Below are 226092 nucleotides of genomic sequence, written 5' to 3' on the forward strand. Positions count from 1 at the left end.
GACTCCGCTGATCCGACCGCCCCGACCGTCGATCCGGTGCCCTATACCGGCGTGCAGTTCGTCGCCATTCCGGAGTTTGCGGGCATCGGCACCAATGTCGGCCAGCTGTTCTCGGCCGCCCTTGCCGGCCAGATGAGCGCCGACGATGCCTTGGCGCAGGCCCAGGAAGCCACGACCCGCGACATGACCCGCGCCGGCTATATCAAGTAAGTCCCTCCCGACTGCCACCCGGCCGATCGCCCTCACGATCGGCCGGGTGGGATCTTACGACACTAAATTCCAAGAGACCTCATGGTGAGCCTGTCGAACCACGAGGTCGGGCACAGCCGATCGTGCCACGACCTCGTCCTTCGACAAGCTCAGGATGAGGCCTACTGAAGCGTCCTTCGTCGCGAGGAACAATTGGCCACCAAGCAGACCCGCGCCTTGGCGCGCACCATGATGGCACCGGCCGTCGTCGTGCTCTTTATCTGGATGATCGTCCCGCTGGTGATGACGCTGTGGTTCAGCTTCCAGAACTACAACCTCATCAACCCGATGATGACCGGCTTTGCCGGCTGGGCCAACTACACCTATGTGATCGGCGACCCCAGCTTTACCCAGGCGCTGGTCAATACCCTGATCCTGGTCGGCGGCGTGCTGCTGATCACCATTGTCGGCGGCACGTTCCTGGCGCTCTTGCTCGACCAGCCGATCTGGGGCCAGGGGATCCTGCGCATCATCGTCATCTCCCCCTTCTTCGTCATGCCGCCGGTTGCGGCGCTGATCTGGAAGAACGGCTTCATGCATCCCGGCTACGGCATGCTCGGGCATTTGTGGAAATTTTTCGGCCTGCAGCCGGTCGACTGGTTCAATCAGTATCCGCTGTTTTCGGTGATCGTCATCGTTGCCTGGCAGTGGCTGCCGTTTGCGACGCTGATCCTGCTCACGGCCTTGCAGTCACTGTCCGAAGAACAGCGCGAGGCCGCTGAAATGGATGGCGCCAACGCGGTCAACCGCTTCCGCTATATCATCCTGCCGCATATGGCTCGGGCGATCACCATCGTGATCCTGATCCAGACGATTTTCCTGCTCGGGATCTTCGCCGAAATCCGCGTCACCACCGGCGGCGGACCCGGCTATGCCTCGACCAATATCGCTTTCCTCGTCTTCCGCACCGGTATCCTGAGCAATGACATCGGCGCCGGATCGGCGGGTGGCGTCGTCGCCGTCATCATCGCCAACGTGGTCGCCATCTTCCTGATGCGCGCTGTGGGGAAGAATCTTGATGCATAAGCACTCCCCCCTCCGAGCGCCGCTAGGCGCTGCGCGCCAAGCTATGCTTGCCTCCCCCTCAAGGGGGGCGGTGGGCACCGTGCCGGCCCGACGCTCCACCTTCACCCTCCCCCTTGAGGGGAGGGTAGCAAAGCTAGGCTCAAAGAGCCGTAGCGGCGCTAGGGAGGGGGTATCTTTCCTGCCCACCCAACTGGCGGAGAACTTTTAGCATGGCCCGCCGCGTTCCCGTTCAAACCCGCATCGGCTTTACCATCCTTGCCTGGGCAATCGCGCTTCTCTTGTTCTCGCCCATCCTCTGGACCCTGGTCACAGCCTTCAAGACCGAGGCCGAGGCCATTGCCTCGCCGCCCACCTTCCTGCCGCAGACATGGACGCTAGACAATTTCGGGGCCGTCCAGGATCGATCGGACTATGTCAAGCACGCTACCAATTCGATCATCGTGTCGGTCGGCTCGACGCTCCTGGGCTTGCTGATCGCCATTCCGGCCGCCTGGTCCATGGCCTTTGCACCCTCGAAGCGCACCAAGGACATCCTGATGTGGATGCTCTCCACCAAGATGATGCCGGCAGTGGGCGTGCTGATCCCGATCTACCTGATCTTTCGCGACCTCAGGCTGCTCGACACGGTCCACGGCCTCACGCTGATCATGACGCTGATCAACCTGCCGATCATCATCTGGATGCTCTACACCTACTTCAAGGAGATCCCGGTCGATATCCTTGAAGCGGCCCGCATGGATGGCGCCGAGCTCTGGAACGAAATCCGCCACGTGCTTGTGCCCATGGCCGTGCCCGGTATTGCCTCGACGCTGCTGCTCAATGTGATCCTCGCCTGGAACGAGGCGTTCTGGACCATCACGCTGACCTCAGGGCGCGCGGGCACCTTGACCGCGTTCATTTCGAGCTTTTCCTCGCCGCAGGGCCTCTTTCTCGCCAAGCTTTCCGCCGCCTCGCTTCTCGCCATCGCCCCGATCCTGCTGCTCGGCTGGTTCAGCCAGAAACAGCTGGTGCGTGGTCTGACGTTTGGCGCAGTGAAATAAAGGACTTCCGCAAATGGGTTCCATCACCCTCGAACACGTCAACAAGTCCTTCGGCGAAGTCGAGATCATCCCCGATATCTCGCTCGATATCCGCGATGGCGAATTCGTGGTCTTTGTCGGCCCTTCCGGCTGCGGCAAGTCTACGTTGCTGCGGCTGATCGCAGGGCTCGAGGATACGACTTCTGGCCATATCAGGCTCGATGGCCAGGACGTTACCGATGCGCCGCCGGCCAAGCGGGGGCTGGCCATGGTGTTCCAGTCCTATGCGCTTTATCCGCATATGAGCGTGCGCGACAACATCGCCTTCCCGCTCAAGATGGCGAAGATGCAGCAAGCCGAGATCGACCGCAAAGTCGAATATGCGGCTCGCACGCTCAACCTCGGCTCCTACCTCGATCGCCGTCCGCGTGCCCTTTCCGGCGGCCAGCGCCAGCGCGTCGCCATCGGCCGCGCCATCGTGCGCGAACCCAAGGCATTCCTCTTCGACGAGCCGCTGTCCAACCTTGACGCAGCGCTGCGCGTCAACATGCGGCTCGAGATCACCGAACTGCACCAGCAGCTCAAGACCACCATGATCTACGTGACCCACGACCAGGTCGAAGCCATGACCATGGCCGACCGGATCGTTGTGCTCAATGCCGGCAATGTCGAGCAGTTCGGCTCACCCCTCGAGCTCTATAAAAACCCTGCCAATCGCTTTGTTGCCGGCTTCATCGGCTCGCCGAAGATGAATTTCGTTGATGGCGCGGAAGCCGCCAAGCACGGGGTCCATTCTATCGGCGTACGACCCGAGCATTTCCGCATTTCGACCACGGAAGGTCCGTGGAAGGGGACGGTCAACGTCGCCGAACAACTGGGCTCGGACACGTTCCTCCATGTCCAGACCGATTTCGGCCTCATGACCGTGCGCGCCGATGGCGACCAGACCTTCAAGCACGGCGACACCATTTACCTGACCCCCGACCAGACCCGCATCTACCGCTTCGATGCGGCGGGAAAAGCGATTTAGTTCTATGACCAAACTTTCCCTCTCCAGCCTCTCCTCAATCACCAGCGCCGCCACACCCTCATACGACCGCGACACCCTATCCCCGGGCATCGTTCATTTCGGCGTCGGCAATTTTCACCGTGCGCATCAGGCGGTCTATCTCGACGCCCTGTTCAACGCCGGCGAGGGCCATGACTGGGCGATTGTCGGCGCAGGGGTGCGCGAGGCCGACGAGGCCATGCGGCAAAAGCTGATGGCGCAGGACTGGCTGACCACGGTGGTGGAGCAGGAAGCGGATGCCAGTAGCGCTCGCGTCACCGGCGTCATGGTGGATTATCTTCAGCCCAGCGACAGCGAAGCGGTCATCGCCAAGCTCGCCGATCCGGCGATCCGCATCGTGTCTCTGACCATCACCGAGGGCGGCTATTATATCGACCCCGCCTCGCAACGGTTCGATCCGAACCATGCGGATATCCAGTACGATGCCGCCCATTTCGACGCGCCCAAGACTGCCTTCGGGCTGATCCTTGCCGGCCTCCTTCGGCGCCGCGATGCCGGTGTCGAGCCGTTTACGGTCATGTCCTGCGACAATATTCCGGGCAATGGCCATGTCACCGAAAACGCCGTGGCCGGACTTGCCGCACTGATCGATCCGGCGCTGGCCGAGTGGGTCAAAACGTCGGTCGCTTTCCCCAATAGCATGGTCGATCGCATTACGCCCGCAACGTCGGATCGCGAAAAGACGCTACTGGCCGAGCAGTTCGGCATCGACGATGCCTGGCCGGTCTTCTGCGAAATCTTCAAGCAATGGGTGCTGGAAGACAATTTTCCAGCCGGTCGCCCAGCGCTGGAAAAGGTCGGCGTACAGTTCGTCGACGACGTCGCGCCCTACGAGCACATGAAGATCCGCATCCTCAATGGCGGGCACGCGACCATTGCCTATCCGGCGGGGCTACTCGACATCCACTTCGTGCACGAGGCGATGGAGCATCCCCTGGTCTCGGCCTTCCTAAAGAAGGTCGAAAGCGAAGAGATCATCCCCATCGTGCCGCCGGTGCCCGATACCGACCTCAACGACTATTTTGCGCTCTGCGAACGGCGCTTCGCCAATCCCAAGATCGGCGACACCATCCGCCGGCTTGCACTCGATGGATCGAACAGGCAACCCAAGTTCATCGTGCCCAGCGCTCTCGATCGCGCAAATGCTAACAGTCCGCTAACAGGTCTGGCTTTGGTGGCGGCTTTCTGGTGCCGTTATTGCTACGGAACGACAGAATCCGGCGCCCAAATCGCACCGAATGATCCGTCCTGGGATCGGCTGACGGCTCAGGCCAAGCGGGCCAAGGACGACCCCGCGGCCTGGCTCGAAATGACCGACATCTATGGCGAACTGGCCAAGAACCCCAGCTTTGCGGAAGCCTTCAGCCAGGCTCTCACCACAATCTGGCAAATCGGCACGACGGCGACACTCGAACGCTACTTGGCAGACGCTCTCCCGCTCCGGTAAGCTCCGGCCGGAGTGAGGAGTAGGAACGGCTTGGGGCAAGACCTCCTGGTAGGCGTCGATGTCGGCACGGGCAGCGCCCGCGCGGGCGTTTTCACGCCTCAAGGCAAGCTCCTCGGTCGCAGCGAACAACCCATTTCGATGCGCCGCTCCGACGCCAATTTTGCCGAGCATGACAGCGAACAGATCTGGTCCGCCGTGTGCCAATCGGTCCGCGGCGCGCTGGCCGAGGCCGGTGCCAAGCCGGTCGACGTCGTCGGCATTGCCTTTGACGCCACCTGTTCCCTCGTTGTCCGCGACACGGCGGGCGCGCCGGTGACCGTTTCGCGCGATGGCGAGGATCGATGGGACACGATCGTCTGGCTCGATCACCGGGCGCTCGAAGAAGCCGACGAATGCACGCGCACTGGTCATGAAGTGCTCCATTATGCCGGTGGCGTCATGTCGCCAGAAATGGAAGTGCCTAAGCTCATGTGGCTCAAGCGCCACCTGCCGCAGAGCTGGGCACGCGCCGGGCAGATGTTCGATCTGGCTGATTTTCTGAGCTGGAAGGCCACGGGCTCCCTCGCGCGGTCGCAATCGACGCTGACCTGCAAATGGACCTATCTCGGCCATTCTGCCGAGCCTTGGCGGCACGACTTCTTGCAGGAGGTCGGCCTGGAGGACCTGCTCGACAAAGCCGCCCTGCCCCAGACCGCCAGCCCGGTCGGCGCCGATCTCGGCGCCCTGACCGACCAAGCTGCCGAGGAACTGGGCCTCACCGCAAAGTGCCGCGTCGGTGCCGGTTTGATCGATGCGCATGCCGGGGCCCTCGGCGCGCTCGGCGCTTTCACCCATGATGTCGACACCATCGACCGGCACCTGGCGCTGATCGCCGGCACATCAAGCTGCGTCATGGCGCTTTCTGCCGAGGACCGCCCGACCACCGGCGTCTGGGGTCCGTATTTTGGCGCCGTACTGCCCGGCGTCTGGCTCAACGAGGGCGGGCAGTCGGCAACCGGTGCCCTCCTTGATCACGTCATTTCCTGGCATAGCGCCGGCGGCGAGCCGACGCGCGAGCGGCATCTGGCGATCTGTCGTCGCGTCATGGAACTGCGCGAAGCCGAAGGACTGGCGCTCGCCGACCGGCTCCATGTGCTGCCCGATTTTCACGGCAACCGCTCGCCGCTCGGCGATCCCTTCGCGCTTGGCGTCATTTCCGGATTAACTCTCGATAGCGATTTCGACAGCCTCTGCCGCCTCTACTGGCGCACTTGCGTCTCCATTGCGCTGGGTGTCCGGCACATTCTGGAAACGCTCAACACCCGCGGCTATGCCATCGATACGCTTCATGTCACCGGCGGCCATACGCGCAATCCGCTGCTCATGGAGCTTTATGCCGACGCCACCAATTGCACTGTGGTGGAGCCTTTGACGCCCGACGCGACGCTGCTCGGCATGGCCATGGTCGCGGCCAATGCAGCCGGACTTTATCCCAGTCTCGACCAGGCCTGCATTGCCATGCAGCAGGGTGGCCGCTCGCGTGCGCCGAACAGTGCGGCGCGCAGCGCCTTCGACCGGGACTACGCTATCTTCCTTCTGATGCTGAAGCAGCGGCAGGCGATCGACGCCCTCTAGGGAACAAAAGGCGTGCGCTCCGATTGTCCGGCCAGCAGCGAGGACAAAGATGCACACATTCCGCCAAATCCCGATCGGCGAAAATGCCGAGAATGCCGTGACCGTCGGCATCGAGCGCAACACCAGCGGCTCGATGGTTGCGGCCGTCTGGTGGCCAGCCCATGGCGACGTGGATGGTGACGAAGCAAGCTATGACAGCGTGCCCGAGGCGCTTGCCGCGGCGGAAGCCGCGCGTGCTCTGCATGGCTTTGCCGATGTGGTGGTAACGCTTCAGAGCGATGATCTTTGGGACCCCCAATGGGGCACATTGGCCGGCGCGCAGGCGCTGAGTGAAGACGAAATCTTCGAACTCGCCAGCGCCACCGAAGCCATGCGAGACGCCTGAGGCCCAGCCATGTCCACGGCCGATATCAGCCCCAACTGGGCTCACATCTGCGTCGATATGCAAGCCATGTTCGGCGGTGACTCTCCTTGGAGCGCGCCATGGATGGAGCGGGTGCTTCCCGCCGTCGAAGCATTGTTCGATCGTGCGCCGCACCGCACCATCTTTACGCGCTTCCTGCCGCCCGAAACGCCGGAACAGGCGCATGGTGCCTGGCAGGACTATTACCGGCACTGGTCGAACATGACCCGCAGCCAGCAGCCGCCGGAACTGTTAGACCTCGTGCCATCGCTCAGAAGCTTCGTGCCGCCGGGACGGGTGTTCGACAAGCCGATCTATTCGCCCTGGCTCAGCGGCAATCTTCACCACATCCTTCGCGCCGAAAACGTCGACACGCTGGTGATCAGCGGCGGCGAAACCGATGTGTGCGTGCTCAGCACCGTCATGGGTGCGATCGACCTAGGTTATCGCGTCGTGCTGCCGGTGGATGCGCTTTATGGCTCCGCCGACGAAACGCATGAGGCCATTCTTTCGATTTATCGCAGCCGGTTCCAGTTCCAGCTGGTGATCACCAGCGTTGCCGACCTGCTCGACGTCTGGAGGAACGAAGCGCTTTGACCCAGATCGGCTATCATGCATCGCACGAACAATTCGCCCCCAGCGCCCTCCTCAGCTATGTGAAGCGCGCCGAGGCGGCAGGCTTTGATAGCGCCAAGTCGTCGGATCATTTTCATCCCTGGGCTACGAGCCAGGGGCAGTCCGGCTTTGCCTGGTCCTGGCTGGGCGCTGCCATGCAGGCGACGCGGTTTTCCTACGGCATGATCTCGGCGCCGGGATATCGCTATCATCCGGCCATCCTGGCCCAGGCTGCGGCAACGATCGGCGAGATGTTTCCCGATCGGCTCTGGCTGGCCCTTGGCAGCGGCGAAGCCATCAATGAGGCGATCACCGGAGAGACCTGGCCCGACAAGCCGGAGCGCAATACGCGGCTGCTCGAATGCGTCGAGATCACGCGCGCGCTGTTTGCCGGTGAGACCGTCACTCACCGCGGACGGGTGACGGTGATCGAGGCCAAGCTTTATTCACGCCCCAAGAAGCCGGTGCCTCTGTTCGGCGCGGCGGTGACGCCGAAGACGGCGCGCTTCGTTGCCGGCTGGGCCGATGGGCTCCTGACGACCGGCGGCGATATCGAAAGCCTCAAGGAGGTGCTCGACGCCTTCCGCAGCAATGGCGGCGCGGGAAAGCCGGTGCATGTGCAGCACGCGCTGTCCTGGGCGGAGAATGAGGAGCAAGCTGTCTCGCAGGCTCTCGAACAGTGGGGGCCAGTCTCGGCCGGCGGCGATCTCAACTGGAACGTGGCGCGACCCGAAGACTTCGACGTCATTGGCAAGCTCGCCACCGAGGATAGCGTGCGCAAGAGCGTCGCCGTTTCGGCCGACCTGGGGCAGCATCGACAGTGGCTGGCCGACCTCGCGGCGCTCGATGTCACCAGCATCCAGCTCCACAATGTCGGCCGCAACCAGGAAGAGTTTATCGACGTCTTCGGCGAGAAAGTTCTGCCGAAGCTGCGCTAGCTCATCCGTTCCGCCACACCCAGGCTACGGCGCTCCAGGCGCCGAGCCGCAACACTTCGCCTTCCTGAGAATAGTCACCGGTCGAAAGCGGCGGCGCAGTAATGGTGCAGGCAAGATCGGTTGGTGTGTTCGTGGGATTAAGCGCCATGCTGAGCGTGCCGCTTTCGAAGATCCAGTTGACCACGACAGCGTTTCCCTGCCGGCCGCTGCGCGCATCCAAACATTTGGAGCCGGTCAACGGCCAGACATGATCCTTGCGCCATTGGGCGAGTTCGCGGAACCGTGCGAGCGAGGCCTGGCTTTGCGGCTGGTCGAAGTCGGACCAGTCGATTTTGGCCATGGCAAAGGTTGCGGGATCATTTGGATCGGGCAGACCGCCGTCCTCGACATCCTCGTTGAAGATTTCCCGCATCTGCTTGTAGCGGTCCTCGCGTTTGATCGCGGCGGCTTTTTCGGGCAGATCGAGAAAGAAGGGGAAGTGGGTGCGCAAGTCCGCCTCCTCGCCCATGAAGAAGAGCGGCACCTGCGGCGCCAGCATTACGGCAAAATGCAAGAAATCGAGCTTTTCCGGACCGATGCGGTCGGGTAGCCGGGCACTGTCGGCGCGGTTGCCGATCTGGTCGTGGTTCTGGACATAGGAGACGAAGGCGGCGGGCGGCAGATCGCTGCCCGGCTCATTGCGGGTGGAACCATTGCTCTCCCCTTCCGCCTCGCCATCGTGGATAAAGCCGTCGGCAAGGCCTTTTTCCAGATCGGCGATGGGGTCCTTGGAAGGATCGTCGTAGCCGCCTTTATCATCGTCCGCGACGAGGTAATTGAGGACGTGATGGATGTCGTCGTCCCATTGCGCGGTATAGGTCTTGGGTGTGCCGTCCGCGTCGCGCTCGAGCCAGGAGGCGCTGTTGTCCATGTTCTCGATAATGAGCTTGGCGTGCGATTTGACCGAGCGGCAGGCATCGGCAAGGCCGGTCAGGAAATCGTCACGGCACTCGGTCTTCATCTCGTGGACGCTGTCGAAGCGGAGCCCATCGAAGTCGAACTCGGAGAGCCACATCATGGCGTTCTCGTAATAGAACTGCCGCACCGCTTCCTCGCGGAAGTCGATGCCCGGCCCCCAGGGCGTATTGATGTCGGGATCGAACCATTCGGGTGCATAGTGCTCGATGAGATTGTCGAACTCGCCGAAGTGGTTGTAGACGACATCGAGCACGAGGCAGATGCCGAGCGCATGGGCGCGGTCGACCAAGGCGCGCAGCTCTTGCCGGGTGCCATAGGCTTCGGCGGGGGCAAAGATCAGCGTGCCGTCATAGCCCCAGTTGCGGGAGCCGGGAAAGGTGTTGATCGGCATGATCTCGAGCGTGGTGTAGCCTGCATCACGAAAGTGCTCGAGCTTGTCGGCGAGTGCGGTGAAGGTGCCTTCAGGGGTGACCGTGCCGACATGGACTTCGCAGATCAGAGCTTCATGCCAGGGGCTAAGCGGTTGCTTTCGGCCGCTGGGCTCGATCGGCTCCGACACAAGGCTCCACCCTGAGGTGCCGCCAACCTGTTGACGCGAGGCCGGATCTGGGAAGTTCAGACCGCCGATGCGGAATTTATAGCGTGTGCCGGGGCCGCAGTCTTTTGCCGTGACGGTCCAGAAGCCGTGCTCGGACTTTTGCAGGTCGATGGGGGGACTATCGGGGAAGATCAGGGAAACCGCGGGGGCGCTTGGAGCCCACAGTCTGAAGGTCGTGCCAGAAGCACCGATTACCGGCCCGAAAGTGACAGCCATAACTCACTCCATACCAATTATTCGGCTCGTCAACGGAGGAGTTAAGCCGCCGTTCCCGCTCTTATACGGAGATATTGTTCAACGCCATCAGCGCGATAGCAAACGGCCGCCCAGGAGGCGGCCGCTTGTTTGGTGGGCTCGAAGGGGTTTAGGCGCCCTTGGCCATATCCGGGCGCAGAACGACTTTGGTCCACTCGTTCTGCTTGTCGTGAAAGTTCCTGTAGCCAGTCGGCGCATCTTCGAGCGAGAGATGATGGCTGATCAGGAAGGTCGTATCGATCTCGCCTTCCTCTATGCGGCGCAGCAGGTCCTTGATGTACTTTTGCACATGGGTCTGGCCGGTCTTGATGGTAATGCCCTTTTCCATCATGGCGCCCAACGGCCACTTGTCGAGCATGCCGCCGTAAACGCCCGGCACGGAGACGCGTCCGCCCTTGCGTACGGCGAGAATAGCCTGGCGCAAAGCGTGACCACGATCGGCCCCGGGCGCGATCTTCTGCTTGACCACGTCCAGGACGTTGTCTGGCGTAAAGCCATGCGCTTCCATGCCGACGGCGTCGATGACGGCATCAGGGCCGATGCCGCCGGTCATCTCCATCAGTGCTTCGCGGACATGGGTTTCCTCGAAGTTGATGATCTTGGCGCCGAACTTCTGCGCCAGCTCGAGCCGGTGCGGATGGTGATCAATGCAGATGACCTGCGCCGCTCCCATCAGCACCGCCGATTGCACGGCAAAGAGCCCGACAGGACCTGCACCCCAGACGGCGACCGTATCGCCGGGCTGGATTTCGGCATTGTCGGCGGCCATCCAGCCGGTGGGCAGGATGTCGGAAAGGAACAGGACCTGATCGTCGGTGAGGTGATCGGGCACGACGATGGGACCTACATCGGAAAACGGCACGCGCACATATTCGGCCTGGCCACCTGCATAGCCGCCGGTGAGGTGCGAATAGCCGAAAATACCGCTCATGGGGTGGCCATAGAGCATTTCCGAGGCGTCCTGCTTTTCAACGGGGTTGGAATTGTCGCAGGCCGAATATTGCTGCTGCTGGCAGAAAAAGCATTGGCCGCAGGAGATGGTGAAGGGCACGACGACGCGCTGGCCCTTCTTGAGGGTCGACTTGGGGCCGGTCTCGACCACTTCGCCCATGAATTCATGGCCAAGGATGTCGCCCGATTTCATGCCCGGAATGACGCCGTCATAAAGATGGAGGTCCGAGCCGCAGATGGCGGTCGAGGTGATCTTGATGATGGTGTCGCGGGGGTTGATGATTTCGGGATCGGGATGGGTGTCGACGCGAACGTCATTGGTGCCGTGCCAGGTCAAAGCGCGCATTATTTGTTGTCCTTCTGGTCGCGGTAATAAGAGCCGGTGGCGATTTCGCCTGTTTCCATCAGCATCTTGAAACGCTTGAGTTCATGCCGGGCCTGGATGTTGGGCTCGGCGGCAAAGAGCTTGGCGACGAGGCGCCCGAGGTCACCGGCAGGCGGCACATAGCCGATCTCGGCGGAGACTACGGTGCCGCGCCCTTCCGGCGCATCGGTGAAGCTGACCTTGCCCTTCGTCTCGATCTGCGACCCTTCAACCGAACGCCAGCCGATCTGCTCGCCTTCCACGACATCGACGGTTTCGGTTTCGAGCGTCACGGTCTGGCCGGCGGGGGCGCGGACGGTCCAGGCCGAGCGGTTCTCGCCGGTCATCTGGATGCTTTCGATCGCTTCCATAAACTGGGACAGGTTGGTGAAGTCTCGCCAAAAGGCAAAAAGCTCCTGGCGGGGGCGGTTGATCGTGACGCTGCGGCCGACAATGGCGAGATCGCCATCCTTGTCGTCCTTTTGCGTGCGCTTGGGGGCGTCGTCGTGGTTGTGATGCGACATTGTTTGCTCCTCAATGTTTTCCGGTACCAGGCTCAGCCAGGCCCCGATGCATTTCAGCCAGCTGTCCATCAGGCAGGAAGCGGGTCATCAGCGCCTGCAGCTTGTTGCCGAAGCCCGCCACTTCATGGGCATCGCCGCGCATCAGCGCATCGTAGCCCTGGCGTGCGACATCGGCGGCACTGTCCTTCTTGCCCTGCCCGACCTTGGTATCGAGCATGCCGGCGGTTTCGAAGAAGTCGGTCTCGGTCGGTCCCGGCATCAGCACGCTGATCACCACTTCGGTGTCCTTGAGCTCATTGCGAAGCGCATAGGCGAAGCTATCGACATAGGCCTTGGTTGCATTGTAGACGGCCTGGAAACTGCCCGGCATGAGGCCGGCGATCGAGCCCGTGATCAGCACCCTCCCGGCATCGAGCTCGCGCATGTCGCGCACGAAGCGCTGCAGGAGATAGGTGGTGCCGGTGACATTGGTGTCGATGACGCGCTGGATGTCTTCGAAGTCCTGGTCGAGAAAACCCTTACCCAGGCCACGGCCGGCATTGGCGTAGAGCGCATCGACGGTCTGGCCGTTCTGGCGGGCCCGCTCGTAAAGCTCATCGACCCCTTGGCGGGTGGAAAGGTCGGCCTGGACCACGTCGACCTCGATGCCAAGGCCACGCAGTTCCTGCGCTGCGGTGTGGATTTCGGGCCCATCCGCCGCAATGAGCAAGTTGGAGCCTTCCTGTGCGGCGATGCGCGCAAGCTCGAGGCCGATGCCGGACGAAGCGCCGGTCACGACCGAGAACGAGGGTTTTGGTTGTTTCATGGGACAAACCTCCTGGTGAGGTTGCCAATCCGCAGCGGCGGCCAAGAGTTCCGAAATGCTTAACGCAAGACCGTTACTCGGCGGCCGCCGGGCGCCGGAAGCCGCCGAGGCGCCTCCGCCTGCTCGCCAGATGCGGGGTCTTGAACCAGTGAAAGGGCCGGAACAGAAATTCACGCAGGGCAAGGAGCGTCGCCCAGGTGATCAGCAGCCAGTAGAGCGGCAGCAGCAGCTGATGCGCCCAGAAACGGTTGAGGCCTATGCGGGCAAGACCCACCATGTTGACAAGGATCGCCGTACCGTGGCCGAGCACCAGGACGAGGAGGCAGGCCAGCCACCAAGGGCTCCAGCTTTCAAAGGTGTTGGACTGATCGAACTGCATCCAGACCAACATGGGCCACATGCCGATATGAAGGATCGGCGCGAGCAGCATTGAGAGAATGGTCAACTGGAACATCGCAAAGCCTGCCGGCCCCAGATCGGCGTAAAGCCGGCGCGCGCGCCGGTTGTGGACGACAAAGGTCTGCATCCAACCCTTCATCCAGCGCGTGCGCTGCCCGAGCCAGGGCTTCAATTTGGCAGGCGCGTCTTCGAGGGTAACCGTTACCGATGTTGCGGTGCGCAGATTGCGGCGCGCGAGGCGCACGCCGAGGTCAGCATCTTCGGTGACATTGTAGGCGTCCCAGCCGCCCAGGCGCCGCAGGGTAGCAAGGCGGAAATGGTTGGAGGTGCCGCCCAGAGGCATCACCGTGCCCCAACGGGCCAGCGCCGGCAGCAACACGGCAAAGAGTCCGGCATATTCCCCGGCAAACAGCGCCGGCAGGTAGCCGTGATCGGCATTGTCGATGCAAAGCCGCGCCTGAATGCATTCGATCTCGGGCGAGCCGCGGAACTGGGCGACGATGCTGCGCAACTGGCCGGGTTCCGGGCGGTCCTCGGCATCATAGACCACGACGAATTCGCCCCGGCAGAATGGCAAGGCGAAGCCCAGGGCCTTGGGCTTGGTGCGCGGCAATGCATCGGGCACGACGACGAGGCTCATGCGCGCATCGCCGAGATGGCGTTCCACCGCGGCGATGGTTTCTGGGGAGCGGCTCTCGACCACGAAGATGATCTCGAGCTTTTCCGGCGGATAGTCGAGCCGCCCCAGATGCTGGCTCAACTGGTCGACCATATTGGCTTCGTCGCGCAGCGGCACCATGACCGAATAAAGCGGCAGGCGCCATCGGCTTCGCGCGGTGTTGTGGGGCGCAGCTGCGCCGGCACCAGCAATGCGGCAAAGCGCATGACAGTGGGCAGCAGCATAATGACCATCCAGATGGGCAGAAGCCACAGATGGCCAGTCAGCGGCGCCAGCATCAGCCCGAAGCTTAGGGCGAGCAGCCCGGCGGCAAAGAGCCAGCGCAGGGGCAGAACGAGGTCGAGCTGGGCGGCCGCATAGGGCCAGAAGCGCGCCAGCGTTTGACGGGCGCCATCGATCAGCGCGGCTTCTGAATTGGACACCAGATAGGAGCGCAGGGACCCAGGCGGGACCAGACATACCCGGTTGCGGATGCTTGGGTCTGCCAGCCGCGCCTGCCGCAAGCGCAGGATGCCGAAAAAGTCTGGTGCAGCGAAAGCGACATCCTTGTCGATGACCTTGAGACGGCACATCCGCACCTCGGCCAGCATTTCGAGGCGGGGCGTCGCTGTTTCGGAAGGGGGAAGCTCGGGCACTTTATCGAAAAAGGCGAGATCCGCCCACTCGGCGGCGCGGCGCATGGCCTCAGCCTGGCTGATGCCGTGGTAAAGACAGGCCCAAAGCATGGGATCGGCTTCGCGTTCGAGAGCTTCGTTCCGTGCGTCATGGGCCTCTACCTCGGTTGTGCCATGACCAAGAATGGCTCGCATGAGGTCGACAGCATCAGCCGCCATGGTTGGCGCTCATAGCTGGCGCCACGATCGGCAAAACGGCACCGGCAAGCAAGCTTGGCTGTACCGTTGTCCGTAAAAATACCAATTCTAAAGCAGAAGCTTCAGTATTACGCACGAAAACACCATTCATTCCGGCGTCCCCCTGAAGCCGTTTGAATGATTTAACTGTGCAGCATGAAAGCTTTATTGGCAAGCGGCGCCCTTATGAGGCGCCGCCGCTCGCTTCGGTCAGTTCTTGGCTTCGAACTGATGCGGGTTGAAGCGATATGCCGTCGAGCAGAACTCGCAAACCACTTCTATTTCGCCGTCGACTGCCATTTCCTCGCGATCCTCGTTGGTGAACGATGTCGCCAGCATGTCCTCGATCCGCTCGGCCGAGCAGGTGCAGCGCTCCTCAAGAGCCTGCGGCGGGAACACGCGCACACCTGTTTCGTGGAAGAGCCGGAACAGCAAGCGCTCGGGGGAGAGATCGGGATCGGCCAATTCAAGGTCGGCCACCGTGCCCAGCAGTGCCTTGCTTTCCGACCAGCCGTCGGCTTCGACGAAGTCGGGATCGGCGGTTTCCGGATTGTCGTAATTCCCGTCACCTGGCAGATCCGCCATCACCGAAATGCCATTGGCCGGAAGATGCTGGATCAGCATGCCGCCAGCGCGCCAGCGCGGGCGATGATCGCCTTTGGTGGTCATCTGCGCCACCGCCAGCCGCACCAGCGTTGGAATTTGCTCGGACTGCATAAAATAGGTATGCGCCACCTGTTCCAGCGAATTGCCTTCGAGCGCGACAATGCCCTGATAGCGCTCGGTATGGGAGCCCTGGTCGATGGTCATGGCCAGATGCCCCTTGCCGAGCAGTTCGGCCGGGCTGGTCCGCCCCTCTTCGGAGGCCTTGAGCAGCGCGTCATGGTCATAGCGGGCATAGCCGCGCATGCCGTCGGGCGCGTCGAAATCAACAACGATCAGGTTCACCGGCCCATCGGTCTGGGTCTGGAGAATGAAACGGCCTTCGAACTTGAGCGACGAGCCGATCAGCGCCGACAGCACCACGGCCTCGCCAAGCAGGCGCGCGACCGGCAGCGGATAATCGTGCCGGCTGAGGATGGTGTCGAGCGCTTCGCCCAGCCGGACGACGCGGCCGCGGGTGTCGAGCTTGTCAAGGGTGAAGGGAACGACGGCATCGTCGCCCGATTCCGGACGGTCGAGGCCCAGGGAGGACAGGAGGTTCTCGGTCATATTGGTTTCCGGAGTCATGGTCATTTCTCTTGCAACCGGCGAGGCCCGACCAGACGCAAGAGAGACCTCATCCTGAGCTTATCGAAAAACAAGGTCGGGCGCTGTGGCACGACCTCGTGGTTCGACAGGCTCACCATGAGGTCTACTCATGTAACCAGTCTAAATCAGGGCTAGTTCGCTTCAACCCCGAAGGCCCAGCACAAAATGGCTTTTTGGGCATGGAGGCGGTTTTCGGCCTCGTCGAACACTACCGACTGGGGACCGTCGATCACCTCGTCGGTCACCTCATCGCCGCGATGGGCGGGCAGGCAGTGCATGAACAAGGCGTCTTTGTTCGCCAAGGCCATTAGATTGGTGTTGACCTGATAGGGTTTCAAGACCCGGCGGCGCTCGGCGGCATCGACGTCGCCCATCGATACCCAGGTGTCGGTGATGACGAGGTCGACACCCTCGACGGCCTCGCGCGGATCTTCGATCAGCCTGACCGCCGAACCAGCGCGGCGGATGTCGTCCATCAGGTCCTTTTCGGGGCTATATTCTTCGGGTGTCGCGATGGTCAGCTCGCATTCGAAGAGCTCGGCCGCGTTGACCCAGGAATGAAGCACGTTGTTGCTGTCGCCGACCCAGGCGATCTTGGCCCCCTTGATGGGGCCGCGATGTTCCTCGAAGGTCAAGAGATCGGCCATGATCTGGCAGGGGTGCGCGCGGCGGGTAAGGCCGTTGATCACCGGGACCGTGGCGCCTTCAGCCAGTTCCAAGAGATCCTGGTGCGACAGGATGCGGATCATGATGGCGTCAACATAACGGCTCATCACCTTGGCCGTATCTTCCAGCGTTTCCTCACGCGAAAGCTGCATGTCCTGGCCGGACAGCATGATGGTTTCGCCGCCCAGCTGGCGCATGGCGACGTCGAAGCTGACGCGGGTGCGGGTGGACTGGCGCTCGAAGATCATCGCCAGGACTTTGTCGGTGAGGAGCTTAGGCCGGTCGCCATCCTTGAGGCGCGCCTTGAGCGCGCCCGCCTGGTTCAGCATGCCGCGCAGTTCGGCCTGGGTGAAATCGTCGATTGAAAGAAAATGCCTTGTTGTGCCGGTCGTCATGGGCCGGGTTCCTTTGTAACGCTGTGCGTGAGGAGGGCTGAACCGTCACCATGCATGATGACGGCTAACAATTGATGTCAGAAGCCTCGGCGGCGCCCAAAGTGGTAGAAGGTCAAGAACATTCAGGAGCCCGTCGCCGGCGCGGCGTTGACGGCGTCGATCGCGTCGAAGGCGGCGCCGATCTTGGCCATGGCCTCTTCGATGTCGGCTTCGGTGACGATCAGCGGTGGCAGGAGGCGCAGGACGTTTTCGCCTGCCCCGATGGTGAGAAGCTGATGATCGTCGCGCAGGCGGGTGACCATGTCGCGCACCGGGGTCGCGATCTTGATGCCGGCGAGGAGGCCCTTGCCGCGCAGCTCGAGCACGTGATCGGGGTACTTTTGCGCCAGCTGCTGAAGGTGCCAGGCGAGGCGCTGGCCCATCGTATTGACCTGGTCGAGGAAGCCGGGCGCCAGGATGCGGTCGAGCACGGCATTGCCGATGGCGGTCGCCAGCGGATTGCCGCCATAGGTGGAGCCATGGGTGCCCGGCACCATGGAGGCCGCAACATCGCCCTTGGCAAGGCAAGCGCCCAGCGGGAAGCCGCCGCCGATGGCCTTGGCCACCGCGACGATGTCCGGGGTGATGCCGCTCCATTCATGGGCGAAGAAACGCCCGGTACGGCCAAAACCGCACTGCACTTCGTCAAGGATAAGCAGCATGCCATATTCGTCGCAAAGGGCTCGGAGGCCCTGCATGAACTCGGCGGTCATGGCAGTGACGCCGCCCTCGCCCTGGACGGGTTCGATGAGGATGGCGCAGGTCTTGTTATCGACCAGCGCGCGAACGGCATCGAGGTCACCGGGCTTGGTGTGCTTGAAGCCGGGCGCCGGAGGGCCAAATCCTTCGAGGTAATCGGGATTGCCGCCAGCCGCGATCGTGCCGAGCGTGCGGCCATGAAAAGCGCCGGTGAAAGCGATGATGTCGCTGCGGTCCGTCTCGCCCTTGGCCCAGAAATAATGGCGGGCCGTCTTAATGGCGCATTCGAGCGCTTCGGCGCCGGAATTGGTGAAGAAGACCGCATCGGCAAAGGTCGCGTCGACCAGCCGCTGGCCAAGCCGTTCCTGCTCCGGAATGGTGAACGTATTAGCCGTGTGCCAGACCTTTTCGGCCGCGGACTTGAGCGCGCTGACCAAGTGCGGATCGCCATGGCCAAGGGCGTTCACGGCGACGCCGGCATGGAAATCGAGGAATTCGCGGCCGTGCTGGTCATACAGGCGCATACCCTCGCCCCGCTCGAAGGCGAGATCGGACCGGGCATAAGTGCCGTAGAGCGCAGACATGGCAAAATCCTCTTTGAACAGGCGATTGATCGGGAGCGTGGCAAAGACGCCACAAAAAGCAAAAACGCACCGGTTCGGCAGCGCGTTTGGGCTCGAGAATTAGGCGAAAATCCTCAGCCAAGTCAATCCGATCCGGGCAAGTCCCTGAAATGACTCATGGTTTGTTAAGGTAAAATTAACCAAGGAATAAACGGGGAAAATGAGGGCCGACTCTTGATCCCGATTCCGGCCATGTCGTAATCTCCTCCTCGTTGGGGACACGATATCTCGTGTGGCGGACCCGCTCAACATACGAGCAGTAGAGTTGCAGGCTGACAGCCACTTGTCGGCACAATGAAGGATTCTGTTTTGACGATGGTTTCAGGAACACAATCGCTGGGTTGGACTGACGAGCGCGTCGAACTTCTCAAGAAGCTTTGGATGGAAGGGCTGAGCGCCAGCCAGATCGCCGGCGAGCTGGGTGACGGCGTCACCCGAAATGCGGTGATCGGCAAGGTGCATCGCCTCAAGCTTTCCGCCCGCGCCAAGCCAACCAATACGGCGCCGCGCAGCCGGCCAGCCCCACGTCCAGCGCCGCGCCGCGTCGCCAGCCCGGTTTCTTCCGGCATCCCGTCGCATCTGAGCCAGAAGCCACGTCCAGCGCAGACCATGTCGCGCCCGCAGGTGATGGGCGCCACGGCCCTCGCTATGACGCCGGAACTGCAGACCGAAGTTTATGTCGCGCCGCAGACGGCAGAGCTCTTCATCCCCGAAGACAAGCGCTTGAGCCTGCTGCAGCTCAACGAGCAGACCTGCAAGTGGCCGATCGGCGATCCGCTGACCAAGGACTTTTATTTCTGTGGCGGCCACGCCCAGGAATCCGGTCCCTATTGCGAGTTCCACTCGCGCAAAGCCTATCACCAGCTGGACAAGAAACGCCGCTGAGACGGTCGGATAGAATAGCAAAGGGCGCCTTGGGCGCCCTTTTTGTTTCCGCTGATATCCTCACCCCACGAGGTCATCCCCGTGAAGGCGGGGATCCATCCTGAGATTTCAGGATAGGCCCCGGGTCAAGCCCGGGGTAACAGCCGGTGGCTATGAAGAGTTACGATGCCATTAGCTAAGGCAGCAGCACATCCACCCGCAGCCCTTCGCCTGGGCGCGACTTGATGGTCATCTGCCCGCGGTGGCGCTGGACGATGTGCTTGACGATGGCGAGGCCAAGGCCGGTGCCCTTCTTCTTGCGGCTGGCCTCAGCGTCGATGCGATAGAACCGCTCGGTCATGCGCGGCACATGCTCGGGCTCGACCCCGGGTCCATGATCAACGACGCTCACCTGATAGCGCAGACCCGGCCGGTCGACTTCGCTCAGCGTTACTTCCACGCTTTTGCCGGTGGCGCCGTATTTGATGGCGTTGTCGAAAAGGTTTTCGAAAACTTCATAGAGCTGGCCACGATCGCCGGTCACCAGAACAGGTCCAGCCGGCAGGGCCAGCACCACATCGAGTTCGGCCGCCTTGGCCTGGGTCTGCAATCCCTCGCGCACTTCGCGCAGAAGGCCAGCCAAATCAACTGATCCCGTAGGGCGCACGTGCTGGTGCATTTCGATGCGGGAAAGGCTCAAGAGATCGTCGATCAGGCGGCTCATGCGGTCGGCCTGATTGCGCATGATGCCCAGAAATTTTTCGCGCGCTGCAGCATCTTTGGCTGCAGGCCCGAGCAGGGTATCGATGAAACCAATCAGCGAGGCCAGGGGCGTGCGCAGCTCGTGGCTGGCATTGGCGACGAAATCGGTGCGCAGCGCATCCATGCGCTTGAGTTCGGTCAGGCCCTGCACCGTCACCAGCAGGCGATGGTCCTCTTCGGCCTCCCAATCGGTCTTGGGGCAATGGAGCGGCGACACCGTTATCTTGTCCCAGGTCTCGGCCGGAACCGTCTCGTGGAGTTCGAATGTGCGCCGCTCACCGGTGCGCATCGACGTTTCTATGGCGCTTACCAGTTCGGGATTGCGCAGCACCAGCGTCATCACCTTGCCTTCGACAAGGCCGGGATACTGCCGCGTCGCGGCCTGGTTGCGATGCAGCACGGCGCCACGCCGGTCCAGCACCAAAGCCGGGTCCGCCAGGGCTTCGACGAAGGCTTCGGTATCGGCTACGCGGGAAACCGGCACCGGCAACTCAACCGTTTCGGTCACCGTTATCACCGGCAAGGGCAGCATGGCCAGAAAGCCGATCATAACCAGAATGCCGAGCACGGCGATATCGGGCCGCAAGGCGCCGAAAAGGACGAAGCCGATGACCACGCCGGCAAAAGCGGCCAGCAGCGGGCCATAGCCGATCAGCCGGGTCAAAACGGCAGGCAGGGTGCCAAGCGGCTGGGCCGGAGGGATATCGTCCATGTCGTCCGGTCGGCTCATTGCTGGAGGGTCACCGCTTGCACGGCAAACCGCTTCATAGCACCCTCAATGTGACAACGGAGAGACAGCGTGACTGACCCCTATGATGGCTTCGACATAAACGATCCCGACCTGCCCAAGGCCATCAAGAAAGCGGCCTTCACTTCGGGTGGTTTTCCTTATGACGAAAAGCTCGACAGTGACGAGTATGACACGCAGATGTATGCGCTGCAAAAGCAGCTCGTCCTCAATCAGGAGCATATGGCCAAGGCGGGCACGCGGACGATCATCCTGTTCGAGGGCCGGGATGCCGCCGGCAAGGGCGGCACGATCGAGCGGTTTCTCGAAAATCTCAATCGCCGATACAACTTCTCCGTTGCCCTGCCCAAGCCCAGCGATCGCGAAGCCACGCAATGGTATTTCCAGCGCTATGTCGACTGGCTGCCAGCAGCGGGCGAAATGGTGCTGTTCGACCGCTCCTGGTATAATCGCGCCGTGGTCGAGCCGGTGATGGGCTTTTCGACGCCAGAGCAGACCGAGCTGTTCCTCGAAGAAGCGCCCGAGTTCGAAAAGCGCCTTACCCGCGATGGCATCAAACTTTTCAAGTTCTGGCTGTCGATCGGCCGCGAGATGCAGATCAAGCGTTTTCATGACCGACGCCACGATCCGCTGAAAGGCTGGAAGCTCTCGCCGGTCGACATCAAGGCACTGGGCAAGTGGGACGAGTATTCAGAAGCGCGCGACCGCATGTTCCGGCTGACCGACACCGAACACGCGCCCTGGACCGTCATCCGCGCCAATGACAAGAACCGGCTGCGCCTCAACGCCATTCGCGTAGTGCTGCATGCGCTCGATTATGAGGGCAAGGATGTGGGCGAGATCGGCAAGATCGATCCCAAGATCGTCATGTCGGGGAAGGAATTTTTGGGAGTGAAGGGCGAGTAACCAGGGTGCGGGTGCACCGCACACCCCCTTCCGAGCTGCGCTAGGCTCGTACCTCGCCAAGCTCTGCTTGCCTTCCCCTCTGAGGGGGAAGGTGGGCATCGCGAGTGTGGCACCTACTTTCCAAGCCCACCGGCTTTACCCTCCCCCTCAGAGGGGAGGGTACCGTAGCTTAGCCGAAGGCTTAGCGAAGGTAGGGAGGGGGTGATGCTCAATACCTAGCCTCAAACGTTGAACGCCCACTCGCCCTTACGCATCACTGGTTCGGTGGTCCCATCGGCGTGAACGCCGTCGATGTCGACCTGGTCGGAGCCGATCATCCAGTCGATGTGGATCAGGCTCTTGTTGCCGCCTTGGGCGTAGATCTGGTCGGGGGTCAGTTCCTTGCCGCCTTCGAAGCAGTCGGCGTAGCACTGGCCCATGGCGATGTGGCAGCTGGCGTTTTCGTCGTAGAGCGTGTTGTAGAAGAGGATGCCTGAGGCCGAGATCGGCGAGGAATGGGGCACGAGGGCCACTTCGCCCAGGCGACGCGCGCCCTCATCGGTGTCTAGGACCTTGTTGAACACTTCCTGGCCCTTGGTCGCTTTGAGCTCCACGAGGCGGCCTTCTTCGAAGCGCGCCTGGATGTTTTCGATCAGCGTGCCGTTGTGCGACAGCGGCTTGGTGGCCGCGACCGTGCCTTCAACGCGGAGGCGATGCGGGGTCGTGAACACTTCCTCGGTCGGAATGTTGGGGTTGCAGGTCACGCCATTCTTGGCTTCCGAGGCGCCGCCCTTCCAGCGGTGCCCATCGGCAAGACCAACGCTGAGATCGGTGCCCGGCCCGGTATATTTGAGCGAGGCGAACTTCTTGCCGTTGAGCCAGGTCCAGCGCGCCTTGAGATTTGCATTGTGCTGCTGCCAGGCGGCGATCGGGTCGGCCTGATCGACACGCGATGCTGCGAAGATGGCGTCGGCGAGCTTGCCGATCGCCACATCCTCGGGATCGTTGGGGAAGACGAGCTTCGCCCAATTGGGCGTCGGGTAGGAAACGATGTTCCAGTTGATGTCGAAGCCGGTGATCAGCTCCAGCGCCGGGCGGTAGGCGGCTGAATTGGCGCGGTTGGCGCGCGACACCTTTTCGGGGTCTTCGTTGGCCAGCATCATCGGATTGTCGCCCGAGATCGCAAGACGCGCGGCATTGTTCTTGTAGGCCTCGGCCATTCCCGAATAAAGCCAGCCGGCAGCGCGGTCGAAGCTCGCATCCTTGGCATGGCGGAAGCGGGCGAGCGTCGTTTCTTCGTCCGAATAGATGGTCGTGACGAGGCCGGCACCGGCCTTGTAGGCGTGCTCGGTGATGCGGCGCACCAGGGGCGCGGCGGTCATCGGGGCGGTGATGATGAGATCCTGGCCTTCGGCCAGTTGCAGGCCGACCTTGATGGCGACTTCGCCGAGCTTGTCGAGTTTGTTCTGGTCGATCGGGGAATTGCTCAAGGGAAACGCCTTCTTGGTCTTGAATCGGTGTGGCAAAGCCTAGCGCCCTCCCCCGCGCGGCGCCACCCCGGCAACAATCGCAAAATTGGTTGATCAGGATCAAGCGGACGCCTGCCCATCGGCGCGACATCTCCATCCAGCAACAGGAGATATCGCCATGCTTTTCATCGCCGCCATTCTTGCCGTTTTCGCCGTCTTCGGAGCTGCGCTCAGCTACGCCAACTTCGCCACGCGGGAGATTGCTGCCCCCGGAGCCCGCCCTCTCCACTAGCGCACAATAAAACTTCCAATTGGCAACGGCGAACGGTTTGGCTACAAACCGTTCGCCGCTTCATTTTTCAAGCATTGGGAGGCGTCTGATGGCAGCAGTGATGAACCCTCCCACATGTGGCATGCGACGCTAGCGCGTTTCGCCCGGGCTCCTTAGCCACCTTCTCCCTCGCTCCGCCCGCAGCCTTTCTCGCTGTGGCACCCTATTCCCCACAAGGAACCGCTGCCGGACAACGGCACCGGGATGCCATCATGAGTCGCAAGACACTTTTTCAGGCCAATGCCTTTCGCACTGTGCTGGGCTTTACCTTCCGCCATTGGGCCAAGCAGCCGCTACGCGCCTCGCTAATCGCGGCCCTGGTGCTGGCGGCGACGCTTGCCGAAGCCTTCAGCCCGATTTTTGCCGGCCGCCTGGTCGATGCCGTTGCCTCGGGCAGCGGCGAGGATGCTGCAAACTGGGTGCCGGCCGTCACCGCCTTCATCACCATGACGGCGCTTTACCTTTCGTCGGTGCTGCTGCGGCAGTTCGTTTATTTCAACATCATCGCCTTCACCCTCAAGGTAATGAACGACGTCATCACCGACGCTTTTCACCGGGTGCAGCGCTTCTCAACGGACTGGCACGCCAATAGCTTTGCCGGCTCCACGGTGCGCAAGATTACGCGCGGCTCGGGCGCCATCGATCTTCTCAACGACACCTTGCTGGTGGCGCTCCTGCCGTCGCTGGTCATGCTGGTCGGTGCCAGCGTTATCCTGGGCCTATTCTGGCCGGTGATGGGCCTGGTCGTCGGGCTCGGCTCGGTGCTTTATGTCGGCGTCACCGCATGGCTCTCGACCAGCTTCGTGGCTCCGGCGGGTGCTTTGGCCAATACCTGGGACACGCGCATGGGCGGCGCGCTGGCGGATGCCGTGAGCTGCAATTCGGTAGTCAAAGCCTTTGGCGCCGAAACGCGCGAAGAAACCATCCTGAGCCGCGTCGTCGGCAAGTGGCGGAAGCGCACGCGGCGCGTCTGGCAACGCGGCACGCTCAACGGCGGGGCGCAGGGCCTGATGATGGCCCTGATGCAGGCCGCAATCCTGGGCACGGCGCTGCTGCTGTGGCAGCGCGGCGCGGCAACACCGGGCGACATTACCTTTGTGCTCACCATGTTCTTCGTGCTGCAGGGGCACCTGCGCGATGTCGGCATGCATATCCGCAACCTGCAGCGCTCGGTCAACGACATGGAGGAACTGGTGGCGCTCCACAGCCAAAGCCTTGGCATCGAGGACAGACCGGGTGCGCCGGCGATCCGGATCGGCGCGGGCGCGATCGCCTTCGATCACGTCACCTTCCAGTACGGATCGCATGCGACGCCGCTCTACCGCGACTTTTCGGTGCGCATCGCGCCGGGCGAGCGGGTTGGTCTTGTCGGCCATTCCGGGTCGGGCAAGACGACCTTCGTCAAGCTGATCCAGCGGCTCTATGACATCAACAAAGGCGCCATCACCATCGACGGGCAGAACATCGCCGATGTGCAGCAATCGAGCCTTCGCGGGCAGATCGCAATCGTGCAGCAGGAGCCGATCCTCTTCCATCGCACCCTGGCCGACAACATCGCCTATGGCCGGCCCGGTGCGAGCCACGCGGCGATCGAGGAGGCGGCCCGCCAGGCCAATGCGCATGACTTCATCGAAAGCCTGCCAAAGGGCTACGAAACCATGGTGGGCGAACGGGGCGTCAAGCTATCAGGCGGCGAGCGCCAGCGCGTTGCCATCGCCCGGGCCTTCCTTGCCGATGCGCCGATTCTGATCCTCGATGAAGCGACGTCGAGCCTCGACAGCGAAAGCGAGGTCCTGATCCAGCAGGCCATGGAGCGGCTGATGGATGGCCGCACGACGCTGGTGATCGCCCATCGCCTTTCGACCGTCCGGGCGCTCGACCGGTTGCTGGTGTTCGACAAAGGCAAGATCGTAGAGGAGGGCAGCCACGAGACCCTGATCCGCCTTCAAGGCGGGATCTATCGACGCCTGTTCGAACGCCAGGCGCTCGAACTGACCAAGGGCCTCGTTGCTTAAATGGAGAAGGCGCCCAACGGCGCCTTTTCTCAGGTCGCGTCGCGATCTTCCTGCCGGTAGATTTCCTTAGTCGCACGCTCGGTCACTACCTTTTCGGTGACCGTGCGATTGCGATTGCGCAGGAGCCCGTAGATCATGGCTGATGCCAGAACGATGACGCCGATCGTAACCAAAACTGCCCAGATGGACTGTCCGCCATATTCCATGCTGTGTCTCCTTTGGGAGAAGAACGGCGGCACAGACCAAGAGTTGCGATCAAAACATGCGGTCGCCCGCTTCTTCCATATAGGAAAGCTCTTCGGGCGTACTGGTCCGGCCGAGCGCCGCGTTGCGCTTGGGAAAGCGACCGAAGCGGGCAATGATGTCGCGGTGCTTGCGCATGAAGTCGAGCTGGTCGGCATCGCCATGCGGTTCGAAGAGTTTTACGCCCTCGTCCTGGATCACGAGGGACTCGGCATGCATGAAGGGCATGTAAATGAACGCCGCCTGTTCGCGCGCCACCGCATCGTCGGCGCCGGTGGCGAGGGCTTCCTGCGCCAGTACCAGCGCCATCTTGTCCTGCGCGAAAGCTTCGGCACTGCCGCGATGGAGTTGGCGGGAGAACTGGTCGAGCACGATGATCTCGGCCAGCCGCCCTTCCGGCGTTTCCCGCCAGGCCCAGGCTTCGCCACGCGCCACGGCTGGGTGGAGGTCGGTGAAGCGCTCGGCAAGTGCCCTATCGAATTCGGGCTTGCCGCCGAACCAGTCGTCCTGGCCGTGTTCGATGAACCAGAACTGAAAGACGTCTCCATAGGGCTGCATGCCGATCTCCGGTTGGATTTAAGCCCTTGAACCATGCTCGACCCCGGTTGTCACCCCGGCCTTGAGCCGGGGCCCATCCCGAGATCTCAAGATGGGCCCCGGGTCAGGCCCGGGGTGACAGCCGGTGGGTGAGGCAACAAAGAGCTCGATTTACGCAGCCAGCTCTAAACGAATGCGGTTGCCAAAAGGATCGGCTGTTTCGAGCGCATTACCGATGATCTCGAGCGGCGCACCGGCGGTTCTTAGTCGCTCCTGCAGTGCCGCAAAACTTTCGCCATCTGGAAGTGTGATGGTGAACCAGCGGAGACCGGCCGCGCCTGCCGGCGGCAGGGTTGCATTGGGCCCGGACCAGATATTGAAGGCGAGCGTATGCGGCATGTAGTCGAGCCCGACATCGCCCATGCCGAAGCTTTCGATCAGCAGGAACCCGGCAAAGCCGAGCACGTCGCGGTAGAAGTCCATGGCCCTATGCAGGTCGCCGACATGGACATGGACATGGCCGATGCGCGTTCCCGCCGGCATGCGCGGGGCAAGCACCGGGTTGGTGCCGAGTTCACCCAGCAAGCCATCGAGGTCGATGGGCTCACGGCCCGAATGCGGCTTGCCTTCGGTGGTCACGGCATAGGTCTGGCCCTTGTCGGGATCGCCCAGCGTGCCGCGCCAGGGCGTTTCAAAGGTGATCTCGATGCCGTTGCCGTCCAGATCCCAGAGGTAGATGGCTTCCGACACGAGATGATCGGTCGGGGAGATGCGCACATTGCGCTGCAGCGCCCGAACGGCCATTTGCGCCAGGTCGGCACGGGCGGGCACGTGGATGGCGACATGATAAAGCCCGACGGTGCGCGGCACGACGGGCCGCGTCGCGCCGGTTTCGAGCACGATCAGCGGCATGCCGCCGGCGCCCATGACCAGGGCATTGCCCTGTTCTTCGAGAAGGTCGAGGCCGACCACGTCCTGCCAGATGGCCAGCGCCTTGGCGCGTTCGGTGACGGCAAGATGGACCGGCCCGAGCTTTGTGGTCAGCGGCAAGACGGGAAGGGAGCGGACATTGGTCTGGACGGATGTGTCGATCATTGATGCCTCCATGGGCTGTTGACCCTATTTAGTCACGCCGCCCGCGCGATAATAAGAGAACCGACCACGAAGACTTTGTTCGTTGAACCAGGACCAATGCCAGACACTTTGTCCAAGAGCTTTTTCGACCGTCCGGTGCTCGATGTTGCGCGCGAGCTAATCGGCGCGACCCTGTTGTTCGACGGCGCTGGTGGACGGATCGTCGAGGTCGAAGCCTATGACGAGAGCGACCCGGCCTCGCACAGTTTCCGCGGCCCCTCCCCGCGCAATGCGGTGATGTTCGGTGCGCCGGGGCACGCCTATGTCTACAAGATCTACGGCATCCACTTCTGTCTCAACTTCGTCTGCCAGCCCGGCAGCGCGGTCCTCGTTCGCGCCCTCGAGCCGACGCATGGCATTGCGCAAATGACGGAGCGGCGCGGCGGCTTGCTCGACCGGCAGCTCTGCTCCGGTCCGGGAAAACTGGCGCAGGCGCTCGGTATCGACCTCAAGGAAAACGGCTTGCCGCTCGACGAGGCGCCATTTGCGCTCTTTGCTGCCGATGCCGCGCCGGAGATCGCGACCGGCCCCCGCATCGGCATCACCAAGGGCGTCGATACGCCGTGGCGCTTTGCCCTGCATGGCTCGCGCTATCTCAGCAAACCCATGGTGTGACCGCGGGAGCTTAAACTTTTTTCGCAACCCGCGGCGCCTTGAGCCATTGCAGTTCCCAGAGACCGGTACGCGTCAACCGGACATGGTGGCATATGGAACGGAGATGGTTTTTCCGGTTTCCCGCTCCGGCCAACGAATTGGCAGCCGAGTCATTATCCCACCCGTACCGGTCTCATCTTCCTTCCATCCGCGCTGCGAGGCCTTCATGAGCGACCAGATCAATCCGCCCCAGGTGCAGGATCACCAGCCCGGCCGCGAAACCGAAATGCACCCCAAGCCGCAATATATGCCGCGCTACCCCGGCAGCGGCCGGCTCAAGGACAAAGTGGCGATCGTGACCGGTGGCGATAGCGGCATCGGGCGCGCCGTGGCCGTGCTGTTCGCGCGCGAAGGCGCCGAGGTGGCGCTGGTTTATCTCGAGGAAACCGAGGACGCCGCCATTACCGCGGACGCCATCAAGGCCGAGGGCAAGCAGGCGCTGCTCCTGCGCGGCGATGTCGGTGACAAGACTTTTTGCGACAATGTGGTGGGTCAGGTGATCGAGCAGTTCGGCAAGCTCGATGTGCTCGTCAACAATGCCGCCGAGCAGCACCCGAAAAAGGACGTCGAGGAAATCACGCCGCAACAGCTGCGCGAAACCTTCGAAACCAACCTTTTCGGCTACTTCTATATGGCTCAGGCCGCCCTGCCCTACCTTGGGGAAGGCTCGGCCATCGTCAACACGACCTCGGTCACCGCCTATCGCGGCTCGCCGGAACTGGTCGACTATGCTTCGACCAAGGGGGCCATCGTCGCCTTTACCCGTTCGCTTTCCGGCCAGCTCGCCGAAAAAGGCATCCGCGTCAATGCCGTCGCCCCTGGCCCGATCTGGACGCCGCTCATCCCGGCAACCTTTGATGCCGAAAAGGTCGCCGAGTTCGGTGCCTCACAGCCGCTGAAGCGGCCGGGGCAACCCAATGAGGTTGCGCCAAGCTACCTGTTCCTTGCGTGTGAAGATGCGAGCTACATCACGGGACAGGTGCTGCACCCGAATGGGGGCGAGATCATCAACGGGTAGGCGCTAAGCACCCCCACCTAGCCTCCCCCTTCAGAAGGGGGAGGGACCTATCGAGTTTGCGACGTCAGCTCGGCAAACGCCGTGGCGCTCCTCCCCCTCCTGCAGGGGGAGGTTGGGTGGGGGTTACTCCGCGGCCCAGTGGCCGTACATGATCGGCATCAGGCCCACGAGCGCTTTGAACCGCTCCCAGCTCTTGCGCTCGGGCACCGTCCAGCCGGCTTCGGCGATGGCCGACAGCCTCGGGAACACCAACCGGTCGAAGATGGCACGGTCGGTCATCGATTCCGACCAGATGCAGCTCTGGATCCCGAGAAGGTGCTTTAGTCCTTCTTCCGAAAACCCGTCGCGGGCTTCGAACTCATAGGTTTCCTGCGGGCCGGACCAACCGGCCCAGCCGGCGCCCGGCTCGGCCCAGCTCACGCCATTGGCCATGTCGAGATAGTAGCGCTGGCCGGGCGAGACGACGATGTCGAAGCCACGTTCGGCGAGGGCGGCATTGATCTCCACATTGCGCCAGCCGATGACATAGGAATTGCTTTTGTCCACGGCATCGCCGTGGGCGGCTTCTTCCCAGCCGCCGGTCACGGCGCCCTTCGAGGCAATATACTTGTGCACGCGGCGGATGAACTCGGCTTGGATCAGAGCCGTGGGCGAGCCTTCGATCTCGTCGGCGCCATGGTGGTTGCCGAGCTGGTTGAACTGCGCTTCGTGCTTCTTGCGCAGCTCTGGCCCGCCCATGCGCTCGATCATGTCGAGCGCCAGCGGCGAGCCGGACCAGGCGGCCAGCGGCACTTCGTCGGCGCCGAGATGGAAGACACCGGCTGGGAAGAGGTCGAGCACTTCATCGACGACCGTGTTGACGAAGTCGTAGACCGGCTCGTGGGCGGGGTTGAGGCTGTTGTTGGGGAAACCCTGGACCGACTGGTATTCGCCCTTCTCGGCCGGATCGCGCAGATGCGGCAGCGCCTGCAGGGCCGCATAGAAGTGTCCCGGCATGTCGATTTCGGGAATGATGGTGATGCCCAGGCTTTCGCCTAAGCCCACGATCTCGCGCACCGTCTTCTTGCTGTAGAAACCACCCGCCGCCTGGGGCCCTGAGCCCAAGAGCGGCGGCAGAGCCTTACCATGGCCACGCCAAGCGGCGATCTCGGTCAGCTGCGGATAGGCATCGATCTCGAGGCGCCAGGCCTCGTCCTCGGTCAGGTGCCAGTGGAACTTGTTCATCTTGTTCCAGGCCATGATGCGAAGGAGGCGACTGACCTCAGCGCCGGTATAGAACTGACGCGCCACGTCGAGATGCGAACCGCGGAACTTGAAGCCAGGCTCGTCGCTGATCGTGCCGCCCGTCGGGAAGGTGAACGTGCCCGGATATTGTCGCGCGCCGCGCAGCATGTGGCCCAGGGTCACGAGACCATAAAAGAGGCCGGAATAGCCGGTCGCCGAAACGGTCGCGCTATTCTCGGCGAAGCTGAGCTCGTAGGCTTCCTCGCCAAGCCCGGCTTTTTCCACAAGATGAACCGGCATGCCTGCTTCCGAGGCCGGGCGCACGATGGCTTCGACCGGGAAAAGCTCGGCGGTGAGATCGGCAAAAGCCTGCCCGGCGCGCGTCGCCAGCGGCCCCTTGGCGTGAAGCTCGAAACCGACCGGCGCGACGCGGCTGCCGGTGGTTGCGACATGCCGGGGCCAGGGAATGATCGAATGGGCCACCGGCGCCTTGGCCGGAACCGGGAATTTGGCTGCGCCCTTCAGAAGCGGCGAGTTGTGGCCCTTGCCCTGCGTCGGCGTGGTCTGGATCGAAACGACGCTGCCGTCTTCGAGCACGACATAAGCGGCATTGGCGCCATCGCTCCAATGGCGCAGGCCATAAGACAGGCCGCGCGCCGTCGCCGTCCAGGTTTCGCCCGGCTGCAGCACGAAACCGTCGGGCGGCGCAATCATGGTGTGGTTGGAAAGGCGCTTGAGCAGTTTGCCGTTTTCGAGCGTTGCCGTCGGATCGATGCGGGCGGGACCCGAGAAGCCGAGCTGGAAATTGGCAACCGGCGTGTCGCCGGTATTGGTCAGATCAAGGCCATAGCCGAGCGGCTCGGTGTCGGTTGCGGGGGACCAGGTGGTGACGAGAGAGAAAGACGATGTCATGGGATCACTCGTGGAAAATATGGTGGCACGCCCTCGTGGTTCGAGGCTTTGCAAAAGCAAAGCACCTCACCATGAGGGCTACTGCTGGTGAGATGCTTCAGTAGTCCTCATGGTGAGGTGGGAGCGAAGCGACCCTCGAACCACGAGGACGTGGCAAGCTAGGTTCAATCAATCCCCCAGCGGCTGGGCGTCGTCGCCGTCGCGATTGACGACGAGCTGGTGCTTGATGCGCCGCATGCTGGCAATGGCCTGGGGGCCAAGGCGCGTGGCAACGGTCTGGGCAAGGACGTCGACCGTGGCGAGGAAGGCATAGCGGCCGGGGGTCGGCCGCAGGATATCGGAATTTTCGTGCCAGTTAACCGGCAGAAGAATGTCGCATTGGCGCGAAACCATCGAGCCGGAGCGCGTCGCGACAATCCGGGTGAGGCCATATTCGCCGGCCACGGTCAGCGTCTTGGCCAGTTGCGCATTGTTGCCCGAAAGCGAAAAGGCGACGATGACCGTTCCGGCCGGGGCCGCGGCGACGCGCATCAGCTGCAGCTGATGATCGTCGGTCGAGGCGACCTTGAGGCCGAGCCGGAATAGCCGAGCCTCGACCTCGCCCGCCATCATCGACGAGGCGCCGCCGGAGCCGAAGGCCAGGACGAAGTTGGATTTGACCACGCTTTCGGCCGCGCGTTCGACGGCCTGGAAATCAAGATTGTCGAAGGTCTCGTAGATGATCGACTGGATGCCGTTGACTACACCCTGCGCAATTTCCGGCACGCTGGTCGGGCCGGCGGTTGGAGCGAAGTAACGCTGGCCGACAAAGCGGGACTGGGCCAGACGCACCTTGAAATCGGCATAGCTGTCGCAGCCGAGCCGCCGGCAGAAACGCGTGACCGTGGGCGGCGACACATCGGCCTGCAAGGCCAGATCGACGATGCTCATCTTGAGCACCCTATCGACATCGGCGAGGACGATCTCGGTCAGCGCCCGTTCGGAGCGCGTGAAGGCGTCCTTTTCGGTCTGCAACAGGCCGACTATGTCTGCCATTGCCTCTCCTCCGGCCAGCACGCCTTAATAGACGGCAAGGCCCTTGCTGTCGAAGAGGTGGGCGGAGGCGATGGGGAAGCTGAGCTCGATCGGCTTGCCGTCGACGAGATCGGGATTGCCTTCGAAGAGGCCGGTAAACGCCTCGCCGCCCGGCAGCGTCGCATAGGTGATCGAGTGAATGCCCAGCTGCTCGACGATATTGGGCGTGATCGTCAGCGTGAACTGACCGGCACCGAGCTTGAGATGCTCGGGACGAATGCCCAGCGTCACATCCTGGCCGGCGACGGAAGTGCTGGTGCGCGGCAATTCGATGACACCGAGCTGGCCGAGATCGACCACGACGGTGCTGCCGTTGGCTGCGCGCACGCGGCCGTTGATGAAGTTCATCTTGGGCGAGCCGATGAAGCCAGCGACGAAGATATTGTCGGGGCGATGATAAAGATCGAGCGGCGAGCCGACCTGGGCGATGGTGCCGGCATCGAGCACGACGATCTTGTCGGCCATGGTCATGGCCTCCACCTGGTCGTGGGTGACATAGATCATGGTCGAGCCGAGCCGCTTGTGCAGCTCCATGAGCTCAATGCGCATTTCCGAACGGAGCGCCGCGTCGAGGTTGGAGAGCGGCTCGTCGAAAAGAAAAATCTTGGGCTGGCGGACGATGGCACGGCCGATAGCAACGCGCTGGCGCTGGCCGCCGGACAGCTGGCCGGGGCGATGCTGGAGACGAGACTCGAGCTGCAACACCTTGGCCGCGGCGCCGACACGCTTGTCGACTTCGGGCTGCGGCAGCTTTTCGACACGCAGCGGGAAGGCGATGTTTTCGTAGACGCTCATATGAGGGTAGAGCGCGTAGCTCTGGAACACCATGGCAATGCCGCGCTGCACCGGCGGCAGATCGTTGACGACCTTGCCGCTGATGGCGATCTCGCCTTCGCTCACATCCTCGAGCCCGGCAATCATGCGCAAAAGCGTCGACTTACCACAGCCGGAGGGTCCGACGAACACGACGAACTCGCCTTCGCTGACCTCGAGGTCGATGCCCTTGATGATGCGCGCATCATTGAAGCTTTTTTCGAGATGCTTGAGGCTGAGCTGCGACATGGCAGGCGGTCTCCGAAAAGATTGGGGGTGCCGCCGCCCGAAGGGCGACGGCTAAGTTTGGGAGGACTTTACTTATACTGCTCGAGTTCGCCGGCAGCCTTGGTGAGGGCAGCCTGGGGTTCGGCAGCGCCGGTAACGACGGACTGAACCATTTCGATCATGACGTTCTGGAAGCCGATATAATCGGTGAGGAGCGGCTCGGGACCACCGAATTCGATGCCGTCGATGAAAGGCTTCCAATAGGCGTTTTCGGCAACGAGCTTGTCGACGCCTTCGGACGGACGGAGCGGGGTGAGGCCACCTTCGCTCAGTTCATATTCGAGTTGGTTTTCCGGCGAGGTCAGGAACTTGCCGAATTCGATGACCTTGTCTTCCTGGCCCGTGCCCTTGAAGACGGCGAGCGAGTCGGTGATCAGGAGCGTGCCCGGGCCTTCGGCGGACGGGCCGGTCGGCAGCGGGGCAACGCCCCAGTTGATGCCGGCTTCGGTGCCGCGTCCGGCGCAGCTGACCGAGCAGTGCATCATGGCAACGCCCCCGTCGAGCCAGATGGCGCGGACTTCGTTCTGCTCGTAAGCGGTCGGACCTTCTTCGGAGTAAGGAACGATGTCCTTGAAGGCGGTCAGGGCTGCGAGGTTTTCCGGCGAGTCGAGGACGATGTTGCCATCGGCGTCGATGACCTGGCCGTTGTTGGTGTAGATCCAGTGCAGGAACCAATGCATGGTGCCGTCAAAGGTCTTGGCGATCATGCCGAAACCGGCAGCGTCGGTGTTTTCGGTGATCTGCTTGGCGAAGGCGATCTCTTCTTCCCAGGTCTTGGGCGGGGTTTCCGGATCAAGGCCAGCTTCTTCGAAGAGGTCCTTGTTCCAGAACAGGGCCTTGGTCGAGAAGGCGACCGGGATGCCCCACTGGGTGCCGTCGAAGGTCACGGTTTCCGGCACGTAGTTGTAGTAGGCGGCCTGCTCTTCTTCGGTCATCGGCACCGGAACGATGAGGTCGTTCTGGGCGAATTGCTTGAGCGTACGCGAACCGACATAGGCGATATCAACCGGCGTGCCGGCAACGGCGAGCGTCGTCACCTTGTCCTGGCACTGGCCCCAGCCGACGAGCTCGGGAGCAACCGGGTAGTCCGGGTTGGCGGCGGTCCATTCCTCGAACAGCTTGGTATAGACCGGGGTCACGACGTCGCCGCAAAGGATGATGTTGATTTCTTCGGCCTGGGCCATGCCTGCCAGCCCGGTGGTGCCGGACAGGGCGACAAGTGACGCCAGGAAGATGCGCTTGGTATTCATGTTGATTTAGTCTCCCTTGTGATGCGGCTCTTTCGAGACCGCTTTTCCCTCAGCCCTGCCCCCTCGGGCACGGCGTCCGAAACTGGTGTTGCGCTACTGTTTGACCGCCCCGGCGGTGAGGCCGGCCACGAGGTAGCGTTGCAAGAAAACGATGACGACCATCACCGGCAGGATGCCGACGAAACTTGCCGCCATCAGTTCGTTCCACTGCACTTCCTGCTTGCCGAAGAAGGCAAAGAGCCCGACCGGCAGCGGCATGAACTCGCTCTTGGAATTGAAGGTCAGCGCGAAGATGAACTGCTGCGCATAGGCGCCGATAAAGGTCATGATGGCGACGACGACGATGCCGGGCATGGCGAGCGGCAGGATGACGCGGCGCAGCGTGTAAAGACGGCTGGCACCATCCACCCAAGCGGCTTCGTCGAGCTCGCGCGGAATGCGCAGCATATAGGTGCGCAGGAGCCAGATCGAAGACGGGATCAGAAAGGCCGCGCCCGGCACGATCATGGCGAAATAGGTATTGAGGAGGCCGAGGCCCCGCATCAGGCGGAACAACGGGATCAGGAGCACCGCGCCCGAGAACATGTTGACCGCAAGGAACATGCCCAGCAGCAACCCGGCGCCGGCGAAGTTGAAGCGGGCAAAGGCATAGGCCGCGGGCACCACGACGGCGACGACGATCAGCGTCACGATGGTGGAGATGAAGAACGAGTTGAAGATGTAGAGGCCCAACAGGGGAACCGAGTTCCACATGTTGAAATAGGCGTCGAAGGAGCCGTTCTTGGGGATGAAGCTATATGGGGTCGAGAACAGCTGCGCCAAGGGTTTTAGCGATACGAGGAAGCCTTCGATGAACGGCGCCAGCACGAAGAACAGGAACACGGCGATGCCGGCGTAAAGCGCCACCACTTCATACCATTGGTAGCGGTCGATCATAGCGCGTGTCGAGCGCGCCTTGACCTTGCGCTGCGGCTTGACCAGCGCGGGGCTATCGACGGCGGCGACTTCGGTGGTGCGGGCGACGTCACTCATTTAGCTTCTCCCTGGCCGAGGCGGCGCACGGCGCGGAAATAAACGAGGCAGAAGATCGAAACGAAGATGCAGATCACCACGGCGCGGGCGGCGCCCTCGCCATATTTACGGCTGCCCATGGCGGTCTTGTAGGTATCGATGATCATCGTCGTGGTCTGGCCGGATGGTCCGCCATTGGTCAGAATGTAGATGATGTCGAAGCTGTTGAAGGTGGCGATGAGCGAAAGGAGGCTCATGGTGATGATGGCCGGCAGCATCAGCGGCAGGGTGATGCGGCGGAAGCGGTAGAGGCGGCCGGCGCCATCGGTCCAGGCGGCTTCATGCAGGTCCTTGGGGATCGATTGCATGGCGGCGAGGAAATAGATCGTCACCATCGGCACGCCGATCCAGACGTCGGTAACGATGGTCGCCCAGAAGGCGGTGTGGCCATAGGCGAGCCAGGCGACGGGACCATTGGTGATGCCGAAGTTCTGCAGCAGCCCGGAAATCATGCCGAAATTGCCGTTATACATCCATGCCCACATGTAGATGCCGATGGCCATGGGCACGATCCAGGGCGGCATGGTGAGGACGCGGAAAACGGTCTGGCCGGGAATGGCGGCATTGAGCAGCACGGCGCCGCACATGCCGATGATCATCTTGATGGAGACCGAAAAGAAGGTCCAAACCAGGGTGCGGATGATGATTTCGGTGAAATTGCCGGCGCCGAAGATACGCTGGTAGTTGGCCCAGCCGACCCAGTCATAGGTGGGACGGAGCTGGGCATTGGTGAAGCTCAGCACCACCGTGTCGAACAGCGGATAGGCAACGATGATGGAAATGTAGATGAGGGCCGGAGCCAGCAGAGCGAAAGCAAAGAGTGTGGCGCTGCGCGTGCTGGTCATTGGCGTAACTCCTAATTGCCTCGGCCGAGCGCAGCGTCGAAGCGCTGCCAGATCGGGGTCATGTCGACGACGCTCTTGCTGTTCATCGCCTCGTCCATCGATAGCGCCAGAAGCCCGGCTTCGAGCGCATCCACAACGGACACCGGTAGCGGCACGCCTTCAAGCATGTGCTTGAGGATATCCTCCGCCATCTGCTCGTCGGCACCGTAATGGACGGAAATTTCTGAGCCGGTATAGGTCTTGTCCGCGAGGCGCTCCGAGGTACGGCTGTCGGTGACCTTGAAATAGTTGCGGACGAAATCGCCTTCGGCCATGCCCTTGGCGCCGATCACGGCAAAGCGCCGGAAATCGTCGGGCACATTGAGATTGGTGTGGAAGGTCAGAGCCGAGCCGTTCTCGTACTGCACGATGGCGGTCTGGTAATCGATGATGTCGCCGTCGCTGTCGAAAACCTTTTCGGTGCCTTCCCAGCCGCTGGGCTTGCGGTGATAGACTTCAAGATCGTTGGCGCCCTGCCCTTGCGGGGCGTTTTCGGGCGTAAAGCTCTTGCGTCCGCCAAAGCTTGCGACAAAGCGCGGACGGCACCCCATGACCCCGTTGTAAAGGTCGAGGTCGTGGCAGCACTTTTCGAGCATGAAGCTGCCGGAATACTTTCCGTAACGCCGCCAGTCGCGCATGAAGAAGGCGCCGTGGTAGGGCGGAATGGTTTCCGAGGCCTCGATCGAGGTGACGTCGCCGATCTGCCCCTCGGCCTGCGCCTTGCGCAGGTCGACATAAAGCGGCGCATAGCGCAGCACAAGGCCGACCATGACATTGTCGGAGCCGTACTGCGCGATGAGCTCGGCCAGCGCCATGGTATCTTCGACCGAAGTCACAACCGGCTTTTCGGCAAAGATCTTCATGCCGCGCTCAAGGCCGATGCGCAGGTGTTCAAGGTGAAGGTGATTGGGTGAGCCGACCATCAGGAGGTCGAGCTTACCCTCGTCGATCAGCGCCTCAAGGTCAGGGTAAGAGTGCCCGACAAAAATGCCGTGTTCCTGCACATAGGAAAGGCCCGCGGGGTTGGGATCGACATAGCCGACGATCTCGAAGTCGCTCCGAGCGGCGGAGAAAACCCGCGCCAGGTAGCCCAATCGAAAGCCGAGGCCGATAATGCCTACCCGCATAGTCCTGTTGTTCCCTGCCTCTTTGCCGCCAGCCTCTTGTTGGGCCAGTTTCAGCTGTAAACAATTTTCAAGACTAGGCGCCTTGTTGAAACAATGTCAACATAGATTAGCGCGGATGACAATACCAATTTAAGCCACTTTTTTGCCCTGCTCAAAGCGGCATCATACTGCTGAAAAACTGCGCTATCTCGCTTGTTTGCAGCCATAGTGGGTGTGGACAATGCAATCGAAAAAGCGCAGCATGTTGCAATTGGTATCCATCTGGCATCAACCTGATGATGACAGTGGAATGACCACTTTGAAAATATTCATCAGAAATGACGAACGTGCCGCAGGCGCGTTCGCATGTGGACCGAACCGATGAGCCTATCGACCAATCCCTTCCCCAACGATGCCGATCGCTCGGCGATCTGGACCATGCTGGTGCCGCGCGACATCAAGGCTTTCGTCAACGCCGACTGGTCGATGGTGGAAGGCGATTTCGTTGCCGATGACTTTATGGGCATCAACGGCAACAGGAAAGACAATCCTGACAGCTGGACGATCAGTTATCCGACATTGGCCGATTACCGCGACGAATGGATTCGCCAGGCACGCGAAGGCCAGTCCGTGGTCTATGCCGAAGACCAGGAGGCGGGCATTCACCGCGCCACCAGCCTCACCGAAATCGAGATCACCGGCGAGCGCGCCGTTGCGCACAAGAAGTTCGATGGCGCGATCAAGCTCGCCGATGAGGGCGTCGACCGGCTCAACTGGCAAACGCTCTACTTCTGCCGCAAGGTCGATGGCCAGTGGAAGCTGACGGGGTTTGTTGGGTATCTGCCGTATCCGATGGGCTCGCTGACGTCCCGCTAGGGCAAATTGCTCCAGTGGAGCATTTGAGGCGGCGAGGCCATGAGAGCTACGCTCGAATGGCGGGGCATTCCCCCTCATCCGCCCTTTGGGCACCTTCTCCCGCGAGGGGAGAAGGGGGCACCGACTGCGGGACGACACCTGTTACCCTTCTCCCCTTGCGGGAGAAGGTGGCTCGCGTGAGCGAGACGGATGAGGGGTAATCTTGAGGGGACAACCATCGATGCTTTCACCGACCCGCCTCGTCATGCTGGTATTCTTTCTCCAGCCGATCGCCTTCGGCTCCTGGCTGCCGCGCATTCCTGAAGTTCAGGCGGCGCTGGGCCTTGGACCTGCCGCCCTGGCGCTGGCTTTATTGGGCCTGCCCTGTGGCACGCTTATCACCCTGCCCTTTGCCGGCCCCTTAGTGGGCCGCATCGGCGCGCGCACCGCCATCATCGCTGGCTTTATCCTTTATTCGCTTGCGGTAGGCCTGCCGGTTCTGGCGCCCGATCCGATCCTCTTGTTTGTGGCGCTTATGCTGGCCGGATCGGCGATCTCCTTTGTCGAACTGGGCCTCAACGTCCAAGCCGATCTCGTCGAAAAAGCCAGCGGCAAGCTGATCATGAACACGGCACACGGCTGCTGGTCACTGGGGATCATGGCGGGCAGCCTGATCGGCTCGGGCTTTGCCGCCATTGACCTCGCGCCCGCGATCGCCGTGCCGCTGGTTGCGTTTCTGGTGCTGCCCCTGGCGCTGCTGACCGGCTATGCTTTGCCTAAACTCTCCGACGCGCCCCATTCCGGGGAAGAAAAGCGTTCGGCCTGGTCGCTGCCCAGCCCCGCCCTCGTTGGAATCTGCCTCTTCGTTTTCGGCATCACCATGACCGAAGGCGCCATGGCTGACTGGTCCGCAATTTTCCTCCGCGATGCGCTTGATGCGGAAGGCGGGTTCGTCGGTCTCGGCTATTCGGTCTTTGCCTTCATGGTTGCGGCCGGCCGCTTCGGCGGCGATACGCTGAAGCGCCGTTTGGGCGGCGTCGCCACCGCGCGGCTCTGCGGGGCGCTGGCCGTGGTCGGCGGCATTGTGCTTTACCTTGCGCCGAGCGTCGAAGTGGCGCTGCTGGGCTTTGGCATTATCGGCGTCGGTGTCTCGGTCGGCTTCCCCTTGGCCGTGACGGCGGCCGCCGGGCTGGGCGATCGCGCCGCTTCCGCCAATGTCGCCGTTCTCTCCTTTGTGGCCCTAACCGGCTTTCTGATCGGGCCGCCGCTGATCGGCTTTATTGCCGAGCATAGCGGCATCCGCTTCGGCATTGCCTGCGTCATCCCGGTTCTGCTGATCAGCCTGTTCCTTTCCGGGCGGCTCGCGCCCCGAGCCACCACTGCCCGTGCCGATCCCCAAGCCGAAGTTCCCGGAGTGCTCTAATGCGCATCGCCGTTGCCGGACTGCATATCGAATGCAGCACCTATAATCCCGTGCTCAATCGCGAGGCCGATTTCCGCGTGCTGCGCGGTCCGGCCATGCTCAAGGATCAGTATTTCGATTTCCTGACGCACTTTCCGGCCGAGTTCATCACCGTGCTGCATGCCCGCGCCATTGCCGGCGGGCCGGTGGAACGCGGCATCTACGAGACCTGGAAGACAGAGATTTTGGCAGGGCTCAAGGCTGCCGGTGCTCTGGACGGCGTCTACCTGCCCATGCATGGCGCCATGTTCGTCGAGGGCCTGTTCGATGCCGAGGGCGACTTTATCGCCGCCGTGCGCGAGACGATCGGCCCCGACGTGCTGATCTCGGCGAGCTACGATCTTCATGGCAATGTCAGCCAACGCATCGTCGACGCGCTCGACATGTTTTCGACCTATCGCACGGCGCCCCATATCGACGTGCAGGACACGATGCGCCGCTCGGTCACCATGCTGGTCCGCGCCTTGCGCTCGGGCGAAAAACCGCTTGTCGCCTGGGCCCCAGTTCCGGTGCTTCTGCCGGGCGAACGCACGTCGACCCAGGACGAGCCGGCGCGCTCCTTTTACACGCAGATCCACGAGATCGAAGAGCCGACCGGCATCTGGGACGCTTCCTTTCAGGTCGGCTATGTCTGGGCCGACGAGCCCCGCGCCACCGCCTGCGCCGTGGTCACCGGCACCGACCGCGCTGCCATGACGGCGGCAGCAACCAAGCTGGCGCAGGGATATTGGGACGTGCGCGAAAAATTCGTGTTCGGCATGGAGACCGGCTCGATCGAGGAGTGTGTCGACCAGGCGATCGCCAGCGCGACCCACCCGGTCGTGCTTGCCGAGTCCGGGGACAATCCCACCGGCGGCGGCGTTGGCGATCGTGCCGAGGTGCTAGCGGCGCTCATCGCCCGCGACGCACAGGGCGTGATCTTTGCCGGCATCACCGACAAAGCCGCCACCGATGCCGCCTATGCTGCAGGCGTCGGCGCGACGGTGTCGCTTCATATCGGCGCCAGCCTCGATCCTTCCAGCACAGCGGTGAATGCCGAAGCCGAAGTGGTGTTTTTGCTCGAAACCGCGGAGCCGCGGCTGCGCGAAGCAGTGGTGCGCATCGGCGGCATCGAGCTTGTGCTCACCGCCCGCCGGCGCCCCTTCCACAATATCGTCGATTTTACTCGGCTCGGCCTCGACCCGCATGGGGCCAGGATCATCGCGGTCAAGTCAGGCTATTTGTCGCCCGAACTCGGACCGATGGCCAATCCCGGCATCATGGCCCTGTCACCCGGCGTCGTCGACCAATTCGTCGAGCGCACCGAGCGCAAGCATACACCGCGGCCGAGCTTTCCGTTCGATCGCGACTTCGCCTTTACGCCAGTGGTGAAGTGGTCCGCCCGCGCCGGCTAGCTTCTGGCGGCCTCGACCAGCGCGCGAACCATCGACACGCTGGTGCTGCGGCGGCCTGGGCTTGTGAATCCGAGCCGTGCTGCGGCGGCGCTTGCCGGTTCCGCCGCTTCGGCGCAAGCGCCGTGAAGCGCGGCCAGAGGGACACGGGCAAGAATATCGGGCGCCGACGACCCGTTGATGCCGGAGCCGGCCATGATGGTGATCCGCCCGGCGGCGACGCGATGCGCCAGCGCGATGTAGTCGATGCCCTCGAGCGCCGTGTGCTTGCAGCCCGATGTCAGGATGGTGTCGAAGCCGAGGGCAATCGCCTGCTCCACTGCCTCCGCCATGTCCGGCACGAGGTCGATGGCTCGATGCAGCGTCGCCTTCAGCCCGGCGGCGGCTTGGCGCAGGTGACCCAGCATTTCCACATCGAGGCGGCCATCGGGCAGGCTTGCGCCCAGCACCACCCCTTCAAGGCGCACTGCCCGGACGGCGGCAATCTCGGCGACCATGGTGTCAATATCGGCCTGGCCGAAGACGAAGTCGCCGGGCCGCGGCCTGACCATGGCGCGCACCGGGACCGGAGCCTTTGCGGCCAGCGTCAGCAAGCCGGGGCTCGGCGTCAGTCCGCCCAGTTCGAGCACCGAGCAGAGTTCCACCCGGCTGGCCCCACCCTCGATTGCAGCGGCAAGGCCTGCCGCATCGTCGACGCAGATTTCGACGATCATGCGAGACCCTCCGAAAAGCCGAGGCTCGCGGCGCCGATCAGCCCGGCATCGACGGTCAGCCGCGCCGGCACGACCAGTGGCCGATCGATGCGGCGCAGGATGCGCGCCCGCACCGCCGCATCTAGCCGCGCGATCAGGGCGGGTGAATTGCCCATGCCGCCGCCGACCGGGATGATGTCGGGTCCGACGATATTGACCACCAGCGCCAAGGGCTGCGCCACCAGCTCGACATAGAGATCTACCGTCTGTGCGGCCGCGCCGTCGCCGCTTTCCCAGGCCGCGACGATCGCCGTGCTGGCGAGATCGGTGCCATGCAGCAGCCGGTACAATCGCTCGATGCCGCGAGCGGCGCCGACCGTATCCAGGCAGCCGCTGAGGCCACAGCCACAGGCAAAGTGCGGCACGTCGAAAGGCGGCACGCTGGTCCTGGTGGCAACAATGGTTCCGTGCCCCCATTCGCCTGCCAGCCCACCGGCGCCGCGATGCAGCTTGCCATCAACCACGATGCCGCCGCCAACACCGGTGCCGAGAATGGCCCCGAAGACGACGCGGTGCACCTGCCCCGCGCCGGCATAGGCCTCGGCAAGGACAAAGCAATCGGCGTCGTTGGCGACGAGCACCTGCCGGCCGAGCGCGGCTCCAAGCTCTGCCGCCAAAAACTTCCCGTCTACGCAGGGAATATTGGCGACCGTCGCCAATCCGCTTTCCGGGTCCACCACGCCGGTGATGGAAATCGCCAGCGGTCCCTCCGGCGCCAGTTCACCCAGCGCTTGCACAAGGGCGCCGAAATCGTCGCGGGGGGTTGGCACGCGGCCAATTGGAACGACTTGGTCCGGCCCCAATGCCCAGGCCGCCTTGATCGTTGTGCCGCCAATATCGAAGCAGGTGATCATGATCGGCTTCTACCTATCGCCATGGCAAAGCAAAAGTGGTCGCCTCCTGCCGTCAGGACTGCTGGAACCAGGGTTGTTGCCGGCCCAGGGTCATGTGCAAGCCCTTGAACTGAGAATATTCATCGAAGCCATAGCGGCCGAGTTCGCGGCCGGTGCCGCTCTTCTTGTAGCCGCCAATCGGCATTTCGGCCGTTCCGTCGATAACCGAGTTGACCCAGAACCGGCCCGCCTTGACGCGGCGCGTGGTCTGGATCGCCGTTTCGAGATCGCGCGACCAGACGCTGGCGGAAAGACCGAAGGGCGTGCCATTGGCCAGTGCGACAGCTTCTTCCGGCGTATCGAAGCCGATGGTCGAGAGCACCGGCCCAAAGATTTCCTCCTGGGCAATCGCCATCTCGGGGGTCACCCGGTCGAACACGGTTGGCGCGATGAAGTTGCCCTGCTCCGCGGCAAGGCGTTCGCCGCCCAGCAGCAGTTCGGCGCCTTCATCCAATCCCTTGGCGATGTAGCTGGCGACCTTTTCAGCGTGCTGTTCGGTCACCATGGCGCCGAACTTGCCTTGCCCCAGCGGATCGCCGAACGGCAGGCGTTTCGAAATATCGAGAAGCCGATCGAGCAGCGCCGGGCGGATCGAATTGTGGACGATCAGCCGGCTACCCGAAATGCAGCACTGCCCCGCATTGTGATAAACGCCATAGGCAATGCCATCGGCGGCGGCCTCAAGGTCGGCATCGGCGAAGACGATCTGCGGCCCCTTACCACCAAGCTCGAGGCCAACGCGCTTGACCGTCGGCGCTGCCAGTGCTGCCAGATGGGTACCCACGCGGACCGAGCCGGTAAAGGACAACACGTCGACGCGCGGGTCTTCGGCCAGCATCTGCCCGGCGGCAGGACCGGTGCCCGTTATGACGTTGAAGACCCCTGGCGGCAGACCGGCTTCAAGCGCGATCTGTGCCAGGCGGATGGTCGTGCCCGATGTGTATTCGGAGGGTTTCGCCACGACAGTGCAGCCGGCACCCAGCGCCCACGGCACGCGCTCGGAGACAATGATGAAGGGGAAGTTCCACGGCGTGATAATGCCGACAACACCTGCCGGTTCACGCAGCACGAGGCCGAGCCGGTTGTCGCCGATGGCATTATGGGTGTCGCCTTCGAGCCCACGCGCCATACCGGCGGCATAGGTCCAAAGATCGGCGCAATAGCCGATCTCGCCAGTGGCCTGGGCCAGGGGCTTGCCCGTTTCGAGGCATTCGATGAGGCCCAACTCTTCCTGATGCTGGAGAATGCCGGCCGCGACGCGATGAAGGATAGCCGAGCGTTCGGCGCCGCTCATGCGGGCCCACGGCCCCTCATCAAAGGCGCTTCGGGCGGCGGCAATGGCGCGATCGGCGTCTTCGGTCGAGCCTGCGGGCCAGGTGCCCACAACCTTGCCCCGATGTCCTGGGCTTTCGCGCGAGATGGTCTGGCCAGAAGCCGCATCGACGTCCCGGCCGTCGATTACCATGCGATAGAGGCGGGGTGCCGCAAGGCGCGGATCATCGAGATTCGGCGGCAGGAAATTGTCCTGAAAGCGCAGCGCTGTGGTCATCGTGTCGGCAGGCTCAGACCCGCCCCTCCCTCTTATTCCCAGCGAGCTTTAAGATAGCGGGGCGATCCCGGTCGAGCACTTTATTGCGCGCAGAAGCGGAAAAACTACTCGCCAAAATATTCGGCCACGGCGCGGAGCTCTTCCGGATCGAGGCGGTGCGGGCCTTCCTCAAGCTTGTCCTCCACCACTTCCGCCATGACCTTGGCGAAGCGCCCGCCGCGTTCGGCGCCGTGTTTCTGGAAGAGCTCGAGCTGGGTCACGAGATACTCCACCGGCTGTCCCCCAAGTTTGGGATAGCCCGGCCGCCCCTCGTCGCCATGGCAGGAGAGGCAGGCGGGCACGTCGCGCTCCGGCAGGCCTAGGGTCGCGATGCGTTCGCCGAGTTCCGAACCGCCGAGCGGCAGCTCGACGCCGCGGCCGAAATACGCGGCCAAGTCGGTGATCTCCCCGTCGGTCAGCTGCCGCGCGGCTGCCATCATCGTGCCGCTCTGGCGAGCGCCGTCGCGGAAGGCGTTGAGCGCGTCGGCCAGATATTGCGGGCTTTGGATATCGAGCCGCGGGAAGGCGCCATCGCGGCCTTGCCCGTCCGATCCATGGCAGCTGGCGCAGGATCCGGGCTCGGCGCCACCATGGGCCAGATCGGCATAGGTCGGTGCATCCATGGCCGGCAGAAGCCGCAAAAACGCGACCATGGCCCAGATCTCATCGTCGCGCAAAGCCGTCGGCCAGCCGGGCATGGCCGTATGGCGGATGCCGTATTTGACCGTGTGGAACAGCCGTGCATCCGGCCGCCAGGCGGTCAGCCGTGGCGGCTCGGGCGACAGGTCCTCGGCAAAGCGCGCCGGCGCCGCTTCGGGGCTGCCGTGGCAATTGGCGCAGACCAATTCATAATGCCCTGCCCCACGCGCCACCATGGCCGGATCCGCGAGATCGGGCACGGCTGTCAGGGCAGAGCGCAGGGCGATCGACTGCCGCGCCGATGTCTGGCGATACCAGTCCACCACCGCATTGCTGCCCGGCACGGCGCTGCTGTCGAGCACGCCGGTCAGGGGCAGCGCCAGGAGGAATGCCATGCCGCAGGCTGCGCCGATGGCCAAGGGTTTCACTCGAGCCAGAATCTCCCGCAAACGCCCGTTCATCGGCAGCTCGAAAGGTAGAGCATGGGGATGGTGACATAGATCACGGCCACCGCCGAAAGAACGCAAAGCATCAGCGCCACATGGCTCAGGAAGCGGTGCCGTTCCTCGGGCGTATCGTGCTCGTATTCGAAATCGTTGTCGGTGAGGCTCCTGCCCCGCACGCGCCAAAGCCGGAAGGTCGAGGCACCGATGCCAAGCAGCGCAAGTGCAGTCGCGCCCAGCACAAGAAGCCTTATGTCGCCGAGATCGGCATCGCGCCCCAGCTTCTGGCAGTAGATGGCGGCGCCGACATAGCAGACCAGAAAATGCGCGGCCCAGATGAAGGGCGCGATGATGACGCTCCAGAGATCGGTGCCCGATCCGGTTTCGCGTTCCACTTCCTTGACGGCACTATCCTTTGTCATGTGAGCATCGGGAAAAAGCCGATCACGAGGCAGGTGACGACACCCATGATGGCGGCAAAGTGCCAGTAGAGGGTGACGTTCCAGATATCGGCATCGTAGCGAGGCGTCATCTTGCCGTGGAGCGAACGGGCAAAGCAGTAGACTTGCATCAGAACGCCGGTCGCCAGATGGGCGACGACCCAGATCGCCAGCGTCCAAACGATGGCGGGGTAGGAGTGGGTCGTTGGGTCGAGCCCGGATGTCCAGGGCCCGGCCAGGACGGCAAGGCACGCAACAAAGGCCGCAATGCCGCCGGCCACGAGCAAGAACCTTGCTTGTCCGGCACGGCCCGCAGCGTTGACCAGGCGTGACGCAAAGGTCAGGCCCCAGCTCAGCATTACCGCCATGGCGGCCAGGACCGGCCAGACCCAGCCAGGTCCACTGACGCCCGGCGGGGGAAAGTCGGGATGAATGGTCCAGAAGAAAAAGTAGCCGAACAGCAGCGCCAGAAAGGCGGTGAAATCGCCGGTCATGGTGATGAACATGGCCCACCAGCCGGACGAGCGCACGCCAGAGACATAGAGCGGCAGCATCAGCCCGCCACCGGCATCCTTGCTTTCCTTTTCGGGGATTTCTGCCGTGCCGGTCCAGAGCCAGCGCAGCGTCGCCCAGAGAAAAAGGGCGAAGCCTAGGGCGGTGGGGATCCACCATTTGAAGGTCATGAAGATGAAGACGGCACCCAGCCCGATCGCCGCGATCATCGGCAGCCAGCCGGGCTTGGCGACACGCAAAATCTGGATCGGCTTGGCGTCAAGCACGCTGGTCACCAGCGTTTCGCGCTTGCCCTCCTCGGCGTTTGCCAGGAGGCCCTCGCCGGCGTCAAGCTTGCGGGTAAAGTCCTTATCGTCCCATAGCGGATAGCGGCTATCGATATGGGGGATCGAGCGCAGGCCGTAATTGTCGCCGAAGCGCGCCGCCCATTCGAGCGTTCCGGCTCTCCAGACATTGCGCGGCGCATCGGGTTCGTGGCGCCGCGGCCGCACACAGTCCCAGACCAGGATCAGGAAGCCGGCGGCAAAAACGAAGGCACCGACGGTCGAGAGCAAGTTGAGCTCCGACCAGCCGCGTTCGGCGCCATAGGTGAAGACGCGGCGCGGCATGCCCAGCATGCCGGTCAGATGCATGGGCAGGAAGGAGATGTTGAAGCCGGCAAACATCAGCCAGAAGCTCCAGATGCCGAGCTTCCGCGATAGCGTCTTCCCGCGCACCATGGGGTAGTAATAAACGATGCCCGCCATCACCGGGAACAGCATGCCGCCGATCAGCGTGTAGTGAAGATGGGCGACGATGAAGTAGCTGTCGTGCACCTGGAAATCGAAGGGCGCGACGGCCACCATCACCCCGGTCAGCCCGCCGAGCACGAAGATCGCCAGCGCGCCGAGGCAGAACAGCATCGGCACCGAACGGACGACGCTGCCCAGCATCACCGTCGAGATGAAGGCAAAGATCTGTATGCCGGTGGGGATGGCGACCGCTTCCGACGCTGCCGAGAAAAAGCCGAGCGAGATCGAGGGCAGCCCGGTGGTGAACATGTGGTGCACCCAAAGCCCAAAGCTCAGGAAACCGGTGCCCAGTGCCGAAAGCACAATCCAGGAATAGCCGGCGATCGGCCGCCGCGCGAAGGTCGGCACGATCATGGCGAGGAGCGCGATGGCCGGCAGGAAGATGATGTAGACTTCCGGATGCCCGAATATCCAGAACAGGTGCTGCCAAAGGATCGGGTCGCCGCCGCGGGTGACGTCGAAAAATGGCCAGTCGAGCAGCCGTTCGAGTTCGAACAGCAGATCACCGGCGATTAGTGGCGGGAAGGCGAAAAGGATCATCCCTCCCACGACCAGTACATACCAGCCGTAAAGCGGGGTGAGGTTGATATGCATGCCGGGCGCCCGGCACTTGAGCACCCCGACGATCAACTCCACGGCCGCCGCGATCGACGCGACCTCGATGAAGCTCAGGCCCAGGAGCCAGATGTCGGCACCGATGCCCGATTGCTCGGTCGAGAGCGGCGGATACATGAACCAGCCGGCATCGGGCGCCGAGTTGAAAAAGATCGAGCCGCAAACAAAGACGCCGCCGATCAGGAAGCACCAATAGCCGAAGGCTGAAAGCCGCGGAAACGGCAGGTCGCGCGCGCCCAGCATGCCGGGCAGGATCAGGATCGCCACGGCCTCGAAGATCGGCACGGCAAAGAGGAACATCATGACCGTGCCGTGGAGCGTGAAGACCTGATTATAGGTCTCCGCCTCGACCAGGGTATTTTCCGGCACGGCCAACTGCGTGCGGATGATCAGCGCCAGGACGCCACCGAACAGCATGAAGGCAAAGGCGGTCGCGGTGTACCAGAGCCCGACGACCGTATTGTTGACGTCGGACCAATAGCGCCAGCCCTTGGGCGACTCCCAGACCGCGGCCAGCTGCTGTTCTTCGGCTTGCCGGTCGGTCATCTGAGCTCCAGGAGATAGGAAACGAGCGCATCGCGCTCGCCTTGCCCTAAGCTATCATAGCCGGGCATGCGCACATCGGGCTTGATGTGATCGGGATCGAGCAACCAGGCCGCAAGGTTTTCCGCGCTGATCGGCAGCGTGCCCGCCGCCATGGTGCGGCGGCTGGCAAAATGGGTGAGGTCCGGTCCGACGCGCCCTTTAGCCTCGGTGCCACGCACCGCGTGGCAAGCGCCGCAGCCGGTGGCGACAAATAGTGCGTTGCTGGCCACAGCCGGCGCGGCTTCGCGCGCGAGCCGTGCATCAAAATCGGCCGGGGCCTCAACGATCACCGGAAAGGCCATCAGCGCATGCGATGGGCCGCAGAATTCGGCGCAGACACCGCGATAAACACCCGCCTCAGTCGGCTTCAAGCGCCAAAGATTGGTGCGCCCGGGGATGACGTCGATCTTGCCGCCCAGGGTTGGGATCCAGAAGGAGTGGATCACGTCGGTGGAGTTGAGGACAAATTCCGCCGTTTGCCCTTGCGGCAAGAAGAGTTCGTTGGCCGTATCCACCATGCTGCCGTCGGGCTGTTCATAGGCGATGCGCCACCAATATTGCTCGGCGGTGACATGCACGTGCAGGTCAGGCGCATCGGCGCGCACCCAATCGGGCAGCAGCGCCAGCCCGAAGACGAGAAGCGCCGCCAGCGTCACCGTAGGAAAGGCCACGCCGCCGAAAAGAATAAAGCGATCGGCGAACTTGTCGGATTTCGGGCGCTTCTTGCCGAGCACCGCGTAGACCGTCGTGCCCATGACGATGATCCAGATGATCGCGGCGCCGATGGCCATGGCCCAGAACAGGGTATTGACCGCTGCCGCGTCCTCGCCGGCCGGGTGCAGCATGCTTTGTTCGGTGTTGCAGGCGGCAAGGCTTGCCGCGCTGACGAGCAGAGCCCAAACCTTAGCGATGGTGGTGGCGCCCCGCCCCATGTGCCCCCGCACGTATAGCTCATGCGGGAACGCCAGAACCTCTCGAGAGTTCCTGCGTCAGAGGGGGAAAGATCATGCGCCATTCAGACGGTTATTCGCGCCTGCAGATCGTGCTGCATTGGACGATCGCGGCCTTGATCGTCATCCAGCTCACCGTCAATGCGGACATGCAGGAGGCGTTCGCGCAACGCTTGGCAACCGGCGCCCTTCCGCCAAATAGCGGCGCCACCTTCCACATGGTCATCGGCATCACCGTCCTGGCGTTGGCGCTGCTCCGGCTGGTGATCCGCTTCGGGCGCGGCGTGCCGGAAGCGCCAGAAGACAACTCGCCGCTGGTTAACCTCCTCAGCCACGCCACCCACCTGCTGCTCTATGGCTTCATGGTCCTGATGCCGCTGACCGGCGCCCTCGCCTGGTTTTTGGGCATCGAATTTTCAGCCACGCTGCACGAACTGGGCCGCCTCGTGCTCATCCCGGCGATCTTTCTTCATGTCGCCGGCGTCGTCGTCGAGGAACTGGTGCTGCGCAATCCCATTCTCCGCCGCATGCTCCACCCCGAAGGGCAAGAAATGGGAACCCCAGCCCGCCCCGGCCGTTTCCCTAACACACGTTAAGAAGGAGACATCCAATGGACTGGAACCGCGTTGAAGGCAACTGGAAGCAGGTCTCGGGCAAGGTCAAGGAACAGTGGGGCAAACTCACCGACAATGACCTGACCGAAATCAACGGCCGCCGCGAGCAGCTCGAAGGCAAGCTCCAGGAACACTACGGCAAGACCAAGGACGACACCCGCAAGGATGTCGACGACTGGTACAACCGCCAGACCTGGTAAGCCTTCAGCAGCTTCACCAAAAAAGCCCCGCTTCACGGCGGGGCTTTTGTTTGCGTTAGGCCGCGCTGGGCCTCAGCGAAAACACCACGCTTAAGCCGTCCAGCGTGTCGCCTGTCGCCGAGCCTTCAAGCCAGAGGTGGTCTTCACCCCAGACGCCCACGCCCTGGAAAGGCTCAGTTCCGAGATTGGCCACCATGCTGAGTTCGGACCCGTCGCCGAGCGTCCACCACACCTTGACGACCTTTTCGGCCAGCACCTGGTAATGACCGCTTTCGCCGGTCATGCCGGCAAGGCGCGGGACGATCTCCTTGCGCCGCACCGAGAGCAGACGGCGGTAAAGCCAATGCTGGCGCTTGCTGTCCTCGTTGTCGCCCCAGTTCCAATCGAGCTTGCAGGCGTCGAAGGTCGCCTCGGCCATGGGATCGGGCGGAACGTCGCCTTCGCGATGCGGAAATTTTGCGAGTTCCTTGAGCCGGCCTTCACGGATCGGATCGGCAAGATCTTCACCGACGTCCGAGAAGAACAGGAAAGGCTGTTTCGTCCCCCATTCCTCGCCCATGAACAGCATCGGCACCTGCGGCGATAAAAGGTTGATCGCGGCCCAAAGCCTTATGGCCGCCGGCGAGGTCAGAACCGTCGGACGCTCGCCGAAGGGCCGGTTGCCGATCTGATCGTGGTTCTGCATGAAGGCGATAAAGGCGCTTGCCGGCAAGAAGGTGCTGGGCTCGCCGCGATGGCGGCCAACATGCTCCATATATTCGCCCTGCCAGGCGAGACCCTCAGCAAGGGAGCGCCCAATCAGGTCGGTGCGACCGACGTAATCGGCATAATACCACTGGCTTTCGCCGGTCAGCGCGACATGGAGCCCATGGTGGATGTCGTCACTCCACTGCCCGTTATAAAGCCAGGGCGCGCCATCGTCGCGGCGCTTGAGCCAACCCGCCTCGTTCTTTTCGTTTTCGACCACGAGATGCACGTGCCGGCCGTCGGTTGCGGCGCGGATCTGCTCTGCCAATTCCTGCAGCATGTGGCGGAAGCCAGCGTCGCGGATTTCGTGCACCGCATCGAGCCGCAGCCCGTCCAGATGAAATTCGTTAAGCCAGTAGCGGGCATTGGCAAAGAAGAATTCGCGCACAATGGCCGAACCGGCGGCATCGAAATTGACCGCTGCGCCCCAGGGCGTCTCGTAGTGATCGGTGGTGAGCGGCGTATAAACCGCGAGGTAATTGCCCTTGGGCCCAAAGTGGTTATAGACCACGTCGAGGAAGACGCTGAGGCCCTTGGTATGGGCTAGATCGACCAGCGCCTTGAGGTCCTCCGGCCGGCCATAGCTTGAATCCGGCGCGAAAAGCTGGGCGCCATCGTAGCCCCAGTTCCAGCGGCCAGGGAAATCGGCGATCGGCATGATTTCGATGGCGGTGACGCCGAGCTCGACCAGGTGATCGAGCCTGTCCATCGCGGCGCGGAACGTGCCTTCCTGCGTGAAGGTGCCGATATGGAGCTCGTAGAGCACCAGCTCTTCCCATTCGTGCCCGCGCCAGCCGATATCGGTCCAGCCGAAGGCCAGGGGATCGATCACTTCGCTGGGCCCATCCACGTCCTCGGGCTGGAAGCGGGTGGCGGGATCGGGCACTTCGGAACCGTCATCGAGCACGAAGCGATAGCGCATCCCGGCCCGCGCGGCGTCCACTTCCACCTCATACCAACCGCGCGCCAGCTTCTGCATCGGAACGACAAGATCGAGCTCATAGATCTTGAGCGCCACAAATTTGGAATAAGGCGCCCACAGCCGAAAGCGGACGCCTTCGGCCAGCATCTGCGTTCCGAATTTCATCCGCTGTTCGCGCTGCAGCAGGCGAGGAGTCGTCGTGAAGGCGTGCATAAGTCACCGATGGGTGGGGAGGTGCCCAAGGTGAAGGCACCGGCGCGAAGGTGCATTCACAATTGTTAAGCGCTTTGTCAGGTTCCCGCCTTGCTGCCCTGCACCAAGCGCGTAAACCCACGTGATTGAGCAAGCATTTAGCGCTGCCATGCGCAAACAAAAAAGCCCGGATGCTCCGGGCCTTTTCCAAACAGCATGCGTTCAGGTCTAAAAATCCCAGTCTTCGTCCTGGGTCGAGACAGCCTTGCCGATCACGTAGCTCGAGCCTGAGCCCGAGAAGAAGTCATGGTTCTCGTCGGCATTGGGTGACAGAGCCGAGAGGATGGCCGCGTTCACCTTGCAGGCTTCGGGCGGAAACAAGGCTTCGTAGCCGAGGTTCATCAGCGCCTTGTTGGCATTGTAGTGAAGGAAGTTCTTGACGTCTTCCGAGAGGCCCACGCCGTCATAGAGGTCTTCGGTGTAACGGGCTTCGTTGTCATAGAGCTCGAGAAGGAAATCGAAGGCGAAATCCTTGATTTCCTGCTTGTTGGCTTCCGGAAGGCGCTCGATTTCGCGCTGGAACTTATAGCCGATGTAGTAGCCGTGCACGGCCTCGTCCTTGATGATGAGGCGAATGAGGTCGGCGGTGTTGGTGAGCTTGGCGCGGCTCGACCAGTACATGGGCAGGTAGAAGCCCGAATAGAACAGGAAGCTCTCGAGGAAAACCGAGGCAACCTTTTTCTTGAGCGGATCGCCGCTTTCATATTGGGCGAGGATCAGCTGCGCCTTGCGCTGCAGGAACTCGTTTTCTTCCGACCAGCGATAGGCGTCGTCGACGTCCGGCGTCAGGCAGAGGGTCGAAAAGATCGAGGAATAGGATCGGGCATGCACCGCCTCCATAAAGGAAATGTTGGAGAGCACCGCTTCTTCATGCGGGGTCTGCGCATCGGCCATCAGCCGCACCGAACCGACGCCATTCTGGATGGTGTCGAGCAGGGTAAGGCCGGTGAAGACGCGGATGGTGAGCTTCTGCTCTTCCGGCTTCAGCGTCGCCCAGCTCGGGATGTCGTTCGATAGCGGCACCTTTTCGGGCAACCAGAAGTTCGAGGTGAGGCGGTTCCAGACCTCGATATCCTTGTCGTCCTGGATGCGGTTCCAGTTGATGGCCCGAACGCGGCTGATCGGATTGGCGTGCATGTTCATCGGTCGAAAAGCCTTCTTGTCAGAGCGCGCAGGAGACACAGCCCTGAACCTCGGTCCCCTCGAGGGCCATCTGGCGCAGGCGGATGTAGTAGATGGTCTTGATACCCTTCTTCCAGGCGTAGATCTGCGCCTTGTTGATATCGCGAGTGGTCGCGGTATCGCGGAAGAAGAGGGTCAGCGACAGGCCCTGGTCGACGTGCTGGGTCGCCGCCGCATAGGTGTCGATGATCTTTTCGGGGCCGATCTCATAGGCATCCTGGTAATAGTCCAGGTTGTCATTGGTCATGAAGGCGGCGGGGTAATAAACGCGGCCGATCTTGCCTTCCTTGCGGATCTCGATCTTGGAAACGATCGGGTGGATCGAGGAGGTCGAGTGGTTGATGTAGGAGATCGAGCCGGTCGGCGGCACGGCCTGCAGGTTCTGGTTGTAGAGGCCGGTCATCTGCACCTTGGCCTTCAAGTCCTTCCAGTCTTCCTGGGTCGGAATGTGAATGCCGGCATCTTCGAAGATCTTGGCGACCTTTTCGGTTGCGGGCAGCCATTCGCGGTCGGTGTACTTATCGAAATAGGTGCCATCGGCATATTTGGACGAACCAAAGCCCTTGAAGGTCTCGCCGCGTTCGGTGGCGATCAGGTTCGAGGCCCGGATGGCGTGATAGGTCACGGTCAGGAAGTAGATATTGGTGAAGTCGACGCCTTCGTCGGAGCCGTAGAAGATGCGCTCGCGGGCCAGGTAGCCATGGAGGTTCATCTGCCCCAGGCCAATGGCGTGGCTCTCGTTGTTGCCCTTGGCGACCGACGGCACGGACGAGATGTTGCTCATGTCCGAAACGGCGGTCAGCGCGCGGATCGAGGTCTCGATGGTCTTGCCGAAATCGGCGGAGTCCATGGCCATGGCAATGTTGAGCGAGCCGAGGTTGCAGGAAATGTCCTTGCCCAGATGCTCGTAGCTGAGGTCCTCGTTATAGACCGAGGCGTCGCTGACCTGGAGGATTTCCGAGCAGAGGTTGGACATGGTGATGCGGCCCTTGATCGGGTTGGCCTTGTTCACCGTGTCTTCGAACATGATGTAGGGATAGCCGCTTTCGAACTGGATTTCGGCGATCACCTGGAAGAATTCGCGCGCCTTGATCTTCTTTTTCTTGATGCGCTTGTCGGCCACCATTTCGCGGTACTTTTCGGTGACCGAAATCTCGGTCATCGGCACGCCATAGACGCGTTCGACGTCATAGGGCGAAAAGAGGTACATGTCCTCGTTGTCGCGGGCGAGTTCGAAGGTAATGTCTGGAATGACGACGCCGAGCGACAGCGTCTTGATGCGGACCTTTTCGTCGGCATTTTCGCGCTTGGTGTCGAGGAAGCGCATGATGTCGGGATGGTGGGCGTGAAGGTAGACCGCACCCGCACCCTGCCGCGCACCGAGCTGGTTGGCATAGGAGAAGCTGTCTTCGAGCAGCTTCATCACCGGCAGCACGCCCGATGACTGGTTCTCGATCTGCTTGATGGGCGCGCCCATTTCGCGGACATTGGTGAGGCTCAGGGCCACGCCGCCGCCGCGCTTGGAGAGCTGCAGCGCCGAGTTTATGGCGCGCCCGATCGATTCCATGTTGTCTTCGACGCGCAGTAGGAAGCACGAGACGAGCTCGCCGCGCTGCTTCTTGCCGGCATTGAGGAAGGTCGGCGTCGCCGGCTGGAAGCGGCCAGCCAGGATTTCGTCGACGAGGTCCTTGGCGAGCTTTTCGTCGCCGCGGGCCAGCGTCATCGCCACCATGCAGACGCGATCTTCGTAGCGTTCGAGGTAGCGCTTTCCGTCAAAGGTCTTGAGCGTATAGGAGGTGTAGTACTTAAAGGCGCCCAGGAACGTGGGGAAGCGGAACTTCTTGTCATAGGCGTGATCGTAAAGATCACGCACGAAGTTGAAGCTATACTGGTCGAGCACGTTCTGCTCGTAATAGCCTTCCTCGACGAGATAGGTCAGCTTCTCGCGCAGGTTATGGAAGAACACGGTGTTCTGGTTGACGTGCTGCAGGAAGTACTGGTGTGCAGCCTGCTTGTCCTTGTCGAACTGAATACGCCCCTGCTCATCATAAAGATTGAGCATGGCATTGAGCGCATGGAAATCCGGGGCGTCATCCGCGGAATTGTCCTGACCCATGATCGGCCGTTCGAGTGCGAGCGTATCCAAATCCGTTCCGTCCTTCTGGCGAGAGGAATATGCGCTTAGGCGAGAGCGCCGATCATGTCGGGACGAAAGCCGGCCCAGTGCTGGTCACCGGCAACGACGACGGGCACCTGGCGGTAGCCGAGCTCTTCGACGCGCGCATAGGCATCGGCGTCTTCGGAAATGTCGACGACCGTGTAATCGACGCCCTTGCGGTCAAGCGCGCGAGTCGTGGCGGTGCACTGAACGCAGGCCGGCTTGCTGTAAACGGTGATGGTCATCGGGTAAGTCCTTGCAGTCATTGGCAGACGCCAGATTGGTCTAGACCGGGGAAACGCTTGCTGTGACGCAAAGTTGCTCCGTACACCAGATATAGTAGGATAACCTCCAAAATCGTCAACATAGTGACACAAGCGGTGGAAAGCTTTTGCCTCTTGCCTCCTCGGAGGCCCGAGTAAAACCGGCCGATTCGGGCCTGTGCTCAAAAGTGGTTTTCCACCGCTTACGCAAGAGCCCTTTATGCGAAGGTCACGCCGGTCAGCTCTTCGGATATCTTCCAGAGCTTAGCCGCCGTTGCCGGATTGGTGGCGCGTTCGGGGGCTTTTTCCAGCGTCGGATAGCCACGCGTGCCGCCCAGGCGATCAGGCCCGTAGCTAGCACCGCTGACAGCCCCCGGATCCGTCGCCGCATAAAGCGTCGGCAAGGCGCCCTGCCAGACCGGCTGGAACAGGAAGGGCATGAACCGCCGGATCAATCCGGATGCGCTCAAACTCCCCGCCTGATTGGGAATAAGCTCGGTGCGGGAGATGCCGGGATGGGCCGCAATGCTCTTAATACCCCACCCCGCCGCCTGGCTGCGCCGGTCGAGCTCGATTGCAAACATCACACAGGCGAGCTTGGACTGGCTATAAACATTCATGGCCTTGTAACCGCGCTCGGCCTGGAGATCGTCGAAGTCGATGGCGCCACTGCGCGCAGCGACACTCCCGAGGCTCACGACCCGCGGCTGCTTGCCACGCTTGAGCAGCGGCAGGAGGCGGCCGGTCAGCGCGAAATGGCCCAGATAATTGGTGCCCAGCTGCAGCTCGAACCCGTCGCTCGTGGTCTTGCGCTCGGGCGGGGTCATGACGCCGGCATTGTTGATCAGGATGTCGAGGCTGGGCATGTCCTTGGCCAGCTCGTCGGCAAAGCGGGCGATGGAGGCGAGATTGCCCAGATCCACGAGGCCGAAGCGCATATCGGCGCCGGGCACGGCTTGCTTGATGCGCCTTGCCGCCTCCGCCCCTTTTTGCGGGCTGCGGCCGGCGATGATGACGCGCGCGCCGGCCCGGGCCAGGCCCAGCGCATCCTCATAGCCTAGCCCACCGGTTCCCGTGACCACGGCAGTGCGCCCGGCTTGGCTCGGCATGTCTTTTGCGGTCCATTTCGTCATTGTCGTATCCTTGCTGTTGGTGACAGCAGGATGCGGCCGAGGCCTCCAAACGGCCATGCCAGAACCGGGGCAAAACTTGCCTAATCCTCCAAAGCCGATGCTTAGGCCAGCATCGGCTCCGGGCTCCAGGCGCGCAGCTTGGTGCTGTCGCGCTTGGGCGCGGTCCCGAAGGCGCGGGAATATTCGCGGCTGAACTGGGAGACGCTTTCATAGCCTACACGATAGGCGGCATCGGACACGGTAAAGGCATCCGACATCATCAGCCGCCGCGCCTCAAGCAGCCGCAACTGCTTTTGGTATTGCAGCGGCGTCATCGAGGTCAGCGCCTTGAAATGCTGATGGAACGAGGAATTGCTCATCCCTGCGGCCGACGCCAGGAGCTCGACCGGCAGCGCCTTGCTATACTGCTCGCGCAGCATCTTGATGGCCTTGGCAATGCGCGTGAGATGGGTTTCGGGCAAGGCCAGCCTGCAGATTTCGCGGCCATGCGGCCCGGTCAGCAGCCAGAAATAGATCTCGCGCTGGATCGCCGGATACAGCACGGGGATCGCCTGCGGCGTCTCGGCCAGCCGCACCAGCCGCGCAATGGTGTCTGCCAGGGCGGTCGAAATATCCTCGACGAACATCGCCGGCGCCTCGCCCGTTGGCAGGGCCGGTGGGGTGTCGAGATGTTCGAGCACGTCTCGCAGCACCGCCGGGTCGAAATCTATGGTGACGCCGATAAAGGGCTCGTCGGCGCTCGCCGCAACGATGCGGCCGGTGGCGGGCATGTCCATGCTGACCACCAGCGCTTGCATGGTCCCATAGTCGAGCTGCAGATCGCCATACAGAAACTGCTTGCCGCCCTGCACGACAACGCAAAGCGAGGGCCGGTAAAGCGCGTGATTGGCCTCGACCTCATGGAAGGAGCGCAGGACGTGAACGCCGGCCATCGGCATCGGGAAATAGCCCTCGCCGCCGCCCTCGGACGCGACAAAGGCGGAAACGGCGTCCAGAAGCGCTGCGGACATGTGGTTCTCCAGCCGAAAAGCGTTCCGAGCTTACACCCGTGTCTGTTGCGGTGAAAAGCCGAAGCGGCGCTTGTAGCAGGTGGCAAAATACTGGCTCGACGAGAAGCCGCATTCGAGCGCGATCTCGGTGACGCTCGCCTCGGCCCGTTCCGCCAGCCACTTCTTGGCGGCTTCGAGGCGTACCATCTGGAGGTACCGGACTGGCGTCATATTGGTCAGCGCCTGGCAATGCTGGGAAAACTGGGTGCGCGATAGGCGGCATTCAGCCGCCATGTTTTCAAGCGTCCAGGGTTCGTCCAGCGCATGCGGCAGGCGATCCAAAAAGATCTGCACCGTGCGCTTGGAGCTGGCCAGATCGGCATCCAGCACCGGCGATTGCCGCTCCAGCTGTTCGGTAAATTGCAGCAGCATCAGCGAGATCAGAAGCCGCAGCCGCGTTTCGCTGCCGGCGATATCGTCCCCGGCCACCACCTCGGCTATGTCGTGGAAGCTCCGCGCCACTTCGCGGCTGGCGGTCAGCACATGCTGTTCGTTGCGTGACAGAAGCGTCGTCAGCCGCGTCGTGTCGCGCTCCGGCCAAGCCATCCAGTCGGGCCAGAGCCAGCCTTCATGCGGCCGCCGCACGCCGACATCGAACAGGACCCAGATGATCTGGCTGGCCGAGACATGGGGATCGCCGAACTGGTGCAATTGCCAGGGCCGCACCACGAACATCTGTCCTTCGCTGAGCTCATGACGTTGCCCATCGACCTTGAGCACCATTGTGCCGCGCGCCAGATAGGCGATCTTGACGCCCTCGTTGCAATGCTCGCGCAGGCCCCAATCCTGCGACCGCGCCGCGTCCCAGCCGCCGACTGACAGCACCTGCGGCAGGGCATCGCCCAGTGGCTTGCCCGGATAGCTGCGGCGCGTCCAGGCGTTGAGCGCCACCTTGCCCTCGAGCGAGGCCTGGTAAAGATCGGCGCAATTGCCGGCATACATGAGCGCGCCGGGTGCGGTGAAAACCGCTGGCCGTGACACCGCATTGATCCGCGCTTCAGGGCTCATCGCCCCCCCTCCCCATGTATAAATTTTACCAGTGTTCTTATTCGAACGCGCCGCATCTTGCCTTGCGCAATGATCGGCCCGTTCGCTCCTCGCCGAAAAGCTAGTGAGTTGAATGCCTGGAAGTCAACAAGAGCGGCAAACATGTCGCCAACTTCGCTTCTGGGCCGAGTGGGGAGTTTAGCTGAAGCCGGGTTCCGGAAACGTTTGAAATCTGTCACTCGGGCACAAAGCAGCATTTGTTGTACGTGCCTCAATACAGATCAAAAAGGGATCTCGGCATGGGGAGCAAGGCATGAAGCTAGGCATCAACCTGCTGTGCTTGACCGATTTCGTCACTGAGGCGCATCTGCCGGCGATCCGGCAGATCAAGGCGCTCAGCTATGACGGGGTGGAAGTCCCGGTCTTGTCCGGCGATCCGGAACACTATGCCTGGCTCGCCAAGGAGCTCGACGCCATTGGCCTAGAACGCTGCTCCACCTCGATCGTCCCCAGCCCCGACGTAAGCCCGATCTCCTCCGACGCTGCCACCCGCGCCGCCGGCCGCAAGCATCTCGACTGGGCGCTCGATTGCGCCATCGCTTTGGGTGCGCAAAGCGTGGGTGGCCCGATCCATGCGCCGATCGGCCACTTTACCGGCACGGGCCCCACCGAAAGCGAGCTTTCCTATGGGGCCGAAGCGCACCACGCCCTCGCTACCCGCGCCCAAACCAATGGCATCTATCTCAGCCTCGAACACCTTAATCGCTTCGAGACCTATTTCCTCAACACCACCACCCAGTGCCGCGACTATGCCCGCCGGGTCGATCACCCCGCCTGCCGCATCATGTACGACACGTTCCACGCCAATATCGAGGACCGCGACCAGGTCGCGGCCTATGAAATCGTCGCGCCCCATGTCGGCGTGGTCCATATTTCCGAAAACGATCGCGGCATTCCAGGCCGTGGCCATATCGACTTTCCCGCCATCATGGGCGCTGTGAAACGCTCTGGCTTTGATGGCTGGGTGACGCTGGAAGCCTTCGGCGCCGGTCTCCCCGCCATCGCCGCCGCAACGCGCGTCTGGCGCCCGCTGTTTCCGGACTACGAAACCCTCTTCAGCGAAAGCGCCAGCTTTATCCGCCGCACCTGGGACGCGGCCGATCGGGAGCTTGCTGCATGAGCGAAGTGCCCGTTATCGAGATGCGCGGCATTTCCAAGTCCTTTCCGGGCGTCAAGGCGCTGCGCGACGTTTCCTTCACCTGCAACCGGGGCGAAGTGCACGCCCTTTGCGGGGAAAACGGCGCCGGTAAATCGACGCTGATCAAGATCCTTTCCGGCGTCTACCGCCCCGACAGCGGCCAGGTGCTGATCGACGGCGCCGAACAGCATTTCGGCCATCCGCAGGAAGCGCTCCTCGCCGGCATTTCGGTGATCTACCAAGAATTCTCGCTCCTGCCCGAGCGCACCGTCGCGCAGAACCTCTTTCTCGGCCGCGAGCCGCGCCGCAACGGCCTCATCGACAACCGGGCCATGGTCGCCGAAACGCGGCGCGTTCTGGGCCTCTTTGGCGTGCGCCACCGCATCGAGCCCGAGACGCTCGTGGCTGATCTCGATGTCGCCAGCCAGCAGATGGTCGAGATCGCCAAAGCTATTTCGCTTAATGCCAAGGTCATCGTCATGGACGAGCCGACCGCCGCGCTCAACGAGGCCGAATGCGAGGTGCTGTTCGCGCTGGTCGATCGCCTCCGCGCCTCCGGCACCGCCATCATCTACATCACCCATCGCATGCGTGAAGTGACCCGCATCGCCAACCGCGTGACCGTGATCAAGGATGGCGAGGTCACCGCCAGTTTCGACCACGTGCCGGCGCCCGAAACCATCGTACGCGCCATGGTCGGCCGCGACATCTCCGACTATTACCCCGAGCCCGCCTCCCCAGCCGAGATCGGCAAGACCGTCCTCGCGGTCTCCGGTGGCGGCAACCACGCCTTGCGCGGCATCACACTCGAGCTTCGCGCCGGCGAGATCGTCGGCTTTGCCGGCCTGCAGGGTGCCGGGCGCACGGCCCTTGCCATGGCGCTGTTCGGCGCCAAGCCCTTCACCTCCGGCACCATGACGCTTGATGGCAAGCCGGTGACGCTCAACACGCCACGCGATGCCATTCGCGCCGGCATCGGCATGCTGCCCGGCGATCGCAAGGCCAGCGCCCTGGTCCTGATGCAATCGGTGCGCGACAATGGCATGCTCACCGCCCGCAGCTTTGCCAATCCATTCGGCTCACGCAACGCCAACAGCTTCACCGATCTTGCGGGCATGAATGCCCTCCTCGATCAGATGAAGGTGCGTGCGCCGTCCTACGAGCAGGAGATGCGTTTTCTTTCTGGCGGCAACCAGCAAAAGGCCATCGTCGCCCGATGGCTGGCGCTCAAGCCCAAGGTGTTGATCTTCATCGAACCGACGCGCGGCATCGATGTCGATGCCAAGGTCAGCATCTACCACCTGATGCGCGATCTCGCCCGCGCCGGCACCGCAGTAATGATGGTCTCGTCCGACCTGCCGGAAATCCTGGGCGCCTCCGACCGCATCCTTGTCATGCGCGAAGGCCGCATCGTCGGCGAGTTTACCCGCGCTGCCAGCGAAGCCGAACTCATGCTTGCCGCAACCGGCGAAACAGAGGTTGCGGCATGACCGACGCTTCCATGCCTGCCGCCCCGCGCCGTTTCCGCTTCGATCGCCACGCCTCGACCATCCTCTTGCTGGCGGCAATCGCTCTCTACGTCATCCTCGTTGTTGCGCTCGGCCAGACGCGCTTCCTGACGCTCGATAATCTCGTTGCCATTCTCGGGCGCTCCATCACCCTTGGCATCACCGCCATCGGCCAGACCTTCGCCATTCTCGTCGCTTCGATCGATCTCAGCGTCGCAAGCCTCATCTCAGCCTCCGCCGTGGTCACATCGGTGGTGATGAATGGCGATCCCGCCATGATGCTGCCGGCCATTGCTGCAGTCCTCGCCCTCGGCGTACTAGTCGGCCTCGTCAATGGCCTCGTCATCGCAAAGCTCGGGGTCAATCCGCTGATCGCGACGCTGGGCATGTCGCTGATCATTCAGGGCGTCCTTTCCTACTTTTACAACAACTTTGCCGGCAATGTGCCCGCCGAGTTTCAGGTCTTTGCCTATGGCTCATGGGGCATCGTGCCCTATTCGCTGCTGTTCATGTTCGCTCTGGCGGTCCTCTCCTGGTTCGTCCTCCGCTTCACCCGCTTCGGCTCCGATATCTACTCCGTCGGCGGCAACAAGGACGCGGCGCGTCTTGCGGGCATCAAGACGGCCCGTGTCGTCATTGGAGCCCACGTGATCTGCTCGCTCTGCGCAGCCATCGCCGGCGCCTACCTCGCCTCGCGCCTCCGCTCCGGTGCGCCGTGGATCGGGGCCGAGGGCGTTTACGATCTTGAATCCATCGCCGTGGTCGTCATCGGCGGCACCGTCCTCGCGGGCGGCCGCGGCGGCATATGGGGTACCATGGCCGGCGTCATCATCTTCTCGCTGATCGATTCCATCTTCAACGTCGCGGGCGTCGATGCCTTCGTGAAACAAGTGCTGCGCGGCATCATCATCGTGGCTGCCGTGGCCTTCTACGCCGCCCGTTCGCAAAGGCCGGTGGCATGACCGACCAGACCCTCCCCAGCCCCCAAGCCAAGCGCCGCAGCCTGCCGCACTTCAATCCCGTCTATGTTCTCGTCGTCGCGCTGATCCTCGCCATCATCGTCATGAACCCGGCCTTCGGCGAACCCACCGGCTACATGAACTTCCTCAAGCGTGTCGCGGCGCTCGCCATCCTTTCGGCAGGGGTGCTCTATGTCATTGTCTCCGGCGGCTTCGATCTCAGCGTCGGTTCAATCATGACCCTGACGGTCATCGGTTCCTCGATGCTGTCGAACAACGATCCGAACTCGACCTATTGGATCATCCCGTTGATGCTGGGCATCGGCGCGGTGATCGGCCTCCTTAACGGCCTTGTCGTCAGCTACCTCAAGGTGCCGTCGCTGATCGCCACTTTGGGCATGATGATCACGCTCAATGGCGTTGCCTTCATGTGGTCCGGCGGCGCTCCGCGCGGCTACCTGCCCGATACGTTCCGCTTCTTTGGCCGCTACAATATCCAGGACCTGCCGGTCATCGGCCTCCTGCCCGTCGCCGTCCTTTGCCTCATCGGCTTTGGCGTGATCCTCTGGTGGGGCATGCACCGCACCAATTTTGGCCGAATGCTCCATGCCGTGGGCGACAATCCGCAGGCTGCGCGCCTCGCCGGGGTGCCGGTGCCGCGCGTGCGCATCTCCGCTTTCGTGATCTCGGCGCTCACCGCCGTTCTGGCCGGCGTGATCCTCGGCGGCCGCGCCGGCGTCTCGGTCGATATCGGCTCCGGCTATGAGCTTCAGGCCATCACCGCAGCCGTTATCGGCGGCGCGCAGCTCTTGGGCGGCCGCGGGTCCGTGCCGGCAACCATAGCCGGCGCTCTGGCGCTCGAAGCCATCTTTACCCTGCTCAATCTGCTCGGCCTGGCGCAGCCGGTCCGGCTCGTCGTGCAGGGCGCAATTCTTATCGGCGCGGTTGCGCTTGCCACCTATCAGCGCAAGCGAGCCGGACGATGAGTGACAAAGGCCGTGCTCTGCACAGCTGGTAAACGTGAGCAATTCACAAGGGAGGACGACGTGAAGAAGACTATTCTAACCCTCGCCGCAGTCGGCATGCTGACCGGCGCGGCCCTGGCGCAAGCCCCGAACTTTGACGACCCCGCCGAGTTCGACAAGCAGCGCGGCCAGTTGACCGCCGAGTTCAACGGCCCGGCAGATCAGATCTACATGCAGTATGCCGGCGACGAGATGGTCGACACGGCCGAATACAAGAAGGACGCGCCCTGGACGGTGTGCTTCTCCAATGCCGGCGTCAACAATCCCTGGCGCGTGGTGGGCTACACCAACATGACCGAGGAAGTAAAACTCCATCCGGAAATCGGCACCTTTACCCATGTCGATGCCGAAGGCTCGGACGACAAGCAGATTGCCGACATCGACGATCTCCTCGCCGGCGGCAATTGCAGCATCCTGATCGTGTCGCCGAACTCGACCGCAGCCCTCACCCCGGCTGTTGAAAAGGCTTGCGCAGCCGGTCTCCCGGTCATCGTCTTTGACCGTGGCGTCACCACCGATTGCCCGGTGACCTTTGTCCACCCCGTGGGTGGCTATGGCTTTGGCATTCAGGCCGCCGAGCACATCATCGCCAACGTGCCCGAAGGCGGCAATGTCCTGATGCTGCGCATCCTGCCCGGCGTCGACGTGCTGGAAACCCGTGCTTCGGGCGCGCGCAACATGTTTGCCGAAGCGGGCCTTACTGTCCTGGGTGAAGAGTTCACCGATGGCGACAATGCCAAGACCAAGTCGATCGTCGAAGATTACCTGCAGCGCGGCACAATCGACGCCGTGTGGATGGATGCCGGCGCAACCGCCGTCGCTGCCATCGAAGCCTTTGAAGACCAAGGCGTCGACATCCCGGTAATCACTGGCGAAGACCAGCAGGATTACCTCCAGAAATGGCGTGACCTGGGCTTTGCGGGCATTGCCCCGACCTATCCGAGCTATCAGTGGCGCACGGCGATTATTGCTGCAGTCCAGACGCTCAAGGGCGAACAGGTCCCGGGCCCCGAATGGGTGCTGCCGCAGCCGGCGATCACCCAGGACGTCCTCGACCAGTATATCAATGAAAAAATGCCGCCGCTCCACTACGCGATGTGCGGTTGCGAAGACATGCCGAGCTACCCCGAAGCCTGGGGCGGCACAAAGTAAGTCCTTCCCAACGAGGAACGGGGCGCCCATGGGCGCCCCAATTTTCCAAGGAGCCAGACGTGAGCCAGATCACCACTGAACAATATTGGTCCAAGCCCAAGGGCATGCTGCCCAATAGCCGCTTCCCCCTTCTGGTGCACCGCAAGGCCGTGCCGGGCGGCGGAGAAGACGCGGTCGAAGCGCACTTACGGGGAAATGGCTGGTACAACAACTGGCGCTATCCCGGCATCTACACCTACCACCACTTCCACTCCACGACCCATGAATGCCTCGGCTGCGCTCGCGGCTGGATGGAAATCGTGGTGTTCGGCGAGGGCGGCACCACGCTGCGCGTCGAGGCAGGTGACATCATCGTGCTCCCCGCCGGCGTTTCTCATTGCATGACCGGCAATTCGGACGACATCCAGATGGTGGGCGGCTATCCCGATGGCCGCGACTGGGACAATTGCCAGCAGGCCAACCTCACCGAAGAAGCCCGCCGCCAGGCCGCCAAGCGCATCATGATGCTGCCCATTCCGGCCAAGGACCCCGCCACCGGCCAGCCGATGCAATCCTGGCTCGATGCCCCCTCCTCCGTTGACGCCGAACTCAACGACTTCCGCGACGGTCTCGACGACTAGGCCGCCCCTCTTTTCTGTGCTGACAAGACATGTCAGTGCTCCCTGCCAAAAGCCGGTGGCTGCGGGGAGAACCAACATGACCACGATCAACGGACCCGATGGCCTTCCGCGCTGCGCCTGGTGTGCCGGGGCGCCGGAATTTGTGCCTTATCACGACCATGAATGGGGCTTTCCGGTCGGTAACGACCGGCGTCTGTTTGAAAAGCTCAGCCTTGAAGCCTTTCAGTCCGGGCTCAGTTGGCGCACGATCCTTAACAAGCGCGAGGCGTTTCGCGCCGGTTTTGCCGATTTCGAGATCGCCAGGGTCGCGGCGTTCACCCAGGCCGATGTTGATCGCCTTCTCCAGGACGCCGGCATCGTCCGCCACCGCGGCAAGATCGAAGCCGTCATCAACAATGCCGCCCGCGCCCAAGAGTTGATCGCCGAAGCGGGGTCTCTCGCTGCCTTCGTCTGGCGCTACGAAGCCAAGGAAACAGCGCCGCCGCAGAGCCGGTCGACGTCGCCCGAGTCCGAAGCCTTGTCGAAGGCGCTCAAGAAGCGTGGCTGGCGCTTTGTCGGCCCGACAACCGTATTTGCATTCATGCAAGCCATGGGCCTCGTCAATGATCATGCCCAAGGCTGCGTCATCCACGCCCGGGCCGCCGAGGCCCGCAAGGGCTTTGTCCCTCCAGCCAGCGCCCATTCGCTTTAGACTGGCGAGAACACTGGTTCTGCCCTAGGGATAGTTGATCCTCACCAAGAGCCAAGCATGGTCCAGCCTACCGGTATCTCCAAATCCCTCACCGGCATTTCCGGTTTCGACGATCTCACCCTTGGCGGCCTGCCGACCGGCCGGCCCACCCTGGTCTGCGGCTCGGCCGGTTGCGGCAAGACGCTTTTTGCCACGACCTTCCTGATCCATGGCGCGCGCGATTTCGACGAACCCGGTGTTTTCGTCACCTTCGAGGAGCGGCCGGTGGACATCGCGGCCAATGTCGCCTCGCTGGGCTTCGACGTCGAGCGCCTCGTGGCAGAGGATAAGCTCAGCTTCGAGCATATCGAGATCGATCCGACCGAACTGGCCGAGATCGGCGACTACGATCTTGAGGGGCTGTTTCTTCGCCTGGAACTGGCCATCGACTCCATCGGCGCCAAGCGCGTCGTGCTGGATACGATCGAGAGTCTCTTCTCCGCCTTCTCCAACCCCGCCATTCTGCGCGCCGAAATCCGGCGCCTCTTCGATTGGCTCAAGGACAAGGGCATGACCACGGTCATCACCGCCGAGCGCGGCGATGGCACGCTGACCCGCCAGGGCCTCGAAGAATATGTCTCGGACTGCGTGATCCTCCTTGATCATCGCGTCGATAGCCAGATTTCCACCCGCCGCATGCGCATCGTCAAATATCGCGGCACCGCGCATGGCACCAACGAATATCCGTTCCTGATCGACGAAGACGGCTTTTCGGTCCTGCCGGTCTCCTCACTCGGGCTCAACCATCAGGTGTTCGAGGAGCATATCGCCTCGGGCGTGCCCGATCTTGACGCCATGCTGTCGAGCGGCGGCTTTCACCGCGGCTCCTCGATCCTCGTGTCCGGAGTTGCCGGCTCCGGCAAATCCTCGCTGGCCGCAAGTTTTGTTGGCGCTTCGGCGGCGCGCGGCGAACGGGCGATCTATTTCTCCTTCGAAGAATCGCAAGAGCAGACGGTGCGCAACATGCGCTCCATCGGAATCGATCTCGCGCCGCTGCTTGAAAGCAAGCTGGTGCGCCATGTCGCTGCCCGTCCCACCTTCTATAGCCTTGAGATGCACCTGGCGGTGATGGTCCGCGAAATTCAGCGCTTCGACCCGCGGCTCGTCGTGCTGGACCCGATTTCGGCGTTCATGGAAAGCGGCGATCGCCTCGAAGTGCAATCCATGCTCCTGCGTATGGTCGATTTTCTCAAAAGCCGCGGCGTCACCGCAATCTTCACCCATCTGATGCACAGCCAGGACGGCAATGTGGCAACCGATGCTGGCCTTTCCTCGTTAATGGATGCTTGGATCCTCATGCTCAACCGGGAAGTCAATGGTGAGTTCAACCGCGAACTCTACCTCCTCAAGGCCCGCGGCATGTCTCATTCCAACCAGGTTCGGGAATTCGTTATGAGCGGCGAGGGCATTCAGCTGCTGCCGCCCTATCTTGGCGAAAATGGCGCCTTGACCGGCTCTGCCCGTCGCAGCGAAGAAGCGCGCACGCGCCGCACGGAAGCCGAACGCCTCGGCGAAATCGAGCGCTTGCGCACTCAGATCGAGACGCGGCGCCGCAAGGCGCATGCGCAAATCGAAGCGCTTACGGCCGAACTCGAGGCCGACGAGGCAGAATTACGCTCTGTGCTTGGGCGCGAAGCAGCGTATCAGAGGCAGGCGGATACCGACCGGGCGGAAATGGAAACGAGCAGGCGTGCCTGAGCTCGTTCAGTTAGAGATAAGATCATGACCATCGAAAGCCCAAATCCTCGCAAGCTTACGCTTTACGTTGCGGGGCAAACGCCCAAATCGCTCACCGCCATTGCCAACCTCAAGAAGATCACCGAGGAGCATATGCCGGGCCAGTACGAGATCGAGGTGATCGATCTGCGCGAGAATCCCAAGCTCGCCAAGGAACATTCCATCGTCGCCATTCCGACCCTGGTCCGCTCCCTGCCGGTGCCGATCCGTAAGATCATCGGCGATCTGTCCGATGTCGAAAAGGTCCTGGTCAATCTCAAGGTTCAGGGCGAATGAGCACCGAAGAGATCGCCGAGCTGCGCATCCGGCTCGATGAGGCGGAGCAAACGCTGAAAGCGATCCGCGAAGGCCAGGTCGATGCCCTGGTCATCGACACGCCCGAGGCGGCGGAGATCTTCACCATCGAAGGCGAGGGTCAATCCTATCGGGCCTTCATGGAAGCCATGGATGTCGGCGCTGCGGCCGTCGACCACACGGGCCGCATTCTTTATGTCAACGCCAACCTTGCCGGCACTCTGGGCTCAGGGCTTAACTCGCTCCAGGGCGTGCGCTTCGGCGATGTGGTCGCCCCGGCGATTGCCGGCTCCATCGAGAGCGTCTTTTCGCGCGGCGAGGACAGCGTCGAGATTCAGCTCAACCAGCATGGCCGCGACAGCCACTTCCTGGTTTCCGCCAAGCCGATGCGCCTTGGCACCACCGCAGGCTACGCCGTCACCTTCACCGATGTCACCGAGCGGGTGGAAGCCGAACTGGCGCTGCAGAGCGAACGCGCTGCCCGTGCCGTTATTGCATCGGCCAATGAAGCGGTGCTTGTGTGCGACCGCAACGGCGTCGTCACCCACGGCAACCTCGCGGCGCAAAATCTCTATTCGGGTGATCCCGTGGGGCGCAAGTTCGCTGATATCGTGCCGCTGACCTTCCCCGGCGCGACGGGCATGCTGCAGGCCTCCGACATTGTCGAGATGGCCATCCAGGGCACCGCGGTGCAGGGCATAGAGGCGCATGCGCCCAATGCACCGCGCGTCAAGGATTACCAGATTTCTGCCGCCCCGCTGCAGGTGGGTGAAGACGCGGTCAGCGGCTGCGTCATCACCATGGTCGATATGAGCCAGCGCAAGGCTGCCGAAAAGCAGCAATTGCTGTTGATGCGCGAACTCGACCACCGGGTCAAAAACACCCTGGCGCTGGTGCTCTCTATCGCCGGCCGCACCATTCATCACGAAGATACGCTGGAAGGTTTCCAGAAGGCGTTCACTGGCCGCATCCAGGCGCTGGCGGCGACGCATAACCTTCTTGCCGAAAATTCCTGGACCGATCTCACCATCGCCGACGTGGTCCAGGCCGAGCTTGCCCCGCATGGTGGCGGCGTCGGCCGCATCCATATCGAGGGACTGGATCGCAACATTGCGCCGCGCGCCGCGATCGCCCTCGGCCTTGTCATCCACGAGCTCGCCACCAATGCCGCCAAATATGGAGCGCTTTCGACCCGAGACGGCCGCATTGACGTGCGGACGACCGGCTCGGACAACGAGACGTTCCGCATCGAATGGCGCGAAACCGGCGGACCGGCGGTCGCGGTGCCGACCCGCAAGGGCTTTGGTCAGAACGTCATCGCCCGCAGCCTGCAATACACGCCTAGCGGTGGCGCCGAGATCGAATACGCGCCCGAAGGCGTGATCTGCCGCATCGCTCTGCCGGTCGAAGACCTGCGCTGAACCTGCAACGAAGCTGACCGGACGACAAAAAAGCCGCCCGGCATCAGCACGGGCGGCAGTGTTTAGGAGGTCAGGGCGCCGCGGCAAAACGGCGCTGATGAGCACTGTTTAACGAAAGGTTACCGGCCGATCCCCACCCGTTTGAGGGGTGGTCCGAACAATCCGCCGGCGGCGCCAGGATTGCAGCAACACGGCCGCGATCGAGAGCACGAGCATGGCTGCAAGAAAGCCAAAACCAAGCACAAGCGTTGTCTTGAAGCCCAGCACTTCATGCCCGACGAAAAAGAACGCGATCAGGCCATAGGTGGGCAGCGACAGATCTTTTTGGCAGCAGGGCATGGTGAGGCTCCTTAACAAACGAGAGTGCCCTGATTTCCCCGATGTCTCCCTCCCCGTCGCCACCTGTTTGAGTGGGCTCGGGCGCTCGGTAGTTGCCGATTTGCCGTTGTTTGCCCCTGTCCCCACCCAAACAGGTAAAATCGGGAAATTATATCAACATTGTGCTGCGCAAGTGCTGGACCTAAGCAACGCGCCGCAGCAATATGGACCTTGTGCTCCAGAGAGGTCTGGACCATTGGGGAATGCTTCAAAATGCTTGTGAAAACTGCGCCGGTTGCTGGGTGGGTAGCCGCAGCACGGCTTTTGTTGATTGCCGCCGCCACGATCCTGGGCCTCGGGCAGGCGCTGGCGCTTGATCCGCTGCCCGCGCCAACCGGTCCGGTGATCCTTACCGTTGCCGGTGATCTTGAAGTCACCAATAGCGACGAAGGCGCCGATTTTGACCGCGAAATGCTTTACGCGCTAGGCCTTACCGATCTTGTCACCACCACGGCCTGGACTGACGGGCCGCAGACCTTCCGCGGCGTGGCGCTGCAAACCGTGCTCGATCGCGTCGGCGCCAAGGGCACGACGATCAAGGCCACGGCACTGAACGATTTCCGCACCTCGATCCCCTACGAGGAAGCGGCAAAATACAATGTCCTCCTGGCTTCCGAGATGAATGGCGAGGAGATGAGCGTGCGCGATCGCGGTCCGCTCTGGATCGTTTACCCCCGTTCCGACTTTTCCGAACTCCAGGCGCCCGAATACAATGACCGCTGGGCCTGGCAATTGCGGACGCTTGAGATCGAATGAGCCTGCGGCCGTGGATGACAAGGCGATTTCTCGTGGCGCTGGTCGCCATGGGAATTCTGTTCGCCCTGTTGATCGCGGCCAGCGTTCGCCTCCTGCAGAGCGAAACCCGTACAGTCGACTATATCAGCGAGGACATGGTCTGGCTTTCGAGCCAGGGCCAGTATGAAGCCATCCGCTATGCCGATGCCCTGTCGAGCTTCGCCCGCGGGCAGGCGACCATCGACGAGCCGCAGCTGCGGCTTGATCTCCTCAGCAGCCGCATCACCGTGCTCGAGGACGGCGAAACCTACCGGCAGATGCAGCAACTGGGCTATGCGGACGAGCTGACCCAGTTCCGCGTTGCGGTCGACGACGCGGTGAACCGCATGGTGGGCCTGCAGCCCAGCCATGTGGCGGAGATCACCGCGCTCCACAAGGAAGCCCAAGACCTTGCCGCGGATCTTCGCGATGTTGCCAATGCTGCGATGTTTGCCAAGCGCGACCACGACAAGGGCGTGCGCGACGAGCGGCGCCATACATTGTTTGAAGTCCTGGGCACGCTGGTTGCCACCATGGCCGCGGGTCTCCTCATGGCGGGGGTCCTTGTGCGCGACCACCGCAACATGGTGAGCGCGGAGTCCGCTCTCGAGCGCGAGCGGCAGGTGTCGCGCCTGCACCGTGCCTTCATCTCCGTCGTCTCGCACCAGTTCCGCACGCCGCTCGCCATCATCGACGCCAGCGCCCAGCGTATGATCCGCCGCGGCGCGCAGATGGATGTGACCGAGATCGTTCAGCGCGCCGACAAGATCCGCGCCGCCTGCCTCCGCCTCACGCGTCTGATGGAATCCACCCTTAACGCCGCTCGGCTCGAAGAGGGCGAGATCACTCTCAACATCCGAGGCTGCGACCCTGTTTCATTGCTGCGCACCGTGATCGACAGCCAGCCCGATCAGGATCAGAAGCGCATCGAATTGCGCATGGAAAACGTTCCCGGCTGGATCGAAGCGGACATTACCCTGCTTGAGCAAGCGGTGCAGAACCTTCTCTCCAACGCGCTCAAATATTCGCCAGACGGCGAGCCGGTTCTGGTTGCCGCGCGGCGCCATGGCACCGACATCCTGATCAGCGTTACCGATAAGGGCGTCGGCATCCCACCCGACGAGATGGACCAGTTGTTCCGCCGCTTTTTCCGCGCCAGCACGTCGGAAGGCATTCCGGGCACCGGCATCGGCCTCAGCTTTGTTTGGCAGATCATGGATCTCCATCACGGCACGGTTGATGTCCGCAGCACTTTGGGCCAGGGCTCCACCTTCACCATCCGCATGCCTATCACTCAGCCCGTTGCCAAGACCGGCACCAGGCCTCCCCTCCCCGCAGAAGCCACGGCACCATCATGACCGCCTCCATCCTTTGTGTCGAAGACGAAGCCGATCTGCGCAGCGACATTGTCGAGGAGCTGGTCGCCGCCGGCTACCAGGTGGACGAAGCCGGCAATGGCCTTGAAGCGCTCGAGCAGCTCAAGAACCAGCGCTATGACCTCGTGCTCTGCGACATCACCATGCCGCGCATGTCCGGTCTCGAACTCCTGAAACAGGTGCGCCAGGAAGCCTCGATGGCCGACCTGCCGTTCATCTTTCTCACCGCCCTTGCCGGACGCCGCGACATCATCGCCGGCAAGGAAGCCGGGGTCGACGACTACCTGACCAAGCCCATCGATTTTGATCTCATGCTGATCACCATCGCAGCGCGCCTCGATCAGGTCCGCCGCATCAAGGGAGCAAAGCCCGCTGAGGACGAGGGCGAAAGCCAGTCGCTGCGCGCCGCGCTCCTCGGCGCCGACGAGGCGCTTAACCGCATCGCCGTAGGCGTCTTCCTGCTCGATAGCGAACGCAAGGTGTTGTCCCGCAATCGCCGCGCCGATGAACTTCTGGCCGAAGCCGATGGCATCAGCCTGTCGCGTGAAGGGCTGTTGCGCGGGGAAAAGCCGCAGCAGACCCAGGCGCTGCGCGACATCGTCGACATTGCGATCGCCCGCGTCGCCGAAGGCAACCGGCAGGGCAGCGAAGCGGTAGGCCTCACCCGCGACAGCGGCAAGCGTCCGCTGATCGCCGTCGCCTGCCCGCTGGGCAAGGGTCCCGCCGCGGCCGGCGAGCCGGTCGTGGGCCTCTTCGTCACCGATCCCGAATGGCGGTCTTCGGATGCCGCCAGCGCCGTCGCCCAGCTTTATGGTCTGTCGCCCGCCGAAACGCGGCTGGCTCTGGCCCTGGTACGCGGGCTCCGGCTCGATGAAGTCGCCGATGAATTCGGACTTTCGCGCAATACGGTGAGCTACACGCTCAAGAACCTCTTCCGCAAAACCGAGACCGACCGGCAGGCCGACCTCATCAGCCTCTTTCTCTCCAATCCAGTGTCGCTGGAACGGAGCTAGGCCGCCCGACGGCCCGCCAGGGTCCAGTCTGACCGGGCTGGACGCTTGCGCGCGGATTTGGGCCGGAACGCCGGGTCGGCCGCGATCAAGGAAGCGATCGCCTGATCCAGTCCGCGGAACACGCCGCCGAGTTCGGGAAAATCGGCTTCGTTGAAGTTGGAATTGTCTGGCAAACGGGTCATCTCGCTTCTCCCCGGCAACTACTGCATCAGCCCATAGGGCAGGATCAGCATGGCAAGGCTGACCGCATAAAGGCTTGAAATCATCAGGGTGCGCCGCATCGGGACCTCCGCATCTGGTGTGAAAGAATCAAGGCGAGTGCATCGCCATTGACCGGCTTTCACCATGCCCAAGCCTCGCGCCGCACCCTCTGTTTGAGTGGGCCTCCTTGGATTTGTTGAGACCTTGGATCGACGTCCGGAAAAAATATTGAGCCCACCCAAACAAGGGGTTCGGTCCAGTCGCGCCACCCCTAGAGAGAGCTCACCAAACAAGGAGAGCTTTCATGAACATCATCGACACCTGGCTGGAAAAGCGCCGCAACCGCTCCACCTACCGCCAACTGGTCACCCTCAGCGACCAGATGCTGGGCGACATCGGCATCACCCGCTACGACCTCGACAAGCTGCGTCGCGGCCGTCCCGCAAACGACCGGTGATTGGGCGATGTATATGCAATCCCGCCTCCGCCGCCGCCTCAAGCGCAGCGGCGAAGTCTTCACCGTCCTCCTTGCCGCCTTCGTCGTCCTGGCCCCGCGCCTCGACCAATGGGGCGTGCTCGAGCAAGTGCTGACCCGGCTCGTTTGACCAGCAAAGTCCGGTGATGCGGTGCAAGCATCACCGGGCTTTTATTGCTGGCTAAGATCAATCGCGTAGATCTGGAGCGGCTCCTCGGGCCCGCTGATCCGCTTGAGCCATGGCCAGTCGTGCCCGTCGAAATCGGGTAGTCCGGCAAGGCCATTGGTCGCCGGAACGCCGCGGCAGAACACCAGATAATCAAGGTCGCGCTCCTCGGCCACGTCCCGCGCCTGGGCTTCGCCATCGCGGTAGAAGCTGATCATGTCGCGAAGACCCTGCTCGTTGCGATGGTAGCCCGCCGAGACGATTGCATGGGGCGTCCGCATCAGGATTTGGGGACCAATAATGATGTAATTCATGAGCCGCGCAGGCGGGAGAGCCGCCAGCGGCTCATAGGCGTCTTGTTCGACGCAAGCGGCGAAACTTGCCGCTTCTGCGGTTTTCGGCGCCGAGGCAAACAGCAGGGAAAAGACGTAAAGATGGGTGGCGCCGGCAAAGGCCAGCAAGGTCAAGCCAGCGACCACAGCCGAGCCCAAGCTCTGGCGAGCTCGAAACCAGGCAATCACCCTTGCCACAATCCAGGCAGCACCGGGCAGCACCGCGATGGTCAGCAGTCGAAATCCGCGGATCTGCAGGCAGAATATGATAAAAAGCGCGGCGGAAAAGCCGGCAAGCACCAACCAACGCCACCGCTCCCTAGACGGCACGAGGCAGGTCACGATCAGCACGGCAATCGTGCCCAGGATCGGAGTGACCGCCAGTGCTATTTCACTGCGCCAGACGCTCCCCCAAAGCCAGATCGGCTGTGCCTCACCGATCTCGGACAGGTAAATGGTCGCTAGATCGGCGTCGAGATCGCCATAGGGGCCCAAGCGACAAGAGGGAAAGAGCCATAGAACCATGGCAAGCACAGCGCAGCCCAAGATCGCGAGGACAACGAACCGGGATGCGGTATGGCGCAGCCATGGCGTTAACGAGACTGCGATCAGTACAGCGGCTGCGTAGCCGATCGCCGCTGTGAGATAAGTGATCGACAGCGCGTCGCAGGCGGGGGACAGCCACAAAGCGGGCGGTGTCGCCAGCAGAAAATGGAACAGTACTGCCGCTGCAAAACTGGCAGCAAAGGCAAGCACCATTGGCTTGCTTTGGTGCGGGTCGACTACCCAATAAAGCGCAAAGCAGACGAGAGCCGAAACTAGCGAGGGCAAAATTTCGGTGCCGATCGCGAGCCCGGTGGCGGTCGTTACCCCAGCAGCGACGGCCCAGCCCAGCCGAAAGCGCCCTTCCAAACAGGCGAGGATCATCAGCAGCGTCAGGGCAAGTTGCACGTTGTGATGATCGATGCGACCTGGGACGAACTCGGTGTAAGCAGCGATCGAGAAAGCCAGCAGCGCTAATGCAGGCAGGCGCGCGGCTTTTCCCGCGACACGTTCCGTCACTTCGGCGACCAGGGCTACCACTGCAAGCAGCACGAGAGGCGGCCAGACAAAGGCTGCCCAACGGGGTGCGGCGTCCTGAGCAAACGGAGTGAACAGGGCCATCAGCGCCACAAGTGGCGCATCGATCAAGCGCGACCAGTGCATTGGCGCGCCATAAGGCGTGTTGTCACGGTATTGGGTTGTATCGAACCAGGACTGCCCGTTGAAGAGATCAATCGCCTCGACCAGCCGCATGACATCGTCACCTCCGGAAGGAGGAACTACACCGCTGATAATGACCGAGACGCTCAACGTGACAGTTAACGCTAGCCAGATCGCCAGGACCTGGCCCCAGTTTGTGTTAAGCCAGCCCATCTGCGTCCCCGCCTCGACGCGATAAGCCATAAGAGGACAGCGTTAACCCGAGCTTAAAGTTGACCTGTCACCCAGGCAACGTCGTGACTTCGACCATCCCGCCTCCGGCTCCAGACTTGCCACCCAGCCCCATTTCCGCCATCGTCATGCCGCGATTGGCGTTTAACCCCCGGTCTAACGGGGTTCCCGAGAAGGAAAACGCATGACGGTTCGGCCGCTTTCCATTGCCGGTTCGCTGGCTCTTGCCCTTGTGGTTTCCGGCTGCACCGTGGCCGGCATCAAGCCTTTGCCCGGCAATCGCACCGGAGAAGCGGCCACGACGGCGATTGCCGCCCTTGCCCCAACGCCTGCCGGTCACATGCCCGATGCTGCGGCAATTCCGGCAGCGTCCAGCGGGCTCTTGGCTTATGCCGGCAGCGGTGGCGGTCAATATGATGGGCTGATTGCCCACTATGCCGAGCAATACAATGTCCCTGAATCGCTGGTCCGCCGCGTTATCGTGCGCGAAAGCGGCTATAACGCCGCCGCTCGCAACGGACCCTATTACGGCCTTATGCAGATCAGCCACGCGACCGCGCGCGGCATGGGTTTTTCCGGCAGCGCCTCCGGCCTGCTCGATGCAGAAACCAATCTGCGCTACGCCGTGCGGTATCTGGCCGGCGCCTATGTCACGGCCGGCGGCAATGCCGACCGCGCCGTGCAGTTCTATGCCCGCGGCTATTACTACGATGCAAAAAAGCTCGGCCTGCTCGACCAGAGCGGCCTGCGCTAGGCCTATTCGCCTTCGACCTCACCGAACAGGCTCGCGATCTGGCGGGCCAGTTCTTCCTGCCGGAAGGGTTTTTCCAGCCGCGGCAGGCCGGTCGGCGCATCTTCGGGAAGTTCCGCATAACCGGTGGCAAGCAGGATCGGCAGGCCGGGGCGCAGCGCCCGCGCGGCTTCCGCCAGTTGCACGCCATTCATGCCCGGCATCGAGTAATCGGTGATCAGCGCCGCAATGTCGTCGCGCTTTTGCAGGATCGACAGGGCCTCTGCGGCGGAGAATGCCTCCACCGGCAGATGGCCGAGTTCGGCCAGCTGGTCCACCGTATTGAGCGTGATCAAGGCATCGTCGTCGACCACCAGAATGGTGACGCCGGAACCCCGGGGCGGGCTGACTTCCACTGACCGATCCTTTGGCCGCACAGGCCCGTCCGGGTGCTCGCAACATTGCCGCTTGCCCATTTTGCTCGTTAGTTGAAAACTATGGCGAAACGAGGTCAGGCCCTTGTTCCGGCACCGCAAAATCGTGCTGACTGTGTCTGGCAAAATGGGGTGCCATCCTCCTTCCCAAACCGATAAAGTCGCCCGGCACGAAACCCAAGGAATCGTCCTCATGCATTTGCTGCTCGTTGATGGCTCGGGCTATATTTTCCGCGCCTTCCACGCCCTGCCCCCGCTTAACCGCAAGTCCGACGGCCTGCCCGTCGGTTGCGTCCAGGGTTTTTGCAACATGCTGTTCAAGCTGACGCAGGACATGGATATCGATGAGCCCCCCACCCATGTGGCGGTGATCTTCGACCATTCGGCCAAGACATTTCGCGACGAAATCTATTCCGATTACAAGGCGCATCGCCCTTCGGCGCCCGAAGAGCTCGTGCCGCAGTTCCCGCTCACCCGCCACGCCACGCGCGCCTTTTCCATCGCCTCGATCGAAATGGAAGGCTGGGAGGCCGATGACATCATGGCGACCTATGCCTGTCAGGCCAAGTCGCGCGGTTGGAAGGTCACCATCGCCTCCTCCGACAAGGACCTGATGCAACTCGTCGAAATGGACGGCTCGATCCGCCTCCTCGACACCATCCCCCGCCCAGGCCAGCCGCCGCTCAGGTGGATCGGGCCGGACGAGGTCTTCACCAAGTTCGGCGTCACGCCCGACAAGGTCATCGACGTGCAGGCGCTTTGCGGCGACAGCGTCGACAACGTTCCCGGCGTCCCCGGCATCGGCGTCAAGACGGCGGCCGAGCTCATCAACCAGTATGGCGATCTTGAAACGCTCCTCGCCCGCGCCGAGGAGATCAAGCAGCCCGCCCGCCGCCAGAAGCTCGTCGACAATGCCGAGCTCGCGCGCATCTCCAAGCAGCTCGTCACCCTCGAACAGGCCGTGCCGCTCGAGATCGATCTTGATGGCCTCGCGCGCCAGCCCATGGCGCCGTCGGCGCTGTTTCCCTTCCTCAAGGCGATGGAATTTGCCACCATCACCAAGCGCCTTGCCGGGCTCCTTGACGCCAACCCCGATGATTTCGAGCCCGATCCGGATCTCAAGGCCGGCGGCAACAAGGATATGGGCGCGCCGAAAAAATCGGCCGACCTCTCGGTCGCCAAGGCCAAGCTCGCCGCCAATGTCGTGCCCGGCACCGGCCCTGCCCGCTTCGCCGCCAGCGAACACGCGCGCGTCAAGGCGGTCCCGATCGACTACGACGCCTATCGCACGGTCACCACGGCCGAAGATCTGAGCGCCATCGTCTCCCGCATCTACGCCCGCGGCCATGTCGCCATCGACACCGAAACCACGGGGCTCGATCCGCAGCAGGCCGATATCGTCGGCATTTGCCTGTCCACCGAGATCGGGGAAGGCTTTTACATCCCCGTCGGCCACGCCAAGGCCGGCGACCTCCTCGCCGGTGGCGGCCTTCTCGAAGGCCAGTTGCCGATCCGCGACGTGCTCGATGCGCTCAAGCCCGTGCTCGAAGACCCTTCGATCCTCAAGATCGGGCAGAACAGCAAGTACGACATGGAAGTGTTCGAGCGCTACGGCATCGCCATGGCGCCGATTGATGACACCATGCTCATGAGCTACGCCCTCGATGGCCCGCAATATAACGGCCTCGACGTCCTCGCCAAGCATTGGCTCGACCACAAGACCATCACCTTCGGCGAGCTCGCCGGCACCGGCAAGGGGCAAAAGACCTTCGACCAGCTCGAGATCGCCCCCGCCGCCCGCTATGCGGCCGAAGATGCCGACGTCACCATGCGCCTCTGGCATGTGCTGAAGCCCCGCCTCGCCGCCGAAAACGCCACCGCGCTCTACGAAACGCTGGAGCGCCCGCTCGCCCCGGTCCTGGCCCGCATGGAAGCACGCGGCATCACCGTCGACCGGCAGATCCTCAATCGCCTGTCCGGCGATTTTGCCCAGCGCGCCGCCGCGCTCGAGGCCGAAGCCTATGAGCTGGCCGGGCAGAGTTTCAACCTCGGCTCGCCCAAGCAGCTGGGCGAAATCCTCTTCGACAAGATGGGGCTCGAAGGCGGCACCAAGACCAAGACCGGCGCCTGGTCCACCGGCGCCGACGTGCTTGAAGACCTCGCGCTCAAGGGCGTGCCGCTCGCCCGCACCATCGTCGATTGGCGCCAACTCACCAAGCTCATGGGCACCTATACCGATGCCCTCCCCACCTATATCAACCCGCGCACCGGCCGCGTCCACACCTCCTATTCGCAGGCCTCGGTGCTCACCGGGCGCCTTTCCTCGAACGAGCCGAACCTGCAAAACATTCCGGTGCGCACCGGCGATGGCCGCAAGATCCGCACCGCCTTTGTCGCGGCGCCGGGCAAAATCCTGATCTCGGCCGACTATTCCCAGATCGAGCTGCGCCTTCTCGCCCATATCGCCGATATCGGCGCGCTCAAGGACGCTTTTGAGGAAGGCCTCGACATTCACGCCATGACGGCGTCGGAAATGTTCAACGTGCCGGTCAAGGACATGCCATCGGAAGTCCGCCGCCGCGCCAAGGCCATCAATTTCGGCATCATCTACGGCATTTCCGCCTTTGGCCTTTCCAACCAGCTCGGCATCGCGCGCGGCGAGGCCGGCGACTATATCAAGACCTATTTCGAGCGGTTTCCGGGCATCAAGGACTACATGGACGCCCAGCGCGCCCGCGTCAAAATCGATGGCCACGTCACCACGATCTTTGGCCGAAAAATCCAGTTCCCAAACGCCAATTCCGGCAATCCGTCGGAACGCAGTTTCGTCGAACGCGCCTCCATCAACGCCCCCATCCAGGGCTCTGCCGCCGACATCATCCGCCGCGCCATGATCCGCATGGAACCCGAACTCAAGCGGCTCGGCGTCGAAGCCGACATGCTCTTGCAGGTGCATGACGAACTAATTTTTGAAGCCCCGGAAGGGACGGAAGAGACGGCAATGTCGGCGATCAAGACGGTCATGGAAGGCGCATCGGAACCAGCCGTGCGGCTAACGGTGCCGATCCAGGTCGATGCGCATGCGGCGAAGAATTGGGACGAGGCGCATTGAGCGAAGCGGCAGAAGCAATTCAGCCTTGCCGCCTAACCCTCGCCGAACCGCCGAACTCACCCAAACACGGTGATACTTACGCGTATTTGCCTCCAAAGTATGCGCGTACTCAGCACGAGTTGGCACTTACGATTGCTTGGATTTGTCACCGAAAACTTTGGGGACAAACCTATGCTGGGTTGCAGCCAGATTACTTCTGGACCCAACCACAGGATGCCGGTGTTCTTTTGCGGCCAGTGGTAACGACATCGCGCCTCTTTCCTGGTGCAACAAAGCCTGGAGACGTCGACCTCCTAGTCATTCCCTATCACGGAAAGGAGTTGGTGCTTGAACGGTCGCTAGCGATGGAAATCAAGGTTATCCGAGCAAGTCACGCTAGGCCGGGTAAGTCGCCGAACGACTTTGGGTTTTCACAGGCAGAGGGCTTAAGCGCATTGGGGTTTCCCTATGTTGCTGTGGTTCACCTAATTGTCTCAGATTCTGCGCCAGAAAATGAATGGCGTATGATGGGAAAGGCAGAAGTGCTTGACTCCAGTGGGCGCGTCCGGATGCTTGAACCGGAGCCACACGACATGCTGCCCGCTGATCTGATGGAACGTGCTTTCGGGCGCCTTAAGGCAAACTCCCGCGATGGAGCGCACGGAATAGCGGCCGTCTACTTGGACAAATGGTCTGAAGAGAGTCGAAAATTCGAATACAATGGCTTCTGGTTTCCAGAGTGCCAACCGGCGCTTCGTAACCCATCAGTGTCCTACGATCTTCTTCCCTATATAGGGTCGTACTACCTTCGGAACTCAAGTTCCTTTTTGGCTACTCCAATGTTCGATCCGCCTAACACGTAGATTCAACCTCTGGCTCCACACCCACCAGCCGTCACCCCGGCGAAGGCCGGGGCCCATCTTGAGGTGGTGGTTCAATCCAACAGCGTCGCGGCTCGCTTTGGGGGTGGGCCCCGGGTCAAGCCCGGGGTGACATGCGGTGGGTGGGACGCAATGTTCCTTAACCACCCTCACTCGCGCTGCCCGGTGATCTCCCACCAGAGATCGTTCCAGTCGGGGTTTCGCTCTTCGATCAGCGCCACCTTCCAAGATCGCAACCATCGCTTAATGCGCTTCTCCCGAAGAATGGCCTCGCTTATGTCGTCGTGCGTCTCGTACCAGACCAGCCGCTTGCAGCCATTGGTCTTGGTGAAGCCGGGCGCCAGTCCCTCGCGATGTTCATAGGTGCGGCGCACAAGGTCATTGGTGACGCCGGTATAGTCCGTACCGTTCTTGCGATTGACCATGATGTAGACGAAGTACACCGGCGCCCCCGCAGTGTTTCAACCTAAGGCACAATGCAACAACACCCACCGGCTGTCACCCCGGCGAAGGCCGGGGCCCATCCTGAGGTGGTTGTGCGGGGCATAGAGGTTGCGGCGCGCTCCGTAGCTGGGCCCCGGGTCAAGCCCGGGGTGACGGCTGGTGGGTGTGGCACCCTCCCGCCCTGCGAGCGCAGCTCTCCGGGCCTAGCCTGCTAAAATCGCTCCACTGGAGCGATTTTGCGTGCCGCCGCAAGCTAGTCACCCAGCTTCACCCACTTCCACGTTTGGATCTGCCGCACCGCGCCCGGCCGTCGCACCATGAGCACGCCATAGTCCCATGTCGTCGGATAGGTCAGCGTCACGCGGACCCAGCCGTCCGGGCCGCAATTGGCGCAACCGAAGGGTGGGTCGAGGGCGTCGCGGCTGGGGGCGAAAAACTGGATGAGGTCGGTTGCCAGATACCGCACCTCGCGTTTGCACAGCCCGCATTTGCAGATGACGATCTGCCCGTCATCGGCCGCATGCCTGAGCGTCCATTCCTTGCCCGGATAGGGCCGTTCTCCGCGATAGGGTTGGGGCATGAATCAGTCTCCGTCGCGGCACACTAGCACGAGAACGGAACAAGAACGATCACGGTTGCGGACGACGAATATCCCGCTTATCCCCATGACCAGAACCCGCGCTATTCTCCCTGCATCAGCCGGGTGGAGATGGGGTTGCAACGATCAACCGTCCGGCGACAGTCGGGAGGGCTCTGCATCGTTCCGGAGCCTGGGTCCGCGGACGGGGAGGCGTAATCCTCCCCTAAGACGCTGCCTGCCAGAAAACCCGGCGCCTCGAGACGGTCTTTGTCTCACATACAAAACTACTCAAGAGGCGAAAGCCGTCTCGGGGCACCATCATCTGCCGCACACCCGGAGGCTTCCGCCGTCCGGCGCCTCTGCTCGCCTCCGCGCAACCGCCTCCCGTTTGCGCCGTTCCCCAAACACATAAGGAGATGCGCCATGCCCCCAACCGAAAAGCCCGGCAATGCCAAGCAGGACGACGACACCAAGTCGCTCAACGATACGCGCGAAGACACCGAGCTGCCCGCCGGCGAGTTCGCGACCGAGGACGACGCCGACAAGATCGGCAAGAAGGATCCTCATGGCAACCGCCGCTGAGCCTCAAGGCGCGCTGGTCGCCAAATTCCTTAGGGCGCAGGACCGGGTCTATCCCGAAGCCCTGGGCGAGCTGCGCGCCGGCCAGAAGCGCAGCCATTGGATGTGGTTCATTTTTCCCCAGCTCGCCGGCCTGGGCCACAGCGAGATGGCGCGTACCTATGCGCTCCAAAGCCTCGACGAAGCCCGCACCTTCGCCGCCCATCCGGTGCTCGGCGCGCGCCTGCGCGAATGCACGGAAGCGGTGCTGCTGCATGCGCCCGATGGGGCCGCACCGCGCGATCTCACTACCATCTTCGGCGCGCCGGACGACAAGAAGTTCATCTCCTCGATGACGCTTTTCGCCCGCGCCCTCCCCGACGACCCGCTCTTCCGGAAAGCGCTCGACGCTTTCAACCGTGGCGAAGAGGACCAGCGCACGCTGGCCCTCCTCGGCTGATCACTGGCTTTGCGGATGGTCGGCCGGCGGCTCGACGTTGTCGGGAAACGACTTTTGGCCCGGCGGGAAATCAGGCGCCTTGCCGGGGCTATCGGGCTCGAGCGGGAAGTCTTCGTTGTCGGGCCGCGCCGTCCCCGGACCCATCGGTGGCACGGCGCCGGGCTGGGTGTCGTCGGGCATTGTCGGAATGGTCGGCTGGGTCGGGTTGTCGATGCTCATGAAACGTGTCTCCTTGTCACAGGAAGCAACAGGAGAGCGCCCCGATCAGTTCCGCCGCACCGTGGCCAGCCGCCCCGCCCCGCCAGGCGGGATTTCGAGCCTGACCGTCACGGTCACCGCCGCCATCACCTGCGGCGCCCGGCTGGCCCACTCGACCAGGACGACGGCGTCGGGATCATCGAGCAGCCCCAGTTCATCGGCTTCCGAGGCATCGGCCAGCCGATAAAGATCGGCATGCAGCACGGCGCCGCCGGTCGTCTCATAGGGCTGGATGATGGCAAAGGTCGGCGACGGCACTTCCAGCGCCGGATCCCCTGCCAGTGCCCGGATCATCGCCCGCGCCAGCGCCGTCTTCCCGGCCCCAAGGTCACCCTCGAGGCTGACGATATCCCCCGGCACCAGGGTCGCCGCTAAACTGGCCCCAAAGCTCGCGGTAGCATCGTCGTCGGGGAGGAAGGTTTGGGTATCGGTCATTATCGGCGCCTGTTGCTTTTACCCCCACCCGACCTCCCCCTCCTCAAGGGGGAGGCCGGGTGGGGGTCTAGGCTTTACTCCGCCACCCCAGCCATGGCGCTGTCGCGCGGCAGGTTGACGATAATCCGCGATCCCTTGGGCTCGCGGCGTTCGGCGGAAATGGTGCCGCCATGGAGGTTGACGAAGGTGCGCACGATGGAAAGCGCCAGCCCTGCCCCGCGCTGCCGCCCGCCCGATTGCGGACCGTCGAGCCGCGTGAGGATGGCCGATTTCATTTCATCGGTGAGGCCTGGGCCCTCGTCCTCGATGATAAACAGCATGCGATCGGCGCGATGCGACACCGAGAGCCGGATTTCCCCACCCGGCGGCGAGAAGCGCGCGGCGTTGGAAAGGAGATTGTAGAGCACCTGCACGATGCGGGTGCCATCGGCAATAAAGGGCGGCAGGTCCGGTTCGAGCGTGACGACGAGATTGGGCGGCTCGCCGGAAACTTCGGGGAAAGTCGCGGTGATGCCGGCGCGGGCCTTGTCCACCAGCGTCGCAATATCCTGCGGCTCGGGATTGAGCTCGGCAATGCCGGCATCGACCGATGCCAGGTCGAGGATGTTGTCGATCAGGACGCCCAGCGTCACCGAGGAGGCGCGGATATAGTCGATATATTCGCTCTGCCGCTCGTTGAGGCTCCCGCTTTCGGTCTGGGCCAGAAGGTCGGCAAAGCCGATGATATTGGTCAGCGGCGAGCGTAGCTCATAGGAGACGTTTTCGACAAACGCGTCCTTGAGCCGGTCGGCGGCCACCAGCGCATCGTTGCGTTCCTTGAGCACCTTGGAATAGCTGGCGCTTTCGGTGACATCCAAGAAGGTCATCATCGTCTGCCCGTCGGGCAGGCGGGTGATGGCATAATCCACCAGCCGCCCATCGGAGCGGTTGATGCGCCCGGTCTGGTCGGTGCGGGTGGGATTGAGATCGATGATGCCGCGCTTCAAATCCCGCCAGATGGTCGAGCCATCCTCGGGGATCGCCCGGCCCGAGGCTTCGGCCAGCTGGTCGATATGCGGATTGGTCTCGAGGAAATTGGTGGGCACTTTCCAGAGCTTGGACAGCTGCGGATTGGAAAGCGTCAGCCGCCCGTTGGTGCCGAACACCGCGACGGCTTCGGAAAGCGCATTGATGGTTTCGCGCATGACATTGGTGAAGGCCTTATTGGCGCTTTCCAGTTCGAGCCGCTCGGTCATGTCCTCGAAGACATAGATGACCCCACCCTGCGCCCCTGACGGCGCCGAAATCACTTTGATGGTGCGCCCATCGGGCAGGTGCCACGGATCGGCTTCGAAAGGCGTCTTGCGGCTATAGCTTTCGAGGTGCTTGGCGCGCCAGGTGTGATAATCGACCTGGTTGGGCAACTGCCCCTCGGTGCGCAGCTTGTCGAGAATGGCGCGCTCGTCGAGGCCGAGCGTCAAAAAGCTCGGCTCCAGCCCCCAAAGTTCGGCATAGGCTTCATTGAACTGCACCAGCTCGCGGCGGGCGTTGAAGATGGCGATGGGCGTTGCCAGAGCATCGATGACGCCACCGATATGGCTGAGCCCCGGCTCGGCCCCGGACACGGCGCGCGGCGCGTCGCTCAGGGTGCGCAGATAACCGGCGCGGCCGCCAGGCACCGGAAATTCGACGATCTCGAACTTGCCCCTGGCACCAAGATCGACGGCGAGGGTGACTGGTTCCGTGCTGGTGCGGCACGCCTTGAGGTGAGCGGCAACCCGGGAGGGTTCGAGCAACTCGGCCGGACTGGTTTCGGAGACCGGTTTGCCCAGCGTCGTGCAGAGCGCGAGATAGGCCGGATTGGCATAGACCAGGCGGTCATTGTCATCGCGCAGGAAAGCCGGCTTGTTCAGTTCGCGCAACACGGCGCGCACGCCCTGTTCATTGCCCGGAGCCGCCACGGTCTCACCGGGCTGCTCGAAGGCGGGCCGGAGGCGTAGGGCGACAGCGCCGCCGGTCACCCAGCCGGTGGCACGCACCAGCCGTTTGTCCAGCGTCACCAAGCTCGTCGAAAAGGCACGCCCATGCATGCGCAGGTCTTCGACCAGAGCGGCCATGCGGTTGCTCTCGGCAGCACCGAGCCAGGAATGAAGGTTGAGGACGCTCTTGGGCTCGCGACCTTGCGGCAGCACCGAGGCGGCATGACCCAAAAAGCGCGGAGCATCCTGGCCGGTCCAGAGGACGGTCAGTTCATGGCTGCCGGCGACGAGGTTTTCATATTCGTCGACCATGGCGCGAAGGCCGGCGATCTGCTCGGCGGCGCGGCGGCGGGTGGCCTTGTTGTCGACCAGAAGGGTGCGCAGCACGGCCATGGAGAGGAGCGCGAAACCGCCCGCGCCCAGAGCGACGGCGATCGGCGCAACGCCACTGAAGCTGACGGGAAGAACGCCTTGTGCGCTGGCCGGGACTGCCGACATCAAGGTCAGGGGTGCTGCGGCAAGCGTCGCAAATCCCCAATGCTTCCGGAATAGATCCGGCGCCATACCAGCCCTCTTTCGCTCTGTTGCGCTGCCAATCCGGCAAGGTTGCCGGTACGCTCTGCACTCAAAAGAAGGCTGCCAACGCAGAACCGCACCCCGGCTCCGGCAACCTCCAGAGCCTGCGTGTCCCCCCGCATGCCCGAATCACAAAGACCATACCGGCCACCGATTCCAGGCAAAAGAGTCTTCGTGGCTGTGCGTTGCGGGCAAATCCGCATCTCGCCCCTTGACCCATGAACGAAACAGAAACCTTTACAAACGGTAAAAGCGCGTCGGGTTTTGATCAGGGTTTTTTATCGGTTCGCGATCGCCAAGCGCCCCCTCACCGGTCCTCGGGTTCACAGCCGATCCCGTCGCCATCCTTGTCGAGGTTAAAGATATCGGCCCCGGCCAGCGCGACTTCGCCCGCGAAACTATCGCAGTCTAGGTCCGCCGATGATGTCACCATGGGTCCGGGAAGCGGCGCCGAATAGATGACCTGGGTCGAGACCGGTGGCAGCGACGCGCCCGGCATGGCGAGGAAGGACGGCAGCCCTTCTACCGGCACAAAGGTCTGCGGCGAGGTTGGGAAGACGTAAACAACGGTGGTCGGGCCGCCGCTGGTGACGATGGTGGGCACTACCTCATCGGAAAATGCCGGGGAGGCGGCGGCAAGAGCGACGGCGGCGATCAGAGGCAAGGCTTTGGTCAAGGTCATGATGAACTCCATTGCTGCCCCACTGCCCGTGACAACGCAGGCTTCCGCTGTCCGGGTCCCCGGGCATTTGCATCAAATGCCGGCTAGTCCTCTTCCAGTCCATGGCCCGGGATGACAACAGCCTTACCGCTTCGGTAATCGAAAAGTAATAGCGATTTCAAATGCTTAGACGGAACACTGTGGGCCAAAGCGCGTTCTTCCGGCATCGCAAACCAAGGAGGCGGCCCGTGGAGGCCGTAAGGATATGCGCAACAAGCTTTCTACCGCTCTCGCAGTGATTATGGCCCTCAGCTCGTCTGCGGCCATGGCGCAAACGTCGACGTCGACCACTACAACCACCAATGGCGGCGCGGCTGCGCAGACCGGTTCGACCAGCACCGATGCCGGCGCCACGACCGGTACCGAAACCAGCACCACAACCGACGCCGGTGCGACGGACGCGAATGCAACGGCAACGACCGGCGCCGATGCAGACACGTCCACCGAGGCCGGTGCTGACGGTGCTGCCACGACCAACACCGACGGCGCTGCCACCGCTGGCCCCGCTGCGGGGGCAAGCACCGACGTAAACGTCGAGGTCACGACCGAGCAGCAGACCGAGATCCGCACGGCGATCACCGAAGTGCAGGTTGAGCCCGTTACCGTCTCGTCGATCGACTTCGACATTTCGATCGGCGTCGCCGTGCCGCAGCGCATCACCCTGCAGCCGCTGCCGGTTCGCATCGTCAAGCTCGTTCCGGCCTATGAAGGTTATCTCTTCTTCCTGCTCGATGACGGCCGCATCGTCATCGTCAACCCCGATAGCCTCAAGATCGTGTTGGTCATCAACGCTTAAGAACCCGAGGGGCCCGGCACTGCCGGGCCTCTTTCTTATTGGCTGTCGCTGTCGCCGGCTTTTGCCGGCAAGACCATCGGCACTGCGGCCAGAATGATCAGGATGATCACGGCCGAGAGCACCGCCGTGGCCTCCAGCCCGAGGCCGGCGATGACGCCGATGCCCGCCGTCGCCCAGATATTGGCCGCCGTCGTCAGCCCCTCGACCTGGTTCTTGGCGGTGCGCACGATGATCGCGCCGGCACCCAGAAAGCCAATGCCCTGCACAATGCCCTGCAGCACGCGCGACAGGTCGCCAATCTCCATCCCCGCCTGGCTTGGACCGATGACGAACAGCGCGGCCCCGACCGCCACCAGCATATGGGTGCGGACGCCAGCGCTGCGCCCCTTGCGCTCGCGTTCATAGCCCAGGATGCCGCCGAGCAAAGCTGCAAGTGCAAGACGCATGGTGATGCGCGTCAGTGTTCCGACATCGGGCACGTCGGAAAATTCGCTCACGGCCGTGGACCAGACTTCGTTCAGCATGCTGTTCTCCTCATCACTGCCCGTTCTGGCATGGCACTGCCCGAGCGTGCATGCAATCGGCTAGGCGGCTTGCTCCAGCAAAGCAGTGGATAGCGCGGGATCGACCCCGCCATCCATGCGGATCAATCCGTGGCTCCAGCGGTTGCGCGAATGCGGACGCTGCCAGGGCGGGCAATCGATGATCGGGTACCAGCAGATGCCCGCCATTTCGACGCCCTTGGCCTCGGCCTCGGCAACCTGGGCTTGCACATGATGGAGCCAGGCCGCCTTGTTGAAGCCGGGATGGCGCTGATGGTGAATGCGATGCCCATCGTGCCAGCTGGTTTCGGCCAGAAGGATCGGCTTTCCATAGCGGCGCCAGGTCTTGAGCAGGACTTTGAGCAGCGAGGTCCGTGCGGTATGCGGGTAATAATTGACCCCGACCACATCGACTAGGCCGGCCTGCACCAGCCGGTCGGTGGCCGCAAACTGCCGCTCGCCGATGCCGGTGATCGGATCGGTGGACAGCACGCGGACGTCGGGGTGATGATCCTTGGCGACGCGCGCCATAGTGATGGCGAGATCGATTGCGTGCTCCCGGGCCATCCCGGCCAGCATCGGATAGATCATCGGTTCGTTGACCGGGCAGATCCAGAAGGGCTGATCGTTCCTTGCCGCCTCGGCACAACGGCGCGCGTGCCCGACCGGGTCTGGTGGCGGATCGTAATGGTTGAGGTCCCAGATGATCTGAAGTCCGGCCGCCTCAGCGATCTGCAAGCGCGGCGCGGGGTCATGACGCCAGGGCAGCCCGTCGCGGCCGGCAAGGAGGCCATGGCGACGCGCAAGAGCGTAGTGATCTCCCATGCGCTCATGCGGCAGGTGCCTGGTGGTCACCAAAAGATCATGACCATTCCAGCCCAGGAACCCGCACTCAAAGCCCGCCAAAAGCTTCGAGGCGAAGCCCGAGCGTGGTGGCGGCGGCGCCTCCAGCGCGTCGAAATAGTCGAAGAGATCGGTTTGCAGGACAGAAAGAATCGCTGTTGCTCCTTGACCGGAACAAACAGCGAAACTATGCGTCTGCCAAGTGCTCTATTGCCGCTGCCACTTCACGATCGGCTTGCTCGACCCTGGGCCGCAGATACGCGTCGTGTATGCGCTGCGCCCGTGCCAGCTCGTCGGCAAGCGGCTGATAAACGCCCCGTCGACCGTTGGCCCATTGCTGTTCCAGCAGACCGTTCTGGCAGGGCCGGTCGTCGTCCCAGCCGAAATGGTTGAGCACGGGGTAAAGGCAGAGCCCTTCCATCGGCACACCCTTGGCGCGGGCCAGTTCCAGTTCGGCCGCGACATAGGCCAGCCAGGCTGGGCGCCGGTCGAACTCGATGCCGGTTTCAGCCAGAAGGATGGGCCTGCCGTAGCGGCCGTAGATTTCCATCAGCAGGCGATGGAGCGAGCGATAGAGCGGGTGGCCGATATCGATCGGCGGGCCGCCATGGATCCACTGGTTGTTGAAGTAGTAATTGACCCCGACGATATCGAGCAGGTCCGGCTGGCCGCCCAGTTGCGGCCAGGCATGGCCGGCGATCATGTCCCAGGATTGATACTGCGCCTGGCGGTGCCCTTCGGCCGCCCAGAATTCGTGACGTCGGCCGGGATCGGTGATGACGTTGATGGCGGGATCGGCATGAACGAAGCGGGCGCGCGGATCGACATCGCGGATGGCATGCATGGCCGCGATCGAGGCGCGGACCAGCTGCACCTTGAGTTCATAGCCACGGCCATTGGCGAAGGGATTGAGATAGCCCGCATCGCCGCCGCCCCAGGCCGAGAACGACACCTCGTTGACCGGGCAATAAAAGGGCACGTCGTCGCTCTGCTCACGCACCCGCTGTGCAGCGGCGCGGGCAAAACGGGCGAAACGGTCGACGAATTGGGGGCGCCAGATATCGATGTCATCAGGCCAACCATAATGGAACAGATCCCAGATGACCTGCGTGCCGGCCGCCTTAGCTGCGCTGAGCATGGGGTCGATGCTGGACCAATCATAGCTTCCCGGCGAGCTCTCGATCAGGTGCCAACGGAAGCCGTCGCGCACCGTGCGAATGCCGAGCTTGCCCAGTTGCCGGTAGTCAGCCTCGGCATAAAGGTCGTGCTTGCTGGAATCGATGATATCGAGACGCCGGCCATAACGCAGCCGGTGGGTCGAGCATTCGAAGCCGCCCTGCCAATAGGAGCGAAAGATCTTTGGGGCCGGTGCCGGCACCCGTTCGGCCATGACCGCGTCGAAGAGCTCGGCCCATTGCGGCAGGACAGCCTGGATACTGTACCGTGTTTCGACCGAGCGGCGCAGCGCGCTGCCAAGCTGGTGGCGCAGCTTGGAGCTGTCGATCAGCCTCAGCATAGACTTGGCCACGTCTGCCGGGCTTTCATGCGGCACGAAGAGGCCGGACACGCCTTCTTCGATTTGCTGCAGCGCGCCGTTGTCGGGCGTCGCGATCACGGGCAGGCTCGCCGCACCGGCTTCGGCAATCACATGCGGCATGCCTTCGCCGCGCGACAGCCAGACGAAAATGTCGAGCGCCATCAAAATGGCCGGGACATCGGAGCGGTCGCCCAAAAAGCGCAGATTGGCTTCGAGCTTACGCTCGTGCGTAAGTGTGTGGAGCTGATCGGCATAGTGCGGCATGAAGGCGTCTGGGCCGCCCACTATGAGGAACTGCGCTCCTGGACGCTGTTGATGAACGATCGCGGCAGCTTCGATGAAGTCTTCGACGCGCTTCTTGCTGTCCAGTCGACCGACCCAGCCGATCAGGGGGACATCGGCGGCGATGCCCAATTCGGCCCGTAAGCGGCTGCGGTCTTCGGCGTGAAAGGCACCGAGATCGACCATGGAGGGGATTTCGAGCGCATGGTGTTCGCGGCCGGCCATTTTGCCGGCAGCGGCATCGCGGATGGTCTTGCAGACGCCGACATAGCGATTGGTGAAATGCTTAGGGCCCGCCAGCGCTTCGGAAACGAGCCCGCCATGTTCGATCAGCGGCGGACGCAGATGCGCCCGCTCGAGTGCGGGATAGATATCTGCAACGTTCTGGCAGGAAACGACGATGTCGTAATCGGCCACCTTACGCGACAGGTAGTCGATCGTGTCTTCGAAGGAGAGCCCATAGGGCACCGTATCGACATTGACGCCCAGATGGCGAAGCTGATCGTGGCTTTGCTCCGGCATGCCGTCCTTGCGGAAGCAGGCGACCACATCGATGCGGTATTTTGTGCGATCGAGATGCTCGGCAAGGAGCCGCACTTCAGTCTCCTCGCCGCCAACGACGAGCCAGGCAAAAACGAAAAGGATGCGCGTCGGTTCGCTGCTCACTCGGCCACCTGGAAGACGATCTGCATGAATTCGGGGCGGCGCTGCACCAGTTCACCCAAGAATGCCGGCCCATCGTCGAAGCGCACGATATGGGTAATCACCTCGCGCAAGACGGTCGGCTGCTCTTTGCGCAGCATGGAAACGGTTTCCGCTCCGAGGCGGCGCCGGTCCCAGAGGTGACCGAGCCCGCGCGGCACGCGATTGATCTGCGCGCAGCGGATTGCCAGGCCGTTGTGGTGGAATTCTTCGCCGAGGCGGAGGTCGTCGGCGCCGCCCTGGTAGAAGGCCAGATCGATCACCGTGCCCTGTGGCCTCAGCGCACGCAGCGCGGAGTGAAGGCTGCCGGAATGGGCGCGGGTCTGAAACACGAAGTCCGCGCCGCGCTCGCCGCCGCTGTGCCAATGGGTGCGGGCATAGTGCCAGGCGTCGTCCTCGTGCATGGCAAGAAAACCCATGGCCTCGAGACGCTCGCGCCGCCAGGGCGAAGGATCGGCGACCAGCACTTCGGAGGCGCCGGCCTGGCGCGCGAACAGTGCCGTCATCAGCCCGACGGCACCGGCGCCGATCACCAGCACCGGCTTGTCGGTCAACGATTGGCCGAGGCGCGTCACCTGGGTGCCGAAATGCTCGGCATCGGCATGAAGAATGCCATTAGCGGCGATCGGGCCCATTTGCGCGACAAACACGCCGAGCACCGGGTCTAGGTCGTCGGGCATCGGGATCAGGACGTCGCGGCTGGGGTCGGCCGTGTGGCCTGTCTTGTGCCCGAAGGTGGTCGCCAGGATCTGGCCGCGATGGAAAGCCGGGTCGCGGCTATCGACGACGCGTGCGACTTCCATATAGCCCAGGAACGGGACCGGGAAGTGAAGGCTCGGCTCTCCCGGCACGAAGACCCCGCGATCGCCATCCCAGCGGGAATGGAAATAGGGGTTGGTGTGCTTCATGAAGGTCAGCTCGGTGCCGGCAGAAAAGCCGGTATAGAGCGTTTCGAGCCGTACATGGCCGTGCGCCGGATCTCCCTCATTATAGGAGATGATCGAGGCCTGGCCCTCGCGTTCGATGCCGAGGGAGCGAATTTGTCGTTCGGACATCTGGGCCTACTTACCGGCAGGAATGTCGATGGCACGGCCTTCGCGGGCGGACTGGTTGATGGCCAGTGCCACGCGATGGGTCTTGAGCGCCTCGCCGTAAGAACAGCGGATGCGATTGGGCTCGCCGCGCACCGCGTCGATGAAATCGCGATCTTCGCGCCAGACCGGATCGCCCTGCGCATGCTGCACCGGGCGACCGGCGCCGACATCGATCATGATGTCATGGTCGGTCAGTTCCAAAGCCAGGCCTTCGCCGAAGACATGGAGGCCGACGCGGTGGCCCCAGTTGAGGAGGCAGGTGGAGGCAAGATTGCCGATGGCACCATTGGCGAAGCGCAGGCTTGCCGTGCTGGCCGTCGCGACATCGAGGCCCGGAAACTGCTCGCGGTCCTTGTGCCCGGCAAGGCCAAAAACCTGGGTCACGTCGCCGGCAAGATAGCGTGCGAGATCGATGATATGGGTCGTTTGCTCGACCATCTGACCGCCGGACTGGTCCTGATGCCACCACCATTGCGGCGGCGGCGTTGAATCAAGCCAATAACCTGACAACAGCTGCGGCGGGCGGTCAGCGAGGCGCCGGCGGGCTTCCTCGACGGTGTCGATATAGCGCCAGTGATAGCCGACGGCGGTGACAAGATCGGCCGCTTCCACCTGAGAGGCAACGTCTTCGGCAATGTCGATATCGAGCGAGAGCGGCTTTTCGACAAAGAAGGGCAGGCCGCGCGCAATTGCCAGCCGTTCGGGTTCGCCATGCGCAAACGGCGGGATGCAGATGTAAACTGCGTCAAGATTGGGATCGTCGAGCAACTCTGCGAAGTTTCCATACGCACGTGCCCCAAAGCGGCCTGCGGACTGCACCGCGCGGTCGACATCGGGATCGGCAAAGCCCACGAGCTCGACATCGTCAAGTTGTTCGAGCACGCCGAGATGGCGCTGGGCGATGCCGCCCGCGCCGATAAAGCCGAGACGTGTCTTGTTCATAGTTGTGCGCCTCGTTGTCCGGGTCGTTTGATCAATGTCTGGTAGATGGCCGAGGTCTCGTCAGCCATGCGCTGCGCCGTGAACCGCTCGGCAAAGCGGGCCTTCGAGCCCTCCCCTGCCGTCTTGGCAAGCGTTGCATCCGTCAAGGCGTCGATGATGCCGGCGCTGAGAGCTTCCGCATCGCCGGGAGCGACGAGGAATGCATGCTCGCTACCCAGCGCCTCCACATTGCCGCCTGCCGTCGTCGCAACGATCGGCAAGCCGGCAGAAGCTGCTTCCAGCAGCGCCAGCGACAGGCCCTCGAAATGCGAGGGCAGAACGAAAACGTCGGCTGCGGCCAGGAGGTCTGCCACGTCGGTGCGGTGACCGAGAAGTTTCACCCTCTCGGCAAGCCCAGCCTCGGCGATCGCCGCTTCGATGGCGGCTGCCTCGGGTCCGGTCCCGACCAGAGCAAACCTGGTCCGTGGCTCTTGCTGCAACACCGTAGCCGCTGCCTCGACCAGGAGGTCATAGCCCTTTTGCGCCGTGAACCGGGCGATGGTCAGCACCAGCTTTTCACCGGCACCAACGCCAAGGCCGGCACGAACTTCGTCCCGCCCCTGCGTCGCAACCTTGGGCATGACCCCATTGCGCACGGTGCGAATAGCGCCCCTGCCTTTGCCGGCATGCGTTTGCGCCACGGCATTGGACACAGCGATACGGCTATCGACCGAGAGCAGCATGGCGCGATATTCGGCCTGCTGCACGACATCGGTCAAAAGATACGGCAGATGCTCGGTGCGCACCACCGGCGCCCCGGCGGCATGCGCTGCACGCACCAGGCCATGACCCTCCCAGCCGATGCCGGCATGGACATGGACGAGGTCGGGTTCATAACTCGCGAGCCAGTTCCGAAACGCGTCCATTCGACCCAGATCGAAGCGCTTGATGCGAAGGCCAAGCTCGGCCGCCTCGCTCAGCAGTTTGTTACCACCTTCCCCCTCGGGCGCGGCGATAAGGATGTCAAAATCGGCGGCAAGCGTGGCGCCAAGTGTTAGCATATGCGCGCCCATGCCGGACGGCTCGGTGCTGTCGGTCACCAGAACGATACGCTGCTTCACGCCGTCACCGCCGCCTGTTCGCGCGCTTCGGTCGCAGTGGTCATGCGACGATAGGTGGCGAGCGCCTGACCCACGACCTGATCCATGTTGTAGTAGCGATAGGTGCCAAGCCGGCCGACAAACGTGACGTTCCCCTGCTCCTTGGCCAGCGCCTCATATTGCTTGTAAAGCGCCGCATTTTCGGGCCGAGGAATGGGGTAATAGGGATCGCCGTCGGCTTGCGGAAACTCGTAAGTAATGCTGGTTTTCTGATGCACCTGGCCCGTCAGGTGCTTGTATTCGGTGATACGAGTATAGGGCACCGAAGGGTCCGGATAGTTGACCACTGCAACCGGCTGGAAGCGGCGCTGGTTCAGCGTCTCATGCTGGAAGCGCAGGCTGCGGTAAGGCAGCTTTCCGAAGCGATGGCCAAAATATTCGTCGATCGGACCGGTATAAATGATCTTGGGCGCAGTCTGGTCGGCAGCAAGGTCCTGGTAGTCGACGCCCAGCGCCAGCTCGATATTGTCGTGATCAAGCATGTTTTCGAACATGGCCGTATAGCCATGCAGCGGCATGGCTTGGAAGCTGTCGAGGAAGTAGCGGTCGTCGTCATTGAAGCGTGTTGGCACGCGGGCGGTTACCGCCTTGTCGAGTTCGCTCGGATCGATGCCCCACTGCTTGCGTGAATAGCCCTCGAAGAAGGTGCGATAAAGCTCCGTGCCGACCTGGTTGATCACCACGTCGCGCGAGGTGCGGATGGTCTCGATCGGCTCAGCGCGCGAGCGCAGGAAAGCTTCCGTGTCCGCATCATTGCGCAGATCAAGACCGTAGAGTGCGTTAAGCGTCGTGCGGTTGATCGGCATTGGCACAAGCTGCTGCCCCACTTGCGCCAGCACCCGGTGCTCGTAGGGGCGCCACGCTGTAAAGCGGGAGAGATAGGTGACGATGTCGTGGCTATTGGTGTGAAAGATGTGCGGCCCATATTTGTGCACCAGCACACCCGCGGCATCCTGGTGATCATAGGCATTGCCGCCGATATGGGGGCGCCGGTCGCAGAGCAAGACGCGCTTGCCAGAGCCTGCGGCCAGGCGTTCTGCCAAGACGCTGCCGGCAAGACCGGCGCCAACGATGAGATAATCATAAGGGCCCTTGCGCCCTGACCGGTGCACAGCCGGGGCAGCGGGCGGATTGTCCCGCCGATCCATGGCCTGACTCAACAGGTCGTTCATGCGGCGATGGGTTTCGTCCCAGCTCATGGAAGCGAGCTTGCGGTCCACAGCGGGCATCAAGGGCGTGATGTCGGTTGCGAGCGCGGCCTCGCAGGCTGCAACGAACGCCTCTGCCGTGTCGGCGATATGGACGGCTTCGACGTCGCCATAGGTCGCAATGACGTCGACGATAGGCGTCGAGACAACGGGCAGGCCGGCAGCGAGATATTCCGGCGTTTTGGTGGGGCTGATGAAGCGTGTCGCCTCGTTGATGGCAAAGGGCATCAGCGCCACGTCCCAGGCCGCCAGGCATCCTGGCAGGTCGGCATAGGCGCGCGGACCCATGAAATGAAGGTTCGGCACGCGCGGCAGATCATCCGGCCCGATCTTGGCCAGGGGTCCAACTATGACGATGGACCAATCCGGACGCGCACGGGCAAGCTTTTCGAGCAGCGGCAGATCGATGCGCTCGTCGATCACCCCATAGAAGCCAAGCTTCTTGCCTGGAAGCGCCGCCATTTCCGGCGCCGGCGCGATGCCGCCGCGCGCGGTTCGGAAATGGCCAAGTTCCACGCCCGAGGGGAAGAGATGGATATTATCGTGCTGGTTCTTGCGTGCCTGGTAAAGGCTCGAGCCGCCGGTCAGCACCAGATCGGCGCGCGCCATCAATTCGGCTTCCAGCTCCTTGAGACCCGCTGGGGCAAAGCGGAAATTGGCCAGCTCGTCCATGCAGTCGTAGACCACCGCTGCCGCATCAACGTGACGGGCAAAGGTGAACATTGGCGGGCTATAGAACCACAAGACGGGCTTGGTGACCTTGTTGAGCCGCATCAGCAAGTCGAGCAGATGGCGCAAGCCTTCGTTGCGGGCCGTTTCATCCCACCAATGGGGAATGCGCGGACGGACCGAGACAATCTCGGTGCCGGCATAGGGATGGTATTCGAGGTAAGGCGTGTGGTGATCGGTGGGGATGAATTCTTCGAAGAAGAAGATCTGCCGCGTGCGGCCGAAACGGTTCATCAGGTGCTGCGGACGCTGCAGCACGAAATCCCAGCGAAGATGCGAAAAACAGATCAGCGGCGTGCTGTCATTGCAGTTGAGCGACGAGGACAAGACTTGCTCGTTCATGGCGATCTCACACGAGCTCGAGTTGTGCATGCTGGGCCCGAAGCGCCGGTACGGGAGCGATCAGGTCAGCAAGCTTGGAAATGGAATGGGGCCAGGTCCAGCGATCAAGGACTGTCTGGCGGGGTGAGAAATCGCTGCGCCCAAGCGCTTCGATGATGCCCTGCTCGAACCGGTCGCCAGGCACGGCAATGCCGGTTTGCGGCAGGATATATTGGAGACCACAGCGCAATTCGGCATTCGCAACGACCGGCAGGCCCGCGAGCATATATTCGGTAAGGATCGCCGGGGCACCATCGTCGACGCCGCAGACCACGCCTACACGTGCCGCGTTCATCAGCCGGTTGACCTCGGCATGAGACACGCCGGGCGGGCCGACGAATTCGACATCGAGTCCACGCTCCGCCGCTTGGTGCCGCAAGCGGTCGCTGTCCTCGCCGTAGCCGATCACGCAGAGGGCCTTGAGCGGCCGCGGCGAACGCGCCAGCGCATTGAGCAGGACGTCGTGCCGCTTATAGGGCTGCGCCGCCGCCACATAGATGACGTCGAAGCGCTTCTCGATTTCAGCAAGGGGAAAAAAGGTCTCGGGCGACGCAAATTCAGGGCCGATCGGCATGATCGCCGTTTGCATCCCCGGATGGCGCGCCTCGACCTCATCACTCTGCCACTGCGCCCCGGTGATCACGAGATCAAAGTGCTGGCTGACCTCGGGCGGCACGCGCAAGGAAGGAGCATCGATCGAGTTGTAGATAATGAAGCTCTCGCCGCAAGCTTCCAGCAGCGCCTCGGATACGCCCAGGCCCCAAACCGCCAAAATGGCAGGGGCACCATGCTGGCGCACAAAGTCGATCATGGAATCGGAATGAAACGGAGCCTCCCCATGCATGGGAAAACTCCGCCGCGTCAGCATATCGCTCTCGCGCAGTGACGCCGGCGCGTTGCCGCGGTGGTGATGCCAGATTTCGGCAAAATCGGCCAGACCGTTGCGGACCGCAGCGAGGGGCAAGCGCTCGAGATAGCCACCAAGAACCGGCACGTTTCGCGCCGTGCTTGCCTCGGGCCTATGGGGGAGGTCTTGCGGCGTCACATAGGCCGGAGACGGCTGAGGTTCGACGAAATCACTGATGACCACGATGGCACGCGAAAGAGACGCCCCAGACTCCAAATCACCACGCTCCAAAGGGGCGACGGAGAATGCCTCGTCGCACAGAGTGTAGCCAATGGTCCAACTCGTTATTCGTTCCAGCGCCTTTCACCCATGTTTGACTATTCAAATCATCACCAATCGTCCGCCTCCGGGAACCAAAGCTGCTTCTCCTCATTCCGGTGTGTTGGTTGCTGAAGGATCGCGCGTTGATTTTAGTTGTCGAAGACGAAGCTATGGTCGCCATCTTGATCGAAGAGGCGCTCACCGACGCTGGTTACGAAGTGGCTCTTGCCTACAATGGCCCTGCGGCGATGCAGTCGATAGACACTCAGATCGATGACATGGACGCGCTGATCACCGATGTTCGGCTCGGCGGACCGATCACCGGCTGGGACGTTGCCAAGCATGCGCGGGAATTGTCCCCCGAAGTGCCGGTCATCTATGCCAGCGGCGACAGTTCAGGGGATTGGCGGCGGCACGGCGTTGAGGGCAGCATCATGCTGACAAAGCCCTATTCGATGGACCGCATCCTGGCGCTCGTCACGCAACTGGTTTCCAGCGTGCAAAAGCAAGTGCCATTGGCGGCCAGCTGAGGCTGGCGAAGCTGGTTGCCTGCCTGCTCACAGGGACAATATAAGGCTCGCAAAGGAGCCCGGCCGTGAACGACTTGACCCCGCTGCATCGTATTTTCCCTGGTGATAGCGAGATGGCGCGCTTGATGCGCGCCAAGGACTGGAGCAAGACCTCGCTGGGCAATCCGGAGGATTGGCCGCAGGCGCTCAAGGTTTCGATCGGCATCCTTCTGACTTCCAAGTTCGAGATGTGGCTGGGCTGGGGGCCGGAGGTCGCTTTTCTTTATAACGATGCCTATCGGCCGACCTTGGGCATCAAGCACCCCGACTCGCTCGCCAAACCGACCAAGGAGCTGTGGGCCGAGATCTGGGACGACATCGAAGGCCGCATCCGGACCGTCTACGAAGATGGGAAAGCCACCTGGGATCGGGCGCTGCTTCTGATCATCGAGCGCTCTGGCGTACCCGAGGAAACCTATCACACCTTTTCCTATAGCCCTGTTCTCGGAGAGGATGGGAAAACCGCCGGCTTGCTATGTGCCGTTTCGGAAGAAACACATCGCGTCATCGCCGAGCGGCGCATGGAAACGCTGCGCATGCTGTCGCAAAACCTTGCCGGCGCGACCGACAGAGCTTCGGTAATCCGCGCCGCTCGCGCCGCGCTTGGCAGCAACCTCCATGACCTGCCTTTCACCCTCACCTACCTCTTCGATGAGGATGAGGCGGACCTTGCTTTCTCGACCGGCGTTCCTGAGGGACATCCGCTGCTTGATCCGAAGCCGCTGATCGACCTTCAAAGCCGCGCCCCCCAGGATGTCAGCCGCATCTCCGTACCCATGGGCGCGTGGAACCGGCAACCGGACAATGCCATCGTCGTGCCGCTGGTTGGACAAGGCGGAGAATCGGCATTGGGGGCCATAGTGGTTGGGCTCAATGCCCTGCGGCCTTTCGACGACGACTATTACGGGTTCCTCAAACTCATGGCCGGGCAGATTTCGGCAGGCCTTTCGGGCGCTGAAGCGTTTGAATCGGAAAAACGCCGGGCGCTTGCTCTGAGCGACGCGCTGCAGATGCGTCAGGACGCTGCTGAACTGCTCGAGCAAACCAATGCCCGCCTCAGCTCGGAAGTCGATCAGCGCACCGCCGAACGCGACCGGCTTCGCTCGTTGTTCCAGCATGCGCCAAGCTTCATGTGCGTGCTCAGCGGTCCCGAGCATGTGTTCGAATTCATGAACGAGGCCTACCTGCAGCTGGTCGGGCATCGCGATCTTGTCGGCAAGACGATCCGCGAGGCCCTTCCCGATGTGCAGGGCCAGGGCTATTTCGAGATCCTCGACCAGGTCTATCGATCGGGCGAGCCCTATATCGGCCGCGACATGGCCGTCTCCGTGCAACGGCGGCCCGACGCCGCGCCCGAAGAGCGGTTCGTCAATCTCGTCTACCAGCCCATCGTCAACGACACCGGCGAGGTCACCGGCATCTTTGCCGAAGGCTATGACGTCACCCATCGCAAGCGCGCCGAAGAAGCGCTTCGACGCCTCAACGAAAGCCTTTCCTCCCAAGTGGAGGCGCGCACGCATGAGCGCGACATGACTTGGCGCATCAGCGAGGACCTGATCGTGATCTGCGGTCTGGACGGCATCTATCGCAGCGTCAATCCGGCGTGGACCACGGCTCTTGGCTATACCCAAGCCGAGCTCATCGGCATGCGTTCGGATACGCTTGTGCATCCTGACGACCTCTTGGGCCTGACGAACCAGGGCGAGCGACTCCTTGCGGGCGAAACGCTGCGCGACTTTGACCTCCGCATCCGTGCCAGGAACGGCGAATACCGCTCCTATTCCTGGACCTGCGTTCCCGAAGGCGACCAGTTTTATGGCGCTGGCCGCGACGTCACCAGCCGCAAGAACCTCGAAGAGCAGTTGCGCCGCTCCCAAAAGATGGAAGCGCTGGGGCAGCTTACGGGCGGCGTCGCGCACGACTTCAACAACCTCCTTCAGGTGATCAGCGGCAATCTTCAGCTCCTGGGCAAGGATATTGCGGGCAACCAGCGCGCCGAAACACGCGTGCAGAATGCGCTGATGGGGGTTACGCGCGGCTCCAAACTGGCCGCACAGCTGCTGGCCTTCGGACGCCGCCAGCCGCTCGAGCCCAAAGTCATCAATGTCGGCCGCTTCCTTCAGGGCATGGACGACATGCTGCGCCGCACCCTCGGTGAAGAGGTTGAGCTCGAAACCGTGGTCGCAGGTGGCCTCTGGAACACGTTGATCGACCCCAACCAGATAGAGAACGCCGTCCTCAACCTCGCCATCAACGCGCGTGACGCGATGGAAGGAACGGGCCGGCTGACTATTGAAGCCACTAATGCATCGCTGGACGATGTTTATGCCTGGAAGAACGATGCAGCGCCCGGCCAGTATGTGCTGATCGCCGTTACTGACACGGGCTCGGGCATTGCCCCCGAGGTGCTCGACAAGGTCTTCGAACCCTTCTTCAGCACCAAGCCGGAAGGCAAGGGTACAGGGCTCGGCCTTTCCATGGTTTATGGTCTCGTCAAGCAATCCAACGGTCACATCAAGATCTATAGCGAAGTCGGACACGGCACGACGGTCAAGATCTACCTGCCCCGCAGCCACGAAGCCGAAGACGTCCTCATGGACCTTCGTGCCGCACCGATCCAGGGCGGCACGGAAACGGTGCTCGTGGTCGAGGACGATGACGCGGTGCGCGAAACCACCGTTTCCCTTCTTACCGACCTTGGCTACCGGACCTTGCGGGCGCGGGATGCAGCCAGCGCCCTCACCATTATCGAAAGCGGTGCCGAGATCGACCTCGTGTTCACCGATGTGGTGATGCCAGGGCCCGTGCGCAGTCCCGAACTGGCGCGCAAGGCCAAGGAACGGCTGCCCGGCGTCGCCGTTCTCTTCACCTCCGGCTACACCGAAAACGCCATCGTCCATGGCGGGCGGCTCGATGCGGGCGTCGAGCTCCTGCCCAAGCCCTATACCCGCGAGACCCTGGCACGAAAAGTTCGTCATGTGCTCAGCAACCAGCAGCAGCGCAATGCAGCCGGTAGCGGGCATGTCCTTGCGCCGCAGAACACTTCTGGGTTTTCCGCAGCACCGGCAACGCCACGAGGTTTTCGTATCCTCCTCGTTGAAGACGATGCCCTGATCCGGTACAGCACCGCCGATATGCTGGAGAGCCTCGGTCACTCGGTGGTTGGGGTCGGCACCGGACGCCAGGCCATGGAAGCGCTGACCGGCGAAATCGATGTGCTCATGACCGATCTCGGCTTGCCGGATATGAACGGCCTCGAACTCGTAAAGGCCTGCCGCAAGCAGCAGCCGAACCTTCATGTCGTCCTTGCCACCGGCGACCATCGCGCCAACGAGGAGGCCGATGGGGCCATTGCCGTCATCAAGCCTTATACGACAGACGATCTCGACCGCGCCCTCAAAGCGCTGGTAAGGGTGTGAGGGGACACTCGTTAGGGCCGCGGTTTTGAAACGACTTGCAGAGCTGGTGCTCGAAAGCGCCACCGACTACGCCATCATCACCATGGACCTTAAAGGTCTCATCACCTCCTGGAGCCCAGGGGCGGAAAATATCCTCGGCTGGCCACGCGAGAAGATCATCGGCAAGCCGATCGATCATATCTTTACGCCCGAGGACCGCGCCAAGGACGTGCCGTCCAAGGAGCTCGGCAATGCCCTGACCCACGGGCGGAGCATTGACGAGCGCTGGCATTGCCGCCAGGACGGCAGCACCTTCTGGGCAAGCGGCGAGATGCTGCCGCTTCTGGAAGACGGACAACCGGAAGGCTTTCTCAAGATCCTGCGCGACCGCACGCCGCAAAAGCGCGCCGAGGAACTCCAGCACCTGCTGACGCAGGAACTCGGCCACCGGATCAAGAACATGATCGCGGTGACGCAAAGCATCGTCAACCAGTCCTTCCGCAATGCCGAAGACATCCCGACGGCCAAAAAGGCCATCACCGATCGGCTCGCCGTTCTCAGCAGCGCCCAGGATATTCTCCTTGCGGGCAATACCGACGGAACGCCCTTGGCAGATCTTCTGGCGAAGTCCGTGGCGGTCACCGAAGACGTGACCCGCGGCTCGCGCATTAAGATGAACGGGCCCGAGGTGCATGTGGGGCCGCGCGCTGCCATGTCGATCGCGCTGATCTTTCATGAGCTCTTGACCAACGCCCTCAAATACGGAGCCTTGTCGCAGGCGGAAGGCTGGGTCGACCTCAGCTGGCGTTTCGGCGATCTCAAGGGCGTGCCGGCGCTCGATATGGTCTGGACCGAGAATGGCGGCCCGGCTGTCGTAGCCCCGACACGCACCGGCTTTGGCTCGCGTCTCGTGCAAAGCGGCATTACCGGCACGCGCAGCGTGGTCGAACTCGAATTCGCGCCGCAGGGCCTGCAATGCCGCATCCACGCGGTGCTAAAGGATATTCAGGAAAATTAGGGGAGGCCCAGCGACGGGCCTCCACCTCTCCGATCAGTAGCGATATTCGGCCGACTTGAACGGGCCTTCGGTGGTCACGCCGATATAGTCGGCCTGGTCCTTGGTGAGCTTGGTGAGCTTGGCGCCCAGCTTGGCGAGGTGCAACTCGGCGACCTTTTCGTCGAGATGCTTAGGCAGGACATGCACCTTCTTTTCGAGCTTGTCGCCATTGGTCCAAAGCTCGATCTGCGCCAGCGTTTGGTTGGAGAAGCTGGCCGACATCACAAAGCTCGGATGGCCGGTGGCATTGCCCAGGTTCACGAGCCGCCCTTCCGACAGAAGGATCAGGCGCTTGCCATCGGGCTTTTCGATGAGGTCGACCTGTGGCTTGACATTGGTCCACTTGAAGTTGCGCAGGGCCGCAACCTGGATCTCATTGTCGAAGTGGCCGATATTGCAGACGATGGCCATGTCCTTGAGGTTGCGCATGTCGTCGAGCGTCAGCACATCCTTGTTGCCGGTCGCGGTGACGACGATGTCGGCGCGCGGCGCGGCGTCTTCCAGCGTCACGACCTCGAAACCTTCCATCGCTGCCTGAAGCGCGCAGATCGGGTCGACTTCGGTCACCAGCACGCGGGCACCGGCGCCGCGCAGCGACTCTGCCGAACCCTTGCCGACATCGCCATAGCCGCAGACCACGGCGACCTTGCCGGCCAGCATCACGTCGGTGCCGCGGCGGATCGCGTCCACCAGTGATTCACGGGTGCCATACTTGTTGTCGAATTTGGACTTGGTCACCGAGTCATTGACGTTGATGGCCGGGAACGGCAGTTCGCCCTTTGCGTGGAGCTGATAGAGGCGCATCACGCCCGTCGTGGTTTCTTCCGAAACGCCGCGGATGGCTTCCTTGATCTTGCTGAAAAAGCCGGGATTCTTTTCGAGACGGCGCTTGATGGTGGCAAAGAAGATTTCTTCTTCCTCGTTGCCTGGCTTGGCGAGCACCGAAATGTCCTTTTCGGCCTTGGCGCCGGTCAGGATATACATGGTGGCGTCGCCGCCATCGTCTAGGATCATGTTGGGCGTCGAGCCCGGCCAATCCATCATGCGATCGGTGAAATCCCAGTATTCTTCCAGGGTTTCACCCTTGTGGGCGAAAACCGGAATACCGGCGGCGGCGATCGCCGCGGCAGCGTGGTCCTGGGTCGAAAAGATGTTGCACGAGACCCAGCGCACTTCGGCGCCCAGCGCAACCAGCGTTTCGATCAGCACGGCGGTCTGGATGGTCATATGGAGCGAGCCGGCAATGCGCGCGCCCTTGAGCGGCTGCGCCGCCGCGTATTCGGCGCGGATCGCCATCAGGCCCGGCATTTCGATCTCGGCGATATCGAGTTCCTTGCGGCCGAAATCGGCGAGAGAAATGTCCTTGACCGCATAGTCGGTCGAATTGGTGGGCATGGCGTGCTCCGGAAATGATCAATTGCCCCTCCTATACGAGAGGAGAGGCCCAGGATCAATCAAGGATATAAAGCTTTGTTTATATCCTAGAGACGCGAATACGGTCGCGCCGCTTGAAGGGCAACGTCACGAGCCGCAGCAGCGCTGACAACACCAGGTAGCCGAGGATGAAGCCGGTTCCGGCATAAAGCACGCCTTCCACCGTTACCGGCATGGCGGGCCGGTAGCTTTCAAGCGTCCGCCGCCCGATATCGGTATCGAGGTAAGCCGGCAGGGATTGGAGGCGCTCCATGGGCCCGGCATTCTGGATCTGGGTCAGCGTTGTGCTCAGCCTGTCATAGCGCTGAAACGTTGCCGTCATCGAGGTGCCGCGTCCGGCGAGGAATTCGTCATTGGACGCGTTGTAGCGGTCGATCGCCTCGATCCGGCTCAGCCCACCGAGCTCCGCAGCCCGGTCGAAGTCGGTCGTGATCACCCGCAGCTCATCGACTGCCCCGCCCAGCCGCTGGGTATATTGCTGGGCATATTCGGGGAACTGGCTGAGCATGGCGGCAAGGACGACCCCACCGATACCGGCAATCAGCTTGCGCATGCAGATCTCCCCTGACCTCACTTAATGTGGAAAAAACCGGAGCGTTCCGCAAGCCGCTTACGCCTTGGCTTCAAGCGCGGCCTTCATGCCATCCACCAGATAATCCAGCCCTTGGTCGAACGCCGCTTCCGTGTTGATGCTGTGTCCGGTGACCAGCGACGCGAAAGCCTCTGCGAGGATCGGGAACGGCGCCAGTTCGCTTTCAATATCGCCCGTCGCGCCCGCATCTTCTTCCATTCGCACGCGTTCGCCCTGCTCTTCGAGCACAAAGCCGACCACATAGCGCGCCACCGCAATGGAAATGTGCAACGCCTCCTGAGGCGAAAACCCCGCATCGACATAAAGCTTGAGCTGGGACTCGGCGTCGGCGAAATCGGTATCCGATGGCCTTGTTCCCGCAGCCAGCCGCGCGCCGTCGCGGACAGCGAGCAAAGTTCGCCGCATGCTGCGCGCTGTGGCGTAGGTGAAGCCAATCCAGTTTTCGCCCGGTTCGGGCAGGCGATGATTGTGAAAGCGTCGCAGCATCTCGCTGTTGAGCGCATCCAGCAGCAGCGACTTGCTTTTGAAGTGCCAGTAAAGCGCCGGCTGCTGCACCCCGAGGCGCTCGGCCAGCTTGCGGGTCGAGAGCTTGTCGATCCCCACCTCGTTCAACACGGCCAATGCTTCTTGGAGAATGCGATCACGATCGATAGGCATGAAAACTCGCGCTTGACTTATCACTGATAAGCTCGCTTATCACCGATAAATTGATTATCACTGATAAGGTAGCCGAGGCACCCATGCTGAACAAGGCTCTGCTTGTTATTCTCGCCACTGTCGCACTCGACGCAATCGGGGCCGGGCTGATCATCCCCATCCTGCCTGACCTGCTGCAGGAAATTGCCGGCGCTGGGGACTTCGGCTGGCTCTACGGAGCCATGCTTGCCGTCTATGCCTTGATGCAGTTCATCTTCTCGCCGGTGCTGGGCGCTCTCAGCGATCGATACGGTCGCCGCCCGGTGCTGCTCCTGTCGCTCGCCGGGACTTTGCTGGACTACCTTGTGATGGCGCTCTCGCCATTTGGATGGATGCTGGTGGTCGGCCGTGCCATGGCCGGCATCACCAGCGCCAATATGGCCGTCGCTACCGCCTATATTACCGACATCACCCCGCTCGAGCAGCGAGCGCAGCGTTTCGGACAGATCGGGGCCGTGATGAGCGCCGGCTTTATCATAGGTCCGGTGCTTGGAGGCGTGCTTGGCGCGTGGTGGCTCCGTTCGCCCTTTCTTGCCGCAGCCCTGTTCAACGGTATCAATCTCTTGGTCGCGCTCCTTGTCTTGCCCGAAAGCCGCACACCGGGAACCCAGACTTTCGATCTCAAGGCCCTCAACCCGCTGGCGCCGCTGCTCTGGCTCTGGAACCTCAAGCCGCTCCTGCCCATGGTCATGGTTTCGGTTGTGTTTGGCCTTATCGCAGCAGTTCCGGGCACAATATGGGTTCTGTACGGCGCCGCGCGGTTTGGCTGGGATTCGGTCCACATGGGCCTGTCCTTTGCGCTCTTTGGCGTTTTCGGCACTTTGGCTCAGGCGTTTCTGGTTGGTCCGCTTTCCCGCCGTTTTGGTGATCTGGGCACGCTGATGATCGGCGTAGGGTTCGATGTCACCGCCTATGTTCTGATGGCCTTCGCCGACCAGAGCTGGATGGGCTATGCGGTGGCACCGCTTTTTGCCCTGGGCGGAGTAGCCATGCCGGCGCTCCAGTCACTGCTCACCAGCCGCGTCAGCGATGAGCAGCAGGGGCAATTGCAGGGGGTGCTCGCCAGCCTCATGAGCCTTGCGGGCATTGTCGGCCCGGTGCTGACTACTCTCATATTCTTCGCCACCAAGGACGCATGGATCGGAACGGTATGGATCGTCGGCGCAGCGCTGTATCTTGCCGCATCGCCAATGTTCATCACAGTGCGACAGCCAAAGGGGGCTGACGCATAGGTTCACCAGGCTGGCGGCATCCGCACATGGCTTGGCGCATCAACAAAGCAAGATCTGCCGAGCCTTGGCGCAGGCATTTGCGCCAAATAGCAGCGCCACGAGGAAACCGATGACGACTGCACTCGATAACTACCATGCCCGTCTCTTGAGGGTGCTCGACTACATCGATGCGCATCTCGATCAAGACCTTGATCTGGACGTGCTGAGCCGGGTCGCAGCCATTTCCAAGTTCCATTTCCATCGGCAGTTTGCCGCAACGTTCGAGGTCTCGGTCCACCGCTATGTTCAGCTGACTCGCATGAAGCGCGCCACGCATGCACTCGCCTGGAACGAGGCACAAAGCGTCACCGATATCGCAATGGACGCCGGCTATGAGGCTCCCGATGCCTTTGCCCGCGCCTTCCGGCAACGGCTGACGCAATCGCCCTCCTCGTTTCGGAAGTCTCCCGATTGGAGCTCGTGGCTTTCGGCCTTTGGCCCTTTGGACAGTGCGAGAAACAAGCTCATGAAAATCATCTTCGATTACGAAGACATCATCATCCGGGAGGTGCCATCCACGCCGGTGGCGCTTCTCCGACACCGGGGAGATCGCGCCAAGCTTCCTCAGACCTTTGAAACATTCCGCGCGTGGTGCAAGGCCGCGGGGCTCGCACCGGAAACCGGGCGCTCGAGTTTCATGGTCTTCCGGTCCGAACGCGAACCGGTCAATCCCGAGGACTACAGCATGGACATCTGCGTTGCGGCGGACCCGGAGATTTCCGTCACTGCGCCGATGCAGAGAGCCGTTATCGAGGGAGGCCGCTGCGCTGTCCTCCGTTATCCTGGACAAACCAACAACCTGGAACCGGCCGGGCTCTTCATGTACCGCGACTGGCTGCCGCAAAGCGGGGAAGAGGCGCGCGACTTCCCCGCTTATGTCGAGCGCAAGCTCGTCCCTGTTGCGGGAACGCAGGCGCATGAAGTCGTCGTTGAACTCCATCTGCCCCTGAAGTAGCCGGAGACAGGCTTGCGCAGGCTTACTTGGTCGGGCGAGACCGCGCCGACAGCTTGTTGCCATCAGGATCGCGCATATAAGCGACGAATGCTCCGTTCGGACGCTCATGGGGCGGCGTCTCGACGGATGTGCCGCCATTGGCGACACCGGCATCATGCCAGGCCTGAACATGTTCAGGGCTTGGGGCCAGGATACCGATCGTGCCCCCATTGGCGTGAGTGGCCGGCTTGCCATCGATGGGCTTGGTCACCATGAGGCGGCTGCCGTCATGGGCATAGACCAGCCGCCCACCGGCATCCACTTCGCCCGGCCTGCCCCCGAGCGCAACAAAGGTCGCGTCATAGAAGCGCTTGGCCTTGTCGAGGTCGTTGCTGCCGATCATCACATGAGTGAACATGGCGTGTCTCCAGTTGAGTTCGAAAAGTTGGTCACAGGAGCACATTGCTCCTATTCGGAGCCGTCCACGTCTTCGTCGAAGCCGTTATTGACCAGTTCTGCGATGGCTTCGAGCGCCTCTCGCGCCTGTTTTCCGGTCGCCTGCACGAGGATCGTCGAGCCCGGCCCTGCCCCCAGCATCATCAGCCCCATGATCGAATTGCCAGCCACCGAAGTGCCATCGCGGATTACCGAAATGGTGGCGTCGAAGCACTCCGCCGTGCGCACGAAACGGGCGGACGCGCGGGCGTGGAGGCCCTTGCGATTGACGATGGTCAGCTGTTGGGCCAGAGCCCGCCCGGCATTGGCGGCGCCGTCCATCGGCTAGCTCCCCAGAAGGGAGTTGGCCACGGTGATATATTTCTTGCCCGCTTCCTGGGCGATGTTGACCGCGTCGCCGATGGCCATGTCGCCGCGCACGCGGCCGAGCTTGACCAACATGGGCAGGTTCACTCCGGCGATCACTTCGACCGAGCGGTTCTGCATCACCGAGATCGCCAGGTTCGAGGGCGTACCGCCGAACATGTCGGTCAGGATGATGACCCCACCGCCGCTGTCGGCACGGTCGATCGCCGCCAGGATGTCGTCGCGGCGGCTTTCGGCATTGTCATCGGGACCAATGGCGATGGTCTCGATATATTCCTGCGGTCCGACCACATGTTCCATCGCCAGCTTGAATTCATCGGCTAGCGCGCCATGGGTTACGAGAACCAATCCGATCATGCACTTTCCCCAGACGACCGACGCGGCCAGAAGTCCGCCGCGGCAGCACTTGAGCCCCCTGCCTTCCCTGCCGCCGGGTGAAGGCAGGCAAGCGAGCGTAGTCTTGTCTCCATGGCGCCCTGTTGCAAGGGGTAATTTGTCACGGGAGGGTGCGATGCCCGCTTGCGCGCAGCGCTTCGGCCACGAGCAGTTCCTGGTGGCCCAGGCTCACGACGCCTGATTGCGGCACCGGCGCGCGCGGCAAGGCATGGCCGAGGAGCTCGGTTTGGAGCTCTTCGGGTTCGATCATGCGCATGAGATCGGGCACAAGATCGACCACCAGATGCACGATGGCCCGCTGCTGGTATGGGCGGCTGACGATACCGCGACCGCGCAGTTCGATCCGCCCAGCCAGCTGCTGCGGTGCCATCATGATGAGCCCATCGGCTTCCTCCAGCAGATCGACCCGGTCATCGGCGACGAGAGACGCTGGTAGCCCCCAGCTTTCCCAGCGATCCAGCAAAGCCAGACATAACAGTGACTTGCCCGCACCGGAGGGACCGCGCAGCAGTACGCCGGCTTCGCCGAGGACCAGTCCCGTCCCATGCACATTGACCGGCTTGCTCATGCGCAAACCCTATTTGCGGGCGCGCGGCAGAACAATGGTGAAGAGCGCACCGGAGCGATCGGTGCGATTTGCCGCCTTGATCGTGCCCTTATGCGCATCGACGATCTGCTTGGAAATCGAAAGCCCGAGCCCCGAATGGTTGCCAAAACTCTCGCCTTCGGGCCGATCGGTATAAAAGCGCTGGAAGATGCGGCCCGCGTCGCGAATGCCCGGACCCTCGTCGCTGACGGTCGCAACGATATTGTCGCCCTCGGTCGAAATGGCGACCGTCACCGTTCCGCCCGGTGGCGAGAACGATACGGCATTGTCGATAAGGTTGGCAAAGACCTGCGCCAGCCGCGACTCGTGACCGCTCACCAGCGTCGTGCCGCGACCGCTCCTCTTGCCCATGACAACCGACACGTCGCGTCCGGCCGCGATGTCTTTCTGGATCGCCACCATGGCCTGGGCCAAAGTTTCGACATCCACAGGCTCGGCCGTTTCGCGCGCCAATTCGGCGTCGAGACGGCTGGCGCTCGAAATATCGGTGATCAGGCGATCGAGCCGGCGGATATCGTGCTGAATGATTTCGTTGAGCCGCGCCTTGTCGGCCTCGCGCTTGGCAAGCGGCAGGGTTTCCACCGCAGACCGAAGCGAGGTCAGCGGATTTTTCAGCTCATGTGCCACGTCCGCCGCAAAGCGCTCGATGGCCTCAATGCGATTGTAAAGTGCGTCAGTCATGCGCCGCAGCGCGCCCGAAAGATGACCGATTTCGTCCGGACGGTCGCTCAAGTCGGGGATTTCAGCGCGGGCATCGCCTGCCGTCTGCACCCGTTCGGCCGCCGCCGACAAGCGCCGCATCGGTCCGGCAATGGTGCCCGCAAGGAGCAGCGACAGGACGATCTGCACCCCGGCCGCGATCATGGCGATGCGCAAAATGCTCCAGCGCTCCTGCGCCACGATGGAATCGATGTCGCCTGGCGCCGTGGAAAGAAGGATGGAGCCGACCACCGCCCGCAGGCGCTGCACCGGCACGGCGACAGACACTACGAGCCGGTTCTGTGCATCCACCCGTACGAAATCTGCCGGTGCACCCTGGAGCGCGGAGGCGACCTCGGGGTAACGCGTACCCTCATCCGCCTGGTATTCCTGATAGGTCGGGTAATTGTCGCCGGGCGCCCAGGAGATCAGCGCATTCCACCAGTCGGCAAGAAAGAAGGACGTGCCGGTGGACTTGTCGATGGTCTGCCGCAGCACCTCGCCACGCGCGTAGATGTTGTCGCTGTCAAGGATCAGCAGACCCTGTCCATCATAGATGCGCGCCCTGGTGCGGGTCGGAGTAATAAGGTTGCGCAGCAGCGGCGCTACCCGTTCCGGATTGATCGGAAATTCTAGTGTCGGGTCGAAATAGGAGAAGGGCGAGACGCCGCCTGATTGGGTATCGAGCAGCCGATCGGGATTGACCGAAATGATGTCGCTATCCACGGTCGCCGACGCGGCGATGGCCGCGGCGATGATTTCGCCCTGTACCCGCAGCGACTGCACGCGCGCGTCGATCAGACCCGCGCGCCACTGGTTGAGGTAAAGGATACCCACGACCAGCACCAGGAGCCCCGCCATGTTGAGCACGACGATGCGCCGGGTGAGGCTCGAGAAGATGGTAAAATCGACAAAGCGCCGGACGGCGTCGAAGACCTTGCCGAACGGCGTCAGTACCATGCGCCAGCCGCGGCGGGAGCGCGGCGCGGTCTCGCCCGGCGCCCTCTTTTCAGACGCAGGCTGGCTGAACTGATCGTCGAGCGTGGCCACGCTGTTTACTGTTCCTTGAAGCGGTAACCCACGCCGTAAAGCGTTTCGATCATTTCGAAATCGTCGTCGGTCTGCTTGAACTTCTTGCGCAGACGCTTGATGTGGCTGTCGATGGTGCGGTCGTCGACATAGACCTGATCGTCATAGGCCGCGTCCATCAAGGCATTGCGCGATTTGACGACGCCGGGCCGCAACGCCAGGGCCTGGAGGATCAAGAACTCGGTCACCGTCAGCGTCACGCGCTGACCCTTCCAGGTGCAGGTGTGGCGCTCTTCGTCCATGACCAGCGACCCGCGTTCGATCAACGCCTTGCTTGGGGTCGGCTCGGTGCTGCCGGGCACGCCGGGCTCGCGCGGGGCGGAGCGGCGGAGGATTGCCTTGACGCGCTCGACCAGCAGGCGCTGGCTGAACGGCTTGGTGATGAAATCGTCGGCGCCCATCTTGAGCCCGAACAATTCGTCGATCTCTTCGTCCTTGGAGGTCAGAAAGATCACCGGCACATCGGACTTCTGCCGCAGGCGGCGCAGCAGCTCCATGCCGTCCATGCGCGGCATCTTGATGTCGAGGATCGCAAGGTCGGGCTTGTCGGAGGTTAGACCCTCGAGACCCGAAGCGCCATCTGTATAGGTCGCGACCTGGTAACCTTCGGCTTCGAGGGTCAGCGACACCGAGGTGAGAATATTGCGGTCATCGTCCACCAGGGCGATCTTTGGCATGAGGTGCCTTTCTTTTTGACGCTATTTTTTCAGGCGACGTTGCAGGCGACAAATACGCACTAAATAAGGCGGGGCCAAGTCCTGCGGGGGTTTGCGCCTCTCGGGCCTTGCCATTCAACTTCCGTCTTAAGACCGATTACCGGATGGCTCGGAGCCATACCGGCCTCTTAATTTGCGCACCAAAGCCGCCCTGTTCGGTGGCAAAGGAGCCAATGCCTATGTCGCAGTTCAACCATCAGACCCTTCGGGAAGAGATCGTCGGCGCCGCGGTGTCCACGAGCTATAACGCCGCCGTTCCGGCGCTGGTTGCTGCTTCCCTCGCCCAGGGCGGGCCGGTACTGACCGCACATGGCGCCCTTTCGGTCGAAACTGGCGCCTTTACCGGCCGCTCGCCCAAGGACAAGTTCATCGTCCGCGACGGGCTGACCGATGGAAGCGTCTGGTGGGACAATGCCGGCGCCATCAGCACGGCCCAGTTCGATCTCTTGCTCGCCGACGCGCAGGCGCACCTGGCAACGCAGCCAATTTACCGCCAAGACCTCCTGGCCGGCGCCGATCCGCGCCACCAGTACGAGGTGACGGTGCTGACACCCAGCGCTTGGCACGCTCTGTTTATCCGCAATCTGCTGATCCGCCGCGGCGAAGACATTGCCGCCTCCGACAGCGCCATGCCGGTCACCATCGTTCACGCTCCACACTTCAAGGCCGACCCCGCCCGCCACGGCTCGCGCACCGAGACCGTTATTGCGCTCGACATGAGCCGCAACCTCGTGGTCATCGCGGGCACGCTTTATGCCGGCGAAATCAAGAAGTCGGTGTTTTCGCTCTTCAACTTCCACGCCCCCCGCCACGATGTCTTGCCGATGCACTGCTCGGCCAATCTTGGGCCGGACGGTGAGGCAGCGCTGTTCTTCGGTCTCTCCGGCACTGGCAAGACGACGCTCTCCACCGACCCCAACCGCCCGCTGATCGGCGACGACGAACATGGCTGGAGCCGCGATGGCGTGTTCAACCTCGAAGGCGGTTGCTATGCCAAGACGGTCAACCTTGGCCGCGCGGCAGAACCGGAGATCTTTGCCGCGACCGAGCGCTTTGGCACGGTGCTCGAAAATGTCGTGCTCGATGCTAACAGCATGCCGACCTTTTCCGACATATCCCGCACTGAAAACACGCGCGCGGCCTATCCGCTAACCGTGCTGCCATCGGTTGCCAAGGGTGGTACGGGCAAGACGCCGAAAACCGTGGTGTTCCTCACTGCCGACGCTTTCGGCGTCTTGCCGCCGCTGGCAAAGCTCACGCCCGAGCAGGCGGTCTACCACTTCCTTTCCGGTTACACCGCAAAGGTGGCTGGCACGGAGCGCGGCGTCACCGAACCGCAAGCGACCTTCTCGGCCTGTTTCGGTGCGCCCTTCATGCCGCTCCATCCCAGCGTTTATGGCGCCATGCTCGCCGAACGGCTGCGCGACAGCGGCGCCCAGGCCTGGCTCCTCAATACCGGGTGGACCGGCGGCGGCTATGGCGTGGGCAAGCGCATCGACATCGCCTCAACCCGCCGCCTGCTCACGGCAGCGCTGGATGGCTCGCTCGACGATGCGGAATTCCGCACCGACGCGCTGTTCGGCTTTGCCGTTCCGGTCGCCGTGCCCGGCATCGAGCCGCGCCTCCTCGACCCGCGCCAGACTTGGAGCGATGCAGAAGCCTATGATGCGCAGGCCTCTAACCTTGTGGAGCTGTTCCGCAAGAATTTCGCCAAGTTCGGTCCCGAGGCCGATGCAGGCGCCGGGCCACAGATGATGATGGCAGCGGAATAGGCGCTCGCCGGCTTGGCCGGCGCAAGCGGCCTCGCCACACACTCATTCCAGCCATTCGAGCGTAGCTCTCATGGCCTTCTTCATTCAAATCGCGCCTCCGGCGCGATTTTGCCCTCCGGACATTGCGAAGCCCCTTAAGGGGACGCAATGAACATCAGTGTTCGCATCAGGACGGCTGTCGGCCCAAGCAGCTCACTCCCCTTGATGGGAAGGGTAGCGGAGCTTGGCCGACTTGCCTGCGAAGCCGGGTGGGGTGGGGCAGCACACTGCCGGGTCAGCAACAAAAAAAGGCGCCCTAAGGCGCCGTTTTCCTAGCGATCAATACCGCCTCAGTTCGGCGCATAGAAGATGTGGCTATCCACCGCCGCCACGCGGCTGAAGGTGTTGGCCCAGGAAGGGTGCACGGAGCGGGTGTGATAATAAAGCGCGGAGCTGGGCAGCACGCCAACGTCTTCGCCGGTTGCATACTCGGCATAGACTTCCTGTGCCAGGCTTTGCGAGCGCGCCCAGGCGCGACGTTCGCCGGGCGTGTCGTCGCGGCCGTCGCAGGCAAAGGTGAACTGGCAGCGATAGCGGCCCTTATTGGCGTTCTGGTAGATCACGCCGCAGAGCGAACCGGGAAATTTGCCGGAGCGGGCGCGGTTGACGATGATGTTGGCGACGGCCATCTGGCCGGCCGAAGTTTCGCCGCGGGCTTCATGATAGATGGCCTGAGCAAGGCACTCGCGCTCGGTATTGGCGTGCTGAACACGTACCTGGGTGGGCTCGTAGCCTTCCTGGACATAAGCCGCGACGACGTCTGAGGTCACGCTCTTTTCTTCTGCCGGGCGATACATTGGCTGGGTAACGGTCGCGATGGCGGAAAGCGCGTTGTTGGTGCTGCCCAGCGTGCCGCGGGCAATATAGCCCATCAAAAGGTCGGGTGTCAGTTCCGGCTGCGGGCCGGCAAGCGTCACGTCCACCGAACGCAGTTGCTGCTGGCGCTTGACGTAGTTTTCGAGCAGCGCCGCGGTCAGCGGCTGATGGCCGGGAGCCACGGGCTCGGCCTTGACGCCAAGTGCCGGCTGCTGGCGCAACTGGGCGACGGCTTCGGGCATCGCGACTGGCATTGCAAGACTGGTGTCGGCATGAGCCGGCGACAGGGTGACGAAAAGCACGAATGCGGCGGCGCACAGCGCCAGCACGGGTGAGGCCACACGCGCGGTTATCTGCTGCCAGCCTAGCTTCATGCCCCGTCCTTGCCCCTGAGCCAGACCGGTTCTCTCCCGGCGGCCTTCAATCGGAGCCCTGCAAACGAGGCTCCGTTCTTCCCTGCGCGGCACACTAGCTAAGCTGATGCCGGGTGGGAAGCTCAAATTTACGTCGCGTTAACCATAGGCGTTAGCGACTTAAATTACCGTTAACGGAGCGGGAGATAGGTGGAAACCCTTGAAATCGCTGCGGTTCAGACGTGCTGAACAGGGCCTTACCCAAACAGGTAAGACTTTAAACATTAGCGCCGATGGTTAACTGACTTTTTCGCGAGGGCGATCAGGCAGGGTCGAAGGCGGCCAGATGCACATGCACCAGGCTCTCCATGACAAAGATGCCAAGCTCTTCGATCTCGGCACTCGGCACTACAAGATCAGGCACCATGATCGTCTGCATCCCGGCGGCATGGGCCGCACGTACGCCAGCGAAACTGTCTTCCAGCGCAAGGCACCGCGTTGGCTCGACACCAAGTCTTCTGGCCGCAGTGAGGTACGGCTCCGGATGCGGCTTGGGATTGACCACATCGTCCCGAGTGACCACCGTGTCGAAGAGATCGAGCAGGCCGGCAGCGCTCAGGTGATGCTGGGCATGCGGGTTGCGCGAGGAGGTGGCGACGGCCGTGGGGATGCCGCGCGCCCTGAGCTCGGTGACGAACTCCAATGCTCCGGCCTTGACCGGCACGCCGCCATGGCTGCGTTCGCGCATGGTGATGCGGCAGCGCTCGTCAAACAGCGTATAGGGGAAGGCGACGCCATAGGACTCCACCAGCAATTGCTGGGTGCGCTCGTGGCTCGATCCAACCATGTTGCGGTGCACGTCGTCCGTCATCTCGAAGCCAAGTTCGGTGCAAACATCGAAAACGATGGTACGGAACACGGACTCGGTGTCGAGCAGCGTGCCGTCCATGTCGAATATTGCGGCTTCAAAGGGCTGGAGGCGGATGATCTCGGTTGTGCGCGTCATGTTCCGGCTATAGGCCTGTTCGGCCTTGATCGCCAGACCGTGCTGCGCATCGCCGACTTGCACCGAACCCAAAGCGCCGTGCGGCGTTGCCCTGCCATGACCAGCTTCCTTCCAGCAAGCCGCCACCTTGAACTCGGCACCCAGTTCTTTGATGCGGTGCGGCCCGCCGAGTTTCCGGAGACGGTGCTGCGGCATCGGGATCGGCGCTGGTCGGAACGTCTCGGGCTCGATGACCTGGGTGACGAACAATGGCTGCGCCACTTCGGACGCTTCGAGCCGCTGCCCGGCTCGCTACAGGAGCCTCTCGCTCTTCGCTATCACGGGCACCAGTTCCGCTCGTATAACCCGGACCTGGGTGATGGCCGCGGCTTCCTTTTCGCCCAGTGCATGGATCCGGCCGATGGGCGGCTGCTTGATTTCGGCACCAAGGGCTCCGGCACGACACCCTGGTCACGGGGTGGCGACGGCCGGCTGACGCTCAAGGGCGGTGTACGCGAAGTACTGGCCACCGAAATGCTGGAAGCGCTGGGCGTCTATACCTCCAAGAGCTTTTCCCTCGTTGAAACCGGTGAGGAATTGTACCGCGGCGACGAGCCTTCCCCGACAAGGTCGAGTGTGCTGACGAGGCTCAGTCATAGCCATATCCGCATCGGCACCTTCCAGCGTCTGGCCTATCTCGAGGACACCGAGAGCCTTATACGGCTGGTCGATTATTGCATCGCCAACTATTATCCGGACCTGGCAAGCGCCAGCAGTAAGCCCGCCGCCTTGCTGGAGGCCGTGGTGGCCAATGTCGCCCGCCTCGGCGCGCAGTGGATCGCCGCCGGCTTCGTGCATGGCGTGCTCAACACCGACAATATCAACATCACCGGCGAAAGCTTCGATTACGGTCCCTGGCGTTTCGTGCCGACCTACGATCCCCAATTCACAGCCGCTTATTTCGACGAGACGGGGCTTTATAGTTTCGGCCGCCAGCCCGATACCTTGGCCTGGAACCTGACACGGCTCGCCGAATGTCTCGTGCCGCTTTCCAGCGTCGAGGCGCTTGAGCCCGTGCTCAACACCGTGTGGCCCGTATTCCGGGCCGAACTGCCCCGGCAGATCCTCCGCCGCCTCGGTCTTGTGCCGACCGATGTCGAGCAGGATGGCGCCTTTGTCACGGCCCTCTTCGGTCTGCTCACAAGCCAGGCACAATACGAGCAGTTCTTTTTCGATTGGCGCGGTGGGCTGCATAGCGCCGAACGCGCTGCCCGCAGCCCCAGCGCCGAGCATTACATGGGCGAAGCCTTCCGCCCGATCGCGGATCTCCTGGAGGCTTATGCCCCGGCTGCAGACCTCAACCTCGATCATCCCTACTTCGCGCGGCGCACCCCGCGCACAATGCTGATCGAGGAGGTCGAAGCAATCTGGTCTCCCATTGCTGCAAGCGACGACTGGAGCCTGTTTGAAAGCACTCTTTCCGAAATTGCTCAGATGCGCGATGCCTATGGGATCATACCCTAGGAGGCGCTCATGCCCGTTTATTCGCTAGATGGCATCGCGCCGCATATCCAGACTTCCGCCTGGATCGCCCCCACTGCCGTCATCATCGGCGATGTGGTGATCGGTGCCGATGCCGGCATCTGGTTTGGCGCCGTCGCTCGCGGCGACATCGAGCGCATCACCATCGGCGCGCGGTCGAACTGCCAGGAAAGCGTGGTGCTTCACACCGACCGCGGCTTTCCCCTCACCATTGGCCAAGGCGTCACCATCGGGCATGGCGCCATCGTCCACGGCTGCACCATCGGCGACAATACGCTGATCGGCATGGGTGCCACCGTGCTCAACGGTGCCCGGATCGGCCGAAATTGTTTGATCGGCGCCAATACGTTGATTACCGAAGGCAAGGTAATTCCCGACAACTGCCTGGTCATGGGGGCGCCTGGCAAAGTGGTCCGCGAACTCGATGCAACAGCGATCGAGGCGCTGAGGACATCAGCCGACCGCTACGTTCAAAATGCTCGCCGCTTCGCCGGCGGTCTGCGTTCTGCATCCACGGATGATCCCGACTTCGAGCCCGCCTAATTTGCGCTCTATTTACCAAGCGATCACTTAGGCGAGACCGTTTAGGTCTGGGTCATTCTCGCTGACCTAAACTGCTGCCAAGACATAGAACATGTCTCTTGGAACGCGCAGCAGGATGACTGAGCCCTTAAGCGAAACGAAGCGTACCGATTGGCGCCGCACCATGATCGTGCCGGTTGCCGTGGCTCTCGTCATTGTCGTTATTGCCGGTCTTCTGATCGATCGACAGAACCAGCAGATTGCAGAGAGCCGGCTTCGTGCCCAAGCCTTCGCTGACCTTTCGGTCATCCGCGCCAAGCTCGAAGGAAATATTTCGGGCAATATCCAGCTGGTAAAGGGGCTCGTCTCGGTGATCGCCACCGAGCCTGACATGGACCAGGCCCGTTATGGCGAGCTGGCGCAAAACCTTATTGTCGATGGCAGTCAGCTCCGCTCGATCGCCGCGGCACCCAACCTCGTCATCACCATGACCTATCCGCTTGAGGCAAACCGCGCAGCCATCGGCGTTGATTACCGCGATGTGCCAGCGCAGTGGGATGCCGTGCGCCGCGTGGTCGAAACGGGCGAACTGACGATTGCGGGTCCCGTCGACCTCGTTCAGGGTGGCCGGGGTTTTGTCGGACGTTTTCCGGTCTACACCCTGGAGAACGGCGAGCGGTTATTCTGGGGCGTGATTTCCGCCGTCATCGATCTTGAGCGACTCTATGCCGACAGCGGGCTCTACGGCACCGCCCTAGACATCGCTATTTCGGGACAGGATGGCACCGGCAGCGCAGGTACGCGCTTTTATGGCCCTGACCTAAGCGCAGAAAATCCCGTCACGGCGCGTGTCATCCTGCCTTCCGGCAGCTGGCAATTGTCAGCCATTCCCAAGGGCGGCTGGGCTCCCGACCCCCTTGCAACCTGGGCGCTGCGGGCTCTGCTGCTCGCCGCCGGCGCGCTGATCCTTCTTCCCATAGTCATTACGGCCCGCATGATCGGCGAGCGTCACAGCCATATCCGGGAGCTCGATTTGCGTGAGGCGCAACTCTCCCGTCTGACGCGACGGCTCAACCTTGCATTAACGGCATCACGCGTCGGCGTCTGGGAAATGGAGCTCGAAAGCGGTGCGGAAACCTGGGATAATCGCACCAACGAAATCTATGGTCTGCCACAAGATGGCGGCCCGCGCGATCACGCCCAGTGGCAAGCTGTGGTACACAAGGATGACGTCGATGGCGTTCAGGCCATTTTTGAGCGCGATATCCGCAAAGGGAGCTACCAGGCCGATTACCGCGTCGTCCTCGGTGACGGGCAAATCCGCCACGTCCGCTCCATCGGCGCCCTGTTCAGCGAGCCTGGCCAGCCCGAAAAGGTGATCGGCGCCAATTGGGACATGACCGCCGATGTCGCGATGACGGAAAATCTGCGGCAGGCACATCAGGTCGCCGAAGCGAGAAACGCGGAACTCGAAGCTGCCCGAACCCGCATCGAGCATAACGCCCTCCACGATAGCCTCACCGGCCTGCCCAACCGCCGCTATCTCGACGAGATTCTCAAAAAGCACGCCGCAGACGGCTTTCATGGCAGCGGTTCGATCGCCCTGCTCCATATCGATCTCGACCGCTTCAAGCAGATCAACGACACGCTGGGTCATGCGGCGGGCGATGCCATGCTGGTGCATGCCAGCAAGGTCTTGCGCGCCAATTGCCGTGAAACGGACTTCGTTGCCCGCATCGGCGGCGATGAGTTTATCATCGTCTCCAGTGCCGGCTCCAGTGACGAGCGCCTCATTGCCCTCGCCGAGCGCATCGTCAAGGAGATGCGCAAGCCTGCCGTCTATGAAGGTCATGAATGCCGCTTTGGCGTGTCGATCGGGGTTGCCGTGCGCCGCTCGGCGGATATCGACGTCAAGCAGCTGCTGATCAACGCCGATATTGCGCTTTACCGGGCCAAGGCACGCGGGCGCAATCGGCACGAATTCTTCTCGGAAGCACTGCAGGCCGAGGTGATCACCACCAAGCGCGTTGCTGACGACATCCTCACCGCCCTTGATACAGACGCCTTCGTCCCCTTCTATCAGCCGCAGTTTTGCGCCCGATCGCTGGAGCTTGTCGGCGTCGAGGCGCTGGCCCGGTGGCACCATCCGACCGAAGGTCTGAAGACTCCGGACCGCTTCCTCGACATTGCCGAAGAACTCAACGTCATGGCACAGATCGACGCGCTGATCCTGGACAAGGCTCTGTCCGACCTTGCGCGCTGGGACCAAGCCGGGCTTAACGTGCCGCGCGTCTCGGTCAACGTGTCGCTCCGACGCCTCACCGATGACAGCCTGATCTCAAGCCTCAAGACCTTGCCGCTGGCCCCGGGACGCGTGGCGTTCGAGCTGGTGGAATCCATCTATCTCGACGAGAGCGAGGGCCTCGTTGCCTGGAACATCGACCAGATCAAGGAGCTGGGGATTGATGTCGAGATCGATGATTTCGGCACCGGCTATGCTTCAATCGTGTCGCTGCAAAAGCTTCATCCGCGGCGCCTCAAGATTGACAGGCAATTGGTCATGCCGATCCTTGCCGAAACAGCGCAGCGCCAACTGGTGGCTTCGATTGTCGATATCGGCAAGTCGATGGATATCGAGATCGTCGCCGAAGGCGTCGAAACCATGGAACATGCAAGAATCTTGCGCGACCTGGGCTGTGATATTCTTCAGGGCTATGCCTTCGCCAAGCCCATGAGCCGCGAGGCATTCGAGCACTTCTTAAGTGAAAAGTCCTGGCGCCAGGCCAGCTGACACACAGCGAACGGCTTTCGAAAAAAGCGTCCATTTCTGTGGATAGAAGTTGGGAGTGTCATACGATTGACCAAATGGTCAACGTTTGCAGTTGCGCCGCCTCTTTTTCTGGGCTTTGTTGTGGCCAAGCCTCTGGTCGGGAACGCCGGAGAGCAAGACTTGTTTGGGAGACAACAACAATGAAACTGATGACGACCCTGTTGGCAGCGTCCGCCCTGGTGGCCCTGACCGCCGGCGCCGCACAGGCCAAGCAGCTGGTTTACTGCTCGGAAGCTTCGCCAGCCCATTTCGACCCCGGTCCGCTGACCGGCGGCAACGACTTCGACGCTTCGTCGCACACCATCTATAACCGTCTCGTCGACTTCAAGCCCGGGACCACGGAAGTCATTCCGTCGCTCGCCGAGAGCTGGGAAATCTCTGAAGACGGTCTTGAATACACGTTCAAGCTGCGCCCGGGCGTCAAGTTCCACACCCAGTCCTACTTCACCCCCACCCGCGACCTGACCGCTGAAGACGTCGTCTTCTCGTTCGAGCGCCAGATGGATGAAGAGAGCCCCTGGTTCAATTATCTCGAAGGCATGACCTGGGACTATTTCCAGGGCATGGACATGCCCAAGTACATCGCCTCGATGGAAGCGGTCGATGACCTCACCTTCAAGCTGACGCTGACCGAGCCGAACGCCCCGATGCTGGCAAACCTTGCCATGGACTTCGCGGCCATCGTCTCCAAGGAATATGCCGACCAGCTCGAAGCTTCGGGCGATCTCGCAGCCTTCTCGACCCAGCCCGTGGGTACCGGCCCGTTCCAGCTGGTCGATTACCAGCTCGACACCGTCATTCGCTACCAGGCCTTTGCCGACTACTGGGAAGGCAAGCAGCCGATCGACGACCTGATCTTCGCCATCACCACCGACGCTTCGGTGCGCGCCCAGCGCCTGATCGCCGGCGAATGCGATATCATGCCCTACCCGGCTCCGGCTGACCTTGAAGCCCTCCAAGCCGACGAGGATCTGACCGTTGTCGAAGGCGAAGGCCTCAACATCGGCTACATTTCCTACAACACCACCGAAGCGCCGTTCGACAATCCAGAGGTCCGCAAGGCCCTCACGATGGCGATCGACAAGTCCGCCATCATCGAAGCGGTCTACCAGGGTGCTGGCCAGGACGCCAAAAATCTGATCCCGCCCACCATGTGGTCCTATGACGATGCGACCGCCGCCGACGAATACAACCCCGAAGAAGCCAAGCGCATCCTCGAGGAAGCTGGCGTCACCGACCTGACGACCGATCTCTGGGCCATCCCGGTCTCGCGTCCCTACAACCCGAACGGCCAGCGCGTTGCTGAACTGATCCAGGCTGACTGGGCTGCTGTCGGCGTCACCGCCAACATCGTCACCTACGAATGGACCGAATATCGCGAGCGCGGCAAGCAGGCCGACCGCAAGGGCCCGTTCATGATCGGCTGGACCGGCGACAATGGCGATCCGGACAACTTCTTTGCGACCCTGTTCTCCTGCTCTGCGATCGGCGTTTCCAACTATTCCAGCTGGTGCAATGACGAGTTCGAAGCAGCGATCCAGGCCGCCAAGACCACTTCGGACCAGGAAGAGCGCATCGAGCTCTACACCACCGCCCAGGAAATCTTCAAAGCTGAAGAGCCTGCGATCACCCTGGCACACTCCAAGGTGTTCATGCCCATGAAGAAGACAGTGCTTAACTACACGCTGAGCCCGCTCGGCACGCACAGCTTCCGCTACGTGGACGTCCAGGAATAATCCTGGTCTAAAACCAACGATCAGGAGCCCCGATCCGCAAGGAACGGGGCTCCCCTTTTTATAGAACGAGCCTCTACCGCATGGCGCACAAGCGTCCGGAACAAGGGGCCGCAACAGGAAACGGCATGTCGAACCGCCTTACGCGGCGCGGCATCCATGGGTGAAAGACCCGGCACATGCTGAACTTCGTCTTGCGCAGGATTGCGCTCCTGATACCGACCATTATCGGCATCTCCATCTGCGCCTTCGCTTTCGTACGCGTCCTGCCGGGCGATCCGATCCTGGCCATGGCCGGCCAGCATGGCGTGACGCCCGAGCGCTACGAGGTGCTGCGCGAGCAGTTCGGCTACAACCTGCCGATCTGGCAGCAGTACTTCAATTATCTGGGCTCGGTGCTGCAGGGCAATTTCGGCAATTCGCTCGCCACCAAGCGCCCGGTCATCACCGAATTCATGACGCTTTTCCCGGCCACGGTCGAGCTCGCCTTCTGCGCGCTATTCTTTGCCGTGATCATCGGCATTCCCGCCGGTATCTTTGCCGCCATCAAGCGCGGATCCTGGTTCGACCAGGCGGCGATGGGCGTGGCGCTGACCGGCTATTCCATGCCCATCTTCTGGTGGGGCCTGCTGCTGATCATCTTCTTTTCCGGCTATCTCGGCTGGACCCCGGTTTCGGGCCGCATCGCGCTGAGCTTCTTCCTCCGCCCGATCACCGGATTCATGCTGATCGACACCCTGCTTTACGGCAATTGGCCCGCCTTCGTATCGGCGCTGCGCCACCTGATCCTGCCGGCAATCGTGCTCGGGACCATCCCGCTTGCCGTCATCGCGCGCCAGACCCGCTCGGCCATGCTCGAAGTTCTGGGTGAAGACTATGTGCGCACAGCCAAGGCCAAGGGCATGTCGCCGCGCCGTGTCGTCAACGTGCACGCCCTGCGCAATGCGCTGATCCCGGTCATCACCACGATCGGGCTTCAAATCGGTTTGCTGCTCGGCGGCGCCATCCTCACCGAAACGATCTTCACCTGGCCGGGCATCGGCAAGTGGATGATCGATTCCATTTTCAAGCGCGACTATGTCGTCGTGCAGTCCGGCCTGTTGATCATCGCGCTCATCGTCATGGCGGTGAATCTGATCGTTGACCTGCTCTACGCTTTGATCAATCCGCGCATTCGGGTGAAGTAACATGACCATCCCCGTCGAACCCGTCGCCACCAGCACCAAGCCCATCTCTGGCCTGCGTGAATTCTGGTATTATTTCTCCGTCAATCGCGGCGCGCTGATCGGTCTCACCGTCTTTGCCATCCTGGTGCTGATGGCGATCTTTGCGCCGCTGATCGCTCCCTATTCACCCGATATCCAGTATCGCGATGCGCTGCTGAAGCCGCCGAGCTGGGACATTAACGGCGATCCGCGCTTCTTTCTCGGCACCGATCCGGTCGGTCGTGACATTCTTTCGCGCCTGATCCACGGCGCCCGCTATTCGCTGTTCATCGGCTTTTTCGTCGTGGTGGGCGCGCTCTTTGTCGGCGTGATCCTTGGCGCCCTGGCCGGCTATTTCGGTGGCTGGGTGGATGTCGTGATCATGCGCATCATGGACATCATTCTCGCCTTCCCCTCGCTGCTTCTCGCCCTAGTGCTCGTGGCAATCTTGGGGCCCGGGCTCTTCAACGCCATGATTGCCATCGCCATCGTGCTCCAGCCGCATTTCGCGCGATTGGTGCGAGCGGCGGTGATGGCGGAGAAAAATCGGGAATATGTCACCGCGGCCAAGCTTTCGGGCGCTGGCCACCTGCGCCTGATGCTGGTCACCATTCTCCCGAACTGCCTCGGGCCGATCATCGTCCAGGCGACGCTGAGCTTCTCCAACGCCATCCTCGACGCTGCCGCACTCGGCTTCCTCGGCATGGGCGCGCAGCCGCCGACGCCCGAATGGGGCACGATGCTCGCCACTGCGCGCGAGTTCATCCTCAAAGCGCCATGGGTCGTGACCTTTCCGGGCCTTGCCATCCTCATTACCGTTCTTGCCATCAATCTCATCGGCGACGGCCTGCGCGACGCGCTCGATCCCAAACTGAAGCGGAGCTGAGCCATGCCCCTTCTCGACATCAAGAACCTCACCGTCGGCTTCGATACTTCGGCGGGCCTCTTCAAGGCCGTCGATGGCATCGACATTTCGGTCGATCCCCGCGAAGTGCTGGCCATCGTTGGCGAAAGCGGCTCGGGCAAATCCGTCGCCATGCTCGCGACGATGGGTCTCCTCCCCTCAACCGCCACCGTCACCGCCGATCGCATAACCTTTGAAGGCCGTGATCTCCTCGGCATGTCGGCTGCGGAAAAACGCAAGATCATCGGCAAGGACATTGCCATGATCTTTCAGGAACCCGTAGCAAGCCTTAATCCGTGCTTTACCGTCGGCTTCCAGCTCAGCGAAGTGCTGGGCAAGCATCTTGGCCTCACCGGCCGGGTAGCGCGCGACCGCTCGATCGAGCTTTTGCAACTGGTTGGCATTCGCGATGCGGCCGACAAGCTCGGCGCCTATCCGCACCAGATGTCCGGCGGCCAATGCCAGCGTGTCATGATCGCCATGGCCATTTCCTGCAATCCGAAACTACTTATTGCCGACGAGCCGACCACGGCGCTCGACGTCACCATCCAGAAGCAGATCCTCGATCTCCTGGTCCGCCTCCAGGTCGAGACCGGCATGGCGCTGATCATGATCACCCACGACATGGGCGTGGTCGCCGAGACGGCCGATCGCGTCATCGTCCAGTACAAGGGTCACAAGATGGAGGAGGCAGACGTTCTTTCCTTGTTCGAGAACCCCAAATCCAATTACACGCGCGCCCTGCTTTCTGCCCTGCCGGAAAACGCGGTTGGCGATCGTCTTCCGACCGTCTCCGACATGCTGTTCGAAGCAGCGCCGGGAGTTCGCTGATGAGCACGCCCGTTCTAGAAGTCCGCAATCTCAAGCGCGATTACGTATCGTCCGGTGGCTTCCTGCGCCCGGCAAAGGTCGTCCATGCCGTCAAGGGCGTGAGCTTCACCCTTGAAAAGGGACGCACGCTCGCCGTCGTCGGGGAGTCCGGCTGCGGCAAGTCCACGCTGGCGCGCATGATCACCCTGATCGACGAGCCGACCGCGGGCGAAATCCTGATCGATGGCATTCCCGCAAGCGCTGCACACGTCACCAAGGAACTGCGCCAGAAGGTGCAGATCGTTTTCCAGAACCCTTATGGCTCGCTCAATCCGCGCCAGAAGATCGGTGACGTCCTGGCCGAGCCCTTGGCTCTCAACACCGACCTTTCCGCTGCCGACCGGCGCGACAAGGCCATGGCCATGTTGACCAAGGTCGGCCTCCAGCCCGAGCATTTCAATCGCTATCCGCATATGTTCTCGGGCGGCCAACGCCAGCGCATCGCCATTGCCCGTGCACTGATGCTCAACCCCAGCTTCCTTGTGCTGGACGAGCCGGTTTCCGCCCTCGACCTTTCGGTGCAGGCGCAGATCCTCAATCTCCTGAAGGACCTGCAGGACGAGTTCGGCCTGACCTATGTCTTTATCAGCCACGACCTTTCCGTCGTGCGCTACATCGCCGATGAAGTTATGGTCATGTACTTTGGCGACGTGGTCGAGCATCGCAGCCGCGAGGCCGTGTTCGCTGCGCCCGAGCACGAATATACCCGCACCCTTTTCGCTGCGACGCCGCAGGCCGATGTCGAGCACATCCGCGCCCGCATCGCGCGGAAGAAGGCTATGGCGGCGGGCTAGACGTCGACCCGCCGACCCTCGCGGGCGGACCGGATCAGCGCATCGATCAGCCGGTGAACCTCGAGCGCTGTCCGTCCGGTAGACACCGGCTCCCGCCCAGCCGTCACGGCTTCGGCAAAGTCGGCGATCTGCGCCATGTGCCAGTTGAAGGGGAATGCCATCGGGTCGGCACCGCCGCCGGAGCTGCTTTTTTCGCCGACGGTTTCGGTGCGGCCGTCGTGCCAGTGCAGCGTCAGATTGCCGCCAGTCAGCACGGCGCCAGCCTTGGCGAAGTTAAGCGTCAGACTTTCCGGGCTACCCGGAAAGTTCGCCGTGGTGGCCATCAGCCCACCCACCGCGCCATTGGCAAAGTCCAGCCCGCCGGCGATGAAGTCTTCGGTTTCCATCTGGTGCAGGCCCGTCGTGGCCGCGAGCGCCGTCACGGCCTGGACCGGACCGGTGAGGCTCAGCATCAGGTCGAGCGAATGGATGGCCTGGGTGAGCAGCACCCCGCCGCCATCCTGGGCAAAGGTGCCGCGGCCAGGCTGGTCGTAATAGCTTTGCGGCCGCCACCAGGGCACGACCAGATGCGCGGTCTGCAGAGCGCCAAGGGCGCCGTTCGCCACCTTTTCGGTCAGTGCTATCGAGGCCGCACGAAAGCGATGCTGGAAGATGATGCCCAGCGTCACCCCGGCCCGCTCGCAGGTCTCAACGATGCGGATAGCGGCGTCCATGGTGCGCTCCACCGGCTTTTCCATAAGCACATGCTTGCCGGCTTCTGCCGCCTTTGCCACTAGGTCTTCGCGGGCATTGGGTGTCGTCAGGATCAGCACCGCATCAAGGGCTGGATCGGCCAGCAGCGCTTCGTAACTTTCGGCGGCTGGAAAATCATACTCCGAACAAAAGGCACGCAGAGCCTCCTGGTTCCGCCTCCAGACGCCGCGCACGTCGATGCTGTCCCGCAGCGCATTCAACGCCAGCGCATGGGGCTTTGCCGCCATGCCGGCACCGACCACGCCGATCCCGAACCGTCGCTGTTCATTCGCCATTCAGCCGCATGCTCCTATGCCATGGTGGCGCCCTAATCACGGCGCGGAGTGCCCTTGGGGCTCATTGGGGGTTTATCATGAAATTTGTCGGCGTTGTTGCAGCGCTTTGCGTCGCCGTGGGCATTGCCCTGGCCGGTTGGTTCGTCGGCACGTCGCTGGTGGAGTCGCGCCAGCCGCTGCGGACCGTCACCGTCAAAGGCCTGTCCGAGCGTTCGGTCCAAGCCGATCTCGGCTTCTGGCCCATCCGCTTCGTCGCCACCGGCGCAACGCTGGAAGCGGCGCGTGCTGCACTCGAAGCGTCCGAACGCTCGGTTCGCTCGTTCCTTACCGAGCGCAACTTCGCCGAAGACGAAATCCAGGTCCAGAACGTCTTGGTGGAAGATCGCGCCGCTGGCTACAATGCCGGCTCGACGCCGGACGAGTACCGGTTCGTCCTGACCGAAGACATGCTGGTCACCACCGATCGCGTCACTGATCTGGCAGATGCCAGCCGTTCCGTCGCCGATCTGTTACGGCAGGGCGTAGTATTCTCCTCCGACGCCTATAGCGCTGGCGCCAGCTTCGTCTTCACCGGCATCAACGATCTCAAGAGCGAAATGCTGACCGAAGCGACGCAGCGCGCCAAGGAAACGGCAGAGCAGTTCGCCAGCGAATCCGGCGCTGCCGTGGGCGACATTCAGACCGCCAACCAGGGCGTCTTCGAAGTGCTGCCCGCCGTTGAAATCCCTAATGACCGGCCCGAAAAGCAGATCGACAAGAAAGTGCGCGTGGTCTCGACCATCACCTATTTCCTGGTGGATTGACGTTTCGCTCGCGGCACGCTCAGCATGTGCCCATGAAGCGCGCGCTTGCCCCACTCATCCTTTGCCTTCTCGCCAGCCCGGCGCTCGCCATCGAGCCGGGCTGGCACGTTTCGCCCCTCCCCGGCGAGGGCGACCGCGCGAGCCTTGGCTGTGCCCGCGACTCCTCTGATACCGACTTTGCGTGCCTCGCGGTGCGCTGTGAGGACGATTACTCTGTGGGCGTCCATGTCTATACGACGCGCCTAGGTGGCGACACAGGCCGCTGGACCATGACGCTGGATCGCGAAGACAAGGTTTTTAAAACCTCCACCGACGCCTCGCCCTATGGCGCCCGCCTCGCGGATCCCGAAGGCGTGCTGCTTGATCGCATCCGCCACGGCACCTTCATCTACCTCCAGCATGCCGACGACACGCATGCGCCGTTCCGCTATATCGATCTCGGCGGCTCGTTCCAGTCCGTGGCCGAGGCACTTTATTGGTGTGCGCCGCGCGTGCCGCCGAGCGAACAAAACACCGCGCCAGACGTTGATCCAGACAATGAAATGGAGAAACGCCATGAACCGTCGCCCGCTGGGACGCAGTGAACTCGTCATCGAACCGCTTGTTCTGGGCGGCAACGTCTTCGGCTGGACCGTCGACGAAAAGAAAGGCTTCGACATCCTCGATGCCTATGTCGCCGAAGGTTTTACCGCCATCGACACGGCCGAGGGCTATCCCAACTGGGTGCCGGGCAATCCGCCGGGCATGAGCGAGACGATCATCGGCAAGTGGCTCAAGGAACGCGGCAACCGCGACAAGGTCCATATCTTTACCAAGGTCAATTCGGCCAAGCACCCGGGCGGGCTCAAGGCCGACGCAATCAAGGAAAGCGTCGAAGCATCTTTGAAGCGCCTCCAGACCGACTACATTGATCTTTATTTCAGCCACTGGCCCGACGCCGAAGCCAGCCACGAGGAAACGCTCGAGGCCTATGACGTGCTGATGCGGGCAGGCAAGGTGCGCACTATCGGCGCCTCCAACTACACAACCGAAATGCTGAAAGAAGCGCAGCAGACCGCAATCATCAAGTCACTGCAGCGCTATGAAGTGGTCCAGCCGCGCTACAATCTTTATGATCGCGCCGAGTTCGAGGCCTTGCGCAACTACCTCGTCACCAACGAAGTTGGCGCCATCGTTTACTACAGCCTCGCTTCCGGCTTCCTCACCGGCAAGTATCGAAGTGAGGCCGATTTCGGCCAGTCGCCACGCGGCGGAGGGGCCAAGCAGTATCTGGACGAAAAGGGCCACAAGATTCTTGTTGCCCTCGACCAGGTCGCCGGCGAACTTGATGCGAGCCCGGCCGAAGTGGCCCTTGCCTGGCTTGTGGCGCAAGAGGGCGTCAGCGCCCCGATCGCTTCCGCTACCTCGGTCGATCAGGTCAAGAGCCTCGGCCGCGGCGTCCGACTTGAGCTTAGCGACGAGGCAAATCGCCTCCTGACCGACGCCGGAGCATAGTTTAGCTTACGGCAGCCTTACGCGCAGGCTTGGCGAGACTTCGGAGTCTTGCCAAGATGGCGCCAGCGTCCGTCCGAATCAGAAAAGCCAATCCCGTGTTCAACCCTGTCCTGACTGCGTCGGCAGCCCGGAAGAGCGTCTTGGTTGCCCTCCCATGACGGCATCCAACGAACCAACACGCGATATCTTCGACACGGGCGGTCGCGGGGTACGGCATCAAGGCTTGCGGCGAGCCAACGAAAAGGCCGTGCTCACGGTGATTGGCTTCAATACAGGTGTCTCGAACGCCGAGATTTCACGCCTTTCGGGCCTCGCGCCGCAGACCGTCTCGGCCATCCTTGTCGATCTCGAGCAGTCCGGCCTGATCGAACGTGGTGAAGTGTTGCGTGGCCGTCGCGGCCAGCCGGCGACGCCGATCCAGCTCAGGGCAAGCGGTGCCTTCGGTATCGGCGTCGAGTTGAGCTGGACCCATCTTGATGCGGTGCTGATCGACATGCACGCAAACGTCCTGCGCCACCAGCGGATCGAATACCTATTCCCCGACGCAAGCACGATTTTTACCCGTATCGCCGAGATCGTGTCCGAACTCACAAGCGTGCTTTCCCCCGCCGAACGGGAGCGCCTGCTGGATCTTGGCTTGGCGATGCCGGGGCGTTTGGCGGAAAACCTTGAACTTGTTGGAGCGCCCCCCGAGCAGGAGGTACTGTGGCGCGGTGCCGATCCGGTGGCGCTGCTGCACGATGCGACCGGACTTGAGGTCACGATCCTCAACGACGGCAATGCAGCTTGCTGGGCAGAACTGATCGCCCTGGAACGCCCGCGTCCGGCCAATGTGCTCTATTTCCTGGTCTCCCGCTACGTCGCTGCCGGCATTGTCGGTGATGGCGCCCTCTGGGAAGGCCCCACCGGCAATGGCGCAAATCTGGGATCCATGCTGGTGCAGTTCGATGGCTCTGGCCCGCGCGAAGCCCATTTCATGGCTTCGGCCTGGGCGCTGGAGCAAAAGCGGACAGAAGCTCATGCAGAGGAAGATGGTGACCTCGTCACGGCGTGGATCGATCAAAGCGCCCGGACCCTCGCCCGTGTCGCCTTCAACGCCATGACCGTCGTCGAGTCCCCGCTCCTGGTCATCGATACAGTTCTGGGAGCTGAGATCACGAAACGGTTGGCCGAACGGCTCGTGGCGGAGCTCGCGGCGCTTCCAGTCCGCGGGTTTAATCCGCCACGCGTTGTGTGTGGCGTTCATGGAAAGCTCGCGCCGGCAATCGGCGCGGCCGAACTGCCGATGTTCCGGCGCTACTTCTAGGCGTTCTTGATCGCGGCGAGATTTTCGAGGCCCTTGCGCAGCTTGGCGCTCGGGATCAGCACAACGGTGCGATGCGGGATGATGCGGTGCTCTTCGCCGGTGCGGGGATTGCGGCCGACCCGCTCGGCACGCTCGCGCACCTGCAAGGAACCAAAGCCGGTGAGTTTGACGCTTTCGCCTTCCATCAGCGCTTCGCCGACCAGATCGAACATGCGTTGGCAGATTTCAGCTGCGTCGGAGCGGGCAATGCCGGCCTTTGCAGCGGCCTGCTCGCCAAGCGCGGCGCGGGTAACAGTCTTGTCCAAGGCACCACCTCCTTTTAAGTTCGTAATCCGAAACTAAATACCTGTCCAGAGCGAGAAAACCTGATCGCGCTCTTCATGATTGTTGACTTATTTTAGAATGGTTATAAGTTACGGCAATCATATGAGGTGACTCGGATCTTGCCATCCGCTGTTCCGCGCATAAGGAAATCCTGCTCTTGCGACTGACCCGCCAATCCAATTACGCCATTCGCACCCTGGTTTATTGCGCGGTCAACGAGCCGGGCCTGAGCCGCGTCGCCGAGGTTGCCCGGGCTTATGGCATTTCCGAACTTTTCCTGTTCAAGCTGATCAAGCCACTGGTCGAAACCGGACTGCTGCAGACCGTACGCGGGCGTCATGGCGGCATTAAGCTCGGCAAGCCTGCAGACCAGATCACGCTACTCGACACCATCCGCCTCACCGAAGAAAACTTCGCCCTGGCGGAGTGTTTCGAAGAAGGTGCCGATTGTCCGCTGATCGGGGAATGCGATCTCAATGGCGCGCTGCGCGAGGCGCTGGGGGCGTTCTTTGAAGTCTTGAGCCGGCACACGATCGCCGACCTCGCAAGCAAGAAACGCTCGATCCGCGAACGGCTCGGTCTCAGCACCACCGAGGCGGTCAACGCCAATGAGGCGGGCGATATCGTCAACCTGATCCCCGCCGAATAAAGCTTCGTTGCAAATATGATTTTGACAATCATCTTTAAAGATGATTGATGGTTGCCATGGCGCTGCGACCCCTTGGGGCCTGTGGGTCCGAGTGCCAAATGTGACGGAGGCTTGCTGCTACCGTCTCCCCGGGCCGGTTAGGATCCTCAACGTCCTGACCGGCCTTTGCTTTCCCCCGCATTGATATCACGTCGCCCCTATGCTCTATCCGGGCCGACTTTTTCCGGATCACCAATGGCCGCGCCACCGCTTCTTTCGCTTCAGGATATTCAGCTAACATTCGGCGGCACGCAGTTGCTGGAATCCGCCGAGCTTATTGTGTCCCCCGGCCAGCGTATCGCTTTGGTCGGCCGCAATGGTTCGGGCAAGTCCACCCTTCTCAAGATCGCTGCCGGCATGGTGCAGCACGACAAGGGCCTGCGCTTTGCCGAACCGAGCGCCACCATCCGTTACCTGCCGCAGGAGCCCGATCTTAGCGGCTACGCCACGACGCTGGCCTATGTCGAGGAAGGTCTTCACTCCGGCGACGATCCTTATCGCGGTCAATACCTGCTCAACGCCCTGGGCCTCACCGGCGAGGAAGATCCCAAGACGCTCTCCGGTGGTGAAGGCCGCCGCGCCGCGCTGGCCCGCGTTCTCGCGCCGCAGCCGGACGTTCTGCTGCTCGACGAGCCGACCAACCACCTCGACCTGCCCGTCATCGAGTGGCTGCAGGACGAACTCAATTCCATGCGCTCGGCCATGGTGATCATCAGCCACGACCGGCGTTTTCTCGCCGATCTTTCCCGCTCCACCGTCTGGCTCGACCGCGGCCTGACCCGCCGCATCGAGAAGGGCTTCTCGTCGTTCGAAGAATGGCGCGACGAGGTGCTGGAGCAGGAAGAAAAGGACCGCCACAAGCTCGACCGCCAGATCGTGCGCGAAGAGCATTGGCTGCGCTATGGCGTCACCGCCCGCCGCAAGCGCAATGTCGGACGCCTCGAGCGTCTCGCCGGCCTTCGCCAGGACCGGCGCGAGCAGCGGCGCGTCACCGGCTCGGTCACCATGGCCGTGAGCGAAGGCCGCACTTCCGGCGCGCTGGTTGCGGAAGCGGAGAACATTTCCAAGAGCTTCGGCGCCCGCACCGTGGTCCGCGATTTCTCCACCCGCGTCCTTCGCGGCGATCGCGTCGGCATTGTCGGGCCAAATGGCGCCGGCAAGACCACGCTGATCAAGATGCTGACGGGCCTGCTCGAACCCGATAGCGGCACCATCAAGCGCGGTGCTGCGCTCGAGCTCGCCATGCTCGACCAGGGCCGTGCCCGCCTCGATCCCGAGACGCGCCTTCGCGATGCCCTGACCGGCGGTGGCAGCGACACGCTCAAGATCAATGGCGAGCCCAGGCATGTCGTGGGCTATATGAAGGACTTTTTATTCACCCCGGAACAGGCCAATACGCCCATCGGCAAGCTTTCCGGCGGCGAACGCGCGCGTGTTGCGCTGGCGCGTGCCCTCGCCCTCCCCTCGAACTTCCTCGTGCTGGACGAGCCCACCAACGACCTTGACCTTGAAACCCTCGACCTGCTTGAGGAAATGGTTTCCGATTATTCCGGCACCGTGGTGGTCGTCAGCCACGACCGTGACTTCCTTGATCGCGTTGCGACCTCGGTGATCATGGCGGAAGGCGATGGGCGCTGGACCGAATATGCCGGCGGCTATTCCGACATGGTCAGCCAGCGCGGTTCCGGCGTTCTGGCGCGCACGGTTGATAAGGGTGCCAAGCCGGCCAAGGCTCAGCCGCAAGCCGCGGCAGCGCCGGTGTCCAAGCGCAAGATGAACTTTAAGGACAAGCACGCCCTCGATACCCTGCCCAAGGACATTGCCAAGCTCGACGCCGAGATCGCTTCACTGAACGCAGCGCTTTCAGCACCCGGCTTCTACAGCAAGGACCCGAACGGCTTTGCCACCAAGTCCAAAGCGCTGGAGGCAGCCGAAGCCAAAAAGGCTGCGGCCGAAGAACGCTGGCTTGAGCTCGAAATGTTGCGCGAGGAGATCGAGGGCTAGTCCGCCCACTCGAACTTGGGCGTTGAAATATACTGCAGGTCCTCGGTTTCACCGTTGATCCGCCGCAGCAAGGTGCGACCCAGGTTCCGTCCCGCCTCGGCAAAGTCCTCGTGCACCGTCTCGGCCGCTGGCTGGAACTGCTTGAACATCGAGGTCGACTGCTTGGTCACGACATGGGTCTTTTCGCCCACGGAGAGCCCGGCATCGTTGAGCGCGCCGATTACTGCCAGCGCCGACACTTCCGAAGCACAAACATAGCCGTCGGGCGGATTGGGCCGCCGCGCCCGCTTGGTCACATAGTTTCGGATCGCGTCGGTGGCGCTGCCAAGGTTGATGTCGGTGGCAAACTCATAGGCGATGCCGGCTTCAGCCGCCGCGCGTGCCATGCCCGACTTCAGGTGCTCGGTATAGGTCAGCGCGCTGTCCGGCAGAACGATCGAGACCTTGTTGCAGCCTTTTTCCGCCAGCCTCTTGGTCGCTCCATAGGCATAGGCGTCGTTGTCGAAGTCGACAAAAGCGTGCAGTTCCGGCCATTGGCTGCGACCGTGGCTGACAAAGGGAAAATCGTTGTCGAGCAGGAAGCGGATGCGCTCGTCAAAGGTTTCGGCCTTGGAGAAGATCACCCCATCCGCCATGCGGTTGCGCACGATATGCTGGATCGGCTCCATGGGCGAGACATTGCGGAACAGCGGCGTGATCACAAGGTGGTAGGCGGTGTCGCGCAGCGCTTCGGTGATGCCATGGACCAGATAGCTGCCAAAGCCATAGATTTGCTCGTCCGGCTCCAGAATCAACGACACGACATTGGTGCGCCCGGTCTTGAGACGCAAAGCCGCGCGATCCGGCAGGTAGCCGATCTCGGCGGCGATCTTTTGCACCCGGTCGCGCGTGTCCTGCGCCAGTTCAGGCGCGTTGTTGAGCGCGCGCGAGATGGTGGTCACCGCAAGCCCGGTCATCTGCGCAATGGTTTTGAGCGTAGGCTTGCCGGACGGCTTGACCCCCCGCTTGCCGCGCGTGGCGGGCGGATCCTCTTGCTGCGACAACTTCTAATCCCCTCGAACCCGCCTTCGCGGGATGGTTTGGCCTACAACTTCACCAGATCAGCGGGCCCTGCGCAAGCCAGGTACGTCCCAAGTTAAGATGACTAATCTGGTCAGAATATCATTCTCATCCCAAAGTCGAGCAGGACTTTTCGCTTTTTATCGCCATTTCGCGATGAAGTGCACTGGCGGAGCAGGAACGGCTTCGCTATCTTGTCATTGCTGCTGGGTGACCGTAGCGACAAACGCTCAACACTCGCAAGGAGAGGAATGCCGATGCCGACATCGAACACCTTCACGATCCATGCTGCGTGTATGACCGTAGTACGCTCCAAACATTGCGCCAAACGTTGGCACGGGACCTGTCGATCGAAACGAATGTGACCTCCGTCACACCACCGTCTCACTAATCGAATAGACCCTGCGTCGCTGGCCACGAGGCGAGTATCCCTTCTGGGACTGCGCCTCTGACACCGACGCGCAAGTGGAGAATCCACCCATGTTGGAAAACAATTTGAACAGGGCCGAAAGGCTCAAGCCCATCGTCATCGAAGTCGGCGGCGAGCCGCAGGGCGTCGTCGTGCCGGATGCCGAAGGCTATCGCTTCCTCGCCGTCAAGCTTCCTGCCTTCGCCATCGATGGGCAACGCTTTGCCAATGTCGAGCTTGCGCATGTGGCCGTCCGCGATGCGGTGCGGGCCTCCGAAGCCTGAATAAGCCGGTGGGACGACCACCGGCAGCTTTTTAGTCGTCGTTGGTGGAATTCAGCTCAGATGGGCGTTTGCCTTCCGCCAGAGGAGGGCTGGGGGCGATCACATCTTCCACTGCTTGAGCCAGGGCATCGACATCGATGCGGCTCGCGCCGGCCTGGGCCTGGCGGTCGATCTCTGCGGTCAAAGCGGTGGCGATTGCGTCATGGCGCTGGTCGCTTGGTGCATCCATGGAACGAGTTCCCTCTTCGTTGATGCGCCTGGGACGGCGCCTGCCGAAAGGATGCAACGCGCCGATGCCTCTTCGGTTCACTCTTCCGCGATGCGGCGCAAGGTCATTACAAAGGCCGTGACGCCGATGCTAACAGAGCTGGAATTATCGATGACGATCGGCTCGATATCGGCAGGCAACGCTGCCCCTTCTCGCGCCAGCCGTGCAACAATCTGATCGTGGTTTTCCCGTCCGCGCTTGGCGAGGCGTGCTGCACGCAGGGAGATTTCAGCCGAAACCTGCATCACGCGACAAAGTGGATATTTGCCGATCGCCGTCGGGACAGCGTGACGCGAGATATTGGCAACGACTACCCGGCCCAGCGCCAGGTCGGTGTCCACCCCGATCGGCAGGGCATAGTCCAGCCCATGCGCCTGCCAGGATAGGGCAAAGCGCCCCGCTGCCGCCGCCTTAGCAAACTCGTCGGCTTCCATGCTGACATGGTCTTCAAGGTCGATATCGGCCGGACGGGTGACTAGGCGGCGCACGAAGCTGAAGCGCTTGTCGCCATCGAGTGCCACCCGGGCGCCACTGATCAGCGTGTCCTTGCCGACCCCGGAGGGGCCGACGACCAGAACCAGCGTTCCCGGCGGCCTGTCGCTCAACTGACCCGTTTTCCTTCCCGCCATACGCCACGCACTACCGGCAGCGGCGCATCGGCTGCCACCCGCACCAGATCGGCCCGCTTCTCCACCGCGATCTCGCCGCGATCGTCGAGCCCGGCGGCACGCGCCGGATTGCTTGTCACGGTAGCGAGCGCGCGGGGAAGGTCAAGGCCTGCTACCCGGCTGGGCAGCAGGAACACGGCCTGCAACAGGGCAAACGGCACGTAATCCGACGACAGTATATTAAGGAGACCTGCGGTCATCAGGTCTGTGGCCGAGACATTGCCGGAATGGGATCGGCCGCGCACGACATTGGGCGCACCCATCAGGATAGCCAATCCGGCGTCATGCGCTGCGGCGGCCGCCTCGAGCGTCGTCGGAAATTCGGCAATGGCGACACCGTCGTGCTCGGCTTGCTCCACATGCTCGATGGTCGCATCATCATGGCTGGCAATCGCGATGCCCATTGCCCGTGCACGCTCCACCAGTGCCTGCCGGTTGGCGGCAGAATATTGAGCCTGCTCGGCCAGCCGCGCATCGACATAGGCATTCATGTCCGCCTCGGTCTTGCCCATCTTGGGGGCATAGAAGCGCAGGTAATCGGCCATCTTGCGGAACTGGCGCTGCCCCGGCGTGTGGTCCATGACCGAGGCCAGCCTGGTTGAGGAATGATCGGCCAAGGCATCAAAATGGGCGACCACGTCGTGGCTGGGCAATTCGCAGCGCAGGTGGATAAAGTGCTCCGAGCGCAGCCAGCCCGCTTCGCTGCCGGACCGCACCGCGTGGACCAGTTCCTGCGCATGGACCAGCATATCGGGCAGATCCACATCGGAGCCGATTCGCACCGCGTCGAATACCGTGGTGATGCCCGAGCCTGCGATCTGCGCATCATGGGCATGGAGCGCGGCCAAGGGGTCCCAGAACACGCCCGGCCGCGGGCGATAGTGGTTTTCGAGATGATCGGTGTGCAGTTCGACAAGTCCGGGGATCAAGTAATCGCCACCGAAATCCTCGCCCTCGCGGCTTTGGCCCGCGTCGATAGAGGTGATGCGGCCATTTTCGACGCGGACGCTGCCGGTGATCACTTCATCCGCAAGGACGATCTTGGCATTGCGGAAGACACTCATTGGCCAAGCCTGTACTCGCCGAGCCGCACGAAAAGATTGCCGCTTTCCCCTTCCGAAAACAGCACGAGACGATCAAGCGTCACGGGCTCTTCGAGGGCCGGACCAAACCAGGTTTGCGCCGCGCTCTTGAGGTCCTCCCGATCATCCTCGCCCAGCCGGTCCGTCAGCGTCATATGGAAGCGGAATTCGTCAAAAACGTATGGGTAGCCATAGGCCTCCAGCAGCTCTTCCTGCCGCGGCGTCAATCCCTTGGCCAGCCGCGCCGCAAAGTCGCGCGGGCTTAAAGGCGCGCGCAAAGGCTCGAAGCTTTCCACCACATGAGCGGCAAAGTCCTGCAGCGCCGGATTGTTCTCTTCGGTCGGAACCAGGGCCAGGAAGCCATCGAGGTCGGCCAGGCGCAGGTGTCCAAGCTCGACCGGCTGCGCATTCTTGGCAAACTCGGTCAAAGCCCCTTGCAGATCTTCAAGTGTGGCCCCCGCGGCGAGCGCCATAGGCGGCTTGATCGTGGCGTGAAAACCATAGCGGCTGGCTGACTGCGTCAGGTTCAGGAGCCGGGTGCGTTCGATGCCGGCAACGGTGCCCTCGAACAACTCGCCGGTCGCCGGATCGCGGCCAAGCCAGACGGAGGAGCGGTCCCAAAGCGGGTCGGACATAGACGGGGCGTAATAGATAGCGAATCTTTGCGGCATGGGACCTCTCGAGGGTTGGCTAGAGAAGCCATGTGTCCACCGTTTGACAAGTCGCTTATGCTGGACAAGTTGCAGCTCTCTGCCCACAACTATCCGCAATCCAGACTCCCAGAACTGAACCGCATGGACAGAACCCTGCTCGAAGCCTTGTTCCGCCATGCCGTCGCCGCAGCGCAGCCTTCACTTGCGGTCGCCCGGCACCTGCCCCCGCCACCGCGGGGGCGCACTGTCGTGGTCGGCGCGGGCAAGGCCTCGGCCCAGATGGCACGGGCGTTCGAGCTGGCCTGGCCCGGTGAGCTCAGTGGTCTTGTTGTCACCAGCTATGGCCATGCCGAACACTGCGACAGGATCGAGATCATCGAAGCCGCGCATCCCGTGCCGGACGCGGCAGGCCTCGATGCCGCTCAGCGGCTCAAGGCCTTGGTCGGCGGCCTGACCGAGGACGATCTCGTCGTCGCGTTGATATCAGGAGGCGGCTCATCGCTGCTGCCGTCGCCCGCCGAAGGGCTGACGCTGGCGGACGAGCAGGCCATCAATCGAGCCCTCCTCGCATCCGGCGCGCCGATCGGGGTCATGAATCTCATCCGCAACCAGTTCTCCACCATCAAAGGCGGTCGCCTGGCCGCCCTTGCCGCCCCCGCGCGGGTCGCGACGCTTGTCGTCTCCGATGTGCCGGGAGACGATCCGGCCCTGGTCGCATCCGGGCCGACCATCCCGATCAGGGGTGACCGCGCCGAAGCCCGGCGCCTAGCCGAACTTTACCGCCTCGACTTGCCCCAAGCCGCCCGCACCCTGCTGGCAGGTGATCAAAATCTGCCGCCCGGGCCCGCCGATCCGCTGTTTGCGCTTAACAGCGTTGAAGCCATTGCCTCGGCGGCCCTGTCGCTCGACGCGGCTGCCGATTTCGCGCGCCAGCACGGCGTTGAGGCTGCCATTCTCTCCGACGCCATCGAGGGCGAAGCCCGCGACGTTGCCCAGGTGCACGCCGCCATCGCTCGCGAAGTTCTCTTGCGCAATCGGCCGTTCAAAAAGCCCGTCGTCCTGTTTTCGGGCGGTGAAACCACGGTCACGCTGCGTGGCAAAGGCCGCGGCGGCCGCAATGGGGAGTTCCTGCTGGCGCTCGCGCTCGCCATCGACGGCACTCAAGGCATTTCCGCTCTTGCTGCGGATACCGACGGTATCGATGGCTCGGAGAACAATGCCGGCGCCCTTTGCGACGGCAGTTCTGCGCGGCGCATGCGTGAAGCAGGCATCGACCCCAGGGCAGCGCTTGCGAACAACGATGCCTATACAGCCTTCGCTGCCATCGGCGACCTGATCGAGACCGGACCGACCGGGACCAATGTCAACGACTTCCGCGCCATTCTCATCCGCTAGACTTCATGCCATGCTGCCGCAACCCTGACGGAGGAATGGCATGGCAAAGGCGATCGGCATTGGCGGCGTGTTCTTCCGCTCAAAGGATAACAGCCTGTTAGCAAACTGGTATTCTACGCACCTTGGCGTCGAAGAATTTTGGACACAACAGGCTGGTTTCACGGTCTTTTCGCCATTCAAGGAGACGTCCGACTACTTTCCGGCCGAAAAGCAGTGGATGATCGATTTCAGGGTCGATGACCTCGATGGCTTGTTGGATCAACTGCGGAGCGCCGGCATCGAGATCGAGACACGGGCAGAGTGGGACACGCCGGAATCCGGGCGTTTCGCCCGTATCCACGACCCCGAAGGCAACCCGATCGAGCTCTGGGAACCGCCGCCGCCTGCTCCCACTGCCTAAAATCATACTTTTCCCTTGGCAGCGGGGGCTCCGGTCTGCTCTATACCCGGCGCATTCAGGGAGTTCGGGAATGGCCAAGCGCAAAATCGCTGTGATCGGTGTGGGCAAGATCGCGCAGGACCAGCATCTGCCGGTGATTGATGCCTCGGACGATTTCGAGCTGGCCGCGACGGTCTCCAGCCGTGGCGTCGGGCATAACGACGTGCCGGTTTTCCGAACCGCCGCCGAGCTTTACGCCGAGATGCCGGAGGTGGGCCTTGTTTCCATCTGCACCCCGCCCGGCGTTCGCCACACCCTCGTTCGCGAGGCTCTGGACGCAGGCAAGGACGTGATGATGGAAAAGCCCCCTACCACCACGATCTCCGAGCTCGACGACATTGTCGCCCATGCCGCGCGGCTCGACCGCGTGCTGTTCCAGACCTGGCACAGCCAGTACAATGCGGCTGTCGACCGAACGCAGAAGATCGTGGCAGATCAGAACGTCAAGTCCGTCCGGATCGACTGGCGCGAAAGCGTGCGCAAATGGCATCCTGGGCAGGACTGGGTCTGGGAGCCCGGCGGTTTCGGCGTCTGCGACCCTGGTATCAATGCCTTTTCGATCTTCACCAAGATCATGCCCTTCCCGGTTTTCGTCGAAAGCGCCAAGCTGACATTCCCGGCCAACCGGCAGACCCCGGTCGACGTGGAGGCTCGCTTCAAATCCGGCCAGCCGCACCAGCCTGACCTATCTGCGGGCTTCAACTGGCTCGAAGAAAACGGAGAAGTCTGGACCATCACCATGGTGACCGGCACCGGCGACGAGCTCAAGCTCGAACGCGGCGGCCGGACCCTGCGCATCAATGGCGAGGTTGTCCTAGAACATGGCGACCGCGAATATGCCGGCATCTATGACCGCTTCGCCGACCTCCTCGACACGCGCCAGAGCGATGTCGATGCCGCCCCGCTGCGGCTGATGAGCGATGTGTTCTTCCTGGGCGCCCGCGAGAACGGACCTGATTTCCACTGGTAGATCAGGCTCTTCTCGCCCGATCGGTGTAGCGGCGGATCTTGATGCCCTTGAGCAGCAGCCGCACCGCTTCCCAGTGAATGGCGGTGGTGACTTTGAGCGTCATCAGCGGGTGCGTAAAGAAGAGCTTGATAAGGGTCCGGTCGGTGAAGGGCTGGGCCTTGCCTGAAAAGGCCGCATAAAGCAGCGGCTCCCCGTCCTGTGTCTCGTTGATTGCCACCAGAATGCGCTCGCCCGGTTGGCTCAGGCGGAACTCATAGCGGCAATCGGGGCCGATAAAGGGCGAGACATAAAAGCTCTTCTCCGCAGCCTGTTCCCCCTCGGCGGGCAGCACATAGGTATGACGCTCGCCGAAGGTATTGTGGACCTCATAGATCGTTGCGAGCGGCCTTCCCGCCGCATCGTCGCAGAACCAGACGGTCAGCGGATTGAAGACGTAGCCCAGGATGCGCGGGTAGCAGAGCAGCCGGATGCGGCCGGGCCCCGGCAGGCCGTGATCGCGCAACTGCCGGGCGACCCATTGGCGAGGATCACCGCCATCAGCCTGGTCCCGATCGACAATGGAGAACAGCGCCGGACGGTTGTAACCGAAGAGGCGCAAGCCGTTCAAACGCGGCAGGTCAGCCAGATCGATCAGGACCGAGAAAACCCGGTAGCGCAGGTGATGCTTTTTGGGCCGATGCCGCTGGTGCACGACATGGCCGACATAAATGGCAGAGCCCCCGCTCATGCTGCCTGCGCAGCCGGCGGCGCGAGGGTGATGCGGCTCGACGGATTGGCAAGGCTCCAGGGCCGCGGCAGCGATCCCATGGCTTCGGCGGCAGCAAGGCCCGACTGCAAACCATCCTCATGGAAGCCGCGGCCGAAATGGGCGCCGGCAAACCAGGTGCGGTTCTGGCCCTGGATGCGCCAGAGGTCCTGCTGCGCGGCAATCGCCGTCGCGTCAAAGAGGGGGTGCGTGTACTCGAATCGCGCCAGTTCCTGCTCCGGATCCCGTGGCGGGTTCAGCGTGACGAAAAGATTTCGTCCCGAAAGCCCATGCAAATGGTTCATCCAGTAGCTCACGCAAAGGGGGTGGGTGCCTCGCTCATGATCGACAGCGATATAATTCCAGCTGCTCCAGACGCGGCGGCGCCGCGGCATGAACCCGGCGTCGGCATGGAGCACCGCCGTGTTGCGCGTGTAAGCAAAGGCGCCGAGCAGCTCCCGTTCGTCCTTGCTGGGTTGGTCGAGCATGCGGAGCGCCTGGTCGGCATGAGTGGCAATCAAGACCTGGTCGAAACGGCCGGCGCCGCCTTTGGCATCGACCAGCGTAACGCCATGTGTGTCGCGCTGGACGCTGACAACCGGCGTCGATAATCGCACTGTTCCGGCGAAACGCGACAGCAGCGCGCTGACATAGGCGCGACTGCCGCCTTTGACCGTGCGCCATTGTGGACGATCCCAAAGCTGCAACAGGTTGTGGCTTTGAAAAAACCGGACAAAGGCGAGAAGCGGATAGGCTCGGATATCCCTGGCCGTCGAGGACCAGATCGCCGCAGCAAGCGGCAGCAGATGGTCGTCGACAAAGGACTGCGAATAGCGCTGGGTGACGAGGTATTCGTCAAGCGTCAGCTGCTGCAGATCGGGACGGTCGAGGACTTCTGGCGCTTCCTTGTAGAAGCGCAGCACGTCCCGCAGCAGAGCCCAGAATCGCGGACGAAAGGCGTTGCGCTTCTGCGCCAGCAAGCCGCCAAGTCCCTCCCCGGAATATTCGAAGCCGCCTTGATCGAGCGAAGCGGAAAACGACATCCGCGACTTGCGGCTCTCTACCCCGAAATGGGCCATCATGGCCGTAAAGTTGGGGTAGTTCTGTTCGTTATAAACGATGAAGCCGGTATCGACCGGCCCGGTACCCGGGACATCAACGGTATTGGCGTGGCCGCCGACGCGGTCATCGGCTTCATAGAGAACGACATCGTTCGTCTGAGCCAGGAGCCATGCTGCCGAAAGGCCGGAAATACCGCTGCCGACCACTGCAATGCGCTGGCGCACAGGCTCCGAACTCGAGAAGCTGCCGGCTCCATGAAACATGGTTTGATCCATCTGCTTTGGCTCACATACGACTGCGCCGCTAACATGGATCAAGCGCAAGCATGAAACGCTTTCTCCTGAGGCGCGATGTTATTCGCTTCCCTGTTGATCTACCGCAAAGCAGCCTCCGTAGTCTCTGCCATGACCCTGGCAATTTACCCTGTCGACAGACCATGCGAAGATGCGGCACGAACACCGCGCCGCCGCCTAGCCGTGCCTGCGCCGACCAGGGGCAAGCCCGTGACCACAGAGCACAGTTCCGCTTCGCCGGGTGACGACCTGGGCGCCCGGATTGTGGCCATCGCCGCCTCCTCCGACATGGACGCGTTTGAAGCGCTGTTCCGCGACTTTTCGCCCCGGGTGCGCGCTTACCTTTTGAAGATGACTCGCGATGCGCAGGTGTCCGAAGACTTGATGCAGGAGACGATGCTGGCGATATGGCGCAAGGCCGGGCAGTACGATCCCGCGCGCGGTCCGGCTTCGGCCTGGATCTATACGATAGCCCGCAATATCTGGATCGACGCCTGGCGGCGGCAGCGCCGGCCAGCCTTGGACCCCGACGATCCGGCGCTTAGCGCCGAGCCGGAACCCGATGCGCCGCGGCAGATCGAGACGCGGCAAAGCCAGGAAGCAGTGCGCCGCGCCATGGAACGCCTGCCCGCTGAACAGGTCGACATCATCCGCCTCTCGTTTTTCGAGGAAGCTTCACACAGCACGATCGCGGCCCGGCTGGGTCTGCCGATCGGCACGGTCAAGTCGCGTATCAGGCTCGCCTTCGGACGGCTGCGGGCTGCACTGGACGAGCAACAATGACCATACGTCATCACCTGAACGACGATCTTCTGATCGGCTATGCATCGGGCAATCTGTCGGAAGGCTGGTCGCTTGCCGTGGCGACGCACCTGGCCATGTGCAGCGCATGCCGCAAGAACCTCGCGGTGGCGGAAGCTGCTGGCGGCGTGTTGCTGGAAGCCATCGAGCCGGTTGGCGGGGATGAGCGATCCTGGGAAGCACTTAAGTCGCGCCTTTTGAGCGAACCCACACCTCCAATCAAGCCCAAGGTGCAGCCTCCAAGCGCGTTGATCCCCGAGCCGCTGCGCTCCTATCTTGGCGCCGATCTGGCGGACCTCAAATGGCGCAGGGTCGGCACGGCGCACCAGATCCTGATCAAGACGGAGGATCGCGAGACCCAGGTTCGCCTCCTGCGCATTCCGGCCGGCAAGCCCGTGCCCGAGCACAGCCATGGCGGACGCGAGCTGACCGTGGTGCTGACCGGCGCTTTCCATGACGAGATCGATCAGTTCGGCCCCGGTGATATCGAAGATGCCGACGGCTCGCTGACCCATCAGCCGGTGGCCAATGCCGAAGCCGATTGCATCTGCCTTGCCGTGACCGACGCGCCGCTCAAGTTCACCAGCCGTCTCGTGCGGCTCGTGCAGCCGTTCCTGGGTATCTAGGAGACCGCAATGCCGGGACCCGGCCTGCTGACGCTCCTTGCGGCCTATGCCGGCACAGGCGCCGTGTTCCTTGCGCTGGACTTCCTGTGGCTGGCGCTTGTCGCCGTAGGCTTTTATCGCGCCGAAATCGGGCCGCTGCTGCTTGGCAAATTCAACATGGCGCCGGCCGGAATTTTCTACCTGTTCTATGTCGCCGGTATTGTGGGCTTTGCCATCGTTCCGGCACTTGCCACGCAGTCCTGGCTCTGGGCTTTAGCGGCTGGTGTGGCCCTGGGGTTTATCGCTTATGGCACCTATAACATGAGCAACCTGGCGACGCTTAAAGGCTGGTCGGCCAAGTTGTCCCTTGTGGACATGCTCTGGGGCGCTGCGCTCAGCGGTGTTGCGGCGCTTGCCGGCTACTGGATGGCGCAGCTTACCGCTTGATCCTAGCTCAGGACGAGGAAGCGGGCCGTGTCGGGGTCGATCGGAATGCCTTGCGCATCGCGCCGATCAGCCTCCGCCCATTCGCGGTCGCCGGGCGCCATGACGCTGCCACCGCCCGGGCGCACCGCGGCACCGCGCAAACTGGCAAGATATCCCATGATCGCCTGGCCGAACATGGCTCCGCCGACGAACTTTTCGGGATCGATGACCAGCACGAAGTGCCCCATATTTCGGGGCTCATGAATGTTTTCAGTGCCATACATGGGGATGAAATCGGGGTCGAGCGTCGTTCCGGTCAGCAGAGCTGAAAACAGGGTGGCGACCCCAGCCAGGCCCGCGCCTTTGTAGCCATAGTTTTCACCGCCAAGCGGCAGCAGCATCTCGGCGGCGCCGGGGTCAATGGTCGCGGCGCCCTGCGCATCCGCAGCGACGCCCTCCGGCAGCGGTGCGTTCAGCGAGCGGTGCAAGAGCACCCGGTTCATGGGAATGGAGGAGGTCGCCATGTCGAGAAGCCAAGGCCGGCTGCCGGGCACAGGCGCAGCGAAGGCCAGCGGATTGGTGCCATGGAACCGCTCGGCGCCGTCGAAGAGCGCCACCATGGCGTCGGTATTGGTGGTGGCAAAGGTAATAAAGCCTTGCTCGGCGCCTGCTGCGGCATAAGCGCCGGCTGCGCCGAGGTGCGACGAGTGCTCGATCCCGATTGCCGCGACACCGGCTTCGCGGGCAATTTCCATGCCCAGCTCCACGGCATGGTAGGCCGCATAATGTCCGAGCCCATCGTCGCCGTTGACCATTGCGCTGGCGACAGCAGTTCTGCGCACCGTGAGTTCGGGCACCTTGTTGAGCCGCCCACCGCCAAGCATGCGGCAATAGTGTTCGACCAGCCGCACGCCATGGCTGTCCACCCCGACGCGGGACGCATGCATCAGCGCCCGCACGGCAGCCTCCGCAGAGGGTGCGCTGGCCCCAACGTCGAGCAGCGCCCGAAGCACACGCCGTTCGAGCTCAGCGCCCGGGACGAGAATTTGATTGTCGCTGCGCATATGGTCCTTCCCGGGAATACTTGTTGCCCTTACCACATGCTGCGCATCTTGGCCGCCATGTCCACCACGGCAGGCTGGCCGGGCATCAATCCGGCCCGGATGGGCGTTACAGGCGGCCAGAGGATGTCCTCGAACAGTGCCGTCATCGCCCGTGGAATAAAGCGCGTGCGCTGCGCGTAAAGGTGTCGGTCGCCGTTCCGCGCCTGCTGGGTGACATAAAAGCGCTGCGGCACCAGCAGATGGAGTTCATCCTTGGCGCGGGTCATCGCCACATACAGAAGCCGCCGCTCTTCTTCGAGTTCATGGGCCGAACCGGTGCCGAGATCGGAGGGGATACAGCCGTCGACAACATTGAGGACATGCACTGCCTTCCACTCCTGCCCCTTGGCCGAGTGGATGGTTGAAAGGATCAGGTAATCATCGTCCTTGAGCGGCACGCCGGCCTGGTCGCTGGTGGCGTCAGGCGGATCAAGGGTCAATTCGGTCAGGAAGCGCTCGCGGCCTGGATACCCGGCGGCGATCTGTTCGAGCTGCACGATGTCGGCCACGCGGCTTGGCGCATCCTCGTAAGCCGCTTCCAGCAGTGGCTCATACCATTGACGGACATAGCCCAGTTCGAGCGGCCAACTCAGTTCGCGGCTCGCAAGGCGCCCGACCATGGCGACGAGGTCGGGCCAATGCTGACCCGCCTTTGCAGGCGGCGGCACTTCCCCCAGGGCCCAGGCTGGATCGGCACTGGCGCCGAGCGCATCGAGGATCCGCCCCGCAGTGCCCGGACCGATGCCGGGCATCAGCTGCAAGACCCGAAACCCGGCCACGCGATCGCGCGGGTTCTCGGCCCAGCGCAGCACCGCCAGCATGTCCTTGATGTGCGCGGCATCGAGAAACTTGAGCCCCCCGAACTTGACGAAGGGGATGTTGCGCCGCGTCAGCTCGATTTCGAGCGGGCCCGAATGGGAAGAGGAGCGGAACAGCACCGCCTGTTGCTTAAGCGGCGTTCCGGTTTCGCGGGCTTCCAGCACCGACCTGGCGATATAGCCGACCTGATCGGCTTCGTCCTTGACGGTGACCAGCATGGGCTTTTGCGCGGACAGACGCTCGGTCCAAAGGTTCTTGGTGAAGCGCTCGGACGCTTGATCAATCACAGCATTGGCGGCTGCAAGGATCGGCTGGGTCGAGCGGTAGTTGCGGTCCAATGTGACGATCTGCGCCGCCGGCGAAAAGCTCGACGGGAAATCGAGGATGTTGCGCACGGTGGCGGCGCGGAAGGAATAGATCGACTGCGCGTCATCCCCAACCACCGTCAGCCCGCGCCCGTCGGGGCGCAGGGCCAGCAACACGGAGGCCTGCAGCCGGTTTGTGTCCTGGTACTCATCAACGAGGATGTGGTCGAAGAGGCCGGATACCTGCGCGGCAATGGCGGGCTCCGCCATCATGCCGGCCCAGTAGAGCAGGAGGTCATCGTAATCGAGAACGTTCTGCGCCTGCTTGGCCGCCACATAGGCACCAAACAACGTTCGCAGCTCGGCCGTCCACATTGCGCACCAGGGAAAGACGGTTTTCAGCACCTCATCAAGATCGGCCTGCGCATTGACGACACGCGAATAGATCGCAAGGCACGTGCCCTTGGCGGGAAAGCGCGTCTTGGTTTCGCTGAAGCGCAGTTCGTGCCGCACCAGGTTCATGAGGTCGGCAGAGTCTTCGCGGTCATGGATGGTAAACGCCGGATCGAGACCGATCTGCTGGGCATGTTCGCGCAATAGCCGCGCCCCGACGCCATGGAACGTGCCGGCCCAGGTGAGTGCGTCGGTGATCGCGCCGGAACCAAGGCCCAGAACAGAGCCGGCAATACGCTCCACCCGCCGGCTCATCTCCGATGCCGCGCGACGGGAAAAGGTCAGCAGCAGAATACGCCGGGGATCAGCACCATGACGGATCAGATGCGCCACGCGATGGGCCAAAGTATTGGTCTTGCCTGACCCAGCCCCCGCAATCACCAGCAACGGTCCGGGCGCGGCATGGCCCGCACCATGTTCGACCGCGAGACGCTGGTTCGGATTAAGAGCTTCGAGATAGGCAGTGTCAGAAGGCACGAATCGATCCTCGCCGGGGTAGCCTTATCGGACCGTATTCTCGATTTGTTCACAAGCCGTACCGGCCGATGCAACGGGATCAAGCAGCGGGCGGTGCCAAAGGGGAACATCGAAGATGAGAATGGCGGAGAGAAAGGGATTCGAACCCTTGAGACGGTTCCCCGCCTACACACTTTCCAGGCGTGCGCCTTCGACCACTCGGCCATCTCTCCGCGTCGCCCTGCCCAGCCTGGAAACCGGTGCGGACCCGAAAGCCCGCGAGAGCGTGGCGCAATATACTCAGGATCGTTGCGGGCGCAAGGGATCATCAGGGTGCGCTAACGGATTGTTTTGTCCAGCAACCTTATCTTGTGAGAAGCTCGTCCGGCATGGCACAAGGTGGGCGCGCCAAGTGGAACGAAGACGGGCCGGCGGACTTTCCGCCGTCATGGGGCACAGGGACATCGCATGCGGCTGGTCTTGAGAATTTTGGGCACCTGGCTGATCGGCCTGGCGCTGATCCTGCTTGTGATCGACGGCACCAAGTCCCTCGCCGCCAACGAGCTGGTCTTTACCGTCTTCGGCGAAGCCTGGGCGAAGATACATCGTCCAAGCCAGCAGGCGGTTTCGAGTTTCTTTGAAAGCCGCTTCTTTGCCGACCTCTTGCGCGTCGTGTTCCAGAACATTCTGACCTATCCAGCTTTTGCGGTGCTGGGCGTCCCCGGGATCGTCCTTGCGCTGATGGGCAGGCGGCCGCGGCGGGAGCGGTTCTTGCGTCAGGAACAGATCTAGCGGCGTAACTTTTTCCCCTGCCGCAGCGTATAGTTGGCTGAAAGGAGCATCCTATGTTCTTCCGTCAAAAACCGATGACCATTCCTTCTGCCGCCGAGGCGCTGCCGGGCCGGGACCAGGAACTGGCCATCGCACCCAATCATTTCGTCAATAACGCAGCCCTCAAGGGTCCCTACCCTCAGGGCGCCGAGACCATTTACCTGGCGCTTGGCTGTTTCTGGGGCGCCGAGCGGCTGTTCTGGCAATTGCCAGGCGTCCTCGTGACCGCCGTCGGTTACCAGGGTGGCCACACGCCCAACGCCTCCTATGAAGAAGTGTGTTCCGGCCGGACCGGGCATACGGAGATCGTGAAGGTCGTCTACGATCCCAAGGTGATCAGCCTCGAACAGCTGCTCAAGACGTTCTGGGAAGAGCACGACCCGACCCAGGGCATGCGCCAGGGCAATGACATGGGCACCCAGTATCGGTCGGCGATCTATACAACGACGCCCGAGCAGGCCGAAATCGTTGAAAAAAGCCGCGCTGCTTACGAGGCCGCTCTCCGTCAGCGCGGCCTTGGACCGATCACGACCGAAATCGGCGAGGCGGGTCCCTTCTACTATGCCGAGACCTATCACCAGCAGTATCTGGCCAAAAACCCCAATGGCTATTGTGGGCTGGCAGGGACCGGCGTCAGCTGCCCCATCGGGGTTGGCGTTGCCGCCGAGTAACTGATTGGGGCGCCGGGAGATCCTTCCGGCGCCCTTTCTGTTCGCGGCGTGTTCTAGCGCGCGATGGCGTAGATCTTGAGCGGTCCGCCGAGGGAGACATCCTCGAGCCAATCGGGCGGCGTGCCGGCGGCAAGTAGGCTCAGCACCGTATTGGGCTGCTTGAGCCCGGCGCTGTGCATTTCTGGCATTGCCTCGCAGGTGACGAAGAGGCTGAGCCCCCGCTTGCGTGCAATGTCATGGGCTTCGCCGGCCGGGCGGCTCAAGAAGCGAAAAGCATCGAGCACGCCATCTTCGTTGCGGTGATAGGGCGCGGCGACCACTTCGTGCTGTGTTTCGAGCAGGATGTGGGCGCCAAGATCGATGGGCGACATGATACGGCTTGGTGGCAGGCCACGCAGGTCGGCAAAGCTGCCCGAAGCAAGGCAGGGTAGCTTGCTGGCTCGGGCGGTGGTGACCTCCTGTGCGCGTCCATCTGGAAGAAGGCCGAGCAGGCCGGTGACTGCAAGAGCAATGACGATGCCCGCAAAACTCAGCCATGAGGCCACAAGACCCAGGGCCGGCAAGATGCGCGGTCGCTCGATATAGGCCTCACGCGCCCGAAGGATCAGCCAGGCGGCAGCGGGCGTGACGGTCAAGACCACAAGGCGAGCACCGCGGATCTGGGCCAGCATGACCACGGCAGTGGCCAAGATAAAGGTCAGAAGTATCAACCAGCCCAGCCGCTTTTCGGGCTCTTGCCGTAGAGCAAGGATCGCTGCACAGGCGCCGAGCAGAATGGGAATGCCGACCGCCAGCGTATAGGCGGGCAGGTCGAGCAAAGACTGGTGCCAGGGCTTGGCTTCGACGATGCCGGCGATCCAGTTACGCTGCAGCCAGGGGTCAAGCGCCGCATAGGGTCCGCCCAGGCATTGGGGATAGACGGCAATGACCAGGCCGGTGCTGACGATGGCGGCCAGAGCAAGCAGCAGGAGGCGCTGCCAGGCTTGGGGGGGCGCTCGGACAATCGAGATGAACAGATAGGCCGAGCCGACGGCCAGCCCGGCCAGAACATAGACCGGCGAAATCATGTCGCAGGCCGCTTCCAGCCAGCGCCCGGGCGGCCGCGCCAGCATTAGGTGCAGGACCATGGCACCAGCAAAGCCGAGGCCGAAGCGGCGCAGGGCCGGCCGGCGGTCGCCATCGGCGGCATAGGCAAAGCCAAAGGCCAGGATCGCGGCGATGGCAACCGGAAGGGCCTCAATCGCGACCGCGAGCGCGGTGGCGGCAAACATCCCTGCGAGCCACGCCCCGAGCGGGCGCCGCAGGGCCACGAGGCTGGCGAAAAGCACGGCCAGGGTCAGCACGATGATGACATTGTGATGGTCGACGCGGCCCGGATTGAATTCGGCCAGAATGGCTGGGCTGAGCACCGGCAAGACCAGCGCCGGCAAAAGGCCCTGCCGGCCGACGAGTTCGATTGTGATGCGCGCCGAAAGCCAGAGCAGCAGCGCCAGCAAGAGAAGCGGCCAGATCGTACCGGCAAGAACCAGCGCCTGGGAAGGCGTGGCGATCAGTTGCGCAAGCGCCAGCAGCAGGGCAAGCGGCAGATCGACAAGGCGCGACCAGTGGATCTCGGCGCCATAGGGGGTGTTGAGCCGGTGCTGCACCAGATCGTACCAGCCCTGCCCGGCGAGGAAATCACGCACCACGACCATGCGCATGGCGTCATCTGTGTCGCCAAAAAACGGTCCCCCGGCCCGGTTCATATTGGCGCGCAGGAGGATGGTCAAAGCCGCGAGGGCAAAGATGGCGCAGAGCCAAAGCCAGTCCCGCCCCGTAAGGCGAGCGGCGGCTAACGGCGCGCCGGAGAACGTTTTTTCGCGCGATCTCACGAGGTTATACCGGACAAAACTAACACCCTTAACATTGGGCAACCATGCCAAACATGAGCCGTTCGCCGCCTGACAAAACCATCAGGAGAATGTCATGTTCTATACAGACGGAAAGCTTCAATATCCGGTTCGCGTCGAAAAGCCGAACCCGCTATTTGCGCGCGCCCTGCAGCAGGCGATTGGCGGCGTCGAAGGCGAGATCCGCGTTGCCATGCAGTATTTCTTCCAGGCCATGGGTGCCCGCGGCAATCCGAAATTCAAGGACATGCTGCTCAATACCGCGACCGAGGAACTCGGCCATATTGAAATGCTCGCCACGGCCGTGGCGTTGAACCTCGAAGGCGCTCCCGTTGGCGTCAAGGACGAGGTCGCCAAGGACCCGGTCGCCAGCGCCGTGCTGGGTGGCGTCAACCTCAAGAACATCCTGTCTGCTGGCATGTCTGCCATGCCCGTCGACAGCGACGGCGTGCCGTTCGACATGAGCCACATCTACGCTTCGGGCAATATCGCGGCCGACATGACCGCCAATGTCATGGCCGAATCCACAGGCCGCGTCCTGGCGGTCCGCCTCTATCACCTGACCGACGATCCCGGCATGCGCGACATGCTGCAGTTCCTGATCGCCCGCGACACCATGCACCAGAACCAGTGGAAGGCCGCACTTGAAGAACTCGGCGGCGACGCCAACGTGTTCCCGATCCCCAATAGCCACCCGCAGGCCGAGGAAAAGACCGAGTTCTCCTACGCCTATTTCAGCCACATGCTGAATGCCGAAACTCCGGAAGGCCGCTGGACCCAGGGTCCGTCCATCGATGGCAAGGGCGAGTTCAGCGTCGTTAACTCCGAACCGCTTGGTGAAAAGGCGGTGCTCGGGCCAGCAAAGCCGCTGAGCGGCGCGCAGGCCGAGCAGATCAAGCCGGTCTAACAAAGAGTCGGTTCTATCGTACCCTTCCCCTCGAGGGGAAGGGTAGCGCGCCGGCGCAGTGCGCCTTAGCAAAGCCAGAGTGGGGGTGCCGGATGCGTGAGGCAGACAAATCCTCAGCGTTTCCGACACCCCACCCCAACCCCTCCCCTCAAAGGGGGGACTGTTCATTCCGATCGCGTGCCTGCTCGGAAATCTCGGCTCCTGCCTTCCCTCCCCCTTGAGGGGAGGGTAGCGGCGCTTGGCCCATAGGGCCTAGCAAAGCTGGGGTGGGGGTCCCTCAGTGACTTGCCGCACCACCCCCACCCTCAGTCCCTCCCCTCAAGGGGGAGGGAGGCGCAAAATCCAGCCCTGCGCGTCCAAACAAAACATTCCCCTTCAAGGGGGAGGGGCTTTGGTCCGGTATCAACCCTACTTTCTGAATACCGACATAGCGAACTAGGGTCTATCTGGTACGGGAGCAGATAGGAGTATTCAGGTGGACAAAGACTTTATCGCAATCCCGGCTGATCCCAATGATCCCGAAGATCGGGCAGTGTCTGCCGAGGGTCGTGAGCAAGGACAACGCGCTCGCCTGATCCGCGTCACCGGGACCAATCTGGGCTTGTCACAAGCCGAGTTCGCTAGTCGCTTCCGCGTTCCGGTGGGCACATTGCGGGATTGGGAACAGGCACGAGTGATGCCTCCGGATTTCGCCGTTGCCTATGTACGCGTCATCGCCCAGCACCCCGATCTTGTCGCCAAGGCCGTCGCCTAAGCCTTTCCTGCGCTTCGCGCCTTCGGCGTCAGTCCGTGCATGAAGAGCTGTTCGAGATATCGCGCAGCGTCTTCGAAGCGGCCTTCGCCGTTGCGGTCCTTGCCGAGCACGGCGCGCACTTGCACGTCGAAATCGGCATAGTGCTGCGTCGTCGCCCAGATCGAGAAGATCAGGTGATAGGGGTCGGTGCGGGCGAGGCGCCCCTGTTCCATCCAGGTCAGCAGCACCTTTGCCTTTTCGTCGACGAGGTTCTTGAGATCGACCTCGATCATCTCGCTGACGCGCGGCGCGCCCTGCAGCATTTCGTTGGCGAAAAGCCGCGACTCGCGTGGAAAATCGCGCGCCATTTCGAGCTTGCGGCGGATGTAGGAACGGATTTCGGTAAACGGGTCGCCGTCCTCGTCGAACTCGGCGAGGGGCGCCAGCCAGGTCACCAGCAGTTCGGAAATCAGCCGGCGGTGGATCTCGTCTTTCTTGGGAAAATAATAGAGCAGGTTGGGCTTGCTCATGCCCGCCTGCGCCGCGATCTGGTCGATGGTTGCGCCGCGAAAACCGTGCAGTGAAAACACCTCGAGCGCCGCTTCGAGGATGATGTCCTGCTTTTCCTTCTGGATGCGCGTCAGCGGCCGCGGCTTGGCGTCGACGGTGTCAGCTGCGGCGGTTTTCTTGCTCACCATTTTCGCCTTGCGGGAATGGATAGGGATGCTAACATTTTTCCAACTGGTCAAAATTTCTTGGGTTCAGGCGCCAACGTCAAGGCCCAAAACAAAAAGCCGGTCCAAACATCGGGAGCGAGATCGCAGTGCCCACATCATCCAACGTTGCGCCGAACGACCTCAGCGCTTTCTGGATGCCCTTCACGGCAAACCGGCAGTTCAAGAAGAGCCCGCGCATGTTCGTCGCGGCCAAGGACATGCATTATACGACCTCGGACGGCCGCAGCGTGCTCGATGGCACGGCAGGCCTCTGGTGCGTCAATGCCGGCCACGCTCGCCCAAAAATCGTTGAGGCCATCGCCAAGCAGGCCGCCGAGCTCGATTACGCGCCCGCCTTCCAGATGGGCCACCCCAAGGCATTCGAACTCGCCAACCGCATCGTCGACATCGCGCCCGAAGGGCTCGATCATGTGCTCTTCACCAATTCGGGCTCCGAGTCGGTCGAAACGGCGCTCAAGGTCGCTCTCGCCTACCACCGCGTGAAGGGGAACGGCTCGAAGACGCGCCTGATCGGGCGCGAGCGCGGTTATCATGGCGTCAATTTCGGCGGCATCTCGGTTGGCGGCATCGTCACCAACCGCAAGATGTTCGGCACGCTGTTGAGCGGCGTCGACCACCTGCCGCATACGCACAACCTTTCCAAGAACGCCTTTTCGCGCGGCCTGCCCGAACATGGCGTCGATCTTGCCGACGAACTCGAGCGTATCGTCACGCTTCATGATGCCTCGACCATTGCCGCGGTCATCGTCGAGCCGGTAGCCGGTTCGACCGGCGTCCTGATCCCCCCGGCAGGCTATCTGCAGCGCTTGCGCGACATCACCAAAAAGCACGGCATCCTTCTTATTTTCGACGAAGTCATCACCGGTTACGGACGTTTGGGAACGCCATTCGGCGCCGACTACTTCGGCGTCACTCCGGACATCATGGTCACCGCAAAGGGCCTCACCAATGGCGTGATCCCGATGGGCGCGGTGCTGGTCTCGGCCGAAATCCACGATGCCTTCATGGATGGACCCGAACACGTCATCGAGTTCTTCCATGGCTACACCTATTCGGGCAATCCGGTGGCCTCGGCGGCGGGGCTCGCAACGCTCGAAACCTACAAGGAAGAGGGTCTCCTCACCCGCGGCGCCGAACTGGCCAAGGTCTGGGAAGATGCGCTTCATTCGCTCAAGGGCGAACCGCATGTCATCGACGTGCGCAATATCGGTCTCGTCGGCGCGGTCGAACTCGAACCCATCGCCGGCTCGCCGACCAAGCGCGCCTTCTCGGCTTTCCTCAAATGCTTCGAGGATGGCTACCTGATCCGTACCACCGGCGACATCATCGCCATGTCCCCGCCGCTGATCATTTCCGAAGCGCAGATCGGCGAACTGATCGACGGCGTCCGCAGCGCCTTGCGGAGCATTGAATAATGAACGTCATCGAGAACGCCGTCGCCGGCAAGCGCTACGTTTCCGCCTCCACGCGCCGCGTGCCGGTGTTCAATCCGGCGACGGGCGAGCAATCGGCGGAGCTGCCGCTGTCGACACTGGACGAACTGAACGCCGCGGTCGCCTCCGCCGTCAAGGCGCAGGTCGCCTGGGGCGCGACGCCGCCGATGAAGCGGGCTCGCGTCATGTTCAAGTTCAAGGCGCTGCTCGACCAGTATGCCGACGACCTGGCACGCGAGATCTCCAAGGAGCATGGCAAGGTGCATGACGATGCGCTGGGGGAAGTCGCTCGCGGCATCGACTGCGTCGACTTTGCCTGCGGCATTCCGCACCTGCTCAAGGGCGAATTTTCGCGCAATGTTGGCCCCTCGATCGACAGCTATTCCGATCGCCAGCCGCTCGGCGTCGTCGCCGGGATCACGCCGTTCAACTTCCCGGCCATGGTACCGATGTGGATGTATCCGGCGGCCATTGCCTGCGGCAATGCCTTCATCCTCAAGCCTTCCGAGCGCGATCCGTCGGCGCCGATGCTGGCCTGGAACCTTTTCATGGAAGCGGGACTGCCCGAGGGCATCCTCAACGTCGTCCATGGCGACAAGGAAATGGTCGATGGTATTTTGGACCATCCCGACATCAAGGCCGTGAGCTTTGTCGGGTCAACGCCGATTGCAGAATATGTCTACCAGCGCGGCACCCAGGCGGGTAAGCGCGTCCAGGCTTTGGGCGGCGCCAAGAACCACATGATCATCATGCCCGATGCCGATCTCGACCAGGCCGCGGACGCTCTGATGGGCGCAGGCTACGGTTCGGCCGGCGAGCGCTGCATGGCGATTTCGGTGGCCGTCCCGGTGGGCAAGGCAACGGCGGATGCGCTGGTCGAAAAACTGAGGCCGCGCGTCGAATCGCTCAAGATCGGGCCGGCCACCGACAAGGACGCCGAAATGGGTCCTGTCGTCACCAAGATGCACCGCGATAAGATCCTGGGCTACATCGATAGCGGCGTCGAAGAGGGCGCCAAGCTCGTCGTCGACGGCCGCGGCTTCAAGCTCCAGGGTTACGAAAACGGCTATTATGTCGGCGGCACGCTGTTCGACGACGTCGAGCCGAACATGAAGATCTACAAGGAAGAAATCTTTGGGCCGGTGCTCTCGGTCGTCCGCCGCGAAAGCTTCCAGGACGCGGTCGACCTGATCCATGGCCATGAATATGCCAATGGCACGGCGATCTTCACCCGCGACGGTGATGCCGCCCGCGAATTCGCCGACAAGATCGAAGTGGGCATGGTGGGCATCAATGTGCCGATCCCCGTACCCGTCGCCTATCACAGTTTTGGCGGCTGGAAGCGGTCGCTGTTCGGCGATCACTCGATCTACGGGCCCGAAGGCATCCACTTCTATACGCGCCTCAAAACCGTCACCACCCGCTGGCCAGCCGGCATCAAGGGTGGCGCGGAATTCTCATTCCCGACCAACAAGTAGGACCTTTGCCCATATGTCTGCCCCAGGAGAAAACCTTCGCATCAATGGTGATCGACTCTGGGACAGCCTCATGGACATGGCCAAGATTGGGCCTGGCATTGCTGGGGGGAACAACCGCCAGACCCTGACCGACGCCGACAAGGAAGGGCGCGAACTCTTCCAGCGCTGGTGCGAAGAGGCCGGCCTCAGCATGGGCGTCGACAAGATGGGCACCATGTTCATGACCCGGCCAGGCACCGACCCTGATGCCCTGCCGGTCTATGTCGGATCGCATCTCGATACGCAGCCGACGGGCGGTAAATATGACGGCGTGCTCGGCGTCCTGGCCGGGCTCGAAGTCGTGCGCTCGATGAACGACCTCGGCATCAAGACGCGCCATCCCATCGTCGTCACCAACTGGACCAATGAAGAAGGCGCCCGCTTTGCCCCCGCCATGGTGGCCTCGGGCGTTTTTGCCGGTGTCATCCCGTTCGAGCATGCCTACGGAAGGCAGGACCAGGACGGCAAAAAGTTCGGCGACGAACTCGAGCGCATCGGCTGGGTCGGCGACGAGGACGTCGGCGCCCGCAAGATGCACGCCTATTTCGAATATCATATCGAACAAGGACCGATCCTTGAGGCTGAAGACAAGCAGATCGGCGTCGTCACCCATTGCCAGGGCCTCTGGTGGCTCGAATTCACGCTGACCGGCAAGGAAGCCCATACCGGCTCCACCCCGATGACCATGCGCGTCAATGCCGGCCTTGCCATGGCCCGCATGATCGAGATGGTGCAAGAAGTCGCCATGGCCGCCCAGCCCGGCGCTGTCGGCGGCGTCGGCCAGGTCAAGTTTTCCCCCAACTCCCGCAACGTGCTCCCGGGCACGGTCGTCTTCACCGTCGACATCCGCTCGCCCGACCAGGCCAAGCTCGACGGCATGCGCGCCACGATCGAGGCGCGGGCCGCCGAGATCGCTGCCGAGCTCGGCGTCGGCTGCGCGGTCGAAGCCGTCGGACATTTCGACCCGGTCACCTTCGACCCCACCCTCGTCAGCCGCGTCCGCTCCGCCGCCGAAAAGCTCGGCTACAGCCACATGAACATAATTTCCGGCGCCGGCCACGACGCCTGCTGGGCCGCCAAGGTCGCCCCCGCCACCATGATCATGTGCCCCTGCGTCGGTGGACTGAGCCACAACGAGGCGGAAGAAATTTCAAAGAACTGGGCAGCGGCGGGGGCCGATGTGCTGTTCCATGCCGTTGTGGAGACTGCGGAGATCGTGGAGTGACTGATCAGGGCGACGCCGTTCTTACCTCGCCCCTCCGGGGAGAGGTCGGCCCGCAGGGCCGGGTGAGGGGCTCAAAGCCTTCCAAGAGCGCTGTCGGTCGCGCAAGGACCCTTCGCCGCAACGAAACAGACGCGGAGCACGTGCTTTGGCAGATGCTGCGCAATCGCCAAATCGATGGCAGGAAGTTTGTCCGCCAGTATCCGATCGAGCCATATTTCGCCGATTTTGCTTGTCGCGAGGCAATGCTCGTTATTGAACTGGATGGTGGTCAGCACGAAAGCGCGGCTGACATAATCCGCACGGCGCACCTAAACGCATGTGGTTATTCTGTCCTGCGCTTCTGGAACAATGAAGTTCTGGGCAATCGCGAGGGGTGCTGGCACGCCATCCACTCGACGCTTCAGGGCAACCCCTCACCCGACCTCCGCTTCGCTCCGGCCACCCTCTCCCCGGAGGGGCGAGGGAAGCTGCCCGACATCTTGGGAGAAAAATAATGACTAAAGTCATCAAGAACGGCACCGTCGTCACGGCCGATCTCAGCTACAAGGCCGATGTGCTCATCGACGGCGAGACCATTGTCGAGATCGGGCGAAACCTTTCAGGCGATGAGACCCTCGACGCTACCGGCTGCTATGTCATGCCGGGCGGCATCGATCCGCATACCCATCTCGAAATGCCCTTCATGGGCACCTATTCCGCCGATGACTTCGAAAGCGGCACCCGCGCGGGCCTCGCTGGCGGCACCACGATGGTTGTGGACTTCTGCCTGCCCAATCCTGATCAGTCGCTGCTCGAAGCCCTCCAGATGTGGGACAACAAGACCGGCAAGGCGAGCGCCGATTATTCTTTCCACATGGCCGTCACCTGGTGGGGCGAGCAGGTATTCGAGGAAATGGCCGAGGTCGTCGATCGCGGCGTCACGAGCTTCAAGCACTTCATGGCCTATAAGGGCTCGCTGATGGTCAACGACGACGAAATGTTCGCCTCGTTCCAGCGCTGCGCCGACCTGGGCGCCTTGCCGCTCGTTCATGCCGAAAACGGCGACATCGTCGCCGCCATGACGCAAAAGCTGCTCGCCGAAGGCAATAACGGTCCCGAAGGCCATGCCTATTCGCGGCCGCCGGAAGTCGAGGGCGAAGCCACCAATCGCGCCATCATGCTGGCCGATATGGCCGGCGTCCCCCTTTATGTCGTCCATGTCTCCTGCGAGCAGGCGCATGAAGCCATCCGCCGCGCCCGCCAGAAGGGCATTCGCGTCTATGGCGAGCCGCTGGTCCAGCACCTGACGCTCGACGAAAGCGAATATTTCAACCCCGATTGGGACCATGCGGCCCGCCGCGTCATGTCTCCGCCCTTCCGCAACAAGCAGCATCAGGACTCGCTCTGGGCCGGCCTGCAGTCGGGTTCGCTCTCCTGCGTCGCCACCGACCACTGCGCCTTCACCACCGAACAGAAGCGCAATGGCATCGGCAATTTTGCGAAGATTCCGAACGGCACGGGCGGCCTCGAAGATCGCCTGCCGGTGCTGTGGACGGCAGGCGTCAATACCGGTCGCCTCACGCCCAACGAATTCGTTGCCGTGACCTCGACCAACATCGCCAAGATCCTCAACATGTATCCCAAAAAGGGTGCGGTCATGGTGGGCGCCGACGCCGACCTCGTGGTCTGGGACCCGGCGCGAAGCAAGACCATCTCGGCCAAGGCGCAGCAGTCGGTGATCGACTACAATGTGTTCGAAGGTTTCGAGGTCACCGGCCTTCCCCGCTACGTTCTTTCGCGCGGCAAGGTGTCGATCATTGAAAACGAGATCCGCACCGAGCCCGGCCATGGCAAGTTCGTCGCCCGTGAAGCGAAGAACCCTGTGAACAGGGCGCTATCGCAGTGGAAAGAAATCGTCGCACCGCGCAAGGTTGAGCGGGCCGGCATTCCGGCGACGGGGGTCTAGGGTTTGGACGGCAAGACGACCGCAGTTGTGGAGGCGCGCAATCTGGGCCTCACCTTTCCCGCCGGCGACGGCGACATCGTGGCGCTGAGCGACGTCAATCTCACCATCGACAAGGGCGAGTTCGTTTCCTTTATCGGTCCCTCCGGATGCGGCAAGACCACGTTCCTCCGCGCCATTGCCGACCTCGAAAAGCCAACCTCGGGCACCTTGACCGTCAATGGCCAGACACCGGAAAACGCGCGCAAGGACCGCGCCTACGGCTATGTGTTCCAGGCCGCCGCGCTTTATCCCTGGCGCACGATCGAAGACAATGTGGCGCTGCCGCTCGAAATCATGGGCTATGGCAGCGCCGATCGCGCCGAGCGCGTCCGGCGCACGTTGGCGCTGGTCAACCTGTCTGGTTTTGAGAAGAAGTACCCTTGGCAGCTTTCGGGCGGCATGCAGCAGCGCGCCTCCATTGCCCGCGCCTTGAGCTTTGACGCCGATCTCCTCCTCATGGACGAGCCATTCGGTGCGCTTGACGAAATCGTTCGCGACCACCTCAATTCCGAGCTCCTGAAGCTCTGGGCGCGCACCGAAAAGACCATTTGCTTCGTCACCCACTCGATCCCCGAGGCGGTCTATTTGTCCACCAAGATCGTCGTCATGTCGCCGCGGCCAGGGCGGGTGACCGATGTCATCGTCTCGACCCTGCCGCGCGAACGACCGCTCGATATCCGCGAAACACCGGAATTCTTGGAGATCGCGGCCCGCGTGCGCGATGGCTTGCGGGCCGGGCACTCTTATGAGGAAGTGGTTTGATGCTTCGAGTTTGCCGAGGCAGCGCCCACCCCTCCTCCCCCGTCAGACGGGGGAGGAGTTCCATCGCGAGCGTGGCACAGTCGTTAAACAAGCAAGGAGCGACTCCTCCCCCGTCTGACGGGGGAGGTTGGGTGGGGGGCCCTCCCTTATGAACCGCATCCTCCCCGTCCTCACCATCCTTCTTGCCATCGTCGTCATCTGGTACGCCGCATCGGTCTGGATGAATGCGCCCTGGCAGACCCGCCTCAACGAGCGGGCCGACCTCGCCAACGTCCCTTTCACCGAATTCGTCGCCCAGACCTGGGCCCAGGACAAGCCGGTGCTGCCCTCGCCGCATCAGGTGGCGGGCGAAATCTGGAACGCCACGATCGCCCTCGAGCCTACGTCGAAACGCTCGCTCGCCTATCATGGCTGGATCACACTTTCCGCCACCCTGCTCGGCTTTGCCTTCGGAACGAGCCTCGGCGTGCTTCTCGCCGTCGCCATCATCCACAATGACGCGTCCGACCGCTCGCTGATGCCCTGGATTATCGCCAGCCAGACTGTGCCTATCGTTGCGGTCGCGCCCATGCTGGTGGTGGGGCTCAACGCCGTGGGGCTGACCGGGCTTGTGCCCAAGGCGCTGATCTCTATGTATCTGTCGTTCTTCCCGGTAGTCGTCGGCATGGTCAAAGGCCTCCGGTCTCCCGAGGGCATCCAGCTCGATCTGTTACGCACCTATGACGCAACGCCCTGGCAAGCGTTCTGGAAGCTGCGCTGGCCCGCTGCCATGCCGTTTCTCTTCGCCTCGATGAAGGTCGGCATCGCCATTTCGCTGGTCGGCGCCATCGTCGCCGAACTCTCCAACACTGCCGGTGGTGGTCTCGGCGTGCGGCTCCTGACCGGGTCGGTCAATGGACAAACAGTTCAGATCTGGGCAGCGCTTTTTATCGCAGCGGGCCTCGCCGCCGTCCTAGTTGCCGTGGTCGGCCGTGCCGAGCACATGGTCAATCGCCGCACGGGGGTTCGGGCATGATCCGGACGCTTTCCATGCTGCAGCTTTACCTGGCGCTGATCGCCGGCGGCTGCGGACTTCTTGGTCTTGCCGCCAGCCTGCCGACGCTTGGCGCAGCGCCGCTGATGCAAATCTTCTTTGCCGTTAGCACCCTTTCGCTCCTACGCCTTGTTCTGCCATGGCCATTCTGGCTCGACGGTGTGCTGGCCGCCCTCGGCGCCTGGGCACTGATCGCGTCGCTTCCGGCCGAGGGCCTCATGCCTTTGCATCACTGGTTGGCCTTGATCGCCTCCTGGGCCTTCGCCTGGCTCTTCGTCGAGCGCCTCGCCGCAGCCATCCGCGCTGGAAAACTGCCCGAAACCGGCACCGGCCTCGTCATTCCGCTGATTTTCGGCCTCGCCCTCATCGTCATCTGGGAAGTCGTCACCCGCGGCGCCAGCGTTTCGCCGGTGCTTCTGCCGGCTCCCTCCGCCATTGCCACGCGCTTTGCCGCCTCGACTGGCATCCTCTGGGCCGATTTCGTCCAGACCTTCATCAAGTCGGTGATCCCGGGCTACATCATCGGCTGCATCGCCGGGCTCCTCGTCGCCATTGCTGTGGATCGCTCGCCATTCCTCAAGGCCGGCATCATGCCGATCGGCAATTTCATGTCGGCTCTACCCATCATCGGCATCGCTCCGATCATGGTCATGTGGTTCGGCTTCGACTGGCAGAGCAAGGCCGCCGTCGTCGTCGCCATGACTTTCTTCCCCATGCTGGTCAACACCGTCGCCGGGCTCAATGCCGCTTCGGCCATCGAGCGTGACCTCATGTCCACCTATGCCGCCTCCTATCGGCAGACTCTTATGAAGCTTCGGCTCCCCGCTGCGGGCCCCTTCATATTCAACGCCCTCAAGATCAACTCGACTCTTGCCTTGATCGGCGCAATCGTAGCGGAATTCTTCGGAACGCCTGTTGTGGGAATGGGCTTCCGGATTTCGACCGGGGTGGGGCGTTTAGCCATCGACCTGGTCTGGGCGGAGATCGCTGTTGCTGCGATCGCGGGGTCCGCCTTCTATGGGGTGATCGCTTTGATCGAGCGGGGCGTCACCTTCTGGCATCCGTCGGTCCGTGGTGGACGGGCGTAACAAGACAAGGGAACGGGAATGAAAAAGCTTATTGGCGGACTTCTGGCGGGCGCTCTGGCGCTTTCGGCCAGCTCTGCTTTCGCGCAGGACGCGCTGACGCTGCAACTTAAATGGGTCACGCAGGCGCAGTTCGCCGGCTACCTCGTGGCAGAGTCCAAAGGGTTCTACGACGAGGAAAACCTCGACATCACCATTCTGCCAGGCGGTCCGAACGTCGCGCCCGAACAGGTGATCGCCGGCGGTGGCGCCGATATCATCGTTGCCTGGATGGCGGCGGCCATGTCGGCGCGCGAAGCCGGCGTGCCACTGGTCAATATCGCCCAGCCCTTCAAGCGTTCTGGCCTGATGATGATCTGCCCGACCGAGTCGGAAGTCACCGAAGTGGCCGATTTCCCGGGCAAGACCTTGGGCGTCTGGTTCTTCGGCAACGAATATCCGTTCTTTGCCTGGATGAACAAGGAAGGCATTCCGACCGACGGTTCGGAAGGCGGCGTCACGGTTCTCCAGCAGAGCTTCGATATTCAGCCGATGATCCAGGGTCAGGCCGATTGCATTTCGGTCATGACCTATAATGAATATGGCCAGGCGCTCGACGCCGGCTATGGCCCGGATAACCTCACCATCTTCAACTATACCGAGATGGGCAACGACCTTCTCGAAGACGGCCTCTATGTCATGGAGGACACGCTTTCCGACCCGGCCAAGGTCGACGCCTATACCCGCTTCGTCCGCGCTTCGATGAAGGGTTGGCAGTATGCGCTCGACAATCCCGATGAAGCCGCGCAGATCGTCGTCGACATGGACGATACCGGCGCCGCCGAACTGGCGCACCAGCGCTACATGGTCGAGGAAGTCTCCAAGCTCGTCGATCCGTCCGATCCGGCTCTCGACGAGGCCACCTATGATCGTACCGTCAAGGCGCTAATGGACCAGGCCATTATCAAGGCAGAGCCGGAAGGCGCCTTCACCACTGCCGTGACGGACGCCCTGAACTAAGCTAAAGCTTACAAGAGGTTAACAGCAGGCCGGGAGCGATCCCGGCCTGCTGCTTTTTTGCGCATCGACGGTTGCAACCCCGGAACGATTCGCGCTCCCGCATAGTTGATCGGTCTCTGCGTCAACCTTGAGAGGGCTTCTCCAATGAACAGCATCATCTATATCGTCGGTCTCATCGTCATCGTCATGGCAATCCTCTCCTTCATCGGCCTCGCTTGAGCCATCAAGTCCAGGAGGACACCGACATGACTATTGAAGCACCCGGCGGCATTGCTGTCGTCGAAACCGCAACCGGCTCCCAGCGCGACACATCAAGCTATGTCGATTGGGCGTCGATCATCGCCGGCATCGTTTTTGCCTCGGCGGTCTCTCTCGTTCTGATCACCTTTGGCTCCGCCATCGGCCTCAACCTCGTTGATTTCGATGCCCGCGAAGGCGCATCGCCGATCCTGGTTGCCATCGCCGCTGCCAGCTGGTTCCTCTGGGTCCAGATTTCGAGCTTCATGGCTGGCGGCTATCTTGCCGGCCGTCTGCGCCGCCGACACTTCGACGCTTCGGAAGACGAAAGCGATGTGCGCGATGGCGCTCATGGCCTTCTCGTCTGGGGCGGCTCGATGATCGTCGGTGCCGTGCTTGCCCTTTCGGGCATTGGCGCTGCCGCAACCACCGTTGGCAATGTTGCTTCGACGGCCACGAACGCCGCCTCCAATGCTGCTGAAGGCTCGCTCGACGCCATCGATCCCAACGCCTACTTCATCGACACCCTGTTCCGTGGCAACACGGCGCCAGATGCTGAAGGTTCGCGCGCTGAAGCCGGCCGCATCTTTGCCCAGGCTGCACTTGGCGATGGCACCGTTGCCGAAGCCGACCGCACCTACCTGGCCCAGGTCGTTGCCGCCAATACCGGCCTTTCGCCGGAAGAAGCGCAGGCCCGCGTCGATCAGGTCAGCACCAGCATCGAAGAGGCCCGTCAGGACGCGATCGAAGCGGCTCGCATTGCCCGCAACACGGCAATCATCGCTGCCTTCCTCCTTGCCGCCTCGTCGCTTGCAGCTGCAATCGGCGCTTATTGGGCCGCTCAGAAGGGTGGCAACCACCGTGACAAGGAAACCGTCTTCTCCGACGTGTTCCGCCGCTTCTAAGCACAGAGAAAGGAAAAACCTATGCTTAAAGGTCTTGGTCTCTGGCTCCTGGGCGTGCCGATCTGGCTGATCATCATCCTGGCCATCGTGTTCTAAATACTCAAAGCGGGGCGAAAGCCCCGCTTTTCATTTGCGCAGGCCGCGGATCACCCGCTCCATGGATTGCCTATAGGCATCGAGCTCACCAGAAGGCGCCAACGCTGCCCGGTCGAAGAGCGCGCCGAGCAGTTGCGCCGTCGGCTCCACGGCAACATCTCCGATCACGCCCGCATCCACGGCGCATTGCACCCCCTCCACCAGCGTGCGCTGACCGTAGCGCTGATTGATGCGGTCGAGTGCCTCCCGGCTGATCACAGCCGGCGCATCGATCAACATGATGCGGCGGCGGCCCTCATCCTGCATTGCGGCAAGAAACCCTTCCCCACCCGCAACGAGCGCGTCGATCATATCCGGCGGCGCCGCCGCACCATCGCAGACGGCAGTAATCGCTTCCGCAACGGCACGATGTTCCTCTTCGACCACGGCCTCGAATAGCGCCAGCTTGTCCGCGAAGTGGTGATAAAGCGCACCGCGGGTTACCCCTGCCTCTGCCACGATCTCCGGCGTCGCCGTCGCTGCGTAGCCTTTGTCCGCGAACAGTTTTCGCGCTGCCGACAGCAACGCCGCTTTGGTCGCCTCGCGGCGCTCTTCCTGAGTGCGCTTTTCCTCTTGCATACATGCAGCCTGTATGTTTATGTTAGATACATGCAGTATGTATCTTCACCTTCAACCATGCAAGGAGACGACCAATGAAATTTTCTAGCTTGTTCCCGCTGCTCCAGGTGCTCGACGTTGCGGCGACCGCGCAATATTACTGCGACATGTTCGGCTTCACCCCGGTGTTCGAAAGCGACTGGTATGTGCACCTGCGCGGCCAGGGTGATGGCCTCTTCGAATTGGCCGTTATGGACTTCAATCACGACAGCATTCCTGCCGTGGGCCGCACACCCTCGAGCGGCGTGATCCTGAGCTTTTATGTCGATGACGCCGCCGCCGAAGCCCAGCGCCTCGAAGCCGCCGGTGCAACCATCGCGCAGCCTCTTCGCGATGAAGTCTTCGGACAGCGCCACGTTATCGTCTCGGATCCCAATGGCATTCTGGTCGATGTCATCACCGCCATCGAGCCCGATCCGGAATGGCTCAAGGCTCAAGCGCAGTAACGAAAACCCCTTCCCGACTCCCTGCGCTTGCCGCTAGTTTGACGCACGTACCTCTAGGAGGAGTGTTTCATGAGCGGCAAGCGCCTGGGTGTTGGGTTCATCGGCACCGGCAATATTTCTTCGGCTTATCTCAAGGCCATTCTGGGCAAGGATGGGATGCCGGGCTTTCCGGTGCTCGACATCAAGGCCCTCTCGGACATGCGCGACGAAGCCGCTTCGGCCCGCGCGGCCGAGTTCGGACTGCGTGCGCTGACGGTCGAGCAGATGCTGGCCGATCCCGAGATCGACCTTGTGGTCAACCTCACCATCCCGCGCGCCCATGTCGAGGTCGGCCTTCGTGCCCTACAAGCCGGCAAGCATGTTTATTCGGAAAAGCCGCTCGGCATCACCTTCGCCGAAGGCCGCAAGCTGCTTGATGCCGCCAATGCTGCCGGGCTGCGCATCGGCTCGGCACCAGACACCTTTCTGGGCGGCTCGCACCAAGAGGCACGCGCTGTGGTCGATAGCGGCGTGCTCGGCCAGATCGTCGGCGGCACTGCCTTCTTTCAATGCCCCGGTCACGAAAGCTGGCATCCCGATCCGGCCTTTTATTACGATCTCGGCGGCGGCCCCATGCTCGACATGGGCCCTTATTACATCACCGACCTCGTCAATCTCCTCGGCCCGGTCGCCCGCGTCTCGGCCATGGCATCGCGCCTCAGGAGCGAACGCACCATCACCTCCGAGCCCAAGCGCGGCCAGACCATGCCGGTCAAGGTCGACACGCATGTCACCGGCTCGCTCGGCTTTAGCAATGGCGCAATCGTCCAGATCGGCATGAGCTTTGACGTCGCTGCCCACAAGCATGTGCCACTCGAACTTTATGGCACAGAGCAGACGCTGATCGTGCCCGACCCCAATTTCTTCGGCGGCGTGGTGGAAACCCGCAAGCGCGGCCGCGAGGAACAATGGACACCGGTCAAGGTCACGCGGCCCTATGCCGATGGCAATTACCGCTCGCTCGGCGTTGCCGACATGGCCAGCGCCATCATCGAGAACCGTCCGCATCGTGCCAATGGCGACCTGGCGCTCCACGTTCTTGAAGTCATGGAAGCCTTCGAACACGCCGCCCGCGAAGGCCAGACGGTCGAGATCAAGACCCCGGTCGAACGCCCGGCACCACTGGAAGCGTAACTACCAGTACCAGCCTAGATCGGCTGCCGTCGCCTGGTCGAAATGGAGGGTGACGGTGGCGTCGTTGGCCGGGTCGGTCTCGCCATCCTCATATTGGCGCTGCAGCAGCGTCACCGTCTGCGCTTCATCGTCGGCGGCTTCGAACACATAGTCGAAGCAGTCGAATTCCTGCTGCACCGTCGTGAACTGCTCGACCTCGAGCTTGAGCGCCGCCAGTGTACGGCCGCCGATGACATAGCCGGTGCCCCGCTCATAGGCGCGCACCGAGGGGATCCAGTCATAGCCGCTGCCGCAAATGAAGCGATTATCCTTGAGCGCTCCACGATTGATATAGCTGATGTCGATAAGATCATTCCAGGGATGGGACATCTCGAACTCGACATCGTTGCCGCTGATCGAGAGGTAAATGTCGGACCAGGCACACTCGTTTTCGCGCTGGTTGTAGCACCACATCTGGGCGCCCTTCATCAGTTCGGTCACCGCCGTGATCGGCACCGCCTTGCCGCGCTTCATACCATCAATCGCCGCTTGGCTAGCCTCGTCGAACGCCAATCCAGGCACAACTCCAAGAAGGCTCAAGACAAAAACGGCAGCAAAGCGGATCATTCGGACCTCCACGGGACGGCTCATCCTACCCCAGCGGAGAACTTTCGCGAAACGCACTCTTGACGAGAGGGCTAATGTGTAACAAATAAAGTTACATGAAACGCTCGAGCCGCCTTTCCATAGCCCTCCATGCGCTGGTGCACCTCCAGGCCCAGCCGGGCAAGTCGCTCACCTCGGCGGCTCTGGCCACCTGCCTCATGACCAATCCGGTCGTGGTGCGGCGGGTGCTGGGCGAACTCCGCGACGCCGACATCGTCGGTGCCAGCAAGGGTCCCAATGGCGGCTGGACCCTCAGCCGTCAGGCAGAGGAGATCACCCTGCGCCAGGTCTATGAAGCCATGGGCGAGCGCCTCCTTGTCCGAACTGAAAGCGATCCGGGCGACAAGGCGTGTTCCATCGTCCGCCAGGTCGATCGGGTCATGACCGACTTCTTGGACGATGCCGAAGCCCTGCTCGCGGCGCGCCTCGCGCGAACCCGGCTCAGCGACATTGCCGGCGAAGCCCTCAGCCATGGCTTTCCCCGCCTCGGCTGAACCATTCACACCGGAGCGCATTACGGGTGCCCGGCGCCCGACCGCTTGCGCTCGCCCATAGGAGAATAAAATGGACGACGTCCTTATCATCGGCGGCAGCTTTGCCGGCCTCACCGCCGCCATGCAGCTTGGCCGCGCGCGACGCCAGGTGACCGTGCTCGACACCGGTCACAACCGCAATCGCTACGCCCAATTGGCGCACAATATCTTCGGTCACGACGGCACGCGGCCCAGCGATCTTCTCGCCACCGCGCGCCAGCAGCTCGCCAATTACCCGACCATCAAGCTGGTCAACGGCCGAGCCGAAACCGTCTCCGGCGAGCCCGACGACTTCGCTGTCCAGACCGCCGAGGGCCAAAGCTTTTCCGCCAAGCGACTGATCCTCGCCTATGGCATCGTCGACGAGTTTCCCCCCATCCCCGGCTTTGCCGAAAGCTGGGGCAAGACTGTGATCCATTGCCCCTTCTGCCACGGCTATGAAGTGGCCGGGAAACCCTGGGGCCTCCTCTACTCCTCACCCATGTCGCTCCATGGCCCCGTGCTCTACAGCAACTGGACCGACGACATCACGCTGATCCTCGACGGCCATGAGATCATCGAAGCCGAGCGCCACAAGCTCGAACAGCGCAACGTCCGCATCCTCGACGGCAAGCTCCGATCGATCGAGCAGGACAATGGCCAGCTCCGCAGCGTCACCATGGAAGACGGCACGCAGGTCGCGCTCGCCGCGCTCTATGCCCATCCGCAAAACCACCCGTCAGCGAGCCTTCACGAGCAACTCGGACTCGAAACCAAGGCGACGCCCACCGGCAGCATGATCGTGGTCGGCGACATGCAGGCGACATCCAAACCCGGCATCTTCGCCGCCGGCGACGTCTCCATGCCCATGCATTCGGTCACCTTCGCCACCAATTCCGGCTCCCTGGCCGCCATGGGCGCCCTGCAGTCGATGATGGTTTGAGGCAACTGGCGTTCGGCTCCCCTCCCCCTTGAGGGGAGGGGCTGGGGGTGGGGGTCCATCAGTAGACCACTGCACCACCCCCACCCTCGATCCCTCCCCTCAAGGGGGAGGGAAGGTCGACTTGGAACCTTGTGGCTACCGCAACCAGCCCTGCGGTCGCGGATGAAGCTCCATCTGCCCTTCCGCCGTAGCCGTATCGATTGCCGCGATCTCTTCGTCGCTGAGCTCGAGATTGTTCAGCACGCCAAGATTGTCCTTGAGCTGCTCGAGCGTGCGCACGCCGATCAGCGCCGAGGTCATCTCCTTGCGCCGCAGCACCCAGCTCAGCGCCAGCTGCACCATGGATTGGCCGCGCGCCCGCGCGATCTCGCCGACCTTGTCCACTGCGGCGAGCACGCGCGGTTCGATATGGCTGGCGCGCAGCGAGCCGTTGGGGTTCTCGCCCCGCGTGCCTTCCGTCCGGCCGGAATTGTATTTGCCCGAAAGCACGCCCTGCGCCAGCGGCGAAAAGGCAATGACGCCGATGCCCAGTTCGCCACAGGCATCGATGGTGTGGTCGTTCTCGATCCAGCGGTTGATCATCGAATAGCTCGGCTGGTGAATGGTCGTCGCCACGCCCATTTCCTTGAGCAGGCGATGCGCCTCGCGCGTTTCCTTTTCGGGATAGGAAGAGATGCCGACATAAAGCGCCTTGCCGGATTTAACCGCATGGGCGAGCGCGCCCATTGTTTCCTCGAGCGGCGTTTCGGGGTCGAAGCGGTGCGAATAAAAGATGTCGACATAGTCGAGGCCGAGGCGCCGCAGCGACTGATCGAGGCTCGCCAGCACATATTTGCGGCTCCCCCACTCGCCATAGGGGCCCGGCCACATATTGTAGCCGGCCTTGGTCGAAACGATCATCTCGTCGCGATAGGGACGGAAATCGCGGGCCATGACCTGGCCGAAGAGCTCTTCCGACGAGCCTGCGGGCGGTCCGTAATTGTTGGCAAGATCGAAATGGGTCACGCCCTGGTCGAAAGCGTAGCCAAGAATTTCCATGGCGCTCGGATAATCGCGCGTGCCGCCGAAATTCTGCCAAAGCCCGAGGCTCACCACGGGCAGTTTCAGCCCGGAACGGCCGGAGCGGCGGTATTGCATAGTGTCATAGCGTGCCGGATCGGCCCGATAGGTCATGATCTCTCTCCCGATTATGTGGCTGCGGCCGCTCGTGACGCCGGGCTGGCCAGGTGATAAGAGCGGCGCAAATGACTGCGACCCACTCGAATGCTTCCGCCACTCTGCCCCAGGCCAATCATCCATACAAGGTGATGGCCCTCTACAAATTTGCGTCCCTGCCGGATGCTGAGGCGCTGAAGACGCCGCTGGCGCAGTTCTGCTGCACTCGCGGCATCAAGGGCACGCTGATCCTGGCACCGGAAGGCATCAACGGCACCGTGGCCGGCTCGGCTGAGGCCATCGACGCCTTGGCCGACTACCTTTTCACCACCGGCCCTTTCGGAACACGCCTCCAGGGCGCCGAGGTGAAATATTCCTTTGCCGACACGGCACCCTTTTTGCGAATGAAGGTGCGGCTCAAGCCCGAGATCGTGACCTTGCGCGCGCCTGAAGCCGATCCTTCCAAGGCCGTCGGCACCTATGTCGAGCCGGAAGACTGGAACAGCCTTATCGACCAGAACGACGTCGTTCTGGTCGATACCCGCAACGATTATGAAGTGGGCCTCGGCACATTCCAGCGGGCGCTCGATCCCGCGACCGCAAACTTCACCGAATTCAAGGACTACGTGGCGCAAAACCTCGATCCGGCGCGCGACAAGAAGGTCGCCATGTTCTGCACCGGTGGCATCCGCTGCGAAAAGGCCTCGTCCTACCTCCTGAGCCAGGGTTTTGAGGAAGTCTTCCACCTCAAGGGCGGCATTCTGAAATATCTCGAAGTGGTCCCGCCCGAGCAGAGCCGCTTCCAGGGCGAATGCTTCGTTTTCGACGAGCGCGTTTCCGTCGGTCACGGGCTGGAGCTTGGAAACGCCACGCTCTGCCGCGCCTGCCGCCACCCCTTGACCGAGGCCGACCGCAAGCATCCCGATTACCACGAAGGCACGTCCTGCCCCTATTGCGCCGGCGACGAAGCCAAGCACCAGGCCGCGACGGAACGGCAGAAGCAGATGGACCTCGCCCGCCAGCGCGGCACGACCCACCTCGGCGACGAAGCCGCGACTGCCGGCAAAAGAGCCAAGGCACGCAAAGTCATGCAAGCCGAACAATCGCGGGAGCGAAACCGGGGTTAGGCTGCCCGGGGCGAGATTTTCTCGAGGTCCTGCGCAATGTCTCGGCGCTTCTGCATCAGGTCGAACTCGGTTTGTAGCGACAAAAAGAAGCCCTCTGATAGGCCAAAATAACGTGCCAGGCGCAGGTCGGTGTCGGCCGTGACACTGCGCTGACCCAGAACGATCTCATTGATCCGCCTGGGTGGCACGTGGATGCCGCGGGCTAAGGCGTTCTGGCTGATACTCATAGGCTTCAGGAAGTCCTCTAGCAGGATTTCTCCCGGGTGAGGATTGGGCAAAAGCTCATTAGTGGTAGTCGACGATTTCGACATCGCGCGCTCCTCCTTCGTCCCAGCTAAAGCAAATTCGCCACTGGTCATTGATGCGAATGCTCCATTGCCCAGCGCGGTTTCCCCGAAGGCTCTCCAACCGATTTCCTGGCGGCACGCGCAAATCATTGATGCGCCTTGCAGCATGCAGCAGACGCAGCTTACGCAGGGCCGTTGCCTGGATATCGCTCGGCAAACGTCGGCTGCGTTGGCCGCGCCAAATTAGCTCAGTTTCGCCGTCGGCAAAGCTGTCGATCATGCCAGAGAGTATAACGCTTCACGTTATATAACGCAATGCGTTACAACAATCCTGCCGCCTTCACGGCCTCTGCATAGCTGCGGCTCACCGGGACAAGCGTGCCGTTTTCCAGTTCCAGCATGGGCTTGCTGCCCTGGCGCAGGCTGCGCCGCACTGCGTCGAGCGCGACCCAGTGCGAGCGGTGCACCTGCAAGCCAACCACGGGCGTGGCTTCGCGAATTGCGTCGGAGAGGCGCATCAGCACCAAGGTCGTGCCGCGATCGGTGGTGACGTCGACATAGTGATCGGAAACAGCGATGTGCAGGAGCCGCCCGCGTTGCGGACGCGGCAGCCGGTCGAGCAATGCCGGCTCGCGGCTTTCGCCCGCCTCTCCGCCCGGCTTTTCATCGCGCAGCAAAACCTGCGCTGACGTCGTGACCAAAGCAGCGATGGGGATCGAATAGGCCAGGAGAGCCCAGACGCTCATCGGATCGCCCTCATTGCCAAAAACGAGGAAATTGAAAGCGCGAACACAGAGGGCAATCGGGATGCCGCCGAGCGCGCCACCCAATGCCGCGGCCAGAAGCGCCGGCAGGCGGCCGTCCAGCCAATGCACGACACTGCGCTCGACGACGAGGCAAAGCGCTGTCGTGCCGACCACGACGGCGATCCAGTAGGCCAAGCGCGGCACGACCGGCATTTCGAACGTGCCGAACGGCCCGACCATTCCCATGAGAAGACCCACGGCGCCGAGCACGATCCAGGCCTGCGGCCGCCGCGCCAGGGCCTGCGTTTCACGAAGCGCCAAATGCAGGGGAGTGAAATTCACGGAGCGGGCTTGTGCTTTGCGTAAGGGCAGTTGTCCGCTGCACTCTAGTGGGAAAGCTCGGCAGCACAAGTTCACCCCAGGAGACTTCCATGTCGCTCGAACCGCTGCTGTCCGCCTCCCCCGTCATCCAGATCCACGCCTATGCCGCCATCGCGGCCTTTGCTTTGGGCGGCTTCGTGCTGTTCCGAAGCAAGGGCGATAGCGGTCACCGGCGCCTCGGCCGCTTTTGGGTCATCCTGATGATCGCGACGGCGGTGAGTTCGTTCTTTATCTGGGAGGCGCGGACCTTTGGGCTCTTCAGCCCCATTCACATCCTGTCGCTCGTGACCCTCTTCACGCTCTGGCTGGGCGTGCGCCATGCGCGCCGGCGCAACATCAGGGCCCACCTTTATACGATGCAGGCGCTCTACCTCTTATCCCTCGAGATCGCGGGCTGGTTCACCTTCATGCCCGGCCGCATCATGAACGAGGTCGTGTTCGGGCCAGCAGGTGGCGGGCCATGGGAAAGCGCGAGCTTCCTTGTCGCGAGCTTTGCCGTCGGGGCCGCCTTGATCTGGCTGGTCCGCCGCGCGACCAAGCACGGGCCAACGCGGCGGAGGGTGGCCGTCTAAGCCATGCCGATCAGGATGCCGGCGGCAAAGACCAGCGAGCCACCGAGCACCACCTGCAACACCGCGCGCCAGAACGGGGTCTGCATGAAGCGCTTCTGGATATAGGCGATGGCCCAAAGCTCGAGCAGCACCACGGCACCAGCGACGCCGGTGGCGGTCCAGAAATCGGCGATGAGGTAAGGCAACGCATGGCCGAGCCCGCCGATTGCCGTCATTATGCCCGCGGCCAGACCGCGCTTGATGGGCGAGCCGCGGCCAGTGAGCCTGCCGTCGTCCGACGCTGCCTCGGTAAAACCCATGGAAATGCCGGCGCCCACTGCTGCGGCAAGGCCCACGAGAAACGTTTGGTGCGTATCACCAGTAGCAAAGGCTGCAGCAAAGACGGGCGCAAGCGTTGAAACCGAGCCGTCCATCAACCCGGCCAGGCCCGGCTGCACATAGGTGAGAAGGAACTGGCGGTGCTGTTCCGCACCCTCCTGCTCCCGCCCCTTTTCGCCCAAGACCGTGTTGTCGATCTGGTCGGCCCGGCGCGCATGGCCCTTTTCTGCCGCTGCGAGATCGCCAAGCAGTTTGCGAATGCCGGCATCGGTCACCTGCGCCGCGGCCGCGAGGTAGAAGCGCCAGGCGCTCTCCTCCATTTCCCAGACTTCCTGCCGCGCCCGCTCAAGGCTGAGCGACTGCATCAGCCACACTGGCTTGCGTATAAGAAATCCGCGCACATGCTCACGCCGGATCGGCACAAGGCGCCGGCCAAAGCGGGCGACATAAAGATCAAGCAGGCGCCGCCGATGCTCGTCTTCCTCCGCCGCCATGGCTTCGAACAGCGCGGCGCTGCCCGGATAATGATCACCGAGGCGCGTCGCAAATTCAGAATAGATGCGGCCATCCTCTTCTTCCGCGGCAATCGCCAGCGACAGGATTTCGCGCTCCGAGAGGGTGGAAAAGTCGCGCCGGGAATCGGGCCACAGAGTGAGCATGGATGTCTCGTAGTTTAGAACTGTTCTAAAGCAACTTAGAACCGTTCCAAACTGGAGGCAAGCCCACCTGCTGCCGCGACGGCTTGCCGCTTGAGCTGCGCCGTCCATCGCGATATGGCTCGCTTATGGCTCTTTCGGCACGCAGGATGACGCGCGAAATCGGCACTGCTTTGGCGGTGCTGGCCATCTATGTGCTGACCCTTCTCCTGCCGCTGCACCAGGCCGCTGCGCAGCAGCGCGATCTTGAGGAGCTGGGCTACTCGACGCTTTCCAGCTGGTCGGTTTGCGCGCAACTGGCTGAGGACGAACAGGGCGACCCCCGGCAAGCCGCCGCCCTCTCCTGCCCGGCGCTTGGCATTGCCAAGCACCAGCTGGATGCCGCCGAACCGCCCGCCCCCGTTTTCGCGCCGGTGCTCGCCACCACTCCGGTCTCCTACTCAGCAACGGCGCAATTTCTCAAATCGACTCCCCCCGACCATGTCGGCCAGTCGCGAGCGCCTCCAGTTTCGGCCTGATCCCTCGTTCAGACCCTTTCACACTGGAGATCACAGATGATCCGTACGCTTCTTGCCGTTCTGGCCCTTACTTTCGCCGCCCCCGCCTTCGCCCATGACATCACGTTCGGCGACCTTCAGCTCAATGGCCCCTTCGCCCGCGCCACCCTGCCCAATGCCCCGGTGGCGGGCGGCTTCGTCACCATCGTCAATACCGGCAGCGAGGATGACCGGCTGATTTCGGCCACGGCCGAGATCGCCAAGGACACCCAGATCCACGAAATGGCGATGGAAGGCGATGTCATGAAGATGCGTCAGCTGCCCGATGGTCTCGTCATTCCCGCCGGCGGCAGCGTCACGCTCGAACCCGGCGGCTATCACCTCATGATGATGGGCCTGTCCGCCCCGCTCGTCGAAGGCGAAACCGTTCCGGTCGTCCTGACCTTCGAAAAGGCGGGCACCGTGACGCTCGATCTTCATATCGGCGGCGCGGCCGCCGATGCTCCGACGCATGGGCACTAAGATGCTGAAAAACCTGCGCATCGTTCTTTGGACCCTGGTTGCCGTCGCGGCCATCGGCGCCACCGGGCTTTATGCTTACACAACCATGATGCGGCCCGCCCAGGCGGCGAGCCTCGGCGATGGCGACTACCAGCTGCGCACCGCCGCGGGCGAACCCTTCACCCGCGCAAGCCTTAACGGCAGCCCGTCCATGGTGTTTTTCGGCTTCACCCATTGCCCCGAAGTCTGCCCGACCTCGCTGGCCGAAATGACCGCCTGGTACGAGACGCTCGGCGATGAAGCCAAGGACCTCAAGGCCTACTTCATCACTGTCGATCCCGAACGCGACACCGAGGCGGTCGTCGGCGACTATGTCGCCTGGACCAACCACGTCACCGGCGTCACCGGTGATGTGGCGGAGATCGAAAAAGCCACCAAGGCCTGGGCGGTTTATGCCGAAAAGGTGCCGCTCGAAGGCGGCGACTACACCATGGACCACACGGCCTCGGTGTTTCTGCTCAATGACCAGGGCGAGTTCGAAGGCACGATCGCCTATCGCGAGGACAGCGCGACGGCCGTGGCCAAGCTGAAAAAGCTGATCGAGGGGTAACCCTCTTCCCTTCTCCCCTTGCGGGAGAAGGTGGCTCGCGCAGCGAGACGGATGAGGGGTGCCAGGTCATCCGCGCACTCGGTGCGGAGGGTATTATCCCGCCCCTTATCCGCCCTTCGGGCACCTTCTCCCGCGAGGGGAGAAGGCGATGAACATGGGCTTTCGAGACTCAGAAGCCATCCCACGCACCCCCTTCCCTTCTCCCGCAAGGGGAGAAGGGGATGAACTGCGGCGTTCGGGCCTGTTACTGCCCCATAAACCGCTCCATCCGGAACGGCTTGATGTCGATCGCCGTCGCCTCACCCGTCATCTGTTGGGCCAGCAATTCCCCCGTCGCTGGCCCCAGCGTGAAGCCATGATGGGCGTGGCCGATCCCCACAAACAAGCCAGCGTGCTTGGGCGCCTTGCCGATGATCGGCATCATGTCGGGCGTGCAGGGCCGCGCGCCCTTCCAAGGCTGCGGATCGAGCCGCTCGCCGAGCGGAAACAGTTCCCGCGCCGCCTTTTCCGCCTTGCCGAGCTGGATCGGCGTCGGCGCCGCATCGCGCATGGCAAACTCGGCGCCCGTGGTGATGCGGATGCCCCGTGCCATCGGCGCCATCGCATAGCCCACTTCCGGATCGAGCAGCAGGTGCTTGAGCTCCACGCCTTCCGGCGCCGAATAATGCATGTGGTAGCCGCGCTTGACGAAAAGCGGCAGGCGATAGCCGAGCGGCTCCAGCACATCCGGCGCCCAGGGCCCCAGCGCAATCACCGCTTGTTTCGCACGAAGCTCGCGACCGTCCACCCGCGTCGACCAGCCGTCGGTTTCGGGCTTGAGCCCATCGGCGGCGCCGCGCACGAAAGTCCCGCCCAGCGTCTCGAACAACCGGAAATAAAGTCCCACCAGCGCCCCGGGGTCGCGCACCGTCCATGGATCGGTCCAGTGGATGGCGCCCGCCAACCCACCGATCAGGCCCGGTTCGGCTGCCTTGAGCGCCGCCCAATCGAGCACTTTGTAGCTAATGCCAAAGCGCTCGTGATCCTGGCGCGCTTTCTTTTCCTCGCCCGCAAGCTTGTCGGGACTGCGGAAAGCCAGGTGCCAGCCATAGCGGGAGATCAGCGCCTCGGCCTCCGGACCGACCGCCATGATCAGGTCAGAATGGGTGATGATGGAGCGCCCGATCAGCGGGGCATAGCTTTCCACCACGCGGCGATAATGCTCCGGTGAGCTTTCCCACCAATAGCGCAATAGCGGCGGCGCGAGTTTGGGCAGCGCCAGCGGTTCGTAGCGGGCCGCGGTGGACAGATGAAGGCCTACCTGCATCAGCGTATGGAGATCGCGCGGGAAGGCATGCGGCCGGACGCCTTCGCGCTGGATGATGCCGGCATTGCCGAAACTGGTTTCCCGGCCGGGCTCGCTCTTGTCCACCAGCGTCACGCTGCGACCGCGCCGCAAAAGGTGAATGCCGGTGGCAATGCCAACGATTCCGGCCCCGAGAATAACTACATCGTCCATAAACGCCGCCTTTTTCTGGAAAGCTAATGCACATCGACGGCCTACGCCACTGCTTGCGACAGCATCATCGCGTGCAATTGGTGCATGGGCGTTAACCACCCCTTTTCCGTAGCGGCACGTGTGTTGGACCCGCGGCTAAATGCCCTGCGTTGGCCAGCCACGGATAAACCAAGAGGAGGCATGTGCCATGCGCACACCAAGCCAAATTTCTGCGGTTGCCCTTGCTGCCGCACTCATCACAGTTCCCCAGGCCGCCCAGGCCCAGCTTAGCCTGGGCGTTGATCTCGGCGGCGGCTCCGGCGGCGGCCTTGGCGTGGGCGTCGATCTGGGCATCGGCGACACCAATGTCGGCGTCGACGCCAATGTCGGCGGCTCCAGCCTGGTCGATGCCGGTGCCAATGTCAGCACCGGTGGCGCGACGGTGGATGCTGGCACGACCGTGGGCGGCAACAGCCTCGTGGACGCCAATGTCGGTGTCGGCACCTCCAGCTCCAGCAGCAGTTCGAACACCAATCCGGGCAACGGAAACCTCCTCGATGTCGATCTGGGCGTGGGCCGCAGCAACAACCGGTCGATCGACCTTGATGCCGACCTGCTCAACGACGCCGTTGAAGCCAACGTCGCCGTGGGGGCGCCGCGCAGCAATGGCGGTGGTGGCACCGCAGACCCTGCACCCGCTCCCGCACCAAGATCCAGCGAGCCACTGGTCGGCCTGCGCATCTCCGCGCTTGCGGAAGCCGGGCGCCTCGATGCCCTCAACGACTTCGTCGCTTCGCCAAACCTCGCCGGGATCGACCTTGATGCGGTGATCGACGATCGCGCCGTCAGCATCGTCAACACGGCCGAGCTTTTCGGCGAAGACAGCCTCGCCGAAGTCGATGCCCTGATCGACCTGGGCAGCGCCGGGCGCGAGGAACTGCTCGCCGCCATCGACGCCAGCGTTGAACTTGGCAGCATTCTTGATCGTGAAGGCGTCGATCGTGACAATGTGGTCGCCCTTTATATCGGCACCGGCGGCGATGCCGAAATCGTCGTGGTCGATGCCGCGATCGATCTTGCCGACCAGGGCCCGTCGGGCGGAAACCTCATCGACACGGACCTGGCCGATCTCGACATCGATCTATTGACCGATGAGGAACTGGCCGAGATCGACCTCGCCCTCCTGCCCAACGAAGAGCAGCGCCTCGATGCCGTCGTTCGCCTGCTCGGCAACAACAGTGGCGCTCCAAGCGGCGGCACGATCGGCCGTGTCGATATCATCAACCTCGATGCCCTGCTGGGCGACGACTCGCTGGCCGAGGTCGATCTGCTGCTCAACGATGGCACCGACGATCTGGTGCTGACCGCCGACCTGCTTGATGCCCTCGATGAGCAGGGGCTCTCCCCGGAGGCCGTGGTCGCGGTTCGCAATGATGATGACGGCAATGCCCAGCTCTTTGTCGACCTCGGCCTTGGTGATATCGCCTCGGACGCCGACACCCCCGCCGGTGGCGGTTTGCTGGGCGGGAACCTTGCCGATCTCGACATCGACCTTCTAAGCGACGATGAACTGGCTGAGATCGACCTGGCTCTGCTGCCCGACGAAGACCAACGCCTCGATGCTGTCATCCGCATCTTGGGTAATAATCCAGGCACCGGAACGGGCGGCGCTCAGACTGGTCCAATCGAAATCATCGACGTGGATGCCCTGCTCGGCGATGAGTCGCTGGCTGAACTCGACGCCGTGCTCAACAGCAAGGAAGGCGACGATCTCTTGATCACAGCGGACCTTCTGAACCTGCTGGAAGACCAGGGCCTTTCTTCCGATGCGGTGATCGGCATCCGCCCCACCGAGAATGGCGGCACGCAGGTCTTCGTCAATGCCGGGCTCGGTGACACGCAGGTTGCCGATGTCGACCTCACCCTCGGCGGGGGCACTGGCGGCACCGATGCAGGTGGAAACACCGGTGGCGATACTGGCGGGAACACTGGTGGTAACACCGGCGGGAACAACGGTGGCAACACCGGCGGGAATACTGGCGGCAACACTGGTGGAAACACCGGCGGAAACACTGGCGGGAACACCGGCGGGAACACCGGCGGCAACAACGGTGGCAACGCTGGCGGGAATACCGGCGGCAATACCGGCGGAAACACTGGTGGCAACACCGGCGTAGGCAACGGTGGCACGACCGGCGGCACGGAGACGGGCAATGCCTCGAGCATCACCGGCAGCACCAACAGGCTGGTCAACGGCAATGGCGCCCTCAACGCGCCCCTTCCTGCCGCGCTGATCGACGTTGATCTCGTTGTCGCCGATGTCAGCTGCGATGCTGGTCTTGCTTCACTCGGTGCCGGCGAGCCAGTCGCCCCGGAGGACGTCACGGGCGTGCGCACCGTCCAGCTTGTCCGCATTGAAGGCTGTGTCCAGACGCTCAGCCAGGAACAGGTTGCCGCCTTGCGCGCCGCGGTGGAGGCGACCCCAACGCTCCGCGAGGGCGTCGAAGACGCTGGCCTTGCCATCGATGATCTGATCGGCGGCAATATTGAGGGCGCCAATCTCACCCTCTACTTCGAGGATGGAGCCGACGCCGCGTGATTTCACGCCTTAGAAAGCCCTGCCGTCGCCTTCGGGCGGCGGCGTTCTTGCGTTGAGCTGCGCCACATAGCCGCCGGCGCTGGCCGGAACTTCCGCGGTTAGCCAATCTCTGAAGGCCCGCAGCTTCTTGGTTTCGCGCCGGCCTTTCGCCGTAGCGAGGAAATAGCCGCTGAGCCCGGCGACCGGCCGATCAAAGGGCCGGCGCAAGCGTCCATCGCTCACCGCATCGGCGCTCATCATGTCGGCCGCCAGCAGCACGCCCTGCCCGGAAATCGCCGCGTCGAATGCCAGCGAAGCATCCGAATAGACGGGACCGTTCAACGGCGTTTCGGGAGCAAGGCCCGCGGCGGCAAGCCACAGTGGCCAGTCGAGCATGGACGTGCTGTCGGCAATCACCGGCATTTTGCCAAGATCCAGTTCCTCGAAGCGCTCCAGCAGTTCCGGCGCCGCCACGGGCTGAAACTCGCGCCCGCCGATCAGCTTCGTGTCGACCCCCGACCAATCGCCATGGCCATAGCGGATGCCGCAGTCGATGTCGGCTCGGGCCAGGTCCAGCATGGTGCCGGTTACCGTGAGCCGCACTTCGATGCCGCTGAGCGCCGTGAACTTGTGCACCCGCCAGATCAGCCAGCGCGAGGCGAAGACGCTGCCCATTGTGACATTGATCACGCCATCATCGGCCGCGCTCAATGCCTTGAGCCCATCCGCCAACGCCGTAAACCCGGATGTCAGTTGCGGCAGCACCTGCTGCAAAGCCGGAAGCGGCCGCAATCCAAGCGGCGTCCGCTCGAAAAGCTCGACGCCCAGCCGCTCCTCGGCCCGGCGCAGATGCTGGCTGACCGCACCAACCGTCACCCCCAGCTCTTCCGCCGCCGGCGCCAACGCACCCCGCCGCGCTACGATCTCGATCGCGCGCAGGGCATTGAGCGGAATAGGAAAGGGATTGGCCATATAGATTATCTATAATAGAGCGCAGACCTTGTCCATTGTTGAGGCTTTGTCACAGGAGCATGGTAGCGGTCTCGAAGCACCGGAGACACACAAAATGTCTATCCTGAGCCGGATCATCGCTCGACTTTTCGCCACCAAGCCGCAGGACCCGCAGCCCGATCGCCTCCCCCTGCGCGATTGGGCCGACCTCCCCGCCTACCACCCGCGCTGCGACTGATCGTGAGACCTCATGGTCAGCCTGTCGAACCACGAGGTCGGGCACGCTATTCGCAGATCTGCGCCGTGCAGGTCTGGCCATGACAGCCGAGATCAAGGTGGAGGTGATCGCGGTGATCCGCATTGGCCTCTGGTCCCAGAACCGTCGTGAACCGGCCGCAGGCCGCGCCATGTGCCTGCCGCAAGAGCCGCCCGGCAAACTGTGACTCTGCGGGCCAGTCGCCCTCGACCGTCACCGTCGATCCATCCGCCAGCGTAAAGCCGACAATGTCGAGTGCGTTGGCAAAGCCGTGTTCCGACGTAAATGCCTCGCCGCCGCCCACCCGGTCGCGGCACATCAGCGACGTGCCGGTCGTGACCGTCTCGATGGGATTGTCGAGCGCCGTGGCATAGCCATCCACCTCGCCGACCCAATCGGCAAAGGCGCCGGCCATCTCACAGTTTGTGGTCACCGGGCTCGATAGGCCGATCTCGCGCCCATTGACCCGCACCGCCGTCACCGACAGCGGCGACCGCTCCCCGCAAATGCCCTCGGCGATCGGCGGCAGCATTTCGCCCACCACCACGCCACTCAGCAAAGCCGGACACGCCGTCTGATACACCCGCTCCGGCTCGGGCTCCGAAACCTCCGGCTCCAGCTCAGGCTTCTCAGGCGCTTCCTCCGGCTCCTCCACCGCATCCGCCTCCTCCGGCCGCGGCCGGGGCAAGGGCGGTGGCTCTTCGGCCGGTGGCGCAACTTCCGGCGGGCGCGGCGTGGCACGGGGCGCCGGCTTCGGCTGTTCGCGTGGCGCCAATTGCTCCACGAAATCGCCCAGGGGTTTGAGAAAATCCTGCGCCGCGACGGGCGCGGTGGCAAGAACGAGGGCGGCGATCGGCAGGCAGAGGACGCGCATGCCCCTTAACGCGCCAAAACACGGCGTTGTTGCCCGTTAACCCCACGGAAACCATCTTTCTCGCACACCGCGCTTCTGCTAGGAGCAGCCCATGACCACGCCCCTCGACCACATCCGCAATTTCTCCATCGTCGCCCATATCGACCATGGCAAATCGACCCTCGCCGATCGCCTGATCCAGACCACTGGCGGGCTCGAGGCGCGCGAGATGAAGGAGCAGGTGCTCGATTCGATGGATATCGAGCGCGAGCGCGGCATCACCATCAAGGCGCAGACCGTGCGCCTCAACTACAAGGCGCAGGATGGGGAAACCTACGTCCTCAACCTCATCGACACGCCCGGACACGTCGACTTCGCCTATGAGGTGAGCCGCTCCATGGCCGCTGTCGAGGGGTCGCTGCTCGTGGTCGACGCCTCCCAGGGCGTCGAGGCGCAGACGCTCGCCAATGTTTACCATGCGCTCGATGCCAATCACGAGATCGTCCCCGTCCTCAACAAGGTCGATCTACCCGCCGCCGATATCCCGCGCGTCAAGGCGCAGATCGAGGACGTCATCGGCATCGACGCCTCCGACGCCGTGGAAATCTCCGCCAAGACCGGCCTCAATATCGAGGGCGTGCTCGAAGCCATCGTCACGCGCCTGCCCGCGCCCAAGGGCAATCCGGATGCCCCGCTCAAGGCGCTCCTTGTCGACAGCTGGTATGACACATATCTGGGCGTCGTCGTTCTCGTCCGCATCATCGATGGCACCATGCGCAAGGGCCAGCGCATCCGCATGATGGCTTCGGGCGCCGTCTACGAGCTCGATCGCGTCGCCGTGCAGACGCCAAAGCTCATCGAGGTCCAGGCGCTCACCCCCGGCGAGCTCGGCGTCTTTACCGCATCGATCAAGGAAGTCGCCGATACCAATGTCGGCGATACCATCACCGATGACCGCAAACCCACCGCCGAAGCCCTGCCCGGCTTCCGCCCGGCGCAGCCGGTGGTGTTCTGCGGCCTCTTTCCGGTCGATGCCTCCGATTTCGACGAGCTGCGCGCCGCCATGGGCAAGCTCCGCCTCAACGACGCGAGCTTTTCCTTCGAAATGGAAACCTCGGCCGCGCTCGGTTTTGGCTTCCGCTGCGGCTTTTTAGGCCTGCTGCATCTCGAAATCATCCAGGAGCGCTTGAGCCGCGAGTTCGATCTCGATCTCATCGCCACCGCCCCTTCGGTGGTCTACGAGGTCGCGCTCACCGATGGCGAAACCATTGCCCTCCACAATCCGGCCGATCTGCCGGACGTGATGAAGATCGAGGAAATTCGCGAGCCCTGGATCAAGGCGACCATTCTCACCCCCGACGAATATCTGGGCGCCATCCTAAAGCTTTGCCAGGATCGCCGCGGCATCCAGAACAACCTCTCCTATGTCGGCTCGCGCGCCATGGTGGAATACGATCTGCCGCTCAATGAAGTCGTGTTCGATTTCTATGACCGGCTGAAGTCCATTTCCAAGGGCTATGCGAGCTTCGACTATAAGCTCGATACCCATCGCGTGGGCGATCTGGTGAAACTCACCGTCCTCGTCAATGCCGAACCCGTGGATGCCCTCGCCATGCTGGTGCACCGCACGGTGGCAGAATCGCGCGGCCGCCAGATGTGCGAAAAGCTCAAGGAGCTGATCCCGCCCCATCTTTTCGTCATCCCGATCCAGGCCGCCATCGGCGGCAAGATCATCGCCCGCGAAACCGTCCGCGCCATGCGCAAGGACGTGACGGCCAAGTGCTATGGTGGCGACGCCACCCGTAAACGAAAGCTCTTGGACAAGCAGAAAAAGGGCAAGGCCAAGATGCGGCAGTATGGGAACGTCAATATCCCGCAGGAGGCGTTTATTAAGGCGCTGAAGATGGGTGACGATTAAGCGGTTGGCGCTTGCGCCAAGCCGAGGCGCCAGTGGCGCCTTGGCAGCTTAGTCGCCGGGTCGCTGCCAGAGGCAGCGGGCACCCGGACTGGGCCCAGCACACGATGCCTCTCTCACCTCGCCCCTTCGGGGAGAGGTCGGCGCGCAGCGCCGGGTGAGGGGCCTTCCCACCGCGCGTCACCCTCGGGCGTGATCCGAAGGCTCCGCACTTCAAGAACAGACCCCCACCCAGCCTCCCCCTCAAGAAGGGGGAGGAGCCCCATCGTGGCAGACCCAGCCGCCGCACCCATCAGCCAGTTTCCTCCCCCGCCTTCCGGGGGAGATTAGGTGGGGGTGTTCGGTCAGACACAATTGTTGCTTTCTTTAGTGCCCACGCTAGTTTGTGACAGGGGGACACATGAGCCGGCAACTGATCAACGACTACTTCAACGAGATCGACCGCCTCAGGAAATTTTCCGGCACCAACACCGAAGGCGTGGTCAGCGAAGCTTTCAAGGACCTGCTTAAAGCCTGGTCGCGACAGAAGAACCTCGTCTTCATCGCCCAATACGAATTCCCTTCTCCCCAGAAAAACCGCATCCGTCCCGACGGCACGATCCTGCATGATCTGCGCGTGCCGCTTGGCTATTGGGAAGCCAAGGACGAGGACGACGATCTAGACGTCGAGATCGACAAGAAACTGCGCAAGGGCTACCCGCAGGACAACATCATCTTCGAGGACAGCCGCGAGGCCGTGCTGATCCAGAACCGCCAACCGGTCATGCGCTGCCGCATGACTGACGGTGATGAGCTGTTGCGCCTGCTTAACCTGTTCTTTGGCTATGAGCGCCAGGAGATCGCGGAGTTCCGGCGCGCCGTGGCGCAGTTCCAGACCGACCTGCCCGCGGTACTGGAGGCCCTGCGCGGCAAGATCAATGACGCCTATGATAGCAATGCTGGTTTCAAGGATGCGGCAGTCGTGTTTCTCGAGCACGCGAAGGAAACCATCAATCCGACGCTGACCGATGCCGATGTGCGGGAAATGCTGATCCAGCACATTCTCACTGAGGAGATTTTCACCCGCGTCTTCAACGAGGACGACTTTCACCGCGAAAACAATATCGCCAAGCAGCTTTATGCTCTGGAAGGCAAGTTCTTCACCGGCGCGACCAAGCGGGAAACGCTCCGCGGGCTCGAACCCTATTATGCCACCATCCGGTCGACTGCGGCGCTGATTACCCGTCATTCGGAAAAGCAGGCGTTCCTCAAGGTCATCTATGAGGGATTTTACAAGGTCTATAATCCGAAGGCCGCCGATCGGCTGGGCGTGGTCTATACGCCCAACGAGATCGTCAAATTCATGATCGAGGGCGCCGACTGGCTGACCCAAAAACATTTCGGCAAGGCGCTGATCGATCGCGACGTGGAAATCCTCGATCCAGCCACGGGCACCGGCACCTTTATCTGCGAACTGCTGGAGCATTTTCGCGGGCAACCGGAGAAGCTGGCGCACAAGTACAAGGAAGAGCTGCACGCCAACGAAGTGGCAATCCTTCCCTATTACGTCGCCAACCTCAATATCGAAGCCACCTATGCCGCGATCACCGGGCAATATGCCGAGTTCCCGAGCCTATGTTTCGTAGACACGCTGGACAATGTTTCAGGCCTGGGGATCAAGCGCGGCCACCAGCATGATCTGTTCGCTGGCATGTCGGAAGAGAATATCGAGCGCGTGAAGCGGCAGAACCGGAAGAAGATTTCGGTGGTAATCGGCAACCCGCCCTACAATGCCAACCAGCAGAACGAGAACGACAACAACAAAAACCGGACCTATCCGCATATCGATGCGGCGATCAAGTCGACTTATATCGCACAGTCGACGGCGCAGAAGACCAAGGTCTACGACATGTATGCCCGCTTCTTCCGCTGGGCTTCGGATCGGCTAGGCGATGAAGGCGTTTTGGCCTTTGTCACCAATCGCAGCTTTGTCGACAGCCGCACCTTCGATGGGTTCCGCAAGGTCGTGGCGCAGGATTTTGCCGAGATTTACGTGGTCGACCTAGGCGGGGACGTGCGCGCCAATCCCAAACTCTCCGGCACGAAAAACAACGTCTTCGGCATCCAGACCGGTGTGGCGATTTCCTTCTTCGTCCGGAAAGGAAAGAAGGGCAGTGGGCGCATCTATTATTCCCGGCGGCCAGAAATGGACACCGCCGAAGAAAAGTTGGCATTCCTGGCAGCCAACCCCGCCGAGCGCTTGTCATTCAAACGGGTCGAGCCGGACAAGCGGAGTAATTGGGTCAATCTGGCGGAAAATGATTGGGATGACTTGATCCCGGTGGCGGATAAGGAGACCAAAGCCACCAAATGGCCGTCGCGCGAACGGGCCGTATTCAAGCTTTTCTCGTTGGGATTAGGCACTAATCGTGATGAATGGGCGTATGACCAAAGTCGAGAAAATCTCTCATCCAAGTCAGCCTACTTTTTGGACGTTTACACAAGCCACATGGGCCACAAGGCACCCAAGGATTTCCGGAACTTCGAAAAATCGATCAAATGGACGAGCGAGCTAGAAAAGGCAGTTCGCAATTCTGTGGCATTGTCTATCTGGCCGCCAGTTTTCGGTGAGGCGGCATATCGCCCCTTCGGCCGCAGATGGGTCAACTTCGCACCACTATTAGTTCACCGATTCTATGCGCAGAAAAGCTTGTTTCCTTCAGCTAACAGGCAGGAAAACCAAGCAATCAACTTCTATTCCATAAGCTCGGACAAGGCGCTCGCGACGCTGGCTACAGATCAAGTTATCGATCTGGGGTACTTGAAACAGGGGAATGGGGGTACGTTCTCGCTAGGACGCTACCGCTACACCGCCACCGGCGAGCGCATCGACAACATTACCAGCTGGGGCGAGAATAAGTTCATCGCTCGCTACGGCAAGGGTGTCACCAAGGACGACATCTTTGCCTATATCTATGCCGTGCTGCACGATCCCATCTATCGCGAAAAATACGCGATCAACCTCAAGCGCGAATTTCCGCGCATTCCCTTCTATCCCGATTTCCACCAATGGGTGGAATGGGGCCAAAAACTGCTCGACCTTCATATCGGCTACGAAGCGGTCGAGCCTTATCCTCTCAACCGCATCGACACGCCGGACGAGAAGGCCCGTAGCGCGGGACTCTCGCCTAAAGCCATGCTTAAGGCCGATAAGGACAATGGCGCGATCCGCCTCGACAGCGAGACGCTGCTGACTGGCCTGCCCAGTCAGGTCTGGGACTATAAGCTCGGCAACCGCTCGGGCGTGGAATGGGTACTGGACCAATACAAGGAAAAGACCCCCAAGGACCCCACCATCCGCGAAAAGTTCAACACCTATCGCTTTGCCGATTATAAGGAGAAGGTGGTCGACGTTATTGGTCGAGTCACGCGAGTAAGCGTCGAGACCACGGCAATCACCGAAGCGATGAAAACCGTGAGGCGGGGTGAGTTGTCAGCCTAGCACCCGATCCACACTCCACGCCCCGGCCCCCACCGCCACCAACACCAGCAATCCCGCCGCCAGCAGCGTTTCCGGCGCGTAGAGCACATTTTCCAGCTTGTGCACGCCTTCGCCCTCGGCCTTGGGGATGGAAGTGGTCACCAGCGCGCCGAGTGTGATCACCAGCAGCACCATTGCGCCGGGGACCGTAAAAAAACCCAGCACGACGAGGACGCCGCCACCCAATTCGGCGGCGGAAAAGACCGGCGTCAGCGCCTTGGGCACACCGGCTTCGCTGAGCGAGGACGCCATTTTCTCGCGCCGCTCGGGATCGGTGAGCTTGAACCAGCCCGATAGGGCAAACATCAGTCCGATCACGAGGCGCAGGAGCAGCAGGGCAAGGTCGGCAAGGGCGGGCAGACTGATGAGCCAGGCGGGCATGAACATCTCCGAAGAAAACCGGTAAACAACGCCGGTGCCGCGCCGCCGTTGCCAAACTATGCCGCTTATCCCGCTCCCCATCGCGCCCCCTACACTTTCCGGTTTGATCCCGGGAGACGCCCATGCGCGCAAAACCTTATTCCACCATCAGCCGCCGCATGGCCGAGCGGCACGAAAGCCTCCTGCCAAAGCTGCAGGTTTTGGCCCGCAAGCTCCAAAGCATGGCTGCGCGCAGCCCTCACCGGCCTGTGCCCGATGACCTCCGGTCGGAGGCCGAGGCCATGTTGTTCGAGGTAGAGGTGTTTCGCGAGCGGCGTCAGCGTCCTGCCCTGCCGGTCGGGGCGCCTCATTATCACGGCCTCGCGAGCCAGCTGGCCGAAGCGCTGACGGCGATGATCGCCTTCGAGCAGCGCCATGTGGCATGGAATGCGGCGACCGAAGAGCCGCAATGGAACCTGGCGCCAGGCAAGAAGGATGGCCGGGTCGGCATCATGAAGGTTGCACGCCTTGCGCCCCGGCCTGGCAGCAAGGCGGCCGCCAGGGCTGATGCCCAGGCAAGGCTCGAAAAGGAGCGACGGGCCGACCGTATGCTGCGCATGCGCGCTGCCCTGGTTGACCGTCTCACCAAGTCACAGCGCACCGATGGACCCTGACTTGCCCAATTTATCCCCGTCGCCCAAAACTGCCATACAGTGAGACCCATCAGCCGGGTGATGATGGGGTTGCAACGATCAACCGCCCGGCGACAGTCGGGAGGGGTCTTTATCGTTAAGGATCCTGGGTCCGCGGACGGGGCTGGAGCAACCCACCCCTAAGACGCTGCCTGCCAGAAAACCCGGCGCCCCGAGGCGGTTTCTGTCTCACCTATAAACAAAAACGAGGCGGACACCGCCTCGGGGCACCATTACCTTTTGCCAACCGGAGGCCGCGGGCCGTCCGGCGCTTCGGCACGTCTGGCGTAATTGCGCGCGCCCCGGTATGGAGAGCCGCTTTCCTTCCGGACCTCCCGCCCATGCCCCGCCTCCAAGGCAACGGCCTGGGGATCGCCTTGATGATCCTCGCCACCGCCTCGTTCACGCTCAACGACAGTTTTCTCAAACTCGCGACCGAAGAGGTGCCGCCGTTCCAGGCCCTCGCCATGCGCGGCCTCGGCTCGACCATTTTGGGCCTGCCGCTGCTGTTTGCCCTCGGCTTCGGGCGCCATACGGGCCGCATGTTCGAAAAGCGGGTTAGCGTCCGCAACGGGCTCGAACTGGTTTGCGCCATGTTCTCGGTCGTCGGCCTCGCCCTCGTGCCGCTGGCCGATCTCACTGCGCTGGGCCAGACCTCGCCGCTCTTGCTCCTTCTCGGCGCGGCGGTGATCTTCCGGGAACGGCTCAGCCCGATCCAGATTGCGCTTATTATCCTCGCCTTCATCGGCGCGCTTATGGTGGCGCAACCGGGTGGCTCCAACTTCTCCCCTTATGTTCTCCTGGGTCTTGCCGCTGCCGCCACAGTGGCCGTCCGCGACCTCATCGGCCGCGGCATCCCGGCCGAGATCCCCGGCCTCGTGATCGCGGTCGGGGCGGGAGCGATCACCACTGTTGGCGCCGGCATCGCCGCCCTCCTTTTCGATCGGCTGACGATGCCGTCGCTTCCCACCGTGCTCTTCACGCTGGGCTCAGGCGCCTTCCTCGTCGCCGGCCACGTCCTTCTCCTCGCCGCCTACCGCGCCGCCAGCATGAGCGCCGTTGCCCCCTTCCTCTACATGGCGACCGTCTGGGCGCTCCTCGCCGGCATGCTGATTTTCGGCAGCGTCCCCAACTGGCTTGCCCTTCTCGGCATCGCCGTCATCGTCGTGTCGGGCATCGCTGTCGTTGCACTCGAACGCTGGCCCAAGAAGGCCAACGTTCCCCTCGAACTATCCCCATGACGGTTCGGCCCTGCTAGCATCCCGGAACGAATAGCTTGTGATCCCGTTCGTACATCCCGAGGGGCGGATATGGCGCTGCCGCAAGGCTGCGCTCCGCAAGCGGGCAGCACGAGAGTGCTTCCGCCGAACAAAGGAATACGACGATGAAGAACCTTCTCCTGGCCTCCGTGGCCGCGCTGTCTCTCGGTCTTGCCGCTCCGGCATTCGCCCAGGGCACCGTTGATGCCGATGCCGGCGCCGCGATCGGCGCAACCGGCGGTGGCACGACCGGTGCCGTGGTCGGCGGCCTTCTCGGTGGCCCGATCGGCGCCGTGGTTGGCGGCTTTGCCGGCGCCGTGATCGGTGCAGAAGCAGGCGTTGCCTCTTCCACCATCGAATATGCCGGCGCCAATCCGGTCGCTCCCGTGACCATCGATGGTGATGTGGCCGTCGGCTATGTCGTCCCGCAGGACGTCACCGTCTACCCGGTCCAGGGCGATGACCAGTATGGCTATATATACGCCAATGGCCGCGTCTGGATCGTCGACAACAACACCCGCGCCCTGGTCCAGTCCCCGGGCTACCTCGTGTCGCAGAGCTCGGCTGATTACGCAATTGCCAACCCGATCGACCCGATCGAGGCCCAGGGCGATGTGGTCGTTGGTTATGTACTGCCGGAAGGCGCCACCATCACGCCGGTGCCGGATGACAGCTATTATGGCTATGTCTACATCAATGGCCGTCCGGCTTTGGTCGACAATTCCAGCCGCACCGTGGTCTACTACCAGTAAGCTTCGGCGCTGTTAGACTTATGCCGCCCGGACATGTTCCGGGCGGCTTTCGTTTGCGCTAGGGTATTGGCTTGGGGAGACAGAATGAGCAAAGCCAGCATCCGCATCGCTTACTGTACGCAGTGCAACTGGATGCTGCGCGCTGCCTGGATGGCGCAGGAACTGCTCTCGACCTTCGGCACCGAGCTGGGCGAAGTTATCCTCGCTCCGGGAACGGGAGGTATTTTCGAAATCCATCTCGATGGCGAGCTTATCTGGGAGCGGAAGCGAGATGGCGGCTTTCCGGACAGCCGGGTGCTCAAGCAAAAGGTACGGGATCGCATCGACCCGGATCGCGACCTCGGTCACGTCGATCGCGTTAATCTGGAAAGCTGAGCCATTTCCAAAGCCGACCGGCTTGGTCTAGTCTGACCTGAACCGACCTGGGAGACGTCCAAGCATGATATCAAGAACCCTCCATCTCTCCGCCGCCCTTTTCTTGGCAGTCCTGCCCGCTGCAGCGCAGGAGCTGCCCGATCTTGATGGCCGCGTGATTCATGCGGTGACCGAAAACGCCTATTACCCGCTCAACTTTGCCGGGCCGGATGGTCAGGGCATCGGGCTCGAATATGACGTCATCAATGAGGCGGCCAGGCGGCTCAACGCTACGGTCGAATGGGATCTCACAGCCTGGGACGTGATGATCGAAAGCGTCCGCTCCGGCCAGTTCGACATCGGCGCCGACGGCATTACCATCAGCGCCGAGCGCGCCGAGCAGGTGGACTTCACCGAGCCCTTCATCACCGTCGAGCAGTATTTCCTGGTGCGTGGTGACGAGGATCGCATTACCGGACCCGAAAGCTTCACCGAAAACTCCGATCTGCTGTTCGGCGCCCAGGCCGGCACGTCGGCCTTCTACACGGCTGTCTATGATGTGCTCGATGGCGACGAGGCCAATCCGCGTATCAAGACCTTCGATACGTTCGGTGCATCGGTGCAGGCGCTCAAGGCCGGCGACGTCGACGCGGTGATCGCCGACCAGGCGGCTTCGGCCGGCTATATCGGCGCTGATCCGGGCGCCTTCAAGCAAGTGGGCGAGCCCATCAAGGCCGACCCGCTCGGCTTCATCCTCACACCCGGCTCCGATCTGGTCTCACCGTTCGATGCGGCATTGGCTGAGATGAAGGCTGATGGTTGGCTCGACGAGCGCATCAACTACTGGTTCTTCGAATACGGCGAGCAGTAAAGTCGCTTTCCACATCCCTCCCCGACGGGGAGGGATGACCAAGAACCGCGATGCCGGCCAAGGACTGAACCCGATCGATGCCACGGCCCCACCGCAACCCGTCGCTCTTTGCCCGCCTGCCCTACTGGCTCCTCGCAATTCTGTTGCTTTTCGTGATCGGCCTGTGGGCCATCACAACCAACGACACCTATTCGAGCATCTTCAACACCCTCTCAGGTGGCGTGGTCACCACGCTCTGGGTGACGCTGTTGTCCTTCCTCTTTGCCACGCTGCTCGGGCTTCTGATCGCCCTGGCGCGCACATCAGGGCACCGGGTGCTGCGCGAGGCCGCCACGTTTTACGTCGAACTCATTCGCGGCGTGCCGATCCTGGTGTTTCTCTTCTACATCGCCTTTGTCGCGGCCCCAGCCATGGTTGCGGGGTTCAACTGGCTAGCAGCGCTGGTGATTGGTGCCGGATGGATCGAGCCCGCAACAGTGCGCGGCTTCGACTTCGTTTGGCGCGCCATTTTTGCGCTGACCATCTGCTATTCAGCCTTTATCGCCGAAATCTTCCGCGCCGGCATCGAAGCCGTTGATCGCGGGCAGATCGAGGCGGCGCGCTCGCTCGGCCTTTCGCGCTGGAACTGCTTTCGCCTTGTGGTCTTCCCGCAGGCGCTGCGCACCATCCTGCCCCCGCTCGGCAATGACTTCGTGTCCATGGTCAAGGACTCGGCCTTGGTTTCGGCACTGGGCGTCCAAGACATTACCCAGCTCGGCAAGCTCTCCGCCTCCTCGAGCTTTCTTTTCTTTGAAACCTACAATGTCGTGGCCTTTCTTTATCTCACCATGACCATCTCGCTATCGCTGCTGGTGCGCGGGCTGGAGCGCTCGATGGATGCAAGGCTGAAGCGGTAGCTTGCGCTTGCCCGTAGAACGCACCATTTCATTGACACCACTGGAGGACACCAATGCACCCCATCGCCCGCGTCGCCACCGTCGCCCTTGCCGCCATCGCTCTGGCAGCCTGCGGCAACAGAGAAGAAGTTGGGCAGGTCGGGGTCGACTGGACCGGCAATGACATCTCCATCGAGGCCGTGGCGGATCCGGAAGTCGATGGCGTCGTTTGCCATCTCGCCTTTTTCAACCGCTCCTTCATCGATCGGCTGAGCCAGGGCAACTGGTTCGAAGACCCGTCCTATTCGGCGCTTGATTGCTCGGTTGTGGGGCCCGTCACCATTGGCGACATTCGCACGAGCGCTGGCGGCGAAGAGATTTTTCAACAGGGGCGATCGCTGATCTGGAAATCACTGCGCGTTACCCGCGTCTATGACGCCGCCAACAATTCACTGATCTACCTTGGCCATGCAAGGGAGATCCAGCAGGGTTCGGGCAAGATGAGCCTTTCCGTTGTGCCGCTCAATGGGCTCAACGTCACCTGGACCAATGGCGCACCTAATAGCCAGCCGACGGCAAGCTCGGTCATGGTGCAATAAAAAAGGCCCGCCGAAGCGGGCCTCTCATGCGGCTGGCGCCCTTAGTTGGCGTCGTCGTCGTCGGTGCCGCCTTCAATGTCGGGGCACGCAACAGCGTCACCGGTGGCGACATCAAGGCCTTCGGCAGCCGGCGTATCAGTTTCGCCGGCGTCGCCCTGGGACGTATCACCTTCGGTCGTCAGCGATTCACCGGTTGGCGTTGCACCAGCGCCCTGCTGAACGAGGCAGTCCTCGGCATTGGTGGCCGTGTTTGTGTCCTGGGCGAAGCTGACGGAGCTGGCGCCCAGCGTCAGCGCAAAAGCGGTCGTAATGGCGAGAAGGGAAGATTTCACTGTCATTCTCCAAACTGTCAAAAGGCTGAAGGCTAGAAACTATGCAAGAGCAACGCCCGAAATGCTTTCCGGTTTCCTGCCCCGCTCGGTTGGGCGTAAACCACATGTCTCGAGCCTGCTTCTTTATCCCCAGCGCCATCGGGAACAGCATGGCGCCAATCTGCCGCGCGACGCCAAGAATTTCCATTGAGGGGCTCTTCAAGCGCGGCTAGGCAGTACGATATTCTGACAAGACCGGTCCTCGCAGCGCACAAGGAATAAGAAGCATGGCAATCCTGATTGGCGACACCGCCCCCGATTTCACCCTTCAGTCCACAGAAGGAGAAATCCACTTCCACGATTATATCGAGGGCTCGTGGGCAGTGCTGTTCAGCCACCCCAAGAATTTTACCCCCGTCTGCACCACAGAGCTCGGCTACACCGCCAAGCTCAAGCCGGAATTCGAGAAGCGCGGCGTCAAGGTTCTCGGCCTTTCGGTCGACAAGCTCGAGGATCACGGCGGCTGGGCGCGTGACATCGAGCAGACGCAGGGCGCGGCGCTGAACTTCCCGCTGCTTGCCGATACCGAAGGCAAGGTGGCGCGCCTTTACGACATGATCCACCCCAATGCCGACAATACGCTCACCGTTCGTTCGGTCTTCGTCATTGGGCCGGACAAGAAGGTCAAGCTCAAGATCGAGTACCCGGCTTCGACCGGCCGCAACTTCGATGAAGTGCTGCGCGTCATCGATAGCCTCCAGCTCACCGCCAAGCACCAGGTTGCCACACCGGTGAACTGGAAGTCTGGCGAGGACGTGATCATCGTTCCCGCTGTCTCCAACGAGGCCGCCAAGGCGAAGTATCCGGAAGGCTGGAAGGAACTGAAGCCCTACTTGCGCATTGTGCCCCAACCGCAGGGTTGATCCCTGCCGGCACGGTTTTCTCCCTGACGACTGGGGCGGTAGTTGCGGCTATCGCCCCTTTTTCATGCGCGCCGCTTATCCCCGCAGCGTCAAAACGTGCCACATTCAGGTCAAAAACACTGCTGAGGCGTCTTTGCTGCCGCGTTTTTCCACAGACCACACGCGGAAAGCCCTGGAAAGTTCCCAGTCTTCACGCAGTCGTAATCGGGAGTGCAGCTGACGCAAACTGGTTCTACATGCCGCATGTATGACCAGTGAAGAGCACTCGAATCGCGATGTAACAAGATTCATTTTCCGGCTTTGCATAGATGCTTCCGCTTCGAAGCGTCGATTTCCCCCAGAAACTCTGCGACAAACCTGCAACACACATCAGGCCCGAAGCCCATTTCGGCGATCTGCCCACATTGTGGCCCCCGCCGGCCAATAATCAGCGCTCATCGACAACTTCAGTGAGCCTTGGACCATTGACCAATAAAGCTGTTATCGCCGCCGCATGTGCTGCAGCCCTTCTCGCCTTTGCTCCCGCAGCAGCCTATGCCCAGTGTGGCGGCGCTTCCTGGTACGGCCCCGGTTTCAACGGGAAACGCGCCGCATCAGGTGAGATTTTCAATGAAAACGCCATGACGGCAGCGCATCGCTCGCTTCCCTTCGGCACCAGGGTCGCCGTGACCGACCAGAATACCGGCAAGTCCGTCACCGTCACCATCAACGATCGCGGCCCCTTCCACGGCAAGCGCATCATCGATCTGTCCAAGGGTGCCGCAGCGGCCCTCGGCTTCCAGAACCGCGGCACGACTTCGGTGTGCCTCGCCGAGCAATAAGCATCGCTCTAGCGAACCGTATCGGCCGTCCGAACAATCATGGCGGCCGTTGTTTCGTGCGCTCTCAACAACGTCCAAGTGACCCCCACCCAGCCTCCCCCTGCAGAAGGGGAGGAGTCCGATGGTGCTTGTCCGCAATCTGGCGACGAACACCGCAGAACTCCTCCCCCGCCTTACGGGGGAGGCCGGGTGGGGGCCTTAACGTCGAGCGTTCCGGAAACGATTTAGACCGGCATTTTCACTGACCCCGAAATCGAATAGCGTGCGCCGCAAAGAGATTTCGAGCCTTTGAGCACCATGCGATTCGGATTTGCACTGCCGCCCCAAATCAAGGTTTTTGGGGCCTTCTTCGTTTATTCCTTCTGCATGGGCTCCATTTTCCCGCGCCTGCCCGCTATCCAGGAAGCCATGGGCGTGGGCGAAGGCGCGCTGGGCCTGGCGCTGATCGGCTCGGCCATTGGAACGCTGATCTCGTTGACCTTTGCCGGACGTTTCGTGGAGGCCATCGGCTATCGGCGCGTGTTGCTCACCGCCATTCCGCTTCTTTCCGTCCTCTATGCACTGGCAAGCTGGGCGCAGACGCCGCTCATGTTCTTCTTCCTCCTCCTGCCGGTCGGTCTCACCATCGGCTGCATCGAGATCATCATCAATGTCGAAGCGGACCGGGTCGAGCACGCCATTGGCCGCCGCATCATGAGCCGCGCCCATGCCTTCTGGAGCCTGGGCTTTTTCACTGCAGGCATCGTCGGCTCCTTCGTGGCGCAAGCCGGCATCGAGGTGCACATCCACCTCATGATCATGATCCCCTTCGTGATCCTTGCGACCATGCTGGTGCTCGGCCAGTTCCAGCCTGCTCCGCATCGCGCCGGCGGCAGCACCGACGATGCGCCGCGCTTTGCCCGGCCCACAACGACCGTCATGGCGCTGGTTGCCGTCTGCATTTCCGCCATGCTGATGGAAGGGGCCGGGATCGATTGGTCGGCTATCTATATGCGCAATATCTTCGACGCGACGCCGTTCTGGGCTGGGCTCGCAGTGGCAACCGTCGCCGGGTCGCAAGGCGTGGCGCGCTTCTTTGCCGATGGATTCGTCGAGCGTTATAGTCCGGTCCTCGTCGCCCGCGTGCTGTTGACCGTGTTGGGTCTGGGCGTACTCCTTACCTTCTTCGCGCCTGCCGCCTGGGTTGCCTATCTGGGCTTTGCGCTGATCGGCATCGGCTCGAGCGCGCTCTTCCCCCTTGCCATGTCCGCCGCAGCGCAGCAAACCGACCGCCCTGCCGCCGTCAATGTTGCGGCGCTGGCGCAGTTTTCCTTCACGGCCTTTCTCCTTGGGCCGCCGCTCCTCGGCTATATCGGTGAGCACTTTGGTATCCAGTGGGTGTTCGGCGTCGGCTTCCCGCTGGTGCTGCTCGGCTTTGCCACGGCCCATGTTCTCTCGCCCAGGCCAATGGGCAAAACGGTTACCGCATGATCCAGCCTCAGCACCGCATCTACGCCTCCTTTTTCTTCTTCGCCGTGACCACCGGCGCTCTGATGTCGCGCCTGCCGGACATCCAGGCGCAGCTTCTGTTGAGCGAAGGGCAGCTCGGTCTCACCATGATCGGCATGTCCTTGGGCTCGCTGATCTCGCTGACCTTTGGCGCGCCGCTGATCGAACGTTTCGGCTTCCGCACCACGGCATTCTTGACCGTCCTGGGCCCTGCCGTGCTTTTTGCCACTATTCCGTGGCTACCTGCGGCGCCGGTCATGTTTGCGGTCCTCTTCGTGGTCGGCCTTCTGGCAGGCGCGCTCGAGATCAACCTCAATGTCGAGATCGACCGCCTCGAAGTCCAGCATGGTAAGCGCTTCATGAATCGCGCCCATGGCTTTTGGAGCGTCGGCTTCTTTGTGACGGCCCTGTCCGGCGCCGTTGTCCGGCAGTCCGGCATTTCCACTGCGGCGCATCTGGGTGCGATCGCGGTGATCGTCGTGCTCGTGGCCGGTTACCTCATTTATGGCGCGACCGAAGCGCCCAAGCCCAATCGCGGCCATGACGAAGGCGGCCATCGCATTGCCTTCCCTAATTGGGGTCTCCTGCCGCTCTGCCTCATCGGCTTTGCCGCTTTCCTCGTGGAAGGCGCCGGCATCGACTGGTCCGCGATCTACATGCAGAGTGTTTTTGCGGTGGAGCCGTTTGTCGGCGGCATGGGGCTGACGCTCTTTGCTTTTTTCATGGCCGTGGGCCGGCTTTCTGCCGACCCCGTCGTTACCCGTTTCGGTCCGCGCAACGTCGCCATGGTGATGCTGAGCTTTGCCAGCCTTGGCGCTCTCCTGGTGGGTGTCTCGCCAAGTCCCGAACTGGCCCTGATCGGCTTTGCCCTCATGGGTGCCGGCTGCTCGGCCGTTTATCCCCTGGCCGTATCGGCTGCGGCCCAGCGCACAGACCGTCCGGCGGCGGTCAATGTCGCGGCGCTAGGGCAGGTGAGTTTCGTGGTCTTCTTCCTCGCGCCGCCGCTGCTCGGCTTCGTGGCTGAATTCATTCACATCCGCGCCTCCTATCTTGTCTGCCTGCCGCTGCTGCTGGCCGGTCTTTGGGCGTCGAGCTTTGCGCTGGGTGGCAAAAAGCTCGAGACGCCGCATGGCTTGGCGCCCGAGCCGCTTGGGCCCAATGGCTGACGACCTGCCGCCCATTGTCGACCTGCGCCAATCGGCGACCGCGCTGCGCGTCCAGCGCGGTGTCATGCGCATGCTGCGCGAGCGGCATGACATGGCCTGCTACGCCGAAGTGCCGCTCGCCAATGGCCGCCGCGCCGATGTCCTCGCCGTCGGCCCCAAGGGCGAGATCTGGATCATCGAGATCAAGTCGAGCCTCATCGACTTCCAGGTCGATCGCAAATGGCCCGAATACCGCGAATTCTCCGACAAGTTCTTCTTCGCCAAGCCACCCGAACTCGATGCCGAGATTTTTCCCGAAACCGAGGGTCTGATCGTCGCGGATGGGCATGACGGCGCCATCCTGCGCGACAGTCCGGACACCCCGCTGGCCCCCGCGCGGCGCAAGACGCTGATGCTTAAACTCGCCCGCATGGGCGCCGACCGCATCCATGTGCTCATGGACCCCGGACCGCGTTAGGCCATGCTGCTCAAGCACTGGCGGGTGATCACGCTTTTCCTGACGCATGCGCTCGCCATAGGCGCGGTGCATACCCGCCTGCCCGATCTGCAGCAGCTGATGGGCCTCAGCGAAGCCCAGCTCGGCCTCGTGCTCATGGGTCAGCCCCTGGGCGGGCTGCCGATGTTTCTGTTCTCGAGCGCTCTGATCGAGCGCTTCGGTCCGCGCCTCGTGGTCCTGACCATGCTGCCCGTGGTGATCGTCAGCTCCGCGCTCATCCCGATCCTCCTCGATCCCCTCGCCATGTTCGCGCTGCTTGCCGTCAATGGCGTGGGCTTTTCGCTCAGCAACATTGCCATCAATGTGGAAGCCGACCGCATCGAAGCTGCCAGCGGCGATCGGATCATGAACACCTGCCATGGCGTCTGGAGCATCGGCTTCTTGATGACCGCGCTTCTCGGCGTGCTGATGCGCGGCCTTGGCATCTCGCCTGCCGTTCATCTTGGCGTGCTGGTGCCGGTTCTGATCGGGCTCCTGCTGGTCGTGGTCCTGCCCATGCCGACCTCGATTGCGCGCAGCCATGCCGGCGAAGGCAAGGTGCGAAAGCTCGCCCTCCCCACAATCGCAACCATGGGTCTTGTCGCCTTCGGTCTCGGTGCCGGGGTTACCGAAGGTGCATCGCGCGCCTGGTCGATCATTTATCTGCGCGACAATTTCGATGTCGCGCCCTGGATCCAGTCGCTGGCGCTTCCGGCGCTGGTCGCTTCAATGGCGCTTGGCCGGCTGCTCGCAGACCGCTTCCTCGACCGCTTCCGCTCCGATCATTTCGCACGAGCGCTCTCGGCACTGGCGATTGCGGGCCTGGTCTTAGTTGCCGTGGCGCCAGGCGCCTGGATCGCGGTCTTGGCCTTTGCCCTGGTCGGCTTTGGCATCTGCGTGCTTTATCCGTTGATGCTTTCTGCCGCAGCCCGGCTGGGCGACCGGCCGGCATCGCAAAACGTGGCGGCGACAACCTTGATCTTCCAGCTGGTTAATCTCGGGGCCCCCGCCCTGATCGGCGCGGTGGCGCAAGGCTTTGGGGTCCGCATCGCCTTTGCTATGCTGATCCCGCTCCTGGTGCTGACCTTTGCGATGGCCAGCCAGCTCAAGCCTAAAGGTTGAACACCCGGCGAGGCTTGAACTGGCCGTATTCCACCGAGCCGGTCGCCAGCACCTTGCCCTTGAAGCTCGCCCAGCACTCGTCGAGGGCAATGGGCGCACCGGCCCCGGTCAGCAGCACGGCATTGCCATGGCTCACCGCCCCGGCCTGGCCGGCATCGAGCCGCAGTTCCGGCAGATCGGCAAAGCCCAGCGCGATTGACGCGATCAGCGCATCGCGATTAGCACCTTCGACACCCTCAAGCTCTTCGATGGTCACCGCATTGGCATCGTTGAACGGGCCGACCGCGGCCCGATGCAGGCTCGTGACGTGACCCACGGTGCCCAGCGCCAAAGCAATGTCGCGCGCCAGCGAACGGACATAGGTGCCCTTGCCGCAGGTGACCTCCAGGACGCTTTGCTCGGCGCCATGCTCAACCAGTCGAATGGCATCAATGTCGACTGGGCGCTCCGCCAACTCCACCGTTTCCCCAGCGCGTGCCAGGTCGTAGGCGCGCTCGCCATCGACCTTGATCGCCGAAAACGCAGGCGGGCGCTGCATGATCGTGCCGGTAAACCGCGGCAGCACAGCTTCGAGCGCCGAGCCTTCCGGCCGCACGTCTGAAGTCGCCACGACCTCGCCTTCGGCATCGTCGGTCGAGGTGGCACGACCCCAACCGATGGCGAAGCGGTAGATCTTGGTGCCGTCCTGCACTTGCGGCACGGCCTTGGTGGCCTCACCCAAGGCGATCGGCAATATGCCCGTCGCCAGCGGATCGAGCGTTCCGGCATGGCCGGCCTTGGCAGCGGAGAACAGCCAGCGCACCTTGCCCACCGCCTGGGTGGAGGTCATGTCATATGGCTTATTGAGCACGATCCATCCGGAGATGGCGCGCTTTTTGGAGCGGGGCTGGTTCACGGCTTCAGTCTTGCTCGCTATCGTCTTCGTCGAGATCGCGGCGGACGCGGTCGGAGCGCAACAGCGCATCGATCTTGCCGGCTTCTTCGAACGTCTCGTCGACGAAGAACCGAACATCGGGGGCATATTTGAGATTGATCTGCGGTGCAATTGCACCGCGGATGAACTTCTTGTGCCGATTTAGCGCCTCGACGATTTCCTCAGCATGCTGGCCACCAAGCGGCATTACATAGGCGTTGGCGATCTTGAGGTCCGGCGTCATGCGCACTTCGGGCACCGTCACCACGGCGCCGCGCAGGGCCTCATCCTCGATTTCCCCGCGCGCGAACATTGCTGCCAGAGCATGGCGCACCAGTTCCCCAACGCGGAGCATGCGCTGGCTCGGGCCAGCGGAACTATGGGTTTTTTTCATGGGCAAGCGGAGTAGGCCCAAAGGGCCTTCCCGTCAATCCGCGCGGGTCAGCACCGGCTCAGCTTTGAACCGCGCCACATGCTGTTCGACTTCGCTGGGCGTCACCGGCCAGGTGCCGGTGACGGCGGGATCGAAGGCTGGGCCGCGCCAGCCCTGGTAGAGCATGGCGACCCCTCTATCGGACTTGTAAAAGCCGATGATCATGACCTCACCCTGATCGGCATTTGCCGGATCAAGATAGGATCCGCACACAAAGCCAAGCGGGGGAAGATTGTCGCCATCGTCGGCCTCGAGCTGAAAGAAGGCCGTCGCTTCCGGGCGGCAAGAGCGGGCATAGACCTCGATCACCGCGGCACGCACCTCGGCGAGAACCGGCTCCGCCATGCTGGTGACGCGGGCGCCGTAAAGCGTCGTCCAGAAGGCTTCACCCTCGCCGCGCGGGTAAATCTCAAGATGGGCCTGGTTGCCGATCTCGGTAAATCGTGGCGAGACCAGTTCGGACCAGTTCTCTGCGGCCTGGTCGATCCAGTCCGGCTTGGGCAGGGAGAATTTTTGCTCCTGCGCCTCAAGCACCAGATGCCCTTCTTCGGTGGTGACCGGCAGGGCGGGCGCGGTGGTCTGCGCAAGAGCGGGGCTGACAAGAGCCATGGCAGCCAGGACGGGCAGCACGGACTTTACGAGTGGCACAAGGGCTCTCCTACCCCACAAATTCTCACAATTTATCCAGCAGGCGAAGCCCCACGCGCGCCGGACAAGGGGACGATTAGGGTTCTGTTAAGAGCGGTGCAAGGGGTGCAAGGGCCGCGTCGAGCGATGGCGGCCTCGATGCGGAAAACCGGCAACACTTAGGTGCGGGCAGCTCGCGGCATCGGTGCTTCGGGCAAGAGGCGATGGGGCGGCTGGTGCCCGTCCATGAAGGTTCGGATGTTGACGATCACCGTCTCGCCCATCTCGATCCGCGCTTCCATCGTGGCCGACGCCATATGGGCGGTGAGCACGACATGGTTGCTTTCCGCCAGCGCCAAGAGGCGCGGGTTGATGCCGGGCCGGTTCTCGAAGACGTCGAGCGCCGCGCCAAAAAGCCTGTCCTGCTCCAGCCGCTCGATCAGCGCTTCTTCATCGAGCAGTTCCGGGCGGCTGACATTGATCACATAGGCGCCCGGCTTCATGCGGTCGAGCCGTTCGGCCGAAAGGATGTGGCGCGTGGCGCGGGTCAGCGGCGTATGGAGCGAGACGATATCGACCTCGGCCAGCATGGCGTCGAGATCGTCCCAATAGGTTGCCCCCAAAGGCGTCTCCACCGCGAGCGGCCGCTGCGAGCGGGAGAAATAGTGGATGTTGAGGCCAAAGGCCCGCGCCCGCTGCGCCACCGCCGTGCCGATGCGGCCCATGCCGACGATGCCCAGCGCCTTGCCGCGCAGCCGGTGCCCCAGCATCGAGGTCGGCGACCAGCCGGCCCATCTGCGGTCTTCGAGCAGCATCTGCGTGCCTTCGACCAGCCGCCGCGGCAGCGCCAGGATCAGCGCCATGGCCATGTCGGCGGTGTCCTCGGTCAAGACCGATGGGGTATTGGTCACCGTCAGCCCCGCCGCCCAGGCCGCTTCAAGGTCGATATTGTCGACGCCATTGCCGAATTGGGCGATCAGCCGCACCGTCGGTGGCAACCGGCCGATCAGGTCGGCATCGATACGATCGGTGATGGTCGAAACCAGCACGTCCTTGCCCGCCAGTCCGTGCAGGATATCGTCGCTGGTCAGCGCCGCATCGGCTTCGTTGACGTCGGTCTCGAACAGCATGGCCATGCGGGCCTCGATGCTTTCGGGCAGCCGCCGCGTGATCAGGATTTTGGGTTTGCTTGCTGCCATGCGCACTGGTCGGTTGGCCACTTGTGAAGAGGTGCCCCGTGCCCCCTTCAGCGACCATTAAGGATCATGAGCTAGTGATAAGGCAATTCCAACCACACTGCAAAGCGATGTTCCGTTTGCCCCTGTCTTGGAGCCGCTCCCGCGCTTTTTCCCTCGTGCTGCTTGCCCTTGCCAGCATGCTTCCGGCCGCACCCGTCCTGGCGCAGGACAACCCGAGCGGCCTGCCGCTGCCGCGTTTCGTCACCACGCGCTCGGCGCCGATCAATGTGCGCGTCGGCCCCGGCACCAAGTACAATATCGCCTGGAATTTCCTGGTCTCCGGCGTACCGGTCGAGATCGTCCAGGAGTTCGATACCTGGCGCAAGATCCGCGACATGGAAGGCGATGAGGGCTGGGTGCACCAGAGCCTTCTGGCTGGCGCCCGCGCCGGCTATGTCACCCCGCTGGTCGCCAATGGCGAAGTCACCATGCATGTGAGCCGCGCCGAAGACGCCACGGCCCGTGCCCGCCTTGCGGCCGGCGTGCGTGTCGCCGTCAGCGAATGCGACGGCGCCTGGTGCCAGGTCGCCGCCGGCCCGCCCGGCGAACGCGCCAGCTTCTCCGGCTGGATCCGCCAGGAAGAGCTTTGGGGCGTTTATCCGGACGAAGAGTTCGACTGAGCTGAGGACCCCCACCCAGCCTCCCCCTTTAGAAGGGGGAGGAGTCGGCCAGTGCAAGTCTCAGATCGAGTCAAGCACGCGATAGGACTCCTCCCCCGCCTAACGGGGGAGGCTGGGTGGGGGTATTACCTTGTCGCCCACTCAAGCAAGCTCGCCAGCCCCACAAACGGGATCGCAGCATGTTCGGTCAGCCCTGAGGCGCAGGTCGAAACCGTCGAAACACCAAGCTCGCACCCTTCGGGTATGTCATTGCCGACCCGGCGCGTCGCATGGGCGTTGAGCTCGGGAATGAACAGGCCCTTGTCACCGGCATAGCCACAGCAGGTCACCGAACTCAGGACCGCGATGCTTTCGGCGCAGGCACGGGCAATGGCTTCGGTGGCGGGTTGCTCCGCCAACCGCTGCGCCGAGCAATTGTGGTGCACGGCAACGACCGGCAGCTTCTGGGTGATGGTCAGCCTGGGCAGGAGCTCGGCCAAAAACTGGGCGGAGTCCGCCACTACGGCATCGCCCGGAACCTCGCGCAGATGCTTGGCGCAGGTCGAGGCGTCGGTGACCACCGGCACGCGGCCGGACTCGGACAGCGAAGACAATACCCGCTGCAGCGCGTTACCCACGGTCGCCGCTTGCTCCGGAAAACCCTTGGACTGGAATGGCTGCCCGCAACATTGCCCGTTGAGCGTTTCGGGAATGACGACGTCATAGCCTGCGCGTTCCAGCAGCTTGGTCATGGCCTCGGTTGCCGACAGCAAGCCGTGCCGGGTCGTGGGCGCGCCGAACATGCGGCTGGGACAAGCGGGGAAATAAACGATCGATGGCCGTCCCGTCTGGGCGATCGGCACCGGAAAGCCGGTCTTGCGAGGGTCCTGCCGTGTTTCGCGCGGATGCGGCGCACCCGGCCCATGATGGAGGGCGCGGGAGACGCGGGGCACGCGCTTGTTGGTCAGGCGACGCGCCGTCTCGGTGATCGCCTCCACTGCCGGTGCCGGGATGACGGTGCGCGCCGCATCGGCAATGGCCACGCCGCCGCGCATCATGGTTTCGACAGCGCCGCGGTGATCGGCCACCACGCCCGCCGCTGCCCGCGCCGTGCCGCCACGACGACGGGCGCGTTCGCCCATGATCATGGTGCCGGTTTCGATGCCGACCGGACAGCGCAATGAGCAAAGATTGCAGGCAGCACAGGTGTCGAGCCCGGCATACTGGAAATCGGCATCGAAGCGCTTGAGGCGCTCCGGATCCTCGCCGGTGGCGCGCATGCGTTCGCGTTCGCGGGTCACGGCAATGCGCTGGCGCGGCGTCAGCGTCATGTGGTGGCTGGGGCAGGCCGGTTCGCAAAAGCCGCATTCGATGCAGAGGTCGACCAGTTCGTCGGCCGGCGGCATGACCTTCAGATTCTTGATGTGGACCTTGGCGTCGTCATTGAGCAGCACGCCCGGATTAAGGAGGCGCTCGGGGTCGAAGACCGCCTTGATGCGATGCATGATCGCATAGGCTTTTTCGCCCCATTCCCGCTCGACAAAGGGCGCGATGGCGCGGCCGGTGCCGTGCTCGGCCTTGAGCGATCCGCCGTAACGTACCGAGACCAGCTCGGAGAGTTCCTGGTTGAGCGCATCGAATTTTTCCGCCGCGCCGTGTTCGGCGAAATTGTCGCTCATCTGGAAATGGAGGTTTCCAGCCAGGGCATGCCCGAAGATGATGGCGTCTTCGTAGCCGTGCCGGTCGAGCAGGTTGCGCATGTCGAGCACGAATTCGGCCAGCCGCTCGATCGGCGCCGCCACGTCCTCGGTCAACATGCTCGTGCCCTTGGGCCGCGCCGCACCGCCTGAGGTGAAGAAGCCCTTGCGGATATCCCAGAGCGCGTGGCTGCGCGCTTCGTCCGTGGAGAAATCGATATGCGTGGCGCCGTGACGCGCCAGGAGAGCAACGGCTTTTTCCGTCTCCACCGCCAGCGTTTGGGCGTCAGGGGCGGTGACGTCGATCAGAACGGCCGGGGAATTGTCGGTGAGCCAAGGAAGGAGCGGCGCCATCGGCGGCAGATGCTCCACCGTCGCCAGCGCCCGGCGCTCGATATATTCGGCCGCGGTGACCCCGGTCGTCACCTGCACGCCGCCATTGGCCATTTCGATAATGGCCCGTCCTGCCGATTGTGGATCCGGAAACGGAACCAGGGCCGTTGCCTTGCACGGATGCTCGGGCACCGTGTTGTAGGTCACCTCCGACACAAAGCCGAGCGTGCCCTCCGAGCCCACCATCAGGTGGATCAGGATATCAAGCGGGTCATGGTAGTCGACCAGGGCGTTAAGCGAATAGCCGACCGTGTTCTTGATCCGGTACTTCTTGCGGATCAGCGCCACGAGATCGGCATCGGCCATGACGTCGTGATGCAGCTGGTGGATGGCCTCCAGCATGGGTGCATGCGTCACGCGGAAGGCATCGACGCTGGCCGGGTCGCCGGAATCGAGCATGGTGCCGTCGGTCAGAACGATCCGCAGCCGCGCCATGGTGTGATAGGTGTTCTGCGCCACGCCACAGCACATGCCTGACGAATTGTTGTTGACCACGCCACCGATCTTGCAGGTGGCCTGCGAAGCCGGGTCGGGCCCGATCTTCTTGTTGAATGGTTTAAGCGCGCGGTTGGCTTCCGCGACGATGATCGCCGGCCCCAGCGTGATCTGCTCGGCACCGGGATGGATCGCGAGCTTGCGCCAGCCATCGCCTAGCACGGCCAGCACGCCATCGGTGACGGCTTGGCCGGAGAGTGACGTGCCCGCGGCGCGAAACGTCACCGGCAGGCCCTCCGCCCTCGCCGCCTTGAACACGGCGCGCACGTCGTCCTCGGAATTGACGAAGACCACGACGGCCGGCAGCAGCCGATAGGAACTGGCATCGCCGCTCCACGCATAGGTCATCAGCGGATCAGTATAGATGTTGCCGCGCACTTGACCGCGCAGGCGCGCTGCGATGCGTTCGCCGGCGGCGAGGCGATCGGGATCTTGGATCTTGGGCTGAACCGAGGACAGACTGGCTTGCTGCATAGGCCAAGCACTAACATGTTAGCGCCGACACATGAAGTCACATCACCGCATATCGCCACCCTTCCATACAAGAGATTGCCGGGCGCTTTGCTTCCGTGCTAGCGTTGTAACCAGTTGGTGATTTAGCGGCGGGGAGGCTGCGCACCACAAGGCCGGTTCCGATCAGCGGGCCGGATGATCTGGGAGGATCGACATGAGCATCAAACTTGACCGCCGTCAGTTCCTGATGGGCTCCACGGCGCTTCTTGCAGCTGGCGCACTTGCGCGACCGGCCTGGGCACAGGATGCCGGCTTGCGCCAGTTCTTCTGGGGCGGCCAGGCCCGCGCCGACCGCACCTATGGCGTCAACGACCTTTTTGCCGCCGCCGAAGACGGCGCGACGGTCGATTCAAGCTTTCTCGGCTGGGGCGATTACTGGCCCAAGCTCGCCACCGAAACGGCGGGCGGCAATGCACCCGACATCATCCAGATGGACTACCGCTATATCGTCGAATACGCCAAGCGCAACGCCATCGCACCGCTTGATGAATATGTCGGCGATGTCCTCAAGCTCGACGGCTTCGATGAAGATCAGCTCGAAGGCGGCAAGGTCGATGGCAAGCTTTATGGCATCAGCCTCGGTGCAAACTCCGTTGCCCAGCTCGTCAACATTCCGGCCTTCGAAGAAGCCGGCGTCGAGCCGCCCAATCGCGACAGCACCTACGATGACATCCGCGCCATGGGCGAGGCCTTCAAGGCCGCCAATATCCGCGGCGGCATGAAGGTCATTGCCGATGGCTCCGGTGTCGAACCGATGCTCGACAACTGGCTTCGCCAAAAGGGCCTCGCCCTTTACACCGCTGACGGCAAGCTGGGCTTCGGCGCCGAAGAAATGACCGAGTGGTTCACGCTGTGGAACGGCTTCCGCGCCGATGGCATCTGCGTCACCGCCGAAGATCAGGCGCTCGACACCAATGGACCGCTGGAAAACACCATGGTGGTGCTGGGCAAGTCGGCTTTGATGCCGGTCAATTCCAACCAGCTCGTTGCCTTCCAGGCGCTGGTGCAGGACGAGCTGACCATCACCAACTATCCCCGTATCGCGCCGGGCGTGGGCGGTGGTCACTATCGCAAGCCCTCGATGTTCTTTTCGGTTGGCGGCTCTTCTGCCAACAAGGAAAAGGCGGCCGAATATCTCAGCTTCTTCGTCAACGATCTCGAGGCGGCGAAGATTTTGGGCGTCGAGCGCGGTATCCCGTGTTTCCCGACCGTGCGCGATGCCATTGCGCCTGAGCTCAATCCGCAAGAGCAGATCGCGCTCAACTTCGTGGCAAACCTGGGCGATTTGCTCGGGCCGCTGCCGCCGCCGCCCCCGGCCGCTGCCGGCGAAATCGACATTTCCCTGCTTCGCACGCTGAGCCAGGAAGTCGCTTTCGGCGCCCGCTCCGCCGAGGATGCCGGCCAGTACTTCGTCACCGAAGCTGCCGCTATCCTCGCGCGCCAGGCCTAGGCTGAGCACCGATCATGGCCACGCAAGTCGACACAACCGCCATAAACGGGGCCGACCGCGTGGCCTCTCCCTCGTTCTGGTCCGGGGTGTGGCACAACCACGCCCCGGGCTATCTCTTTCTTCTGCCGTGGTTCATCGGCTTTTTCGGCCTGACCATCGGGCCGATCATCACCTCGTTCTATCTCAGCTTCACCCATTTCGACCTTTTGACCGATCCGCGCTGGGCCGGGCTCGACAATTATGTCCGCATGTTCACCAATGATCCGAAGTTCGCCGCCTCGATGCGCGTGACCTTCTTCTTCGTGATCTTTTCGGTGCCGCTCAAACTTGCCTTCGCGCTGGGCGTCGCGCTCCTACTCAACCGCGGCATGCGCGGGCTGCCGCTTTATCGGGCGCTGTTCTATCTGCCGAGCCTTCTTGGCGCCTCGGTCGCTATCGCCATCCTTTGGCGCCAGATCTTTGCCGGCAACGGTCTCGTTAACCAGGTGCTTGCCGTGTTCGGCATTCAGGGTCCGAGCTGGATTTCCAATCCCAACACATCGCTGTGGACGCTGATCATCCTCGCCATCTGGCAGTTCGGCTCGCCGATGATCATCTTCCTTGCCGGCCTCCGCCAGATCCCGCAGGACATGTACGAGGCCGCCTCGCTCGACGGCGCGGGCAAGTGGCGGCAGTTCTGGCGCATTACCCTGCCGATGCTGACTCCGGTGGTGTTCTTCAACGCCATCATCCAGACCATCGAGGCGTTCAAGAGCTTCACCCCCGCCTTCATCATCTCGGGCGGCACCGGCAATCCGATCAACTCGACGCTGTTCTACACCCTCTATCTCTACAACGAGGCCTTCGGCTTTTTCCGCATGGGCTATGCCTCCGCGCTCGCCTGGGTGCTCCTCGCAATCGTTTCGGCCTTCACCGCCTTCTCGTTCCTGACGAGCAAGTATTGGGTGCATTATGACGACTGACGCAGCTCCGCTCACGGTCGTGACCGCGACCTCCCAAACGCGCCGAAAGGTTATCTCGGTCCTGTCACATGCGGCACTGATCGCCGCCTCGATCGTGATGCTTTATCCGCTGCTCTGGCTTCTAGCGGCGTCGTTCCGGCCGGAAAACGAGATCTTCACCTCCGGCATTTCGGTCCTGCCGTCGGCTGGCTGGAGCATCGACAGTTACTTCCGCGGCTGGAACGGCTTGCGCGTCAGCTTCGGGCAGTTGTTTCTCAACAGCCTGACCATCTCGATCCTGTCGGTCTGCGGCAATGTCATTGCCTGCTCACTGGCCGCCTACGCTTTTGCGCGACTTCAGTTTTTCGGCCGCAACTTCTGGTTCGCGATGATGCTGATGACGCTTATGCTGCCCTCGCAGGTAACGCTGATCCCCCAATATGTGCTGTTCCTCAGGCTCGACTGGATCAACACCTTCCTGCCTCTCGTCGTGCCGAAATTCCTCGCCGCCGACGCCTTCTTCATCTTCCTCATGGTGCAGTTCTTCCGGGGCATCCCCAAGGAGCTCGACGAGGCCGCGCGCATGGATGGCGCCGGCCCCTGGCGCATCTACTGGAAGATCATCATGCCGCTCTCCATGCCGGTTCTGGCAACGGCGGCGATCTTTACCTTCATCTGGACCTGGGACGATTTCTTTGGCCCCCTGATCTATCTCAGCGACCTGCGCCAATACACGGTCATGCTGGGCCTTCGCACCTTCACTGACTCGACCGGCATGTCAGATTATGGCGGGCTTTTTGCCATGAGCGTGTTGTCGCTCGTGCCCATCTTCCTCTTTTTCCTGTTCTTCCAGCGGTTGCTTATCGAAGGCATCGCGACGACCGGTATGAAACGCTAGACCTATGTCCGATCTCAAGTTTGCCGCCATCGGCATCAACCACGCCCACATTTACGGCCAAGTGGATTGCCTGATCCGCGCCGGCGCCGAGTTCGTCGGTTTCTACGCCGTGGAAGACGATTTGGCCGAGACCTTTGGCAACAAATATCCGCAGGCTCGGCGCGTCGCCGACCAGCGGCAAATCCTCGAAGACACCTCAATCGCGATCGTGGTGACCGCCGCTATTCCCGCGGACCGCGCAGAGATAGCAATTGCTGCCATGCGGCACGGCAAAGATGTGCTGACCGACAAGCCGGGCATGACGACCTTCGCTCAATTCGACGAAATCCGGCATGTGCAGCAGGAAACCGGCCGCATCTTTTCGGTGCTCTATTCAGAGCATTTCGAAGTGCCCGCCGCCGTAGAAGCGGGCAATCTCGTTGCCCAGGGCGTCATCGGCGAGGTCATTCATACGGTTGGCCTCGGACCGCATTCGCTGCGGCTCAACAACCGCCCCGACTGGTTCTTTACCCGCGAGCGCTATGGCGGCATCCTTTGCGATATCGCCAGCCACCAGTTCGAACAGTTCTTGTTTTTCTCGAGCGCCATGGATGGCGAGATTACCTCGGCAAATGTCCATAACCGCAATCATCCCCACCGTCCGGGGCTGCAGGATGTGGGCGACGCTACCATGCGTACGGCTACGACAACGGGATATGTCCGCGTCGACTGGTTCACTCCTGAAGGCCTGCCCACCTGGGGTGATGGCCGTCTGACAATCCTGGGTACGGAGGGCTATATCGAGCTGCGCAAATATGTCGATATCGCTGGACGTCCGGGCGACAACCACCTGTTCCTGGTGGATCGCAAAGGGGTCCAGCACATCGACTGTTCGGGCACCGACCTCCCCTTCGGCCGACAGTTCCTCGATGACGTGCGCAACCGCACCGAAACCGCCATGCCGCAGGAGCGGTGCTTCAACGCCATGAAGATGGCGCTGACCGCCCAGCAGATGGCCGAAGCCGGCACGGAGTGGGCCCGATGAGCCGCGTTCTCAACGTTGCCGTTGTCGGCTGCGGTATAGGCCGCTCGCACATCGTCGAGGGCTATCTGCCCAATGCCGACAAGTTCCGGGTTATTGCGCTTTGTGACCTCAATGGGGAACGGCTGGACCAGATCGGCGATGATTTCGGCATTGCGCGCCGCATCACCAATTTCAACGATCTCCTCATCATGGAGGATGTCGACATTATCGATGTCTGCACGCCGCCCGGCGCGCACTTTTCCATGGTCATGGCCGCGCTTCAGGCCGGCAAGCACGTCGTCTGCGAAAAGCCACTCGTTGGCTCCTTGCAGGATGTCGACGCCGTCATGGCGCAGGAAAAAGTCTCGGCCGGCAAGCTGATGCCAGTGTTTCAGTACCGCTTCGGCGACGGTATCGAGCAGGCCAAGACCATCATCGACGCCGGGCTCGCCGGCAAGCCTTATTGCGGCACGGTCGAAACCTTCTGGCGCCGCGAAGCGCCCTATTATGCCGTGCCCTGGCGCGGCAAGTGGAAGACGGAACTCGGTGGCGTCCTCATGGGCCACGCCATCCACCCGCACGATATTTTCACCTACCTCATGGGCGACATCGCCCGCATTTTCGGCCGCGTCGCCACGCGCGTGAACCCGATCGAGGTGGAAGACACCATTTCCGCTTCGCTCGAAATGAAGAGCGGCGCGCTGGCGAGCTTCACCGCCACCCTTGGCTCCGTCGACGAAATCACCCGCATTCGCCTGCAGTTCGAAAACGTCACTTTCGAGAGCGATCACGCGCCTTACAATCCGGGCAACAAGCCCTGGAAGATTCTGCCGCGCACTGACGAGATCAAAGCCAGCATCGACGCGCTCCTCGAAAACTGGACCCCGGTGCCGTCCCGTTTTCAAACGCAGATGGCGCGCTTTCATGAAGCGATCCATGGTCAGCGTCCGCTGCCGGTGACCAGCGCCGACTCGCGCCGTGCTCTTGAACTGGTCACAGCGTTCTACCACTCCTCCTCCACCCATACTGAAGTCACGCTGCCGCTCGGCGCCGATCATCCGCTCTACGGGAGCTGGGTGCCGGCCGAGTTCCGCTAGGAGACCCCCATGGCCACGACCATCGAATTGCGGCAGATCCGGAAGGCTTATGGCGACGTGCCGGTCATCCACGGCGTCGATCTGACCATTGATCCGGGTGACTTCACCGTTTTCGTCGGTCCCTCGGGCTGCGGCAAGTCCACCCTGCTCCGCATGATCGCCGGTCTCGAGCCGATCACCGGCGGCGATCTCCTGATCGACGGTCAACGAATGAATGACATTCCGGCAGCCCGGCGCGGCATTGCCATGGTGTTCCAGTCCTACGCGCTTTATCCGCATATGTCGGTCTACCAGAACCTTGCCTTCGGGCTCGAAACCGCCCGAATGCCAAAGGCCGAGATCGCGCAGCGCGTCGCCCGCGCCGCCGAAATCCTCAAGATCGAACCCTTGCTGCAACGCAAGCCAAAGCAGCTGTCCGGCGGGCAGCGCCAGCGCGTCGCCATCGGCCGAGCTATCGTGCGCGAGCCGAAAATCTTCCTCTTCGACGAGCCACTTTCCAATCTCGACGCCGAACTGCGCGTCGCCATGCGCGTCGAGATCGCCAAGCTCCACAACGACCTTGGCAACACCATGATCTATGTGACCCACGACCAGGTCGAAGCCATGACCATGGCCGACAAGATCGTGGTGCTCCGAAGCGGCATTATCGAGCAGGCCGGCGCGCCTCTCGAACTCTACAACAATCCGCGCAATGTTTTCGTCGCTGGCTTTATCGGTTCGCCGAAAATGAATTTTTTGACCGCCAGCACAGGCAACGGAGCCCTTCAGGTCGGCAACAATGCAATGTCGCTGGGGCGCGAGGTCTCGGGCGCCACCACATTCGGCATCCGCCCTGAGCACATCACCATCACCGAGGGTTCTGGGGTCAAATTCGCCGAACTCCGGGTGGACCTCGTCGAAAATCTCGGCGGCCAGACGGTGCTTTACGCCACCACCAGTGATGGCCAACCGATGACTGTGGTGCTCGACGGCCAGCGTCAGGTCGAACTCGGCACGACCCTCTCCGCCTATGCCGATCCCACCAAGGTGCATGTGTTCAACGCCGAGGGCATGGCAATCCGCTGATCGAGGAAGCTCCTGACACAGTCTGTCGAAATCCGCCTCCCTAATTCGTTGCGCTGGCATAGAGTGCAAACGGGACTTGGGAGCGACACATGCAGGACGACCTTTACGGCGCCATCACCATTCGTGGGGCGCGAGAAAACAACCTCAAGAATGTCTCGCTCGATATTCCCAAGCGCAAGATCACCGTCTTCACCGGCGTTTCGGGCTCGGGCAAGTCGTCGCTTGTCTTCGGCACCATCGCGGCAGAATCGCAGCGGCTGATCAACGAGACCTATCCCGCCTTCGTGCAGCAATTCATGCCGCGCTATGGCCAGCCCGATGCCGATCAGCTGGAAAACATTTCGGCCGCCATCATCGTCGATCAGCAGCGGCTCGGCGGCAATTCGCGCTCGACCGTCGCAACGGTGACGGACACGGCGCAGATGCTGCGCGTGCTGTTCTCCCGGCTCGCCGAACCCAGGCTCGGTGCGCTGTCGCTTTATTCCTACAACGACCCGCGCGGCATGTGCCCGGACTGCGAGGGCATCGGCCAAGTCGCGTCAATGGATATGTCGGCGGTGGTCGACGAGAGCAAGTCGCTGAACGAGGGCGCAATCCTCTCCAAGGGCTTTGAGGTCGACAGCTGGTGGTGGTCGATCTATGCACGCTCGGGCCTGTTCGACCCCAACAAGCCGATCAACCAGTACTCGCCCGAGGAGCGCGCCAACTTTTTCGAACTCGACGATGGCCGCAAGGTCAAGGTCGACAAGATGAACCTGACCTATGAAGGCCTCATCCCCAAGCTCAAGCGTTCACTCGGGAGCAAGGATCCGGAAACGGTGCAGCCCCATGTTCGGGCCGAATACGAGCGCGTTTTCACCCGCGCCATCTGCCCGGCTTGCCACGGCACACGCCTTAACCAGGCGGCGCGTACGAGCCTTATCAACGGCAAGTCGATCGCCGATCTTTCGGCCATGCAGGTTTCCGACCTTGCTGTCTTCATCCGCTCCATCGAGGCAAGGCAGGTCGGGCCCATGCTCGATGCCCTGGCACTGCGACTCGAAAACCTCGTCACCATCGGGCTCGGCTATCTCAGCCTTGATCGCGAAAGCTCCACCCTTTCCGGTGGCGAGAGCCAGCGCGTCAAGATGGTCCGCCATCTCGGCTCTTCGCTCACCGACATCACCTATGTCTTCGACGAGCCTTCGGTCGGCCTCCACCCGCACGATGTCGGGCGCCTCGCCGGGCTGATGCAGCAACTGCGCGACAAGGGCAATACGGTGCTGATCGTCGAGCACAAGCCGGACATGATCGCCATTGCCGACCACGTCGTCGACATGGGGCCCTTCGCCGGCTCCAAGGGCGGGGTCGTCGTCTATCAGGGCGACTACAAGGGCCTGCTCGCAGCCGACACGCTCACCGGCAAGCACATGACGCGGCACCAGCCGATCAAGGACAAGGTGCGCCAGCCCAAGGGCGAGGCGCTCCGCATCGAGCATGCCAGGGTCAACAACCTCAAGGACATTTCGGTGTCGATCCCGCGCGGCGTGCTGACCGCGGTCACCGGTGTCGCCGGTTCCGGGAAATCGAGCCTGATCCAGACCTGCCTTCCTTCGGCCTATCCCGACACCATCATAATTGACCAGAATTTGGCCCGTGGTTCGCGCCGCTCCAACACCGCGACCTATACCGGCATTTTGGACAATGTGCGCAAGGCCTTCGCCAAGGCAAACGATGTCGAGGCGTCGCTGTTTTCCGCCAATTCCAAGGGCGCCTGCCCCGATTGCAACGGGTTGGGCGTCATCTATACAGACCTCGCGCACCTCGATCCCATGGTCACCACCTGCGAGACTTGCGAGGGCAAGCGTTTCGTGCCCGAAGTGCTCGAACATACGCTGCGCGGCAAGTCGATCAGCGATGTCTACGAGATGAGCATCGAGGAAGCGGCGCCCTTCTTCACCGAACCCGCCATCGCCAAGATCCTCGGCGGCCTCGTCGATGTCGGTCTCGGCTACCTGACGCTCGGCCAGCCGCTGTCGACGCTCTCGGGTGGCGAGCGCCAACGCCTCAAGCTTGCCGCCGAGCTCGGCAAAAAGGGCAATATCTACGTTCTCGACGAGCCCACCACCGGCCTTCACATGAACGATGTCGATACGCTGATCGGTCTTTTCGACCGGCTGGTCGATGCCGGCTCGACCGTGATCGTCATCGAGCACAATCTCGATGTGGTGTCGCGCGCCGACTGGGTCATCGATCTTGGGCCAAGTGCCGGCAATGACGGTGGCACGGTGCAGTTCGAGGGACTGCCGGCGGATTTGGCAAAGGCTAACACGACGCTGACCGGACAACACCTCGCGGCCCGCTAAACGTCGTCGTCGATCTGTCACGAAAGTGAGCTAGGGCAGCGCCAAAGTCACACTAAGGCAGCCCGCTCATGAACGCCCTCGGCCTCGGCGAAACCGTCCTCAACAATGCCCGGATCGTCCTCGCCGACCAGGTTCTCCTCGGCAGCGTCGCGATCAATGGCGGGGTCATCACCGATATCGGCCCAACCAGCGGCCGCGGGCTAAACCTTGATGGGGATTACCTTATTCCCGGCCTTGTCGAGCTTCACACCGACCATCTCGAAACCCATTACGCCCCCCGCCCCCGGGTGCGCTGGCATCCGGTCGCCGCCGTACAGGCCCACGATGCGCAGATCGCCGCTTCCGGCATCACCACGGTCTTTGACGCCATCCGCGTCGGCATCGACGAACACGCCGATATGGGCGCTAACGAGTTGAGAATCCTAGCAGATGCGGTGACCGCCGGGGTCGAAGCCGGACGCCTGCGCGCCGACCACCTGATCCACCTGCGCTGCGAAGTTTCGGCCCCCGATTGCCTCGAAAGCTTCGAGGCAATCATGGATCACAAGCTGGTGCGCCTCGCTTCGCTCATGGACCATGCCCCCGGCCAACGGCAGTTTGCGAGCTTTGACGCCTACAAGACCTATTACCAAGGCAAGCTCAAGATGAGCGACGCGGCCCTTGCCGAGTTCACCACCCGCCGCAATGCCGAGTCGCAGGCCTATTCCGACAAGCACCGCAAGGCTTTGGCCGCGCTCAGCCACGAGCGCGGCATCGTTCTCGCCAGCCACGACGACGCCACCATCGCCCATGTCGAGGAAGCCATCGCGCTCGGCATCCGTATCGCCGAATTCCCGACGACGCTTGAAGCCGCCGAAGCTTCGCGCGACGCGGGCCTCGCCATCCTCATGGGCGGACCCAATGTCGTGCGCGGCGGCTCCCATTCGGGAAATGTTTCGGCGCGTGACCTCGCCGCGGCGGGGCTGCTCGACATCCTTTCCTCCGACTATATACCCTTCTCCATGCTGCAATCGGCCTTCTGCCTTGTCGATGAAGTGGCGGGCATCACCTTGCCGGAAGCCATCAGCTTGGTGACCAAGCGCCCGGCCCAGGCCGCCGGTCTCGATGACCGTGGCGAGATCGCTGTGGGCAAGCGCGCCGACCTCGTGCACCTGCGCATAGAAGACGGTATTCCTATCGTGCAGACGGTGTGGCGTGAGGGACGGCGGGTGATATGAGCGGCACTTTCGTTGCCGTTGTCGGGCGCAGCGGCGCCGGCAAGGACAGCCTCATCGACTATGCCCGCGAACGGCTCACGCCAGACGAGGCTACCTTCGTGCGCCGCGTCGTCACGCGTGAGGCCGATGCCCAAAGCGAAGACCACGACACCCTAGATCGCGCCGCCTTCGCCAAGGCCGCGGAAGCCGGACAATTTGCGCTCGACTGGGAAGCCCACGGCCTTTGCTATGGCCTGCCGCAGTCGCTCGACAACGACCTGGCGGACGGCAAGGTCGTTGTGGCCAACCTTTCCCGCGCGGTTATCCCCCAGCTGATGCAGCGCTACCCGAATTCCGTGGTCGTAGAGGTCGTGGCCGATCCCGAAGTCATCGCAGAACGCCTCGCCGGCCGTGGTCGCGAGCCCCCAGAATCGATCGGCGAGCGGATGAGCCGCAATGTTTCCGCTCGCCTGCCCACCAGCACCGTGCAGATCGACAATTCCGGCGATCTGGCGCAGGCCGGCGAGCGGTTCCTCAGCCTGTTGCAGGACCTGGTCAGACGACCAGTTCCATCCGCTCGGCAGGGAAACGGCTGAGCGCATAGGAAAGCGGGCGGCCCTCCGGGTCGACGTCTACCGCTTCCGACACCAGAACGATGGCGCCCGGCGCGAGATGGAGAACCTTGGCCTCCTCGGCATCCGCATGGCGGGATGAAATGCGGGTCGAGGCGCGGGCATAATCGGCGATGCCATAGCTTGCAAACACCGCGGTGATCGACTGCATCTCCGCCATGCGCCCGGCAAAGTCGGGAAAGCGCCGATAGTCGAGCCAGGTTGTGGACCGGGAAACCGGCACGGCATCGGCCAGCGACAGACCTTCGGTGCGCACCACTTTTGCGCCAATCCTTAGGTCCAGCGCATCCGCAACGCGCGTATTGGCATTTTCGAGCCGATCGCCAAGGCTTGTGGATACAAGGTTTGCGGCCTGTCCCCGAAGCCCCTCGCGAAAGCGCGTGCGCTTGCCGATCGGGTAGCTGAGCCGGCGGGCGGAACGCACGAAGGTGCCGCGCCCCTGCTCGGCATGCACCACGCCCTCCTCCGCCAGGGTGGCCAGGGCGCGGCGCACCGTGTGGCGGTTAGCGGAAAAGCGCTCCGCGAGAAATGCTTCCGTCGGGAGCCGGTCTCCGGTCACGAGCTTGCCGCCGACGATATCGAGCCGAATGGCATCGGCAATCTGGCGCCAGAGCGCGACGCCTCCCTGCAGGGCTGTGGTTTTTGTCATTGCAAATTCACATGAGAGGCGTAGAGCCGGAACAGCGACATCAGTTGTCTAATATAGTAGACAAGTTAGGGCAAGCGTCATGACCGATCCTCTCCGAAAACGCGCATTGGACGTGCTAGCGGCAGCGCCGGCCAAGGCGTTGGCTGAGCGCTGGGACGCCTTCGAGCCAAAGCCCGAGCACCAGCGCATTCGCGGACCCGAAACCGGCCTCGTCATGGTGCGCGGCCGCGCCGGTGGTGGCGGCGCACCGTTCAACCTCGGCGAAGCAACGGTCAGCCGCGCGTCGGTGCGCATCGGTACCGGGGAAGTGGGGCACGGCTACCATCTGGGCCGCGACCACGCCAAAGCCGAGGTCATCGCCGTGATCGACGCTCTCCGGCAACACGACGCGGCACGGATTGACCAGGAGATCATCACCCCGCTCGCCACGCTTATCGCTCAAGCCGACACGACCCGCCGCGAGGAAGCGGCGGCGACGCGCGTCGACTTCTTCACCATGGTGCGGGGAGACAATTGATGTTCAGTGCAGGCTTCGCCGACCCCGTGCACGACGCACAACAGGCCTTTCGCGCCACTCTCGATGCGCTGGCCCGCCCCGGGACGACGCATGTCCTGGCGAGCGCCCAGGAAAAGATCGGAGCCATTTCGGCCGATCTTGCCAGCATCATGCTGACCTTGACCGACCATGACACGCCGATCTGGCTGTCGCCCAACCTCCTAAACGACGACACAAGGCAGGCCATCGGCTTTCACACCGGCGCGCCGAACACGAGCGACCCGGCGCAGGCCATGTTCGCTTTCATCGAAGGCGCGCTGCCACGCCTCGACCAGTTCAATCTTGGCACGCAGGACTATCCCGATCGCTCGACGACAATGGTCGTCGCCGTGCCGGCGCTTGAAGGGGGGCCCGACTTGGTCCTCCGCGGCCCCGGCATCGAGGACCACTGGCATATTTCGCCGCAGGGCCTGCCGGACGACTTCGTCACGCAATGGTCGGCCAACCGCGACCTTTCTCCGCGCGGCATCGACATGCTGCTGGTTAGCAGCGGCAAGGTCATGGGCCTGCCGCGCACGGTCCGTATCGGGGAGGCGCACTAATGTATGTTGCCGTAAAAGGCGGTGAAGCCGCCATTTCCAGTGCCCATCGTCTCCTGGCAGACCGTCGTCGAGGCGACCGCTCGGTGCCCGCCCTGCGGCTCGACCAGATCGTCGAGCAGCTCGGCCTCGCCGTCGACCGCGCCATGGGCGAAGGTTCGCTCTATGATCGTGAGCTGGCGGCACTCGCCATTCTCCAATCGCGCGGGGACCTGATCGAGGCCATCTTCCTGGTCCGCGCCTACCGCACCACGCTGCCGCGCTTTGGCTATTCGGAACCCATCGATACCGGCACGATGCGGATCGAGCGCCGCGTCTCGGCCACCTTCAAGGACCTGCCCGGCGGACAGATGCTGGGTCCGACCTTCGACTATACCCATCGCCTGCTGGACCCGAGCATTGTCGGTGAAGATGCCGAGGCGCCGGTTCTGCGCGAAGCCGATGCCCAACAGGCGCCGCGCGTTACCGACCTTCTCGGCCGGCAGGGGCTGATGGAGCCCGATGGCGAGACCGACCCGGATCGTGATGTCGGCGACCTGACGCGCGAGCCTCTCGACTTCCCGCTCGATCGTGACCTCCGGCTGCAGGCTCTCGCTCGCGGCGACGAAGGGTTCTTGCTGGCGCTGGGCTATTCCACCCAGCGCGGCTATGGCCGCACTCATCCCTTTGTCGGCGAAATCCGCATCGGCGAGGTCGATGTCGAGTTCGACATCCCCGAACTCGGCTTTGCCGTAAGCCTCGGCCAAATTCGCGTCACCGAATGCCAGATGGTCAACCAGTTCAAGGGCTCGGCGAAGGTGCCGCCGCAGTTCACCCGCGGCTACGGCCTGGTGTTCGGCCAGGCCGAGCGCAAGGCCATGTCCATGTCGCTGGTCGATCGGGCGCTGCGGGCGATGGAATTCGGCGAGGACGTGGTTGCGCCGGCGCAGGACGAGGAATTCGTCATCTCGCACTCCGATAACGTCCAGGCCACCGGCTTCGTGGAACACCTCAAGCTCCCGCATTACGTGGATTTCCAGGCAGAGCTCGATCTCATCCGGCGCATGCGCGCCGAACACGACGGCATCAAGGAGGCAGCGGAATGAACGGCGTCGCCAGCTACAACTTCGCCTATCTCGACGAACAGACCAAGCGGATGATCCGCCGCGCCATCCTCAAGGCCGTGGCCATTCCCGGCTACCAGGTCCCCTTCTCCTCTCGCGAAATGCCCATGCCCTATGGCTGGGGCACCGGCGGCGTGCAGGTGACGGCCTCGATCATCGGGCAGGATGACGTGCTCAAGGTCATCGACCAGGGAGCCGACGACACCACCAATGCCGTCTCGATCCGCGCCTTCTTCGCCAAGGTCGCCAATGTCGCCACTACGACGCATACGGCCGAGGCCACCATCATCCAGACCCGTCACCGTATCCCCGAGCGAAAGCTCGAAGCGGGGCAGATCCTCGTTTACCAGGTGCCGATCCCCGAGCCATTGCGCTTTCTCGAGCCGCGCGAAACCGAAACGCGGAAGATGCATGCGCTTGAGGAATATGGGCTGATGCATGTCAAACTCTACGAGGACATCGCGCGCCACGGCCGCATCGCCACGACCTATGCCTATCCGGTCAATGTCGAGGGGCGCTATGTCATGGACCCGTCGCCGACGCCCAAATTCGACAATCCCAAGATGCACCGCTCCCAAGCGCTGCAGCTTTTCGGTGCCGGCCGCGAACACCGCATCTATGCCGTGCCGCCCTTCACCGACGTGGTCAGCCTCGACTTCGAAGACCACCCCTTCGAGATCCAGCATTTCGAGGCGCCCTGCACGCTTTGCGGCGCCGAAGGGGTCTATCTCGACGAGGTCATCCTCGATGACCGGGGCGGGCACATGTTCGTCTGCTCCGACACCGACCATTGCGAAGAACGGCGCGAAGCCGGGCATGTCGGCGCACAGGGCATTCGGGAGGCAGCGGAATGAGCGATCAACCTCTTCTCCGCGTCGAAAACCTCACCAAGAATTACGGCACGCGCATCGGCTGCGCCGATGTCAGCTTCGAACTCTGGCCGGGTGAAGTCCTCGCCATTGTCGGAGAATCCGGCTCGGGCAAGACAACCCTGCTCAACACGCTTTCCGCGCAACTCGAGCCGAGTTCAGGCCAGGCGCTTTACCGCATGCGGGACGACAATTTCCGCAACATCTACGACCTTTCGGAAGCCGAGCGACGCTTCCTGACCCGTACCGACTGGGGCTTCGTGCATCAAAACCCGGCCGATGGCTTGCGCATGACCGTCTCGGCCGGTGCCAATGTCGGCGAGCGGCTGATGGCGGTTGGCGATCGGCACTATGGCCGCATTCGCGACACCGCGCTCGATTGGCTCGGCCGGGTCGAAATCGCCGTTGATCGCATCGACGATCAGCCGCGCTCTTTCTCGGGCGGCATGCGGCAGCGGCTGCAGATCGCGCGCAATCTCGTCACCGGCCCACGACTCGTCTTCATGGATGAGCCCACGGGCGGGCTCGACGTTTCGGTGCAGGCGCGGCTCCTCGATCTCCTGCGCCAGCTCGTTGGCGAACTGGGGCTCGCCGCCATCGTCGTCACCCACGACCTCGCCGTCGCCCGGCTCCTCAGCCACCGCATGATGGTGATGAAAGGCGGTCGCGTCATCGAGGCGGGCCTGACCGACCGCGTCCTCGACGATCCGCGCGAGCCTTATACCCAGCTTCTGGTCTCCTCGATTTTGCAGGTGTGACGATGACAGCCCTTCAGGTGCGCGATCTGCGCAAGAGTTTCACCATGCACCTGCGCGGCGGCGTGGTGCTGCCGGTGGTTGAAAACGTCACCTTTGCCATCGAGGCGGGCGAATGCGTCGTGCTCGGCGGGCCATCCGGCACGGGCAAAAGCTCGATCCTCAAGATGGTTTACGGCAATTATGGCGTCGATGGCGGCTCGGTCCTTATCGACGGCATCGACCTCGTCAGTGCCGATCCGCGCACCGTCCTGACCCTGCGCCGCGACGCCATCGGCTATGTGTCGCAATTCTTGCGCACCGTACCGCGTGTTTCCGCGCTCGATGTCGTGGCCGAACCGCTGGTGATCCGCGGCATGAACAAGGCAGAGGCGCAGGCGAAGGCCGGCGCGCTTCTCCATCGCCTCAACCTGCCAGAGCGCCTCTGGGCCCTGCCCCCGGCAACCTTCTCGGGCGGTGAACAGCAGCGCGTCAACATCGCCCGCGGCTTTATCACCCACCATCCGGTGCTGCTGCTCGATGAGCCCACAGCCTCGCTCGATGCGGCCAACCGCCAGGTCGTGGTCGGCATGATCGCCGAAAAGAAAGCAGCAGGCGTTGCCATGCTCGGCATCTTCCACGACGAGGATGTGCGCGCCCAGGTCGCCGACCGCATCATCGACGTCACCGGCTTTGCTCCTAAGGTGGCGGCATGAGCACGCGTCTTTCCGAAAATGCGCTGGTTCATCCCACCGCAACGGTGATCGACTCCACGCTCGGGCGCTATACCGAGATTGGCGAGGGCTCGACCGTGTCGAAGTCCAGCATCGGCGACTATTCCTATTGCGTCGAGAACACGCAGATCGCCTATGCCCAGATTGGCAAGTTTGCCAATATTGCGAGCCATGTCCGCATCTATGCCTCCATGCACCCGATGGAGCGCGCTTCGCTCCATCACTTCACCTACCGCTCCGCCTGGTATTTTGAAGACGCCGAAGACGACCATGACTTTTTCGACTGGCGTGCCGGCAACGGCATCACCATCGGACACGACACCTGGATCGGTCATGGTGCCGTGGTCATGCCTGGGGTCCGCATCGGCAATGGCGCGATCATCGGCTCCAATGCAGTGGTCACCAGGAATGTCGCCGACTTCGCCATCGCCGTTGGCGTTCCGGCACGCACGATCAAGCAGCGCTTTTCCGATAACGTCGCCAGCCGGCTCGACCGGCTGGCCTGGTGGGATTGGGATCATGACAAGCTGCGCCTGGCGCTGCCGGATTTTCGGTCGTTGGGGATCGAGGCGTTTCTGGAGAAGTACGAGTAAGGGGCAGGCACACCTGCCGCGACAACCCACCGCATGTATCCCGTGCAATGTCATGGAACCGTCACGGCTTCGTAATCGGACCGTTGCGTGATCCCCATAGGTCAGGCCCACCAAAAAGGCGGGGCGACCCTGATGCTCAAGATTTCGCACGTAACACGACGGTTCGGTGACAAAGTCGCCGTCAACGATGTGACGCTCGAAATCCCGCAAGGCCAGATGGTCGGCATTATCGGCCGCTCCGGCGCCGGCAAGTCGACGCTTCTGCGCATGATCAACCGGCTCAACGACGTGTCTTCGGGCTATATCCAGTTCGACGGCACCAAAGTCAGCGAACTCAGGGGCCAGGCCCTGCGGAACTGGCACCGCGACTGCGCCATGATCTTCCAGCAATTCAACCTCGTGCCACGCCTCGATGTCATCACCAATGTCATGCTGGGCCGCCTCAATGGCCGCAATCCGCTGCTGAACCTCCTTCAGGTCTTCTCCGCCGACGAGCAGCTCGAAGCGCTCAAGGCGCTCGAGCGTCTGGATATCGCCCCGACCGCGATGCAGTGGGCGCAGACCCTCTCCGGCGGTCAGCAGCAGCGCGTCGCTATCGCCCGCGCCTTGATGCAGCAGCCCAAGATGATCCTTGCCGACGAGCCGATCGCCTCGCTCGATCCGCGCAATGCTCAGATCGTCATGGATAGCCTCCGCGACATCAATGCCGAAGGCATCACCGTCATCACCAATCTCCATACCCTCGATACGGCGCGCGCTTACTGCGAGCGTATCGTCGGTATGGCGCAGGGCAAGGTGGTGTTCGACGGCACGCCCGACGAGCTCACCACCGATGTGGCGCGCTCCATCTATGGCGCCGACGGTTTGAAGGAGGCCTTTTCGGAGGCCATGACCTCGACCGCCATTGCGCCCGTCCAATACCTGCCGCGCACCCCTACAAATGCCCAGCAGGCTCCCTGATCCGGCACAGAACCGGACCCTTCGCGTCACCAAAGGAGATCTCCCGTGATCCGCACTCTGCTTCTGGCCTCCGTGGCCCTGTCGATGTCTTCAGCTGCCTTCGCGCAGGACGTATCCGTGCTCCGCATCGGCCTTGATGGCGGCGAAAACGAAGCCGACCAGCTGCGCCGTTCCGAATGCGTCGCCGAGCCGCTCAAGGCGGCGACCGGCGTTTCGGAAGTTCAGTTCTTCCCCTCGCCCGACTATAATGGCGTGATCCAGGGCCTGCTCGGCGGCACCATCGACATCGCCATCATGGGCGCTTCGTCCTATGCCGCGATCTACCTCCAGGACGAAAACGCCGTCGACCCGGTGCTGACCACCCAGCAGGAAGACGGCTCGACCGGCTACCACACGATCATGGTCGCCCGCGCTGATAGCGGCATTACCGATCTCGCCTCCACTGAAGGCAAGACGCTTGGCTTTGCCGATCCGGACTCCACCTCCGGCTATCTGATTCCCTCGGTTGCGCTTCCCACCGAACTGGGCAAGCCGATCGACGAATTCTACGCCGAGACCGGCTTTGGCGGCGGCCATGAAAACCTCGTCCTCGGCGTTCTCGACGGCCAGTTCGACGTCGGCACGACTTTTGGTTCGGGCCAGGGCGAATTTTCGGAAGGCTATACTTCCGGCAACCTCCGCATCATGGTCGACAAGGGCCTCCTCGACATGGATGACCTCGTTGAAGTCTGGCAGAGCCCGATCATCCCGAACGGCCCGCTGATGGTTTCCAATAAGCTGCCTGCCGACATGAAGGAAAAGGTCACCGCCTTCTTCAAGGGCCTGCCGGAAGCCGATTTCGAGTGCTTCGACGCCTTCACCGCCGGCGGCTACACCAACTTCGTCGATGCCGACCAGACCATGTACCAGACTATCATCGAC

The 226092-nt window shown here is 62.5% G+C and carries 223 protein-coding genes and 1 tRNA gene (2 of these 224 only partly in view); 127 read left to right on the forward strand and 97 right to left on the reverse strand.

The window, feature by feature from the left end; all coding sequences use genetic code 11:
- The 9 genes from JI748_RS12940 to JI748_RS12980 form a co-directional block, all read left to right on the forward strand.
- Positions 1 to 210 carry the 3' end of an ABC transporter substrate-binding protein gene (locus JI748_RS12940; RefSeq protein ID WP_201631327.1) on the forward strand. 1101 nt of this gene lie to the left of the window's left edge, so the window shows 210 of its 1311 coding nt (coding positions 1102-1311); its start codon lies off the left edge, out of view; its stop codon occupies positions 208 to 210.
- 192 nt (positions 211 to 402) lie between these two features.
- Positions 403 to 1275 (forward strand): carbohydrate ABC transporter permease, encoded by an 873-nt coding sequence (locus JI748_RS12945; RefSeq protein ID WP_164533382.1) that lies wholly within the window; start codon positions 403 to 405, stop codon positions 1273 to 1275.
- A gap of 209 nt (positions 1276 to 1484) precedes the next feature.
- Positions 1485 to 2315, forward strand: coding sequence for a carbohydrate ABC transporter permease (locus JI748_RS12950; RefSeq protein ID WP_164533381.1), 831 nt, complete (start codon positions 1485 to 1487; stop codon positions 2313 to 2315).
- A gap of 13 nt (positions 2316 to 2328) precedes the next feature.
- Positions 2329 to 3324: an ABC transporter ATP-binding protein gene (locus JI748_RS12955; RefSeq protein ID WP_201631329.1), complete on the forward strand. Its 996-nt coding sequence runs from the start codon at positions 2329 to 2331 to the stop codon at positions 3322 to 3324.
- 4 nt (positions 3325 to 3328) lie between these two features.
- Positions 3329 to 4810, forward strand: coding sequence for a mannitol dehydrogenase family protein (locus JI748_RS12960; RefSeq protein ID WP_201631331.1), 1482 nt, complete (start codon positions 3329 to 3331; stop codon positions 4808 to 4810).
- 30 nt (positions 4811 to 4840) lie between these two features.
- A complete protein-coding gene (locus JI748_RS12965; protein WP_201631334.1) occupies positions 4841 to 6424 on the forward strand; it encodes an FGGY-family carbohydrate kinase in 1584 nt (527 codons plus the stop codon).
- Between the two features lie 49 nt (positions 6425 to 6473).
- Positions 6474 to 6809, forward strand: a complete 336-nt coding sequence (locus tag JI748_RS12970) for a hypothetical protein (RefSeq protein WP_201631336.1) — start codon at positions 6474 to 6476, stop codon at positions 6807 to 6809.
- 9 nt (positions 6810 to 6818) lie between these two features.
- A complete protein-coding gene (locus JI748_RS12975) occupies positions 6819 to 7424 on the forward strand; it encodes a cysteine hydrolase family protein (protein WP_201631338.1) in 606 nt (201 codons plus the stop codon).
- Positions 7421 to 8380, forward strand: coding sequence for a TIGR03885 family FMN-dependent LLM class oxidoreductase (locus JI748_RS12980; RefSeq protein WP_201631340.1), 960 nt, complete (start codon positions 7421 to 7423; stop codon positions 8378 to 8380). The genes JI748_RS12975 and JI748_RS12980 overlap by 4 nt, the downstream gene beginning before the upstream one ends.
- A gap of 1 nt (position 8381) precedes the next feature.
- Here the strand turns inward: JI748_RS12980 and JI748_RS12985 are convergent, their stop codons facing one another.
- The 9 genes from JI748_RS12985 to JI748_RS13025 form a co-directional block, all read right to left on the reverse strand.
- Positions 8382 to 10151 carry an alpha-amylase family glycosyl hydrolase gene (locus JI748_RS12985; RefSeq protein ID WP_201631342.1) on the reverse strand — a complete coding sequence of 590 codons (1770 nt, stop codon included), beginning with the start codon at positions 10149 to 10151 and terminating at the stop codon, positions 8382 to 8384.
- Between the two features lie 148 nt (positions 10152 to 10299).
- Positions 10300 to 11487, reverse strand: coding sequence for a zinc-dependent alcohol dehydrogenase (locus JI748_RS12990; protein WP_201631344.1), 1188 nt, complete (start codon positions 11485 to 11487; stop codon positions 10300 to 10302).
- A complete protein-coding gene (locus JI748_RS12995) occupies positions 11487 to 12029 on the reverse strand; it encodes an SRPBCC family protein (protein WP_201631346.1) in 543 nt (180 codons plus the stop codon). The genes JI748_RS12990 and JI748_RS12995 overlap by 1 nt, the downstream gene beginning before the upstream one ends.
- Positions 12030 to 12039: 10 nt before the next feature.
- Positions 12040 to 12834 carry an SDR family NAD(P)-dependent oxidoreductase gene (locus JI748_RS13000; protein ID WP_201631348.1) on the reverse strand — a complete coding sequence of 265 codons (795 nt, stop codon included), beginning with the start codon at positions 12832 to 12834 and terminating at the stop codon, positions 12040 to 12042.
- 73 nt (positions 12835 to 12907) lie between these two features.
- A complete protein-coding gene (locus tag JI748_RS13005; RefSeq protein WP_201631350.1) occupies positions 12908 to 14005 on the reverse strand; it encodes a glycosyltransferase in 1098 nt (365 codons plus the stop codon).
- Positions 13990 to 14745, reverse strand: a complete 756-nt coding sequence (locus tag JI748_RS13010; RefSeq protein WP_201631352.1) for a hypothetical protein — start codon at positions 14743 to 14745, stop codon at positions 13990 to 13992. Before JI748_RS13010 ends, JI748_RS13005 begins: the two co-directional genes overlap by 16 nt.
- Positions 14746 to 14973: 228 nt before the next feature.
- Positions 14974 to 15975, reverse strand: coding sequence for an Hsp33 family molecular chaperone (locus tag JI748_RS13015; RefSeq protein ID WP_201637318.1), 1002 nt, complete (start codon positions 15973 to 15975; stop codon positions 14974 to 14976).
- Between the two features lie 170 nt (positions 15976 to 16145).
- Entirely contained in the window at positions 16146 to 17075 is a 930-nt protein-coding gene (gene argF / locus JI748_RS13020; RefSeq protein ID WP_201631354.1) for an ornithine carbamoyltransferase, read from the reverse strand.
- Positions 17076 to 17197: 122 nt separating this feature from the next.
- Complete coding sequence (locus JI748_RS13025; RefSeq protein WP_201631356.1) at positions 17198 to 18397, reverse strand: aspartate aminotransferase family protein; 1200 nt, start codon at positions 18395 to 18397, stop codon at positions 17198 to 17200.
- A 375-nt stretch (positions 18398 to 18772) separates the two neighbouring features.
- Here JI748_RS13025 and JI748_RS13030 point away from each other — a divergent pair, with 375 nt between their 5' ends.
- Entirely contained in the window at positions 18773 to 19321 is a 549-nt protein-coding gene (locus JI748_RS13030) for a GcrA family cell cycle regulator (protein ID WP_201637320.1), read from the forward strand.
- Between the two features lie 175 nt (positions 19322 to 19496).
- Here JI748_RS13030 and JI748_RS13035 read toward each other — a convergent pair whose 3' ends face one another.
- Positions 19497 to 20792: a sensor histidine kinase gene (locus JI748_RS13035; protein WP_201631358.1), complete on the reverse strand. Its 1296-nt coding sequence runs from the start codon at positions 20790 to 20792 to the stop codon at positions 19497 to 19499.
- A 69-nt stretch (positions 20793 to 20861) separates the two neighbouring features.
- On the opposite strand from JI748_RS13035, the gene ppk2 reads away from it, so the two are divergent.
- Positions 20862 to 21716: a polyphosphate kinase 2 gene (gene ppk2, locus JI748_RS13040; RefSeq protein ID WP_201631360.1), complete on the forward strand. Its 855-nt coding sequence runs from the start codon at positions 20862 to 20864 to the stop codon at positions 21714 to 21716.
- A gap of 221 nt (positions 21717 to 21937) precedes the next feature.
- Here the strand turns inward: ppk2 and JI748_RS13045 are convergent, their stop codons facing one another.
- Entirely contained in the window at positions 21938 to 23185 is a 1248-nt protein-coding gene (locus JI748_RS13045) for an aminopeptidase (RefSeq protein WP_201631362.1), read from the reverse strand.
- Positions 23186 to 23707: 522 nt separating this feature from the next.
- Between JI748_RS13045 and JI748_RS13050 the strand changes: the two genes are divergently transcribed.
- Entirely contained in the window at positions 23708 to 25510 is a 1803-nt protein-coding gene (locus JI748_RS13050) for an ABC transporter ATP-binding protein (protein ID WP_201631364.1), read from the forward strand.
- A gap of 29 nt (positions 25511 to 25539) precedes the next feature.
- On the opposite strand, the gene JI748_RS13055 is transcribed toward JI748_RS13050, so the two are convergent.
- From JI748_RS13055 to JI748_RS13065, 3 genes are all read right to left on the reverse strand, one after another.
- Positions 25540 to 25716: a hypothetical protein gene (locus JI748_RS13055; protein ID WP_164533364.1), complete on the reverse strand. Its 177-nt coding sequence runs from the start codon at positions 25714 to 25716 to the stop codon at positions 25540 to 25542.
- Between the two features lie 49 nt (positions 25717 to 25765).
- Positions 25766 to 26311 carry a DUF924 family protein gene (locus JI748_RS13060; RefSeq protein WP_201631366.1) on the reverse strand — a complete coding sequence of 182 codons (546 nt, stop codon included), beginning with the start codon at positions 26309 to 26311 and terminating at the stop codon, positions 25766 to 25768.
- Positions 26312 to 26461: 150 nt separating this feature from the next.
- On the reverse strand, positions 26462 to 27385 hold the full coding sequence (locus JI748_RS13065; protein ID WP_201631368.1) for a VOC family protein: 924 nt from the start codon (positions 27383 to 27385) through the stop codon (positions 26462 to 26464).
- 96 nt (positions 27386 to 27481) lie between these two features.
- On the opposite strand from JI748_RS13065, the gene JI748_RS13070 reads away from it, so the two are divergent.
- Positions 27482 to 28039, forward strand: a complete 558-nt coding sequence (locus JI748_RS13070) for a DNA-3-methyladenine glycosylase (protein WP_201631370.1) — start codon at positions 27482 to 27484, stop codon at positions 28037 to 28039.
- 205 nt (positions 28040 to 28244) lie between these two features.
- Positions 28245 to 29096, forward strand: coding sequence for an SDR family oxidoreductase (locus JI748_RS13075; RefSeq protein ID WP_164533359.1), 852 nt, complete (start codon positions 28245 to 28247; stop codon positions 29094 to 29096).
- Between the two features lie 123 nt (positions 29097 to 29219).
- Here JI748_RS13075 and JI748_RS13080 read toward each other — a convergent pair whose 3' ends face one another.
- The 7 genes from JI748_RS13080 to JI748_RS13110 form a co-directional block, all read right to left on the reverse strand.
- Positions 29220 to 31232: a beta-N-acetylhexosaminidase gene (locus tag JI748_RS13080; protein ID WP_201631372.1), complete on the reverse strand. Its 2013-nt coding sequence runs from the start codon at positions 31230 to 31232 to the stop codon at positions 29220 to 29222.
- A 168-nt stretch (positions 31233 to 31400) separates the two neighbouring features.
- Complete coding sequence (locus JI748_RS13085; protein ID WP_201631374.1) at positions 31401 to 32267, reverse strand: MurR/RpiR family transcriptional regulator; 867 nt, start codon at positions 32265 to 32267, stop codon at positions 31401 to 31403.
- Between the two features lie 24 nt (positions 32268 to 32291).
- Entirely contained in the window at positions 32292 to 33368 is a 1077-nt protein-coding gene (locus JI748_RS13090) for an ABC transporter ATP-binding protein (protein ID WP_201631376.1), read from the reverse strand.
- 68 nt (positions 33369 to 33436) lie between these two features.
- Positions 33437 to 34657: an ABC transporter substrate-binding protein gene (locus JI748_RS13095; protein ID WP_201631385.1), complete on the reverse strand. Its 1221-nt coding sequence runs from the start codon at positions 34655 to 34657 to the stop codon at positions 33437 to 33439.
- A gap of 93 nt (positions 34658 to 34750) precedes the next feature.
- Positions 34751 to 35593, reverse strand: coding sequence for a carbohydrate ABC transporter permease (locus JI748_RS13100; RefSeq protein WP_164533746.1), 843 nt, complete (start codon positions 35591 to 35593; stop codon positions 34751 to 34753).
- Positions 35594 to 35685: 92 nt separating this feature from the next.
- Complete coding sequence (locus JI748_RS13105) at positions 35686 to 36573, reverse strand: carbohydrate ABC transporter permease (protein WP_201631387.1); 888 nt, start codon at positions 36571 to 36573, stop codon at positions 35686 to 35688.
- Positions 36574 to 36584: 11 nt separating this feature from the next.
- Entirely contained in the window at positions 36585 to 37739 is a 1155-nt protein-coding gene (locus JI748_RS13110) for a Gfo/Idh/MocA family protein (protein WP_201631389.1), read from the reverse strand.
- A gap of 360 nt (positions 37740 to 38099) precedes the next feature.
- Between JI748_RS13110 and JI748_RS13115 the strand changes: the two genes are divergently transcribed.
- The 3 genes from JI748_RS13115 to JI748_RS13125 all read left to right on the forward strand — a co-directional run bounded on the left by JI748_RS13115 (position 38100) and on the right by JI748_RS13125 (position 41429).
- Positions 38100 to 38594, forward strand: coding sequence for a hypothetical protein (locus JI748_RS13115; RefSeq protein WP_201637322.1), 495 nt, complete (start codon positions 38100 to 38102; stop codon positions 38592 to 38594).
- Positions 38595 to 38814: 220 nt separating this feature from the next.
- Complete coding sequence (locus JI748_RS13120; protein WP_233280518.1) at positions 38815 to 39996, forward strand: MFS transporter; 1182 nt, start codon at positions 38815 to 38817, stop codon at positions 39994 to 39996.
- The gene (locus JI748_RS13125; protein ID WP_201631391.1) at positions 39996 to 41429 is read left to right on the forward strand and encodes a M81 family metallopeptidase; all 1434 of its coding nucleotides are present in this window, start codon (positions 39996 to 39998) and stop codon (positions 41427 to 41429) included. Before JI748_RS13120 ends, JI748_RS13125 begins: the two co-directional genes overlap by 1 nt.
- Here the strand turns inward: JI748_RS13125 and JI748_RS13130 are convergent.
- From JI748_RS13130 to coxB, 7 genes are all read right to left on the reverse strand, one after another.
- The gene (locus JI748_RS13130) at positions 41426 to 42139 is read right to left on the reverse strand and encodes a copper homeostasis protein CutC (RefSeq protein WP_201631393.1); all 714 of its coding nucleotides are present in this window, start codon (positions 42137 to 42139) and stop codon (positions 41426 to 41428) included. The genes JI748_RS13125 and JI748_RS13130 overlap by 4 nt on opposite strands.
- Positions 42136 to 43032 carry an ROK family protein gene (locus JI748_RS13135; protein WP_201631395.1) on the reverse strand — a complete coding sequence of 299 codons (897 nt, stop codon included), beginning with the start codon at positions 43030 to 43032 and terminating at the stop codon, positions 42136 to 42138. Before JI748_RS13135 ends, JI748_RS13130 begins: the two co-directional genes overlap by 4 nt.
- Before the next feature lie 52 nt (positions 43033 to 43084).
- Complete coding sequence (locus JI748_RS13140) at positions 43085 to 44536, reverse strand: aldehyde dehydrogenase family protein (protein WP_201637326.1); 1452 nt, start codon at positions 44534 to 44536, stop codon at positions 43085 to 43087.
- Between the two features lie 188 nt (positions 44537 to 44724).
- Entirely contained in the window at positions 44725 to 45759 is a 1035-nt protein-coding gene (locus JI748_RS13145) for a c-type cytochrome (RefSeq protein ID WP_201631397.1), read from the reverse strand.
- Positions 45756 to 46163, reverse strand: a complete 408-nt coding sequence (locus JI748_RS13150) for a hypothetical protein (RefSeq protein ID WP_201631399.1) — start codon at positions 46161 to 46163, stop codon at positions 45756 to 45758. Before JI748_RS13150 ends, JI748_RS13145 begins: the two co-directional genes overlap by 4 nt.
- Positions 46160 to 48646 carry a cytochrome c oxidase subunit I gene (gene ctaD / locus JI748_RS13155; protein WP_201631401.1) on the reverse strand — a complete coding sequence of 829 codons (2487 nt, stop codon included), beginning with the start codon at positions 48644 to 48646 and terminating at the stop codon, positions 46160 to 46162. Before ctaD ends, JI748_RS13150 begins: the two co-directional genes overlap by 4 nt.
- Positions 48643 to 49629, reverse strand: coding sequence for a cytochrome c oxidase subunit II (gene coxB / locus JI748_RS13160; RefSeq protein ID WP_233280520.1), 987 nt, complete (start codon positions 49627 to 49629; stop codon positions 48643 to 48645). Before coxB ends, ctaD begins: the two co-directional genes overlap by 4 nt.
- 62 nt (positions 49630 to 49691) lie before the next feature.
- Between coxB and JI748_RS13165 the strand changes: the two genes are divergently transcribed.
- Positions 49692 to 50231, forward strand: coding sequence for a cytochrome b (locus JI748_RS13165; RefSeq protein ID WP_201631403.1), 540 nt, complete (start codon positions 49692 to 49694; stop codon positions 50229 to 50231).
- 14 nt (positions 50232 to 50245) lie between these two features.
- Entirely contained in the window at positions 50246 to 50449 is a 204-nt protein-coding gene (locus JI748_RS13170) for a CsbD family protein (protein WP_201631405.1), read from the forward strand.
- 55 nt (positions 50450 to 50504) lie between these two features.
- On the opposite strand, the gene treZ is transcribed toward JI748_RS13170, so the two are convergent.
- From treZ to JI748_RS13205, 7 genes are all read right to left on the reverse strand, one after another.
- Positions 50505 to 52283, reverse strand: coding sequence for a malto-oligosyltrehalose trehalohydrolase (gene treZ / locus JI748_RS13175; RefSeq protein WP_201631407.1), 1779 nt, complete (start codon positions 52281 to 52283; stop codon positions 50505 to 50507).
- A 255-nt stretch (positions 52284 to 52538) separates the two neighbouring features.
- On the reverse strand, positions 52539 to 53513 hold the full coding sequence (nrdF, locus tag JI748_RS13180; RefSeq protein ID WP_201631409.1) for a class 1b ribonucleoside-diphosphate reductase subunit beta: 975 nt from the start codon (positions 53511 to 53513) through the stop codon (positions 52539 to 52541).
- Between the two features lie 19 nt (positions 53514 to 53532).
- Positions 53533 to 55668 (reverse strand): class 1b ribonucleoside-diphosphate reductase subunit alpha, encoded by a 2136-nt coding sequence (gene nrdE, locus JI748_RS13185; protein ID WP_201637330.1) that lies wholly within the window; start codon positions 55666 to 55668, stop codon positions 53533 to 53535.
- A 65-nt stretch (positions 55669 to 55733) separates the two neighbouring features.
- Entirely contained in the window at positions 55734 to 55955 is a 222-nt protein-coding gene (nrdH, locus tag JI748_RS13190) for a glutaredoxin-like protein NrdH (protein WP_164533341.1), read from the reverse strand.
- A 236-nt stretch (positions 55956 to 56191) separates the two neighbouring features.
- The gene (locus tag JI748_RS13195) at positions 56192 to 57106 is read right to left on the reverse strand and encodes an SDR family oxidoreductase (RefSeq protein WP_201631411.1); all 915 of its coding nucleotides are present in this window, start codon (positions 57104 to 57106) and stop codon (positions 56192 to 56194) included.
- A 101-nt stretch (positions 57107 to 57207) separates the two neighbouring features.
- On the reverse strand, positions 57208 to 58116 hold the full coding sequence (locus JI748_RS13200) for an AraC family transcriptional regulator (RefSeq protein ID WP_201631413.1): 909 nt from the start codon (positions 58114 to 58116) through the stop codon (positions 57208 to 57210).
- A 30-nt stretch (positions 58117 to 58146) separates the two neighbouring features.
- A complete protein-coding gene (locus tag JI748_RS13205) occupies positions 58147 to 59163 on the reverse strand; it encodes a helix-turn-helix transcriptional regulator (protein WP_201631415.1) in 1017 nt (338 codons plus the stop codon).
- A 292-nt stretch (positions 59164 to 59455) separates the two neighbouring features.
- Between JI748_RS13205 and JI748_RS13210 the strand changes: the two genes are divergently transcribed.
- The 10 genes from JI748_RS13210 to JI748_RS13255 all read left to right on the forward strand — a co-directional run bounded on the left by JI748_RS13210 (position 59456) and on the right by JI748_RS13255 (position 69786).
- Positions 59456 to 60322: a sugar phosphate isomerase/epimerase family protein gene (locus JI748_RS13210; RefSeq protein WP_201631417.1), complete on the forward strand. Its 867-nt coding sequence runs from the start codon at positions 59456 to 59458 to the stop codon at positions 60320 to 60322.
- The gene (locus JI748_RS13215) at positions 60319 to 61830 is read left to right on the forward strand and encodes a sugar ABC transporter ATP-binding protein (RefSeq protein WP_201631419.1); all 1512 of its coding nucleotides are present in this window, start codon (positions 60319 to 60321) and stop codon (positions 61828 to 61830) included. Before JI748_RS13210 ends, JI748_RS13215 begins: the two co-directional genes overlap by 4 nt.
- Positions 61827 to 62810 (forward strand): ABC transporter permease, encoded by a 984-nt coding sequence (locus tag JI748_RS13220; protein WP_201631421.1) that lies wholly within the window; start codon positions 61827 to 61829, stop codon positions 62808 to 62810. The genes JI748_RS13215 and JI748_RS13220 overlap by 4 nt, the downstream gene beginning before the upstream one ends.
- Positions 62807 to 63793, forward strand: coding sequence for an ABC transporter permease (locus tag JI748_RS13225; protein WP_201631423.1), 987 nt, complete (start codon positions 62807 to 62809; stop codon positions 63791 to 63793). The genes JI748_RS13220 and JI748_RS13225 overlap by 4 nt, the downstream gene beginning before the upstream one ends.
- A gap of 60 nt (positions 63794 to 63853) precedes the next feature.
- Entirely contained in the window at positions 63854 to 64984 is a 1131-nt protein-coding gene (locus tag JI748_RS13230; RefSeq protein ID WP_233280521.1) for a substrate-binding domain-containing protein, read from the forward strand.
- Between the two features lie 59 nt (positions 64985 to 65043).
- Positions 65044 to 65604: a cupin gene (locus JI748_RS13235; protein ID WP_201631425.1), complete on the forward strand. Its 561-nt coding sequence runs from the start codon at positions 65044 to 65046 to the stop codon at positions 65602 to 65604.
- A gap of 76 nt (positions 65605 to 65680) precedes the next feature.
- Positions 65681 to 66295 (forward strand): DNA-3-methyladenine glycosylase I, encoded by a 615-nt coding sequence (locus JI748_RS13240; protein ID WP_201631427.1) that lies wholly within the window; start codon positions 65681 to 65683, stop codon positions 66293 to 66295.
- 57 nt (positions 66296 to 66352) lie between these two features.
- On the forward strand, positions 66353 to 68032 hold the full coding sequence (gene kaiC / locus JI748_RS13245; RefSeq protein ID WP_201631429.1) for a circadian clock protein KaiC: 1680 nt from the start codon (positions 66353 to 66355) through the stop codon (positions 68030 to 68032).
- 24 nt (positions 68033 to 68056) lie between these two features.
- Positions 68057 to 68347 (forward strand): circadian clock KaiB family protein, encoded by a 291-nt coding sequence (locus JI748_RS13250; protein ID WP_201631431.1) that lies wholly within the window; start codon positions 68057 to 68059, stop codon positions 68345 to 68347.
- Positions 68344 to 69786, forward strand: coding sequence for a sensor histidine kinase (locus JI748_RS13255; RefSeq protein ID WP_201631440.1), 1443 nt, complete (start codon positions 68344 to 68346; stop codon positions 69784 to 69786). Before JI748_RS13250 ends, JI748_RS13255 begins: the two co-directional genes overlap by 4 nt.
- 108 nt (positions 69787 to 69894) lie before the next feature.
- On the opposite strand, the gene JI748_RS13260 is transcribed toward JI748_RS13255, so the two are convergent.
- Positions 69895 to 70125: a hypothetical protein gene (locus JI748_RS13260; protein ID WP_201631442.1), complete on the reverse strand. Its 231-nt coding sequence runs from the start codon at positions 70123 to 70125 to the stop codon at positions 69895 to 69897.
- A 252-nt stretch (positions 70126 to 70377) separates the two neighbouring features.
- Here JI748_RS13260 and JI748_RS13265 point away from each other — a divergent pair, with 252 nt between their 5' ends.
- Genes JI748_RS13265 through JI748_RS13275 form a run of 3 tightly spaced genes read left to right on the forward strand, consistent with a single transcriptional unit; the run spans position 70378 to position 73327 of the window.
- Positions 70378 to 70920 (forward strand): molybdopterin-dependent oxidoreductase, encoded by a 543-nt coding sequence (locus JI748_RS13265; RefSeq protein ID WP_201631451.1) that lies wholly within the window; start codon positions 70378 to 70380, stop codon positions 70918 to 70920.
- Positions 70917 to 72296 (forward strand): sensor histidine kinase, encoded by a 1380-nt coding sequence (locus JI748_RS13270; RefSeq protein ID WP_201631453.1) that lies wholly within the window; start codon positions 70917 to 70919, stop codon positions 72294 to 72296. Before JI748_RS13265 ends, JI748_RS13270 begins: the two co-directional genes overlap by 4 nt.
- Positions 72293 to 73327: a response regulator gene (locus JI748_RS13275; RefSeq protein ID WP_201631455.1), complete on the forward strand. Its 1035-nt coding sequence runs from the start codon at positions 72293 to 72295 to the stop codon at positions 73325 to 73327. Before JI748_RS13270 ends, JI748_RS13275 begins: the two co-directional genes overlap by 4 nt.
- Here the strand turns inward: JI748_RS13275 and JI748_RS13280 are convergent.
- Positions 73324 to 73509 carry a hypothetical protein gene (locus tag JI748_RS13280; protein WP_201631457.1) on the reverse strand — a complete coding sequence of 62 codons (186 nt, stop codon included), beginning with the start codon at positions 73507 to 73509 and terminating at the stop codon, positions 73324 to 73326. The two genes, JI748_RS13275 and JI748_RS13280, sit on opposite strands and share 4 nt — an antisense overlap.
- Before the next feature lie 18 nt (positions 73510 to 73527).
- A complete protein-coding gene (locus JI748_RS17345; protein ID WP_210338807.1) occupies positions 73528 to 73674 on the reverse strand; it encodes a hypothetical protein in 147 nt (48 codons plus the stop codon).
- A gap of 158 nt (positions 73675 to 73832) precedes the next feature.
- Between JI748_RS17345 and JI748_RS13285 the strand changes: the two genes are divergently transcribed.
- Positions 73833 to 73985: a DUF1127 domain-containing protein gene (locus tag JI748_RS13285; RefSeq protein ID WP_201631459.1), complete on the forward strand. Its 153-nt coding sequence runs from the start codon at positions 73833 to 73835 to the stop codon at positions 73983 to 73985.
- A gap of 7 nt (positions 73986 to 73992) precedes the next feature.
- Positions 73993 to 74133, forward strand: a complete 141-nt coding sequence (locus tag JI748_RS17350; RefSeq protein WP_210338808.1) for a hypothetical protein — start codon at positions 73993 to 73995, stop codon at positions 74131 to 74133.
- Positions 74134 to 74174: 41 nt separating this feature from the next.
- Here JI748_RS17350 and JI748_RS13290 read toward each other — a convergent pair whose 3' ends face one another.
- Positions 74175 to 75947 carry a hypothetical protein gene (locus JI748_RS13290; protein WP_201631461.1) on the reverse strand — a complete coding sequence of 591 codons (1773 nt, stop codon included), beginning with the start codon at positions 75945 to 75947 and terminating at the stop codon, positions 74175 to 74177.
- Positions 75948 to 76119: 172 nt separating this feature from the next.
- Here JI748_RS13290 and JI748_RS13295 point away from each other — a divergent pair, with 172 nt between their 5' ends.
- Positions 76120 to 76689, forward strand: a complete 570-nt coding sequence (locus JI748_RS13295) for a lytic transglycosylase domain-containing protein (protein WP_201631463.1) — start codon at positions 76120 to 76122, stop codon at positions 76687 to 76689.
- Positions 76690 to 76691: 2 nt separating this feature from the next.
- On the opposite strand, the gene JI748_RS13300 is transcribed toward JI748_RS13295, so the two are convergent.
- Complete coding sequence (locus JI748_RS13300) at positions 76692 to 77081, reverse strand: response regulator (RefSeq protein ID WP_201631465.1); 390 nt, start codon at positions 77079 to 77081, stop codon at positions 76692 to 76694.
- Positions 77082 to 77292: 211 nt separating this feature from the next.
- Between JI748_RS13300 and polA the strand changes: the two genes are divergently transcribed.
- Together polA and JI748_RS17355 are read left to right on the forward strand one after the other, a co-directional pair.
- Positions 77293 to 80211 carry a DNA polymerase I gene (polA, locus tag JI748_RS13305; RefSeq protein WP_201631467.1) on the forward strand — a complete coding sequence of 973 codons (2919 nt, stop codon included), beginning with the start codon at positions 77293 to 77295 and terminating at the stop codon, positions 80209 to 80211.
- Entirely contained in the window at positions 80208 to 81053 is an 846-nt protein-coding gene (locus JI748_RS17355; RefSeq protein ID WP_210338809.1) for a hypothetical protein, read from the forward strand. Before polA ends, JI748_RS17355 begins: the two co-directional genes overlap by 4 nt.
- Before the next feature lie 167 nt (positions 81054 to 81220).
- Here JI748_RS17355 and JI748_RS13310 read toward each other — a convergent pair whose 3' ends face one another.
- Together JI748_RS13310 and JI748_RS13315 are read right to left on the reverse strand one after the other, a co-directional pair.
- Positions 81221 to 81514 carry a GIY-YIG nuclease family protein gene (locus JI748_RS13310; RefSeq protein WP_267911593.1) on the reverse strand — a complete coding sequence of 98 codons (294 nt, stop codon included), beginning with the start codon at positions 81512 to 81514 and terminating at the stop codon, positions 81221 to 81223.
- Between the two features lie 254 nt (positions 81515 to 81768).
- The gene (locus JI748_RS13315; protein ID WP_201631469.1) at positions 81769 to 82095 is read right to left on the reverse strand and encodes a hypothetical protein; all 327 of its coding nucleotides are present in this window, start codon (positions 82093 to 82095) and stop codon (positions 81769 to 81771) included.
- A gap of 423 nt (positions 82096 to 82518) precedes the next feature.
- Between JI748_RS13315 and JI748_RS13320 the strand changes: the two genes are divergently transcribed.
- The gene (locus tag JI748_RS13320; protein ID WP_201631471.1) at positions 82519 to 82677 is read left to right on the forward strand and encodes a hypothetical protein; all 159 of its coding nucleotides are present in this window, start codon (positions 82519 to 82521) and stop codon (positions 82675 to 82677) included.
- Positions 82661 to 83113, forward strand: coding sequence for a DUF1810 domain-containing protein (locus JI748_RS13325; protein ID WP_201631473.1), 453 nt, complete (start codon positions 82661 to 82663; stop codon positions 83111 to 83113). Before JI748_RS13320 ends, JI748_RS13325 begins: the two co-directional genes overlap by 17 nt.
- Here JI748_RS13325 and JI748_RS13330 read toward each other — a convergent pair whose 3' ends face one another.
- The 4 genes from JI748_RS13330 to JI748_RS13345 form a co-directional block, all read right to left on the reverse strand.
- The gene (locus tag JI748_RS13330) at positions 83114 to 83332 is read right to left on the reverse strand and encodes a hypothetical protein (protein WP_201631475.1); all 219 of its coding nucleotides are present in this window, start codon (positions 83330 to 83332) and stop codon (positions 83114 to 83116) included. It lies immediately after the preceding gene.
- A gap of 45 nt (positions 83333 to 83377) precedes the next feature.
- Positions 83378 to 83806: a tRNA (adenosine(37)-N6)-threonylcarbamoyltransferase complex ATPase subunit type 1 TsaE gene (tsaE, locus tag JI748_RS13335; RefSeq protein ID WP_201631484.1), complete on the reverse strand. Its 429-nt coding sequence runs from the start codon at positions 83804 to 83806 to the stop codon at positions 83378 to 83380.
- A gap of 74 nt (positions 83807 to 83880) precedes the next feature.
- A complete protein-coding gene (locus tag JI748_RS13340) occupies positions 83881 to 86328 on the reverse strand; it encodes a sensor histidine kinase (RefSeq protein WP_201631492.1) in 2448 nt (815 codons plus the stop codon).
- 319 nt (positions 86329 to 86647) lie between these two features.
- Entirely contained in the window at positions 86648 to 87022 is a 375-nt protein-coding gene (locus JI748_RS13345) for a hypothetical protein (RefSeq protein ID WP_201631494.1), read from the reverse strand.
- Between the two features lie 244 nt (positions 87023 to 87266).
- Between JI748_RS13345 and JI748_RS13350 the strand changes: the two genes are divergently transcribed.
- The gene (locus JI748_RS13350) at positions 87267 to 87857 is read left to right on the forward strand and encodes a DUF1236 domain-containing protein (RefSeq protein WP_201631496.1); all 591 of its coding nucleotides are present in this window, start codon (positions 87267 to 87269) and stop codon (positions 87855 to 87857) included.
- Positions 87858 to 87892: 35 nt separating this feature from the next.
- On the opposite strand, the gene JI748_RS13355 is transcribed toward JI748_RS13350, so the two are convergent.
- From JI748_RS13355 to JI748_RS13380, 8 genes are all read right to left on the reverse strand, one after another.
- Positions 87893 to 88381 carry an MgtC/SapB family protein gene (locus JI748_RS13355; RefSeq protein WP_201631498.1) on the reverse strand — a complete coding sequence of 163 codons (489 nt, stop codon included), beginning with the start codon at positions 88379 to 88381 and terminating at the stop codon, positions 87893 to 87895.
- A gap of 60 nt (positions 88382 to 88441) precedes the next feature.
- Positions 88442 to 89254 (reverse strand): glycosyl hydrolase 53 family protein, encoded by an 813-nt coding sequence (locus tag JI748_RS13360; protein WP_201631500.1) that lies wholly within the window; start codon positions 89252 to 89254, stop codon positions 88442 to 88444.
- Positions 89255 to 89429: 175 nt separating this feature from the next.
- Positions 89430 to 91727 (reverse strand): glycosyltransferase family 4 protein, encoded by a 2298-nt coding sequence (locus tag JI748_RS13365; RefSeq protein ID WP_201631502.1) that lies wholly within the window; start codon positions 91725 to 91727, stop codon positions 89430 to 89432.
- Entirely contained in the window at positions 91724 to 92818 is a 1095-nt protein-coding gene (locus JI748_RS17560) for a zinc-dependent alcohol dehydrogenase (RefSeq protein WP_325166877.1), read from the reverse strand. The genes JI748_RS13365 and JI748_RS17560 overlap by 4 nt, the downstream gene beginning before the upstream one ends.
- A gap of 6 nt (positions 92819 to 92824) precedes the next feature.
- On the reverse strand, positions 92825 to 93799 hold the full coding sequence (locus tag JI748_RS17565; protein ID WP_325166878.1) for a Gfo/Idh/MocA family protein: 975 nt from the start codon (positions 93797 to 93799) through the stop codon (positions 92825 to 92827).
- Positions 93796 to 94899, reverse strand: coding sequence for a glycosyltransferase family 4 protein (locus tag JI748_RS17570; RefSeq protein WP_325166879.1), 1104 nt, complete (start codon positions 94897 to 94899; stop codon positions 93796 to 93798). The genes JI748_RS17565 and JI748_RS17570 overlap by 4 nt, the downstream gene beginning before the upstream one ends.
- Complete coding sequence (gene glf / locus JI748_RS13375; protein WP_201637342.1) at positions 94896 to 97109, reverse strand: UDP-galactopyranose mutase; 2214 nt, start codon at positions 97107 to 97109, stop codon at positions 94896 to 94898. The genes JI748_RS17570 and glf overlap by 4 nt, the downstream gene beginning before the upstream one ends.
- A 115-nt stretch (positions 97110 to 97224) precedes the next feature.
- On the reverse strand, positions 97225 to 98346 hold the full coding sequence (locus JI748_RS13380; RefSeq protein ID WP_233280522.1) for a glycosyltransferase family 4 protein: 1122 nt from the start codon (positions 98344 to 98346) through the stop codon (positions 97225 to 97227).
- 221 nt (positions 98347 to 98567) lie between these two features.
- On the opposite strand from JI748_RS13380, the gene JI748_RS13385 reads away from it, so the two are divergent.
- From JI748_RS13385 to JI748_RS13395, 3 genes are all read left to right on the forward strand, one after another.
- On the forward strand, positions 98568 to 98954 hold the full coding sequence (locus JI748_RS13385) for a response regulator (protein WP_201631506.1): 387 nt from the start codon (positions 98568 to 98570) through the stop codon (positions 98952 to 98954).
- Between the two features lie 113 nt (positions 98955 to 99067).
- A complete protein-coding gene (locus tag JI748_RS13390) occupies positions 99068 to 102412 on the forward strand; it encodes a response regulator (protein WP_201637350.1) in 3345 nt (1114 codons plus the stop codon).
- A 25-nt stretch (positions 102413 to 102437) separates the two neighbouring features.
- A complete protein-coding gene (locus JI748_RS13395) occupies positions 102438 to 103409 on the forward strand; it encodes a sensor histidine kinase (RefSeq protein ID WP_201631508.1) in 972 nt (323 codons plus the stop codon).
- 33 nt (positions 103410 to 103442) lie between these two features.
- On the opposite strand, the gene ahcY is transcribed toward JI748_RS13395, so the two are convergent.
- From ahcY to JI748_RS13410, 3 genes are all read right to left on the reverse strand, one after another.
- Positions 103443 to 104843: an adenosylhomocysteinase gene (gene ahcY / locus JI748_RS13400; protein WP_201631510.1), complete on the reverse strand. Its 1401-nt coding sequence runs from the start codon at positions 104841 to 104843 to the stop codon at positions 103443 to 103445.
- Between the two features lie 79 nt (positions 104844 to 104922).
- On the reverse strand, positions 104923 to 105435 hold the full coding sequence (locus JI748_RS13405; RefSeq protein ID WP_201631512.1) for a DUF2937 family protein: 513 nt from the start codon (positions 105433 to 105435) through the stop codon (positions 104923 to 104925).
- A 57-nt stretch (positions 105436 to 105492) separates the two neighbouring features.
- Entirely contained in the window at positions 105493 to 106131 is a 639-nt protein-coding gene (locus tag JI748_RS13410) for a TetR/AcrR family transcriptional regulator C-terminal domain-containing protein (protein WP_201631514.1), read from the reverse strand.
- A gap of 86 nt (positions 106132 to 106217) precedes the next feature.
- Between JI748_RS13410 and tet(30) the strand changes: the two genes are divergently transcribed.
- Both tet(30) and JI748_RS13420 read left to right on the forward strand, forming a co-directional pair.
- Positions 106218 to 107402 carry a tetracycline efflux MFS transporter Tet(30) gene (gene tet(30) / locus JI748_RS13415; protein WP_201637353.1) on the forward strand — a complete coding sequence of 395 codons (1185 nt, stop codon included), beginning with the start codon at positions 106218 to 106220 and terminating at the stop codon, positions 107400 to 107402.
- A gap of 109 nt (positions 107403 to 107511) precedes the next feature.
- Positions 107512 to 108396 carry an AraC family transcriptional regulator gene (locus JI748_RS13420; RefSeq protein ID WP_201631516.1) on the forward strand — a complete coding sequence of 295 codons (885 nt, stop codon included), beginning with the start codon at positions 107512 to 107514 and terminating at the stop codon, positions 108394 to 108396.
- A 22-nt stretch (positions 108397 to 108418) separates the two neighbouring features.
- Here JI748_RS13420 and JI748_RS13425 read toward each other — a convergent pair whose 3' ends face one another.
- The 6 genes from JI748_RS13425 to JI748_RS13450 form a co-directional block, all read right to left on the reverse strand.
- The gene (locus JI748_RS13425; protein WP_201631519.1) at positions 108419 to 108793 is read right to left on the reverse strand and encodes a VOC family protein; all 375 of its coding nucleotides are present in this window, start codon (positions 108791 to 108793) and stop codon (positions 108419 to 108421) included.
- Between the two features lie 50 nt (positions 108794 to 108843).
- Entirely contained in the window at positions 108844 to 109152 is a 309-nt protein-coding gene (locus tag JI748_RS13430) for an HPr family phosphocarrier protein (RefSeq protein WP_201631522.1), read from the reverse strand.
- 3 nt (positions 109153 to 109155) lie between these two features.
- Entirely contained in the window at positions 109156 to 109554 is a 399-nt protein-coding gene (locus JI748_RS13435) for a PTS sugar transporter subunit IIA (protein ID WP_201631525.1), read from the reverse strand.
- A gap of 139 nt (positions 109555 to 109693) precedes the next feature.
- Entirely contained in the window at positions 109694 to 110161 is a 468-nt protein-coding gene (locus JI748_RS13440; protein WP_201631528.1) for an HPr kinase/phosphorylase, read from the reverse strand.
- A 9-nt stretch (positions 110162 to 110170) separates the two neighbouring features.
- On the reverse strand, positions 110171 to 111859 hold the full coding sequence (locus tag JI748_RS13445) for a sensor histidine kinase (RefSeq protein ID WP_201637355.1): 1689 nt from the start codon (positions 111857 to 111859) through the stop codon (positions 110171 to 110173).
- A 95-nt stretch (positions 111860 to 111954) separates the two neighbouring features.
- A complete protein-coding gene (locus JI748_RS13450) occupies positions 111955 to 112665 on the reverse strand; it encodes a response regulator transcription factor (RefSeq protein ID WP_201631531.1) in 711 nt (236 codons plus the stop codon).
- A 218-nt stretch (positions 112666 to 112883) separates the two neighbouring features.
- Here JI748_RS13450 and pckA point away from each other — a divergent pair, with 218 nt between their 5' ends.
- Positions 112884 to 114476, forward strand: coding sequence for a phosphoenolpyruvate carboxykinase (ATP) (pckA, locus tag JI748_RS13455; RefSeq protein ID WP_233280524.1), 1593 nt, complete (start codon positions 112884 to 112886; stop codon positions 114474 to 114476).
- Positions 114477 to 114805: 329 nt separating this feature from the next.
- Here pckA and JI748_RS13460 read toward each other — a convergent pair whose 3' ends face one another.
- The gene (locus tag JI748_RS13460; protein ID WP_201631537.1) at positions 114806 to 115705 is read right to left on the reverse strand and encodes a cell wall hydrolase; all 900 of its coding nucleotides are present in this window, start codon (positions 115703 to 115705) and stop codon (positions 114806 to 114808) included.
- Between the two features lie 301 nt (positions 115706 to 116006).
- Positions 116007 to 116816 (reverse strand): HAD family hydrolase, encoded by an 810-nt coding sequence (locus tag JI748_RS13465; protein ID WP_233280525.1) that lies wholly within the window; start codon positions 116814 to 116816, stop codon positions 116007 to 116009.
- Between JI748_RS13465 and JI748_RS13470 the strand changes: the two genes are divergently transcribed.
- From JI748_RS13470 to JI748_RS13505, 8 genes are all read left to right on the forward strand, one after another.
- A complete protein-coding gene (locus JI748_RS13470) occupies positions 116787 to 118193 on the forward strand; it encodes a protein adenylyltransferase SelO (protein WP_201631540.1) in 1407 nt (468 codons plus the stop codon). The genes JI748_RS13465 and JI748_RS13470 overlap by 30 nt on opposite strands.
- Before the next feature lie 9 nt (positions 118194 to 118202).
- Entirely contained in the window at positions 118203 to 118754 is a 552-nt protein-coding gene (locus JI748_RS13475; RefSeq protein WP_201631554.1) for a gamma carbonic anhydrase family protein, read from the forward strand.
- A 115-nt stretch (positions 118755 to 118869) separates the two neighbouring features.
- The gene (locus JI748_RS13480) at positions 118870 to 121524 is read left to right on the forward strand and encodes a bifunctional diguanylate cyclase/phosphodiesterase (protein ID WP_233280526.1); all 2655 of its coding nucleotides are present in this window, start codon (positions 118870 to 118872) and stop codon (positions 121522 to 121524) included.
- A 179-nt stretch (positions 121525 to 121703) separates the two neighbouring features.
- Positions 121704 to 123299 (forward strand): ABC transporter substrate-binding protein, encoded by a 1596-nt coding sequence (locus JI748_RS13485; protein WP_201631557.1) that lies wholly within the window; start codon positions 121704 to 121706, stop codon positions 123297 to 123299.
- A gap of 176 nt (positions 123300 to 123475) precedes the next feature.
- Positions 123476 to 124483 (forward strand): ABC transporter permease subunit, encoded by a 1008-nt coding sequence (locus tag JI748_RS13490; protein ID WP_201631560.1) that lies wholly within the window; start codon positions 123476 to 123478, stop codon positions 124481 to 124483.
- Between the two features lies 1 nt (position 124484).
- Positions 124485 to 125387: an ABC transporter permease subunit gene (locus JI748_RS13495; RefSeq protein WP_201631562.1), complete on the forward strand. Its 903-nt coding sequence runs from the start codon at positions 124485 to 124487 to the stop codon at positions 125385 to 125387.
- A gap of 3 nt (positions 125388 to 125390) precedes the next feature.
- Positions 125391 to 126236 (forward strand): ABC transporter ATP-binding protein, encoded by an 846-nt coding sequence (locus tag JI748_RS13500; RefSeq protein ID WP_201631565.1) that lies wholly within the window; start codon positions 125391 to 125393, stop codon positions 126234 to 126236.
- Positions 126236 to 127069, forward strand: a complete 834-nt coding sequence (locus JI748_RS13505) for a dipeptide ABC transporter ATP-binding protein (protein ID WP_201631568.1) — start codon at positions 126236 to 126238, stop codon at positions 127067 to 127069. Before JI748_RS13500 ends, JI748_RS13505 begins: the two co-directional genes overlap by 1 nt.
- Here the strand turns inward: JI748_RS13505 and JI748_RS13510 are convergent.
- Positions 127066 to 128097: a Gfo/Idh/MocA family protein gene (locus JI748_RS13510; RefSeq protein WP_201631571.1), complete on the reverse strand. Its 1032-nt coding sequence runs from the start codon at positions 128095 to 128097 to the stop codon at positions 127066 to 127068. The two genes, JI748_RS13505 and JI748_RS13510, sit on opposite strands and share 4 nt — an antisense overlap.
- Positions 128098 to 128174: 77 nt before the next feature.
- On the opposite strand from JI748_RS13510, the gene JI748_RS13515 reads away from it, so the two are divergent.
- The 4 genes from JI748_RS13515 to JI748_RS13530 all read left to right on the forward strand — a co-directional run bounded on the left by JI748_RS13515 (position 128175) and on the right by JI748_RS13530 (position 131700).
- Positions 128175 to 128900 carry an SIMPL domain-containing protein gene (locus JI748_RS13515; protein ID WP_201631574.1) on the forward strand — a complete coding sequence of 242 codons (726 nt, stop codon included), beginning with the start codon at positions 128175 to 128177 and terminating at the stop codon, positions 128898 to 128900.
- A gap of 32 nt (positions 128901 to 128932) precedes the next feature.
- Positions 128933 to 129484, forward strand: coding sequence for a hypothetical protein (locus JI748_RS13520; protein ID WP_201631577.1), 552 nt, complete (start codon positions 128933 to 128935; stop codon positions 129482 to 129484).
- On the forward strand, positions 129456 to 130394 hold the full coding sequence (locus tag JI748_RS13525) for an aldo/keto reductase (protein ID WP_201631580.1): 939 nt from the start codon (positions 129456 to 129458) through the stop codon (positions 130392 to 130394). Before JI748_RS13520 ends, JI748_RS13525 begins: the two co-directional genes overlap by 29 nt.
- Positions 130395 to 130548: 154 nt before the next feature.
- Positions 130549 to 131700 carry an ROK family transcriptional regulator gene (locus tag JI748_RS13530; protein ID WP_201631583.1) on the forward strand — a complete coding sequence of 384 codons (1152 nt, stop codon included), beginning with the start codon at positions 130549 to 130551 and terminating at the stop codon, positions 131698 to 131700.
- Here the strand turns inward: JI748_RS13530 and JI748_RS13535 are convergent.
- Entirely contained in the window at positions 131697 to 132005 is a 309-nt protein-coding gene (locus JI748_RS13535) for an HU family DNA-binding protein (protein ID WP_201631586.1), read from the reverse strand. The two genes, JI748_RS13530 and JI748_RS13535, sit on opposite strands and share 4 nt — an antisense overlap.
- A 176-nt stretch (positions 132006 to 132181) precedes the next feature.
- On the opposite strand from JI748_RS13535, the gene rirA reads away from it, so the two are divergent.
- Together rirA and JI748_RS13545 are read left to right on the forward strand one after the other, a co-directional pair.
- On the forward strand, positions 132182 to 132673 hold the full coding sequence (gene rirA / locus JI748_RS13540) for an iron-responsive transcriptional regulator RirA (RefSeq protein ID WP_201631604.1): 492 nt from the start codon (positions 132182 to 132184) through the stop codon (positions 132671 to 132673).
- A 234-nt stretch (positions 132674 to 132907) separates the two neighbouring features.
- A complete protein-coding gene (locus JI748_RS13545) occupies positions 132908 to 134716 on the forward strand; it encodes an ABC-F family ATP-binding cassette domain-containing protein (protein WP_201631620.1) in 1809 nt (602 codons plus the stop codon).
- On the opposite strand, the gene JI748_RS13550 is transcribed toward JI748_RS13545, so the two are convergent.
- Positions 134713 to 135759, reverse strand: a complete 1047-nt coding sequence (locus JI748_RS13550; protein WP_233280527.1) for a LacI family transcriptional regulator — start codon at positions 135757 to 135759, stop codon at positions 134713 to 134715. The two genes, JI748_RS13545 and JI748_RS13550, sit on opposite strands and share 4 nt — an antisense overlap.
- A gap of 496 nt (positions 135760 to 136255) precedes the next feature.
- On the opposite strand from JI748_RS13550, the gene JI748_RS13555 reads away from it, so the two are divergent.
- Complete coding sequence (locus JI748_RS13555) at positions 136256 to 136468, forward strand: hypothetical protein (protein WP_201631623.1); 213 nt, start codon at positions 136256 to 136258, stop codon at positions 136466 to 136468.
- Positions 136469 to 136499: 31 nt separating this feature from the next.
- Here JI748_RS13555 and JI748_RS13560 read toward each other — a convergent pair whose 3' ends face one another.
- The 4 genes from JI748_RS13560 to JI748_RS13575 all read right to left on the reverse strand — a co-directional run bounded on the left by JI748_RS13560 (position 136500) and on the right by JI748_RS13575 (position 139157).
- Positions 136500 to 136697 carry a hypothetical protein gene (locus JI748_RS13560; RefSeq protein ID WP_201631626.1) on the reverse strand — a complete coding sequence of 66 codons (198 nt, stop codon included), beginning with the start codon at positions 136695 to 136697 and terminating at the stop codon, positions 136500 to 136502.
- Between the two features lie 77 nt (positions 136698 to 136774).
- A complete protein-coding gene (gene phnN, locus JI748_RS13565) occupies positions 136775 to 137341 on the reverse strand; it encodes a phosphonate metabolism protein/1,5-bisphosphokinase (PRPP-forming) PhnN (RefSeq protein ID WP_201631640.1) in 567 nt (188 codons plus the stop codon).
- Positions 137338 to 138468: an alpha-D-ribose 1-methylphosphonate 5-triphosphate diphosphatase gene (locus JI748_RS13570; RefSeq protein WP_201631643.1), complete on the reverse strand. Its 1131-nt coding sequence runs from the start codon at positions 138466 to 138468 to the stop codon at positions 137338 to 137340. Before JI748_RS13570 ends, phnN (JI748_RS13565) begins: the two co-directional genes overlap by 4 nt.
- Positions 138465 to 139157, reverse strand: coding sequence for a DUF1045 domain-containing protein (locus tag JI748_RS13575; protein ID WP_201631646.1), 693 nt, complete (start codon positions 139155 to 139157; stop codon positions 138465 to 138467). Before JI748_RS13575 ends, JI748_RS13570 begins: the two co-directional genes overlap by 4 nt.
- A 123-nt stretch (positions 139158 to 139280) precedes the next feature.
- On the opposite strand from JI748_RS13575, the gene JI748_RS13580 reads away from it, so the two are divergent.
- The 3 genes from JI748_RS13580 to JI748_RS13590 all read left to right on the forward strand — a co-directional run bounded on the left by JI748_RS13580 (position 139281) and on the right by JI748_RS13590 (position 141943).
- Positions 139281 to 140534 carry a glycerate kinase type-2 family protein gene (locus JI748_RS13580; protein ID WP_201631649.1) on the forward strand — a complete coding sequence of 418 codons (1254 nt, stop codon included), beginning with the start codon at positions 139281 to 139283 and terminating at the stop codon, positions 140532 to 140534.
- Between the two features lie 40 nt (positions 140535 to 140574).
- Entirely contained in the window at positions 140575 to 140934 is a 360-nt protein-coding gene (locus JI748_RS13585; protein ID WP_201631651.1) for a VOC family protein, read from the forward strand.
- Between the two features lie 70 nt (positions 140935 to 141004).
- On the forward strand, positions 141005 to 141943 hold the full coding sequence (locus tag JI748_RS13590) for a Gfo/Idh/MocA family protein (protein ID WP_201631654.1): 939 nt from the start codon (positions 141005 to 141007) through the stop codon (positions 141941 to 141943).
- A 1-nt stretch (position 141944) separates the two neighbouring features.
- Here JI748_RS13590 and JI748_RS13595 read toward each other — a convergent pair whose 3' ends face one another.
- Together JI748_RS13595 and JI748_RS13600 are read right to left on the reverse strand one after the other, a co-directional pair.
- The gene (locus JI748_RS13595) at positions 141945 to 142670 is read right to left on the reverse strand and encodes a DUF1365 domain-containing protein (protein WP_201631657.1); all 726 of its coding nucleotides are present in this window, start codon (positions 142668 to 142670) and stop codon (positions 141945 to 141947) included.
- Entirely contained in the window at positions 142667 to 144013 is a 1347-nt protein-coding gene (locus tag JI748_RS13600) for an NAD(P)/FAD-dependent oxidoreductase (protein WP_201631659.1), read from the reverse strand. The genes JI748_RS13595 and JI748_RS13600 overlap by 4 nt, the downstream gene beginning before the upstream one ends.
- A gap of 240 nt (positions 144014 to 144253) precedes the next feature.
- Between JI748_RS13600 and JI748_RS13605 the strand changes: the two genes are divergently transcribed.
- The 3 genes from JI748_RS13605 to JI748_RS13615 are packed head-to-tail and all read left to right on the forward strand — an operon-like array spanning position 144254 to position 145896.
- Complete coding sequence (locus JI748_RS13605) at positions 144254 to 144826, forward strand: sigma-70 family RNA polymerase sigma factor (protein ID WP_233280528.1); 573 nt, start codon at positions 144254 to 144256, stop codon at positions 144824 to 144826.
- Entirely contained in the window at positions 144823 to 145470 is a 648-nt protein-coding gene (locus tag JI748_RS13610) for a ChrR family anti-sigma-E factor (protein WP_201631665.1), read from the forward strand. Before JI748_RS13605 ends, JI748_RS13610 begins: the two co-directional genes overlap by 4 nt.
- Positions 145471 to 145479: 9 nt before the next feature.
- Entirely contained in the window at positions 145480 to 145896 is a 417-nt protein-coding gene (locus JI748_RS13615) for a DUF2177 family protein (protein WP_201631668.1), read from the forward strand.
- A 2-nt stretch (positions 145897 to 145898) separates the two neighbouring features.
- Here JI748_RS13615 and JI748_RS13620 read toward each other — a convergent pair whose 3' ends face one another.
- From JI748_RS13620 to JI748_RS13630, 3 genes are all read right to left on the reverse strand, one after another.
- Positions 145899 to 146939, reverse strand: coding sequence for an Ldh family oxidoreductase (locus JI748_RS13620; protein WP_201631671.1), 1041 nt, complete (start codon positions 146937 to 146939; stop codon positions 145899 to 145901).
- Between the two features lie 29 nt (positions 146940 to 146968).
- Entirely contained in the window at positions 146969 to 149032 is a 2064-nt protein-coding gene (locus JI748_RS13625; protein WP_201631674.1) for an ATP-dependent helicase, read from the reverse strand.
- A 122-nt stretch (positions 149033 to 149154) separates the two neighbouring features.
- A tRNA-Ser gene (locus JI748_RS13630) sits at positions 149155 to 149244 on the reverse strand.
- A gap of 235 nt (positions 149245 to 149479) precedes the next feature.
- On the opposite strand from JI748_RS13630, the gene JI748_RS13635 reads away from it, so the two are divergent.
- Complete coding sequence (locus tag JI748_RS13635) at positions 149480 to 149803, forward strand: hypothetical protein (RefSeq protein WP_201631676.1); 324 nt, start codon at positions 149480 to 149482, stop codon at positions 149801 to 149803.
- Between the two features lie 53 nt (positions 149804 to 149856).
- On the forward strand, positions 149857 to 150513 hold the full coding sequence (msrA, locus tag JI748_RS13640; RefSeq protein ID WP_201631679.1) for a peptide-methionine (S)-S-oxide reductase MsrA: 657 nt from the start codon (positions 149857 to 149859) through the stop codon (positions 150511 to 150513).
- Positions 150514 to 150566: 53 nt separating this feature from the next.
- On the opposite strand, the gene JI748_RS13645 is transcribed toward msrA, so the two are convergent.
- Entirely contained in the window at positions 150567 to 152384 is a 1818-nt protein-coding gene (locus JI748_RS13645) for a hypothetical protein (RefSeq protein ID WP_201631682.1), read from the reverse strand.
- Positions 152385 to 152478: 94 nt separating this feature from the next.
- Between JI748_RS13645 and JI748_RS13650 the strand changes: the two genes are divergently transcribed.
- Positions 152479 to 153309, forward strand: coding sequence for a manganese catalase family protein (locus tag JI748_RS13650; protein ID WP_201631684.1), 831 nt, complete (start codon positions 152479 to 152481; stop codon positions 153307 to 153309).
- A gap of 475 nt (positions 153310 to 153784) precedes the next feature.
- Positions 153785 to 154063, forward strand: a complete 279-nt coding sequence (locus tag JI748_RS13655; protein WP_233280529.1) for a helix-turn-helix domain-containing protein — start codon at positions 153785 to 153787, stop codon at positions 154061 to 154063.
- Here JI748_RS13655 and JI748_RS13660 read toward each other — a convergent pair.
- The gene (locus JI748_RS13660) at positions 154060 to 154740 is read right to left on the reverse strand and encodes a TetR family transcriptional regulator C-terminal domain-containing protein (RefSeq protein ID WP_164533184.1); all 681 of its coding nucleotides are present in this window, start codon (positions 154738 to 154740) and stop codon (positions 154060 to 154062) included. The two genes, JI748_RS13655 and JI748_RS13660, sit on opposite strands and share 4 nt — an antisense overlap.
- Positions 154741 to 154913: 173 nt before the next feature.
- On the opposite strand from JI748_RS13660, the gene JI748_RS13665 reads away from it, so the two are divergent.
- The 10 genes from JI748_RS13665 to JI748_RS13710 all read left to right on the forward strand — a co-directional run bounded on the left by JI748_RS13665 (position 154914) and on the right by JI748_RS13710 (position 165959).
- Complete coding sequence (locus JI748_RS13665) at positions 154914 to 156194, forward strand: aspartate aminotransferase family protein (protein WP_201637365.1); 1281 nt, start codon at positions 154914 to 154916, stop codon at positions 156192 to 156194.
- Complete coding sequence (locus JI748_RS13670; protein WP_201631687.1) at positions 156194 to 157690, forward strand: CoA-acylating methylmalonate-semialdehyde dehydrogenase; 1497 nt, start codon at positions 156194 to 156196, stop codon at positions 157688 to 157690. The genes JI748_RS13665 and JI748_RS13670 overlap by 1 nt, the downstream gene beginning before the upstream one ends.
- A gap of 13 nt (positions 157691 to 157703) precedes the next feature.
- Positions 157704 to 158954, forward strand: coding sequence for a Zn-dependent hydrolase (locus tag JI748_RS13675; RefSeq protein WP_201631690.1), 1251 nt, complete (start codon positions 157704 to 157706; stop codon positions 158952 to 158954).
- Positions 158955 to 159016: 62 nt separating this feature from the next.
- Complete coding sequence (locus JI748_RS13680; protein WP_201637367.1) at positions 159017 to 159448, forward strand: endonuclease domain-containing protein; 432 nt, start codon at positions 159017 to 159019, stop codon at positions 159446 to 159448.
- Complete coding sequence (gene hydA, locus JI748_RS13685) at positions 159448 to 160899, forward strand: dihydropyrimidinase (protein WP_201631692.1); 1452 nt, start codon at positions 159448 to 159450, stop codon at positions 160897 to 160899. The genes JI748_RS13680 and hydA overlap by 1 nt, the downstream gene beginning before the upstream one ends.
- A gap of 3 nt (positions 160900 to 160902) precedes the next feature.
- Entirely contained in the window at positions 160903 to 161700 is a 798-nt protein-coding gene (locus tag JI748_RS13690; protein WP_201631695.1) for an ABC transporter ATP-binding protein, read from the forward strand.
- 148 nt (positions 161701 to 161848) lie between these two features.
- The gene (locus JI748_RS13695; RefSeq protein ID WP_201631698.1) at positions 161849 to 162715 is read left to right on the forward strand and encodes an ABC transporter permease; all 867 of its coding nucleotides are present in this window, start codon (positions 161849 to 161851) and stop codon (positions 162713 to 162715) included.
- 14 nt (positions 162716 to 162729) lie between these two features.
- Entirely contained in the window at positions 162730 to 163821 is a 1092-nt protein-coding gene (locus tag JI748_RS13700) for an ABC transporter permease (protein ID WP_407644954.1), read from the forward strand.
- An 18-nt stretch (positions 163822 to 163839) separates the two neighbouring features.
- The gene (locus JI748_RS13705; RefSeq protein ID WP_201631704.1) at positions 163840 to 164817 is read left to right on the forward strand and encodes an ABC transporter substrate-binding protein; all 978 of its coding nucleotides are present in this window, start codon (positions 163840 to 163842) and stop codon (positions 164815 to 164817) included.
- 245 nt (positions 164818 to 165062) lie between these two features.
- Positions 165063 to 165959, forward strand: coding sequence for a tellurite resistance TerB family protein (locus JI748_RS13710; protein ID WP_201631707.1), 897 nt, complete (start codon positions 165063 to 165065; stop codon positions 165957 to 165959).
- A 126-nt stretch (positions 165960 to 166085) separates the two neighbouring features.
- Here JI748_RS13710 and JI748_RS13715 read toward each other — a convergent pair whose 3' ends face one another.
- Positions 166086 to 166673 (reverse strand): TetR/AcrR family transcriptional regulator, encoded by a 588-nt coding sequence (locus JI748_RS13715; RefSeq protein WP_201631710.1) that lies wholly within the window; start codon positions 166671 to 166673, stop codon positions 166086 to 166088.
- Positions 166674 to 166747: 74 nt separating this feature from the next.
- Between JI748_RS13715 and JI748_RS13720 the strand changes: the two genes are divergently transcribed.
- Together JI748_RS13720 and JI748_RS13725 are read left to right on the forward strand one after the other, a co-directional pair.
- A complete protein-coding gene (locus JI748_RS13720; protein ID WP_201631712.1) occupies positions 166748 to 167158 on the forward strand; it encodes a VOC family protein in 411 nt (136 codons plus the stop codon).
- 69 nt (positions 167159 to 167227) lie between these two features.
- Positions 167228 to 168331, forward strand: coding sequence for a Gfo/Idh/MocA family protein (locus JI748_RS13725; RefSeq protein ID WP_201631715.1), 1104 nt, complete (start codon positions 167228 to 167230; stop codon positions 168329 to 168331).
- Here the strand turns inward: JI748_RS13725 and JI748_RS13730 are convergent, their stop codons facing one another.
- Entirely contained in the window at positions 168332 to 168937 is a 606-nt protein-coding gene (locus tag JI748_RS13730) for a hypothetical protein (protein ID WP_201631717.1), read from the reverse strand.
- Positions 168938 to 169032: 95 nt separating this feature from the next.
- Between JI748_RS13730 and JI748_RS13735 the strand changes: the two genes are divergently transcribed.
- Positions 169033 to 169470, forward strand: a complete 438-nt coding sequence (locus tag JI748_RS13735) for an Rrf2 family transcriptional regulator (protein ID WP_201631720.1) — start codon at positions 169033 to 169035, stop codon at positions 169468 to 169470.
- A 70-nt stretch (positions 169471 to 169540) separates the two neighbouring features.
- Positions 169541 to 170431 (forward strand): NAD(P)/FAD-dependent oxidoreductase, encoded by an 891-nt coding sequence (locus tag JI748_RS13740; RefSeq protein ID WP_201631723.1) that lies wholly within the window; start codon positions 169541 to 169543, stop codon positions 170429 to 170431.
- A gap of 135 nt (positions 170432 to 170566) precedes the next feature.
- On the opposite strand, the gene JI748_RS13745 is transcribed toward JI748_RS13740, so the two are convergent.
- On the reverse strand, positions 170567 to 171604 hold the full coding sequence (locus tag JI748_RS13745) for an aldo/keto reductase (RefSeq protein WP_201631726.1): 1038 nt from the start codon (positions 171602 to 171604) through the stop codon (positions 170567 to 170569).
- 71 nt (positions 171605 to 171675) lie between these two features.
- On the opposite strand from JI748_RS13745, the gene trhO reads away from it, so the two are divergent.
- Positions 171676 to 172713: an oxygen-dependent tRNA uridine(34) hydroxylase TrhO gene (gene trhO / locus JI748_RS13750; RefSeq protein ID WP_201631729.1), complete on the forward strand. Its 1038-nt coding sequence runs from the start codon at positions 171676 to 171678 to the stop codon at positions 172711 to 172713.
- Here trhO and JI748_RS13755 read toward each other — a convergent pair.
- Genes JI748_RS13755 through JI748_RS13765 form a run of 3 tightly spaced genes read right to left on the reverse strand, consistent with a single transcriptional unit; the run spans position 172710 to position 174088 of the window.
- Positions 172710 to 173024: a HigA family addiction module antitoxin gene (locus JI748_RS13755; protein WP_201631732.1), complete on the reverse strand. Its 315-nt coding sequence runs from the start codon at positions 173022 to 173024 to the stop codon at positions 172710 to 172712. The two genes, trhO and JI748_RS13755, sit on opposite strands and share 4 nt — an antisense overlap.
- Positions 172999 to 173280, reverse strand: coding sequence for a type II toxin-antitoxin system RelE/ParE family toxin (locus JI748_RS13760; RefSeq protein ID WP_201631734.1), 282 nt, complete (start codon positions 173278 to 173280; stop codon positions 172999 to 173001). Before JI748_RS13760 ends, JI748_RS13755 begins: the two co-directional genes overlap by 26 nt.
- Positions 173281 to 173320: 40 nt before the next feature.
- Positions 173321 to 174088, reverse strand: a complete 768-nt coding sequence (locus tag JI748_RS13765) for a LytTR family DNA-binding domain-containing protein (RefSeq protein WP_201631737.1) — start codon at positions 174086 to 174088, stop codon at positions 173321 to 173323.
- 89 nt (positions 174089 to 174177) lie between these two features.
- On the opposite strand from JI748_RS13765, the gene JI748_RS13770 reads away from it, so the two are divergent.
- The gene (locus tag JI748_RS13770; protein WP_201631740.1) at positions 174178 to 174699 is read left to right on the forward strand and encodes a DUF2306 domain-containing protein; all 522 of its coding nucleotides are present in this window, start codon (positions 174178 to 174180) and stop codon (positions 174697 to 174699) included.
- Here JI748_RS13770 and mbfA read toward each other — a convergent pair.
- Complete coding sequence (mbfA, locus tag JI748_RS13775; protein ID WP_201631743.1) at positions 174696 to 175676, reverse strand: iron exporter MbfA; 981 nt, start codon at positions 175674 to 175676, stop codon at positions 174696 to 174698. The two genes, JI748_RS13770 and mbfA, sit on opposite strands and share 4 nt — an antisense overlap.
- 146 nt (positions 175677 to 175822) lie before the next feature.
- On the opposite strand from mbfA, the gene JI748_RS13780 reads away from it, so the two are divergent.
- Genes JI748_RS13780 through JI748_RS13790 form a run of 3 tightly spaced genes read left to right on the forward strand, consistent with a single transcriptional unit; the run spans position 175823 to position 177281 of the window.
- Positions 175823 to 176191 (forward strand): hypothetical protein, encoded by a 369-nt coding sequence (locus tag JI748_RS13780; RefSeq protein WP_201631746.1) that lies wholly within the window; start codon positions 175823 to 175825, stop codon positions 176189 to 176191.
- A 36-nt stretch (positions 176192 to 176227) separates the two neighbouring features.
- Positions 176228 to 176692 carry a copper chaperone PCu(A)C gene (locus JI748_RS13785; protein WP_201631749.1) on the forward strand — a complete coding sequence of 155 codons (465 nt, stop codon included), beginning with the start codon at positions 176228 to 176230 and terminating at the stop codon, positions 176690 to 176692.
- 1 nt (position 176693) lies between these two features.
- Positions 176694 to 177281 (forward strand): SCO family protein, encoded by a 588-nt coding sequence (locus tag JI748_RS13790; RefSeq protein ID WP_233280530.1) that lies wholly within the window; start codon positions 176694 to 176696, stop codon positions 177279 to 177281.
- Positions 177282 to 177525: 244 nt separating this feature from the next.
- Here the strand turns inward: JI748_RS13790 and JI748_RS13795 are convergent, their stop codons facing one another.
- Positions 177526 to 178779: an NAD(P)/FAD-dependent oxidoreductase gene (locus JI748_RS13795; RefSeq protein WP_201631752.1), complete on the reverse strand. Its 1254-nt coding sequence runs from the start codon at positions 178777 to 178779 to the stop codon at positions 177526 to 177528.
- Between the two features lie 187 nt (positions 178780 to 178966).
- On the opposite strand from JI748_RS13795, the gene JI748_RS13800 reads away from it, so the two are divergent.
- Positions 178967 to 181357 carry a hypothetical protein gene (locus tag JI748_RS13800; RefSeq protein WP_201631755.1) on the forward strand — a complete coding sequence of 797 codons (2391 nt, stop codon included), beginning with the start codon at positions 178967 to 178969 and terminating at the stop codon, positions 181355 to 181357.
- Between the two features lie 9 nt (positions 181358 to 181366).
- Here the strand turns inward: JI748_RS13800 and JI748_RS13805 are convergent, their stop codons facing one another.
- A complete protein-coding gene (locus tag JI748_RS13805) occupies positions 181367 to 182308 on the reverse strand; it encodes a LysR substrate-binding domain-containing protein (protein WP_201631758.1) in 942 nt (313 codons plus the stop codon).
- A 94-nt stretch (positions 182309 to 182402) separates the two neighbouring features.
- On the opposite strand from JI748_RS13805, the gene JI748_RS17510 reads away from it, so the two are divergent.
- Entirely contained in the window at positions 182403 to 182525 is a 123-nt protein-coding gene (locus JI748_RS17510) for a hypothetical protein (RefSeq protein ID WP_267911594.1), read from the forward strand.
- 46 nt (positions 182526 to 182571) lie between these two features.
- On the opposite strand, the gene JI748_RS13810 is transcribed toward JI748_RS17510, so the two are convergent.
- Positions 182572 to 183417 (reverse strand): extensin-like domain-containing protein, encoded by an 846-nt coding sequence (locus JI748_RS13810; RefSeq protein WP_201631761.1) that lies wholly within the window; start codon positions 183415 to 183417, stop codon positions 182572 to 182574.
- A gap of 91 nt (positions 183418 to 183508) precedes the next feature.
- On the opposite strand from JI748_RS13810, the gene lepA reads away from it, so the two are divergent.
- Positions 183509 to 185314: a translation elongation factor 4 gene (gene lepA, locus JI748_RS13815; protein ID WP_201631764.1), complete on the forward strand. Its 1806-nt coding sequence runs from the start codon at positions 183509 to 183511 to the stop codon at positions 185312 to 185314.
- A gap of 397 nt (positions 185315 to 185711) precedes the next feature.
- A complete protein-coding gene (locus JI748_RS13820) occupies positions 185712 to 188792 on the forward strand; it encodes a type ISP restriction/modification enzyme (RefSeq protein ID WP_201631777.1) in 3081 nt (1026 codons plus the stop codon).
- Here the strand turns inward: JI748_RS13820 and JI748_RS13825 are convergent.
- Positions 188784 to 189212 carry a DoxX family membrane protein gene (locus JI748_RS13825; protein WP_201631780.1) on the reverse strand — a complete coding sequence of 143 codons (429 nt, stop codon included), beginning with the start codon at positions 189210 to 189212 and terminating at the stop codon, positions 188784 to 188786. The two genes, JI748_RS13820 and JI748_RS13825, sit on opposite strands and share 9 nt — an antisense overlap.
- 122 nt (positions 189213 to 189334) lie before the next feature.
- Here JI748_RS13825 and JI748_RS13830 point away from each other — a divergent pair, with 122 nt between their 5' ends.
- The 7 genes from JI748_RS13830 (at position 189335) to JI748_RS13860 (ending at position 194593) form a co-directional block, all read left to right on the forward strand.
- A complete protein-coding gene (locus JI748_RS13830) occupies positions 189335 to 189865 on the forward strand; it encodes a hypothetical protein (RefSeq protein ID WP_201631783.1) in 531 nt (176 codons plus the stop codon).
- A 359-nt stretch (positions 189866 to 190224) separates the two neighbouring features.
- Complete coding sequence (locus JI748_RS13835; RefSeq protein WP_201631785.1) at positions 190225 to 191124, forward strand: DMT family transporter; 900 nt, start codon at positions 190225 to 190227, stop codon at positions 191122 to 191124.
- A gap of 143 nt (positions 191125 to 191267) precedes the next feature.
- A complete protein-coding gene (locus tag JI748_RS13840; protein ID WP_201631788.1) occupies positions 191268 to 191894 on the forward strand; it encodes a DUF1236 domain-containing protein in 627 nt (208 codons plus the stop codon).
- 84 nt (positions 191895 to 191978) lie between these two features.
- On the forward strand, positions 191979 to 192269 hold the full coding sequence (locus tag JI748_RS13845; RefSeq protein ID WP_201631791.1) for a SelT/SelW/SelH family protein: 291 nt from the start codon (positions 191979 to 191981) through the stop codon (positions 192267 to 192269).
- A gap of 64 nt (positions 192270 to 192333) precedes the next feature.
- A complete protein-coding gene (locus tag JI748_RS13850) occupies positions 192334 to 193119 on the forward strand; it encodes a substrate-binding periplasmic protein (protein WP_201631794.1) in 786 nt (261 codons plus the stop codon).
- A 77-nt stretch (positions 193120 to 193196) separates the two neighbouring features.
- Entirely contained in the window at positions 193197 to 194015 is an 819-nt protein-coding gene (locus tag JI748_RS13855; protein WP_201631797.1) for an amino acid ABC transporter permease, read from the forward strand.
- 53 nt (positions 194016 to 194068) lie between these two features.
- A complete protein-coding gene (locus JI748_RS13860) occupies positions 194069 to 194593 on the forward strand; it encodes a CreA family protein (protein ID WP_201631799.1) in 525 nt (174 codons plus the stop codon).
- Between the two features lie 41 nt (positions 194594 to 194634).
- On the opposite strand, the gene JI748_RS13865 is transcribed toward JI748_RS13860, so the two are convergent.
- Entirely contained in the window at positions 194635 to 194925 is a 291-nt protein-coding gene (locus JI748_RS13865; RefSeq protein WP_201631802.1) for a hypothetical protein, read from the reverse strand.
- 61 nt (positions 194926 to 194986) lie between these two features.
- On the opposite strand from JI748_RS13865, the gene JI748_RS17515 reads away from it, so the two are divergent.
- The 7 genes from JI748_RS17515 to JI748_RS13895 all read left to right on the forward strand — a co-directional run bounded on the left by JI748_RS17515 (position 194987) and on the right by JI748_RS13895 (position 200899).
- Positions 194987 to 195115, forward strand: a complete 129-nt coding sequence (locus JI748_RS17515; protein WP_267911595.1) for a hypothetical protein — start codon at positions 194987 to 194989, stop codon at positions 195113 to 195115.
- Between the two features lie 76 nt (positions 195116 to 195191).
- A complete protein-coding gene (locus JI748_RS13870) occupies positions 195192 to 195827 on the forward strand; it encodes a peroxiredoxin (RefSeq protein ID WP_201631805.1) in 636 nt (211 codons plus the stop codon).
- A gap of 464 nt (positions 195828 to 196291) precedes the next feature.
- Positions 196292 to 196648, forward strand: a complete 357-nt coding sequence (locus JI748_RS13875) for a septal ring lytic transglycosylase RlpA family protein (protein ID WP_233280531.1) — start codon at positions 196292 to 196294, stop codon at positions 196646 to 196648.
- Positions 196649 to 196945: 297 nt separating this feature from the next.
- Entirely contained in the window at positions 196946 to 198118 is a 1173-nt protein-coding gene (locus JI748_RS13880; RefSeq protein WP_233280689.1) for an MFS transporter, read from the forward strand.
- Entirely contained in the window at positions 198115 to 199302 is a 1188-nt protein-coding gene (locus JI748_RS13885) for an MFS transporter (protein ID WP_201631813.1), read from the forward strand. Before JI748_RS13880 ends, JI748_RS13885 begins: the two co-directional genes overlap by 4 nt.
- The gene (locus JI748_RS13890; RefSeq protein ID WP_407644924.1) at positions 199265 to 199759 is read left to right on the forward strand and encodes an MmcB family DNA repair protein; all 495 of its coding nucleotides are present in this window, start codon (positions 199265 to 199267) and stop codon (positions 199757 to 199759) included. Before JI748_RS13885 ends, JI748_RS13890 begins: the two co-directional genes overlap by 38 nt.
- Before the next feature lie 3 nt (positions 199760 to 199762).
- Entirely contained in the window at positions 199763 to 200899 is a 1137-nt protein-coding gene (locus tag JI748_RS13895) for an MFS transporter (protein WP_201631816.1), read from the forward strand.
- On the opposite strand, the gene truB is transcribed toward JI748_RS13895, so the two are convergent.
- The 4 genes from truB to JI748_RS13915 all read right to left on the reverse strand — a co-directional run bounded on the left by truB (position 200889) and on the right by JI748_RS13915 (position 204071).
- Positions 200889 to 201794 (reverse strand): tRNA pseudouridine(55) synthase TruB, encoded by a 906-nt coding sequence (gene truB / locus JI748_RS13900; protein ID WP_233280532.1) that lies wholly within the window; start codon positions 201792 to 201794, stop codon positions 200889 to 200891. The two genes, JI748_RS13895 and truB, sit on opposite strands and share 11 nt — an antisense overlap.
- Positions 201795 to 201798: 4 nt before the next feature.
- Entirely contained in the window at positions 201799 to 202167 is a 369-nt protein-coding gene (gene rbfA / locus JI748_RS13905; RefSeq protein ID WP_233280533.1) for a 30S ribosome-binding factor RbfA, read from the reverse strand.
- Between the two features lie 72 nt (positions 202168 to 202239).
- The gene (locus JI748_RS13910) at positions 202240 to 202893 is read right to left on the reverse strand and encodes a hypothetical protein (protein WP_201631830.1); all 654 of its coding nucleotides are present in this window, start codon (positions 202891 to 202893) and stop codon (positions 202240 to 202242) included.
- Positions 202894 to 203051: 158 nt separating this feature from the next.
- Positions 203052 to 204071, reverse strand: coding sequence for a 2-hydroxyacid dehydrogenase (locus tag JI748_RS13915; protein ID WP_201631832.1), 1020 nt, complete (start codon positions 204069 to 204071; stop codon positions 203052 to 203054).
- A gap of 107 nt (positions 204072 to 204178) precedes the next feature.
- On the opposite strand from JI748_RS13915, the gene JI748_RS13920 reads away from it, so the two are divergent.
- Positions 204179 to 204730, forward strand: a complete 552-nt coding sequence (locus JI748_RS13920; protein WP_201631835.1) for an SH3 domain-containing protein — start codon at positions 204179 to 204181, stop codon at positions 204728 to 204730.
- 125 nt (positions 204731 to 204855) lie between these two features.
- Here JI748_RS13920 and JI748_RS13925 read toward each other — a convergent pair whose 3' ends face one another.
- On the reverse strand, positions 204856 to 207768 hold the full coding sequence (locus JI748_RS13925; RefSeq protein WP_201631838.1) for an FAD-binding and (Fe-S)-binding domain-containing protein: 2913 nt from the start codon (positions 207766 to 207768) through the stop codon (positions 204856 to 204858).
- Between the two features lie 193 nt (positions 207769 to 207961).
- Here JI748_RS13925 and JI748_RS13930 point away from each other — a divergent pair, with 193 nt between their 5' ends.
- The 9 genes from JI748_RS13930 (at position 207962) to phnN (JI748_RS13970) (ending at position 218398) form a co-directional block, all read left to right on the forward strand.
- On the forward strand, positions 207962 to 209257 hold the full coding sequence (locus JI748_RS13930) for an ABC transporter substrate-binding protein (RefSeq protein ID WP_201631839.1): 1296 nt from the start codon (positions 207962 to 207964) through the stop codon (positions 209255 to 209257).
- A gap of 14 nt (positions 209258 to 209271) precedes the next feature.
- Positions 209272 to 210219: a carbohydrate ABC transporter permease gene (locus JI748_RS13935; RefSeq protein ID WP_201631842.1), complete on the forward strand. Its 948-nt coding sequence runs from the start codon at positions 209272 to 209274 to the stop codon at positions 210217 to 210219.
- The gene (locus tag JI748_RS13940) at positions 210209 to 211096 is read left to right on the forward strand and encodes a carbohydrate ABC transporter permease (RefSeq protein WP_201631848.1); all 888 of its coding nucleotides are present in this window, start codon (positions 210209 to 210211) and stop codon (positions 211094 to 211096) included. The genes JI748_RS13935 and JI748_RS13940 overlap by 11 nt, the downstream gene beginning before the upstream one ends.
- Positions 211097 to 211100: 4 nt before the next feature.
- Positions 211101 to 212120, forward strand: coding sequence for a Gfo/Idh/MocA family protein (locus JI748_RS13945; RefSeq protein ID WP_201631849.1), 1020 nt, complete (start codon positions 211101 to 211103; stop codon positions 212118 to 212120).
- Positions 212117 to 213196: a Gfo/Idh/MocA family protein gene (locus tag JI748_RS13950; RefSeq protein ID WP_201631850.1), complete on the forward strand. Its 1080-nt coding sequence runs from the start codon at positions 212117 to 212119 to the stop codon at positions 213194 to 213196. Before JI748_RS13945 ends, JI748_RS13950 begins: the two co-directional genes overlap by 4 nt.
- Positions 213197 to 213205: 9 nt before the next feature.
- Positions 213206 to 214261 (forward strand): ABC transporter ATP-binding protein, encoded by a 1056-nt coding sequence (locus JI748_RS13955; protein ID WP_201631852.1) that lies wholly within the window; start codon positions 213206 to 213208, stop codon positions 214259 to 214261.
- Between the two features lie 89 nt (positions 214262 to 214350).
- Positions 214351 to 216606: an ATP-binding cassette domain-containing protein gene (locus JI748_RS13960; RefSeq protein WP_201631854.1), complete on the forward strand. Its 2256-nt coding sequence runs from the start codon at positions 214351 to 214353 to the stop codon at positions 216604 to 216606.
- Between the two features lie 68 nt (positions 216607 to 216674).
- Complete coding sequence (locus JI748_RS13965) at positions 216675 to 217823, forward strand: alpha-D-ribose 1-methylphosphonate 5-triphosphate diphosphatase (protein ID WP_201631857.1); 1149 nt, start codon at positions 216675 to 216677, stop codon at positions 217821 to 217823.
- Positions 217820 to 218398 carry a phosphonate metabolism protein/1,5-bisphosphokinase (PRPP-forming) PhnN gene (phnN, locus tag JI748_RS13970; protein WP_201631860.1) on the forward strand — a complete coding sequence of 193 codons (579 nt, stop codon included), beginning with the start codon at positions 217820 to 217822 and terminating at the stop codon, positions 218396 to 218398. Before JI748_RS13965 ends, phnN (JI748_RS13970) begins: the two co-directional genes overlap by 4 nt.
- Here the strand turns inward: phnN (JI748_RS13970) and phnF are convergent.
- Positions 218358 to 219083, reverse strand: coding sequence for a phosphonate metabolism transcriptional regulator PhnF (phnF, locus tag JI748_RS13975; protein WP_201631862.1), 726 nt, complete (start codon positions 219081 to 219083; stop codon positions 218358 to 218360). The genes phnN (JI748_RS13970) and phnF overlap by 41 nt on opposite strands.
- A 79-nt stretch (positions 219084 to 219162) precedes the next feature.
- Here phnF and phnG point away from each other — a divergent pair, with 79 nt between their 5' ends.
- The 9 genes from phnG to phnD form a co-directional block, all read left to right on the forward strand.
- Complete coding sequence (gene phnG, locus JI748_RS13980; protein ID WP_201631865.1) at positions 219163 to 219600, forward strand: phosphonate C-P lyase system protein PhnG; 438 nt, start codon at positions 219163 to 219165, stop codon at positions 219598 to 219600.
- A complete protein-coding gene (phnH, locus tag JI748_RS13985) occupies positions 219600 to 220181 on the forward strand; it encodes a phosphonate C-P lyase system protein PhnH (RefSeq protein ID WP_201631868.1) in 582 nt (193 codons plus the stop codon). Before phnG ends, phnH begins: the two co-directional genes overlap by 1 nt.
- Positions 220181 to 221263, forward strand: a complete 1083-nt coding sequence (locus JI748_RS13990; RefSeq protein WP_201631871.1) for a carbon-phosphorus lyase complex subunit PhnI — start codon at positions 220181 to 220183, stop codon at positions 221261 to 221263. The genes phnH and JI748_RS13990 overlap by 1 nt, the downstream gene beginning before the upstream one ends.
- The gene (locus JI748_RS13995) at positions 221260 to 222135 is read left to right on the forward strand and encodes an alpha-D-ribose 1-methylphosphonate 5-phosphate C-P-lyase PhnJ (RefSeq protein WP_201631874.1); all 876 of its coding nucleotides are present in this window, start codon (positions 221260 to 221262) and stop codon (positions 222133 to 222135) included. The genes JI748_RS13990 and JI748_RS13995 overlap by 4 nt, the downstream gene beginning before the upstream one ends.
- Positions 222132 to 222908, forward strand: coding sequence for a phosphonate C-P lyase system protein PhnK (gene phnK, locus JI748_RS14000; protein ID WP_201631877.1), 777 nt, complete (start codon positions 222132 to 222134; stop codon positions 222906 to 222908). The genes JI748_RS13995 and phnK overlap by 4 nt, the downstream gene beginning before the upstream one ends.
- A 2-nt stretch (positions 222909 to 222910) precedes the next feature.
- Positions 222911 to 223600 (forward strand): phosphonate C-P lyase system protein PhnL, encoded by a 690-nt coding sequence (gene phnL, locus JI748_RS14005; protein WP_201631880.1) that lies wholly within the window; start codon positions 222911 to 222913, stop codon positions 223598 to 223600.
- Positions 223597 to 224211, forward strand: a complete 615-nt coding sequence (locus JI748_RS14010; protein ID WP_201631883.1) for a DapH/DapD/GlmU-related protein — start codon at positions 223597 to 223599, stop codon at positions 224209 to 224211. Before phnL ends, JI748_RS14010 begins: the two co-directional genes overlap by 4 nt.
- 132 nt (positions 224212 to 224343) lie before the next feature.
- Positions 224344 to 225171: a phosphonate ABC transporter ATP-binding protein gene (gene phnC / locus JI748_RS14015; RefSeq protein WP_201631886.1), complete on the forward strand. Its 828-nt coding sequence runs from the start codon at positions 224344 to 224346 to the stop codon at positions 225169 to 225171.
- Between the two features lie 45 nt (positions 225172 to 225216).
- Positions 225217 to 226092 carry the 5' portion of a phosphonate ABC transporter substrate-binding protein gene (phnD, locus tag JI748_RS14020; protein WP_201631889.1) on the forward strand. 27 nt of this gene lie beyond the right edge of the window, so 876 of the gene's 903 nt are visible here — the first part of the coding sequence; its start codon is at positions 225217 to 225219; the stop codon falls past the right edge of the window.

This window comes from Devosia rhizoryzae (genome assembly GCF_016698665.1).
Classification (GTDB): Bacteria; Pseudomonadota; Alphaproteobacteria; order Rhizobiales; family Devosiaceae; genus Devosia; species Devosia rhizoryzae.

Excerpts from the sequence above, each read along its gene's own strand:
- JI748_RS13745 (WP_201631726.1), bottom strand. The coding sequence starts at position 171,604 with ATGACCTATCGGGCCGATCCGGCACGCTATGACACTATGCAATACCGC.
- JI748_RS13590 (WP_201631654.1), top strand. The coding sequence starts at position 141,005 with ATGGCCAAGCGCAAAATCGCTGTGATCGGTGTGGGCAAGATCGCGCAG.
- JI748_RS13660 (WP_164533184.1), bottom strand. The coding sequence starts at position 154,740 with ATGGTGAGCAAGAAAACCGCCGCAGCTGACACCGTCGACGCCAAGCCG.
- JI748_RS13145 (WP_201631397.1), bottom strand. The coding sequence starts at position 45,759 with ATGAACGGGCGTTTGCGGGAGATTCTGGCTCGAGTGAAACCCTTGGCC.
- JI748_RS13790 (WP_233280530.1), top strand. The coding sequence starts at position 176,694 with ATGCTGAAAAACCTGCGCATCGTTCTTTGGACCCTGGTTGCCGTCGCG.
- JI748_RS13700 (WP_407644954.1), top strand. The coding sequence starts at position 162,730 with ATGCTGCAGCTTTACCTGGCGCTGATCGCCGGCGGCTGCGGACTTCTT.
- JI748_RS13005 (WP_201631350.1), bottom strand. The coding sequence starts at position 14,005 with ATGGTCGACCAGTTGAGCCAGCATCTGGGGCGGCTCGACTATCCGCCG.
- JI748_RS13520 (WP_201631577.1), top strand. The coding sequence starts at position 128,933 with ATGAAGCGCGCGCTTGCCCCACTCATCCTTTGCCTTCTCGCCAGCCCG.
- JI748_RS13350 (WP_201631496.1), top strand. The coding sequence starts at position 87,267 with ATGCGCAACAAGCTTTCTACCGCTCTCGCAGTGATTATGGCCCTCAGC.
- JI748_RS13710 (WP_201631707.1), top strand. The coding sequence starts at position 165,063 with ATGACTATTGAAGCACCCGGCGGCATTGCTGTCGTCGAAACCGCAACC.
- JI748_RS13390 (WP_201637350.1), top strand. The coding sequence starts at position 99,068 with ATGGCGCGCTTGATGCGCGCCAAGGACTGGAGCAAGACCTCGCTGGGC.
- JI748_RS13290 (WP_201631461.1), bottom strand. The coding sequence starts at position 75,947 with ATGGCTTATCGCGTCGAGGCGGGGACGCAGATGGGCTGGCTTAACACA.
- JI748_RS12950 (WP_164533381.1), top strand. The coding sequence starts at position 1,485 with ATGGCCCGCCGCGTTCCCGTTCAAACCCGCATCGGCTTTACCATCCTT.
- JI748_RS13255 (WP_201631440.1), top strand. The coding sequence starts at position 68,344 with ATGAGCACCGAAGAGATCGCCGAGCTGCGCATCCGGCTCGATGAGGCG.
- JI748_RS13840 (WP_201631788.1), top strand. The coding sequence starts at position 191,268 with ATGAAGAACCTTCTCCTGGCCTCCGTGGCCGCGCTGTCTCTCGGTCTT.
- JI748_RS13610 (WP_201631665.1), top strand. The coding sequence starts at position 144,823 with ATGACCATACGTCATCACCTGAACGACGATCTTCTGATCGGCTATGCA.
- JI748_RS13050 (WP_201631364.1), top strand. The coding sequence starts at position 23,708 with ATGAGTCGCAAGACACTTTTTCAGGCCAATGCCTTTCGCACTGTGCTG.
- JI748_RS13070 (WP_201631370.1), top strand. The coding sequence starts at position 27,482 with ATGCCAGACACTTTGTCCAAGAGCTTTTTCGACCGTCCGGTGCTCGAT.
- JI748_RS13355 (WP_201631498.1), bottom strand. The coding sequence starts at position 88,381 with ATGCTGAACGAAGTCTGGTCCACGGCCGTGAGCGAATTTTCCGACGTG.
- JI748_RS13615 (WP_201631668.1), top strand. The coding sequence starts at position 145,480 with ATGCCGGGACCCGGCCTGCTGACGCTCCTTGCGGCCTATGCCGGCACA.
- JI748_RS13270 (WP_201631453.1), top strand. The coding sequence starts at position 70,917 with ATGAGCCTGCGGCCGTGGATGACAAGGCGATTTCTCGTGGCGCTGGTC.
- JI748_RS13430 (WP_201631522.1), bottom strand. The coding sequence starts at position 109,152 with ATGGACGGCGCCGCCAATGCCGGGCGGGCTCTGGCCCAACAGCTGACC.
- trhO (WP_201631729.1), top strand. The coding sequence starts at position 171,676 with ATGACTGCGACCCACTCGAATGCTTCCGCCACTCTGCCCCAGGCCAAT.
- JI748_RS13095 (WP_201631385.1), bottom strand. The coding sequence starts at position 34,657 with ATGAATACCAAGCGCATCTTCCTGGCGTCACTTGTCGCCCTGTCCGGC.
- JI748_RS13600 (WP_201631659.1), bottom strand. The coding sequence starts at position 144,013 with ATGTTTCATGGAGCCGGCAGCTTCTCGAGTTCGGAGCCTGTGCGCCAG.
- JI748_RS13510 (WP_201631571.1), bottom strand. The coding sequence starts at position 128,097 with ATGGCGAATGAACAGCGACGGTTCGGGATCGGCGTGGTCGGTGCCGGC.
- phnH (WP_201631868.1), top strand. The coding sequence starts at position 219,600 with ATGTTCAGTGCAGGCTTCGCCGACCCCGTGCACGACGCACAACAGGCC.
- JI748_RS13780 (WP_201631746.1), top strand. The coding sequence starts at position 175,823 with ATGACGCGCGAAATCGGCACTGCTTTGGCGGTGCTGGCCATCTATGTG.
- JI748_RS13475 (WP_201631554.1), top strand. The coding sequence starts at position 118,203 with ATGCCCGTTTATTCGCTAGATGGCATCGCGCCGCATATCCAGACTTCC.
- JI748_RS13940 (WP_201631848.1), top strand. The coding sequence starts at position 210,209 with ATGACGACTGACGCAGCTCCGCTCACGGTCGTGACCGCGACCTCCCAA.
- JI748_RS13580 (WP_201631649.1), top strand. The coding sequence starts at position 139,281 with ATGGACAGAACCCTGCTCGAAGCCTTGTTCCGCCATGCCGTCGCCGCA.
- JI748_RS13705 (WP_201631704.1), top strand. The coding sequence starts at position 163,840 with ATGAAAAAGCTTATTGGCGGACTTCTGGCGGGCGCTCTGGCGCTTTCG.
- JI748_RS13295 (WP_201631463.1), top strand. The coding sequence starts at position 76,120 with ATGACGGTTCGGCCGCTTTCCATTGCCGGTTCGCTGGCTCTTGCCCTT.
- lepA (WP_201631764.1), top strand. The coding sequence starts at position 183,509 with ATGACCACGCCCCTCGACCACATCCGCAATTTCTCCATCGTCGCCCAT.
- JI748_RS13485 (WP_201631557.1), top strand. The coding sequence starts at position 121,704 with ATGAAACTGATGACGACCCTGTTGGCAGCGTCCGCCCTGGTGGCCCTG.
- JI748_RS13995 (WP_201631874.1), top strand. The coding sequence starts at position 221,260 with ATGAACGGCGTCGCCAGCTACAACTTCGCCTATCTCGACGAACAGACC.
- JI748_RS13860 (WP_201631799.1), top strand. The coding sequence starts at position 194,069 with ATGCACCCCATCGCCCGCGTCGCCACCGTCGCCCTTGCCGCCATCGCT.
- JI748_RS13450 (WP_201631531.1), bottom strand. The coding sequence starts at position 112,665 with ATGCCAAAGATCGCCCTGGTGGACGATGACCGCAATATTCTCACCTCG.
- JI748_RS13480 (WP_233280526.1), top strand. The coding sequence starts at position 118,870 with ATGACTGAGCCCTTAAGCGAAACGAAGCGTACCGATTGGCGCCGCACC.
- JI748_RS13920 (WP_201631835.1), top strand. The coding sequence starts at position 204,179 with ATGTTCCGTTTGCCCCTGTCTTGGAGCCGCTCCCGCGCTTTTTCCCTC.
- JI748_RS17515 (WP_267911595.1), top strand. The coding sequence starts at position 194,987 with ATGCTTTCCGGTTTCCTGCCCCGCTCGGTTGGGCGTAAACCACATGTC.
- JI748_RS13730 (WP_201631717.1), bottom strand. The coding sequence starts at position 168,937 with ATGATCCGCTTTGCTGCCGTTTTTGTCTTGAGCCTTCTTGGAGTTGTG.
- JI748_RS12955 (WP_201631329.1), top strand. The coding sequence starts at position 2,329 with ATGGGTTCCATCACCCTCGAACACGTCAACAAGTCCTTCGGCGAAGTC.
- JI748_RS13435 (WP_201631525.1), bottom strand. The coding sequence starts at position 109,554 with ATGATCGGATTGGTTCTCGTAACCCATGGCGCGCTAGCCGATGAATTC.
- JI748_RS13930 (WP_201631839.1), top strand. The coding sequence starts at position 207,962 with ATGAGCATCAAACTTGACCGCCGTCAGTTCCTGATGGGCTCCACGGCG.
- JI748_RS13760 (WP_201631734.1), bottom strand. The coding sequence starts at position 173,280 with ATGATCGACAGCTTTGCCGACGGCGAAACTGAGCTAATTTGGCGCGGC.
- JI748_RS13015 (WP_201637318.1), bottom strand. The coding sequence starts at position 15,975 with ATGACCGAGAACCTCCTGTCCTCCCTGGGCCTCGACCGTCCGGAATCG.
- glf (WP_201637342.1), bottom strand. The coding sequence starts at position 97,109 with ATGAACCGTTTCGGCCGCACGCGGCAGATCTTCTTCTTCGAAGAATTC.
- phnL (WP_201631880.1), top strand. The coding sequence starts at position 222,911 with ATGACAGCCCTTCAGGTGCGCGATCTGCGCAAGAGTTTCACCATGCAC.
- JI748_RS13890 (WP_407644924.1), top strand. The coding sequence starts at position 199,265 with ATGGCTTGGCGCCCGAGCCGCTTGGGCCCAATGGCTGACGACCTGCCG.
- pckA (WP_233280524.1), top strand. The coding sequence starts at position 112,884 with ATGTCGCAGTTCAACCATCAGACCCTTCGGGAAGAGATCGTCGGCGCC.
- JI748_RS13915 (WP_201631832.1), bottom strand. The coding sequence starts at position 204,071 with ATGGCAGCAAGCAAACCCAAAATCCTGATCACGCGGCGGCTGCCCGAA.
- ahcY (WP_201631510.1), bottom strand. The coding sequence starts at position 104,843 with ATGCCCACCAATTCGACCGACTATGCGGTCAAGGACATTTCTCTCGCC.
- JI748_RS13200 (WP_201631413.1), bottom strand. The coding sequence starts at position 58,116 with ATGTCCGCAGCGCTTCTGGACGCCGTTTCCGCCTTTGTCGCGTCCGAG.
- JI748_RS13595 (WP_201631657.1), bottom strand. The coding sequence starts at position 142,670 with ATGAGCGGGGGCTCTGCCATTTATGTCGGCCATGTCGTGCACCAGCGG.
- JI748_RS13800 (WP_201631755.1), top strand. The coding sequence starts at position 178,967 with ATGCGCACACCAAGCCAAATTTCTGCGGTTGCCCTTGCTGCCGCACTC.
- JI748_RS13830 (WP_201631783.1), top strand. The coding sequence starts at position 189,335 with ATGCGCGCAAAACCTTATTCCACCATCAGCCGCCGCATGGCCGAGCGG.
- JI748_RS13445 (WP_201637355.1), bottom strand. The coding sequence starts at position 111,859 with ATGGTACTGACGCCGTTCGGCAAGGTCTTCGACGCCGTCCGGCGCTTT.
- kaiC (WP_201631429.1), top strand. The coding sequence starts at position 66,353 with ATGGTCCAGCCTACCGGTATCTCCAAATCCCTCACCGGCATTTCCGGT.
- phnK (WP_201631877.1), top strand. The coding sequence starts at position 222,132 with ATGAGCGATCAACCTCTTCTCCGCGTCGAAAACCTCACCAAGAATTAC.
- JI748_RS13060 (WP_201631366.1), bottom strand. The coding sequence starts at position 26,311 with ATGCAGCCCTATGGAGACGTCTTTCAGTTCTGGTTCATCGAACACGGC.
- JI748_RS13555 (WP_201631623.1), top strand. The coding sequence starts at position 136,256 with ATGTTGGAAAACAATTTGAACAGGGCCGAAAGGCTCAAGCCCATCGTC.
- argF (WP_201631354.1), bottom strand. The coding sequence starts at position 17,075 with ATGACGACCGGCACAACAAGGCATTTTCTTTCAATCGACGATTTCACC.
- JI748_RS13265 (WP_201631451.1), top strand. The coding sequence starts at position 70,378 with ATGCTTGTGAAAACTGCGCCGGTTGCTGGGTGGGTAGCCGCAGCACGG.
- treZ (WP_201631407.1), bottom strand. The coding sequence starts at position 52,283 with ATGAAATTCGGAACGCAGATGCTGGCCGAAGGCGTCCGCTTTCGGCTG.
- JI748_RS13620 (WP_201631671.1), bottom strand. The coding sequence starts at position 146,939 with ATGCGCAGCGACAATCAAATTCTCGTCCCGGGCGCTGAGCTCGAACGG.
- JI748_RS13735 (WP_201631720.1), top strand. The coding sequence starts at position 169,033 with ATGAAACGCTCGAGCCGCCTTTCCATAGCCCTCCATGCGCTGGTGCAC.
- JI748_RS17560 (WP_325166877.1), bottom strand. The coding sequence starts at position 92,818 with ATGTCCGAACGACAAATTCGCTCCCTCGGCATCGAACGCGAGGGCCAG.
- JI748_RS13725 (WP_201631715.1), top strand. The coding sequence starts at position 167,228 with ATGAGCGGCAAGCGCCTGGGTGTTGGGTTCATCGGCACCGGCAATATT.
- JI748_RS13195 (WP_201631411.1), bottom strand. The coding sequence starts at position 57,106 with ATGACGAAATGGACCGCAAAAGACATGCCGAGCCAAGCCGGGCGCACT.
- JI748_RS13135 (WP_201631395.1), bottom strand. The coding sequence starts at position 43,032 with ATGATCACCTGCTTCGATATTGGCGGCACAACGATCAAGGCGGCCTGG.
- JI748_RS13125 (WP_201631391.1), top strand. The coding sequence starts at position 39,996 with ATGCGCATCGCCGTTGCCGGACTGCATATCGAATGCAGCACCTATAAT.
- nrdE (WP_201637330.1), bottom strand. The coding sequence starts at position 55,668 with ATGGGTCAGGACAATTCCGCGGATGACGCCCCGGATTTCCATGCGCTC.
- JI748_RS13010 (WP_201631352.1), bottom strand. The coding sequence starts at position 14,745 with ATGGCGGCTGATGCTGTCGACCTCATGCGAGCCATTCTTGGTCATGGC.
- JI748_RS13165 (WP_201631403.1), top strand. The coding sequence starts at position 49,692 with ATGCGCCATTCAGACGGTTATTCGCGCCTGCAGATCGTGCTGCATTGG.
- JI748_RS13770 (WP_201631740.1), top strand. The coding sequence starts at position 174,178 with ATGTCGCTCGAACCGCTGCTGTCCGCCTCCCCCGTCATCCAGATCCAC.
- JI748_RS12970 (WP_201631336.1), top strand. The coding sequence starts at position 6,474 with ATGCACACATTCCGCCAAATCCCGATCGGCGAAAATGCCGAGAATGCC.
- JI748_RS13650 (WP_201631684.1), top strand. The coding sequence starts at position 152,479 with ATGTTCTATACAGACGGAAAGCTTCAATATCCGGTTCGCGTCGAAAAG.
- JI748_RS17510 (WP_267911594.1), top strand. The coding sequence starts at position 182,403 with ATGTCTATCCTGAGCCGGATCATCGCTCGACTTTTCGCCACCAAGCCG.
- JI748_RS13960 (WP_201631854.1), top strand. The coding sequence starts at position 214,351 with ATGCAGGACGACCTTTACGGCGCCATCACCATTCGTGGGGCGCGAGAA.
- JI748_RS13810 (WP_201631761.1), bottom strand. The coding sequence starts at position 183,417 with ATGCGCGTCCTCTGCCTGCCGATCGCCGCCCTCGTTCTTGCCACCGCG.
- JI748_RS17345 (WP_210338807.1), bottom strand. The coding sequence starts at position 73,674 with ATGGTGAAAGCCGGTCAATGGCGATGCACTCGCCTTGATTCTTTCACA.
- JI748_RS12990 (WP_201631344.1), bottom strand. The coding sequence starts at position 11,487 with ATGCGCGCTTTGACCTGGCACGGCACCAATGACGTTCGCGTCGACACC.
- JI748_RS13100 (WP_164533746.1), bottom strand. The coding sequence starts at position 35,593 with ATGATCGACCGCTACCAATGGTATGAAGTGGTGGCGCTTTACGCCGGC.
- JI748_RS13090 (WP_201631376.1), bottom strand. The coding sequence starts at position 33,368 with ATGTCGCAGCTCAGCCTCAAGCATCTCGAAAAAAGCTTCAATGATGCG.
- JI748_RS12960 (WP_201631331.1), top strand. The coding sequence starts at position 3,329 with ATGACCAAACTTTCCCTCTCCAGCCTCTCCTCAATCACCAGCGCCGCC.
- JI748_RS13420 (WP_201631516.1), top strand. The coding sequence starts at position 107,512 with ATGACGACTGCACTCGATAACTACCATGCCCGTCTCTTGAGGGTGCTC.
- JI748_RS13220 (WP_201631421.1), top strand. The coding sequence starts at position 61,827 with ATGACCGACGCTTCCATGCCTGCCGCCCCGCGCCGTTTCCGCTTCGAT.
- JI748_RS13570 (WP_201631643.1), bottom strand. The coding sequence starts at position 138,468 with ATGAGTGTCTTCCGCAATGCCAAGATCGTCCTTGCGGATGAAGTGATC.
- JI748_RS13120 (WP_233280518.1), top strand. The coding sequence starts at position 38,815 with ATGCTTTCACCGACCCGCCTCGTCATGCTGGTATTCTTTCTCCAGCCG.
- JI748_RS13925 (WP_201631838.1), bottom strand. The coding sequence starts at position 207,768 with ATGCAGCAAGCCAGTCTGTCCTCGGTTCAGCCCAAGATCCAAGATCCC.
- JI748_RS13935 (WP_201631842.1), top strand. The coding sequence starts at position 209,272 with ATGGCCACGCAAGTCGACACAACCGCCATAAACGGGGCCGACCGCGTG.
- hydA (WP_201631692.1), top strand. The coding sequence starts at position 159,448 with ATGACTAAAGTCATCAAGAACGGCACCGTCGTCACGGCCGATCTCAGC.
- nrdF (WP_201631409.1), bottom strand. The coding sequence starts at position 53,513 with ATGAACATGCACGCCAATCCGATCAGCCGCGTTCGGGCCATCAACTGG.
- JI748_RS13895 (WP_201631816.1), top strand. The coding sequence starts at position 199,763 with ATGCTGCTCAAGCACTGGCGGGTGATCACGCTTTTCCTGACGCATGCG.
- JI748_RS13740 (WP_201631723.1), top strand. The coding sequence starts at position 169,541 with ATGGACGACGTCCTTATCATCGGCGGCAGCTTTGCCGGCCTCACCGCC.
- JI748_RS13635 (WP_201631676.1), top strand. The coding sequence starts at position 149,480 with ATGCGGCTGGTCTTGAGAATTTTGGGCACCTGGCTGATCGGCCTGGCG.
- JI748_RS13130 (WP_201631393.1), bottom strand. The coding sequence starts at position 42,139 with ATGATCGTCGAAATCTGCGTCGACGATGCGGCAGGCCTTGCCGCTGCA.
- JI748_RS13140 (WP_201637326.1), bottom strand. The coding sequence starts at position 44,536 with ATGGTAATCGACGGCCGGGACGTCGATGCGGCTTCTGGCCAGACCATC.
- JI748_RS13460 (WP_201631537.1), bottom strand. The coding sequence starts at position 115,705 with ATGAAGCTAGGCTGGCAGCAGATAACCGCGCGTGTGGCCTCACCCGTG.
- phnF (WP_201631862.1), bottom strand. The coding sequence starts at position 219,083 with ATGACAAAAACCACAGCCCTGCAGGGAGGCGTCGCGCTCTGGCGCCAG.
- JI748_RS13345 (WP_201631494.1), bottom strand. The coding sequence starts at position 87,022 with ATGACCTTGACCAAAGCCTTGCCTCTGATCGCCGCCGTCGCTCTTGCC.
- JI748_RS17350 (WP_210338808.1), top strand. The coding sequence starts at position 73,993 with ATGTATATGCAATCCCGCCTCCGCCGCCGCCTCAAGCGCAGCGGCGAA.
- JI748_RS13965 (WP_201631857.1), top strand. The coding sequence starts at position 216,675 with ATGAACGCCCTCGGCCTCGGCGAAACCGTCCTCAACAATGCCCGGATC.
- JI748_RS13575 (WP_201631646.1), bottom strand. The coding sequence starts at position 139,157 with ATGCCGCAAAGATTCGCTATCTATTACGCCCCGTCTATGTCCGACCCG.
- rbfA (WP_233280533.1), bottom strand. The coding sequence starts at position 202,167 with ATGCTCCGCGTTGGGGAACTGGTGCGCCATGCTCTGGCAGCAATGTTC.
- JI748_RS13170 (WP_201631405.1), top strand. The coding sequence starts at position 50,246 with ATGGACTGGAACCGCGTTGAAGGCAACTGGAAGCAGGTCTCGGGCAAG.
- JI748_RS13285 (WP_201631459.1), top strand. The coding sequence starts at position 73,833 with ATGAACATCATCGACACCTGGCTGGAAAAGCGCCGCAACCGCTCCACC.
- JI748_RS13955 (WP_201631852.1), top strand. The coding sequence starts at position 213,206 with ATGGCCACGACCATCGAATTGCGGCAGATCCGGAAGGCTTATGGCGAC.
- tsaE (WP_201631484.1), bottom strand. The coding sequence starts at position 83,806 with ATGACCGATACCCAAACCTTCCTCCCCGACGACGATGCTACCGCGAGC.
- mbfA (WP_201631743.1), bottom strand. The coding sequence starts at position 175,676 with ATGCTCACTCTGTGGCCCGATTCCCGGCGCGACTTTTCCACCCTCTCG.
- JI748_RS13585 (WP_201631651.1), top strand. The coding sequence starts at position 140,575 with ATGGCAAAGGCGATCGGCATTGGCGGCGTGTTCTTCCGCTCAAAGGAT.
- JI748_RS13315 (WP_201631469.1), bottom strand. The coding sequence starts at position 82,095 with ATGCCCCAACCCTATCGCGGAGAACGGCCCTATCCGGGCAAGGAATGG.
- JI748_RS13025 (WP_201631356.1), bottom strand. The coding sequence starts at position 18,397 with ATGTCTGCGCTCTACGGCACTTATGCCCGGTCCGATCTCGCCTTCGAG.
- JI748_RS13525 (WP_201631580.1), top strand. The coding sequence starts at position 129,456 with ATGAACCGTCGCCCGCTGGGACGCAGTGAACTCGTCATCGAACCGCTT.
- JI748_RS13820 (WP_201631777.1), top strand. The coding sequence starts at position 185,712 with ATGAGCCGGCAACTGATCAACGACTACTTCAACGAGATCGACCGCCTC.
- JI748_RS13320 (WP_201631471.1), top strand. The coding sequence starts at position 82,519 with ATGCCCCCAACCGAAAAGCCCGGCAATGCCAAGCAGGACGACGACACC.
- JI748_RS12985 (WP_201631342.1), bottom strand. The coding sequence starts at position 10,151 with ATGGCTGTCACTTTCGGGCCGGTAATCGGTGCTTCTGGCACGACCTTC.
- JI748_RS13545 (WP_201631620.1), top strand. The coding sequence starts at position 132,908 with ATGGCCGCGCCACCGCTTCTTTCGCTTCAGGATATTCAGCTAACATTC.
- polA (WP_201631467.1), top strand. The coding sequence starts at position 77,293 with ATGCATTTGCTGCTCGTTGATGGCTCGGGCTATATTTTCCGCGCCTTC.
- JI748_RS13835 (WP_201631785.1), top strand. The coding sequence starts at position 190,225 with ATGCCCCGCCTCCAAGGCAACGGCCTGGGGATCGCCTTGATGATCCTC.
- JI748_RS13855 (WP_201631797.1), top strand. The coding sequence starts at position 193,197 with ATGCCACGGCCCCACCGCAACCCGTCGCTCTTTGCCCGCCTGCCCTAC.
- JI748_RS13150 (WP_201631399.1), bottom strand. The coding sequence starts at position 46,163 with ATGACAAAGGATAGTGCCGTCAAGGAAGTGGAACGCGAAACCGGATCG.
- phnC (WP_201631886.1), top strand. The coding sequence starts at position 224,344 with ATGCTCAAGATTTCGCACGTAACACGACGGTTCGGTGACAAAGTCGCC.
- phnG (WP_201631865.1), top strand. The coding sequence starts at position 219,163 with ATGACCGATCCTCTCCGAAAACGCGCATTGGACGTGCTAGCGGCAGCG.
- JI748_RS13425 (WP_201631519.1), bottom strand. The coding sequence starts at position 108,793 with ATGTTCACTCATGTGATGATCGGCAGCAACGACCTCGACAAGGCCAAG.
- JI748_RS13670 (WP_201631687.1), top strand. The coding sequence starts at position 156,194 with ATGAACGTCATCGAGAACGCCGTCGCCGGCAAGCGCTACGTTTCCGCC.
- JI748_RS13440 (WP_201631528.1), bottom strand. The coding sequence starts at position 110,161 with ATGAGCAAGCCGGTCAATGTGCATGGGACGGGACTGGTCCTCGGCGAA.
- JI748_RS13110 (WP_201631389.1), bottom strand. The coding sequence starts at position 37,739 with ATGCGGGTAGGCATTATCGGCCTCGGCTTTCGATTGGGCTACCTGGCG.
- phnN (WP_201631860.1), top strand. The coding sequence starts at position 217,820 with ATGAGCGGCACTTTCGTTGCCGTTGTCGGGCGCAGCGGCGCCGGCAAG.
- JI748_RS13795 (WP_201631752.1), bottom strand. The coding sequence starts at position 178,779 with ATGGACGATGTAGTTATTCTCGGGGCCGGAATCGTTGGCATTGCCACC.
- JI748_RS13990 (WP_201631871.1), top strand. The coding sequence starts at position 220,181 with ATGTATGTTGCCGTAAAAGGCGGTGAAGCCGCCATTTCCAGTGCCCAT.
- JI748_RS13950 (WP_201631850.1), top strand. The coding sequence starts at position 212,117 with ATGAGCCGCGTTCTCAACGTTGCCGTTGTCGGCTGCGGTATAGGCCGC.
- JI748_RS12975 (WP_201631338.1), top strand. The coding sequence starts at position 6,819 with ATGTCCACGGCCGATATCAGCCCCAACTGGGCTCACATCTGCGTCGAT.
- JI748_RS13105 (WP_201631387.1), bottom strand. The coding sequence starts at position 36,573 with ATGACCAGCACGCGCAGCGCCACACTCTTTGCTTTCGCTCTGCTGGCT.
- JI748_RS13000 (WP_201631348.1), bottom strand. The coding sequence starts at position 12,834 with ATGAAACAACCAAAACCCTCGTTCTCGGTCGTGACCGGCGCTTCGTCC.
- JI748_RS13665 (WP_201637365.1), top strand. The coding sequence starts at position 154,914 with ATGCCCTTCACGGCAAACCGGCAGTTCAAGAAGAGCCCGCGCATGTTC.
- JI748_RS13850 (WP_201631794.1), top strand. The coding sequence starts at position 192,334 with ATGATATCAAGAACCCTCCATCTCTCCGCCGCCCTTTTCTTGGCAGTC.
- JI748_RS13065 (WP_201631368.1), bottom strand. The coding sequence starts at position 27,385 with ATGATCGACACATCCGTCCAGACCAATGTCCGCTCCCTTCCCGTCTTG.
- JI748_RS13500 (WP_201631565.1), top strand. The coding sequence starts at position 125,391 with ATGCCCCTTCTCGACATCAAGAACCTCACCGTCGGCTTCGATACTTCG.
- JI748_RS13205 (WP_201631415.1), bottom strand. The coding sequence starts at position 59,163 with ATGAGCCCTGAAGCGCGGATCAATGCGGTGTCACGGCCAGCGGTTTTC.
- JI748_RS13825 (WP_201631780.1), bottom strand. The coding sequence starts at position 189,212 with ATGCCCGCCTGGCTCATCAGTCTGCCCGCCCTTGCCGACCTTGCCCTG.
- JI748_RS13280 (WP_201631457.1), bottom strand. The coding sequence starts at position 73,509 with ATGACCCGTTTGCCAGACAATTCCAACTTCAACGAAGCCGATTTTCCC.
- JI748_RS13870 (WP_201631805.1), top strand. The coding sequence starts at position 195,192 with ATGGCAATCCTGATTGGCGACACCGCCCCCGATTTCACCCTTCAGTCC.
- JI748_RS13530 (WP_201631583.1), top strand. The coding sequence starts at position 130,549 with ATGACGGCATCCAACGAACCAACACGCGATATCTTCGACACGGGCGGT.
- JI748_RS14010 (WP_201631883.1), top strand. The coding sequence starts at position 223,597 with ATGAGCACGCGTCTTTCCGAAAATGCGCTGGTTCATCCCACCGCAACG.
- JI748_RS13845 (WP_201631791.1), top strand. The coding sequence starts at position 191,979 with ATGAGCAAAGCCAGCATCCGCATCGCTTACTGTACGCAGTGCAACTGG.
- JI748_RS13215 (WP_201631419.1), top strand. The coding sequence starts at position 60,319 with ATGAGCGAAGTGCCCGTTATCGAGATGCGCGGCATTTCCAAGTCCTTT.
- JI748_RS13505 (WP_201631568.1), top strand. The coding sequence starts at position 126,236 with ATGAGCACGCCCGTTCTAGAAGTCCGCAATCTCAAGCGCGATTACGTA.
- JI748_RS13490 (WP_201631560.1), top strand. The coding sequence starts at position 123,476 with ATGCTGAACTTCGTCTTGCGCAGGATTGCGCTCCTGATACCGACCATT.
- JI748_RS13210 (WP_201631417.1), top strand. The coding sequence starts at position 59,456 with ATGAAGCTAGGCATCAACCTGCTGTGCTTGACCGATTTCGTCACTGAG.
- JI748_RS13115 (WP_201637322.1), top strand. The coding sequence starts at position 38,100 with ATGAGCCTATCGACCAATCCCTTCCCCAACGATGCCGATCGCTCGGCG.
- JI748_RS13885 (WP_201631813.1), top strand. The coding sequence starts at position 198,115 with ATGATCCAGCCTCAGCACCGCATCTACGCCTCCTTTTTCTTCTTCGCC.
- JI748_RS13035 (WP_201631358.1), bottom strand. The coding sequence starts at position 20,792 with ATGAGCCGACCGGACGACATGGACGATATCCCTCCGGCCCAGCCGCTT.
- JI748_RS13560 (WP_201631626.1), bottom strand. The coding sequence starts at position 136,697 with ATGGATGCACCAAGCGACCAGCGCCATGACGCAATCGCCACCGCTTTG.
- JI748_RS13720 (WP_201631712.1), top strand. The coding sequence starts at position 166,748 with ATGAAATTTTCTAGCTTGTTCCCGCTGCTCCAGGTGCTCGACGTTGCG.
- JI748_RS13805 (WP_201631758.1), bottom strand. The coding sequence starts at position 182,308 with ATGGCCAATCCCTTTCCTATTCCGCTCAATGCCCTGCGCGCGATCGAG.
- JI748_RS13515 (WP_201631574.1), top strand. The coding sequence starts at position 128,175 with ATGAAATTTGTCGGCGTTGTTGCAGCGCTTTGCGTCGCCGTGGGCATT.
- JI748_RS13325 (WP_201631473.1), top strand. The coding sequence starts at position 82,661 with ATGGCAACCGCCGCTGAGCCTCAAGGCGCGCTGGTCGCCAAATTCCTT.
- JI748_RS13055 (WP_164533364.1), bottom strand. The coding sequence starts at position 25,716 with ATGGAATATGGCGGACAGTCCATCTGGGCAGTTTTGGTTACGATCGGC.
- JI748_RS13405 (WP_201631512.1), bottom strand. The coding sequence starts at position 105,435 with ATGCGCAAGCTGATTGCCGGTATCGGTGGGGTCGTCCTTGCCGCCATG.
- JI748_RS13695 (WP_201631698.1), top strand. The coding sequence starts at position 161,849 with ATGAACCGCATCCTCCCCGTCCTCACCATCCTTCTTGCCATCGTCGTC.
- JI748_RS13675 (WP_201631690.1), top strand. The coding sequence starts at position 157,704 with ATGTCTGCCCCAGGAGAAAACCTTCGCATCAATGGTGATCGACTCTGG.
- nrdH (WP_164533341.1), bottom strand. The coding sequence starts at position 55,955 with ATGACCATCACCGTTTACAGCAAGCCGGCCTGCGTTCAGTGCACCGCC.
- JI748_RS13330 (WP_201631475.1), bottom strand. The coding sequence starts at position 83,332 with ATGAGCATCGACAACCCGACCCAGCCGACCATTCCGACAATGCCCGAC.
- JI748_RS13275 (WP_201631455.1), top strand. The coding sequence starts at position 72,293 with ATGACCGCCTCCATCCTTTGTGTCGAAGACGAAGCCGATCTGCGCAGC.
- JI748_RS13340 (WP_201631492.1), bottom strand. The coding sequence starts at position 86,328 with ATGGCGCCGGATCTATTCCGGAAGCATTGGGGATTTGCGACGCTTGCC.
- JI748_RS12995 (WP_201631346.1), bottom strand. The coding sequence starts at position 12,029 with ATGTCGCATCACAACCACGACGACGCCCCCAAGCGCACGCAAAAGGAC.
- JI748_RS13785 (WP_201631749.1), top strand. The coding sequence starts at position 176,228 with ATGATCCGTACGCTTCTTGCCGTTCTGGCCCTTACTTTCGCCGCCCCC.
- JI748_RS13085 (WP_201631374.1), bottom strand. The coding sequence starts at position 32,267 with ATGGCAGACATAGTCGGCCTGTTGCAGACCGAAAAGGACGCCTTCACG.
- JI748_RS13495 (WP_201631562.1), top strand. The coding sequence starts at position 124,485 with ATGACCATCCCCGTCGAACCCGTCGCCACCAGCACCAAGCCCATCTCT.
- JI748_RS13075 (WP_164533359.1), top strand. The coding sequence starts at position 28,245 with ATGAGCGACCAGATCAATCCGCCCCAGGTGCAGGATCACCAGCCCGGC.
- JI748_RS13260 (WP_201631442.1), bottom strand. The coding sequence starts at position 70,125 with ATGCCCTGCTGCCAAAAAGATCTGTCGCTGCCCACCTATGGCCTGATC.
- JI748_RS13410 (WP_201631514.1), bottom strand. The coding sequence starts at position 106,131 with ATGCCTATCGATCGTGATCGCATTCTCCAAGAAGCATTGGCCGTGTTG.
- msrA (WP_201631679.1), top strand. The coding sequence starts at position 149,857 with ATGTTCTTCCGTCAAAAACCGATGACCATTCCTTCTGCCGCCGAGGCG.
- JI748_RS13470 (WP_201631540.1), top strand. The coding sequence starts at position 116,787 with ATGACCAGCTTCCTTCCAGCAAGCCGCCACCTTGAACTCGGCACCCAG.
- JI748_RS13715 (WP_201631710.1), bottom strand. The coding sequence starts at position 166,673 with ATGCAAGAGGAAAAGCGCACTCAGGAAGAGCGCCGCGAGGCGACCAAA.
- JI748_RS13945 (WP_201631849.1), top strand. The coding sequence starts at position 211,101 with ATGTCCGATCTCAAGTTTGCCGCCATCGGCATCAACCACGCCCACATT.
- JI748_RS13240 (WP_201631427.1), top strand. The coding sequence starts at position 65,681 with ATGACCACGATCAACGGACCCGATGGCCTTCCGCGCTGCGCCTGGTGT.
- JI748_RS13225 (WP_201631423.1), top strand. The coding sequence starts at position 62,807 with ATGACCGACCAGACCCTCCCCAGCCCCCAAGCCAAGCGCCGCAGCCTG.
- JI748_RS13080 (WP_201631372.1), bottom strand. The coding sequence starts at position 31,232 with ATGACATCGTCTTTCTCTCTCGTCACCACCTGGTCCCCCGCAACCGAC.
- JI748_RS13880 (WP_233280689.1), top strand. The coding sequence starts at position 196,946 with ATGCGATTCGGATTTGCACTGCCGCCCCAAATCAAGGTTTTTGGGGCC.
- JI748_RS13250 (WP_201631431.1), top strand. The coding sequence starts at position 68,057 with ATGACCATCGAAAGCCCAAATCCTCGCAAGCTTACGCTTTACGTTGCG.
- ctaD (WP_201631401.1), bottom strand. The coding sequence starts at position 48,646 with ATGACCGACCGGCAAGCCGAAGAACAGCAGCTGGCCGCGGTCTGGGAG.
- JI748_RS13755 (WP_201631732.1), bottom strand. The coding sequence starts at position 173,024 with ATGTCGAAATCGTCGACTACCACTAATGAGCTTTTGCCCAATCCTCAC.
- JI748_RS17565 (WP_325166878.1), bottom strand. The coding sequence starts at position 93,799 with ATGAACAAGACACGTCTCGGCTTTATCGGCGCGGGCGGCATCGCCCAG.